The organism is Phytopseudomonas argentinensis, assembly GCF_900113905.1.
GTDB lineage: Bacteria > Pseudomonadota > Gammaproteobacteria > Pseudomonadales > Pseudomonadaceae > Aquipseudomonas > Aquipseudomonas argentinensis.
In genome coordinates, this window is the sequence record NZ_FORC01000002.1 from 1 (window position 1) to 227,083 (window position 227,083).

Annotated in this window: 211 protein-coding genes, 3 tRNA genes and 1 rRNA gene; 104 read left to right on the forward strand and 111 right to left on the reverse strand. The window is 64.1% G+C overall.

The features are described 5' to 3' along the window. Window positions 1–184 precede the first annotated feature (184 nt). The 4 genes from rrf to BM154_RS08530 all read left to right on the forward strand — a co-directional run bounded on the left by rrf (window position 185) and on the right by BM154_RS08530 (window position 4,122). Window positions 185–300 (forward strand): 5S ribosomal RNA (gene rrf / locus BM154_RS08515). A 262-nt stretch (window positions 301–562) separates the two neighbouring features. Continuing rightward, window positions 563–1,222, forward strand: coding sequence for a paraquat-inducible protein A (locus tag BM154_RS08520; RefSeq protein WP_074882449.1), 660 nt, complete (start codon window positions 563–565; stop codon window positions 1,220–1,222). Next, window positions 1,209–1,832: a paraquat-inducible protein A gene (locus BM154_RS08525; RefSeq protein ID WP_074885191.1), complete on the forward strand. Its 624-nt coding sequence runs from the start codon at window positions 1,209–1,211 to the stop codon at window positions 1,830–1,832. Before BM154_RS08520 ends, BM154_RS08525 begins: the two co-directional genes overlap by 14 nt. Next, window positions 1,825–4,122 carry a PqiB family protein gene (locus BM154_RS08530; protein WP_074882450.1) on the forward strand — a complete coding sequence of 766 codons (2,298 nt, stop codon included), beginning with the start codon at window positions 1,825–1,827 and terminating at the stop codon, window positions 4,120–4,122. Before BM154_RS08525 ends, BM154_RS08530 begins: the two co-directional genes overlap by 8 nt. Before the next feature lie 267 nt (window positions 4,123–4,389). Here BM154_RS08530 and mksF read toward each other — a convergent pair whose 3' ends face one another. The 3 genes from mksF to mksB all read right to left on the reverse strand — a co-directional run bounded on the left by mksF (window position 4,390) and on the right by mksB (window position 9,277). Beyond that, complete coding sequence (gene mksF / locus BM154_RS08535) at window positions 4,390–7,224, reverse strand: Mks condensin complex protein MksF (RefSeq protein ID WP_074882451.1); 2,835 nt, start codon at window positions 7,222–7,224, stop codon at window positions 4,390–4,392. Beyond that, complete coding sequence (gene mksE, locus BM154_RS08540) at window positions 7,221–7,913, reverse strand: Mks condensin complex protein MksE (RefSeq protein WP_074882452.1); 693 nt, start codon at window positions 7,911–7,913, stop codon at window positions 7,221–7,223. The genes mksF and mksE overlap by 4 nt, the downstream gene beginning before the upstream one ends. Window positions 7,914–8,032: 119 nt before the next feature. Continuing rightward, the gene (gene mksB, locus BM154_RS08545) at window positions 8,033–9,277 is read right to left on the reverse strand and encodes an Mks condensin complex protein MksB (RefSeq protein WP_074882453.1); all 1,245 of its coding nucleotides are present in this window, start codon (window positions 9,275–9,277) and stop codon (window positions 8,033–8,035) included. 267 nt (window positions 9,278–9,544) lie between these two features. Here mksB and BM154_RS08550 point away from each other — a divergent pair, with 267 nt between their 5' ends. Beyond that, window positions 9,545–10,642 carry a carboxynorspermidine decarboxylase gene (locus tag BM154_RS08550; protein WP_074882454.1) on the forward strand — a complete coding sequence of 366 codons (1,098 nt, stop codon included), beginning with the start codon at window positions 9,545–9,547 and terminating at the stop codon, window positions 10,640–10,642. A 48-nt stretch (window positions 10,643–10,690) separates the two neighbouring features. Further along, window positions 10,691–11,935, forward strand: a complete 1,245-nt coding sequence (locus BM154_RS08555) for a saccharopine dehydrogenase family protein (protein WP_074882455.1) — start codon at window positions 10,691–10,693, stop codon at window positions 11,933–11,935. Between the two features lie 72 nt (window positions 11,936–12,007). Here the strand turns inward: BM154_RS08555 and BM154_RS08560 are convergent, their stop codons facing one another. Further along, window positions 12,008–13,633 (reverse strand): methyl-accepting chemotaxis protein, encoded by a 1,626-nt coding sequence (locus BM154_RS08560; protein WP_074882456.1) that lies wholly within the window; start codon window positions 13,631–13,633, stop codon window positions 12,008–12,010. Between the two features lie 160 nt (window positions 13,634–13,793). Between BM154_RS08560 and BM154_RS08565 the strand changes: the two genes are divergently transcribed. Beyond that, window positions 13,794–14,924 (forward strand): lactonase family protein, encoded by a 1,131-nt coding sequence (locus BM154_RS08565; RefSeq protein WP_074882457.1) that lies wholly within the window; start codon window positions 13,794–13,796, stop codon window positions 14,922–14,924. Window positions 14,925–14,994: 70 nt separating this feature from the next. Here the strand turns inward: BM154_RS08565 and BM154_RS08570 are convergent, their stop codons facing one another. From BM154_RS08570 to BM154_RS08580, 3 genes are read right to left on the reverse strand one after another with little or no spacing between them, the layout of a single operon-like run. Beyond that, entirely contained in the window at window positions 14,995–16,302 is a 1,308-nt protein-coding gene (locus tag BM154_RS08570) for a CitMHS family transporter (RefSeq protein WP_074882458.1), read from the reverse strand. A gap of 54 nt (window positions 16,303–16,356) precedes the next feature. Beyond that, entirely contained in the window at window positions 16,357–16,677 is a 321-nt protein-coding gene (locus BM154_RS08575) for an AtuA-related protein (RefSeq protein ID WP_074882459.1), read from the reverse strand. After that, entirely contained in the window at window positions 16,677–18,023 is a 1,347-nt protein-coding gene (locus tag BM154_RS08580; RefSeq protein WP_074882460.1) for an acyclic terpene utilization AtuA family protein, read from the reverse strand. Before BM154_RS08580 ends, BM154_RS08575 begins: the two co-directional genes overlap by 1 nt. A gap of 107 nt (window positions 18,024–18,130) precedes the next feature. Between BM154_RS08580 and BM154_RS08585 the strand changes: the two genes are divergently transcribed. The 3 genes from BM154_RS08585 (at window position 18,131) to rimI (ending at window position 20,370) form a co-directional block, all read left to right on the forward strand. Next, window positions 18,131–19,024, forward strand: a complete 894-nt coding sequence (locus BM154_RS08585; RefSeq protein WP_074882461.1) for a LysR family transcriptional regulator — start codon at window positions 18,131–18,133, stop codon at window positions 19,022–19,024. An 87-nt stretch (window positions 19,025–19,111) separates the two neighbouring features. After that, entirely contained in the window at window positions 19,112–19,921 is an 810-nt protein-coding gene (locus BM154_RS08590) for an energy transducer TonB (protein ID WP_139225419.1), read from the forward strand. After that, window positions 19,918–20,370 (forward strand): ribosomal protein S18-alanine N-acetyltransferase, encoded by a 453-nt coding sequence (gene rimI, locus BM154_RS08595; RefSeq protein WP_074882462.1) that lies wholly within the window; start codon window positions 19,918–19,920, stop codon window positions 20,368–20,370. Before BM154_RS08590 ends, rimI begins: the two co-directional genes overlap by 4 nt. A 1-nt stretch (window position 20,371) precedes the next feature. Here rimI and BM154_RS08600 read toward each other — a convergent pair whose 3' ends face one another. Next, window positions 20,372–20,635, reverse strand: a complete 264-nt coding sequence (locus BM154_RS08600; protein WP_074882463.1) for a hypothetical protein — start codon at window positions 20,633–20,635, stop codon at window positions 20,372–20,374. 175 nt (window positions 20,636–20,810) lie between these two features. Here BM154_RS08600 and can point away from each other — a divergent pair, with 175 nt between their 5' ends. Further along, entirely contained in the window at window positions 20,811–21,452 is a 642-nt protein-coding gene (can, locus tag BM154_RS08605) for a carbonate dehydratase (protein WP_074882464.1), read from the forward strand. A 2-nt stretch (window positions 21,453–21,454) separates the two neighbouring features. Beyond that, entirely contained in the window at window positions 21,455–22,375 is a 921-nt protein-coding gene (locus tag BM154_RS08610; protein ID WP_074882465.1) for a DMT family transporter, read from the forward strand. A 57-nt stretch (window positions 22,376–22,432) separates the two neighbouring features. On the opposite strand, the gene BM154_RS08615 is transcribed toward BM154_RS08610, so the two are convergent. Then, window positions 22,433–23,341: an ABC transporter substrate-binding protein gene (locus BM154_RS08615; RefSeq protein ID WP_167364672.1), complete on the reverse strand. Its 909-nt coding sequence runs from the start codon at window positions 23,339–23,341 to the stop codon at window positions 22,433–22,435. A gap of 365 nt (window positions 23,342–23,706) precedes the next feature. Between BM154_RS08615 and BM154_RS08620 the strand changes: the two genes are divergently transcribed. After that, window positions 23,707–24,453, forward strand: coding sequence for a hypothetical protein (locus BM154_RS08620; RefSeq protein ID WP_425272835.1), 747 nt, complete (start codon window positions 23,707–23,709; stop codon window positions 24,451–24,453). A 25-nt stretch (window positions 24,454–24,478) separates the two neighbouring features. Here the strand turns inward: BM154_RS08620 and BM154_RS08625 are convergent, their stop codons facing one another. Together BM154_RS08625 and BM154_RS08630 are read right to left on the reverse strand one after the other, a co-directional pair. Next, the gene (locus BM154_RS08625) at window positions 24,479–24,820 is read right to left on the reverse strand and encodes a zinc ribbon domain-containing protein YjdM (protein WP_074882467.1); all 342 of its coding nucleotides are present in this window, start codon (window positions 24,818–24,820) and stop codon (window positions 24,479–24,481) included. Between the two features lie 73 nt (window positions 24,821–24,893). Further along, window positions 24,894–25,298, reverse strand: a complete 405-nt coding sequence (locus BM154_RS08630) for a RidA family protein (protein WP_074882468.1) — start codon at window positions 25,296–25,298, stop codon at window positions 24,894–24,896. A gap of 223 nt (window positions 25,299–25,521) precedes the next feature. Here BM154_RS08630 and BM154_RS08635 point away from each other — a divergent pair, with 223 nt between their 5' ends. Then, window positions 25,522–26,412: a YihY/virulence factor BrkB family protein gene (locus BM154_RS08635; RefSeq protein WP_074882469.1), complete on the forward strand. Its 891-nt coding sequence runs from the start codon at window positions 25,522–25,524 to the stop codon at window positions 26,410–26,412. On the opposite strand, the gene BM154_RS08640 is transcribed toward BM154_RS08635, so the two are convergent. From BM154_RS08640 to BM154_RS08650, 3 genes are all read right to left on the reverse strand, one after another. Further along, entirely contained in the window at window positions 26,405–26,887 is a 483-nt protein-coding gene (locus tag BM154_RS08640; protein ID WP_074882470.1) for an LEA/WHy family protein, read from the reverse strand. The genes BM154_RS08635 and BM154_RS08640 overlap by 8 nt on opposite strands. A 57-nt stretch (window positions 26,888–26,944) precedes the next feature. Further along, on the reverse strand, window positions 26,945–27,790 hold the full coding sequence (locus tag BM154_RS08645) for a DMT family transporter (RefSeq protein ID WP_074882471.1): 846 nt from the start codon (window positions 27,788–27,790) through the stop codon (window positions 26,945–26,947). A gap of 143 nt (window positions 27,791–27,933) precedes the next feature. Further along, window positions 27,934–28,569, reverse strand: a complete 636-nt coding sequence (locus BM154_RS08650; RefSeq protein ID WP_074882472.1) for a TetR family transcriptional regulator — start codon at window positions 28,567–28,569, stop codon at window positions 27,934–27,936. Between the two features lie 202 nt (window positions 28,570–28,771). Here BM154_RS08650 and BM154_RS08655 point away from each other — a divergent pair, with 202 nt between their 5' ends. From BM154_RS08655 to BM154_RS08665, 3 genes are read left to right on the forward strand one after another with little or no spacing between them, the layout of a single operon-like run. Further along, on the forward strand, window positions 28,772–29,914 hold the full coding sequence (locus tag BM154_RS08655) for an efflux RND transporter periplasmic adaptor subunit (RefSeq protein ID WP_074882473.1): 1,143 nt from the start codon (window positions 28,772–28,774) through the stop codon (window positions 29,912–29,914). Between the two features lie 14 nt (window positions 29,915–29,928). After that, a complete protein-coding gene (locus BM154_RS08660) occupies window positions 29,929–33,072 on the forward strand; it encodes an efflux RND transporter permease subunit (protein ID WP_074882474.1) in 3,144 nt (1,047 codons plus the stop codon). Further along, window positions 33,069–34,520, forward strand: a complete 1,452-nt coding sequence (locus BM154_RS08665; protein WP_074882475.1) for an AdeC/AdeK/OprM family multidrug efflux complex outer membrane factor — start codon at window positions 33,069–33,071, stop codon at window positions 34,518–34,520. The genes BM154_RS08660 and BM154_RS08665 overlap by 4 nt, the downstream gene beginning before the upstream one ends. 63 nt (window positions 34,521–34,583) lie before the next feature. Here the strand turns inward: BM154_RS08665 and BM154_RS08670 are convergent, their stop codons facing one another. From BM154_RS08670 to BM154_RS08680, 3 genes are all read right to left on the reverse strand, one after another. Then, the gene (locus BM154_RS08670; RefSeq protein ID WP_074882476.1) at window positions 34,584–35,246 is read right to left on the reverse strand and encodes a DedA family protein; all 663 of its coding nucleotides are present in this window, start codon (window positions 35,244–35,246) and stop codon (window positions 34,584–34,586) included. Window positions 35,247–35,432: 186 nt separating this feature from the next. Further along, on the reverse strand, window positions 35,433–35,873 hold the full coding sequence (locus BM154_RS08675) for a hypothetical protein (RefSeq protein ID WP_074882477.1): 441 nt from the start codon (window positions 35,871–35,873) through the stop codon (window positions 35,433–35,435). A gap of 118 nt (window positions 35,874–35,991) precedes the next feature. Beyond that, complete coding sequence (locus BM154_RS08680; protein WP_074882478.1) at window positions 35,992–36,354, reverse strand: RcnB family protein; 363 nt, start codon at window positions 36,352–36,354, stop codon at window positions 35,992–35,994. A gap of 256 nt (window positions 36,355–36,610) precedes the next feature. On the opposite strand from BM154_RS08680, the gene BM154_RS08685 reads away from it, so the two are divergent. The 9 genes from BM154_RS08685 (at window position 36,611) to BM154_RS08725 (ending at window position 46,826) form a co-directional block, all read left to right on the forward strand. Then, entirely contained in the window at window positions 36,611–37,000 is a 390-nt protein-coding gene (locus BM154_RS08685) for a DUF3592 domain-containing protein (protein WP_074882479.1), read from the forward strand. Window positions 37,001–37,182: 182 nt separating this feature from the next. After that, the gene (locus tag BM154_RS08690) at window positions 37,183–37,746 is read left to right on the forward strand and encodes a putative antibiotic biosynthesis monooxygenase (RefSeq protein WP_074882480.1); all 564 of its coding nucleotides are present in this window, start codon (window positions 37,183–37,185) and stop codon (window positions 37,744–37,746) included. Between the two features lie 37 nt (window positions 37,747–37,783). Then, the gene (locus BM154_RS08695) at window positions 37,784–38,602 is read left to right on the forward strand and encodes an alpha/beta fold hydrolase (protein WP_074882481.1); all 819 of its coding nucleotides are present in this window, start codon (window positions 37,784–37,786) and stop codon (window positions 38,600–38,602) included. Window positions 38,603–38,620: 18 nt separating this feature from the next. After that, the gene (locus BM154_RS08700; RefSeq protein WP_074882482.1) at window positions 38,621–40,591 is read left to right on the forward strand and encodes an amidohydrolase; all 1,971 of its coding nucleotides are present in this window, start codon (window positions 38,621–38,623) and stop codon (window positions 40,589–40,591) included. Between the two features lie 174 nt (window positions 40,592–40,765). Then, the gene (locus tag BM154_RS08705) at window positions 40,766–42,418 is read left to right on the forward strand and encodes an MFS transporter (RefSeq protein WP_074882483.1); all 1,653 of its coding nucleotides are present in this window, start codon (window positions 40,766–40,768) and stop codon (window positions 42,416–42,418) included. Continuing rightward, the gene (gene ycaC / locus BM154_RS08710) at window positions 42,415–43,041 is read left to right on the forward strand and encodes an isochorismate family cysteine hydrolase YcaC (RefSeq protein WP_074882484.1); all 627 of its coding nucleotides are present in this window, start codon (window positions 42,415–42,417) and stop codon (window positions 43,039–43,041) included. Before BM154_RS08705 ends, ycaC begins: the two co-directional genes overlap by 4 nt. Before the next feature lie 83 nt (window positions 43,042–43,124). After that, window positions 43,125–44,027, forward strand: a complete 903-nt coding sequence (locus BM154_RS08715; RefSeq protein ID WP_074882485.1) for a LysR family transcriptional regulator — start codon at window positions 43,125–43,127, stop codon at window positions 44,025–44,027. A 180-nt stretch (window positions 44,028–44,207) separates the two neighbouring features. Next, window positions 44,208–45,164, forward strand: a complete 957-nt coding sequence (locus BM154_RS08720) for a GlxA family transcriptional regulator (protein ID WP_074882486.1) — start codon at window positions 44,208–44,210, stop codon at window positions 45,162–45,164. A 216-nt stretch (window positions 45,165–45,380) separates the two neighbouring features. Continuing rightward, the gene (locus BM154_RS08725) at window positions 45,381–46,826 is read left to right on the forward strand and encodes an ATP-binding protein (protein ID WP_074882487.1); all 1,446 of its coding nucleotides are present in this window, start codon (window positions 45,381–45,383) and stop codon (window positions 46,824–46,826) included. Between the two features lie 10 nt (window positions 46,827–46,836). On the opposite strand, the gene BM154_RS08730 is transcribed toward BM154_RS08725, so the two are convergent. From BM154_RS08730 to BM154_RS08740, 3 genes are all read right to left on the reverse strand, one after another. Next, complete coding sequence (locus BM154_RS08730) at window positions 46,837–47,241, reverse strand: helix-turn-helix domain-containing protein (protein WP_074882488.1); 405 nt, start codon at window positions 47,239–47,241, stop codon at window positions 46,837–46,839. A 163-nt stretch (window positions 47,242–47,404) separates the two neighbouring features. Next, window positions 47,405–48,037, reverse strand: coding sequence for a response regulator (locus BM154_RS08735; protein WP_074882489.1), 633 nt, complete (start codon window positions 48,035–48,037; stop codon window positions 47,405–47,407). Then, on the reverse strand, window positions 48,034–51,078 hold the full coding sequence (locus BM154_RS08740) for a sensor histidine kinase (protein WP_139225421.1): 3,045 nt from the start codon (window positions 51,076–51,078) through the stop codon (window positions 48,034–48,036). Before BM154_RS08740 ends, BM154_RS08735 begins: the two co-directional genes overlap by 4 nt. Before the next feature lie 201 nt (window positions 51,079–51,279). Here BM154_RS08740 and BM154_RS08745 point away from each other — a divergent pair, with 201 nt between their 5' ends. The 3 genes from BM154_RS08745 (at window position 51,280) to BM154_RS08760 (ending at window position 52,908) form a co-directional block, all read left to right on the forward strand. Next, a complete protein-coding gene (locus tag BM154_RS08745; RefSeq protein ID WP_074882491.1) occupies window positions 51,280–51,555 on the forward strand; it encodes a hypothetical protein in 276 nt (91 codons plus the stop codon). An 800-nt stretch (window positions 51,556–52,355) separates the two neighbouring features. Continuing rightward, window positions 52,356–52,628, forward strand: coding sequence for a type II toxin-antitoxin system Phd/YefM family antitoxin (locus BM154_RS08755; RefSeq protein ID WP_208609429.1), 273 nt, complete (start codon window positions 52,356–52,358; stop codon window positions 52,626–52,628). Continuing rightward, window positions 52,594–52,908, forward strand: coding sequence for a type II toxin-antitoxin system RelE family toxin (locus BM154_RS08760; protein WP_074882493.1), 315 nt, complete (start codon window positions 52,594–52,596; stop codon window positions 52,906–52,908). The genes BM154_RS08755 and BM154_RS08760 overlap by 35 nt, the downstream gene beginning before the upstream one ends. A 137-nt stretch (window positions 52,909–53,045) precedes the next feature. On the opposite strand, the gene BM154_RS08765 is transcribed toward BM154_RS08760, so the two are convergent. From BM154_RS08765 to BM154_RS08815, 11 genes are all read right to left on the reverse strand, one after another. Continuing rightward, window positions 53,046–53,122 (reverse strand) — tRNA-Met (locus BM154_RS08765). 127 nt (window positions 53,123–53,249) lie between these two features. Beyond that, window positions 53,250–53,816, reverse strand: coding sequence for a cupin domain-containing protein (locus BM154_RS08770; RefSeq protein WP_244157123.1), 567 nt, complete (start codon window positions 53,814–53,816; stop codon window positions 53,250–53,252). Window positions 53,817–53,958: 142 nt separating this feature from the next. Next, on the reverse strand, window positions 53,959–55,059 hold the full coding sequence (gene ychF / locus BM154_RS08775) for a redox-regulated ATPase YchF (RefSeq protein WP_074882494.1): 1,101 nt from the start codon (window positions 55,057–55,059) through the stop codon (window positions 53,959–53,961). Between the two features lie 34 nt (window positions 55,060–55,093). Further along, window positions 55,094–55,684 (reverse strand): aminoacyl-tRNA hydrolase, encoded by a 591-nt coding sequence (pth, locus tag BM154_RS08780; protein ID WP_074882495.1) that lies wholly within the window; start codon window positions 55,682–55,684, stop codon window positions 55,094–55,096. 39 nt (window positions 55,685–55,723) lie between these two features. Beyond that, window positions 55,724–56,350, reverse strand: a complete 627-nt coding sequence (locus tag BM154_RS08785; RefSeq protein ID WP_074882496.1) for a 50S ribosomal protein L25/general stress protein Ctc — start codon at window positions 56,348–56,350, stop codon at window positions 55,724–55,726. Between the two features lie 112 nt (window positions 56,351–56,462). Further along, entirely contained in the window at window positions 56,463–57,404 is a 942-nt protein-coding gene (locus BM154_RS08790; protein WP_027906044.1) for a ribose-phosphate pyrophosphokinase, read from the reverse strand. A 44-nt stretch (window positions 57,405–57,448) separates the two neighbouring features. Further along, window positions 57,449–57,523 (reverse strand) — tRNA-Gln (locus BM154_RS08795). Between the two features lie 59 nt (window positions 57,524–57,582). Then, a tRNA-Gln gene (locus BM154_RS08800) sits at window positions 57,583–57,657 on the reverse strand. Window positions 57,658–57,682: 25 nt separating this feature from the next. Next, complete coding sequence (gene ispE, locus BM154_RS08805; RefSeq protein WP_074882497.1) at window positions 57,683–58,558, reverse strand: 4-(cytidine 5'-diphospho)-2-C-methyl-D-erythritol kinase; 876 nt, start codon at window positions 58,556–58,558, stop codon at window positions 57,683–57,685. Between the two features lie 190 nt (window positions 58,559–58,748). Then, window positions 58,749–59,369, reverse strand: coding sequence for a lipoprotein insertase outer membrane protein LolB (lolB, locus tag BM154_RS08810; RefSeq protein ID WP_074882498.1), 621 nt, complete (start codon window positions 59,367–59,369; stop codon window positions 58,749–58,751). Beyond that, a complete protein-coding gene (locus tag BM154_RS08815; protein WP_074882499.1) occupies window positions 59,369–61,099 on the reverse strand; it encodes a tetratricopeptide repeat protein in 1,731 nt (576 codons plus the stop codon). Before BM154_RS08815 ends, lolB begins: the two co-directional genes overlap by 1 nt. 275 nt (window positions 61,100–61,374) lie before the next feature. Here BM154_RS08815 and hemA point away from each other — a divergent pair, with 275 nt between their 5' ends. The 6 genes from hemA to BM154_RS08845 all read left to right on the forward strand — a co-directional run bounded on the left by hemA (window position 61,375) and on the right by BM154_RS08845 (window position 66,846). Beyond that, window positions 61,375–62,655, forward strand: coding sequence for a glutamyl-tRNA reductase (gene hemA, locus BM154_RS08820; RefSeq protein WP_074882500.1), 1,281 nt, complete (start codon window positions 61,375–61,377; stop codon window positions 62,653–62,655). Then, on the forward strand, window positions 62,652–63,734 hold the full coding sequence (gene prfA, locus BM154_RS08825) for a peptide chain release factor 1 (RefSeq protein WP_074882501.1): 1,083 nt from the start codon (window positions 62,652–62,654) through the stop codon (window positions 63,732–63,734). Before hemA ends, prfA begins: the two co-directional genes overlap by 4 nt. Window positions 63,735–63,835: 101 nt before the next feature. Further along, window positions 63,836–64,669, forward strand: coding sequence for a peptide chain release factor N(5)-glutamine methyltransferase (prmC, locus tag BM154_RS08830; protein WP_074882502.1), 834 nt, complete (start codon window positions 63,836–63,838; stop codon window positions 64,667–64,669). Beyond that, window positions 64,662–65,429: a molybdopterin-synthase adenylyltransferase MoeB gene (locus tag BM154_RS08835; protein WP_074882503.1), complete on the forward strand. Its 768-nt coding sequence runs from the start codon at window positions 64,662–64,664 to the stop codon at window positions 65,427–65,429. Before prmC ends, BM154_RS08835 begins: the two co-directional genes overlap by 8 nt. Further along, on the forward strand, window positions 65,422–66,219 hold the full coding sequence (gene murI / locus BM154_RS08840) for a glutamate racemase (protein WP_074882504.1): 798 nt from the start codon (window positions 65,422–65,424) through the stop codon (window positions 66,217–66,219). Before BM154_RS08835 ends, murI begins: the two co-directional genes overlap by 8 nt. A gap of 108 nt (window positions 66,220–66,327) precedes the next feature. After that, window positions 66,328–66,846, forward strand: coding sequence for an acyloxyacyl hydrolase (locus BM154_RS08845; protein WP_074882505.1), 519 nt, complete (start codon window positions 66,328–66,330; stop codon window positions 66,844–66,846). Window positions 66,847–66,931: 85 nt separating this feature from the next. Here the strand turns inward: BM154_RS08845 and BM154_RS08850 are convergent, their stop codons facing one another. The 7 genes from BM154_RS08850 to BM154_RS08880 all read right to left on the reverse strand — a co-directional run bounded on the left by BM154_RS08850 (window position 66,932) and on the right by BM154_RS08880 (window position 72,665). Continuing rightward, a complete protein-coding gene (locus BM154_RS08850) occupies window positions 66,932–67,243 on the reverse strand; it encodes a YkgJ family cysteine cluster protein (protein ID WP_074882506.1) in 312 nt (103 codons plus the stop codon). Window positions 67,244–67,283: 40 nt separating this feature from the next. Further along, complete coding sequence (locus BM154_RS08855; RefSeq protein ID WP_074882507.1) at window positions 67,284–67,781, reverse strand: DUF2878 domain-containing protein; 498 nt, start codon at window positions 67,779–67,781, stop codon at window positions 67,284–67,286. 167 nt (window positions 67,782–67,948) lie between these two features. Beyond that, a complete protein-coding gene (gene phrB / locus BM154_RS08860; RefSeq protein WP_074885210.1) occupies window positions 67,949–69,397 on the reverse strand; it encodes a deoxyribodipyrimidine photo-lyase in 1,449 nt (482 codons plus the stop codon). 11 nt (window positions 69,398–69,408) lie between these two features. Next, the gene (locus BM154_RS08865; protein WP_074882508.1) at window positions 69,409–70,353 is read right to left on the reverse strand and encodes a MerR family transcriptional regulator; all 945 of its coding nucleotides are present in this window, start codon (window positions 70,351–70,353) and stop codon (window positions 69,409–69,411) included. Then, a complete protein-coding gene (locus BM154_RS08870; RefSeq protein ID WP_074882509.1) occupies window positions 70,350–71,315 on the reverse strand; it encodes a YbgA family protein in 966 nt (321 codons plus the stop codon). Before BM154_RS08870 ends, BM154_RS08865 begins: the two co-directional genes overlap by 4 nt. A gap of 133 nt (window positions 71,316–71,448) precedes the next feature. After that, window positions 71,449–71,676, reverse strand: coding sequence for a TIGR02450 family Trp-rich protein (locus BM154_RS08875; protein ID WP_074882510.1), 228 nt, complete (start codon window positions 71,674–71,676; stop codon window positions 71,449–71,451). Then, window positions 71,673–72,665 carry an NAD(P)/FAD-dependent oxidoreductase gene (locus tag BM154_RS08880; RefSeq protein ID WP_074882511.1) on the reverse strand — a complete coding sequence of 331 codons (993 nt, stop codon included), beginning with the start codon at window positions 72,663–72,665 and terminating at the stop codon, window positions 71,673–71,675. The genes BM154_RS08875 and BM154_RS08880 overlap by 4 nt, the downstream gene beginning before the upstream one ends. A 280-nt stretch (window positions 72,666–72,945) precedes the next feature. On the opposite strand from BM154_RS08880, the gene BM154_RS08885 reads away from it, so the two are divergent. Next, window positions 72,946–73,845, forward strand: a complete 900-nt coding sequence (locus BM154_RS08885; RefSeq protein ID WP_074882512.1) for a TIGR01777 family oxidoreductase — start codon at window positions 72,946–72,948, stop codon at window positions 73,843–73,845. Window positions 73,846–73,898: 53 nt separating this feature from the next. Further along, window positions 73,899–74,921: a ferrochelatase gene (gene hemH / locus BM154_RS08890; RefSeq protein WP_074882513.1), complete on the forward strand. Its 1,023-nt coding sequence runs from the start codon at window positions 73,899–73,901 to the stop codon at window positions 74,919–74,921. A gap of 39 nt (window positions 74,922–74,960) precedes the next feature. Here hemH and BM154_RS08895 read toward each other — a convergent pair whose 3' ends face one another. Both BM154_RS08895 and upp read right to left on the reverse strand, forming a co-directional pair. Further along, entirely contained in the window at window positions 74,961–76,238 is a 1,278-nt protein-coding gene (locus BM154_RS08895) for a uracil-xanthine permease family protein (protein ID WP_074882514.1), read from the reverse strand. Window positions 76,239–76,241: 3 nt separating this feature from the next. After that, complete coding sequence (upp, locus tag BM154_RS08900; RefSeq protein WP_074882515.1) at window positions 76,242–76,880, reverse strand: uracil phosphoribosyltransferase; 639 nt, start codon at window positions 76,878–76,880, stop codon at window positions 76,242–76,244. Window positions 76,881–77,131: 251 nt separating this feature from the next. Here upp and BM154_RS08905 point away from each other — a divergent pair, with 251 nt between their 5' ends. Then, the gene (locus BM154_RS08905) at window positions 77,132–77,689 is read left to right on the forward strand and encodes a hypoxanthine-guanine phosphoribosyltransferase (RefSeq protein WP_074882516.1); all 558 of its coding nucleotides are present in this window, start codon (window positions 77,132–77,134) and stop codon (window positions 77,687–77,689) included. A gap of 590 nt (window positions 77,690–78,279) precedes the next feature. Here BM154_RS08905 and dauA read toward each other — a convergent pair. Continuing rightward, a complete protein-coding gene (dauA, locus tag BM154_RS08910) occupies window positions 78,280–79,986 on the reverse strand; it encodes a C4-dicarboxylic acid transporter DauA (RefSeq protein ID WP_074882517.1) in 1,707 nt (568 codons plus the stop codon). A gap of 196 nt (window positions 79,987–80,182) precedes the next feature. On the opposite strand from dauA, the gene BM154_RS08915 reads away from it, so the two are divergent. Beyond that, window positions 80,183–80,470 (forward strand): PA4642 family protein, encoded by a 288-nt coding sequence (locus tag BM154_RS08915; RefSeq protein WP_074882518.1) that lies wholly within the window; start codon window positions 80,183–80,185, stop codon window positions 80,468–80,470. Between the two features lie 163 nt (window positions 80,471–80,633). On the opposite strand, the gene BM154_RS08920 is transcribed toward BM154_RS08915, so the two are convergent. From BM154_RS08920 to BM154_RS23795, 14 genes are all read right to left on the reverse strand, one after another. Further along, complete coding sequence (locus BM154_RS08920; RefSeq protein ID WP_083414523.1) at window positions 80,634–80,942, reverse strand: DUF2845 domain-containing protein; 309 nt, start codon at window positions 80,940–80,942, stop codon at window positions 80,634–80,636. Continuing rightward, window positions 80,939–81,235, reverse strand: coding sequence for a DUF2845 domain-containing protein (locus BM154_RS08925; protein WP_074882519.1), 297 nt, complete (start codon window positions 81,233–81,235; stop codon window positions 80,939–80,941). The genes BM154_RS08920 and BM154_RS08925 overlap by 4 nt, the downstream gene beginning before the upstream one ends. Beyond that, a complete protein-coding gene (locus BM154_RS08930) occupies window positions 81,235–84,174 on the reverse strand; it encodes a DUF748 domain-containing protein (protein ID WP_074882520.1) in 2,940 nt (979 codons plus the stop codon). Before BM154_RS08930 ends, BM154_RS08925 begins: the two co-directional genes overlap by 1 nt. Window positions 84,175–84,251: 77 nt before the next feature. Then, window positions 84,252–85,268, reverse strand: a complete 1,017-nt coding sequence (locus BM154_RS08935; protein ID WP_074882521.1) for a class I SAM-dependent rRNA methyltransferase — start codon at window positions 85,266–85,268, stop codon at window positions 84,252–84,254. A gap of 77 nt (window positions 85,269–85,345) precedes the next feature. Continuing rightward, entirely contained in the window at window positions 85,346–86,212 is an 867-nt protein-coding gene (locus tag BM154_RS08940) for an oxygenase MpaB family protein (RefSeq protein WP_074885216.1), read from the reverse strand. A 77-nt stretch (window positions 86,213–86,289) separates the two neighbouring features. Beyond that, entirely contained in the window at window positions 86,290–88,227 is a 1,938-nt protein-coding gene (acs, locus tag BM154_RS08945; RefSeq protein WP_074882522.1) for an acetate--CoA ligase, read from the reverse strand. Between the two features lie 125 nt (window positions 88,228–88,352). Continuing rightward, entirely contained in the window at window positions 88,353–90,017 is a 1,665-nt protein-coding gene (pgi, locus tag BM154_RS08950; RefSeq protein WP_074882523.1) for a glucose-6-phosphate isomerase, read from the reverse strand. Between the two features lie 105 nt (window positions 90,018–90,122). Continuing rightward, window positions 90,123–90,983 carry a pantoate--beta-alanine ligase gene (gene panC, locus BM154_RS08955; protein ID WP_074882524.1) on the reverse strand — a complete coding sequence of 287 codons (861 nt, stop codon included), beginning with the start codon at window positions 90,981–90,983 and terminating at the stop codon, window positions 90,123–90,125. Beyond that, on the reverse strand, window positions 90,980–91,780 hold the full coding sequence (gene panB, locus BM154_RS08960; protein ID WP_074882525.1) for a 3-methyl-2-oxobutanoate hydroxymethyltransferase: 801 nt from the start codon (window positions 91,778–91,780) through the stop codon (window positions 90,980–90,982). The genes panC and panB overlap by 4 nt, the downstream gene beginning before the upstream one ends. A gap of 209 nt (window positions 91,781–91,989) precedes the next feature. Continuing rightward, entirely contained in the window at window positions 91,990–92,469 is a 480-nt protein-coding gene (gene folK, locus BM154_RS24150) for a 2-amino-4-hydroxy-6-hydroxymethyldihydropteridine diphosphokinase (RefSeq protein ID WP_074882526.1), read from the reverse strand. A 3-nt stretch (window positions 92,470–92,472) separates the two neighbouring features. After that, complete coding sequence (locus tag BM154_RS08970; RefSeq protein ID WP_074882527.1) at window positions 92,473–93,870, reverse strand: polynucleotide adenylyltransferase PcnB; 1,398 nt, start codon at window positions 93,868–93,870, stop codon at window positions 92,473–92,475. A gap of 642 nt (window positions 93,871–94,512) precedes the next feature. Continuing rightward, on the reverse strand, window positions 94,513–95,934 hold the full coding sequence (locus tag BM154_RS08975) for a sigma-54-dependent transcriptional regulator (RefSeq protein WP_074882528.1): 1,422 nt from the start codon (window positions 95,932–95,934) through the stop codon (window positions 94,513–94,515). Window positions 95,935–96,028: 94 nt separating this feature from the next. After that, on the reverse strand, window positions 96,029–98,983 hold the full coding sequence (locus BM154_RS08980; protein WP_167364673.1) for a sensor histidine kinase: 2,955 nt from the start codon (window positions 98,981–98,983) through the stop codon (window positions 96,029–96,031). A gap of 57 nt (window positions 98,984–99,040) precedes the next feature. Beyond that, window positions 99,041–99,217, reverse strand: a complete 177-nt coding sequence (locus BM154_RS23795) for a hypothetical protein (protein ID WP_042556252.1) — start codon at window positions 99,215–99,217, stop codon at window positions 99,041–99,043. A gap of 270 nt (window positions 99,218–99,487) precedes the next feature. On the opposite strand from BM154_RS23795, the gene BM154_RS08985 reads away from it, so the two are divergent. Both BM154_RS08985 and BM154_RS08990 read left to right on the forward strand, forming a co-directional pair. Continuing rightward, entirely contained in the window at window positions 99,488–101,977 is a 2,490-nt protein-coding gene (locus tag BM154_RS08985) for a circularly permuted type 2 ATP-grasp protein (protein ID WP_074882529.1), read from the forward strand. Beyond that, window positions 101,974–102,861, forward strand: coding sequence for a transglutaminase family protein (locus tag BM154_RS08990; protein ID WP_074882530.1), 888 nt, complete (start codon window positions 101,974–101,976; stop codon window positions 102,859–102,861). The genes BM154_RS08985 and BM154_RS08990 overlap by 4 nt, the downstream gene beginning before the upstream one ends. Before the next feature lie 6 nt (window positions 102,862–102,867). Here the strand turns inward: BM154_RS08990 and BM154_RS08995 are convergent, their stop codons facing one another. The 8 genes from BM154_RS08995 to BM154_RS09030 all read right to left on the reverse strand — a co-directional run bounded on the left by BM154_RS08995 (window position 102,868) and on the right by BM154_RS09030 (window position 111,478). Beyond that, on the reverse strand, window positions 102,868–103,161 hold the full coding sequence (locus tag BM154_RS08995) for a hypothetical protein (protein ID WP_074882531.1): 294 nt from the start codon (window positions 103,159–103,161) through the stop codon (window positions 102,868–102,870). A gap of 572 nt (window positions 103,162–103,733) precedes the next feature. Further along, on the reverse strand, window positions 103,734–105,065 hold the full coding sequence (locus tag BM154_RS09000; RefSeq protein WP_074882532.1) for a DUF58 domain-containing protein: 1,332 nt from the start codon (window positions 105,063–105,065) through the stop codon (window positions 103,734–103,736). Window positions 105,066–105,090: 25 nt separating this feature from the next. Next, a complete protein-coding gene (locus BM154_RS09005; RefSeq protein ID WP_074882533.1) occupies window positions 105,091–106,140 on the reverse strand; it encodes an AAA family ATPase in 1,050 nt (349 codons plus the stop codon). Then, window positions 106,137–107,375, reverse strand: coding sequence for a DUF4350 domain-containing protein (locus tag BM154_RS09010; RefSeq protein WP_074882534.1), 1,239 nt, complete (start codon window positions 107,373–107,375; stop codon window positions 106,137–106,139). Before BM154_RS09010 ends, BM154_RS09005 begins: the two co-directional genes overlap by 4 nt. Beyond that, window positions 107,372–108,943 carry a DUF4129 domain-containing protein gene (locus BM154_RS09015; RefSeq protein WP_074882535.1) on the reverse strand — a complete coding sequence of 524 codons (1,572 nt, stop codon included), beginning with the start codon at window positions 108,941–108,943 and terminating at the stop codon, window positions 107,372–107,374. The genes BM154_RS09010 and BM154_RS09015 overlap by 4 nt, the downstream gene beginning before the upstream one ends. Next, window positions 108,930–109,910, reverse strand: coding sequence for a stage II sporulation protein M (locus BM154_RS09020; RefSeq protein ID WP_074882536.1), 981 nt, complete (start codon window positions 109,908–109,910; stop codon window positions 108,930–108,932). Before BM154_RS09020 ends, BM154_RS09015 begins: the two co-directional genes overlap by 14 nt. Next, complete coding sequence (locus tag BM154_RS09025; RefSeq protein ID WP_074882537.1) at window positions 109,907–110,632, reverse strand: RDD family protein; 726 nt, start codon at window positions 110,630–110,632, stop codon at window positions 109,907–109,909. The genes BM154_RS09020 and BM154_RS09025 overlap by 4 nt, the downstream gene beginning before the upstream one ends. A 90-nt stretch (window positions 110,633–110,722) precedes the next feature. Continuing rightward, window positions 110,723–111,478 (reverse strand): DUF975 family protein, encoded by a 756-nt coding sequence (locus BM154_RS09030; protein WP_074882538.1) that lies wholly within the window; start codon window positions 111,476–111,478, stop codon window positions 110,723–110,725. A 188-nt stretch (window positions 111,479–111,666) separates the two neighbouring features. Here BM154_RS09030 and sbcB point away from each other — a divergent pair, with 188 nt between their 5' ends. Then, window positions 111,667–113,130: an exodeoxyribonuclease I gene (gene sbcB, locus BM154_RS09035; RefSeq protein WP_074882539.1), complete on the forward strand. Its 1,464-nt coding sequence runs from the start codon at window positions 111,667–111,669 to the stop codon at window positions 113,128–113,130. Window positions 113,131–113,238: 108 nt separating this feature from the next. On the opposite strand, the gene mvaT is transcribed toward sbcB, so the two are convergent. After that, a complete protein-coding gene (gene mvaT / locus BM154_RS09040) occupies window positions 113,239–113,622 on the reverse strand; it encodes a histone-like nucleoid-structuring protein MvaT (RefSeq protein WP_074882540.1) in 384 nt (127 codons plus the stop codon). A gap of 337 nt (window positions 113,623–113,959) precedes the next feature. On the opposite strand from mvaT, the gene purU reads away from it, so the two are divergent. Genes purU through BM154_RS24155 form a run of 3 tightly spaced genes read left to right on the forward strand, consistent with a single transcriptional unit; the run spans window position 113,960 to window position 115,455 of the window. Beyond that, complete coding sequence (gene purU, locus BM154_RS09045; protein WP_074882541.1) at window positions 113,960–114,811, forward strand: formyltetrahydrofolate deformylase; 852 nt, start codon at window positions 113,960–113,962, stop codon at window positions 114,809–114,811. Between the two features lie 38 nt (window positions 114,812–114,849). Further along, a complete protein-coding gene (locus tag BM154_RS09050) occupies window positions 114,850–115,272 on the forward strand; it encodes a CBS domain-containing protein (RefSeq protein ID WP_074882542.1) in 423 nt (140 codons plus the stop codon). 6 nt (window positions 115,273–115,278) lie between these two features. Then, window positions 115,279–115,455 carry a hypothetical protein gene (locus BM154_RS24155; RefSeq protein ID WP_167364674.1) on the forward strand — a complete coding sequence of 59 codons (177 nt, stop codon included), beginning with the start codon at window positions 115,279–115,281 and terminating at the stop codon, window positions 115,453–115,455. Window positions 115,456–115,495: 40 nt separating this feature from the next. Here the strand turns inward: BM154_RS24155 and BM154_RS09060 are convergent, their stop codons facing one another. Then, a complete protein-coding gene (locus BM154_RS09060; protein WP_074882544.1) occupies window positions 115,496–117,391 on the reverse strand; it encodes a methyl-accepting chemotaxis protein in 1,896 nt (631 codons plus the stop codon). A gap of 158 nt (window positions 117,392–117,549) precedes the next feature. Between BM154_RS09060 and BM154_RS09065 the strand changes: the two genes are divergently transcribed. Beyond that, on the forward strand, window positions 117,550–119,034 hold the full coding sequence (locus BM154_RS09065; RefSeq protein ID WP_074882545.1) for a helicase HerA-like domain-containing protein: 1,485 nt from the start codon (window positions 117,550–117,552) through the stop codon (window positions 119,032–119,034). 54 nt (window positions 119,035–119,088) lie between these two features. Here BM154_RS09065 and BM154_RS09070 read toward each other — a convergent pair whose 3' ends face one another. Next, the gene (locus BM154_RS09070; protein WP_074882546.1) at window positions 119,089–119,307 is read right to left on the reverse strand and encodes a hypothetical protein; all 219 of its coding nucleotides are present in this window, start codon (window positions 119,305–119,307) and stop codon (window positions 119,089–119,091) included. A gap of 208 nt (window positions 119,308–119,515) precedes the next feature. Continuing rightward, window positions 119,516–120,385, reverse strand: a complete 870-nt coding sequence (locus BM154_RS09075) for an aldose 1-epimerase (RefSeq protein ID WP_074882547.1) — start codon at window positions 120,383–120,385, stop codon at window positions 119,516–119,518. 113 nt (window positions 120,386–120,498) lie between these two features. Between BM154_RS09075 and BM154_RS09080 the strand changes: the two genes are divergently transcribed. Next, window positions 120,499–121,254: a FadR/GntR family transcriptional regulator gene (locus tag BM154_RS09080; protein ID WP_070887592.1), complete on the forward strand. Its 756-nt coding sequence runs from the start codon at window positions 120,499–120,501 to the stop codon at window positions 121,252–121,254. Between the two features lie 109 nt (window positions 121,255–121,363). Here BM154_RS09080 and BM154_RS09085 read toward each other — a convergent pair whose 3' ends face one another. The 6 genes from BM154_RS09085 to BM154_RS09110 all read right to left on the reverse strand — a co-directional run bounded on the left by BM154_RS09085 (window position 121,364) and on the right by BM154_RS09110 (window position 127,081). Further along, window positions 121,364–122,275 carry an EamA family transporter gene (locus tag BM154_RS09085; protein ID WP_074882548.1) on the reverse strand — a complete coding sequence of 304 codons (912 nt, stop codon included), beginning with the start codon at window positions 122,273–122,275 and terminating at the stop codon, window positions 121,364–121,366. A 119-nt stretch (window positions 122,276–122,394) separates the two neighbouring features. After that, window positions 122,395–123,675: a TRAP transporter large permease gene (locus BM154_RS09090; protein ID WP_074882549.1), complete on the reverse strand. Its 1,281-nt coding sequence runs from the start codon at window positions 123,673–123,675 to the stop codon at window positions 122,395–122,397. Continuing rightward, the gene (locus BM154_RS09095; protein WP_074882550.1) at window positions 123,675–124,202 is read right to left on the reverse strand and encodes a TRAP transporter small permease; all 528 of its coding nucleotides are present in this window, start codon (window positions 124,200–124,202) and stop codon (window positions 123,675–123,677) included. Before BM154_RS09095 ends, BM154_RS09090 begins: the two co-directional genes overlap by 1 nt. Before the next feature lie 61 nt (window positions 124,203–124,263). Further along, complete coding sequence (locus BM154_RS09100; protein WP_074885222.1) at window positions 124,264–125,238, reverse strand: TRAP transporter substrate-binding protein; 975 nt, start codon at window positions 125,236–125,238, stop codon at window positions 124,264–124,266. Window positions 125,239–125,320: 82 nt separating this feature from the next. Then, the gene (locus tag BM154_RS09105) at window positions 125,321–126,214 is read right to left on the reverse strand and encodes an SMP-30/gluconolactonase/LRE family protein (RefSeq protein ID WP_074882551.1); all 894 of its coding nucleotides are present in this window, start codon (window positions 126,212–126,214) and stop codon (window positions 125,321–125,323) included. 39 nt (window positions 126,215–126,253) lie between these two features. Next, window positions 126,254–127,081, reverse strand: a complete 828-nt coding sequence (locus tag BM154_RS09110; protein WP_074882552.1) for an NAD-dependent epimerase/dehydratase family protein — start codon at window positions 127,079–127,081, stop codon at window positions 126,254–126,256. Between the two features lie 370 nt (window positions 127,082–127,451). On the opposite strand from BM154_RS09110, the gene kdgD (BM154_RS09115) reads away from it, so the two are divergent. The 3 genes from kdgD (BM154_RS09115) to BM154_RS09125 all read left to right on the forward strand — a co-directional run bounded on the left by kdgD (BM154_RS09115) (window position 127,452) and on the right by BM154_RS09125 (window position 130,828). Further along, a complete protein-coding gene (gene kdgD / locus BM154_RS09115) occupies window positions 127,452–128,363 on the forward strand; it encodes a 5-dehydro-4-deoxyglucarate dehydratase (RefSeq protein WP_074882553.1) in 912 nt (303 codons plus the stop codon). Between the two features lie 361 nt (window positions 128,364–128,724). Then, window positions 128,725–129,636: a 5-dehydro-4-deoxyglucarate dehydratase gene (gene kdgD / locus BM154_RS09120; RefSeq protein ID WP_074882554.1), complete on the forward strand. Its 912-nt coding sequence runs from the start codon at window positions 128,725–128,727 to the stop codon at window positions 129,634–129,636. 148 nt (window positions 129,637–129,784) lie between these two features. Next, the gene (locus BM154_RS09125) at window positions 129,785–130,828 is read left to right on the forward strand and encodes a LacI family DNA-binding transcriptional regulator (RefSeq protein WP_074882555.1); all 1,044 of its coding nucleotides are present in this window, start codon (window positions 129,785–129,787) and stop codon (window positions 130,826–130,828) included. A gap of 16 nt (window positions 130,829–130,844) precedes the next feature. On the opposite strand, the gene BM154_RS23800 is transcribed toward BM154_RS09125, so the two are convergent. Beyond that, complete coding sequence (locus tag BM154_RS23800; protein WP_139225423.1) at window positions 130,845–131,069, reverse strand: hypothetical protein; 225 nt, start codon at window positions 131,067–131,069, stop codon at window positions 130,845–130,847. Window positions 131,070–131,242: 173 nt separating this feature from the next. On the opposite strand from BM154_RS23800, the gene BM154_RS09130 reads away from it, so the two are divergent. From BM154_RS09130 to BM154_RS09140, 3 genes are all read left to right on the forward strand, one after another. Beyond that, a complete protein-coding gene (locus BM154_RS09130; protein WP_074882556.1) occupies window positions 131,243–132,598 on the forward strand; it encodes an MFS transporter in 1,356 nt (451 codons plus the stop codon). A 70-nt stretch (window positions 132,599–132,668) separates the two neighbouring features. Further along, window positions 132,669–134,225, forward strand: coding sequence for a galactarate dehydratase (gene garD, locus BM154_RS09135; protein ID WP_074882557.1), 1,557 nt, complete (start codon window positions 132,669–132,671; stop codon window positions 134,223–134,225). Window positions 134,226–134,521: 296 nt separating this feature from the next. After that, window positions 134,522–135,451, forward strand: a complete 930-nt coding sequence (locus BM154_RS09140; RefSeq protein ID WP_074882558.1) for a 2-hydroxyacid dehydrogenase — start codon at window positions 134,522–134,524, stop codon at window positions 135,449–135,451. 324 nt (window positions 135,452–135,775) lie between these two features. Here BM154_RS09140 and BM154_RS09145 read toward each other — a convergent pair whose 3' ends face one another. Then, entirely contained in the window at window positions 135,776–136,453 is a 678-nt protein-coding gene (locus BM154_RS09145) for a GntR family transcriptional regulator (protein WP_074882559.1), read from the reverse strand. 46 nt (window positions 136,454–136,499) lie between these two features. Then, window positions 136,500–137,234: an SDR family NAD(P)-dependent oxidoreductase gene (locus BM154_RS09150; protein ID WP_074882560.1), complete on the reverse strand. Its 735-nt coding sequence runs from the start codon at window positions 137,232–137,234 to the stop codon at window positions 136,500–136,502. Between the two features lie 269 nt (window positions 137,235–137,503). On the opposite strand from BM154_RS09150, the gene BM154_RS09155 reads away from it, so the two are divergent. The 3 genes from BM154_RS09155 (at window position 137,504) to BM154_RS09165 (ending at window position 141,056) form a co-directional block, all read left to right on the forward strand. Beyond that, window positions 137,504–138,535 carry an ABC transporter substrate-binding protein gene (locus tag BM154_RS09155; protein WP_074882561.1) on the forward strand — a complete coding sequence of 344 codons (1,032 nt, stop codon included), beginning with the start codon at window positions 137,504–137,506 and terminating at the stop codon, window positions 138,533–138,535. 140 nt (window positions 138,536–138,675) lie between these two features. Continuing rightward, window positions 138,676–139,743, forward strand: coding sequence for a phosphotransferase (locus BM154_RS09160; RefSeq protein ID WP_074885224.1), 1,068 nt, complete (start codon window positions 138,676–138,678; stop codon window positions 139,741–139,743). Further along, window positions 139,740–141,056, forward strand: a complete 1,317-nt coding sequence (locus tag BM154_RS09165) for an aspartate aminotransferase family protein (RefSeq protein ID WP_074882562.1) — start codon at window positions 139,740–139,742, stop codon at window positions 141,054–141,056. The genes BM154_RS09160 and BM154_RS09165 overlap by 4 nt, the downstream gene beginning before the upstream one ends. A gap of 5 nt (window positions 141,057–141,061) precedes the next feature. Here BM154_RS09165 and BM154_RS09170 read toward each other — a convergent pair whose 3' ends face one another. Together BM154_RS09170 and BM154_RS09175 are read right to left on the reverse strand one after the other, a co-directional pair. After that, a complete protein-coding gene (locus BM154_RS09170; RefSeq protein ID WP_074885227.1) occupies window positions 141,062–141,610 on the reverse strand; it encodes an RNA 2'-phosphotransferase in 549 nt (182 codons plus the stop codon). Between the two features lie 34 nt (window positions 141,611–141,644). After that, complete coding sequence (locus BM154_RS09175; protein ID WP_074882563.1) at window positions 141,645–142,202, reverse strand: tetratricopeptide repeat protein; 558 nt, start codon at window positions 142,200–142,202, stop codon at window positions 141,645–141,647. On the opposite strand from BM154_RS09175, the gene BM154_RS24280 reads away from it, so the two are divergent. The 4 genes from BM154_RS24280 to BM154_RS09190 are packed head-to-tail and all read left to right on the forward strand — an operon-like array spanning window position 142,201 to window position 145,614. Then, window positions 142,201–142,371 (forward strand): hypothetical protein, encoded by a 171-nt coding sequence (locus tag BM154_RS24280; RefSeq protein ID WP_170286253.1) that lies wholly within the window; start codon window positions 142,201–142,203, stop codon window positions 142,369–142,371. The two genes, BM154_RS09175 and BM154_RS24280, sit on opposite strands and share 2 nt — an antisense overlap. A 20-nt stretch (window positions 142,372–142,391) precedes the next feature. Then, window positions 142,392–143,681 (forward strand): NAD(P)/FAD-dependent oxidoreductase, encoded by a 1,290-nt coding sequence (locus BM154_RS09180; RefSeq protein WP_074882564.1) that lies wholly within the window; start codon window positions 142,392–142,394, stop codon window positions 143,679–143,681. Window positions 143,682–143,695: 14 nt separating this feature from the next. Continuing rightward, window positions 143,696–144,253, forward strand: a complete 558-nt coding sequence (locus BM154_RS09185) for a helix-turn-helix domain-containing protein (protein ID WP_074882565.1) — start codon at window positions 143,696–143,698, stop codon at window positions 144,251–144,253. A 20-nt stretch (window positions 144,254–144,273) separates the two neighbouring features. Further along, window positions 144,274–145,614 (forward strand): glutamine synthetase family protein, encoded by a 1,341-nt coding sequence (locus BM154_RS09190; RefSeq protein WP_074882566.1) that lies wholly within the window; start codon window positions 144,274–144,276, stop codon window positions 145,612–145,614. Between the two features lie 59 nt (window positions 145,615–145,673). Here the strand turns inward: BM154_RS09190 and BM154_RS09195 are convergent, their stop codons facing one another. Next, the gene (locus BM154_RS09195; RefSeq protein ID WP_074882567.1) at window positions 145,674–146,285 is read right to left on the reverse strand and encodes a Yip1 family protein; all 612 of its coding nucleotides are present in this window, start codon (window positions 146,283–146,285) and stop codon (window positions 145,674–145,676) included. A gap of 431 nt (window positions 146,286–146,716) precedes the next feature. On the opposite strand from BM154_RS09195, the gene BM154_RS09200 reads away from it, so the two are divergent. The 8 genes from BM154_RS09200 (at window position 146,717) to BM154_RS09235 (ending at window position 153,356) form a co-directional block, all read left to right on the forward strand. After that, the gene (locus tag BM154_RS09200) at window positions 146,717–147,022 is read left to right on the forward strand and encodes a hypothetical protein (RefSeq protein WP_083414525.1); all 306 of its coding nucleotides are present in this window, start codon (window positions 146,717–146,719) and stop codon (window positions 147,020–147,022) included. Beyond that, the gene (locus tag BM154_RS09205) at window positions 147,019–147,630 is read left to right on the forward strand and encodes a DUF6436 domain-containing protein (RefSeq protein ID WP_074882568.1); all 612 of its coding nucleotides are present in this window, start codon (window positions 147,019–147,021) and stop codon (window positions 147,628–147,630) included. The genes BM154_RS09200 and BM154_RS09205 overlap by 4 nt, the downstream gene beginning before the upstream one ends. A 451-nt stretch (window positions 147,631–148,081) precedes the next feature. Then, window positions 148,082–148,978 (forward strand): ubiquinol oxidase subunit II, encoded by an 897-nt coding sequence (gene cyoA, locus BM154_RS09210; protein ID WP_074882569.1) that lies wholly within the window; start codon window positions 148,082–148,084, stop codon window positions 148,976–148,978. A 3-nt stretch (window positions 148,979–148,981) separates the two neighbouring features. Further along, a complete protein-coding gene (gene cyoB / locus BM154_RS09215) occupies window positions 148,982–150,955 on the forward strand; it encodes a cytochrome o ubiquinol oxidase subunit I (RefSeq protein ID WP_074882570.1) in 1,974 nt (657 codons plus the stop codon). Between the two features lie 3 nt (window positions 150,956–150,958). Continuing rightward, a complete protein-coding gene (cyoC, locus tag BM154_RS09220; RefSeq protein WP_074882571.1) occupies window positions 150,959–151,582 on the forward strand; it encodes a cytochrome o ubiquinol oxidase subunit III in 624 nt (207 codons plus the stop codon). Continuing rightward, window positions 151,582–151,914, forward strand: a complete 333-nt coding sequence (locus BM154_RS09225; RefSeq protein ID WP_013790124.1) for a cytochrome o ubiquinol oxidase subunit IV — start codon at window positions 151,582–151,584, stop codon at window positions 151,912–151,914. The genes cyoC and BM154_RS09225 overlap by 1 nt, the downstream gene beginning before the upstream one ends. Before the next feature lie 11 nt (window positions 151,915–151,925). Beyond that, the gene (gene cyoE / locus BM154_RS09230; RefSeq protein ID WP_208609440.1) at window positions 151,926–152,870 is read left to right on the forward strand and encodes a heme o synthase; all 945 of its coding nucleotides are present in this window, start codon (window positions 151,926–151,928) and stop codon (window positions 152,868–152,870) included. Window positions 152,871–152,969: 99 nt separating this feature from the next. Further along, on the forward strand, window positions 152,970–153,356 hold the full coding sequence (locus tag BM154_RS09235) for a 3-phosphoshikimate 1-carboxyvinyltransferase (protein WP_074882573.1): 387 nt from the start codon (window positions 152,970–152,972) through the stop codon (window positions 153,354–153,356). On the opposite strand, the gene BM154_RS09240 is transcribed toward BM154_RS09235, so the two are convergent. Then, the gene (locus tag BM154_RS09240) at window positions 153,343–154,281 is read right to left on the reverse strand and encodes a class I SAM-dependent methyltransferase (protein ID WP_074882574.1); all 939 of its coding nucleotides are present in this window, start codon (window positions 154,279–154,281) and stop codon (window positions 153,343–153,345) included. The genes BM154_RS09235 and BM154_RS09240 overlap by 14 nt on opposite strands. A gap of 148 nt (window positions 154,282–154,429) precedes the next feature. Then, complete coding sequence (locus BM154_RS09245) at window positions 154,430–155,698, reverse strand: OprD family porin (protein WP_074882575.1); 1,269 nt, start codon at window positions 155,696–155,698, stop codon at window positions 154,430–154,432. A gap of 533 nt (window positions 155,699–156,231) precedes the next feature. Here BM154_RS09245 and BM154_RS09250 point away from each other — a divergent pair. Then, a complete protein-coding gene (locus BM154_RS09250; protein ID WP_074882576.1) occupies window positions 156,232–156,588 on the forward strand; it encodes a 5-carboxymethyl-2-hydroxymuconate Delta-isomerase in 357 nt (118 codons plus the stop codon). A gap of 38 nt (window positions 156,589–156,626) precedes the next feature. Here the strand turns inward: BM154_RS09250 and gcvT are convergent, their stop codons facing one another. From gcvT to BM154_RS09275, 5 genes are all read right to left on the reverse strand, one after another. Continuing rightward, a complete protein-coding gene (gene gcvT / locus BM154_RS09255; RefSeq protein WP_074882577.1) occupies window positions 156,627–157,748 on the reverse strand; it encodes a glycine cleavage system aminomethyltransferase GcvT in 1,122 nt (373 codons plus the stop codon). Window positions 157,749–157,841: 93 nt separating this feature from the next. Continuing rightward, the gene (gcvP, locus tag BM154_RS09260; RefSeq protein WP_074882578.1) at window positions 157,842–160,694 is read right to left on the reverse strand and encodes an aminomethyl-transferring glycine dehydrogenase; all 2,853 of its coding nucleotides are present in this window, start codon (window positions 160,692–160,694) and stop codon (window positions 157,842–157,844) included. A 9-nt stretch (window positions 160,695–160,703) separates the two neighbouring features. Continuing rightward, window positions 160,704–161,087 (reverse strand): glycine cleavage system protein GcvH, encoded by a 384-nt coding sequence (gene gcvH, locus BM154_RS09265; RefSeq protein ID WP_074882579.1) that lies wholly within the window; start codon window positions 161,085–161,087, stop codon window positions 160,704–160,706. A gap of 285 nt (window positions 161,088–161,372) precedes the next feature. Continuing rightward, on the reverse strand, window positions 161,373–162,176 hold the full coding sequence (locus BM154_RS09270) for a SirB1 family protein (protein WP_074882580.1): 804 nt from the start codon (window positions 162,174–162,176) through the stop codon (window positions 161,373–161,375). A gap of 94 nt (window positions 162,177–162,270) precedes the next feature. Then, a complete protein-coding gene (locus tag BM154_RS09275) occupies window positions 162,271–162,534 on the reverse strand; it encodes a YebG family protein (protein WP_074882581.1) in 264 nt (87 codons plus the stop codon). 281 nt (window positions 162,535–162,815) lie between these two features. Here BM154_RS09275 and BM154_RS09280 point away from each other — a divergent pair, with 281 nt between their 5' ends. Further along, window positions 162,816–163,289, forward strand: a complete 474-nt coding sequence (locus BM154_RS09280) for a phosphate-starvation-inducible protein PsiE (protein WP_074882582.1) — start codon at window positions 162,816–162,818, stop codon at window positions 163,287–163,289. Window positions 163,290–163,298: 9 nt separating this feature from the next. On the opposite strand, the gene BM154_RS09285 is transcribed toward BM154_RS09280, so the two are convergent. From BM154_RS09285 to yaaA, 7 genes are all read right to left on the reverse strand, one after another. Then, the gene (locus BM154_RS09285) at window positions 163,299–165,932 is read right to left on the reverse strand and encodes a DEAD/DEAH box helicase (protein WP_074882583.1); all 2,634 of its coding nucleotides are present in this window, start codon (window positions 165,930–165,932) and stop codon (window positions 163,299–163,301) included. A gap of 107 nt (window positions 165,933–166,039) precedes the next feature. Beyond that, a complete protein-coding gene (locus BM154_RS09290; protein ID WP_074882584.1) occupies window positions 166,040–166,285 on the reverse strand; it encodes a hypothetical protein in 246 nt (81 codons plus the stop codon). A gap of 65 nt (window positions 166,286–166,350) precedes the next feature. Further along, window positions 166,351–167,763, reverse strand: coding sequence for a GGDEF domain-containing protein (locus BM154_RS09295; RefSeq protein WP_074882585.1), 1,413 nt, complete (start codon window positions 167,761–167,763; stop codon window positions 166,351–166,353). Window positions 167,764–167,829: 66 nt separating this feature from the next. Then, a complete protein-coding gene (locus tag BM154_RS09300) occupies window positions 167,830–168,216 on the reverse strand; it encodes an ABZJ_00895 family protein (protein ID WP_074882586.1) in 387 nt (128 codons plus the stop codon). Window positions 168,217–168,272: 56 nt separating this feature from the next. Then, window positions 168,273–169,103 (reverse strand): SDR family oxidoreductase, encoded by an 831-nt coding sequence (locus BM154_RS09305; RefSeq protein WP_074882587.1) that lies wholly within the window; start codon window positions 169,101–169,103, stop codon window positions 168,273–168,275. A 44-nt stretch (window positions 169,104–169,147) separates the two neighbouring features. Then, complete coding sequence (locus BM154_RS09310; RefSeq protein ID WP_074882588.1) at window positions 169,148–169,612, reverse strand: multidrug transporter; 465 nt, start codon at window positions 169,610–169,612, stop codon at window positions 169,148–169,150. Window positions 169,613–169,742: 130 nt separating this feature from the next. Then, complete coding sequence (yaaA, locus tag BM154_RS09315) at window positions 169,743–170,522, reverse strand: peroxide stress protein YaaA (protein WP_074882589.1); 780 nt, start codon at window positions 170,520–170,522, stop codon at window positions 169,743–169,745. Window positions 170,523–170,906: 384 nt separating this feature from the next. Between yaaA and BM154_RS09320 the strand changes: the two genes are divergently transcribed. The 4 genes from BM154_RS09320 to moaE all read left to right on the forward strand — a co-directional run bounded on the left by BM154_RS09320 (window position 170,907) and on the right by moaE (window position 173,588). Beyond that, window positions 170,907–172,298, forward strand: coding sequence for a PhoH family protein (locus BM154_RS09320; protein WP_074882590.1), 1,392 nt, complete (start codon window positions 170,907–170,909; stop codon window positions 172,296–172,298). Window positions 172,299–172,409: 111 nt separating this feature from the next. Continuing rightward, a complete protein-coding gene (moaC, locus tag BM154_RS09325) occupies window positions 172,410–172,889 on the forward strand; it encodes a cyclic pyranopterin monophosphate synthase MoaC (RefSeq protein ID WP_074882591.1) in 480 nt (159 codons plus the stop codon). Next, on the forward strand, window positions 172,886–173,128 hold the full coding sequence (locus tag BM154_RS09330; RefSeq protein ID WP_074882592.1) for a MoaD/ThiS family protein: 243 nt from the start codon (window positions 172,886–172,888) through the stop codon (window positions 173,126–173,128). The genes moaC and BM154_RS09330 overlap by 4 nt, the downstream gene beginning before the upstream one ends. 1 nt (window position 173,129) lies before the next feature. Beyond that, the gene (moaE, locus tag BM154_RS09335; protein ID WP_074882593.1) at window positions 173,130–173,588 is read left to right on the forward strand and encodes a molybdopterin synthase catalytic subunit MoaE; all 459 of its coding nucleotides are present in this window, start codon (window positions 173,130–173,132) and stop codon (window positions 173,586–173,588) included. Window positions 173,589–173,594: 6 nt separating this feature from the next. On the opposite strand, the gene BM154_RS24160 is transcribed toward moaE, so the two are convergent. After that, complete coding sequence (locus BM154_RS24160; RefSeq protein ID WP_167364675.1) at window positions 173,595–173,759, reverse strand: hypothetical protein; 165 nt, start codon at window positions 173,757–173,759, stop codon at window positions 173,595–173,597. A gap of 274 nt (window positions 173,760–174,033) precedes the next feature. On the opposite strand from BM154_RS24160, the gene purT reads away from it, so the two are divergent. Beyond that, a complete protein-coding gene (gene purT, locus BM154_RS09340; RefSeq protein ID WP_074882594.1) occupies window positions 174,034–175,215 on the forward strand; it encodes a formate-dependent phosphoribosylglycinamide formyltransferase in 1,182 nt (393 codons plus the stop codon). Between the two features lie 600 nt (window positions 175,216–175,815). Here the strand turns inward: purT and BM154_RS09345 are convergent. Both BM154_RS09345 and BM154_RS09350 read right to left on the reverse strand, forming a co-directional pair. Further along, a complete protein-coding gene (locus BM154_RS09345; protein ID WP_074882595.1) occupies window positions 175,816–177,069 on the reverse strand; it encodes an HlyC/CorC family transporter in 1,254 nt (417 codons plus the stop codon). A gap of 3 nt (window positions 177,070–177,072) precedes the next feature. Next, window positions 177,073–177,873, reverse strand: coding sequence for a cytochrome C assembly family protein (locus BM154_RS09350; protein ID WP_074882596.1), 801 nt, complete (start codon window positions 177,871–177,873; stop codon window positions 177,073–177,075). Between the two features lie 476 nt (window positions 177,874–178,349). On the opposite strand from BM154_RS09350, the gene ffh reads away from it, so the two are divergent. From ffh to thrC, 10 genes are all read left to right on the forward strand, one after another. Continuing rightward, complete coding sequence (ffh, locus tag BM154_RS09355) at window positions 178,350–179,723, forward strand: signal recognition particle protein (RefSeq protein WP_074882597.1); 1,374 nt, start codon at window positions 178,350–178,352, stop codon at window positions 179,721–179,723. Between the two features lie 143 nt (window positions 179,724–179,866). Beyond that, window positions 179,867–180,118 carry a 30S ribosomal protein S16 gene (gene rpsP, locus BM154_RS09360; RefSeq protein WP_009403592.1) on the forward strand — a complete coding sequence of 84 codons (252 nt, stop codon included), beginning with the start codon at window positions 179,867–179,869 and terminating at the stop codon, window positions 180,116–180,118. 7 nt (window positions 180,119–180,125) lie between these two features. Next, window positions 180,126–180,662 (forward strand): ribosome maturation factor RimM, encoded by a 537-nt coding sequence (gene rimM / locus BM154_RS09365; protein WP_074882598.1) that lies wholly within the window; start codon window positions 180,126–180,128, stop codon window positions 180,660–180,662. A 5-nt stretch (window positions 180,663–180,667) separates the two neighbouring features. Further along, on the forward strand, window positions 180,668–181,420 hold the full coding sequence (gene trmD, locus BM154_RS09370; RefSeq protein WP_074882599.1) for a tRNA (guanosine(37)-N1)-methyltransferase TrmD: 753 nt from the start codon (window positions 180,668–180,670) through the stop codon (window positions 181,418–181,420). A 41-nt stretch (window positions 181,421–181,461) separates the two neighbouring features. After that, window positions 181,462–181,812, forward strand: coding sequence for a 50S ribosomal protein L19 (rplS, locus tag BM154_RS09375; protein ID WP_074882600.1), 351 nt, complete (start codon window positions 181,462–181,464; stop codon window positions 181,810–181,812). Between the two features lie 234 nt (window positions 181,813–182,046). Beyond that, on the forward strand, window positions 182,047–182,454 hold the full coding sequence (locus tag BM154_RS09380; protein WP_074882601.1) for an acyl-CoA thioesterase: 408 nt from the start codon (window positions 182,047–182,049) through the stop codon (window positions 182,452–182,454). Between the two features lie 51 nt (window positions 182,455–182,505). Continuing rightward, on the forward strand, window positions 182,506–183,402 hold the full coding sequence (gene xerD, locus BM154_RS09385; RefSeq protein ID WP_074882602.1) for a site-specific tyrosine recombinase XerD: 897 nt from the start codon (window positions 182,506–182,508) through the stop codon (window positions 183,400–183,402). 108 nt (window positions 183,403–183,510) lie between these two features. Further along, entirely contained in the window at window positions 183,511–184,236 is a 726-nt protein-coding gene (locus tag BM154_RS09390; protein WP_074882603.1) for a thioredoxin fold domain-containing protein, read from the forward strand. A gap of 103 nt (window positions 184,237–184,339) precedes the next feature. Continuing rightward, window positions 184,340–185,644, forward strand: a complete 1,305-nt coding sequence (locus tag BM154_RS09395) for a homoserine dehydrogenase (RefSeq protein WP_074882604.1) — start codon at window positions 184,340–184,342, stop codon at window positions 185,642–185,644. A gap of 60 nt (window positions 185,645–185,704) precedes the next feature. Then, the gene (gene thrC / locus BM154_RS09400; RefSeq protein WP_074882605.1) at window positions 185,705–187,114 is read left to right on the forward strand and encodes a threonine synthase; all 1,410 of its coding nucleotides are present in this window, start codon (window positions 185,705–185,707) and stop codon (window positions 187,112–187,114) included. A 182-nt stretch (window positions 187,115–187,296) separates the two neighbouring features. On the opposite strand, the gene BM154_RS09405 is transcribed toward thrC, so the two are convergent. Next, the gene (locus BM154_RS09405) at window positions 187,297–188,019 is read right to left on the reverse strand and encodes an endonuclease (protein WP_074882606.1); all 723 of its coding nucleotides are present in this window, start codon (window positions 188,017–188,019) and stop codon (window positions 187,297–187,299) included. A 264-nt stretch (window positions 188,020–188,283) separates the two neighbouring features. Between BM154_RS09405 and bacA the strand changes: the two genes are divergently transcribed. The 8 genes from bacA (at window position 188,284) to BM154_RS09445 (ending at window position 199,308) form a co-directional block, all read left to right on the forward strand. Beyond that, window positions 188,284–188,898, forward strand: a complete 615-nt coding sequence (gene bacA, locus BM154_RS09410; protein WP_013790160.1) for a biofilm formation regulator BacA — start codon at window positions 188,284–188,286, stop codon at window positions 188,896–188,898. Window positions 188,899–188,910: 12 nt separating this feature from the next. Next, window positions 188,911–189,606, forward strand: a complete 696-nt coding sequence (locus BM154_RS09415) for a PspA/IM30 family protein (protein WP_074882607.1) — start codon at window positions 188,911–188,913, stop codon at window positions 189,604–189,606. Between the two features lie 72 nt (window positions 189,607–189,678). Continuing rightward, complete coding sequence (locus BM154_RS09420; RefSeq protein ID WP_074882608.1) at window positions 189,679–190,305, forward strand: OB-fold-containig protein; 627 nt, start codon at window positions 189,679–189,681, stop codon at window positions 190,303–190,305. A 38-nt stretch (window positions 190,306–190,343) separates the two neighbouring features. After that, window positions 190,344–192,395 (forward strand): flotillin family protein, encoded by a 2,052-nt coding sequence (locus tag BM154_RS09425; protein ID WP_074882609.1) that lies wholly within the window; start codon window positions 190,344–190,346, stop codon window positions 192,393–192,395. A gap of 111 nt (window positions 192,396–192,506) precedes the next feature. Continuing rightward, window positions 192,507–192,734, forward strand: a complete 228-nt coding sequence (locus BM154_RS09430) for a hypothetical protein (RefSeq protein WP_074882610.1) — start codon at window positions 192,507–192,509, stop codon at window positions 192,732–192,734. 75 nt (window positions 192,735–192,809) lie between these two features. Continuing rightward, a complete protein-coding gene (locus tag BM154_RS09435; protein ID WP_074882611.1) occupies window positions 192,810–198,044 on the forward strand; it encodes a DNA repair ATPase in 5,235 nt (1,744 codons plus the stop codon). Next, window positions 198,041–198,619, forward strand: coding sequence for a rhomboid family intramembrane serine protease (locus tag BM154_RS09440; protein ID WP_139225425.1), 579 nt, complete (start codon window positions 198,041–198,043; stop codon window positions 198,617–198,619). Before BM154_RS09435 ends, BM154_RS09440 begins: the two co-directional genes overlap by 4 nt. 2 nt (window positions 198,620–198,621) lie before the next feature. Beyond that, window positions 198,622–199,308, forward strand: a complete 687-nt coding sequence (locus BM154_RS09445; RefSeq protein ID WP_074882612.1) for a phospholipase D-like domain-containing protein — start codon at window positions 198,622–198,624, stop codon at window positions 199,306–199,308. A 4-nt stretch (window positions 199,309–199,312) separates the two neighbouring features. On the opposite strand, the gene BM154_RS09450 is transcribed toward BM154_RS09445, so the two are convergent. The 5 genes from BM154_RS09450 to BM154_RS09470 form a co-directional block, all read right to left on the reverse strand. Further along, window positions 199,313–200,353 carry a DUF2157 domain-containing protein gene (locus BM154_RS09450; RefSeq protein ID WP_074882613.1) on the reverse strand — a complete coding sequence of 347 codons (1,041 nt, stop codon included), beginning with the start codon at window positions 200,351–200,353 and terminating at the stop codon, window positions 199,313–199,315. Between the two features lie 119 nt (window positions 200,354–200,472). Continuing rightward, the gene (gene rhlB, locus BM154_RS09455; RefSeq protein ID WP_074885237.1) at window positions 200,473–201,897 is read right to left on the reverse strand and encodes an ATP-dependent RNA helicase RhlB; all 1,425 of its coding nucleotides are present in this window, start codon (window positions 201,895–201,897) and stop codon (window positions 200,473–200,475) included. 101 nt (window positions 201,898–201,998) lie between these two features. Continuing rightward, the gene (locus BM154_RS09460; protein WP_074882614.1) at window positions 201,999–203,162 is read right to left on the reverse strand and encodes a dipeptidase; all 1,164 of its coding nucleotides are present in this window, start codon (window positions 203,160–203,162) and stop codon (window positions 201,999–202,001) included. A 98-nt stretch (window positions 203,163–203,260) separates the two neighbouring features. Next, window positions 203,261–204,199, reverse strand: coding sequence for a GGDEF domain-containing protein (locus BM154_RS09465; protein ID WP_074882615.1), 939 nt, complete (start codon window positions 204,197–204,199; stop codon window positions 203,261–203,263). Window positions 204,200–204,405: 206 nt separating this feature from the next. Then, entirely contained in the window at window positions 204,406–205,059 is a 654-nt protein-coding gene (locus BM154_RS09470; RefSeq protein WP_074882616.1) for an alpha/beta hydrolase, read from the reverse strand. A 480-nt stretch (window positions 205,060–205,539) separates the two neighbouring features. Between BM154_RS09470 and BM154_RS09475 the strand changes: the two genes are divergently transcribed. From BM154_RS09475 to BM154_RS09490, 4 genes are all read left to right on the forward strand, one after another. Further along, complete coding sequence (locus tag BM154_RS09475) at window positions 205,540–206,568, forward strand: amino acid ABC transporter substrate-binding protein (RefSeq protein ID WP_074882617.1); 1,029 nt, start codon at window positions 205,540–205,542, stop codon at window positions 206,566–206,568. A gap of 64 nt (window positions 206,569–206,632) precedes the next feature. Beyond that, window positions 206,633–207,811, forward strand: a complete 1,179-nt coding sequence (locus tag BM154_RS09480) for an amino acid ABC transporter permease (RefSeq protein WP_074882618.1) — start codon at window positions 206,633–206,635, stop codon at window positions 207,809–207,811. A 12-nt stretch (window positions 207,812–207,823) separates the two neighbouring features. After that, window positions 207,824–208,921, forward strand: coding sequence for an amino acid ABC transporter permease (locus tag BM154_RS09485; protein WP_074882619.1), 1,098 nt, complete (start codon window positions 207,824–207,826; stop codon window positions 208,919–208,921). 11 nt (window positions 208,922–208,932) lie between these two features. Continuing rightward, on the forward strand, window positions 208,933–209,694 hold the full coding sequence (locus BM154_RS09490) for an amino acid ABC transporter ATP-binding protein (protein ID WP_074882620.1): 762 nt from the start codon (window positions 208,933–208,935) through the stop codon (window positions 209,692–209,694). 677 nt (window positions 209,695–210,371) lie between these two features. Here the strand turns inward: BM154_RS09490 and mmsB are convergent. Genes mmsB through BM154_RS09505 form a run of 3 tightly spaced genes read right to left on the reverse strand, consistent with a single transcriptional unit; the run spans window position 210,372 to window position 214,147 of the window. Beyond that, window positions 210,372–211,268, reverse strand: coding sequence for a 3-hydroxyisobutyrate dehydrogenase (gene mmsB / locus BM154_RS09495; protein ID WP_074882621.1), 897 nt, complete (start codon window positions 211,266–211,268; stop codon window positions 210,372–210,374). A 10-nt stretch (window positions 211,269–211,278) separates the two neighbouring features. Then, entirely contained in the window at window positions 211,279–212,775 is a 1,497-nt protein-coding gene (locus BM154_RS09500; protein ID WP_074882622.1) for a CoA-acylating methylmalonate-semialdehyde dehydrogenase, read from the reverse strand. Window positions 212,776–212,794: 19 nt separating this feature from the next. Continuing rightward, window positions 212,795–214,147: an MFS transporter gene (locus BM154_RS09505; RefSeq protein WP_074882623.1), complete on the reverse strand. Its 1,353-nt coding sequence runs from the start codon at window positions 214,145–214,147 to the stop codon at window positions 212,795–212,797. A gap of 121 nt (window positions 214,148–214,268) precedes the next feature. On the opposite strand from BM154_RS09505, the gene BM154_RS09510 reads away from it, so the two are divergent. The 5 genes from BM154_RS09510 to BM154_RS09530 all read left to right on the forward strand — a co-directional run bounded on the left by BM154_RS09510 (window position 214,269) and on the right by BM154_RS09530 (window position 217,914). Further along, the gene (locus tag BM154_RS09510; protein ID WP_074882624.1) at window positions 214,269–215,213 is read left to right on the forward strand and encodes a LysR family transcriptional regulator; all 945 of its coding nucleotides are present in this window, start codon (window positions 214,269–214,271) and stop codon (window positions 215,211–215,213) included. 67 nt (window positions 215,214–215,280) lie between these two features. Further along, window positions 215,281–215,787 (forward strand): nuclear transport factor 2 family protein, encoded by a 507-nt coding sequence (locus BM154_RS09515; RefSeq protein WP_074882625.1) that lies wholly within the window; start codon window positions 215,281–215,283, stop codon window positions 215,785–215,787. 104 nt (window positions 215,788–215,891) lie between these two features. Then, on the forward strand, window positions 215,892–216,602 hold the full coding sequence (pcsA, locus tag BM154_RS09520) for a phosphatidylcholine synthase (RefSeq protein WP_074882626.1): 711 nt from the start codon (window positions 215,892–215,894) through the stop codon (window positions 216,600–216,602). 7 nt (window positions 216,603–216,609) lie between these two features. Further along, window positions 216,610–216,924: a GIY-YIG nuclease family protein gene (locus tag BM154_RS09525; RefSeq protein WP_074882627.1), complete on the forward strand. Its 315-nt coding sequence runs from the start codon at window positions 216,610–216,612 to the stop codon at window positions 216,922–216,924. A gap of 54 nt (window positions 216,925–216,978) precedes the next feature. Beyond that, window positions 216,979–217,914: a glutathione S-transferase family protein gene (locus BM154_RS09530; RefSeq protein WP_074882628.1), complete on the forward strand. Its 936-nt coding sequence runs from the start codon at window positions 216,979–216,981 to the stop codon at window positions 217,912–217,914. 138 nt (window positions 217,915–218,052) lie between these two features. Here the strand turns inward: BM154_RS09530 and eutC are convergent, their stop codons facing one another. The 4 genes from eutC to BM154_RS09550 form a co-directional block, all read right to left on the reverse strand. Beyond that, window positions 218,053–218,862: an ethanolamine ammonia-lyase subunit EutC gene (eutC, locus tag BM154_RS09535; RefSeq protein WP_074882629.1), complete on the reverse strand. Its 810-nt coding sequence runs from the start codon at window positions 218,860–218,862 to the stop codon at window positions 218,053–218,055. Window positions 218,863–218,871: 9 nt separating this feature from the next. Next, window positions 218,872–220,266: an ethanolamine ammonia-lyase subunit EutB gene (locus BM154_RS09540; RefSeq protein WP_074882630.1), complete on the reverse strand. Its 1,395-nt coding sequence runs from the start codon at window positions 220,264–220,266 to the stop codon at window positions 218,872–218,874. A gap of 48 nt (window positions 220,267–220,314) precedes the next feature. Beyond that, entirely contained in the window at window positions 220,315–221,760 is a 1,446-nt protein-coding gene (gene eat / locus BM154_RS09545) for an ethanolamine permease (RefSeq protein WP_074882631.1), read from the reverse strand. Between the two features lie 78 nt (window positions 221,761–221,838). Next, complete coding sequence (locus BM154_RS09550) at window positions 221,839–223,275, reverse strand: aldehyde dehydrogenase family protein (protein WP_074882632.1); 1,437 nt, start codon at window positions 223,273–223,275, stop codon at window positions 221,839–221,841. Window positions 223,276–223,625: 350 nt separating this feature from the next. On the opposite strand from BM154_RS09550, the gene qhpR reads away from it, so the two are divergent. Further along, window positions 223,626–224,717, forward strand: a complete 1,092-nt coding sequence (gene qhpR / locus BM154_RS09555) for an AraC-like transcriptional regulator QhpR (protein ID WP_074882633.1) — start codon at window positions 223,626–223,628, stop codon at window positions 224,715–224,717. Window positions 224,718–224,813: 96 nt separating this feature from the next. On the opposite strand, the gene BM154_RS09560 is transcribed toward qhpR, so the two are convergent. Further along, on the reverse strand, window positions 224,814–225,203 hold the full coding sequence (locus BM154_RS09560; protein ID WP_074882634.1) for a helix-turn-helix domain-containing protein: 390 nt from the start codon (window positions 225,201–225,203) through the stop codon (window positions 224,814–224,816). A 331-nt stretch (window positions 225,204–225,534) separates the two neighbouring features. Between BM154_RS09560 and BM154_RS09565 the strand changes: the two genes are divergently transcribed. Then, entirely contained in the window at window positions 225,535–225,996 is a 462-nt protein-coding gene (locus tag BM154_RS09565; protein WP_074882635.1) for a Rid family hydrolase, read from the forward strand. Here the strand turns inward: BM154_RS09565 and BM154_RS09570 are convergent. Then, window positions 225,993–226,994, reverse strand: a complete 1,002-nt coding sequence (locus BM154_RS09570) for a LysR family transcriptional regulator (RefSeq protein ID WP_074882636.1) — start codon at window positions 226,992–226,994, stop codon at window positions 225,993–225,995. The genes BM154_RS09565 and BM154_RS09570 overlap by 4 nt on opposite strands. Between the last annotated feature and the right edge of the window lie 89 nt (window positions 226,995–227,083).

Genomic DNA, 227,083 nt, shown 5'->3' on the forward strand with positions numbered 1-227,083 from the left:
TGAGGCGTTGAGCTAACCAGTACTAATTGCCCGTGAGGCTTGACCATATAACACCCAAACAATTTGGCTGTTAGACGGTTGAAGTCGACAGTAATGCCGAAAATTTGCGAGAACACGTAATACCAACTGACATCACATACCCAATTCGCTGCAGCGGCTAAACCCCGAAGCAGCAACCAGTTTGCTTGACGACCATAGAGCGTTGGAACCACCTGATCCCATCCCGAACTCAGTAGTGAAACGATGCATCGCCGATGGTAGTGTGGAGTTTCTCCATGTGAGAGTAGGTCATCGTCAAGCTTCTACTAGAAACCCCAGATCTCGACAGAGGTCTGGGGTTTCGTCTTTATGGGCCGGGAAAAAGAACGGAGCCGAGAGCGATCAGGCTATCGCTTGTTCAACCTTGATGCTCAAAGTAAGCCGCAATTACCTAAGCCGCCGCACAACCCCGTTGGGGCCGACGTAACGCTGGGGTAATGTTTGTCGCGCAGATAATCGGTATAACGGTGCGTTGCTTGCAGGGTCTCATTTAGAATGGTCGATATTTTCGAGAACTCCATCCATGCCCGAGTCGGCCGCTCAACAGTCGTTAGCTGATGTTCCTCTGACGGAGCTGGTCGCCTGCCATGAGTGCGATCTGCTGATGCGCCGGCCGGTGATTGCCGATGGTGAGCGCGTCGAGTGCCCCCGCTGTGGCTATGAGCTGTATAACCACCGCCCCCAGGTGATACGCCGCAGCCTTGCACTGGTGCTGGCTGCGCTGTTTCTCTATATCCCCGCAAACTTCCAGCCGATCATGCAGATGACCATGCTTGGGCAGACGTCCCATGACACGGTATGGAGCGGGGTTCTGGGGCTGTACGACAGCGGCATGCAGAGCATTGCCGTGGTGGTGTTCCTGTGCAGCATGGCGGTTCCGCTGCTCAAGCTGCTCTGCCAGCTATTGGTGCTGTTGAGCATCTGTCTCAAGGTAGGGCGCGGCTATGGGCTGCTGCTGTACCGCATTTATCACCATATGCGCGAATGGGGCATGCTCGAGGTCTACCTGATCGGCATTCTGGTCTCCATCGTCAAGCTGGCGGATATTGCCGAGCTGTCCATCGGCTTTGGGCTGTTCTGCTTTATTGCGCTATTGCTGGTACAGGTCTGGCTGGAGGTGACCATGTCGCCTCACCAGATCTGGGAAGCGCTGGCTGGGGAGGATGTCCGTGCGCGCCATTGATGCCGGGCTGATCATCTGCCATGAATGTCACCAGCTCAACCGCCACCAGCCCGAGTTGAAACGACAGTTCTGTACGCGTTGTGGTGGGCGCATCCATGAGCGCCGACCCAACAGCCTGGTGCGCACCTGGGCCCTGCTGATCACCGCGGCGATCCTCTATATCCCCGCGAACGTGCTGCCGATAATGACGGTCAACTCCTTCGGCAAGGGGGCGCCGGACACCATCATGTCCGGCGTCATCACCCTGGTCGAAAACGGCATGGCGCCGATCGCCATCGTGGTGTTCGTGGCCAGCATCCTGGTGCCGACCTTCAAGCTGGTCGGCATTGGTCTGTTGCTGTACTCGGTACAGCGACACCAGCCGATGTCGGCCCGGCAACGCATCTTGATGTATCGCTTCATCGAATGGATAGGACGCTGGTCCATGCTGGATATCTTCGTCATCGCCATTCTCGTGGCGGTGGTGCGGTTCGGCAGCCTGGCCAGCGTCGAACCGGGTGTGGGAGCGGTGGCATTCGCCAGCGTGGTGATCCTGACCATGCTGGCAGCACTGACCTTCGACCCACGGTTGATTTGGGATAACACGGAATCGGATGACGACCATGAATGATCTGCCCACCGCCAGGACGCGTCCGGCTTCCAACTGGTCTGCCATCTGGGTATTGCCGCTGATCGCACTGCTGATCGGCGGCTGGCTCGCCTGGCGTGCCTACAGCGAAGCCGGTATCGAGATCCAGGTGGTGTTTGCCAGCGGCGAAGGTATCGAGGCCGGCAAGACCGAAGTGGTCTACAAGGGCATGTCGATCGGCAAAGTGAGCAGCCTGACCCTGGACAAGAGCGACAAGCAGCGTGGGGTCATCGCCACGCTGGAGATGAACAAGGATATCGAGCCGCAGCTGCGTACCGGCACCCGCTTCTGGCTGGTAAAACCGAGCGTCAGCCTGGCCGGTATCACCGGGCTGGAGACGCTGGTATCGGGTAACTATATCGCCTTCAGCCCGGGCACCGGTGAGCCGGCCTATGACTTCCAGGCCCTGGCTCAGGCGCCGCCGCTGTCCGATGAGCAGCCGGGATTGCACCTGACCCTGAAGGCCGAGCGACTGGGGTCGCTGAATCGCGACAGCCCGGTGTTCTTCAAGCAGATCCAGGTTGGCCGGGTGAAGGACTACGAACTCGCTGCGGATCAGGCGTCGGTGGAAGTGAAGGTGTTCATCGAGCCTGCCTATGCCCATCTGGTGCGCAAGCACACGCGATTCTGGAACGCCAGTGGGATCAGCGTCGACGCCAACTTCTCGGGGGTCAAGTTCCGTAGCGAGTCGCTGGCCAGCATCGTGGCCGGCGGTATCGCCTTTGCCACACCGGAGCATCGCAAGGACAGCCCGCCTACCGACCCCAGCAAACCCTTCCGCCTCTACGAGGACTTCGATGCTGCCCAGGCCGGTATCAAGGCGGTGGTCAAGCTGACAGATTTCGAAGGGCTGCAGGCTGGCCGTACGCCGGTCATGTACAAGGGTATTCAGGCCGGTTTGCTGAAGACCCTCAAGGTCGACCCGGATCTGAAAAGCGCCACCGCCGAACTGGCCATGGACCCGCTGGCCGAGGACTACCTGGTCGAGGGCAGCCAGTTCTGGGTGGTCAAGCCGTCGATCTCCCTGGCCGGCATCACCGGGCTGGAGGCGTTGGTCAAGGGTAACTACATCGCCATTCGCCCGGGCGAGCTGGGCGGGCCACCACGCCGTGATTTCGTCGCCCGCACCAAGGCGCCACCGCTGGATCTCGGCGCCGAGGGCCTGCACCTGGTGCTGTTCAGCGACACCCTCGGCTCGGTGGACGTTGGCAGCCCGATTCTCTACCGGCAGATGAAGGTCGGTTCGGTACAGAGCTTCCAGCTCGCGCGCGACAACAAGCAGGTGGTGCTCGGCGTGCACATCGAGCCCGAGTACGCCACTCTGGTGAACCGCACCACGCGCTTCTGGAATGTCAGCGGCATCACCCTCAAGGGCGGCCTGTCCGGCATCGAGGTCAAGAGCGAGTCGCTGCAGACCCTGATGTCGGGCGGCATCGCCTTCGAGACCGATGACCTCAAGGCGCCTGCCGAGGCAAAGCGCGTGCAACGCTTCAACCTCTACGCCGATCGTGAGGCATCGTTGCAGCGCGGCGACACCTTGAGTATCCGGGTCGAGCGCGGCGATGGTCTCTCGCCAGGTACCGAGATTCGCTACAAGGGGCTGCAGGTCGGCAAGATCGAGCGTGTCGAGCTGACCGGTGACCTGCAGGCGGTGATGCTGCATGGGCGCATCACCACCGCGGCGCAACAGGTGCTGCGCCCCGGTTCGCGCTTCTGGGTGGTCAAGCCCGAGATCAGCCTGGCCGGCGCTGCCAACCTGGATACCCTGATTGGCGGGCAGTACATCGAAGTGCAGCCGTCCAGTCAGGGCAGCGGTCGACAGACCGATTTCGTGGCGCTCAAGCAGGCGCCCGAGCAGGTGGTCGAAGAGCCAGGCTTGCGCCTGGTGCTCAGTGCTCCGCGTCGCGGCTCGTTGAAGGCTGGTTCACCCGTGACCTATCGAGAAGTGCAGGTCGGCAAGGTCACTCAGTATGAGCTGGGCGCCACGGCTGACCGGGTGCTGATCCATATCCTTATCGAGCCGCGCTATTCCAGCCTGGTGCATACCGGTAGCCGCTTCTGGAGCAGCTCCGGGTTCGGCGTCGACTTCGGCTTGTTCAAAGGCCTTCAGGTGCGTACCGAGTCGGTGGAGACACTGGTCGCCGGTGGCGTGGCCTTCGCGACACCAGAGCCGACCGGCAATGCAGCGGTCCCGGGGCAGACCTTTGCGCTGTTCGACGAGGCGCAGCCGGAGTGGTTGCAGTGGGCGCCGAAAATCAACTTACCCAAGTGAGTGAAGGCAGCTGCGCGTCGGCCCTGCGGCATTAAAAACAGGTTCGGGCAGCCGCTTGCGGCTAACGCGCTTTAGCGCGGCCCGAAGGGTGAGCGAAGCGAGTCATGCTCATGTACAAAAGTACAGACGCCCGCGACCCCGGCCGCTTCCTCGCCTGTTTTTGTGGGGCCGCCTGGGCCTTGCAGGACTCTAGCTCGCGAGCCTTCAATTAGTGTGAGAAGAAAAGGCCCGCGTATTCCGCGGGCCTTTTGCGTTACAGGGCGAGGATTACGCCAGTTCGGCCGCATCCTGTTCACTGCTGGCAGCTGTTGCAGCCTGCTCGCGGCGTTTGATGTACTTCCAGTCCGCTTCGTCGATGTAGATGCCGTTCGGGCCGCTGCCACCTTCCAGGTCGATGGCCACGGTGGCCGACACCTGGGGTTTTACCGAGGCCAGAATCGGCACGAAGCCGAGCTGCAGGCTGGTTTCGATCAGCGCCTGCTGGTTGCGCTCGTCGATGTCCGCTGCCTCGTCGAGGTAGTAGGGCAGACGCACCCGGCCGGCCTGGTCGCGATCCATCAGATGCAACAGCAGGTACATATTGGTCAGTGCCTTGATGGTCATGGTGGTGCCGTTGGAGGCTGCGCCATCGATGTCGGTGTGGATCACCGGCTGGCCATGCACCTTGGTGATCTCGAAGGCCAGTTCGAACAGGTCCTTGAGACCGAGCTGGTTGCCGTTGGCGGCGACGAGGCGTGCCAGGTACTCCTTGGCCTCCTCGTTCTTGACGTCCTGCTCGCTGCTCTGCTGCAGGTCGAACACCGACAGGGTTTCGCCTTCTTCGTACTGGCCGGCGCTGTGGATGATCTGGTCGATATGGCGCAGGGCATCCTTGTTCGGTGCCAGCACGATGCGGAAGCTTTGCAGGTTGGAGACCTGACGCTTGTTGATCTCGCGGTTGAACAGCGCCAGCTGGTGCTCGAGGTTGTCGTAGTCGCTGCGGATATTGCGCAGGGTACGGGCAATGTCGGTCACTGCCGCACGTCTGGCCTTCGCTAGCGTGAGGGCTTCGTCCTGGCGGTGAGCATAGGCGTTGACCAGCAGTTGCAGGCGGCGCTCCATGTCGTCTTCGCTGTCGAACTTGGCGACACCCTTGAGCCGCACCTGGGCGTACAGCGCCTCGATCTGCCCGTCGATGCGCTGCAGCGCCTGCCAGGTGTCCTGGTAGTCGTTGAGCAGCGGCAGCAGGTTGTCCAGGGAGTCGTCCACCGGCTCCATGTACGGCGTGCCGAACGGCAGGTCGGCGGGCAGCAGTTGGCGACGACGCAGGGCGTCTTCCAGGGTGCGCTCCTTGGATTCCAGGTCACCGATCTGCCGGCTGATCAGCTGCAGCTTGGCGGAGATCTGCTGCACGCGCTCGGTGAACGCATCGCTGGCGCGCTTGAGTTCGTCCTGAGCGGCTTCCAGCTGGGCGAGTTTCTCCAGCTTTTGCGGCTCCTCGGCGGCCAGGGTCTGGCTCTTGCGGAAGTCTTCCAGGGCCTTCTGGGCATCCAGTACCGCCTGATAAAGCTGCTCGGCCTGGGCCTTGCTGGCGGCGCGGTCGGCGGCGACCGATTGCTGGGTCTTGAGCTGCTTGAGCTCGCGGTCGAGACGATCCTTCTGGTCGCGCAGGGCGGCGCGGTCGGCCAGGGCTTGCAGGGCCGGCGGCTCGATGTGGGACAGGTCGATGTCCAGGCCGGGCACCTGGAAGCGCTCGCCCTTGAAGCCGTCGAGTATGGCTTCCAGGGATTTCACCCACAGGTCGCCCTCGTCGAGCTGGATGCCTTTCTCACCTAGCGGCAGGCTGAACAGCTGGCCGTTGAACAGTCGCATCAGGCGATCGACGTCGGCCTGGGAGAACTCTTCGCGCAGGCGCGAGTAGCTGTTGTTGTCGGCGTGGTCGAGCTGCTGCTTGACCGACTTGAGGCGTTTTTCCAGGTCGCGCAGGCGTTCGTCCAGGTCTTCGCTGGAGAACTGACGGGACTGCGCCAGGGCGCCGGCCAGTTCGTCGTGGGCATCCTTGGCAGCCAGCAGCTGGGCTTCCAGAACCTTGACGTCATCGATCAGGGCAAAGCGGTTCTTCAGTACCGCCAGCTCGCCGAGCCAGCGCTGGATCTCGCTGATCTCGCGCTCCATGCGCATCAGTTCCTGGGTGCCGCCGCGCTGATCGTTCTGCAGGCTGTCCTGCTCGCCGCGGTAGTGTTCGGCCTGGATCACCAGTTCTTCCTTGCGGGCATCGGCGTAGTCGTGCCAGGTGCCCAGCAGGTTGTCGAGCAGTGGCGACAGGCGATGCAGCTTGCCGCGCAGCTGTTCGCGCTGGGTGACGCCGGATGCCAGGGCTTCGATCAAGGGGCCGGCAGTGACCAGCGCCTGGTAGTCCTGCTCCATGCGGCGCACGTCGCGGAAGGCTTCCTCGGTGGCGGCGATGTAATCGACGCTGCCCGAGCGCAGGCTGTGCTCGAAGGCATCGAGGAACAACTGCTTGAGCTTCGCCGCGGTGATCTCGCGCATGTGCAGGAGGTTGATGAACAGGGCGCGGAAGGTCTTCAGGCTCTGTTCGCTGGTCGAGCGCAGCGGTATCAGGGTCAGGTCCAGCGGGATGCTGGTGTGGCCGCCGACCAGCAGGCGACGCAGTTCGTCAGGCTTGAGCTCGTAGGCAGTGATGCCGGCCTGGCCGAGGTTCTTGAACAGTTCGCGCTGACGCAGGCAGGTACCGTTTTGCTGGTAGTGGTCCAGGTCCAGCTCGCCTTGGTAGGCGAAGAACTGGTGACCGAAGCCACCGCCCGGGCCACGACCGGCCACGCCGATCACGTGGGGGCCGTGGGGCAGGGCGACTTCGACGAGGATGTAGCTGGTGTCGGTGGCGAAGTAGAACTTGCGCGACTGCTCCAGGCTGTACTTGCCGAAGCTCATGTCCGACATGCGTGCCAGGATCGGGAACTGCAGGGCGTTAATCGACGCCGATTTGCCGAGGTTGTTGGCGCCATACACCGACAGCGGGTTTTCCAGGGGGAACAGGCCGAGGCTGTAGCCGGCGGTATTGAGCAGGGCGAAGCGGCGGATGCCGTAGCGTTCCTGGGTCATGCGTCTTGCTCCTGTGCGGCGCGCTCTTCGGCCATGGCGCGGGCCATGGCCTCTTCTTCGGATTCTTCGGCGTCATCGAGGCTGATGATCGGGTCGCCACTGTCGTCGTCGATCAGCACCGGGGCCGGCAGCGGCAGGTCGGTGCTGTGCAGGCTGGCGGCCAGGTCGCGGTCGTGCTGCACCGACAGGCAGACGTCGAGGAAGCGGTGCATAGGCGGCAGGAAGCGGTACACGCCGTTGCTGTCCTCGGCGAAACCAAGCTGCGTGAGGCGGCGGATGACCTTGTCTTCGAGTTCTTCGTGGGTGGTGACTTCGGCCTGGAGGAACAGGTCGCGGTATTTCTCCAGCAGCGCTGGCAGCTCGTCGCGGCCGATGGTGCCGCCATCGAGTACGGAGAGCGGGTCACGGCCCTGGTCGGCCAGGTGCTCGACCAGAATGAAGGTGAACAGCGCCAGGCGCTGGGCGGTCTTGTTGACCTGGGGCGCGGCCTGCTCCGGCACGAAATAGTAGAAGCCGCGCGGATCGCAGACCAGCTCGAAGCCCAGGGCGCGGAACAGGGCGCGATACTGATCCTGCATGCTGGACAGCTGGGCGTAGCACTCCGGCTCGCTGCGCGAGATGTGGTAGCCCTTGAACAGGTCGCGGAACGCGGCCGCTAGCTGGGTCATTTCTTTCAAATCAATGTTCATGCGTCATGCTCACGGGCAGTCGTAGGGTGGACGACGCTTTATCCGTCCACCGCATGGCAATCAATAAGTTGGACAAAAGACGGCGTTGGCTGCGCGCCCCGGTCCACCCTACGTAAAAATCAGACACTGGGACGGCCCACCAGGGCATAGGAGCTGATGCTGATCTCATGCTCACGGGTCAGGTAGGTCTGGCGTTCCAGGCGGTCACGCTGGAAGCGCCCTTCGCGCGACAGGCGCGAGAACCAGTAGAGCAACTCGTCGGTGGCCCCCTCGGGTTCCTGCTCCAGCAACCAGGTCATCAGGTCCGGCAACGGCAGCGACTGCTCGCAACGGTCGATCATTTCCCGGGCGGTTTTCGGCGCCCTCGGGTTGTCGCCCTTGCGCTTGCCGGTGGCTTTCGGGAAGTGGTTGGGCTTGGCTTCGAAGCGCGCCAGGGCATAAACGTAGGCTTCGACCTGGGAGGCGCTGCCGAGGAAGTTGCTCTGCGGTCGGGTGAACAGCGGCATGGCGGCCTGCGGCACGGCGTCGATGCCTTTCTTGCGGATCACCGACAGGGCCAGCGCCGCACCACGGGTCACGGCGTTGTGGCGGCGGGCTTCCTCGCGCAGCGGCAGCAGCAGTTCGCGGGCCTTGCGCAGGGTCAGCTGGGCGCTGGTCTGCATTTCCAGGATGCGAGCGTGGGTGCGCAGCAGCAGGTCGTCGTCGACCAATTGGCCAAGGCGCTGCTGCTCACCGAGCAGCTTGAGCAGCACCTGCTCGACGCGGCGCACGCCTTGCTCGAAGGCGCCATCGGCGGCGACCAGCTGGATCATCGGCTCGACGTACTCGTCCCAGGTGGCGAGCACTTCGGCGTAACGCTGGCGCAGGGGAATCTGCCGGTCGCTGGTCTTGGCCCGCTCGGCCACGCCGATCAGCGCCTGCTCGTCGTTATTGAGCTTTTTCAACACATCGCGCACGCGCATGTCGAGCAGGCGCAGCTGGCGGGCCAGGTCGTTGCCGTCGCGGATCTCGAAGGCGTCCTGGATATAGCCGGCCAGGCGCTCGAGGTGGCGCAGGTAGGCTTCGATCTCCAGGCACAGGCCGAGGCGGTGTTCGCGGCGCAGGTAGGACAGGAAGTCGTGGATCTGCGCGTTGAGCTCGAAGCGGTTGGGGCTCTTGGCCACCGGCACCAGGATGTCCAGGCGGATCCACTGGTCGAGCAGGGCGGTGACATCCACCGCCGTGCTTTGCGGCGGCAATTGGGCGGTCAGCTGGTTGCGCAGCTCCACCAGACTCAGGGTGCCGGCGTCGAAGCGTTCACCGAGCGGTTCGAGCAGGGCCCAGTGCTCGGCGAGGGCGCGCAATACGCGTTTGGGGTCGATCATCGCGGGACGGTCGCTCGCTTGCGAAAAAACGCCGATTGTACGGGAAACCGACCCGCCCCTGCATTGTCACGCAGGCGTCATCCGCGCGCGGCATGCTCGGCGGCGAATCACCGGCTCATGGTGGGCAATACGCCATGAAATATCCGTAAATGGACAAAATATGCTCAACGGCCTTTCGATCTGTGGCCGTTGTCGGCACAATTCGCGTCCGCTTTTTTCAGGAGGCTGGCGGGCTCCTGTTGGCCGACCTTTATTACGGACTGCGCAATGATCAAAACGCCGTACTACCTCATCGACAAACAGAAGCTGCTGGGCAACATGGAGAAGATCGCCTATGTGCGCGAACACTCCGGTGCCAAGGCGCTGCTGGCCCTCAAGTGCTTCGCCACCTGGTCGGTCTTCGACCTGATGCAGCAGTACATGGACGGCACCACCTCCAGCTCGCTGTACGAGCTCAAGCTCGGCCGCCAGAAGTTCGCCGGCGAAACCCATGCCTACAGCGTGGCCTGGGCCGACGACGAGATCGAGGAGATGCTCGCCAACTGCGACAAGATCATCTTCAACTCCATCGGCCAGCTCGAGCGCTTCGCCGAACAGTCGGCGGGCAAGGTGCGCGGCTTGCGCGTCAACCCGCAGGTCAGCAGCTCCGATTACCTGCTGGCCGACCCGGCGCGCCCGTTCAGCCGCCTCGGTGAGTGGGACCCGGCCAAGATCGAAGCGGTGATCGAGCAGATCTCCGGCTTCATGTTCCACAACAACTGCGAGAATGGCGACTTCGGCCTGTTCGACAAGATGCTCACCCACATCGAGGAGCGCTTCGGCCACCTGCTGCACAAGGTCGAGTGGGTCAGCCTCGGTGGCGGCATCCATTTCACCGGCGAAGGCTATGCGCTGGACGCCTTCTGCGCGCGCCTGAAGAACTTCTCCGAAAAGTACGGCGTGCAGGTCTACCTGGAGCCGGGCGAAGCGGCCATCACCGGCAGCGCCTCGCTGGAGGTCACCGTGCTCGACACCCTCTACAACGGCAAGCACCTGGCGGTGGTCGACAGCTCCATCGAAGCGCACATGCTCGACCTGCTGATCTACCGCCTCAACGCCAAGCTGGCGCCCAGCGAGGGTGAGCACACCTACATGGTGTGCGGCAAATCCTGCCTGGCCGGGGATATCTTCGGCGAGTACCGGTTCGAGAAACCGCTGCAGATCGGCGACCGCCTGTCGTTCGTCGACGCGGCCGGTTACACCATGGTCAAGAAGAACTGGTTCAACGGCCTGAAGATGCCCGCCATCGTGGTCAAGCAGCTCGACGGCAGCGTCGAGGTGGTTCGTGAATTCGGTTTCGACGATTACCTGTCGAGCCTGTCGTAATACCGCAGCACCTTTCTCAACGAGCGCAGTACCCTGGAGGTGAAACAATTGAAGAAGAACGTCCTTATCATTGGTGCAGGAGGTGTCGCCAAGGTGGTGGCCCACAAGTGCGCGCAGCACAACGACGAACTCGGTCGTATTGCCATCGCGTCACGGAACATCTCCAAATGCCAGGCCATCATCGACAGCGTCAAGGCCAAGGGTAGCCTCAAGGTACCCGCCGACATCCAGGCCTTCTCGCTCAATGCACTGGATATCGAGGCGACCAAGGCGCTGATCCGCGAGACCGAATCGCAGATCGTCATCAACGTCGGTTCCGCCTTCCTCAACATGTCGGTGCTGCGTGCCTGCATCGATACCGGCGTGGCCTACCTGGACACCGCCATTCACGAAGAACCGGGCAAGATCTGCGAAACCCCGCCCTGGTATGGCAACTACGAGTGGAAACACCTCGAGGAATGCCAGCAGAAGAACATCACGGCCATTCTCGGCGTCGGTTTCGACCCGGGTGTGGTCAACGCCTATGCGGCCCTGGCCCAGCAACAGCATTTCGACAAGATCGAGTCGATCGATATCCTCGACGTCAATGCCGGCAGCCATGGCAAGTATTTCGCGACCAATTTCGATCCGGAAATCAATTTCCGCGAGTTCACCGGCACCGTCTACAGCTGGCAGAACGCCCAGTGGACCAGCAACCGCATGTTCGAGGTCAAGCGCACCGACGACTTGCCGGTTGTAGGTTCCCAGAACCTGTACCTGACCGGCCACGATGAAGTGCATTCGATCTCCAAGAACCTGGACGTGCCCAACGTGCGCTTCTGGATGAGCTTCGGCGAGCACTACATCAACGTCTTCACCGTGCTGAACAACCTCGGCCTGCTCTCCGAGCAACCGGTGAAAACCGCTGAAGGGCTCGAAGTGGTGCCGCTGAAGGTGGTCAAGGCCGTGCTGCCGGATCCGGCTTCCCTGGCGCCGGGCTATACCGGCAAGACCTGCATCGGTGACCTGGTCAAGGGCACCAAGGACGGCAAGGCCCGCGAGGTGTTTATCTACAACGTGGCCGATCACGAAGAAGCCTTCGCCGAGACCGACAGCCAGGGCATCTCCTACACCGCCGGCGTACCGCCGGTAGCCGCTGCACTGCTGGTGGCCCGTGGCGAGTGGGATGCAGCACGTATGGTCAACGTCGAAGAACTGCCGGCCGAGCCGTTCCTCAAGCTCCTCGACGTGATGGGCCTGCCCACGCGTATCAAGGATGAGCATGGTGATCGTCCCTGGGATCAGTCGCTGTAAGACTGGCCTACGCAGTCGCTGCATGAAAAAAGGATCGCCTCGGCGATCCTTTTTCGTTTCCAGATGCTGCGCTCAGACGTTGAAGCGGCCGACCAGGCGGTTGAGGTCGGCGGCCAGGCGCGACAGCTCATGGCTGGAGGCGCTGGTCTGGTGGGCACCGGTGGCGGACTGTACCGATAGATCGCGAATGTTCACCAGGTTGCGGTCCACCTCGCGGGCCACCTGGGCCTGCTCTTCCGCGGCACTGGCGATCACCAGATTGCGCTCGTACATCTCGCCGATTCCGTTGGTGATCTCGTTCAAGGCGTCGCCCGCGCTCTGGGCCAGCTCGCGGGTATCGCGCGCCTGACGGGTGCTGGCTTGCATGGAGGTCAGGGCCTGGCTGGCGCCGGTGCGCATGCTGGAGACCATCTGCTCGATTTCCTGGGTCGAGTTCTGGGTGCGGTGGGCCAGGGCCCGTACCTCATCTGCCACCACCGCGAAGCCGCGGCCGGACTCGCCGGCTCGCGCCGCCTCGATGGCCGCGTTGAGGGCCAGCAGATTGGTCTGCTCGGCAATCGCGCGAATCACGTCCAGCACCTTGCCGATTTCCTGGGATTGTTCGGCCACCCGTTGTACCAGGCTGGAGGTGCCTTCCACTTCGCCGGACAGGTCACTGATCGCAGCGATGGTCTCCGAAACCCGGGCCTGACCCTGCTGGGCGGCGTGATTGGCCGACTTGGAGGCCTCGGAGGTGGACACCGCATTGCGGGCCACTTCATCCACCGCGGCGCTCATCTCGTTGACGGCGGTAGCGGCCTGCTCGATCTCGTCATTCTGCTGCTGCAGCCCACGGCCGGCTTCGTCGGTCACCGCGTTGAGTTCTTCGGCGGCGGCAGCGAGCTGGGTGGACGAGCCGGAAATTGCCGCCAGGGTTTCGCGCAGGCGCTGCTGCATCTGCGCCAGGGAGACCTGCAACTGGCTGACCTCGTCGCGGCCCTCGACCTGGATACCCTGAGTCAGGTCGCCATCGGCCACATGGCGCGCGGCCTGCACCGCCTGCTTCAGCGGCCCGACGATACTGCGGGTGAGCAGCCAGGCCAGCGCCACGGTGATCAGCGCTGCCAGCAGGATCACCCCGACTACCACCCGCTGCGAGTGGGCATAAGCCTGCGCCGATACCGTACCTTCCTGGGCGATGCCCTTGCTGTAGATGTCGCCCAACTCGGCCAGCTGCGCGCCGGTACCGTCGACCACCGGCTTCATGTCGACCAGCAGCAGTTTGTTCAGCGCATCGCGCTTGCCCTGGCGCGCCAACACGAAGGAGTCGGCCATGCCGCGCTGGTAGGCGGCGAAATCCTTGCGAAACTGGTCGTAGATACGCTGCTCGTCCGGCGTATCGATAAAGGGTTCGAAGTCACGGATGTTCTGTTCCAGCACCTTATTGCGCGCGTCGTACTGGCCCACGTAGGTATCGACGTTGGCCGGATCGGGATCCAGCGCCACGCGCAGGGAAATGGTGCGAATGCGCAGCATGTTCTCGCGGATGGAAGCGACCGCCTGGATGCTCGGCACCCAGTCGGTTTCGATGTTGCTGGCGCGTTCGCGGATGCTCGACATGGTGCTCAGCGAAAAGATGCCCAGAAAGGCCACCATAAGGGCAATCAGGCCGAAGCCGAAGGCAGCGCGGGGTGCGATGTTCCAATTGCGTAGCAGCATAGGGACCTCTTGGGTCTGGCAGTATTGTTGTTGTCCACCGGGCTATCGGCTGCCGGGGAGGGCGCTTGAACGCCGATGTGACGCTTTCGGTGATCTTGCAAAAAATAGTTACACAGTCATAGGATGTCTGACCACAATAATCACAACAAGCAGGCTTCCCATGCTCAAACCGCTCGCTGTCGCTGCACTGGCGTCCTGCCTGGCCACTACCGCCCAGGCTGCCGTTTCCTTCGCCTATATCTCCAGCCCGAACGATGGCCTGATTTCCCAGTACCGCCTGGATGACGGCACGGGAGCCATTACCCTGGTGGAGCAGACCCAGGCCGGTGACAAGGTCAACCCGATGGCGCTCTCGCCCGACGGCACGCTGCTCTTCGCGGCCCAGAGGGTCGCGCCATTCAAGGTGATCAGCTACCGGGTCGATGCTGGCACCGGGCATCTCGAGCGCCTTGGCCAGGCACCACTGGCCGACAGCATGGCCTACCTGTCCACCGACCGCAGCGGACGCTTCCTGCTGGCCGCTTCCTATGGCGGTGCGCTGCTCAGCGTGCAGGCTATCGACAAGGACGGCCAGGTCGCCGACCAGCCCCAGGTCTACAAGACCGGCCCGTTCGCCCATTCGATTCGCACCGACCCGAGCGACCGCTTCGTGTATGCCGGTAATCTCGGTGCCGACAAGGTGCTGCAGTTCAGCCAGGACAAGCAGAGCGGCGCGCTGACGCGCATCGGTGACGGCTTCGCCACCACGGCAGCCAAGACCGGCCCGCGGCATATCGCGTTTTCACCCAATGGCAAGTTCCTCTACGTGGTAGGCGAACTGAGCGGCACGGTCACCGGTTATGCCATCGATGGGCAGACCGGTGCCCTCAAGCAGGTGAGCGCGGCCAATGGCATTCCCGCATCACTCGGGCTGGCCCATGGTGAGGCGCGCAGCGCCGCCAACAATGACTTGAAGGACGACCCGACGCCGCGCATCTGGGCCGCCGATATTCGCCTGTCGCCTGATGGTTCGCTGCTGTACATCACCGAGCGCACCACCAGTTCGGTGTCGGCCTTCACGGTCGACGCGAATGACGGCAGCCTGAAATTTCTCGGTAATTATCCGGTGCAGGAAAAGCAGCCGCGCAATATCGCCTTCTTCCCCAACGGCAAATGGCTGCTGGTCACCGGCGAGAAAAGCCAGACCATCGGCAGCTACCGGATTGGTGACAAGGGCAGCCTCGACCGGGTGAGCGAGGCGAAGTCCGGCGATGGCGCACTGTGGATCGAGATCCTTCCGGTCAAACCCTGATCGCGGCAGCTGGCGTACATGAAAAAAGGATCGCCTCGGCGATCCTTTTTCGTTTCAGCCATGTGTGCGGTCAGACCGTCACCACGCCCAGCAGCACCGCCGAGGCCAGCATGATCAGGCTGATGCCCCAGGCCCACAGCACGGTGTAGCGGATGTGCTTGTACAGCTCGACGCCCGCCAGGCCGATGGCCAGGTACACGCTGGGCACTACCGGGCTGACGCCGAAGCCGGTGTTCTCGCCAATCAGCATGGCGTTGGCCACCGATGCCGGGTCGACGCCGGCCGCCACGGCCACGTCGCGGATCACCGGCAGCAGGGCGAAGTAGTAAGCGTCCGGTGAAAACAGCATACCCAGCGGCACGCCGAAGGCACCGATGATCACGTGAATCCAGTTGGCCGAGCCCTCGGGCAGAATGTTGATCATCCAGTGCGCCATGCCGTCGGACATGCCGGCGCCGGCCAGCACGCCGAGCAGGATGCCGGCCGCAAGCATCACCAGGGCCATTTGCATGGCGTCCGTGGCGTGGGCGCGCAGCGCCTGGTTCTGGTCATCCAGGCTCGGGTAGTTGAGCAGTAGGGCGATGCCCAGGCCGACCATGAAACAGGCGAACAGCGGAAAGGCGCCGGTGAACAGGCAAACCAGAATGCCGGCGGTCAGCGCCAGGTTGGCCCAGTAGCGCCAGTTGCTGGTCGGCAGCATCTGCGAGGTGTCGACCTGTGGTGCGTCAGCCGGTGCGCTGTCGATCACCGCACCGCCATTGGCCGCGAAGCTGCGTTGCGCGCGCAGGCCGAGAAACACCGCCAGGCTCATGACCAGCACCAGCCCGACAGCCTGGATGGGAATCAGCGAGATCCACAGCTGCGAGGCGTCGATGCCGGTCACCGCCGAAGCGCGTGCGGTAGTACCGCCCCAGGGCACCATGTTCATCACCCCGGCGCTGAGCACCACCAGGCACAGCAGCATCTGCCGGCTCATGCCCAGGCGCAGGTACAGCGGCAGCAGGGCGGGAATCACCAGCAGGAAGGTGGCGGCGCCGATGCCGTCGAGATGGGTGACCGAGGTCACTGCCACTGTGACGATGGCCACGGAAAGCGGGCGGCCCTTGGTGCTTTTCAACAGAAAGCGCACCAGCGGGTCGAACAGCCCGCGGTCACGCATGATGCCGAAATACAAGATGGCGAAGATGAACAGGGTGGCGGTCGGTGCCACGGTCTTCAGGCCTTCGGTGATGAACTTGCCGATTTCGCCAAGGCCGAAGCCGGCCATCACGCAGGCGATCACCGGCAGGGTGACGAAGGCGACCAGCGGGGTGATACGGCGCATCAGGATCAGGATGACGATGCTGAACATCAGGGTGAAGCCGAGGGCGGTGATCATGACGATCTCTCCGGTTTTATTATTGTTGGAGTCGCAGGGCTGGCGGCGCTGGTGCTATGGGGGTGGTGGCAGCCTCAGGTCGAGCAGGGCATAACTCAGGCTCTTGCCATGGCGGTCGATGGCGGGGCTGGCATTCACGCCGCCTTCCAGGGCGTTTTCCACCACGAAGTTGAGGCCGCCCAGGTTCGGCAGCTCGAAGCGGCGCACCGTGCCGATGCGGCGGTGGGCCAGGCAGCCCGCCACCCGCTCGACGGTCAGCTCGCGGGCCAGCCAGGCATAGTGCGCGGCGTCATAGGCGAACACCGCCACGCTGAGAATGTTGCCCTTGTCGCCGGCACGGGCGTGGGCGTAGTCGCACAACAGAACGTCGCTCATCAGAACCACTCCACCTGTTGCTGCACCGCGGTGCGGGGAATGAAGAAACTCGCCGTGCCGATGGATTCGGTGAGGTGCCGACGCACGCCGCCGCCGCCCGCCGGGCCGTTGGTGTAGAGCGATTCGGCGTCGAGCAGCAGGTTTTCCAGCAGCGCCTTGTCACGGTCGACGAAACTGATGCGCAGGCGCACGTCCTGCGGGTCCTGTGCGCTGGCCAGGCGCTGCTGCAGCCAGTCGCCGCGGGCGTCGTTGAACAGGCTGGCGACGCCGATCAGGTCGAACCAGGGCGTCAGGTGCGGTGCCAGGCGGGCGTAGCGTTGCTGCAGAATGTCCCGGGCCAGGGCGGCGCGGGGCAGGGCACCGGGCCCTGCGTAGGAGATTTCCGCTTCGCCGAACCAGTTGCCGCGCAGGCCGACCAAGACCTTGAGTTCGGCCGGCCGCGGATGGCCGCGTACACCCTCGACTGCCACCCGGTCAGGGCCGACCTGGCGCACCCGCACCTGGGTCAAGTCCAGGGTCACGTCCGGGGTCAGGTAGGCGGCCGGGTCATGCACCTCGTAAAGCAGTTGCTCCTTGACCGTGCGCTCGGTGACGCAGCCGCCGGTGCCGGCGGCCTTGCCGATGATCAGACGCCCATCGGCCTCGATGCTGGCGATCGGGCAGCCGACATTGGCCAGATCCGGCACGTCCTTGAGGCCCGGGTGGGCGAAATAGCCGCCGCTGACCTGGGTACAGCATTCGAGCAGGTGGCCCACGGTGGTGGCCAGGGCGATGTGATCCCAGTCGTCGGCTTGCCAGCCAAAGGCGTGACGCAGCGGGCCGACCGCCAGGCTGGGGTCGGCGACGCGGCCGCAGAGCACGATATCGGCGCCTTCATCCAGCGCCCGTACGATGCCATCGGCGCCGGTGTAGACGTTTACCGACACCACCTCGCCATCGAGCTGGGCGGGCAGCCAGTGCTGCAGCGCCTGGGATGACTCGAGCAGGTCGTCACCCAGTACGCAGGCGATGCGCGCCGCGGCGAAGCGCCCGCCCTGCAGTTGCTGGCGCAGGCGTCGGGCGGCCGCGCCGGGATTGGCCGCGCCGCCGTTGGTGATGATCGGGATGCCGGCGGCCAGGCAGGTTTCCAGCACCGGTTCGAAGAAGTCGAACAGCCGGGTCGCATAGCCGCTATCGGCATCTGCCAGACGGCGCAGCTGCGCTTCGGCCAGGGTGCGCTCGGCGAGCAGTTCGAAGAACAGAAAGCGCCGGCCGTCGCGTGCCGCCAGGTCGCTGGCCAGTGCCAGGGCAGCATCGGGGCGATCATTGGCGAAGCCTGCCCCGCAACCGATATGGACTGTTGTCATCGTTAGGATCCAGGTCGAGGTCTGCTGCGAGCGTGCCGTGTCTGGATTTAGTTGTGAATTCGAAATGTGATATCAATTGATAAATTAATTTTATAAAACCACTCATCATGGATATCAGCTTTCGCCAGCTTCAGGCGTTCGTGCTCATCGCCGAGCAGCGCAGCTTCAGCCGCGCCGCCGAGCAGATTCACCTCTCGCAACCGGCACTCAGTTACAGCCTGCGCAAGCTCGAAGAAGCCCTGGGGTTGGCACTGTTCGCACGCAACACCCGCAGCGTCGAGCTGACCGAGGCCGGGGTGCGCTTTCTCGAGCAGGCTCGGCGCCTGCTGCGCGACATGCATAACGCGGTGCACGACGCCCACGAGCAGTTGCATCTGCAGAGTGGCTCGCTGCGCATCGGCGTGTTGCCGTCGGTGGCCATCGAGCCGTTGCCGCGGGTACTGGTCGATTATCGGCAACGCTACCCGGGTATCGAGATCAGCCTGCGTGACGGCCGCGCCGGGGAGATCCGCCAGTGGGTCGGCAACGCCGAAGTGGACTTCGCCATCACCTCGGCGGCCGATGAGCCCGGCGTGCTGGATTTCCAGCCCCTCTACGATGACAGCCTGGTATTGCTGGTGCGCGGCCTGGGCGGGTTGCGTGGCAAGAAGCTGCTCACTGCACTGCAGAACCTCGATTACGTGGCCACCACCCGTGACACCAGCCTGCGCACCATGGCCGACCAGACCCTGCAGTGCATGGGGTTGCTGCGCGAGCCGGCATTCGAGGTGGCCTATATGAGCAGTGCCGCCGCGCTGGCGCGGGCGGGGCTGGGCTATGCGCTGCTGCCGGCGAGCGTGGCGGACACCTTCAACGGCGATGGCAGCCTGTCCGTGCACCCGCTGCCAATGGCCCCGGCCCGCGGCATTGGCGTGCTGCAGCGCAAACCCTGTTACCTGAGCCCGCCGGCCCAGGCGTTCGTCAGCCTGCTCGAGCAGCACGCTCGTGCCATTGGCCGCTAGCCACGACTGACGTTTGGGGCTACCCGTGGCAGGCGATTCACGCGACAATCAGCGCCCTCGAAAATCGATGTGCCGGGTACCTGACGTTTGAACACCGAGCTGCGCCGCCGCGCCTACCTGGATGCCATGCAAGTGGCCAGCTGGCTGCCGCGCGTCGAACTGCCTTTCGCGGCGCCGTCGCGGCCCGAGTTGCTGGCTGCCTTCGAACCAGAGCCGGAGCCTGCTGTTGCCGTGGCGCCCCTGGTGCAGGAGCGGGCGCCGGCAGCCGTGCCTGCGGCCCCGCCAGCGAGCAGCGAGGCGGTTCGGGAGCGGCCACGCATCGAAGTGCCCAAACCCGGCACCACCGCCAAGGCCAACGAGCCTGCCGCAGCGGCTGAAGTCAGTACGCCGACGCCCCGTGAGCGCCCCGTGCCACCACCGCGTTTTGCCCTGCAGCTACTGCGCGCCGGCAACTGCGCGCTGCTGGTCGAGTTGCCCACCGGCGAGCCGTTCCAGAGTCGCGACCCGGCCTACCTGTTGCTCAAGGATCTACTGCGCGCCGCCGGCCTGCCCGATGCCCCGCAGATCATCGGCGAACCGGTACGCTGGCCACTGCTGGTGCGCGGCAACATGGACCAGGGCCCACAGGCAGCCCTGGATTTCGTACAGAGCTTTATCGGTGCCCGGCTGGAAGAGCAGCAGCCCTGCGCCTGCCTGTGGCTGATCGGCCTGCCGGCGATTCGTTTCGCCGGCGCGGCCGATGCCGAGGCCTACAACCGCGAGTTGCAGGTCGAGGAACTGGGCGCCGCCTGGGCGCTGCCTGGGCTTGAGCTATTGATGGACGAACCGGAGCGCAAACGGGCGCTGTGGCAGGCCATGCAACGGGTGCGGCGGCGCTGGCTGGAGGCCTCGGCATGAGCGATGCGGTCACCTTCCGCCGGGCCACCGAGGCGGATATCGATGCGGTGTTGAAGATCGAATACGCAGCGTTCAGCCATCCCTGGACGCGCGGCATCTTTCTCGACAGCCTGAAGTCCTACGAAGTCTGGCTGATGTTCGAAGGCAGCCAGCAGGTCGGCCATGGGGTGATCAACGTGATCATCGACGAGGCGCACCTGCTCAACATCACCGTCAAGCCGGAGAGCCAGGGCCGCGGCCTGGGCCTGCGCCTGCTCGAGCATCTGATGGCCCGCGCTGCGCAGCTCAAGGCCGGTGAGTGTTTTCTGGAGGTGCGCTCCAGCAACCAGGCTGCCTACCGCCTGTACGAGCGATATGGCTTCAACGAGATTGGCCGGCGGCGCGATTACTATCCGGCGCCAGGCGGCCGTGAAGACGCCCTGGTGATGGCCTGCACCCTGGTCGAGTGAGTTACCGGCGCAGCGCCCAGCGCCGCTCGCGGCGTTCTTCCTCGACCTGGCTCAGGTCGTACTTGTCGAGAAACTCCCGGGTCTGCTCATCACGCTGGGGCTGATCCGCCTGTTTCGATTCACCGGGCGCCTGGGCGGTTCTTTGTGCTGCGTCCTTGGCCGATTGGCGCGGCGCCAACGGCTCCACCACGTCGCGCAGAATCGGCGGCTCGGCCGATCTTGCAGTGGCCGGCTGGCTGTCGGCGCGTGCGTTACTGTCAGTCATGACGAACTCCCATCTGTCATTGCTTCTGCCCAATGGACGGCTGCAAGTGCCGAAAGATTCAGCGTTTCGGCCGCTGCCAGACAAAAGCGCAGCGTCGTGCGGCGTGGAAATCGCCTTGTCAAAAAGGCCGGTGCATCCGTATGGTGCGCATCGACCTTTCCCGGGAGCCGCCGCCATGAGCGATCTCAAGCACCTGTTCGACAACAATCAACGCTGGGCCGAAGACATCACCCACAACGACCCGGACTTCTTTCCACGCCTGGCTCGCCAGCAGACGCCCGAGTACCTGTGGATCGGCTGCTCGGATGCCCGCGTGCCGGCCAACGACATCGTCGGCCTGTTGCCTGGCGAGCTGTTCGTGCACCGCAATGTGGCCAACGTGGTGCTGCACACCGACCTCAACTGCCTGTCGGTGATCCAGTACGCGGTCGACGTGCTCAAGGTCAAACATATCCTGGTCACCGGCCATTACGGCTGCGGTGGCGTGCGCGCGGCCATGCACGACGCGCAGTTCGGCCTGATCGATGGCTGGCTGCGCAACATCCGTGATCTGTATTACGAGCAGCATGCGCAACTGGCGGCACTGGCCGACGAGGAGGCGCGGGTCGATCGTCTCTGCGAACTGAACGTGATGAAGCAGGTGGGCAACGTCAGCCGTACCAGCATCGTCCAGAACGCCTGGCACCGCGGCCAGCCACTGGCGGTGCACGGCTGCATCTACGGCCTCAAGGATGGTCGCTGGAAAGACCTCGACGTCACCGTCAGCGGCGCCGAGCAATTGCCCGAGCAGTACCGTCTGCGCCCACCACAGGCATGAGCATGAACAAACCCTCGCGTCAGCTGGCGATTGCCGGTGTGCTGATGGCGGTGCTGTGCTGGGCGGGCAATGCCCTGGTGGCCCGTGCCTTCGCCGGTGAAATTCCACCCTTCGCCCTGGCCTTCTGGCGCTGGAGCCTGGCGCTGATCCTGATACTGCCATTCGTGGCCCTGCCGCTGTGGCGCCATCGGGCAGCGCTGCGGCATGCCGGCTGGCGCCTGGTGGTGATCGCCGCATTCGGCATCGCCGGCTACAACACCTTTCTGTACAGCGCGGCGCAAACCACGGCAGCAATCAACATCACCCTGGTCAACACCTGCATCCCGTTGATGACCTTTATCTTCGCCGGGCTGCTGCTCGGGGCCTGGCCCGCACGGCGCGCCTGGTGGGGCATGGCATTGGCGGTAGTCGGCTTGCTGGTGCTGATCTGCCGCGGTGATTGGCAGACCCTGGCGGGCATGGCGTTCAATCGGGGTGACCTGATCATGCTGCTGGCGGTGCTCGACTGGGCGCTCTACACCGTGCTGCTCCGGCGTTGGTCGGCTTACCTGGCGCCGATTCCGCCACTGGCGTTGTTGGGCATGTTCATGCTGCTGGGCGTGCCGATGATCCTGCCGCTGTATCTCTATGAACTCTCCACTGGCGCGCAGCTGCTAGCCAGTCCGGCCAACCTGGCGGCCATCGCCTACACCGCGGTGTTCGCCTCGCTGGTCGCCTACCTGGGCTGGAACAACGGCGTGAAGGTGCTCGGCGCCTCGACCGCGGCGATGGGCAACTACCTGATGCCGGTGTTCACCGCGATCCTGGGCTGGGTCCTGCTCGGCGAGGCGCTGCAGCTGTTTCACTGGTTCGGCGGGGCGATGATCTTCGCCGGGCTGCTGCTGGCCACCCTGCCGAGGCGCTCGCAGCGGGCGACGGCCTGAACGAATCGGGCCGTCTGCCTGGCATCGCCTGACAGGCGCCCTCGAAGGAGGGCGTTTTCATAGGCGATAGGCCGCCAGCACCTGATCGATCTGCAGGTCCACACTTTGCAGGCCGCCGCCGGACAGATACCACAGCGCTGGATCCAGATACACGATCCGCTTGGCCTGGGCAGCCGGCGTGCGCGCCAGTGGCGAGTCGGCCAGGGTGGCCACATCCAGTGGTGTGGCGCCGATGGCGGCGCTGCGGTCGATGATGAAGATCACCTCGGGCTCGGCCGCCGCGATGGCACCAGCGTCCAGCGGCTGCGGGCGCTGGCGAGGTGCGCCCAGAGGCTGGGGCGTTGGCGCGGGCAGAGCGCGCGGCGCCTGCAGCAGTGAGTAGATCAGCGCATTCTCGGTCGGCGCAAAGCGCCCAGCGTTATGGGTCAGCACCAGGGTGCGTTGGCCTGACGCCGCGATCTGCTGACGGGCCCGTTCGGCCTTGTCCTGCAGAGCGCTCAGCGCCTGCTGCGCTTCGGCGGCCTTGCCGACCAGACGGCCGAGCAGCCTGGTGTTGTCGGCCAGGCCAGTAAAGTAGTCATCACCGCTAATGCCCATGTCCAGTATCGGAGCCAGCGCTTGGAGGGCCTGGCGGCTTTCGCCCTGGCGCCCGGTGATCAGGATCAGGTCCGGCTTCAGCGCCGCGATGGCGTCGATGTCCGGGGTCTTCATGTTGCCGGCATTCTGGGTTTGGCCGGCCTTGTCGGCCAGATAGGGCGGTAGGCTGCCGGGCACGGCCAGCACGCGCTCGCCGGCACCGAGAGCGATCAGGCTGTCGTAGCTGCCGTAGTCGAAGGTGACGATGCGCCGGGGATCGCGAACGACCTCGAGTTGCTGGCCGGCCTGGGTAGCGGGGCGTTGCTGGACGTCGTGGCTGCAGCCAGCCAATGCTGTTACCAGCAGGGTAAACAGAGCGGCCTTCTTCACCTGATCGAACTCCTTGAGGGACGTGGCGTGCAGCCGAGGTGGCGCAATCCTGATGGCCAGGGAACATAGCATCCATAGCTTATCGAGAAGATTTCTCAACGAGTAAAGTTTGCAAACCTTGAGTCGACGGGCCGTTTTCGCAGCCATTGCCGCGACTGATACAGGGCTAATTTGCCCCTGGCGAAAACTTTACGGCATGCACGGGGGTCTATCCCGTTGGCTGGCGTTGGCGACTTGTACTGACGCCGTAACGGGCACGAAGGCGATTCAGTTGCTAGTGTTATGCCATCTGCGGAAGGAAGGGCCGTGAGTTAATGGATTGCTCGCACGTCTCTCTCACTCGAAAAACTGCCACCGTGCACAGGCTGACGGCCATCTATCCGTCGCTTCGTGGTGCCTGCTGGCGAATCATGCTGATGGTGGCGTTGGTAACCAGCCTGAGCGGCTGCATACACAATCAGGCCAATGGTGCCTTTACCAGCAACAGCACCCCGGCCAGCCCCAGCGAACTGTTCCAGACCCACTCCGACCGCCTGGCCACCATCGGCATGCACAACAACCTCAACAGCCTGTATCGCCTGATGGACAAGCTCTACCAGCGTAATCCACGGGAATGGCGCAAGACCGGCCTGGCCAGCCGCGAGGTGGCGCAGCAGGCGGTACAGCAGGCAATCGAGCAGGGCCGGCCACCGCCGGCGTTGGCCGGCCGGCAGGACATCGTGGCCCTCAGTTATGCGCTGAGCCCTGAGTTTCAGGGCGATCGGGTCGGTGCCTTCATCTACGCCATCGGCAGCATGCTGGTCACCGCCCATGGCGGGCGCACCCAGTTCTACCTGACGGACTCCATCGACGCGCAGTTCGTGCACAACGCGGCGCGCAATATCGAGAAGGCCACCTGGCTGCTGGCCACGCGGCGCGATGCCCAGGGCAACCCGCTGCTGTTGTCCAACGAGCTGTCCGAGAACGGCCGCAACCTGAGCTTCGCCGTGGAGTTCGGCAAGATCGTCGCGCGCCTGGATTACCTCAGTGACGTGCTCGACGAGCGTTACCGGCGCATCGGCGTCAACTATGCGCACAGCCTGCTGTTTCTGAACTTCCTGCCGGTGCAGTAGGCGCCCACTGGCGAGCGCCTTTGGCTCAGACCTTTCTGACGAACTCGGACTTGAGCTTCATCGCACCAATGCCGTCGATCTTGCAATCGATGTCGTGGTCGCCGTCGACCAGGCGGATGCCCTTGACCTTGGTGCCGACCTTGACCACCAGCGAGGAGCCCTTGACCTTGAGGTCCTTGATCACGGTGATGGTGTCGCCGTCCTGCAGCACGTTGCCGACCGAATCCTTGATCACCTTGGCGTCGTCGCCGGGGGCCTCGCTGGCGGTGGCCGACCATTCATGGGCGCATTCCGGGCACACCAGTTGAGTGCCGTCTTCGTAGGTGTATTCGGAGTTGCAGGCGGGGCAGGGTGGCAGCGTGCTCACGGGGTATCCTTCTGAGGCCGTGGATAAAAGGCCGCAGATTATATAGGGTTTTACACACCGCCGGGGATCGGCGTTAGGCGTCCGGCAGCAACGCCTCGGCCTCGATCTCGATCAGCCACTGCGGCTCGGACAAGCCGGTGACCACCACCCAGGAGGTGGCCGGCGGCCGTTCGGGAAAGAAGCTGCGCAGGGCATCGACGATATGCGCCTGCTCGTCACGCGCCTGGGCCGCAATGTAGATGCGCAGCATCAGCACGTGCTGCAGGGTGCCACCCGCTGCCTCGAGGATGCGCCGCACGTTGTGCAGCGCTGCGTGGGTCTGGCTGGCCAGGTCATCGCCGACCAGCCGCTCGTGCTCGTCCACGCCGACTTGCCCGGACAGGTGGATACGGCGTCCTCCCTGGCTGACCACGGCCTGGCTGAAACCGTATTGCAGGGTGTCGAATACCGAGTCGGGGTTGAGTGTGTGCCTGTGCATCGATGCCTCCTCCATCAGAAACGGCCCGCCAGTCTAGCGTCGCCTCCGAGGCCAGGCGGGCCGGGAGTATTGCCGTTTGTGCGGGGCGAGTGCTGATAACCCGAACTCATGGCGGCTTCGCTGCCTCCAAACGAAAGCAGTGGTTCGGTTCAGGCCGGGTGCTGCATTTGCCAATGAGTTGCGGCCCACCAGCAGGTGGCCTGTCATAGCCAGTGGAGGCGCTATGTTTTTTCCCCAGTTGCCGGGTGTCAGCCTGTTCCAGGTGATGAAGAAAACGGTTACCGACTTCATCGAGGACGAGCTGCCCACCTATTCCGCGGCCCTGGCATTCCAGATGTTCTTCTCGCTGTTCCCCTTTCTGCTGTTTCTGGTGGCGGTGATCAGCCTGCTGGACATGCAGCCGTTCTTCGACTGGTTGCGCCAGCAGGCCGAGCTGCTGTTGCCCCGGTCCACCGTGGAACTGGTCAACCCGGTGATCGATCAGTTGCAGACGCAAAAGGCCGGGCTGTTCTCGATCGGTATCGTGGTGGCATTGTGGACGGCCTCGTCGGCCGTGCGTTCGACCATGGACGCGATGAACAAGGCCTACGGCGTGAAGGAGGGGCGCAAACCCTGGAAGCGCATTCCGCTGTCGTTGCTCTATACCATCGGCATCGCCGCAGCCCTGCTCACCGCTGCCGCCCTGATGGTGCTCGGCCCGCAGGTGATGAACTGGCTGGCCCACCAGATCGGCATCGAGCAGGTGGTGGTCACCCTATGGACCTGGCTGCGCCTGCCGGTAGCAGTGTTTCTGCTGATGATCGTGGTGGCAGTGGTCTACTACGTGGCGCCGGATGTCGAGCAGCGCTTTCGCTTCATTACCCCGGGCTCCGTGCTGGCCGTGGTGGTGTGGATCGCCGCGTCTGTGGGTTTCGCCTACTACGCGCAGAACTTCGCCAACTACAACGCCACCTACGGCAGCATCGGTGCCATCATCATCTTTCTGCTGTACCTGTACATTTCCTGCGCGGTGCTGCTATTTGGCGCAGAGCTGAATGCAGTGATCGAGCACTTCGCCAGTGAAGGCAAGGATCCAGGCGACAAGCAGATACTCCCGGAAAACGAACCTACCTGACGGTAGCCGGCTGCTGCTGTGCAGGCCAGGTCAGCTGCCCGCTGTCGCTGAAGCGGCGGGTGCCGAACAGGCCATCGGCGAGTTTGCCGCGCAACTGATAGGGCAGGCTCTGGCCCGGCTGCTGGTTGCTGGCGCCCCAGGCCTGGCGCAGTACCGAGTAGGCGGAGATGGTCACCGGCACGCTGATCACCGTCTCGCCAAAGCGCGGCACCTGGCCGCGCTGGTCACTCACACCCCGTGCCAGCGGTTGGCCATTGATATCCAGTGCCAGCGACAGGCCGTTGAAGTCGATGGCGCTTTCATTGGGGTTCTGTACCCGTAGCTTCACCGCGAAGCGCATCTCCAGCCCTTGCGATGGCAGCGGCTCGAGGCCGACCAGATCGATATGCAGCGGGTCGCGCGGCGCCCACGAGGCGCAGCCGGCCAGCGCGGTGATCAGCAGCAGGGCACACAGGTGGTGCAGTGTCGGGCGCATGGCAGTTCTCCGGCGTCGTTCATCGTGCAGTTGTGACCGCGGGTGAGGGGGATCGGCTCAAGCCGTCGCGCGCTGCCTGGCGGTCAGTACCAGGGCGATGCCCCCCAGCACCGCCAGCGAACTCAGGGTCAGGCGCAGGCTCAGCGCCTCGTCCAGAAGCAGCCCACCGGCCAGCGCGGTGATGATCGGCACGCTCAGCTGCACGGTGGCAGCCTGGATGGCTTTCAGGTCGACGATGGCCATGTACCAGATGGCGTAGCCGAGCCCGGAGGCCAAGGCGCCGGATGCCAGCGCGTAGAACACGCCGTTCATGTCCCAGCTGGCGGTCTGCACCAGCACCAGGCTGAGCAGTGCGGCCATGGGAAGGCTGCGCATGAAGTTGCCGGTAGTCGCCGCCAATGCATCGCTGCTGGTACGGCCCAGTAACGAGGAGGCACCCCAGGCCACGCCGGCTAGCAGCATCAGCAGCGAGCCGCCCAGGGCGGGCGCGCTGGCGCCGGGGAGCAACAACATCAGCAGGCCGGCGAAGGCCAGCAGCAGTCCGGCCAGGCTCATCGGCCCCGGCCACTCGCCCTGGCGCCAGCCCCAGAGCAGCATGCTGATCTGCACCGCGCCGAACAGCAGCAAGGCGCCAACCCCTGCAGCAAGGCTCCCGTAGGCGAAGGAAAACGCCGCGGCATAGATGAACAACGCCGTCGCACCACGCCAGCTCCCTGCCATCGCGGCCCGGCCATGGCGCAGGTGCAGCAGCAGGGTCAGCATCAAGGCGCCACTGAGCAGCCGCAGGCTGGTGAAGGTGGCAGGGTCGATCTCGGTAGTTTTCAGGGCCATGCGGCAGAGCAGCGAGTTGCCGGCGAACGCCAGCATGGCGACGGCGGTGAGCAGCAGGGTACGTGCGGGCATGGCCATCCTCTAGCGCAGGTCTGGCGGCGATGGGTTCGATTTGCAGCGGCTGCCATCGAGTCGCCCTGTAAGGCGTGCTGCGGATCTAAGCATGGCGCTGGCCAGCGAGCCATAGGCGCAAGGTCTTACTCGCCGGTGTGCACTCAGGCGGTGCGCAAGGCCTTGCTGTGCACCAGCATGTCGAGCAGCGCATCGACCATGGCATGGGCGTGGGCAGCGAGGTCGTAGGCATCGGTGTTGAGCAGCCAGTGCGCCTGCAGGCCATCCATATAGGCATGCAGGCAGATGGCGGCGCGCTGGCAGTCTAGGTCGGCGGGCAATTGCCCACGGTTGACGGCATTACGTAATGTTCTGGCAATGCGCTGGTCGCATTCTTGCTGGAACACCTGCATCTGCTGGCGCAGGTCACCGAGTTCGGCGTTGTACTCGCATTTGTACTGCAGGATTTCTCCGACACGCCGGCATTCGCTGTCGGCGTGCATGCGCAGCAGCAGCTGCACCAGCAGTTGACGCATGTTGCCCAGCGGGTCAGGTTCGTCCTCGCTTTCACAGGCGCGGGCCAGCTCTTCCTGGGGCAGCAGGCGCCGGTCGAGCATGGCCTGGAACACGTCGACCTTGTTCTGGAAGTGCCAGTAGATGGCGCCGCGAGTGACGCCGGCAGCGGCCGCGATATCGGCCAGCGAGGTGCCGGATACGCCCTTGGCATAGAACACCCGTTCGGCAGCATCGAGGATCTGCACACGGGTTCCTTCGGCTTCCTCTTTGGTGCGTCTTGCCATCGGCAGCGATTCCGCAACGTAAAAATGGATGAAAACCCCGGCATGGGGTCACACACAGGCTCGCAGTGTCACACAAAAAGATGCGTTTACAAACATTCTCGGATGTAAGTATATTTGCGCTCTATTTCCCACTATCCACCTCGGCTATCTGCCAGGTATCGCCCCCTGCGGTCCGAATTACTTAGACATGAGGTCCTATCAGATGCAGAAGAAGCCAGCCTTCGCCGCTATGGTTTCCGCTATCGCTCTGGCTACGCTGACGCTCGCCGGTTGCCGCGACGAGGCTGCTCCGCCACCGCGTCAGGCGCCGACTGTCGGCATCGTCACGCTGCAGGCAGAGCCGTACACGCTGACCACCGAGCTGCCGGGCAGAACTGCCGCCTACCGCATTGCCGAAGTGCGCCCGCAGGTCGACGGCATCATCCAGAAGCGCCTGTTCAAGGAAGGCTCCGAGGTGAAGGTCGGCCAGCAGCTGTATCAGATCGACGCATCCGTCTATGAGGCTGCAGCCAAGAGCGCCCAGGCCACGTTGGCGTCGGCCAAGTCCCTGGCCGAGCGCTACAAGGATCTGGTCGCCGATCAGGCGGTAAGCCGCCAGGCGTACGACGAAGCCCTGGCCGCTCGCCTGCAGGCCGAAGCCGCGCTGGAGCAGGCGCGCATCAATGTGCGTTACACCAAGGTGCTGGCGCCCATCGCCGGTCGTGTCGGCCGTTCGGCGGTCACCGAGGGGGCGCTGGTCAGCAACGGCCAGACCAACGCCATGGCGACCATCCAGCAGCTCGACCCGATCTATGTCGACGTCACCCAGCCGACCAAGGACCTGTTGCGCCTGCGCCGCGAACTGGACAGCGGCCAGTTGCAGAAGGTTGGCGACACCGCCGCCAAGGTGCAGCTGCGCCTGGAAGATGGCAGCACCTACCAGCACGAAGGCACCCTGGAGTTCTCGGAAGTGTCGGTCGACGAGGGCACCGGTTCGGTGACCTTGCGCGCCGTGTTCCCCAACCCGGATCACACCCTGCTGCCCGGCATGTTCGTACATGCCCGCCTGCCCGCCGGTGTGAACAAGGAAGCGATTCTCGCGCCGCAGCAAGGCGTGACGCGCAACGCCAAGGGTGACCCGACCGCGCTGGTGGTCAATGGCGAGAACAAGGTCGAGCTGCGTCAGCTCAAGGCCGAGCGTACCGCCGGCAACCGCTGGCTGGTGCTCGATGGCTTGAAGCCCGGCGACAAGCTGATCACCGAGGGCCTGCAGTTCGTGCAGCCAGGTGCCGAGGTGAAAACCACCGAAGCGAAGAACGTGGCCGAGCCGAAGCAGGCTTCGACCGACCAGGCTGAAAGCCGCTAAGGAGCGATTACACGATGTCGAATTTCTTCATCGACAGGCCGATTTTCGCCTGGGTGATCGCCTTGGTGATCATGCTGGCCGGTGGCCTGTCCATCCTCAAGCTGCCGGTCAACCAGTACCCGAGCATCGCCGCGCCCGCGGTGAGCATCCAGGTCAATTACCCGGGTGCCTCCGCACAGACCGTGCAGGACACCGTGGTGCAGGTGATCGAGCAGCAGATGAATGGTATCGACGGGCTGCGCTACATCAGCTCGGCGAGCAACTCCGACGGCAGCATGGAAATCACCGTCACCTTCAACCAGGGCACCAATCCGGACATCGCCCAGGTGCAGGTGCAGAACAAACTGCAGCTGGCCACCCCACTGCTACCTCAGGAAGTGCAGCAGCAGGGCCTGCGCGTCACCAAGGCGGTGAAGAACTTCCTCCTGGTGATCGGCGTGGTGTCCACCGACGGCAGCATGACCAACCAGGATCTGTCCAACTACATCGTCGCCAACATGCAGGACCCGATTTCCCGGACCCCGGGCGTCGGTGACTTCCAGGTGTTCGGTGCCCAGTACGCCATGCGTATCTGGCTCGACCCGGCCAAGCTCAACAACTTCCAGCTGACGCCGGTGGATGTGCGCAGCGCCGTGCAGGCGCAGAACGTGCAGATTTCCTCCGGTCAGTTCGGCGGCCTGCCTGCCGGCCCCGGCCAGCAGCTCAACGCCACCATCATCGGCAAGACCCGCCTGCAGACCCCCGAGCAGTTCCGCAACATCCTGCTAAAGGTCAATCGTGACGGTTCCCAGGTACGCCTCGGTGATGTCGCCAAGGTCGAGCTGGGCGGCGAGAACTACAACATCCGCGCGCAGTTCAACGGCAACCCGGCATCCGGCCTGGCGATCAAGTTGGCCACCGGTGCCAATGCGCTGGATACCGCCAAGGCGATCCGCGCCACCATCGATGAACTCAAGCCGTTCTTCCCGGCGGGCATGGAAGTGGTCATGCCTTACGACTCCACGCCCGTGGTGCAGGAGTCGATTCACGGTGTGGTCATGACCCTCGTCGAAGCCTTCGTGCTGGTCTTCCTGGTCATGTACCTGTTCCTGCAGAACTTCCGCGCCACGCTGATCCCCACCCTGGCCGTGCCGGTGGTACTGCTCGGCACCTTCGGGGTGCTGGCGGTGTTCGGCTACAGCATCAACACCCTGACCATGTTCGCCATGATCCTGGCCATCGGCCTGCTGGTGGACGACGCCATCGTGGTGGTGGAAAACGTCGAGCGGGTGATGCGCGAGGAGGGGCTTTCGCCCCTCGAGGCCACACGCAAATCCATGGGGCAGATCCAGGGCGCACTGGTCGGTATCGGCGTGGTGCTGTCGGCGGTACTCTTGCCGATGGCCTTCTTCGGCGGCTCGGTGGGGGTGATCTACCGGCAATTCTCGATCACCATCGTCTCGGCCATGGTGCTCTCGGTGATCCTCGCGCTGATCTTCACCCCGGCCTTGTGCGCCACCCTGCTCAAGCCCATCGCCAAGGGCGATCACCACGAGAAGGGCGGCTTCTTCGGCTGGTTCAACCGCACCTTCGAACGCAGCGTGAATAGCTACGAGCGCGGCGTGCGTGGGGTGGTCAAGCGCAAGGCGCCGTTCCTGATCCTGTATGCGGTCATCGTCGCCGTCGCTGGCTGGCTGTTTACCCTGATTCCATCGGCGTTCTTGCCCGAGGAAGACCAGGGCGTCCTGTTCGCCCAGGTGCAGACGCCGTCCGGCTCCAGCGCCGAGCGTACCCAGGCGGTCGTCGACGACATGCGCAAGTACCTGCTCGAAGACGAGAAGGACGTGGTCAACTCGGTGTTCACCGTGACCGGCTTCAACTTCGCCGGCCGTGGCCAGAGCTCGGGCATGGCGTTCATCATGCTCAAACCGTGGTCCGAGCGTACCGCTGCCGGCACCAGCGTGGCCGAACTGGCGCAACGCGCCCAGGGCCGTTTCTTCGGCGGCGAGTTCCGCGATGCCATGGTGTTCGCTTTCGCCCCGCCGGCAGTCATGGAGCTGGGTAACGCCACCGGCTTCAACCTGTTCCTGCAGGACCGTGCCGGCGTCGGCCAGGCCACCCTGAACGAAGCCCGTGACAAGTTCCTCAAACTGGCCAACCAGAGCCCGGTGCTCAGCAGCGTGCGGGCCAACGGCCTGCTCGACGAGCCGCAGTACAAGCTGCTGATCGACGACGAGAAGGTGCGCACCCTGGGTGTGTCGCTGGCGGACGTCAACAGCACGCTGCAGATCGGTTGGGGGGGGAGCTACGTCAACGACTTCATCGACCGCGGTCGGGTCAAGAAGGTGTACCTGCAGGGGCAGAGCGACGCGCGCATGAACCCCGAAGACCTGAGCAAGTGGCACGTGCGCAACGACCAGGGGCAAATGGTCCCGTTCAGCGCCTTCGCCACCGGCGAGTGGACCTATGGTTCGCCCAAGCTGTCGCGCTATAACGGCGTGAGCGCCATCGAGATTCTCGGTGCGCCGGCGCCCGGGCACAGTTCGGGTGAGGCCATGGCCGAGGTCGAGCGCATCGCTGCCGAGTTGCCCCAGGGCGTCGGCTTCGACTGGACCGGCCAGTCCTATGAAGAACGCCTGGCGGGCTCGCAGACCCTGGCCCTCTATGCCCTGTCGCTGCTGGTGGTGTTCCTCTGTCTGGCGGCCCTGTACGAGAGCTGGTCGATTCCGTTCTCGGTGATTTTGGTGGTGCCGCTGGGTATTCTCGGCGCACTGCTATTCACCCTGGGCCGCGGGTTGTCCAACGACGTGTTCTTCCAGGTGGGCCTGATCACCACCATCGGCTTGTCGGCGCGTAACGCGATCCTTATCGTCGAGTTCGCCAAGTCGCTGCACGAGCAGGGCATGAGCCATCTCGAGGCGGCGGTCGAAGCGTGCCGCATGCGGCTGCGGCCGATCATCATGACCTCCCTGGCGTTCATCCTCGGCGTGGTTCCGCTGGCCATTTCCAGCGGCGCGGGCGCCGGCAGCAAACATGCCATCGGTACCGGCGTGATCGGCGGTATGCTTACCGCGGCGGTGCTGGCGATCTTCTGGATTCCGCTGTTCTACGTGGTGGTCAGCTCGATGTTCAAGGACAAGAGCGCCAAACAACTCAACGATGAGGAGGCCGTCCAGTGAGGCAGTCCCTGTTGTCTCTAGCCGTGGCGAGCATCGTGCTCGGCGGCTGCACCATGATCCCCGACTACCAGCGCCCCAACGCGCCCGTCGACACTGCCTGGCCCCAGGGCCAGGCCTACCAGGGCAGCGCCGTGCAGGGCTCGGTCGCCGCGGCCGACCTCGGCTGGCGCGAGTTCCTGCGTGACCCGGCGCTGCAGCGCCTGGTGGAAACCGCGCTGAACAACAACCGCGACCTGCGCGTGGCGGCGTTGAACGTCGAGGCCTACCAGGCCCAGTACCGCATCCAGCGCTCCGAGCTGTTCCCCAACGTCTCGGCCGATGGCAGCGGTACCCGCCAGCGCACGCCTGCCGACCTGTCGCAGACCGGGCGTTCCACGGTCGGTGGCCAGTACAGCGCCACGGTTGGTGTGAATGCCTGGGAAGTGGACTTCTTCGGGCGTCTGCGCAGCCTCAACGAGCAGACCCTGCAGCAGTACTTCGCCACCGAAGAGGCGCAGCGCAGCACGCAGATCAGCCTGATCGCCAGCGTGGCCAATGCCTACCTGACGCTGCAGGCCGACGAAGCCTTGCTGAAATTGACCCGCGAGACCCTGGGTACCTTCCAGCGCAGCCTGGAACTGACCCAGCGCAGCTTCGACGTCGGCGTGACCGATGCCCTGTCCCTGAGCCAGGCGCGTACCTCGGTGCAGACCGCCCAGGCCAACCTGGCGCAGTACACCCGCCAGGTCGCCCAGGATCGCAACGCCCTGGGCGTGCTGCTCGGCGGCCCGGTGCCGGCCGACCTGCCCCAGGGCGAAGGGCTGGACAAGCAATTGCTGGCCGAGGTGCCGGCGGGCCTGCCGTCCGACCTGCTGCAACGCCGCCCCGACGTGCTGCAGGCCGAGCGTGAACTGCTCGCCGCCAACGCCAGCATCGGCGCAGCACGTGCGGCGTTCTTCCCGAGCATCAGCCTGACCGCCAATGCCGGCACTGCCAGCCGTCAGCTGTCGGGCCTGTTCGACGGTGGCTCGGGTACCTGGCTGTTCCAGCCGCAGATCAACCTGCCGATCTTCACGGCCGGGCGCCTGCGCGCCAACCTCGACTATGCCGAGATCCAGAAGAACATCCAGGTGGCGAACTACGAGAAAGCGGTGCAGACCGCCTTCCAGGAAGTCTCCGATGGCCTGGCGGCTCGCGGTACTTTCGAGGAGCAACTGCAGGCCCAGCGCAGCCTGGTGGAAACCTCCGAGAACTACTACGACCTGGCCGACCGCCGTTTCCGCACCGGGGTGGACAGCTACCTGACCCTGCTCGATGCCCAGCGCCAGCTGTTCAGCGCCGAGCAACAGCTGATCGGCGTACGCCTGTCGCAGCTCACCAGCGAGATCAACCTGTACAAGGCGCTCGGTGGTGGTTGGAACGAGCGCACTCGCACCGCACCGGCCAGCGCGACCGCGCCGCAGTCCTGAGCGGCTGCCAGCGCCCATGAAAAAGCCCCGCAATCGCGGGGCTTTTTCGTTTCTGGCAACGGCTTACTGCGGCGTCTGCACGCGCACCGAGCGGTTCATCCTGTGACGAATCAGCTGGATCAGGCCGGGCAGGATCGACACCACGATGATGCCGACGATCAGGTAGTGCAGGTTGCTCTGCACCGCCGGCAGGTTGCCGAAGAAGTAACCCCCGTAGGTGAACAGGGTGACCCAGAGAATCGCACCGACCACGTTGTAGGCGGCGAAGTGCGCGTAGTTCATGTGGCCCATGCCGGCGACGAAGGGCGCGAAGGTGCGCACGATCGGTACGAAACGGGCGAGGATGATGGTCTTGCCGCCGTGGCGGGCATAGAACTGCTGGGTAATCTCCAGGTGGCTGCGGCGAAAGATCTTCGAGTCCGGGTTGCGGAACAGCCGCTGGCCCATGAAACGGCCGATGGTGTAGTTCAGGGCGTCGCCCAGTATCGCCGCGCTGATCAGCAGCAACACCAGCAGATGCACGTTCATGGTGCCATGCACGGCAATGGCGCCAGCCACGAACAGCAAGGAGTCGCCCGGCAGGAACGGGGTGACCACCAGGCCGGTTTCGCAGAATACGATCAGGAACAGGATCGCGTAGATCCAGGTGCCGTATTGGGCGGTCAGGGCCGCCAGGTGCTGGTCGATATGCAGAATGAAATCGATAACCAGGTGAATGAATTCCATCAGGGGCTCCAACGATAGGGCAGCCCGGTAACTATCGGGGCGGGCTGCTTGGGGGCGGCATTATGCTCGCATCGGCGTGCAAAGGCGCGAGGCTGAGGCAGGGTTTTGAGCCTGTGGCATGGCAAGCGTTCCCTGCAACTGGCACGGTGGCGATGAACGTAGGCGGGCGCGGCCCGGCAGCCGAGGCTATGGCTTGGTACGTGGCTGGATATGCAGTTCGGTGGTTTGTGCGTCCTTGGCCTGCAGGGTGGCCGGGTCGCGCTTGCTGCCATCCTGCTGGGCGCGCTGTTTGGCGAGTGCCGCCATGCGCTCGGACCAGGCGAACTGCAGCTCACGGTATTGGGGCGCCACCGCGGCGCTGTTCAGCCGAGCCTGTTCCTGCCAGAACTCGGCGTCACCGCGCCACCAAGGGTCTTCGCCCGGCGCCACAGGCTCGACGGGCGTGACCTTGGGCAACGTGGCCGGCTCGATCTTGATGGTGGTCGGTGCTGCTTGTGGCTGCAGCGGATTCAGCCGGGCAAACAGCTGGGCACCCCCATAAGCCAGTGCGGCACCTACGGCGACGGCAACGGCGCTGCGCGCGAACTCGCTTCGCGGGCTTTTGGGTTTGCTGACTGAAGCCTTCATCATCCATCCCTAGAAGAAAGAGAAACCGACACGAAGCATGGCGGAACCTGGGTGAATGATAGCCACTTGCGCGGCCCCGTTGAGCTTTATTTACGTGTCGGTCAGCGTGCCAGAGCGATTACTTGCCCTTGATGATGCGTTGAATGGTGCCGGTGTTATTGTTGAGCAACACATAGTCGGTACCGATCTTCACCCAATGCTCGTGCTCCTTGTCTTCGGGCTCCGGCAGGTTGTGCTTTTTCAGGTCCTTGATCGCGTAATCGTCACGCCAGTATTTGTGCGGCGCAGGCGTGCCTTCCTTGAGGTGGCCGATGTGCATCGGATCCTTGGCTTCCGGGTCTTCCTGATCGGGCTGCTGCTTGAGCACCTGATCCTGATAGACCTCACGGGCGGGTTCCTGCTGTGCCGGGTCGGCGGCGTGGGCCAGGCCGCTGGCCAGCAGGGCGCCAAACAAGATGCTGAGGGTGGGCGTGGTTTTCATGTGACTCTCCTTGATCCGTGTCCCTATATGGACAGAGACAGGTTGCGGAACACTCAACCTAAATTTTCACCAGCCAACCGGCCTGGCGTCTTCTTATACCCCGTTGCCAACGGCCTTTGCGGGCACGCCGCTGCGCATGCCGCTGCACACGCCGTTGCACATGCCGTTGCACACGCCGCCGAACGGCAGGTTTTTTCCATGAACCTTCGGGCGGCGGGGCGCCACTATCTATTCAAGTACCCGATTAGAGTGAGTCATGCCTGTTCCCGTTTTTCTTGCCCTGGCGTTCGGCTGTGTTGGCGCCGTACTCATGGGCATCGGCCTTTCCCGGCGTCGCGTCAGCCGCAACTGGCTGTGCGCGCAAGGGCGCATCATCGCAAGTGAGTGGGGGCTGAGCACGCCGAGCCGCTACCCGCGCTTCGAATGGCGCGACGCAGAAGGCAACCTGCACATGCACGAAAGCAGCATGAGCAGCTGGCGCCATTACCGCAAAGGGGATGCGGTGCCGGTGCGCTACGACCCGGCGTTCCCCAAGCGCGCGGTGATCGACACGCCAGTGCAACGCGGCGCCTCGTTCTTCTGGCTGGGCGTGCTGCTGTGCGGCATCGCCGGCTTGTTCCTGCTGGTCGAGCTGCTGCTCAACTGAGCCGACCGTCTTGCAGCCGCCGCGCAGGGCGGCTGCGACCATTGAGCACATACGTCCAATAAAGCTGCCTGACGCAGCGGCATAGTGGCTGCACGGTCGGGTACAGCCAAAGGCTTGCCGATCGTCACGCCGCAGGCCATGGACTTGCGGGTCGATTTCGCCGCCAGGGACGTCCCTTCGATATGCCAACCATTGAGCCGAGCAACGTGGTGACCCTGGTCATCCAGCACAAGGTGCGCCCCGGCTACCTGCCCGCCTACCAGGCCTGGCTCAAGCGCGCCCTGGCCGCCGCTGAACAGCAGAGTGGCCACCTGGGCGTCAATGTGATCCGCGCGGACGGGCAGGGCGATGCCTTCACCACGGTGCTGCGGTTTGCCGAAGGCTGGCAGCTCGACGAGTGGATCGCCTCGGATCGCCGGCGCCTGCTGATCGACGAGGTGCTGCCGCTGCTCGAAGGCGGCGACCAGATCCAGGTCAGCCGCGATCACGAATTCTGGTTCACCCCCGAACATGCCCAGGCGCCACAACCGCCGAAGTGGAAGCAGGCGGTGCTCACCTACCTAGTCATCTGCCCGCTGACCATGCTCATCCCGCTGTTGTGGCAACCGCTGTTCCAGCAGTACCCGGCGCTTGCCGGCGTGGTGCCGAGCAACCTGCTGATCACCCTGTGCATCGTCGTGCCGGTGGTGTTCTGGATCATGCCGGTGGTCACCCGTTGCTGTGCAGGCTGGCTGAGCGCCCGCTGATTTTTTCTTCGACTCCATAACCCGAGAGGACGCGTCCATGAGCACTTTCACCAGCCGCGACGGCACCGAGATCTATTTCAAGGACTGGGGCAGCGGCAAGCCCGTGCTGTTCAGCCATGGCTGGCCGCTGGACGCCGACATGTGGGAATACCAGATGCAGTACCTGAGCAGCCGCGGCTATCGCACCATCGCCTTCGACCGCCGTGGCTTCGGGCGCTCCAGCCAGCCGTGGACGGGCTATGACTACGACACCTTCGCCGACGACATCGCCGACCTGATCGAGCACCTCGACCTGCACGAGGTAACCCTGGTGGGCTTCTCCATGGGCGGCGGCGACGTCAGCCGCTACATCGGTCGCCACGGCACCGCGCGGGTCGCCAAGCTGGCGCTGCTTGGGGCGGTCACGCCGATCTTCGGCAAGGCAGCGGACTTCCCCGAGGGCGTCGACGCCTCGGTATTCGCCGGCATCAAGGACGGCCTGCTCAAGGACCGTGCGCAGTTCATCAGTGATTTCGCAGCACCGTTCTATGGCATCGACAAGGGCCACAAGATCTCCGACGGCGTGCTCACCCAGACCCTCAACATCGCCTTGCTGGCTTCGCTCAAGGGCACGGTCGACTGCGTGACCGCGTTCTCGGAAACCGATTTCCGCGCCGACATGGCCAAGGTCGACGTGCCGACCCTGGTGATCCACGGCGATGCCGACGCCATCGTGCCGTTCGAAACCACCGGCAAGCTGGCCGCGCAGATGATCAAGGGTGCCGAGCTGAAGGTTTACGAAGGCGCGCCCCATGGCTTCGCCGTGACCCATCAGCAGCGTCTGAACGAAGACCTGCTGGCCTTCGTGTCCCGCTGATTACCGGAGCGCCCAGCCATGAGCAATGATCCCCAAGACCCTAAACGCCGCCAGGTCGTTGCCGCCGGTGGCCTGCTTGGCGCGGCTGGCGCGCTGTGGTCTGCCTTACCTTTCGCCGGCGGTGCCGGCTATGCATTCGGAGCCAACATGAACGACGCCGACCTGATCCTGCTCAACGGCAAATTCCACACCGTCGACCCCGAGCGGCCCCAGGCCACTGCCGTGGCGATCAAGGACGGCCGCTTCATCGCCGTCGGCAGTGACGCCGAAGCCATGGCCACCAAGGGCGCGGCCACAAAGGTCATCGACCTCAACAAGCGTACCGCCATCCCCGGCCTCAACGACTCCCACCTGCACCTGATTCGTGGCGGCCTGAACTACAACCTCGAACTGCGCTGGGAAGGCGTGCCGTCGCTGGCCGATGCCCTGCGCATGCTCAAGGACCAGGCCGACCGTACGCCGACGCCGCAGTGGGTACGGGTGGTCGGCGGCTGGAACGAATTCCAGTTCGCCGAAAAGCGTATGCCGACCCTGGCCGAGATCAACCAGGCGGCGCCAGACACCCCGGTGTTCCTGCTGCACCTGTACGACCGCGCCTTGCTCAACCGTGCTGCGCTGCGCGTGGTTGGCTATGACAAGAACACACCGAACCCGCCCGGCGGCGAGATCCAGCGTGACAGCAACGGCGAACCCACCGGCATGCTGATCGCTCGTCCCAACGCGATGATCCTCTACTCGACCCTTTCCAAAGGGCCGAAGCTGCCGCTCGACTACCAGGTCAATTCGACCCGCCAGTTCATGCGCGAGCTCAATCGTCTGGGCCTGACCAGCGCCATCGATGCTGGCGGCGGTTACCAGAACTACCCGGATGACTACCAGGTGATCCAGCAACTGGCCGACAACGACCAGCTCACCGTGCGCATCGCCTACAACCTGTTCACCCAGAAACCCCAGGAAGAGCTGGCCGACTTCCAGCAGTGGACCAAGACCGTCACCTACGGCCAGGGCACCGACTACCTGCGCCACAACGGCGCCGGCGAGATGTTGGCGTTCTCCGCCGCCGACTTCGAGGACTTCCTCGAGCCGCGCCCGGACCTGCCGCCGAACATGGAGGCCGACCTCGAGCCGGTAGTGCGCCATCTGGTCGAGCACCGCTGGCCGTTCCGCCTGCACGCCACCTACGACGAATCCATCTCGCGCATGCTCGACGTGTTCGAGAAGGTCAACCGCGATATCCCGTTCAACGGCCTGCCGTGGTTCTTCGACCACGCCGAAACCATCACCCCGAAGAACATCGAGCGGGTCAGGGCGCTGGGCGGTGGTATCGCCATCCAGCACCGCATGGCGTTCCAGGGTGAATACTTCGTCGACCGCTACGGCAAGCAGGCGGCGGAAAGTACCCCGCCGATCAAACGCATGCTCGCCGAAGGGGTGCCGGTCGGCGCCGGCACCGACGCCACCCGGGTGGCCAGCTACAACCCCTGGACCTCGCTGTACTGGCTGGTCAGCGGCAAGACCGTGGGCGGTACCGCGCTGTATCCCGAAGGCCTGTCCCGCGCGGTCGCGCTGCAGCTGTTCACCCAGGGCAGTGCCTGGTTCTCCAACGAGCAGGGCAAGAAGGGCCAGATCAAGGTCGGGCAACTGGCCGACGTGGCAGTGCTTTCCCAGGATTACTTCAGCGTGTCCGAGGAAGCCATCAAGTACCTCGAGTCGGTGCTCACCGTGGTCGGCGGCAAGGTGGTCTACGGCGCCGAGGAGTTCGACAAGCACGGCAACCCGCCGCTGCCGGTACTGCCGGACTGGTCACCGGTGGCCAAGGTGCCGGGCCACTGGAAGCCCGCTGCGCCACTGCAGGCCGCCGTGCACCAGTGCATAGGCGCCTGCTCGGTACACGCCCACAGCCATGAGCGGGCGCGGCAGAGCAAGGTGCCGGTCAGCGACTACGCCGGCTTCTGGGGCGCCTTCGGGTGTTCGTGCTTTGCGTTCTAGCGCTGCCTAGCTCCTTGTGGGAGCGGGCCATGCCCGCGATTCGCGCGCATGGTCTAGGCGTCCCGGCACGCTCCCACAGATAACACACACATTTTTAACTCGGCGTCTCTCCGCCGCCTCGGGCACGGCCGTGCCCATTTTTTATCGACATCGACCTTTTTTATGAGATTGCCCATGACCAGCGTCACTCAACAAACCACCGCCGGCCCCTGGAGCCCGCTGCGCACCTCGGTGTTCCGCTGGCTATGGCTGGCCAGCATCGCCTCGAACATCGGCACCTGGATGCACGAGGTCGGCGCCGGCTGGTTGATGACCTCGCTGTCGGCCAGCCCGCTCGCCGTGGCCATGGTGCAGGTGGCCGCGGCATTGCCGATGTTCTTTCTGGCGCTGCCCGCTGGCGCCCTGGCCGATATCGTCGACAAACGCCGCTACCTGCTTACCGTGCAACTGTGGATGGCTACCGTGGCGGTGCTGCTTGCCGGCCTGACCCTGCTCGGTTTGATGAACGTGCCGCTGTTGCTGCTGTTGACCCTGGCCATGGGCATCGGTACCGCCTTGATGATGCCGGCCTGGTCGGCGCTGACCCCTGAGCTGGTCGGCAAGGCCGAATTGCCCGCCGCCGTGGCACTGTCCAGCCTGGGCATGAACGTGGCACGTGCCATCGGCCCGGCCATCGCCGGCGTGCTGGTCAGCCTCAGCGGCCCCTGGCTGACCTTCGCCCTCAATGCCGTGTCGTTCTTCGCGGTGATCGCCGCGCTGTATGCCTGGAAGCGCACGCCCACGGTAAGCATCCTGCCGGCCGAGCGGCTGTTCGGCGCGGTGCGCCTTGGCGTGCGTTATGCGCGCAGTGCCAAACCGCTGCAGGCGGTGCTGGCGCGCACCTTCGCATTCTTCGTCGGCGCCAGTGCCGGTATGTCGCTGCTGCCGCTGTTGGTGCGCCGCGAACTGAACGGCACGGCGGCGGACTTCGGCATCCTGCTCGGCTGCGTGGGCGCCGGTGCCATCGCCGGGGCGATGTTCCTGCCCAAGCTGCGCGAGCGCCTGCGCAGCGACCTGATCGTCGCCGGCGCCAGCGTCGCCTATGCCGCGGTGCTGTTCGGCCTGGCCTTTATCCGTGACTTCACCCTGCTGATTCCGGTGATGCTGGTCAGCGGCGCCGCCTGGATCGCCGTACTGTCGAGCCTGCAGGTCGCCGCGCAAACCTCGGTGCCGAGCTGGGTGCGCGCCCGCGCCCTGGCGGTGTACATCCTGGTGTTCTTCGGTTGCAGCGCCATGGGCGGCATCGTCTGGGGTTCGCTGGCCAGTGCGTACTCGCTGAGCGTGGCGCTGGCCGGTGGCGGGGCGTTGCTGCTGCTCGGCGTGCTGCTGTCCTGGCGCTTCCGTTTACCGGTCACCGATGCCGAAGACCTGGCGCCTTCCGTGCACTGGCCGGCGCCGGTGCTCGATGCCGACCTGGACCGCGAGCGCGGCCCGGTGATGGTCACCCTCGAATACGACATCCCCCGGGAACACGCCGAGGCGTTCAGCCACGCCATGCTTGCCGTACGGGCCATGCGCCGGCGCAACGGTGCGCTGTCCTGGGGCCTGCTGCAGGACAGCGAGAACCCCAACCTGTGGCAGGAATTCTTCTTCGACGCCTCCTGGCTCGAACACCTGCGCCACCACGGCCGCGTCACCGTGGCCGAGCAACGCATCGAAGCCAACGCCCGGCAATACCAGCGCGACGGCGTGGCCGTACGCATCCGCCACCTGCTCGGCGTGCCGGCACCGCGTGGCCCACTACCCCCTTCAAACACCCCTCATGCAACCACAGGAGTTACACCATGACCATTGCCTACAACTGCCTGGACAAAGACAATGCCGCCGTTCTGCTGGTCGACCACCAGGCCGGCCTGCTGTCGCTGGTACGTGACATCGACCCGGACAAGTTCAAGAACAACGTGCTGGCCCTGGCCGACATCGCCAAGTTCTTCAACCTGCCGACCATCCTCACCACCAGCTTCGAAACCGGCCCCAACGGCCCGCTGGTCCCCGAGCTGAAGGAGATGTTCCCGGACGCGCCGTACATCGCCCGCCCAGGCCAGATCAACGCCTGGGACAACGAAGACTTCGTCAAGGCGATCAAGGCCACCGGCAAGAAGCAGCTGATCATCGCCGGCGTGGTGACCGAAGTCTGCGTGGCGTTCCCGGCCCTGGCGGCCATCGAAGAAGGCTTCGATGTGTTCGTGGTCACCGACGCTTCCGGCACCTTCAACCAGATCAGCCGTGATTCGGCCTGGCAGCGCATGACCGCCGCCGGCGCGCAGCTGATGAACTGGTTCGCCGTGGCCTGTGAGCTGCACCGCGACTGGCGCAACGACGTGGAAGGCCTGGCGAAGATCTGCTCGGATCACATCCCGGACTACCGCAACCTGATGACCAGCTATGCGGCGCTGACTTCCGGCAAGTAAGCGGCACGCTTCGAGCCCCGTGCGGGCGGCGCGTGCGCCGCCCGCACGGGGCTCGGCTGCGGCCATTTTTTCGGAGCCTCCTGGTGAACCGTACCGATCTTCGTAAAGTCGACCTGCACCTGCTGGTCGTGTTCGAAAGCCTGATGCATGAGCGCAACCTCACGCGCACGGCGGAAAAGCTCTATCTCGGCCAGCCGGCGATCAGCGCCTCGCTGACCCGCTTGCGCGACTACTTCCACGACCCCCTGCTGGTACGCAATGGCCGCGAGATGGAGCCCACGCCCCGCGCGCTGGAAATCTTCCGCCGCCTGCCTGCCGCCCTGGACGGCATCTCCCAGGCGATCAGCGAAGTGCGCGATTTCGACCCGAGCAGCAGCACCTCGGTGTTTCGCATCGGCATGTCCGACGATGTCGAGTGCGGCCTGCTGCCCCAGTTGCTCGCCCACCTGCGCCAACAGGCGCCCGAATGCGTGCTGGTGGTGCGCAACGCCAATTTCCTGCTGCTGCCCGGCCTGCTCGCCACTGGCGAGGTGTCCATCGGCATCAGCTACACCACCCAGCTGCCGGCCAACGCCAAGTGCCGCAGCCTGCGCGATATCCGCGCCATGGTGATCCGCGCCGCCGACGGCACGCCGCCATTGACCCTGGACGATTACTGCACGCGACCCCACGCGCTGGTGTCGATGTCCGGCGACCTGTGCGGCAACATCGACCAGGACCTGGCGCGCCTGGAGCGCAGCCGCAAGATCGCCCTCGCGGTGCCGCACTTCAACGGGCTTGGCGCGTTGCTGCGCAACTCCGACATGATCGCCACCATTCCCGACTACGCCGCCGAGGCGTTGGTACAGGGCGGCGGCCTTGTGATGGAAGCGCCGCCCTTCGAGATCGTGCCGGCGCAGCTGACCATGGTCTGGCGCGCTGCCCAGGATCAGGACCCGGCCGAGCGCTGGCTGCGCGAGCAGATATTGAAGTTCATGGCCGCGTGAGCCTGCGCTATGCTTGCAACCCAGCTGCCGGCAACACTTTCGTGTTGCTGACACCTACTCCTTGTGGGGCTGTCCTGCCCGCTGTCATGCCGAGATAATCGACGCTACGGTCTATGAAACTGACAGCTGCCCGGCGTGCCAGGGCGGCGGCTTCTGTACTAGCGTGCTTCGAGATTCTGCATGACGACGAAAACCGTCGCGATCCTGTTGTTCCCCGACGTCCTGATGCTCGACGTGGCCGGCCCCATCGAAGTGTTTTCGGTCGCCAACCGTTACCTGCCCGAGAGCGATCACTACCACATCGTCACCCTGGGCGCCGACTCGCTCGGCGTGCGTGCCTCCAACGGCATCGTCATGCAGGCGGACCAACTGGCCATCGACGCGCCGGTGGCCTACGACACCCTGCTGGTGCCCGGTGGCCCTGGCGCCTACAACGACCGCCATCCCCAGCTGCACGACTGGCTGCGCGACGCGGCGCAGGCCTCGCGCCGCTATGGCGCGGTGTGTACCGGCGCCTTCATCCTCGGCGAAGCGGGGCTGCTCGACGGCCACCGGGTGACCACCCACTGGCATTACCTGGACCGCCTGGCCAAGCGTTTTCCCAAGGCCCGGCTGGAAACCGACCAGCTGTTCACCAAGGATGGCAAGCTGCTCAGCTCCGGCGGGGTGACGGCGGGCATCGATCTGGCGCTGTCGATCCTCGCCGACGACCACGGCAAGAAGCTCGCCCTGGATGTCGCCAAGGTGCTGCTGGTGGTGATCAAGCGCCAGGGTGGCCAGGCCCAGTTCAGCCCCTTGCTGCCGCCGACCGGGCAGGGCGCCACGCCGCTGGAGCGGGTGCAGCAGCACGTGCTGGAAAACATCCAGGAGCCGTTCACGGTGGAGCAACTGGCCGAGCTGGCGGCGATGAGCGTGCGCAACTTCGCCCGCGTGTTCACCCGCGAGCTGCAGATGACGCCCATGGAGTTCGTACTCGCCGCTCGGGTCGATCATGCCCGCTCACTGCTGGAAAGCACCGACCTGCCGCTCAAGACCGTGGCCTTTCGCAGCGGCTTCGGCAGCACCCGACATATGCGGCAGATGTTCGACAAGCGCCTGGGGCTGACGCCGGCACAGTACCGGCACCAGTTCGGCTGATTGCCTGGCAGATGGCCATGATGCCCGGGCTAGAGCGGCTTGTCGGCTGTCCGTGTTGCGCACCGCTATGGCCGGATTGCTACCCCCGTGGCGATGTCGCGGGGCAGACGAACGGTAGAGAATGATTCTCTTATCAGAACAAGGAGAGCGGCAGAGCGCCGAGCAGCCGAGACCCATTGGGGTGTAAGTCCGGCATGGCGGGATGCTGAACAGACCATGCGCGATCTCGAGCCCACTGCTGGTGATACCGTCCTGCGTTTCGGCCGCTTCGAACTGCATCCGCAGCGCCGTCTGCTCCTCGATGGCGGTCGGCCGCTGACCATCGGTGCCCGGGCCCTGGACATCCTGCTGGTACTGGTGGAAAGCGCCGGCAAGATCGTCAGCAAGGAGGCGATCATCTCCCGGGTGTGGCCGAAGACCTTCGTCGAAGAGATCAACCTGCGCGTGCATATTTCGGCGCTGCGCCGGGTGCTGGGCGTGTGCCCACAGTCGCGGGATTACATCACCAACGTGCGCCAGCGCGGCTACAGTTTCGTCGCCCATGTCGAGCTGGTCCGCCGGGCCGACGAGCAGGGCACGACGCCGTCCGGAGCGTTGCCGACGTTGCCCGGCCGGTCGGTGCGCATCGAGGGCCGTGACCGGCTGATCGAAGACCTCACGCGGCGTTTGCAGACGCGCCGACACATCACCCTGGTCGGTCCCGGTGGGGTGGGCAAGACCACCGTGGCGCTACGTGTCGCCCAGCAGCAGTTGGGGCATTTCGCCGATGGCGTGCGCTTCGCCGACCTGGCAGCGCTCAGCGAGCCGGCAGAGCTGGCCACCACCCTGGCCTCGGAGATGGGCATCGCGGTGCCCGCAGGCGTCGACGCCCAGGCCCATCTGCTGGAGGCCATGGCCAACCGCCGCATGCTGGTGCTGATGGACAACTGCGAGCACCTGATCGATGCCTGCGCCGCGCTCAGCGAAGCCTTGCTGCAGGCCGCGCCCGGTTTGCACATCCTGGCCACCAGCCGCGAGGCGCTGCGCACCGCCGAGGAGTACGTACAGCCGCTGGCCCCGCTGGAATCCCCACCGCTGGGTAGCCATTTGCGCCTCGCCGCGGCCCTGCGCTATCCCGCGGTAAAACTGTTCGTGCGCCGGGCGCGGGCACGCCAGTCGGATTTCCGCCTGCTAGAAAGCGACGTGTCGCGGTTGGTCGAGCTGTGCCGGCGGCTGGACGGCCTGCCCCTGGCCATCGAGCTGGCGGCTGCGCAACTCGACGCCCAGAGTCTGGAGGGCATCCTCGCCCAGCTGGACAACCACAGCTACCTGAGCCTGCTCGGGCGACGCAGCACACTGGCGCGGCATGCCAGCCTGCTGGCGTCACTGCAGTGGAGTTACGACCTGCTCAACGAACAGGAGCGCCGCTGCCTGCAGGGCCTGGCCCATTGCGACGCGTATTTCACGGTGGCAGACGTGAGGCAGGCGCTGGCCGGCTTGCCGATCACCGACAGCGCCCGTTGTGGCTCGATGACCCGGTTGGTTTCGCTGTCGCTGATCGGCCTGCGCCGCGATGCGGGCGTGGTCTATTACCACATGCTCGAATGCACCCGCGCCTTCGCCCGGGAGAAGGCCCGCGAAGCCACGCGCACCGGTGAGTGGCATATCCCGGCGCTGGGCTAGCGCGACGGCCTTAGCACGCCAGCCGCTGCAGCTCTGGCGCCTGATCGGCCTGCTGGCGCTTCCAGGCCAGCGGGCTCATGCCCTGGCTTCTGGCGAACACCCGGCAGAAGTGCGCCTGGTCGAAGAAACCGCACTCCATGGCGATCTGCGTCAGGGACAGCGGCGAATGGCGCAGCAGCGCCATGGCCTTATCGACCCGTTGCTGGCGCAGCCACACGTGAGGTGTCAGGCAGGTGCTTTCCTTGAATTTGCGGGTGAAGTGGCTGCGTGACAGGGCACAGGCCTCGGCCACTTCGGCCACCGAGATGCCGGCATCCAGGTTGGCCAGCATCAGTTGCTTGGCGATCGCCTCCTGCCAGGCGGCGAGCTTGCCCGCCGAGTACGACGACTGATCGGAATCCTGTGCTGCCTTCATGCTGATTTCCCAACTGGCGCCTGGCAGCGCGGCAGACTTGCGGCGCTGTGCGACGTCGTGTCGCGGGGCAGGAGCAATTGTTGGAGAGCAGGGGGCGGCGGGCGAGTTGCGTAATGTTAATTAAGGTTAAGTGCCGGTTTAACCTTGGTTGGCAGGCAGGCCGTCATGACCAGCCGTCGATGATGCCGCGCTGCAGGGCGATGCTCACCGCATGAGTACGGTTGCGCGCCTTGAGCTTGGTCATGATGCTGCGCATATGGCCCTTGACCGTGTCTTCGCGAATCGCCAACCGGGCGGCGATGTCGGCGTTGCCCAGCCCCTGGGCCGCGTGCTCGATGATCTGCACTTCGCGCGGCGAGAGGCTGTCCTCGGCAATGGCATTGCACAGCTCGCTGGCAATCGGCTCCGGAAAATAGCGCTTGCCGGCTGCTAGGCTCTGGATGGCGGTCACCAGTTCCTTGCGCAGCATGCTCTTGAGCAGGTAGCCACGGGCGCCGGCCTGCACCGCCTGCAAGGCGCGGGCATCGCCACTGTAGGTGGTGAGCACGGCGATGCAGGCATCGGCGAAGCGGGCACGAATCGCGCGGATCGCCTCGGTGCCGTTGAGCCCGGGCATCTGCAGATCCATCAGCGTCACGTCCGGGCGCAGCTCGGCGAAACGTTGCACGGCCTGTTCGCCATCGGCTGCCTCACCGACCAGCAGGATGTCAGGGTGGGCGTCGAGGACCGCGGCGATTCCTTCGCGCAACAGGGGATGGTCGTCGACCACCAGCAGGCGGATGGGCATAGCGCTCATGCATCGTCTCTCGCTCGGCGGCGCGCGAACCAGCGGCGCCATGGTTGTCGGGTAGGGCGGGTATAGGACAGCGCCGCGGCGAGTTGCAGTTCCACGCGAGTGCCACCGTCTGTCAGCGGTTGCACTTCGAGGCTGGCGCCGATCTGCGCGGCGCGCTCGTGCATGCCGCGAATGCCCCAGCGCTGCGGCCGGCCCGCGGCGCTGGCGTAGGGCAGGGCAATGCCCTGGCCGTCGTCCTCGATGCGTAAGCGCAAACGCCGCGCACCATAGCTCAGGGTCACGGTGATCCGCTGCGCAGCGCCATGGCGCATGGCATTGCCGACGGCTTCGACGGCGATGCGGTAGGCCGCGTCCTGCACGGGGGCCTGCAGGCTGCGCTCATCGCCGCTGACCTGCACGGCAAGGTCGAGCCCGGGTTCATCCAGGCCCTGCACGAACTGGCTCAGTTCGGCCGCGAGCCCCAGGCCGCTGGCAGCTGGCTGGCGCAGCTGCTGCACCCGCTCGCGGCCTTCATGCATGACCTCGTCGGCGCGATCCAGGGCACGCTCCAGGCGCGTGCGCGCGGGGTGGTCGGCTGCCAGGGTGTCGGCGGCCGCCTGGAAACGCAGCATCAGCCCCTGCAGGCTTTGCAGCAGGGTGTCGTGCAGCTCGCGGGCAATCCGTTCGCGTTCGCCCTGCTGGGCTTGTAGCTGCAGCTGCAGGCGCTGGCGGTCGCGACGCACCACGCGGCGATGCAGCCAGCCTAGGCCGAGCAGCAGGGCGGCGGCCAGCGGCAGGTAGAACAGCGGGCGAAGGTAGAACGCCGGCGCCACGCTGAACGCCAGCATTGTCGGGGCGGCCGGCTGGCCACCTCCCTGGTCGAACACCTGCACCTCAAAGCGGTAATCGCCAGCCGGCAAGCCGGTGTAGGTGGCCCGCCGCTGGCGCCCGGCTTCGTTCCAGTCGCGGTCGTAGCCCTGCAAGCGATAACGGAACGACAGGCTTTGCGGGGCATGCAGGTGCAACGCCGTGTAGTCGATGACGATGCGCCGGCTGTCCGCTGGCAACTGCAGCGCGGCGGATAGCGGCTCGCTAGCGCCATCGACCAGGACCTTGTCGATGACCACTGCCGGCAACGGCGTGGCTGCAGGCTGGCGAGCGGGGTCGAGCAGGCTGACGCCGGCACTGGTGGAAAACCACAGCCGGCCATCGGCACCGACCACGCCGGTGGGCAGCGGCAGCACGCGATAGGGGTCATTGGCCAGGCTGCCGTCCAGGCTCACCGAACGATAGCGCAGGCGGTAACCCGGCTCGGCCAGGGCCCGGGCCACCTCTGCGGCCGGCAACTGCAAGATGCCGCCCTTGCCATGCGCCCACAGGTCGCCATCATGGCCGGGCAGCAGCGCATAGATGTTGTCGAACTGGCCGTTGGCCGGCAGCGCCAGCGTCTGGAAACGTTCGCCATCGAAACGCGCCAGGCCGTGCTGGCCGCCGAACCAGGACTCCCCCTGTCGATGGAGCTGCGCGGTGACATGGCCGATGCGCAGCCCATCGGCCGCGCCCCACCGGCGCAGCGCATCGCCCTGGCGGCTGACCAGCAGGTTGTCGCGGTAGCCGAACCACAGGCGACCTTGCCCGTCGCTGCTGGCACTGACCGGCATCACCTGGCTGTGCAACTCGCTGACGCCCGCTAGCGCTTGCCAGCGATGTTCGCGCAACACGAACAGCCCGAGGCCGTTAAGCGACACCCACAGGCTGCCGTCGGCGGCCAGCGCCATGGCCCGCACCGAGGTATCGGGCCCGGCCTGCTCGGGCAGCCTGGCCTGCAGCTCGACGCCCGCAGGCGTAGCGTGCCAGATGCCGTGGAGCCCGCCGACCCAGACGCCCGCGGCACGGTCCGCGAGCAGGGCGGTTACCGGTTCGGCGATCGGCCAGCGCTGCAGCTCGCCGTCATCCAGGCGCATCAACCCGCGGTTGTTGCTGGCTGCCCAGAGTGCGCCGTCGGTGGCCACGGCCAGTGCCGCATTCAGCGTGCCGGCCGGCAGTGGCGCCGGGCTCAGCTCGCGCAGCCGAAAGCGGTCGAGGCCGGCATTGCTGCCGGCCCACAGGCTGCCATCGCGATCCTCCAGCAGCGGCCACAGGTAGTCGGCGCTCAGCCCCTCGCGGCGGGTCACCCGCTCGGCGCTGGCCAGGTCCAGTGGCATCTGCGCATGGCGGTAACGGCGTAGCCCGTTGCCTGGCGTGCTGGTCCACAGCCCACCCGCATGGTCGAACAGCAGGCCGTTGATCGGGGCATCCATCGTCTGGGTCTGCAGGCGCGGCAGGGGGCCGGGCACCACGCGGTGCAGGCGATTGACGTAGCGTTCGGCGATCCAGATCGAGCCGTCGGCGGCCTGGGCGATCTGGCTGGCCCAGTCGATCGCGCCGTCGACCTCGGTAAAACGCTGGGCGCCGGCAGCGCGCTGGTACAGGCGATGGCTGCCGGCGGCCCAGACAGTCCCGTCGCGGTCGACGAATACCGCCCGCGCGCTGCTGGAGTCGAAGCCCTCGGCGGCGCCAATGGCCGTCCAGCGCTGGCCGTCGAAGCGCGCCAGCCCCTCATGGGCGGCTGCCCAGATGGCGCCGTCGCGGTCGCGTGCCAGCCCGTAAAGCGCGCCGCCTGGCAACCCCTGACCTGCGGGGAAACTGCGCGCTGTCTGCCCCTGAATCAGCCGTGCGCCCCCCGCACGCAGACCGACCCACAGGCCATCGCCCACCGCCAGCAGGCTGGCCACCGTGCCCAACGGTTGGCCGTCGGCCGTCTGGTAAACCGTGAAGTTGAAACCATCGAAGCGCAGCAGGCCGCTGTCGCTGCCCAGCCACAGATAGCCGTCGCCAGTCTGCGCCAGTGCGCCGACCTGGTTGGGGCCGTCATCATCTGCCATGGTCCACCGGTGATGCTCGCGCAGCGCCAGCGGTTCTGCCTGCGTGGGCAGGCTCAGCAAACCCGCCAGCAGCCAGGCGCAGAAGCCCCATGCGCAAAGGCGCCGATAACCGGCTGGCAGAAAGGAGAGGGCATTCACGCTGATGTTCGTACGCAGGGAAAAGCCGATTGTGCCGCCGAGCCTCAAGGGGCGCCAGGGCTGCCGGTGATCCGATGGGGTGCACAAAAGCGGCACCTCGGGCTACACGAAAGGGGTTACGGCTGTACACTGAACTTGCAGCTGCCAAAACAGCTCTGATTGATCAAGTGGACAGATCAACACCCGCCAGGAGGGCGCAACATGGGACCGGAAGACCGAGAGTGGTGGCGCGAAGGCCGCCGACAGCAGGGGCACAACGCCTCATGGGACAACTTCAGAGCCAAGCCTGGCCCCAAGGCTGGCAACGTCCTGCGAATACAGCGCCCACTCAAGTTGAGCAGCACGGCGCCCTACCTGCAGCTGCAAGCCCAGCAACTGATCGAAAACCGTGAAACCCCCAGCACCAGCCGGATACTGCTTATCCTCGGCGTGGTGGCCGTTGCAGGGTTGATCGTGGCGGGGTTTCTGGTGATCTAGTTCCAAGGCATTTACGACGAAAGGCTTATCAGGTGATAAGCCTTTTTCGTTTATGTGGCTGGCCGTTGGTGCATTCGGGAGCCGGACAGCAAGGGTATGCTGCACCCACCAGGCGACGACCGCCGCTCGCAATGAAGTGCAGCGATGAGAAACTGATCGTGATAGCGGCCCTGGGCTTTGCCTTCTGGCACTTCTACCTCAAGCCATCCGCCAGCCGCTGATCACCAATATCGGCTCCGATGGAGCAGTTTTCAGCAATCCCATCTCCGAACAACCCGCGCCGGCCTTCTCCCTCGAGCGCTTTATCCCAACGTTCGCCGCCAACGGCACGACGAGATTATCTGGCACCGCTGCCCAGCCAGCTGCGACTTACCGCTGCGATGGCCGCACCCATTGCTCGCAAATACGCTCCTGCGAAGAGGCGACCTTCTTCCTGCATAACTGCCCAGGGACGAAGATGGATGGCAGTGCCGTGTGAAACGCAGTGGTGCCGCTAGTTTTCCCGCTAAATGTCCGCACGAAGTGGTGAGGCGAAGCCAAACCATTACACCCTTTCAACCTAAGCGTTTGAGTTGAAAGCGCTTTTATATGCACCTTGCATGGTGCTTCTAAAGGTGCTTTTAAGCGTGTTATCGTGGAGGTGCTTACCCCGTGTTCGCGCACCCATATGAAGACAAGTCCTGCATAGATAGCTCGGCCCATAGAGACGAAAGCCCAGATAGGCCTAACTAGGCCCGGTGGCTGGCCAGTACAGAGAGCTCAGGCGCATTTAGAGATAGAGAGAACAGGTGGCTATGGCAATGACATACGCGGTGCTGGCTGATGTTGCGGCGTCGGTGACAGACCTTAAAAAAGACCCAATGGGCACCATCCGCGAAGGTAACGGTGAAACGGTCGTGATCCTCAATCGGAATGAACCAGCGTTCTATGCCGTGCCCCCTGCACGCTACCAAGCCATGCTGGAGCTGATCGATGATCTGCGTCTGGCTGAAGTCGTGCGTGAGCGGCGTGGTGAATCCACCGTGCGAGTAGATATCGATGACCTCATCGCGCAAGCCAGCGGAGCCGACTAAGTACGCTCTGGAGTTCAACGCTCAGGCACTCAGGGAGTGGGGCAAGCTTGGCAATACAATCCAGTTGCAGTTCGCCAAGAAACTCAAGGAGCGCCTCGATAATCCCAGGGTCGAGGCCGACAAGCTTCGGGATATGCCCAACTGCTACAAGATCAAGCTTCGCACCGTTGGTTACCGCCTGGTTTATGAGGTGATCGACAACCGTCTGGTTGTCACTGTGATCGCTGTAGGTAAGCGAGAGCTAAACAAAGTCTATGGCAAGGCCACCAAGCGTTTGTAAGTCGCTTCGCGCCATGCGCCGCCCGCTGCACCCGGACAGAACAGTTCTGATTTCGTGACGAGCATATGGTAGTCGCTGTGCTTTAAAACCAATGCGCACAAAAAAGGGCTTACCTTTCGGTAAACCCTTGTTTTGTTTGGTGGCTACGCAGGGACTTGAACCCCGGACCCCAGCATTATGAATGCTATGCTCTAACCAGCTGAGCTACGTAGCCGAGTGGCGCGCATTTTCCGTATCTACCGGTAGCGTGTCAAGCCCTGATGCAGAATAAATTTACGGACTTTCAACCGCTTAGCTATTTTTCTAGGCAAGCCTCCCTGGGCCAGGGCGAAATTGGCTGGTTAACCGAGAACGGGATCGAACGAAGGGTAGGGCGTCTGCTCGATGGCGCGCCGTTGGTCGTCGGTTGGTGCAGTGCGGCACAGATCCGGTTCCTGGCCGTGCGGATAGCCGCCTACCACCAGAAAGTCATCGCTGCTGCCAAGGTTGCAGTGCCCGGTGCCGGCCGGTAGTACCAGCACGTCTCCCGCCTGCACGTCCAGCTCCTGGCCGTTAGGCCCGCCCAGCATCACCCGCGCGTGCCCCTGGATGACGCCCAGCACCTCGTGGGCGTTGCTGTGGTAGTGGTGGTAGTCGTAGATGCCGTCTACCCACTGCGCCGGCCAGCCATGGGCCTTGAACAGCTGCTGCGTGCCGCCCGGGTCAGGCAGGCCTTTGCCCTTGAGCGCCTGACGGTAGAGCAGGACGGGGTGGTTGCTGTTGTTCGGCATCCAGTCGTTGCGTGTCAGGAGCAGCCGTTCGACCTGTACGGCGGGGTACTCGCGTTGGGACGGCGTGCCAAAGTCGCCAGAGGCTTCGCCCAGGTTGGCGAGGTAGTGCAACATCAAGCGGTGGGAAAACATATCCATGGCAGGCGCCCTCTCGAGGGGGTTGGCTTCACCTTGAATTAGAGGGGGCTCGTGCGCAGAGGTTTGGATTATCGCTGGCCCAAAAAAGGCAAAGCCCCTCGAGAGCATGCTCTGGAGGGGCCTGGTGCCGCGCAGGGTGGGCTTAGACGTTGAAGCGGAAGTGCATCACGTCGCCATCCTTGACGATGTATTCCTTGCCTTCCAGGCGCCATTTGCCGGCTTCCTTGGCACCGGCTTCGCCCTTGTACTGGATGAAGTCGTCATAGGCGATGACTTCGGCGCGGATGAAGCCCTTCTCGAAGTCGGTGTGGATCGCGGCCGCGGATTGCGGGGCGGTGGCGCCGACCTTGACGGTCCAGGCGCGCACTTCCTTCACGCCGGCGGTGAAGTAGGTCTGCAGGTTGAGCAGCGAGTAACCGGCGCGGATCACGCGGTTCAGGCCCGGCTCGGTCATGCCCATGGTTTCCAGGAACATCTGCATCTCTTCCAGATCGTCCAGTTCGGCGATCTCGGCTTCGATCTTGTTGCACACCGGCACCACGATGGCGCCTTCTTCGTCGGCGATGGCTTGCACCACGTCGAGCAGCGGGTTGTTCTCGAAGCCCTCTTCGGCCACGTTGGCGATGTACATCACCGGCTTGGTGGTCAGCAGGTGGAAGGTCTTGGCCAGGCGCTTCTCGTCGTCACCCAGGTTCTTGAGCAGGCTGCGCGCCGGCTTGCCTTCGGTGAAGTGCGGGATGAGCTTTTCCAGCAGCGCCTTCTGCGCCACGGCTTCCTTGTCGCCACCCTTGGCGGTACGGGCGACGCGCTGCAGCTGCTTCTCGCAGCTGTCGAGGTCGGCCATGATCAGTTCGAGGTCGATGATCTCGATGTCGCGCTTGGGGTCGACGCTGTTGGCGACGTGAATGACGTTCTCGTCTTCGAAGCAGCGCACCACGTGGGCGATGGCGTCGGTCTCGCGAATGTTGGCGAGGAACTTGTTGCCCAGGCCTTCGCCTTTCGAGGCGCCGGCGACGAGGCCGGCGATATCGACGAATTCCATGGTGGTGGGAATCACCCGCTCGGGTTTGACGATTTCTGCCAGAGCGTCGAGGCGCGGGTCGGGCATGGGCACGATGCCGCTGTTCGGCTCGATGGTGCAGAACGGGAAGTTCTCAGCAGCGATGCCGGACTTGGTGAGGGCATTGAACAGGGTGGACTTGCCGACGTTGGGCAGGCCGACGATGCCGCAATTGAATCCCATGGTGTATCCCTCGCGCCAAAGGCGGTAGATGTAATTAGAGAGTGGCTTTCTGGCTGTGCAGCTTGCGCATCGCTACCGTCCAGTCACCGGCGAGTATCTCCGGGAGGACGTCGAGGGCGAAGCCGATGCTGGTGTCCAGCAGTTCCTGTTCACCACGCGGTGCGCGGCCGAGCACGAAGTTGGAGACCAGGCTGGCGTGCCCGGGGTGGCCGATGCCAAGCCGCAGGCGATGGAAATTGTTCTGGTTGCCGAGCTGGGCAATGATGTCGCGCAGCCCGTTATGCCCGCCGTGCCCGCCACCCTGTTTGAGTTTGGCGACGCCGGGAGGCATGTCGAGTTCGTCGTGGGCCACCAGGATCTCTTCGGGTTTGAGCTTGAAGAAATTCGCCAACGCCGCCACGGACTGGCCGCTGCGGTTCATGAAGGTGGTGGGAATGAGCAGACGCACTTCGCGGCCTTGGTGATTGAACTTGCCCACCAGGCCAAAATACTTGCGATCAACGCTGAGGTTGGCGCGCTGGCTGTCCGCCAGGCGCTCAACGAAAAGGGCCCCTGCATTGTGCCGGGTCTGGTCGTATTCGGGGCCCGGGTTACCCAGGCCAACGATCAGTTGTACGGCAGTCATACAGGAGCCCTTTCTTGAAGCAGGCGTCGCGAGCCGGAATTACTCGGCGGTGCTTTCGCCTTCGCCTTCAGCTGCGTCTTCTACACGAACGCGCGGCAGGTGGACGCTGGCAACCGGCAGATCGCTACCGTGGGCCAGGGCAACCAGCTCAACGCCTTTCGGCAGTTTGATGTCGGACAGGTGAACGGTCTGGTCCAGGTCGATGTTGGCGAAGTCAACTTCGATGAACTCCGGCAGGTCTTTCGGCAGGCAGGAGACTTCAACTTCGTTCAGCGAGTGCAGAACTTCACCGCCTTTCTGCTTGACGCCAACGGAGGTAGCTTCGTTGATGAAGTGCAGCGGAACGTGTGCGGTCAGTTTCTGGCCGGCAACCACGCGGATGAAGTCAGCGTGCAGAACGTAGCCTTTTGCCGGATGGCGCTGCAGGGCCTTGATCAGCACGTTTTCTTTCTTGCCGTCGACGGTCAGGTTCAGCACGTGGCTGAACGCGGCTTCGTTTTCCAGCAGCTTGGCCAGATCTTTGGCAACCAGGCTGATGGACAGGGGAGCCTTCTCGCCACCGTAGATAACGGCAGGAACTTGGCTGGCGTTACGACGCAGGCGGCGGCTCGCACCTTTCCCCAGGTCGGAACGCGCTTCGGCATTCAGGGTAAATTCAGCAGTCATTTCACTTCTCCAGAATAACCAAACCGCCCGTTACGCTTGCGACCAGCGGCGGGGCGGTTCGGTGAAAGGCCTGGCCAGGTGGCCAGGCATGTTTCGTCAGGGGCGTTCCGGGTTAGCGGAACATCGCACTGATCGATTCTTCATTGCTGATGCGGCGTACCGCTTCAGCGACAACCGGCGCGATGTCCAGTTGGCGAATACGTGAACAGGATTGCGCGGCGGCGGACAGCGGGATGGTGTTGGTCACCACCAGTTCGTCCAGTACCGAGTTCTCGATGTTCTCGATGGCACGACCCGACAGTACCGGGTGCGTGGCATAGGCATATACCTTGGCAGCGCCGTGTTCCTTCAGAGCCTTGGCCGCGTGGCACAGGGTGCCGGCGGTGTCGACCATGTCGTCGACCAGGATGCAGGTGCGGCCTTCCACGTCACCGATGATGTGCATCACTTCGGAGTGGTTGGCTTTTTCACGGCGCTTGTCGATGATCGCCAGATCGACGCCCAGGCTCTTGGCAACGGCGCGCGCACGCACCACGCCGCCGATGTCCGGGGAGACGATCATCAGATTGTCGAAACGCTGATCTTCGATGTCATCGACCAGTACGGGCGAGCCGTAGATGTTGTCGACCGGGATATCGAAGAAGCCTTGAATCTGATCCGCGTGCAGGTCGACGGTGAGAACCCGGTCGATACCTACCACGGTGAGCATGTCGGCCACTACTTTGGCGCTGATTGCCACGCGGGCGGAACGCGGACGGCGATCCTGGCGGGCATAGCCGAAGTAGGGGATGACTGCAGTGATTCGAGTCGCTGAGGAACGGCGGAAGGCGTCGGCCATCACCACCAGTTCCATCAGGTTGTCATTGGTTGGCGCGCACGTCGGCTGAATCAGGAAAACGTCTTTACCGCGGACGTTCTCGTTGATTTCGATCATGATTTCGCCGTCGGAGAATTTTCCGACCGAGGCATCACCGAGGGGAATGTGCAGCTGACGAACGATACGTCGCGCCAGATCGGGGTTAGCGTTCCCCGTAAAGACCATCATCTTGGACACGCGCAGTACCTGCCGGCTGAGGGTAACCTGGATGAGTATAAAAATGGCAGGGGCGGCTGGATTCGAACCAACGCATGCCAGGATCAAAACCTGGTGCCTTACCGCTTGGCGACGCCCCTGTAACGTGTGTGACGCAATACTGCTCAATTCGGTAGTACGAGCCACCCTTGGGTGGTTATGGCAGGGGCGGCTGGATTCGAACCAACGCATGCCAGGATCAAAACCTGGTGCCTTACCGCTTGGCGACGCCCCTGTAACGTATAACCGATGCTACGCATTCACTTCCTGGCCAGTTCTTGCAGCTTGCGGTGCAACATCGAAACGTTGGCACCCTGCGCAACAAAACTTGGCAGTGTGGCTGGAAGTTGGCGGGCGACTTTATCAGCATCGTCCCGGTTTGGGAAGCTCCCAAACACACAAGCTCCAGTGCCGGTCAATCTTGTCGGAACAAATTTGTTCAGCAAGATCAGCGCGTTACGAACAGCAGAGTAACGCTTCTCGACGACCGGCTGGCAGTCGTTACGACCACCCCCCTCAAGAAGGCTGCGAACTTTAATGGGCGGCGTATCGCGTGTCAACTCAGGGTCGGAGAAAACTTCTGCTGTACTGACAAGCACTTGCGGCACGGCGACGAGAAACCAGGGCTCCGGCAGCTCGACCGGGGTGAGTTTCTCACCGACACCTTCGGCGAATGCCGCGCGGCCGCGCACGAATACCGGCACGTCGGCGCCCAGGCTCAGGCCCAGAGCGGCCAGGCGGTCTTCGCTGCAGCCCAGCCCCCAGAGGTGATCGAGGCCGAGCAGGGTGGTCGCGGCATCGGAACTGCCGCCACCGATGCCGCCGCCCATGGGCAGGCGCTTGCGCAGCCAGATATCCGCTCCCAGCCCGGTGCCGCTCTGCTGCTGCAATTGCTTCGCTGCGCGCACGATCAGGTTGCTGTCGTGGGGCACGCCGTCGATTTCGCTGTGCAGGCGGATCACGCCGTCCTCACGGCGCCTGAAGCCCAGCTCGTCGCCATGATCGAGAAACTGGAACAGGGTCTGCAGCTCGTGATAACCGTCGTCGCGGCGGCCGAGGATATGCAGCATCAGGTTGAGCTTGGCCGGCGCCGGCAGGATCAGCTCGGCTTCGGCGGGGATGGCGTCTGGGGTCATGGCGGCAATGGTATGCAAGAGGGGATAAGAGAGTCGCGCAGGCTAGCGCAGCCCGTAGCCCGGGTCGAGGGCGGCGGCGCCCGGGATGATGCTCCTGGGTGTCGCTGCGCTCAACCGCAGGCTAGGGCGAACGGAGTGCATGAAAGTCGCGCGATGCGGGAAGGCATCGCGCTTGGCGGTCTGGAAGGGATTACTGGCCGAGGTGGCGCGGCTGCCAGTCCTTGATCACCAGGGTCACCTGGATATCGTGGCCTTCCAGGCGCAGGCGCTCGGGCAGCCAGTAGCCATCCTGCTCGGCGTAGCGGGTGTAGCTGACTTCCCAGCCATCCTGGCTCAGCTGCGCCAGACGGCTGTCGGCGTCCAGGGTGATGCGGCTCCTGCTGTCCGGCGCTGGCAGGCCGCGGATCCACCACAGCAGGTGGGAGACCGGCAGGTTGAGGCCCAGTTGCTGCTGCAGCAGCTCCTCCGGGGACTCGGCCTGATAGCGACCCTGGTTGGCCACTTCCAGCTCGACCTTGCCGGGGCGGCCGGTCAGCCGCGCGGCGCCGCGGCCCAGGGGGCCGGACAGGCGGATATCGGCGTAATCCTGGCGTTGCAGCCAGAACAGTGTGCCGCTGCCCGAATCACGCGGCGCGCGGATGCCGACCTTGCCGTTGATCTGCCAGCCATCGAGGGTGCTGATCTGCTGTTTGTGCGCCTGCCAGCGAGCCGGGTCACCGAGGCCCTGTTCCACCGCCTCGCGGGTGGACAGGCCGGAACAACCGGCCAACAGGGTGACCAGGGCGAGTACGAGAAGGGGGCGCAGCGACATCAGGGTTTCTCCGATCCGGTCAGGCGCAGCACGGTGCTGCGCAGAATTTCACTCTCGGGCTGTTCTTTCAGGGCGTCGCGCCAGATCTTCCGGGCTTCGCGCTGCTTGCCTTGGGCCCACAGCGCTTCGCCCAGGTGGGCGGCAACCTCGTGGTCCGGGAAGCGTTCGAACGCCTGGCGCAGCCACTTCTCCGCATCCGCCAGGTTGCCGAGGCGGTAGTTGGCCCAGCCGAGACTGTCGAGAATGGCCGGGTCTTCCGGGTTGAGGTCGTGGGCCTGCTGGATCAGTTCGAGGCCTTCCTTGTGCCGGTCGGTGCGGTCGACCAGGGTGTAGCCCAGGGCGTTGAGGGCCATGGCGTTGTCCGGCTCGCGCTCGAGGATCAGGCGCAGGTCGCGCTCCAGCTGCTTGAGGTCGCCGCGCGGCTCGGCCAGCATGGCGCGGGTATAGAGCAGGTTGATATCGCCCGGGTACTGCTTGAGGGCCTGCTGGATGAGGTCCCAGGCCCGGTCGGGCTTGTTCTGCTTGGACAGCGACTCGGCTTCGATCAGGTACAGCTGCAGGGCATATTCCGGTTCGCTGTCGCGGGCTTCGGCCAGGTGCCGGGAGGCTTCGGCGCCACGGCCATTGGCGACCAGCAGGTCGGTCATGCGCGCCTGGGCGGGCAGGTAGTCGCTGCCGCCGCCGACCAGCGAGTAGGCCAGCAGCGCGTCGTCCACTTCGCCGAGTGCCTCATGGGCACGGCCGAGGTTGTACTGCGCCGGGTCGACGTGGGCGTCGCGCTGGATCAGTTCTTCCAGGTAGACGATCGCTTCGCGCCAGGCCTCGGCTTCCAGGCATACCAGGGCCAGGGAGAAACGCAGGTCATCGTCTTCGGGGAATTGCTGCAGCAGCGAGGAGAATTCGCCCCGGGCTTCATCCATGCGGCCCAGCTCGACCAGTTGACGGGCATAGGTCAGGCGCAGGCGTTTGTCGCCGGGGTTGCGTTCCATGCCCTTCTTGAGCAGTGGCAGCGCTTCCTCGCCGCGGCCCAGGCTCTGCAGCAGGCGTGCGCGCAGCAGCAGCGGGGCGGATTGGTCCTGTTTGGCTTCGCTGGTTTCGAGCAGCTCCAAGGCTTCCTCGGCGCGGCCATCCTGCTGCAGCAGCAGCGCCTTGCCGAACAGCAGCTGACCGTCGTTCGGGTACTTGCCGAGCAGGCGGTCGAAGCTCTGCAACAGGCCGGCACGGGTGTCCGGGTCGGTTTCCGCGGCGGATAGCGCGAGGAAGTCGAAATGGGTGTTGCCCTGGCGCTGGCGCACACGCTCCATGTAGCTCATGGCTTCGTCGTAGCGCCCGGCACGGGCCAGCTGCACGGCGGCGGCGCGCTGCGCGTCGACGTCATCGGGGGCGTTCTTGGCCCACACCAGGGCGGTGTCCAGGGCTTCCTGTTCGGCGCCCAGGTACTCGGCGATGCGGAAGCCGCGCTCGGCGACGCCGGCATCCTGGGTTGCATTGGCCTGTTGCACGTAGTTGCTCAGGGCAATGTCGAAGCGGTTGCGCTGCCCGGCCAGTTCGGCGGTCAGCAGCGCCAGCAGGGTTTCCTGGCTGAACGAGCCGTAGTTTTCCGGTGCCTTGGCAGTCGCCTCGGTACCCGGTTCCTCCACGGGAACGTTGCCATCCGGTGCGGACGGCGCAAAAGTCTGACAACCACCCAGCAAGGCCAGGGCGGTGAGCAACGCGATGGGTCTATTCATAAGAGGAAATGCGACTAACCTGCGGTTTTGGCCATCATGACACAAGCCGTTGGGCAAGCCCATGGGGCAGCCCCTGTGTCCTGGCGATGTGGGGTTGGACTGCCGAAGCCCGAGCGGGTTGCATCCAATCCAGGCGCACCCTTGTGGTGCCGGTAAAGCGCTTCCCATTGCCGCTCATCGGCCATGGCTATCGACGCCATGCATGGTGCAATGGTTGTCCTGCACGGGCCGACGTAGGACAATTGCCGGCTTCCAACCCCCTGTCAGCGACGTGCATGGCCTTTATCGCCCTCGGTATCAACCACAAGACCGCTTCGGTGGATGTTCGCGAGCGCGTGGCTTTTACTCCCGAGCAGCTCGTGGAGGCGTTGCAGCTGCTCTGCCGCGATACGCCGAGCCGCGAAGCGGCGATCCTGTCGACCTGCAACCGCAGCGAACTGTACCTCGAACAGGACGGCCCGGGCGTCGAAGCGGTGCTCGGCTGGCTGGCCGATTACCACCATGTAAGCGTCGAAGAGCTGCGCGCCTGCGCTTATATACATGAAGACGATGCGGCCGTTCGTCACATGATGCGGGTGGCCTCCGGGCTGGATTCCATGGTGCTCGGCGAGCCGCAGATTCTCGGCCAGATGAAGTCCGCCTTTGCCGTGGCCCGTGAGGCCGGCACCCTCGGTCCGCTGCTCGGGCGTCTGTTCCAGGCCACCTTCAGCACCGCCAAGACCGTGCGTACCGATACCGCCATCGGCGAGAACCCGGTGTCGGTGGCCTTTGCCGCGGTCAGCCTGGCCAAGCAGATCTTCGCCGACCTGCACCGCAGCCAGGCGCTGCTGATCGGCGCCGGCGAGACCATCAGCCTGGTGGCCCGTCACCTGCATGACCAGGGCATCAAGCGCATCGTGGTCGCCAACCGCACCCTGGAGCGCGCCAGCAGCCTGGCCGAGCAGTTCGGCGCCCACGCCGTGCTGCTCTCCGACATTCCCCAGGAGCTGGTGCACAGCGATATCGTCATCAGCTCCACCGCCAGCCAGCTGCCGATCCTCGGTAAGGGCGCCGTGGAAAGCGCCCTCAAGCAGCGCAAGCACAAGCCGATCTTCATGGTCGACATCGCCGTGCCGCGGGACATCGAGCCCCAGGTCGGCGAGCTGGATGACGTCTACCTGTATACCGTCGACGATCTGCATGAAGTCATCGCCGAGAACCTCAAGAGCCGCCAGGGCGCGGCCCAGGCCGCCGAGGAACTGGTGGCCGCCGGCACCGAGGACTTCATGGCGCGTCTGCGTGAGCTGGCCGCGGTGGACGTGCTCAGGGCCTACCGCCAGCAGGCCGAACGGCTGCGCGACGATGAGCTGGCCCGCGCCCAGCGCATGCTCGCCAATGGCGCTGCCGCCGAAGAGGTGCTGGCCCAGCTGGCCCGTGGCCTGACCAACAAGCTGCTGCATGCGCCCAGCGTGCAGCTGAAGAAATTTTCCGCCACCGGGCGCGTCGATGCGCTGGGCGTGGCCCAGGAACTGTTCGCCCTCGACGAAGGCGCGTCGTCCACTAAAGGCATGCAATGAAAGCTTCGCTGATCAACAAACTCGATGTGCTGCACGACCGCTTCGAAGAGGTCACGGCGTTGCTTGGCGATGCCGAGGTGATCTCCAACCAGACCCAGTTCCGTGCCTATTCCAAGGAATACGCCGAGATCGAGCCGGTGATCATGGCGTTTCGCGAATTCCGCAAGGTGCAGGCCGACCTCGACGGCGCCCTGGCGCTGCTCAAGGACAGCGACCCGGACCTGCGCGAAATGGCCGAGGAAGAAGTCGCTACGGCGCGCGCCCGCCTGCTCGAGCTGGAAGACAGCCTGCAGCGCATGCTGCTGCCCAAGGACCCCAACGACGGCCGTAACGTGTTCCTCGAAGTGCGCGCCGGTACCGGCGGAGACGAGGCGGCGATCTTCGCCGGCGACCTGTTTCGCATGTACTCGCGCTATGCCGAGCGGCAGGGTTGGCGCGTCGAGGTGCTGTCGGCCAACGAAGGCGAGCATGGCGGTTTCAAGGAAGTGATTGCCCGGGTCGAGGGCGACAACGTATTCGGCAAGCTCAAGTTCGAGTCCGGTGCGCACCGCGTGCAGCGCGTGCCGGAAACCGAGTCCCAGGGGCGCATCCATACTTCCGCTTGTACCGTTGCCGTGCTGGCCGAGCCCGACGAGCAAATGGCCATCGAGATCAACCCGGCGGACCTGCGTGTCGATACCTACCGCTCCTCGGGGGCTGGTGGTCAGCACGTCAACACTACCGACTCGGCGATCCGTATCACCCATATCCCCACCGGCACCGTGGTCGAGTGCCAGGAAGAGCGCTCCCAGCACAAGAACCGCGCCAAGGCCATGGCCTGGCTGGCAGCCAAGCTCAAGGACCAGCAGGATGCGGCGGCCCACAAGGAAATTTCCGATACCCGCAAGCTGCTGGTCGGCTCCGGTGATCGCTCCGAGCGCATCCGCACCTACAACTTCCCGCAAGGGCGGGTGACCGACCACCGCATCAACCTGACCCTGTATTCCCTGGGCGAGGTGATCGCCGGTGGCGTCGATGCGGTGATCGAACCGCTGCTCGCCGAATACCAGGCCGATCAGCTGGCGGCACTGGGCGATTAAACAGCATTGCGGACGGATGACGCCTCGTGCATCCGTCCCCAGCGCGCACGGTGGATCGACAAGGCGCCGGCTACGTGCCCGACCCACCTGAGAAGATCAATATGGCCACCATCGAATTTCTGCTCGCCACCGCCCAGTTGCCCGACTCGCCGAGCCCTCGTGTCGACGTCGAGCTGTTGCTGGCCGCTGCCCTGGGCAAGCCGCGCAGCTACCTGCGTACCTGGGCAGACCGCGAAGTCGAAGCCGAGGCAGTCGCGCGTTTCGAAGCGGCACTGGCGCGCCGCCGCGAAGGCGAACCGGTGGCCTACATTCTCGGTCGTCAGGGCTTCTGGAGCCTGGACCTGGACGTCGCGCCCCATACCCTGATCCCCCGCCCGGATACCGAGCTGCTGGTGGAAACCTCGCTGGCGCTGCTGCCCGGTGGCCCGGCCAGGGTGCTGGATCTAGGTACCGGAACGGGCGCCATTGCGCTGGCGCTGGCCAGCGAACGGCCGGCCTGGCAGGTCACCGGTGTCGACCGGGTCGATGAAGCCGTGGCGCTGGCCGAGGGCAACCGTGCGCGACTGAGCCTGGCCAATGCCGCGTTCCGCTCGAGCCACTGGTTCGCGGCCCTGGGTGGCGAGCGCTATGGGCTGATCGTCAGCAATCCGCCCTATATCGCCAGTGACGACCATCACCTGGGCGAGGGCGATGTACGTTTCGAACCGAGCAGCGCCCTGGTATCAGGGGTCGATGGGCTCGACGATATCCGCCTGATCATCGACCAGGCGCCGGCGTATCTGGCGGCCCCTGGCTGGTTGCTGCTCGAACATGGTTTCGATCAGGCCCAAGCGGTGCGTGACTTGTTGAGCCAGCGCGGCTTCGTCGAGGTTCACAGCCGCCGTGATCTCGCCGATCATGAGCGCATCAGCCTGGGGCGATGGCCACATGAATGAACACTTGAGTGATGAGGAACTGCTGCGCTACAGCCGGCAGATTCTGCTTTCGCAGATCGATATACAAGGGCAGCTGCGCCTCAAGGGCAGCCGCGTGCTGATCGTCGGCCTCGGCGGCCTCGGTTCGCCGGCGGCCCTGTACCTGGGGGCGGCCGGCGTGGGTGAACTGCACCTGGCGGATTTCGATAGCGTCGATCTCAGCAACCTGCAACGGCAGATCGCCCACGACAGCGCGAGCATCGGCCAGAGCAAGGTCGACTCGGCGCTGGCGCGACTGGCCGCGCTCAACCCGGAGATCGTCCTGCGCGCCCATCGTCAGACGCTGGATGCCGACTCCCTGGCAGCGGCCGTGGCGGCGGTCGATCTGGTGCTCGACTGCTCCGACAACTTCTCCACCCGCGAAGCCGTCAATGCCGCCTGCGTTGCCGCGCGGCGGCCGCTGGTCAGTGGTGCGGCGATCCGCCTGGAAGGGCAGCTGTCGGTGTTCGACCCGCGCCGCGCGGACAGCCCCTGTTACCACTGCCTGTACGGCCATGGCAGTGAAGCCGAGCTGACCTGCAGCGAAGCCGGTGTGGCCGGGCCGCTGGTCGGCCTGGTCGGCAGCCTGCAGGCGCTGGAGGCATTGAAGCTGCTGGCCGGCTTTGGTGAGCCGCTGGTGGGGCGGTTGCTGCTCATCGATGCCTTCGGTTCGCGCTTCCGCGAGCTGCGGGTCAAGCGCGATCCCGGCTGCACCGTGTGCGGAAACCCTGTCCATGGCTGACGCGCCGATCGGAGTGTTCGATTCCGGCGTCGGCGGCCTTACGGTCTTGCGCGAGATCCGCGCGCTGCTGCCCGATGAAACGCTGCTGTATGTGGCTGACAGCGGCCATGTGCCCTACGGCGAAAAGAGCCCCGAATACATCCGTGAGCGCTGTCGGCTGATCGCCGCCTTTCTCCTGGCTCAAGGCGCCAAGGCGCTGGTGCTGGCGTGCAACACGGCTACGGTCGCCGGGGTGGGCGAATTGCGCACGCTCTACCCGCAGTTGCCCATTGTCGCCATGGAGCCAGCGGTAAAGCCGGCGGCAGCAGCGACCCGCTCCGGCGTGGTCGGCGTGCTGGCCACCACCGGCACCCTGAAAAGCGCGCGCTTCGCCGCGCTGCTCGACCAGTTCGCCAGCGATGTGCGGGTGGTTACCCAACCCTGTCCTGGGCTGGTCGAGTTGATCGAAGCAGGGGACCTGCACGACCCGGCGCTGCACGCGCTGTTGCGCGGTTATGTCGAGCCATTGCTGGCCGAAGGCTGCGACACGCTGATTCTCGGCTGCACCCACTATCCCTTTCTGAGGCCTCTGCTCGAACGGTGGCTGGATCCGTCGATCAGCCTGATCGACACCGGCGCGGCGGTCGCCCGGCAACTGCAGCGGTTGCTGGCCAGCCGCGAACTGCTGTCAGCCGGGCCGCGCGGCGCCGATCGCTTCTGGTGCAGCGGCGAGCCGCTGGCCATGCAGCGGGTGCTGCCGAACCTGTGGGGCAGTGCCGCGCCAGTAGAGCCGTTGGTGCCTGGGCAATGAGCCATTAAATATTTTTAGAACCAACGGAACTTGGCTAAAGTCTGTAACTGTAGTTTTCACCGCGCCGCACTTAAAAACTAAAAAGTCCCTATATACAAGGATGCTCCAATGAAGAAGCTGGTTGGCTTGGCCGCTGCAGTTGCGTTGTCTCTTGGATCGGTTACAGCCGCTCAGGCAACGGGTTTGACCTTTTCCGTGGGTCAGTCTGGCGACTCCACCATGGTTTATCGACTGGGTGCCCAGTTCGATTTCAACAGCCGTTGGTTCGAAAGCAGTGTCGGCCATCTGGGCGGTTACTGGGATGCCGGTTACACCTATTGGCAGGGTGATGACACCTCGACCAATCACAGTGTTTCCTTCGCCCCGGTATTCGTTTACGAGTTCGCCGGGCAAAACGTCAAACCCTACCTGGAAGCAGGTATCGGGGTGGCGGCATTTTCCAACACCAAGTTGGAATCCAATGACCTGGGTTCGTCGTTCCAGTTCGAAGACCGCATCGGTGCCGGCCTGCGTTTCGCCGGTGGCCATGAAGTGGGTATTCGCGCGATCCATTACTCCAACGCCGGCATCAAGAGCCCCAACGATGGCGTCGAGGCGTATTCGCTGCACTATCGCCTGAACTTCTAAGTTCGCGGCGGCAACAAAAAACCGGACTTCTGTCCGGTTTTTTTATGCATATTTTTCTGCATGTTCTTGCGTATGTATAACGCCTTCAGCGATAGATAGTGTTGATACCGCGGCGCTCTTCCAGACATTCCGGCGCGCCCATTTCGAACTCGCGGCAGATCAATGGGCGTACTTCATAGATGGTGCAGCGCATGCTGTCGCGATCCAGCGCGGCGCACCAGCCGTCGTCGAGGCGGCGCATCACTTCGCCGCCCCATTCGTCATTGTCGATGAAGCGCTCGGGCACGCCGGTATCGGTGATCAGCATGACTTCCAGCTGGCAGCAACAAGCCGCGCAGGTGCTGCAACTGACCTGTTCGTGGATCTGGGTGTGGGGAATTCGTTGGGTATCGCTCATTGGCCTAGTCTACGCCAGGCTCGGCGGCGCCAAGCAAACCTTACATCGGGCGGGCGGCGTAGAGCCGGGCGAAGCCGTGCAGCAGCGGCAGCACGCTGGCCCAGATCAGCGCCACCAGCGCCAGTGTGGCAGCCTCGCCATGGGGCAGGCGCACCAGGCCGAGCCAGGTGCTGGCGCCGTAGGAGAGCAGGGCGAAGCAGGCGCCGACAAGGCTGGCGCGCCACCAGGGTTTGGCCGTCCAGGCCAGGCAGTGGTAGAGGGTGGTGCCCACCAGCAGCCAGACAAGCGCCTGCCACAGTGGAATCAGCTGACGCGCTTCACCGAAGTCGAAGAAACCCAACTGCAGCAGAAAGCTGTCCACGGCACAGCCGAACAGGAATGCGCTCACCAGCAGCTTGCCCTCGCGCTGCCAGCTGCCGATGCGCATCAGGTGCACCAGCAGCACCAGGGCGACCGTCCACAGCCATTGGCCACCGCCGAGCAGGCATGCGAGCCAGCCGAGGAAAAACAGCAGAGCATTGAGCGAATGTCTGGGCATCAAGAGGATCCGGTCAGGTGCCTGGCTGCGAAAAGCCGCCGATGTTGCCTGGGTCATGCAGGCGCATGCAAGCCAGCGGCGTGTCAGCAGATGTCCCGCCCGGCCCGGACTCGGCCAGGCCGTGGCCGACGCCGCTGCTGGCGCCGGTCAGTAACCGCCGAGCGTGCTCATGCCGGTTGGCTGGCCGACGGCAGATTCTTGAACGCCTCCAGCGCCCGCTGGCGGCTGGCCCGCAGGTCGACGATCGGCGCCGGGTAGTTCACGCCAGCGCCGAACAGACTCCCTTGCCCCTTGCTGCCGGCATGGGGGTCGTGGATCGCCTTATCGCCGAGCGCGGCCAGCTCGGGCAGCCATTGGCGAATGAAGCGGCCCTGCGGATCGAAGCGCTGCGACTGGCTGATCGGGTTGAAGATACGGAAGTAGGGTACCGAGTCGGTGCCGGTCGAAGCGCTCCACTGCCAGCCGCCGTTGTTGGCCGCCAGGTCGCCGTCGATCAGGTGGCGCATGAAGAAGCGCTCGCCCTCGCGCCAGTCGATCAACAGATTCTTGGTCAGGTACATGGCCACCACCATGCGCAGGCGGTTGTGCATCCAGCCGGTGGCCAGCATCTGGCGCATGGCCGCGTCGATGATCGGAATGCCGGTGCGGCCTTCCTGCCAGGCTTGAAGATCCTTGCCGGCATTGCGCCAGGGCAGCGCTTCGGTTTCCGGGCGGAAGGCACGGCCCATGGAAACGCGCGGGTAGCCGACCAGAATATGGCTGTAGAACTCACGCCAGATCAGCTCGTTGATCCAGGTGACCGCGCCCTGGCTGCCGCTTTCGAATTCGCCAGCGTTGGCGTTCAGCGCCGCATGCAGGCACTGGCGCGGCGACAGCACGCCAGCGGCCAGGTAGGCCGAGAGCTGGCTGGTACCGGGGCGAATGGGGAAGTCGCGGTTATCGTGATAATCCTCGATCCACTCATCGGCAAAGCGCTGCAGGCGCTCCCTGGCGGCCTGCTCGCCAGCAGGCCAGGCGTCGCGCAGCGCCTGGCCTGGGCTGTCGAAGCCGGGCACCTGTTGCGGAACCGGGTCGGCGGCAATCTGCAGCGCGCTCTGCGCGCCGGGTAACGCCTGCAGGGCGGGTAGCGCCGTGTGCAGGCGCTGATAGCAGACGCCACGGAACTGGCTGTAGACCTTGAAGTAGGTGCCGGTGCGGGTCAGCACGCTGCCCGGCTTGAACAGCAGGCGGTCGAAATGGCCATGGAAGCCAGTGTCGAGAGCCTCCAGCGCGGCGGCCACGGCCTGGTCGCGGCGGCTTTCGTTGACCCCATACTCGTCATTTACATGCACGGCTGAGGCACCCAGTTCCTGGGCCAGATTGCCGATTACCTGTGGTGCGGCATTCCAGTCATCGGCCTCACGCACCAGCAGCGGTACGTTGAGGCGCTGCAGCTCGCGGCTCAGCTCGGCCAGGTTGCGCAGCCAGAAGTCCACCTTGCACGGGGCGTCGTCGTGCAGCTGCCACTGGCGCGGGCTGAGCAGGAATACAGCGGCCGTGGGACCGGCCTGCATGGCGGCGGCGAGCGCGCTGTTATCGGTAATTCGCAGGTCGGTGCGAAACCACATCAGTTGCAGCATGAGAGGTCCTATTCGAGCAGATGGCGATCTGCGAGGGTTTGCAGCGCGGCCAGCGGGTCGGCGACCACGCTGACGTCGGCTCCGGCGGGAGCATGGGCGATGAGTTGCTCGGCCTCGTGCTGATCCTCGATACCGATCAGCAGACACGGCACGCCATGGTCGCGGAGCCAGTGCTGCAGCGAAGACTGCGCACTGGTGTTGGAGTCCGACTCGCAGAACAGCAGCAGGGCGCGCGGCTTGCGACGCCTGATGGCCAGGGGCAGTTCGCTGATCGGGATGGGCCCGTCGAAGGCATCCACCGGGCAGCCCGCGGTGCCGATCAGCCAGGCACACAACCACAACTGCGGCGACATCGGTGCCTGGCACAGGTTGATGAGCATCAACGGCTGGCCGTGGTGCTGGCGATTGTCGTGATAGACCCGCGCACCGAGCTTGCTGCGCAGCCAGCTGTGCAGAAACAGCCGTTCGGTGGTGGCGCCGGCTTGTTGTGGCCAGCGCGCCTCGAGCGTCACCAGCACGGGCAGCAGCAGATATTGGCAGAGGATCTGCACCGGGTAGAGCGCCAGCTCCGCGTTGAAGCGCTCGTCCAGCTGGCGCTCGTCCAGCGCATGGATGGCCTCGCACAGGCGGTCGCGTTTCTCCTGCCATTGCGATGCCTGGTCGGCAGGCAGCGGCTGGTCGGCGCGCAGCAGGCTCTTTACCTGGCCAACCGAGACGCCGCGATTGAGCCAGCCGAGCACCGTCTTGATGGTCTGCACCTGTTCGGGGGAATAAAGCCGGTGGCCCTTGGCGGTGCGGTGCGGCACGATCAGGCCGTAGCGGCGCTCCCAGGCGCGCAGCGTGACCGGGTTGACCCCGGTGATGCTGGCCACGTCGCGAATCGGCAGGTAGCCGGCGGCAACCAGTTGCTGGGTGGTGCCGGTCCCCGGCTCAGGAGAGGTCGGCCCGCTCATAGTGCGTTTCGCAGGCTGAGGTTCTCCGGGTGCGGCTGCAGGTAGACCTGCTGGGCGACATAGCGATCCGGGTGTTGCCGGAAGTGGTGCTTGAGCAGGGTGAGGGGCACCACCAGCGGGACGATGCCCTTGCGATACTGGCTGATCAGCTGCTGCATTTCCTGCTTCTCTTCACGGCTCAGGGCCCCCTTGAGGTAGCCGCTCAGGTGCTGCAGCACGTTGCTGTGGGTGCCGCGGGTGGCACAGCGCTTGAGCGCGATCATCAGCTCGGCGATGTACTGCGTGGCCAGGGCCGCAAGATCCCCGGACAGGTCACCCAGCAGCCGCCCCAGGCGCTTGTAGCGCAGCGGGTCGGTGGCCATCAGCAGGTACTTGTGGCGGGCATGGAATTCGATCAGCTTGCCGCGGGTCAGGCCGGATTCGCACAGCGCCTGCCACTGGGCATAGGTGAATACACGGGTCAGGAAGTTTTCGCGCAGCACCGGGTCGTTGAGCCGGCCTTCCTCTTCGATGGGCAGGTTCGGGTGACGCTGGGTCAGCACGCGGGTGAAGATGCCGCGGCCCTTCGGCTCGCTCGGATGGCCGTTGTCCTGGTAGACCTTGACGCGCTCCAGGCCGCAGGACGGCGATTGCTGCATGACGATATAACCGCTGATCGCTGGCAGCTCGGCCGCTACCTGTTCACCGTAGGCCGCCAGTGCAGCGGTGTGATCCTGATCGGGGTGCACGGTGCCGATGGCGCGCGGTGCGCCGGGGTCGCCAACCAGGCGGATGGGCTCGCGGGGCGTACCCAGGCCGATGGCGACTTCGGGGCAGTAGGGGACGAACTCGAAGTACTGGCTCAATTGATCCAGGCACAGCCTCGAAGCCTTGTGCCCGCCGTTGTAGCGAACTTCGGCACCCAGCAGGCAAGCGCTGACGCCGAGCATGGGTTTCACAGGGTGGAACTGGCTGACGGGCATGGCACACCTTCGAAAATGACCTTGTACAAGGATTTATTTCTGTACAGGGTTATTTCATCTTAAGCCTCATCTTGTACAAGTCAAATTTCGTGTACAGGATTTCCTTCATGGTGCCGCGCCAGGCGCGGCCGGTTCAACGCCAACCCATGTGCCACTGCTCGGCATCCTGCAGAACCCGCCAGTCCAGGCGCTGACAGCGCTTGCTGAGCACCGCCTGCAATTCGATCTGCAGCACCGTACCGTCCTCGTCGCAGAACAGTTCGGTGACCAGAAAGTGCTTCTCGCGGTTCTGCGGCCGGGCTGCCGTCCATTTCGACAGCAGTAGCTTGCGCGGGGTCAGGCGATGCTTGGCGCCGTTCATTGGTTATGGGCGATCAATTTGCGGGCCGCCTCCTGGCCGCTCAGCCAGGCACCTTCCACACGGCCGGACAGGCACCAGTCACCGCACACGTAGAGGCCCAGGTCGGCGTCTGCCAGCGCGCCCAGCTGATGGGCGGCAGATGGCCGCGCATACAGCCAGCGATGAGCGAGACTGAACACCGGCGCCGGTACCGCGCAGCCGATCATCTCGGCGAACGCGCCATGCAGGTGTTCGATTACCTGCTCCTTGCTCAGATCCAGATGCTGGCGGCTCCAGCTGCTGCTGGCGTGCAGCACCCAGGTGTCGGGTGTTGCATCGCGGCCTGGCTTGCTGCGGTTGCGCGCAGTCCAGTCGAGCACCTCGTCCTGCACGAAGCAGCCCTCTACCGGCGTTTGCAACGGCTCTGCAAAGGCCAATGCCACTGCCCAGGTCGGCTCCATGCTGACGCCTGCCACGGTGCCGGCCAGTTTCGGCGCAGTGGCCAGCAGGGCGCTGGCCTGGGGGGCGGGTGTGGCGATGATCACCTGGGCAAACGGGCCATGACTTTCGCCGTCGGCATCGAGCAGGTGCCAGTGCCGTTCACCGCGGAACACCTCGGTGATGCGGCAGGAGAACTTCACCGGCAGGGCACCAAGCATGGCCCGGGTGATGGCGCTCATGCGTGGCGTGCCGACCCAGCGCACCTGCTCGTCGGCCGACGGGCTGAGCACGCCATTGGCGAATTGATAGAGGCTCGGCGTCCATTGCTCGACCCAGCCACGGGCTTGCCACTGGGCGACGGCCGCGGCGAAACGGCGGTCGCGGGCGGTGAAATACTGGGCGCCGAGATCCAGAGCGCCAGCGTCGCTGCGCTTGCTGGCCATGCGGCCGCCGCTGCCGCGGCTCTTGTCGAACAATTGCACCGGGTAGCCGGCGGCGTGTAGCGCCTCGGCGGCGGACAGGCCGGCGATACCGGTGCCGATGATGGCGATGGGGGTTGTACTGGTCATGGTTACCTCACCTGCTGTCGAGTCGCCGTGACTGCCTGTCGTCGACTCGCTGGGCCCCAGGCTACGCCTCGAGTATCGCTCATACAACGTACAGACCATGTATAAGCTTATGTCCGTGTTCGGCAGTATCTGCAGCCAGGGCATCTACTCTTCAGAATAGGTGCGCTCGGCAATAGTTTCCCGCGTTTCCGTCGGCTGACGGTACGCGGGCGGATTGTCCTTGAGCAAGGTTGCGCAAGGCGTGTCGAACCCGGAGATACAGCATAACGAGGAGTCTGCCATGCATATCCTGATTACTGGCGGTACCGGCCTGATTGGTCGGGCGCTCTGTCACCAGTGGGCCGAACAGGGCCATCAACTGACCGTGTGGAGCCGGCGCCCCGAACAGGTGCCGGTGCTTTGCGGAACCCGGGTGCGTGGCGTCTCCCGCCTCGAAGAGGTTGGCGACGAGCCGCTCGACGCAGTGGTCAATCTGGCTGGTGCGCCTATCGCGGATCGCCCATGGAGCAAGGCGCGCAAGCAACTGCTGTGGGAGAGCCGCATCGGCCTGACCGAGCGCTTGCTGGCCTGGCTGCAGACTCGCGAGCATAAACCGGCGGTGCTGCTATCCGGTTCGGCAGTGGGCTGGTACGGCGACAGTGGCGAGCATATCGTCGATGAGCAGGCTGCCCCAGGCGTCGATTTCGCCGCGCAGCTGTGCATCGCGTGGGAAGAAACCGCTCTGCAGGCCGAGGCCTTGGGCATACGCGTGGTACTGCTCCGCACCGGCCTGGTACTGGCCAAGGACGGCGGTCTGCTCAAACGCATGGCCACGCCATTTCGCTTCGGCCTGGGCGGGCGTATCGGCAGTGGACGCCAGTGGATGCCGTGGATTCATATCGCCGACCAAATCGCCCTGATTGATTTTCTGTTACAGCACGAGCAGGCGCGCGGTCCTTATAATGCCTGCGCGCCGCACCCGGTGCGCAACGCCGAGTTCGCCAGCGAGCTTGGCCATGCCGTGCACCGGCCGGCCATCGTGCCCTTGCCGGGCTTCGCCTTGCGCGCCGGCCTGGGCGAGATGTCGCTGCTGCTGCTGGGCGGCCAGCATGCGTTGCCGGTCAGGGCGCAGCAAGCGGGTTTCGAATTTCGCTTCACCCACCTGGACGTGGCGCTGGTCGACCTGCTGAGCCTCCACTAACACTTGCGCGCGGTCCGGGTGGATCGGACCGCGACACCTTCAAGGGATATTGCATGACCGATCACGCCTTACTGCTGGTCAACCTCGGCTCGCCGGCGTCCACCGAGGTCGCCGATGTGCGCAGTTATCTCAACCAGTTCTTGATGGATCCCTATGTGGTTGACCTGCCCTGGCCATTGCGCCGGCTGCTGGTGGCGCTGATTCTGGTCCGTCGCCCGGCACAATCGGCGCATGCCTACGCGTCCATCTGGTGGCCGGACGGCTCGCCGCTGATCGTGCTCGGCAAGCGCCTGCAGGCGGCGATGAAAAGCCAGTGGACCCAGGGGCCGGTGGAGTTGGCCATGCGCTACGGCGAGCCGTCGCTGGATACCGTGCTCACGCGCCTGGCAGGGCAGGGCATCACCCAGGTGACCCTGGCGCCGCTGTACCCGCAGTTCGCCGACAGCACCACCACCACGGTGATCGAGGAAGCCAAGCGCGTGGTGCGCGAGCGCAAGCTGCCGATCCGCTTCGCCATCCTGCCGCCGTTCTTCCAGGACCCCGACTATATCGAAGCCCTGGCCGACAGCGCGCGGCCGTACCTGGAAAAGGATTTCGACCACCTGCTGCTGAGCTTCCACGGCTTGCCCGAGCGGCACCTGCGCAAGCTCGACCCGAGCAATCATTGCCTGCGTGGGCCGGACTGCTGCCGCACGGCGTCGCCACAGGTGCTCGCCACCTGCTACCGCGCCCAGTGCATGCGCAGCGCGGAAGCCTTCGCCACGCGCATGGGCCTGCGGCCGGAGCAATGGTCGGTGTCCTTCCAGTCGCGCCTGGGCAGGGACAAGTGGATCGAGCCCTACACCGAGATGCGCCTCGACGAGCTGGCTGCCCAGGGCGTGAAAAAGCTGCTGGTGATGTGCCCGGCGTTCGTGGCCGATTGCATCGAGACGCTCGAGGAGATCGGTGATCGCGGCCGTGAGCAGTTCATCGAGGCGGGTGGCGAAAGCCTGGAGCTGGTGCCCTGCCTGAACGACCATCCGAGCTGGGTGGCAGCGCTCAAGCGGCTTTGCGAGCGAGCCCCACAGAGCGTGTAAAAAAATGCCCGGTCAGAACCGGGCATTTTTCTTTCTCTCTCAGATGTCGGGCGCTTCGTCGGCGCTTTTCTTCTTCCAGCCGTCATTACCGGGCAGGATCAGGTTCAGGGCAATGGCGACGATGGCGCACAGGGCGATGCCCTTGAGGCCGAAGTCATCGGGGCCGTCGCCGGTGCCGATCAGCACGCCACCGATACCGAACACCAGGGTCACCGAGACGATCACCAGGTTGCGCGCTTCGCTGAGGTCGACGCTGTGGCGGATCAGGGTGTTCATGCCCACCGCGGCGATGGAGCCGAACAGCAGGCAGAGGATGCCGCCCATGACCGGCACCGGAATGCTCTGCAGGATGGCGCCGAACTTGCCGATGAAGGCCAGGGTGATGGCGAAGATCGCCGCCCAGGTCATGATCTTCGGGTTGTAGGCCTTGGTCAGCATCACCGCGCCGGTAACTTCTGCGTAGGTGGTGTTGGGCGGGCCGCCGAACAGCCCGGCTGCCGAGGTGGCCAGGCCGTCGCCGAGCAGGGTGCGGTGCAGGCCGGGCGTCTTCAGGTAGTTCTTGCCGGTCACGCTGCCCACGGCGATCACCCCGCCGATGTGCTCGATGGCTGGCGCAAGGGCCACCGGCACGATGAACAGGATCGCCTGCCAGTTGAACGCCGGTGCGGTGAACGCCGGCACGGCCAGCCAGGGCGCGGTGGCCACGTGGCCGAGATCCAGCGCCCCAAAGTAGATCGACAGGACGAAGCCCACCAGGATGCCGGAGATGATCGGCACCAGGCGGAAGATGCCGCGGCCGAACACGGCGACGATCAGGGTGGTCAGCAGGGTCGGCATGGAAATCCACATCGCCGTGCTGTAGGGCAGCAGCACGCTGCCGTCACCGGCCTTGCCCATCGCCATGTTGGCGGCGATCGGTGCCATGGCCAGGCCGATGGAGATGATCACCGGGCCGATCACCACCGGCGGTAGCAGGCGGTCGATGAAGCCGGTGCCCTTGATCTTCACGGCGAGGCCGAGAAAGGTGTAGACGAAGCCGGCCGCGACCACGCCGCCCATGGTCTCCGCCAGGCCGAACTGGCCCTTGGCGAGAATGATCGGGGTGATGAACGCGAAGCTCGAGGCCAGGAACACCGGCACCTGGCGGCCGGTAACGATCTGGAACAGCAGGGTGCCAAGGCCCGCGGTGAACAGCGCCACGTTGGGATCCAGGCCGGTGATCAACGGCATCAGCACCAGCGCGCCAAAGGCCACGAAGAGCATCTGCGCGCCGGACAGCACCTGCCGCCACAACGGATCGTTGAATTCGTCGTGCATCGATCAGGCGTCCTTCTGCTTGGTGCCGAAGATCTTGTCGCCGGCGTCACCGAGGCCCGGGATGATGTAGCCGTGTTCGTTGAGGCGCTGGTCGATGGACGCGGTGTAGATCTGCACATCGGGGTGCGCTTCGTTCACCGCCTTGATGCCCTCCGGTGCGGCAACCAGCACCATGGCGCGGATTTCCTTGCAGCCGGCCTTCTTCAGCAGGTCGATAGTGGCGACCATGGAGCTGCCGGTGGCGAGCATCGGGTCGATGATCATCGCCAGGCGCTCGTTGATTTCCGGCACCAGTTTTTCCAGGTAGGTATGCGCCTGCAGGGTTTCCTCGTTGCGGGCCACGCCAACGGCACTGACCTTGGCGCCCGGGATCAGGCTGAGCACGCCGTCGAGCATGCCGATGCCGGCACGCAGGATAGGCACCACGGTGATCTTCTTGCCGGAGATCTTCTCGACCTGCACGGGGCCGGCCCAGCCAGCGATCTCGTAGGTTTCCAGGCGCAGATCCTTGGTCGCCTCGTAAGTGAGCAGGGCGCCCACTTCCTGGGCCAGTTCGCGGAAGTTCTTGGTACTGATATCCGCGCGGCGCATGAGGCCGATCTTGTGGCGAATCAGCGGATGGCGGATCTCGAGGACGGGCATTGCGGGGTCTCCGGCAAAAATGGGCAAAAAACACGCTAGATTAAAGCATTGCGTTGCAAGATGGGGGCTGCGCCGGGGGAACTTTTTACTTTTGCCGAGCAACGGCTGTGCCACCGGTCGAGTGCCAGCACCGGCGCTTGCACCGCGCCGGGCGGATGCGTAACGTTGCCGCCTTTTTCTTACCCGGTGATCAGCGCCTGCACCGGGGCCATCCATGCAGCGGGTCGTGCACCCGCCAATGAGGACACGATATGCCTGCCGATCTCGCCCACATCCGCCAGGTGATGGCCGAAGCCGACTGCCTGTACAGCGAAGCCGACGTGGAAGCCGCCATCACCCGCGTCGCCGCGGCCATCAACGCCGACCTGGCCGAGCGCAATCCGGTGGTGTTCTGCGTAATGAACGGCGGCCTGATCTTCTCCGGCAAGCTGCTGACCCAGCTCGATTTCCCACTGGAAGCCAGCTACCTGCACGCCAGCCGCTACCGCAACCAGACCAGCGGCGGTGAGCTGTTCTGGAAGGCCAAGCCGGAAGTGTCGTTCATCGACCGCGACGTGCTGATCATCGATGACATCCTCGATGAGGGACACACCCTGGGCGCGATCATCGATTTCTGCCACCACGCCGGTGCCAGCAACGTGCATACCGCGGTGCTGATCGACAAGGATCACGACCGCAAGGCGCGGCCGGACCTGAAGGCCGACTATGTGGGTCTGCCGTGCATCGACCGCTACATATTCGGCTACGGCATGGACTACAAGGGTTACTGGCGCAACGCGCCGGGCATCTACGCGGTCAAGGGGCTCTGAGAATCTGTTCACTGTCTTTATAGGCGACATGAGAGAGACCGCTACAAGGCAAAAACAGACATCCAGCGAACTCGTGGGAGCGGCTTTAGCCGCGAGGTTTCTAGGGCTGCTCGCTCCACACGCTTTGCGTATGAATGCCTTTTTGGAAACGCTGCGTGCGCTGTGGTTTGCCGGAGTTACCGCGTTGCCCTTACGTTCGGTTCCGCTCTGTCGAGCGGGTTTCTTTTGGCATCGCCCGGATGGCCGGCCCAGCCAAAAGAAACCAAAAGGTCTAGCCCCGGCATCCGGCCCCAGCTTCGCTGGGGTTCCCGCGCTCCATCATTGTTCCGGGGGGCCGACCTAGGCGGCCCCCCGCGAAGGGCCGTCCCTGGCCCATCGCGGCTCTCGCGACATCCATGTCGCTCAAGGCTGCCCGCCCGGCCCTCTCCACAACGATTCCGCTCGGCCTCCTGAAGGGGCGATTGATGTCGCCTGTTAATTTTGTGGCATGAGGAGCACCAAAAAGGCAAAGCGACTGACCGCTTGCGCCACTTTTTGCAGGCGAAATGTCGTGAACAGGTTCCAAGCCCTTCGGCTGGCCGGCGCGCGGCTCAGGCGTCGCCTGGCCAGCCTTCACAGATCGCCCTTGCCTGGGCTAGATCACGGGCGTAACTGAGGCGCCCGTGGGAGCGTTGCAGGTCTGCGCGGCGCAGCTTCAGGCGCAATGACGGTGAGGCGCCGCTGACGATCAGCGCGATGCCGTGGCGGCGATACTCCAGCACGATGCCTTGCAGGGCCGCCAGCGCGGTCATGTCGAGCATCGGCACCGCACTGACATCCAGAATCACCACGCGGATATGCGGGTCGAGCCGGCGCAGGGTTTCCAGCGTGCGCTGCGCCGCCCCAAAGAACAGTGGTCCACGGATGGCCAGCGCCAGCACGTGCTCGGGCAGGTCGTTGAGCGCCTGATGGCTGTGCCGGGGCAGGCGCCGGGTATCGGTCAGCTCGCTCATGCGCTTGATGAACAGCCCGGCCGCCAGCAACAGGCCGACACCCACCGCCAGCACCATGTCGAACAGCACCGTCAGCGAGAGGCAGGTCAGCAGCACCAGCACGTCGCTGCGCGGCGCGATGCGCAGGGTGTGGGCCACGTGGTGGGCTTCGCTCATGTTCCAGGCCACCATCAGCAGCAGGGCGGCCAGCGCCGCCATCGGCAGGTAGCTGAACAGCGGCGCGAGAAACACGATGGCCACCAGCACCACGCCGGCATGGATGATCGCCGCCAGCGGTGAGCAGGCTCCGGCCCGTACATTGGTGGCGCTGCGCGCGATAGCGGCGGTGGCGGTGATGCCGCCGAACAGGGGCGCGACCAGGTTGCCGATGCCCTGGCCGAGCAATTCCGCGTTGGGATCGTGCTTGCTGCCGGTCATGCCGTCGGCCACCACCGCGCAGAGCAGCGACTCGATGGCGCCGAGCATGGCAATGGCGAAGGCGGGCGCCAGCAGTTGGCGGATCAGCTCGAACGACAGCACCAGTGGCTGGCCATCGGCGCCCGGCAGTTGCCAGGGCCAGGCGAAGGTCGGCAGAAAGGGCGGAATGCCCGGGTAGCTGATGCCGTCGACACTGTAGCTAAAGCGCTCACCCAGGGTCGCCACCGGCAAACCACCCCGTTCCAGCGCCAACCCCAGCAGCGCCCCGACCGTCAGCGCCACCAGATGCCCGGGAACCCGCGGCACCAGCCGCGGCCACAACAGCAGCACGCCAAGGCAGGCCAGGGCCACCAGGCTGTCGCCGGGCTGGATGCCGGGTAAAGCCTGCCAGAGCATCTGCACCTGCTGCACGTAGTGGCTCGGCTGCCCGGCCAGCTGCAGGCCAAGCAGATCCTTGAGTTGCAGGGTGGCGATGACGATACCGATGCCGGCGGTGAAGCCAAGGGTGACCGGGTAGGGCACGAATTCGATCAGCCGCCCTGCCTTGAGCAGCCCCAGGGCGATCAGGATCAGCCCGGCCATCAGCGTGCACAGCAGCAGGCCGCCGATGCCGAACTGCCCGGTGATCGGCAGCAGGATCACCACGAAGGCGGCGGTAGGGCCGGAAATATTGAAGCGCGAGCCACCGCACAGGGCGATCAGCGGGGCGGCGACCAGCACCGTGTAGAGACCGTGTTGCGGCGCCACGCCGACGGCGATCGCCAGGGCCATGGCCAGGGGAATGGCGATGATGCCCACCGTGAGTCCGGCGGCCAGGTCGCCGCGCAGGCTGGCCCAGGAGTAGCCACTACGCAGGCTCTGGCGGCAAGCGGCGAACAGGGTAGGCATGGTGGCGCTTCCTGGAGGAGTGCCGCCAGTATAGAGCGGCGCCAGGCGCTTGGGTGTTGACCTATGTCGGCTGGTGACGGAGGCGCGGCGGTGTTACAAAGACCGGCTGCAGTCGCTAATCGCGTGGTGCGTTGAGCGGCTGCAGCGCCGGCGTTACACTGCCGGCCCCGTGTATTCTGGTTGGCTGGAGCGAGCGATGCGTAAAGACAAGAAGCAGGTGATTGGCGACGACATCAGTGATGAGCAGATCAAGCTGTTTCTCGCCGTGGAACCGGCCGATGCCACACCGCCGTCGCTGCACAAACTGGTGAAAGCCTACCGCGGCCTGCGCGACCACGACTTCGAGCGTTTCGTGGGGTTCTTCGTCGAGGCCGGTTACGACCTGGATGCCAAGGACGCCGACGGCAATGACTTTATCGCCCTGATCCAGGATCAGCGCAATGCCGAGGCCTATATCCAGGCGGTCAAAGCCGCCCGCGGCTGAGGCTGGGCACAACAAAAACTACCTGCGTTGCCATCGCAGCGTTGAAAGCAGGCTCGAAATGCTCATTTACAGCTCGTAAACTCCGCTTTCTCGCCTGCTTTCGCCTTGCGCTGCCTGCCTCGGCAACGTTTTTGAAGGTGCCCCCCATATCGGCGGCTAGCGGTTAGTCGCCGCGCTTGCTGTCGATCCGCTCCAGGCGATTGCCCTCGAAACGCAGGAAGTAGTTCATGCCGTTGCGCGGGCCGTAGTTCCATTCCTCGACCTGCACCTCGTGGGTGAAGCCATAGCGGTCGGTCTGATCCTTGTAACCAATGAAGGCGCGGTTGTTAGGCTCGCCGCATTTGGCCTGTACTTCGGCCGTGGTGTCACCGGTGCTGGCGATTGCTCTGTCGCAGCGCCAGGTCGAGGCATTGGCGGTACCGGCCAGCAGTACCAGCAGGGCGCAGGGGATAAGTGTCTTGATCATGGTCATTGCCGGCGTTTGCGCTCGATGCGCGTCAGCCGATTGCCCTCGAAGGTCAGGATGGTGAACATGCCGTTGCTGGGCTCGTAGGCCCATTCCTCGATATTGGTTTCGCGCCGGTTGTACGGGCCGACCGTGTAGCCGACCGGATCGCGGAATGCCGGCTCGCCGCATTTCTGCATCACCTCGAAGGTGCGATCGCCCAGGTTCACAAGCTTGCTGCCGCAGCGCAGCGTGTCGGCGTGGCTCAGCAGCGGGCTGGCGCACAGCGCCAGTAGCAGACTCAGTCGTTTCATGCGCATCACTCGCTGCCCAGATGAAGGGGGGTGGCCACGCGGCCATCGGGTTCGGCCTGGCCCAGGTTGACGTCGAGCAGGTAGATGCGCTCGTCCGCCAGTTTGTCACGGTCTACCAGGTAATCCTTGATCGCCGCCGCGCGCTGCTGGGCGATCTGGCGCTGCAGGCCGCGACTGTCACTCCAGGATGCCAGAACCGCGGCGTGCAGCTTGGCAGTGCGTTCGTCATCGCTCAGTTTGGCCCAATCGGCCGGTGGCTGCTGCTTGAGGCGTGCGCGGTAGATACCTTCGAGTAAGGGGGCTTTCTCGTCCTCGGGCACCACCAGCTCCTCGGCGCTGCCCGGTACCTGATCGCCACGGCGCTGCATGATGCGGTACAGGTAATCCTGATACTCGCGCTGCAGACGCCGTTCGGCCAGCAGCGGGCCGTCGGCGCTCTGGGCGGCAGCCCCTTCGATTTCCAGGCGCAGGGCCGGGCGTTCCTGCAGGGCCTCAGCCAGGGTGTCCAGCGTCTTTTGCGCCTGCTCGTCGAGCTCGGCGCTGCCCGGGGCGAAGGCCACGGTGCTCAGGTCCATATCGCTGCCGCCCCTGACCAGCCCGCCGATGAACTTGAACGGCGCCTGGGCGGTGCGCAGCACCAGATTGCGCAGGGTCTGCCAGACGATCGGCATGACGCTGAACTGCGGGTCGTTGAGGTTGCCCTGCACCGGCAGCTCCAGGGAGATGCGGCCCTGGGTGTCCTTGAGCAGGGCCACCGCCAGGCGGATCGGCAGGTCGACGGCGTCCGGGCTGTCGACCTTCTCGCCAAGCTGCAGCTGCTCGACCAGCACCTTGTTCTCGGCATTTAGCTTGCCGTCGTTGATGCGGTAGTGCAGGTCCAGGTTCAGGCGGCCCTTGCGGATCCGATAGCCGGCGAACTTGCCGGAGTAGGGCGTCAGGGTGGTCAGCTCGACCTGGCGGAACTGGGTGGCGATATCCAGGCTCTGCAGCGGGTCGAAGGGCGTCAGGCTGCCCTTGATGCTGACTGGCGCATAGCGATCCACCTTGCCGGTGATGTTTACCGGCGCGGCCTTGTTGCCGGTGCTGTCCAGGGTGCCGATGCGGCCATTGAGCTGCTGCACGGCGGTGGCGAAGTTGGGCCGCAAGCTGAAGTCGGCGAAGTTGGCCGAGCCGTCCTTGAGGTTGATCTCGCCGATGCGGATCGCCAGCGGTTTGCTCTCGGATGCCGCAGCGGACGACTTCGCCTGCGAGGCATCGCCGGCCGGCTGCTTGATGATCAGCTCGTTGACGTTGGTGGTCAGGTCTTCGTTGATGATGAAGCGCGCATAAGGCTGCTGCAGGTCGACCCGTTCGATGTCCAGGCGCTCGCCGTGGCGGTAATCGATGCCGCCCAGGTCGAGCTGTTTCCAGCGCAGCAGGTCGCGGTCCTTGATGGTGTCGAGGGTATGCAGCTGGGTCACCTGCGCCTTGCCCTGTACGCGCAGCGCCAGCGGTTCGGTACCGGTGAGGGCGACGTCGAGGTCGCTGCTCAGCAGGCCGCTGCGCAGCTCCAGGTGCACGAAGGGGCTGAGGTAGGCCTGGGCCACGCGCATATCGAGGTTGCGGGTGGCGACCTGCAAAGTCGCGGTAGTCGGGCTGAGCTGTACCTGGCCTTGTGCCTCGAGTTTGCCCTGCTTGCCGACACCGGTATCCACCTTGAGGGTGAAGGGTGAGGTGCCCAGGCTGTCGAAATGCTGCATGTCCAGGTTGAGCGGGCCGAGTTCGACGGCGACTTCCTGATCGGGTACGCGATCCACCAGGTGGGCGTGGTAATCGCGCAGTTGTGCATCCTTGACCTGCACCTGCCAGGGCTTGGCCGGCTGCTTCGCCGGCGCGTCGCTCGCTGCTTTGCCAGGCTTTGCTTGATCGGTGTCGGCCGCCGGCGCCTGCTTAGCGCTCTGGCCGCTGTTGCCGGCAAACAGTTTCTGCCAGTCCAGCTCGCCATCTTTTTCGCGCGTTGCCCAGGCTTCCAGTTTCTGCCCGCGCAGCTTGCCGATCACTACCTGCTGCTTGGCCAGGTCCAGCGCGGCTTCGCTGACTTCCAGGGATTGCAGCTTGATCAGCGGTTTGCCGTCCGGGGTCTCTATGGCGAACGGCGCGGCCTTGATGTGGGTGTTGCTGAGGGTCAGCTCGGTGCCCTTGCTCAGGTCCAGGCGGTAGTCGGTGGCGAGGTTCACCACGCCCTGGTCGAGTACCAGCGGCACGGCGTCACGCACGTAGGGCCAGAACGCCTGCATGGGCTCGTCGGTGATCTTCAGGGTACCGCTGGAGCTGAACGGGCTGAGGCTCAGCTCGCCGCGCCAGTCGATACGCCCGCCCGCCGGGCCGGTGGCCACCAGGGTCATGTCGGCGTTGTCGTCGGGCAGGGTGCTGAGGTTGTGCAGCTCGAGGTTCAGATCGTCGTAATGGATGTCAATCGGCTCCTGCGGGCGCAGGTCCTGAAAGCGCAGATTGCCACCCGCGAGCTCGATACGCTCGATGCGCAGGGGAAATGGCTCGCTTGGCTCGTCGGGCTTGGGCTCGCTGGGCGGCAGCTTGAACAGTTGCGCCAGATTCAGGCGGCCGTCCTTGGCGAAGCGCAGCTCGGTATGCGGCTTGACCAGGGTCACGTCGGCCAGATGCAGGGCGCCGCTCCACAGGCTGTCCAGCTCCAGGTTGACCGCCAGATGTTCGAACGCCACCTGCTCCTTGCCGGGCTCACCCAGGTGCAGGCCCCACAGCTTCAGCTCCAGGGTAAAGGGGTTGAGCTGCAGACGATCCAGCCGCGCCGGCTGGGTGGCGTAATTCGCCAACTGCTGATTGGCGATGCGCAGGGCGACGCCTGGCAGGATCAGGAAGCCGATCAGGCTGTACAGCCCCAGGACAATCAACAGGGCGGTGGCGGCGCGGCGCAATCCTTTGGGCATGGTTTCGCTTCATCTTCCTGGCGGGAGTGCCTTGGATTATGGCATGGGGCCTTGGTTCCGCGGGAGGCGGCTGCCTGTCAGAAATGCAGAACCAGGGTTTTCAGCGGCGGGTTGCCATCCTGCGAGGGGAAGTCCTGCGCCGGCTGCAACTGCTCGTACTCGCGTACCGGGCGACCGAGCTTGGCGGCACAACGCAGCACTTGCTCGCGCCACTCGTCCATGGCGATTTTCGCCAGGTTGTTGCAGCACACCAGGGTGCCGTCTTCGGCGGTGGCGAGAATCGCCGGCTTGAGCAGGCTCTGGTAATCGCGCAGCAGGTCGACGGTGCCAAAGGCGCTTTTGGCCCAGGCCGGCGGGTCGAGAAACACCAGGTCGAACTGGCGCTGATCCAGGCGCGGGTAGCTCGGCAATTTCTGGCCGCGGCGCGCGGCGATGGGTAGGCCGGCCCACTGGCGGATCGCCGGGAAGTAGTCAGACTGCACGAACTGCATGGCCGGCAGATCCGGGTTGAGGGCGCCATTCTCGCGGCCGACCGCCAGGTTGCCTTCGGCGAAGTCGAGGTTCACCACTTCGCTGGCACCGCCTGCGGCGGCATTCAGGCCCACGCCGCAGGTGTAGGCGAACAGATTGAGCACGCTTTTCCCGGCGGCATGGCGCTGCACCCAGCCGCGGGCGTTGCGCAGGTCGAGAAACAGCAGCGGATCCTGTCCGGCATGACGGCCGCGCACCCGGTAGTTCAGGCCCCATTCCCGGCCTACCAAGTCGACCAGGGCATTGTCGTTGGCGCTGTACACCGCATCGCTGCGATCGACGCGCGAGTTGCCCTTGGAGCGGTCGTTGTATACCAGCAACGTCGCGAAACCGAGGGTTTCGTTGACTTGCTCGTGCAGGGCCAGCAGCTCGTCGCGGCTCAGCGTCTGGTGAAAACTCTGCACCATCAGCTGCGGGCCGTAGCGATCGATGGTCAGGCCGCCGGCGCCTTCCTGGCTGCCGTGGAACAGTCGATAGCAATCGGTGCCCTGGGTGTGCAGGTCGGGGAGCAGGTTTTCGCGGGCAGCGAGGGCGGCGGGCAGCGCCTGGTCAAGAGAAGGCACGCGCGGCGTCTCGGAAAAGGGAGGGCCGGCAGTTTAGCAAAAAGCGCCGGCTGCCGGATCACGGCCGATGCCTCAGGTCAGGGTGCCACGCGCCGGGCGGCCCGTTGCGCCGCGCTGTTGACCACCGCCCAGCGCAGCAGCTTGGCGGTGCGTCTGACGCTGGCGCGGATCACCGGGCGGCGCCAGGCGGCCTGGTGTTCGCCGAGCAGCTCGCTGGCCCAGTCCGGCAGCAGGTCGACGCCGGCCTGCATCATCAGGCTGCCAAAGGGTTTGGCCAGAATGTTGGGCACCGGCGCGGCATACAGTAGCCGGACCACTTCGCGGGTGCGCTCATCGCACAGCAGCTGCGGGCGCATGCGCTGCAGATAATCGTCGATGGCCTGGCTGGACTTGGGTACGTTCTGCGCGCCCAGCCGTTCGGCGATCAGCGCCACCTCGCGGTAATAGCGATCCTGCTCGGCGACCGGCAGCTGCGGATCCACATAGCGCAGGTAGCCGGCCAGAAACTGGCTGACTTCGGAAACGTGCACCCAGGTCAGCAGATCGGGGTCGGAGGCGGCATAGGGCCGCCCATCCGGCGCCTGGCCAACCACCTGCAGGTGGATGCGCCGCACCTTGTCGATCAGTTGCTCGGCGTCGTGCCGGCCGCCGTAGGTAGTGCCGGCGACGAACAGGCTGGTGCGGCGCAGCCGACCGATCATGTCCTGGCGGAAGGTGGAGTGGTCCCACACACCGGCCAGGGCCAGCGGGTGGAGCATCTGCAGGAGCAGGGCGGAGATGCCGCCGACCATCATCGAGGTGAAGTCGGCGTGAACCTTCCAGACCATCGATTCGGGGCCGAACAGGCCGGCATCGAAGCGCGGCTGATCGAGGTCGAGCACGCCCAAGGACGCGCCGGTAAGGCTGTGCACCTGTTTTTCGATCTGACGACGTAGGCTTTCCATGCCGCGCAGTTTCAGCGCTTGCCCGGCCCAAGGCAAGAGACCCATGGCCCCTCCGGTGCGGGGCCATGGGTCAGGCGTCAGCTGTTGAGGCGCTGCTCGATCAGGCTGTCGACCACGCTCGGGTCGGCCAGGGTCGAGGTATCACCCAGGCTGTCCAGCTCGTTGCAGGCGATCTTGCGCAGGATGCGGCGCATGATCTTGCCCGAGCGGGTCTTCGGCAGGCCCGGCGCCCACTGGATCAGCTCCGGTTTGGCGAAGCTGCCGATCTCCTTGCCGACCAGGCTTAGCAACTCCTTCTTCAGCTCGTCGCTGGGCTCCACGCCGTTCATGGTGGTGACGAAGGCATAGATGCCCTGGCCCTTGACGTCATGGGGGTAGCCGACGACGGCGGCCTCGGCCACGGCGTCGTGCAGCACCAGGGCGCTTTCCACCTCGGCGGTGCCGATGCGGTGGCCGGAGACGTTGATCACGTCATCGATGCGCCCGGTGATCCACCAGTAGCCATCCTCGTCGCGGCGCGCGCCGTCACCGCTGAAGTAGTAGCCGGGGTAGGCGGTGAAGTAGGTTTCCAGCATGCGCTTATGGTCGCCGTACACGCTGCGGATCTGACTCGGCCAACTGGCCTTGATCGCCAGCACGCCGGCGCCGGGGCCGTCGATTTCCTTGCCCTGCTCATCGAGCAGCACCGGCTGCACGCCAAAGAACGGCCGCGTCGCCGAGCCGGGTTTGAGGTCGGTGGCGCCGGGCAGTGGGGTGATCATGATGGCGCCGGTTTCGGTCTGCCACCAGGTGTCGACGATGGGGCAGCGCTGCTCGCCGACCACCTTGAAGTACCACTCCCAGGCCTCCGGGTTGATCGGCTCGCCGACGCTGCCAAGCAGGCGCAGGCTGCTGCGCGAGGTTTTCTTCACCGGCGCTTCGCCTTCACGCATCAGTGCGCGCAGGGCGGTCGGCGCGGTGTAGAAGATGTTCACCTGGTGCTTGTCGATCACCTGCCAGAAGCGCGAGGTATCCGGGTAGTTGGGCACACCCTCGAAAATCAGGCTGGTAGCGCCGTTGGCCAGCGGGCCGTAGACGATGTAGCTGTGCCCGGTGACCCAGCCGACATCGGCGGTGCACCAGTAGATGTCGCCGTCGTGGTAGTCGAACACGTACTTGTGGGTCATCGCCGCCTGCAGCAGGTAGCCGGCGGTGCTGTGCAGCACGCCCTTGGGTTTGCCGGTCGAGCCCGAGGTGTAGAGGATAAACAGCGGGTCTTCGGCGTCCATCGGCTCGGCAGGGCAGTCGGCGGCCACCTGCTGGATTGCCTCGTGGTACCAGAGGTCGCGCTTCTCGTCCCTGTCCACCGGATTGCCGGTGCGCTTGACCACCAGTACGGTGGAGACCTTGGGGCAGCTTGCCAGGGCCTTGTCGACGTTGCTCTTGAGCGGGACCAGCTTGCCGCCGCGCACCGCTTCATCGGCGGTGATCACCGTGCGGCAGTCGGCATCGAGAATACGGTCGCGCAGGGCATCCGGTGAGAAGCCGCCGAATACCACCGAATGTACGGCGCCGATACGCGTGCAGGCGAGCATGGCGTAGGCGGCCTCGGGAATCATCGGCATGTAGATGCACACCCGGTCGCCTTTCTTCACGCCGCGCGTCTTGAGTACGTTGGCCAGCCGGCAGACCTGCTCGTGCAGCTGCTTGTAGGTGATGCGGGCCGAATCCTTGGGGTCGTCGCCTTCCCAGATCAGCGCGACCTGGTCGCCACGTTTGGCCAGGTGGCGGTCGATGCAGTTATGGCTGATGTTCAACTGGCCGCCGGCGAACCAGCGAATGTCACCCTTGCTCAGGCTGCCGCTCGAGACTTCGTCCCAGGCTTTGAACCAGTCGAGAAAGGCCTTGGCCTGCTCGCCCCAGAAGGTCTGTGGGTCATCGACGGATTGACGGTAGAGACGCTGGTAAGCGGCATCGTCGAGGTGGGCACGCTGGCGTGTTTCGTCGCTGACGGGATGGCGATGGGGTAGAGACATGGCGGGTCACCCTTGTTGTTATATGTCCGCAATAGACATCAAGGTTAGCAGCCAAGTTTTAAAGGGTAGCCAGGGAGTGGTGCAACGTATTGCAGGCGCCCATTGCTGGGCACCCGCAATTAGGATCAACCGCGATGGCGGCCGCGGAAGTAGTTGATCAGCCCCTGGGTGGAGCCGTCTTCGGCAGCGCTCTGCTCGCTGCCGACCATGCGTGAGTAGACGCCCTTGCCCAGTTCCTTGCCGAGCTCCACGCCCCACTGGTCGAAGGCATTGATGCCCCAGATGGCGCTTTGGGCGAACACCTTGTGCTCGTACAGCGCTACCAGGGCGCCCAGGCGGCGCGGGCTGATGCGTTCGAGTACCAGGGTATTGCTCGGCCGGTTGCCGGGGATCACCTTGTGCGGCGCCAGGCGCTGCACGTCGTCCTCGCCCATGCCCTTGGCGCGCAGTTCGGCCTCGGCTTCCTCGCGGGACTTGCCGAGCATCAGTGCCTGGCTCTGTGACAGGCAGTTGGCGTACAGCCACTGATGGTGGTCGGCGACCGGGTTGAAGCTGACCACCGGGACGATGAAGTCGGCCGGGATCAGTCCGGTGCCCTGGTGCAGCAACTGGTGATAGGCGTGCTGGCCGTTGCAGCCCACGCCGCCCCAGATCACCGGGCCGGTGGCGCCGGCCACCGGGCTGCCGTCCTGGCGCACACTCTTGCCGTTGGACTCCATGTCCAGCTGCTGAAGGTGCTTGGTGATGTTGCGCAGGTAGTGGTCGTACGGCAGGATCGCCTGGCTCTGGGCGTCCCAGAAATTGCCGTACCAGATGCCCAGCAGGGCCAGCAGCACCGGCATGTTCTGCTCGAACGGCGCGGTCTTGAAGTGCATGTCCATGCTGTAGGCGCCGGCCAGCAGCTCCTTGAAGTTGGACATGCCGATGGACAGGGCGATCGGCAGGCCGATGGCCGACCACAGCGAATAACGCCCGCCGACCCAGTCCCACATCGGGAAGATGTTTTCCTCGCGGATGCCGAAGCTCACCGCCGCTTCGCGGTTGCTCGACACGGCGATGAAGTGCCGGTACAGCTCGGCTTCCGAACCGCCCTGGGCCAGATACCAGCCACGTGCTGCCTGGGCGTTCTTCAGCGTCTCCAGGGTGCCGAAGGACTTCGACGAGACGATGAACAGGGTGGTTTCCGCCTGCAGTTTGGCCGCCAGTTCGTGGAACTCGCTGCCGTCGATATTGGCCAGGTAGTGGCAGCGCACGCCGCGCTGGGCGAAGGGCAGCAATGCCTCGGAAACCAACTGCGGGCCAAGGAAGGAGCCGCCGATACCGATGTTCACCACATCGGTGATCGGCTTTTCGCTGAAGCCGCGCCACAGGCCGCTGTGGATGCGCCCGACCAGCTCGGTCATCTGCTGCAGCACGCGTTGCACCTGGGGCATCACGTCGACGCCGTCGACCAGTACCTTGTCGCCCAGCGGGCGGCGCAGGGCGGTGTGCAAGGCCGGGCGGCCCTCCGAGGCGTTGAGCTTCTCACCGTCGAACATGGCGCGGATCGATTGTTCCAGGCCGACTTCCCGGGCCAGGGCCATCAGCAGGGAGATGGTCTGGTCACTGGCGAGGTTTTTCGAATAGTCGAGAAACAGCCCGCAACTGCTCAGGGAAAACTGCTCGAAACGCCGTGGGTTGGCGGCGAAGGCATCGCGCATGCTGAAGTGCTGCATGGCCTGGCGGTGCTGTTGCAGCGCCTGCCAGGTGGGGAGGGCGAGAACATCGAGCGGCTGACGGTGATACGCCATGGGGCTTCCTTGTAGGGGCTTCGGGTGGCGGACTGGATAAAGGGTTCGCAGACTAAAAAGCCCGGCTGATCGTCCGGGCTTTTAGTGTACTCGCGGCGCGCGGTTTCAGTACCCCTGATCCAGGGTGAAACTCAGGTTGTCGATCAGCCGGGTGTTCTCCAGATAGGCCGCCACCAGTACCACCAGCTCGCGGTCACCCGTGCCTACCGCGCGCAGGCTCTGCGCTTCCCGCACTTCCAGGTAGTCGGCGCGCAGACCGGCATCGGCGTGCTGGCGCTGCGCCGTTGCGAGCAACTTGGGCAGGTCGCGTTCGCCAGCCTGGATGGCCTGGGCAATCTGCTGCAGCGAGCGGTAGAGCACGCTGGCGGTCTGGCGCTGCGCATCGCTGAGGTAACCGTTGCGCGAGGACAGCGCCAGGCCGCTCTCGGCGCGTACCGTGGGTTCGCCGATGATCTGGATCGGCAGGTTCAGGTCGCGCACCAGGGTGCGAATCACCGCCAGTTGCTGGAAGTCCTTCTGGCCGAACACTGCCAGGTCGGGCTGCACCATGTTGAACAGCTTGGTGACCACGGTGGCCACACCTTCGAAATGCCCTGGGCGGCTGGCCCCGCACAGGCCTTCGGAAACGCCGGGCACGCTGACCCGTGTCTGCTCGCCCATGCCGCCCGGGTACATCTCCTCTACGTCCGGGTGGAACAGCAGATGGCAACCTGCCGCTTCCAGGCGTTGCTGGTCGGCCTGCAGGGTGCGCGGGTACTTGTCGAGATCCTCGGCGGGGCCGAATTGCATGGGGTTGACGAAAATGCTGGCGACCACGAAGTCGGCACATTGCGCAGCCTTTTCCACCAGGGCGGCATGGCCGGCGTGCAGGTTGCCCATGGTCGGCACCAGGCCGATCTGCTTGCCTTCCTTGCGGGCCTGGGCGACGGCGGCGCGCAACTCGCGCACGGTGTTGACGGTGTTCATGCGGAGAATCCGTGCTCGGCGGCGGGGAAGCTGACTGCTTTTACTTCTTTAACATAGGCGGCGAGTGCATCCTGGATGCTCGGCTGACCGCTCATGAAGTTCTTCACGAACTTGGGCACCCGGCCGCTCAGAGACAGGCCGAGCATGTCGTGCAGCACCAGCACCTGGCCGTCTGTCTGCGGGCCGGCGCCGATGCCGATTACCGGCACCTTCACCGTGCGGCTGATTTCCCCAGCCAGGTCGCTGGGCACGCATTCGAGCAGTAGCATGGCGGCGCCGGCCTGCTCCAGGGCGATGGCATCGGCGACCATCTGGCGCGCCTGGTTGTGTTCACGGCCCTGCACCTTGTAACCACCGAGGATATTCACCGCCTGGGGCGTCAGGCCCATGTGCGCGCACACCGGCACGCCGCGTTCGGCCAGCTTGGTGATCGACTCGGCCAGCCAGGCAGCCCCCTCGACCTTGACCATGTGCGCGCCGGCCTGCATCAGCAGGCCGGAATTGTGCAGGGTCTGTTCGAGGGTGGCGTTGGCCATGAACGGCAGGTCGGCGATGATCAGCGCGCCGGCATTGCCGCGCTTGACGCTGGCGGTGTGGTAGAGGGTATCGGCCATGCTCACCGGCAGGGTGCTGTCATGCCCTTGCAGCACCATGCCCAGCGAGTCGCCGATCAGCAGCACTTCGACTCCGGCCTTGCTGCAGGCGTCGGCGAAGGTGGCGTCGTAACAGGTCAGCATGGTGATTTTCTCACCCTTCTGCTTGAGCGCGCGCAGGGTGGTCAGGGTTACATCAGGCATGAAGATATCCTCACTCGGAACCTGTGCGGGCCTGTTGGTGCAGGCTCTCGTAGACCAGGTTCACGTTGGCATCGAAGGGGCAGCAGGGCTGCTTCAATGTGGCCCCGGCAGGGGCAATGGGTGGCTATAGTCCCGATGGCAAGGTCGCAAGTCAATCGAATGTGTTACCGCGCTGTTACGTCGTTACCGCAGGCAGTGTGCCCAGCGTATCAGGGCTGCAGACGCTCCAGGCCGTCGAACGGGCAGGTCGCCAGCAGCTCGCTTAGGTGGCACCCATCGGGCAGTTGCAGGTCGGCGGCAATCTCCGCCAGAGGGTAGAGCACGAAGGCGCGCAGATGCATCTGGTAATGGGGCACGCGCAGGCGCGGTTCATCGATCGGTCGGTCGCCGAACAGCAGGATGTCTAGATCCAGGGTGCGTGGCCCCCAGCGCTCATGGCGTTCACGGCCCTGATCCAGCTCGATGGCTTGCAGCGCATCGAGCAGCTGCAGGGGTTGCAGATCGGTGTCGAGCGCCGCGACGGCGTTGGTGTAACGGGGCTGGCCGGGCAGCAGCGAGTCGCTGGCATAGAAGGAGGACACCGCCGCCAGGCGGCTGCGCGGCAGTTGCTGCAGCGCCGCCAGGGCCTGGCGCAACTGCTCGGCGGGTTCGGCCAGGTTGCTGCCCAGGCCGATATAGGCGCGTTCCATCAGCTATTCGCCGGCGCCGCCGCCCTGGGGCGCGCGCTTGCGCTTGGCACCACCGCTGCGGCGGCGTTTGCGTGGCGCGCTACCGGCCTCGTCCTTGCCGGACAGGTTGCGGATCATCACCCGGCGATCGCTGTCGCTGGCGTCCTGATAGTCGGTCCACCACTCACCCAGGCCGCCGGTTTCCTCACCGGCGCTTTCGCGTAGCAAGAGGAAGTCGTAGCCGGCGCGGAAGCGCGGGTTTTCCAGCAACAGGTCGGCGCGCTTGCCGCTGCGCCGTGGCAGGCGCTCCTGCATGTCCCAGATCTCGCGGATCGGCATGGTGAAACGCTTTGGCACGGCGATGCGCTGGCACTGCTCGGCGATCAGCTCGTGGGCGGCTTCCTGCATGGCTGGAATGGCCGGCATGCCACGCTCCTGCAGACGGATCACCCGCGCCGGCAAGGCCGGCCAGAGCAACGCGGCGAACAGGAAGGCCGGGGTGACCGGCTTGCCCTGATGGATGCGCAGGTCGGTGTTGTCCAGGGCATTGCGGATCAGCGTGTCGGTGTATTCCGGGTTCTGGCGCAGCGCCGCGGCGCTGGCCGGGAACAGCTGGCCGAACAGGCCGTAGTCGACCAGCAGGTCGTAGGTATAGATGGCGTAGCCGCTGAGAAACAGCTTGAGCACTTCATCGAACAGGCGCGCGGCCGGAATACCGCCCAGCAGGTGGGCCAGGTCATGGATGGGGTCGGCGCTGTGCTTCTCGATGTCGAAGTCCAGCTTGGCGGCGAAACGCACGGCGCGCAGCATGCGCACCGGGTCTTCCTGGTAACGCTGGGTCGGGTTGCCGATCAACCGCACCAGGTTGTTGCGGATGTCGTGCATGCCATTGGCATAGTCGAGAATCCGTTCGGAAACCGGATCGTAGTACAGGGCGTTGATGGTGAAGTCGCGGCGCTGGGCGTCGTCTTCCAGGGTGCCGTACACGTTGTCGCGCAGAATGCGCCCGCTTTCGTTGCGCGAGGACTGGTTGCTGTTTTCCTCCTCGTCGCCTTCCGGGTGATTGGCGCGGAAGGTGGCGGTTTCGATGATCTCGCGGCCAAAGTGCACATGCACCAGCTTGAAACGGCGGCCGATCACCCGGGCGTTACGAAACTCGCCCCTGACCTGTTCCGGCGTGGCGCTGGTGGCGACGTCGAAGTCCTTGGGCTCGATACCCAGCAGCAGGTCACGCACGCAGCCGCCAACCAGATAGGCCTCGTAGCCGGCATTTTGCAGACGCTCGACCACGCTGATGGCGTAGCGGCTGATCTGCCCGCGCTGGATCGGGTGCTGGTTGTTGTTCAGCACGTGCGGCGTGCTGTGGGGCTGGTGCGCACGGCGCAGCGGCGAGCGGAAGGAGTTGAACAGCTTTTTCAGCATGGAGGGCACTGTATGACGAATTGAGCGGCCAGAATAATGTAAAGGCGCAGAAATAGCGCGGATTCTAGCATTAGGTGGCTGAGGGCGTAAGCAGGGTGGCGGGGCAGGCCGGGGCGGGAAACGACAAGGGGAGCCGAAGCTCCCCCTAAGTAGTGCGATACGTCGTTCTTGTTATGCAGGCTGTTGTTCTTGTTGGATGCCTGTACCGGATCGGGTCCGGCGTACCTCCCGAGTGGGAGCAAGAGCGAACGGATTATTTTGGATGCTGACGCTACCTCAGGCCCTGGATATCACCCGTTCAGGCGCTGTCCGTCGACATTTATTGTTGTTGTCTGCCTGTGAGCCGAGAGGCGATCCTCTCCAAAATAATCAGTTAGCTGCGTCTTCCGCGATCTTGTTCTTATTGTGCTGAAGCCGTTACGTCTTATTTTTATTATCGTGGGTCATGCTTGTTATTGTTGTTGTGCCAGACATAGAGCACATGCCGTGCCAATTTTTGTTTTTCCTTTAAAAACAGGCGGTTACGGTTTTCGATATTTTTGCGAGCAAAAAAAAGCCGGGATTCCGTTACCGATAACCCCGGCTTTGTTACGTGCTGTCATGATCGGCGGTAACACCCGCCCTAGAGCGCTGCGCGACGTGTCACTCGCTGGCAGCGCTCGACTTGCGACGCGGGATGCCCAGGCGCTGACGGCGCTCCCACAGGCACTTGCGGCTGATGCCCAGCTTGCGGGCCAGTTCGGTCTCGGTCATGTGGTCCTGGTGCTCGAGCACGAAGTGCTGGAAGTAGTCCTCCAGAGACAGGTCCTCGCTGGGGTCCTGGCTGGTCGCATTGACCGCCGCGCTCTGCGTCGCCATGCCCATGAACACGTCTTCGTCGAGATCTTCCAGCTCGATGTCGATGCCCAGCAATTCGGCATTGATGGTGCTGCCATCGCAGAGGATCACCGAGCGCTCGATGGCGTTCTCCAGCTCACGTACGTTGCCCGGCCAGCTGTAGTGGTGGATGGCCTGCTCGGCGTCCGGCCCGAAGTGCAGGTCGTTGCGGCCCATGCGGGCTGACTGCCGAGCCAGGAAGGCGCGGGCGATTTCCAGCACGTCGGCACCGCGCTCGCGTAGCGGTGGCAGCTTCAGGGCGATGACGTGCAGGCGGTAATAAAGGTCTTCACGGAACTGGCCGGTTTTCGACAGGGTTTTCAGGTCGCGGTGGGTCGCCGCGATCAGCCGTACATCGACCTTCTGCGACTGCACCGAGCCGACCCGGCGAATTTCGCCTTCCTGCAGCACGCGCAACAGGCGCGCCTGGGCTTCGAGCGGCAATTCGCCGATCTCGTCAAGAAACAGGGTGCCGCCGTCGGCCGCTTCCACCAGCCCGGCGCGGCTGGCGCTTGCCCCGGTGAAGGCGCCTTTCTCGTGGCCGAACAGCTCGGACTCGATCAGGGTCTCCGGGATCGCTGCGCAGTTCACCGAGATCAGCGGCGCCTTGGCACGCTTGGACAGGTTGTGCAGGGCGCGGGCGACCAGCTCCTTGCCGGTACCGGACTCACCCTGCACCAGCACATTGGAGTCGGTGGGGGCGACTTTGCGGATCTTGCTGTACAGCTCCAGCATGGCCGGGCTGGAGCCGATGATGCCGATCTCGCCACTGGCCGCCTTGTCGCCTTTCTCGGCCGCGCGGGCGGCAGCAGGGGCGCCACCGGCCTGGTTGCGGGCCTCGCGATCACGCAGGATGCGCGCCACGGCCTGCAACATCTCGTCATGGTCGAAGGGTTTGGCGATGTAGTCGACAGCGCCCATCTTCATCGAGTCGACCGCCGAGCGCAGGCTCGCGTAACTGGTCATGATCAGCACCGGGGCGCCCTGGGCCAGCTTGATCAGCTCGGTGCCCGGTGCGCCTGGCAGGCGCAGGTCACTGACCACCAGATCGAAGCCGGGAATGTCGAAGCGCTCCTGGGCTTCCTGTACCGAACCGGCTTCGCTGACCTGGTACTGGTTGCGTTCGAGCAGGCGACGCAAGGCGGAGCGGATGATGGTTTCGTCTTCGACGATCAGGATATGAGGCATTTAAACGAATTCTCTCGACGGTCTCGGAACCTGCTTCCTGGTGCAGCGGCCAAGCTGGGCCGCGCGCATTCCCGGGAATGCGGTTCTTCGGAATTTAGTTCGCCAGTGGCATTGCCTCGATGTGCCGCGGCAGCGTCACCCGGATACGGGTGCCACGTTGCTGCTCGGGATCGATCGGGCTGTCGATTGTTATCTGGCCATAATGCTCTTCCACGATGGAATAGACCAGCGCGAGGCCGAGTCCGGTTCCTTTGCCGGGATCCTTGGTGGTGAAGAACGGCTCGAACAACCGGTCTATCACGCCCTTGGGAATGCCGCTGCCTTCGTCCTCGACGATCAGGTCGACGGTGTGCTCCGAGGCTTCGCTGCGCACGCGGATGGCTCCGCCTTCCGGCGAGGCATCGCGGGCGTTGCTGAGCAGGTTGATCAGCACCTGGGCCAGGCGCTGCGGGTCGCCTTCGGCGCGGTGCGCCGGGTCACAGAGGTTGAAGAACTGCACGTCGACGCTGCGCCGGTTGAGGGCCAGCAGGCCAATGGCTTCCTGGGCAATTTCCGCCAGGTACACCGGTTCGTCGGCGTGCTGGTGGTTGCCGGAATGGGCGAAGTTCATCAGCGAGTGGACGATACGCGTGACCCGCTTGGTCTGTTCGAGGATCTGTCCGCTGATTTCGGTCAGTTCGGGGTCGCCCTCGCGTTCCTCGCGCAGGTTTTGCGCCAGGCAGGCAATGCCGGTTATCGGATTGCCGATCTCGTGGGCCACTCCGGCGGCCAGACGGCCGATGCTGGCCAGGCGTTCGGAGTGCACCAGCTTGTCTTCGAGCATCTGCGTCTCGGTAAGGTCCTCGACCAGCAGCACCAGGCCGCTGTTGCCGGGGGCCAGGGGCTCGTCGATGGCTGCCTTGTGCAGGTTCAGCCAGCGGATCTGGCCATCGAGGGCCAGGCGCTGTTTGTGCAGGTGCTCGTCGGGATTCTCGATAAAGCTTTGCAGCAGCTCGCGCCACGGCTCGCCGAGGGTCGACAGGCGCGAGCCGACGATGCGCAGGGCGGGAATTTCGGTAAGTTCTTCCATGGCCTTGTTCCACATCAGGATCTCGTGATCCTTGGCCAGCGAGCAGACGCCCATGGGCAGTTCCTGCAGGGTCTGGCGATGGTAGCGGCGCAGGGCATCGAGCTCGGCGGCGAGGCCCGTGAGGCGCGAGTGGTAGTCCTCCAGGCGGCTTTCGATAAAGTGGATGTCCTCGGTGACGTAGCCTTCGCTGCCGGACTTGTAGGGCAGGAAGGATTCGATGATGTCCTGGGCGACGCTGGGGCCCATCAGACCGGACAGGTTCGCCTCCAGACGGTCGCGCAGGCGACGCAGGGCATAGGGGCGGCTTTCGTCGAACGGCAGGTGCAGGTCGCGCAGGGCCTGCTCGACCTCGCGCTGGGCGGTCTTGGCGCCGAGCGGCTTGGCCAGCTGGGCAGCGAATTCCTGGGGCGACAGGGCCAGCAGCTCGCGGCGCTGCGGGCGGCGCACGTTGTCCACTGCACAGGCTTCGGCGGCGCTGTCTTCCTCGGGGCTGGAGTCGGTGAACACCGAGACCAGGGTGAACACCAGCACGTTGATGGCCAGCGAGGCGATGGCCGCCAGGTGCCAGCTGCTGTCATCGAGCACGTAGACCAGGTCGAGCACAGGCACGTACAGGCCCGGCAGCGTGCCGAGCAGCGGCAGCAGCATGCTCACCGCCCAGACCGCGATCCCGGCCAGCAGGCCGCCGATGAAACCGCGCCGGTTGGCGGTCGGCCAGTACAGCACCGAGAGCACGCCAGGCAGGAATTGCAGGGTGGCGACGAAGGAGACGATGCCCAGGTTGGCCAGGTCCTGCTCGGCGTCGAGCAGGTTGTAGAAGGCGTAGCTGGCCAGAATGATGGCGACGATCAGCGCGCGGCGCGTCCACTTCAGCCAGCGATAGATATTGCCTTCGGCCGGCGGCTGGTAGAGCGGCAGCACCACGTGGTTGAGCAGCATGCCGGACAGCGCCAGGGTGGTGACGATGATCAGCCCGCTGGAGGCCGACAGGCCGCCAATGTAAGCGATTAGCACCAGCGTCGGGCTGTCCACGGCAATGCCCAGGCCGAGGGTGAAGTACTCCGGGCTGGTGGTCGAGCCCAGGCGCAGGCCGGCCCACAGTACCAGCGGCACGGCCAGGCTCATCAGCAACAGGAACAGCGGCAGCCCCCAGCTGGCGCTGACCAGCGAACGGGGGTTGAGGTTCTCGGTAAAGGTCATGTGATACATGTGCGGCATGACGATCGCCGAGGCGAAGAACACCAGCAGCAGGGTGCGCCACGGGCCTTCCTGGAGGGGCGTATGCAGGCTGGCCAGGGCCGCCTGGTTGAGTACCAGCCACTGTTCCAGCTCGCGCGGCCCGTCGAATACCGCGTACAGCGCGTAGAGGCCGATGGCACCCATGGCCAGCAGCTTGACCACCGACTCGAAGGCGATGGCGAATATCAGGCCTTCGTGCTTTTCCCGGGTAGCCAGGTGGCGAGCACCGAACAGGATGGTGACCAGGATGAACAGCCCACAGAACGCCAGGGCGATCTGTGGCTGCACCGGCTCGAGGGTAAGAATGCTGATGGCATCGGTGACGGCCTGGATCTGCAGGGCCAGCAGCGGTAACACGGCGATCAGCATGCACAGGGTGCTCAGGGCGCCGGCCCAGGTGCTGCGAAAGCGGAAGGCGAACAGGTCGGCCAGCGACGACAGCTGGTAGGTGCGGGTGATGCGCAGGATCGGATAGAGCAGTACCGGGGCAAGCAGAAAGGCGCCGGTTACCCCTAGGTAACTGGCCAGAAAGCCATAGCCGTATTGATAGGCCAGGCCGACGCTGCCGTAGAAGGCCCAGGCGCTGGCGTATACGCCCAGCGACAGGGTGTAGGTCAGGGGATGGCGGATAAGGCGGCGGGGGATCAGCCCGCGGTCGGCGCACCAGGCGACGGCGAACAACACCAGCAGGTAGGCGGCGCTGATCAGCATCAGCCCGCTGAGGCTAAAGCTCATCGGCATTTACGGCAGCTCTGCGAGTCAGGGGAGGCGGCGGGGGCCGGGTGGTTGCGCACGCGGTTAGAGCTCATCGGCATCGCGCTGGCTCTGCAGGATGAAGGTCACCACGATAAGGATCAGCCACAGCATGTACGGGCGGTACCAGGCACCGTTGGGATCGATCCACCAGTCCATGATGGCAGGCGAGAACAGGTAGATACCGACTACCAGAATCAGAACCAATCGATAGATATACATGCCGCGTCTCGCTACTGAGTGTGCCGATGGTAACGGAAGCGCGCTGCGCTGGCTAAGGTGGGTTGCTCGCGGTGTGGCGAGCACCCTGCCGGCTGCCCTTTGCGGCGTACGCCTGGCGCACATTTTGCTCGCCAATCCGGGCTGCCGGCTGGGCAGCGCACGGCCCGAGGTGGCAAGCTTCAGGCTGATTGCCTGCAGGTCGGGCACAGCAGCTACGCTTTCACGACGCATGCCCTCGCCGTGCCATCCATGAATACCATTGGGAAGCCCATGCCTGATTTGCTCACCGGTTACGCGCCTGCCGAGGCGGCCTATGACGAATTGCTCGACAGCCGCGGGCAGGTACGGGCGCATTGGCGGGCGCTGCTCGATCAGTTGCAACGCAGCCAGCCGGCTCAGTTGCAGCAGCGTCAGGCCATGGTCACTCGGCAGATCCAGGCCAATGGCGTCACCTATAACGTCTACGCCGACCCGGAAGGCACCGATCGTCCCTGGGAGCTGGACCTGCTGCCCAGCCTGATACCGGCGGCCGAATGGCAGGCGATCACCGCCGGCGTCGCGCAACGCGCCGCATTGCTCGACCGGGTTCTGGCCGACCTCTACGGCCCCCAGCAACTGCTGGCCGACGGCCTGCTGCCGCCGGAACTGGTGTTCGGTCACGACAGCTTCCTGTGGCCATGCCAGGGCGTACAACCAGCGGGCAGCACCTATCTGCACCTGTATGCAGTGGACCTGGCGCGTTCGGCGGACGGCCAGTGGCAGGTCGCCGCCGACCGTACCCAGGCGCCGGCCGGCGCGGGCTTTGCGCTGGAGAATCGGCAGATCATTTCGCGCGCCTTTCCCGAGTTGTACCGTGACCTTGGCGTGCAGCACCTGGCCGGCTTCTTTCGCACCCTGCAGGACACCCTGGCCAGTCAGGCGCCGGCCGCCGGGGAAACGCCGCTGGTGGTGGTGCTGACCGCCGGGCGCTTCAACGAGAGTTACTTCGAGCACCTGTATCTGGCCCGCCAGCTGGGTTACCCGCTGGTGGAGGGCAGCGATCTGACCGTGCGCGACGCCACGCTATATCTCAAGACGCTCGCTGGACTGCAGCGGGTGCATGCAGTGCTGCGGCGGTTGGATGACGACTTCTGTGACCCCCTGGAGCTGCGCCCCGATTCGGCGCTGGGCGTGCCGGGCCTGCTCGAAGTGGTCCGCCAGCGCCGCGTGCTGGTGGCCAACGCCCTGGGCTGCGGCCTGCTCGAGGCGCCGGGGTTTGCGGCGTTTCTGCCGGCGATCAGCGAAAAGCTGCTTGGCGAGCCGCTGCTGCTGCCGGGGGTCGCCAGTGCCTGGTGCGCAGAGCCACAGGCGCTTGCGGATGTGCTGGAAAGGTTGCCGCACTGGCTGATCCGCCCCTGCTCCCCAGCGCAGGCCTGCACCGCGACCGCGGGCGGCAGCCTGGACGCCGCGCAGCGTGCCGACCTGGCCAGTCACCTGGGTCAGCAGCCCGGGGCCTATGTGGCCCAGGCGCCCGTGCAGTTGTCCCAGGCGCCGGTCTGGTCGGGCGACGAGGGCGTGCAGCCGCGCGCCATTGGCATGCGCGTGTTCGCCGTGGCCAGCGCCGACGGCTACCGGGTCATGCCCGGCGGCCTGACCCGTGTGGCCACGCCGGCGGATACCGAGGTGGTGTCCATGCAGCACGGCGGGGTCAGCAAGGACACCTGGGTGCTCGGCGAGCGCCAGGCGCCCGGTGAGCAATGGCAGGGCACGCGCGCCCTGGGCGCTGCCGATCTGGTGCGCAGCGATCCTTACCTGCCATCGCGGGTGGTGGAAAACCTGTTCTGGTTCGGGCGTTACAGCGAACGCTGCGAAGATCATGCACGGTTGCTGCGCATCATGCTGGCCCGCTATGTCGACGACGATGACGATCCCCAGGCGCTGGCAGCCGTTCTTCAGCTTGCGCAACACCTGGGCACGCTGCCCAATGATCAGCACGGCACATTGGAAACGCGTTTGCGCGAGACGCTGCTCGGGGCCGAGTGGCCAGCCAGCCTACGCGTCAATCTGCAGCGCCTGCAGTGGACCGCCGGCAGCGTGCGCGGCAAGCTCTCCCAGGCCAACTGGCAGGCACTGGTGGAGCTGCAGCGTGACATGCAGCGCCTCGAAGGTCGTGAGGGCGACCTCGGGCAACTGCTCGATGGGCTCAACCGGCTGATGATCTCGCTGGTCGCGCTGTCCGGCTTCGCCCTCGACGACATGACCCGTGACGACGGCTGGCGCTTTCTGCTGATCGGCCGCTGCATCGAGCGCCTGCAGTTTCTCTGCGACAGTATCGGTGGCTTTCTGCGCATCGGCGCCAGCGACGACCCCTCGGCGCTGGACTGGCTGCTCGAGCTGGGTAACAGTTCGATCACCTACCGCACCCGTTACATGGCCTCGGCGCAGCTGATTCCGGTGCTCGATCTGCTGCTGCTCGATGAGCGCAACCCGCATGCCGTGCTTTACCAGCTGCGACTGCTGCTGCGCGCCCTGAAACGCCTGGCTGAGCGCTTCGACATGCCCGGCAGCGCTGATCTGGCGCAGCTCGAACGACGGATGAGCGCCTTCGATCTGCACAGCCTGGAAAACCCGTTGTTCGGCGACGGCGGCACTCGCGCCGTGCTCGATGGCCTGGCCGGCTTGCTTGACGCCATCGGCCTGGCCGCCGGCTCGGTGTCCGAGCAACTGAGCCTGCGTTTCTTCGCCCATGTTGGCGCGAGTCAGGGAACCCAGTCGTCATGAGCAGGCGTTACCAGGTGCTGCACGATACCCGCTACCGCTATGCCACGCCGGTTTCCCTGGCCCAGCAGCTGGCCCATCTGTGGCCGCGCGATTGCGCCTGGCAGCGCTGCCTGACACAGGATCTGCAGGTCAGCCCGCCGCCCTGCCGGCGGGTGGACAGCCTCGATGTGTTCGGCAATCCCTTGACCCGCCTGGCTTTCGAGCGCCCCCATGCCGCCCTGCACGTGCGTGCGCAGCTGCTGGTCGAGGTGTTGCCGCGCCGCGCCATCGAGTTGCAGACATCGCCGCCCTGGCCGATGGTGCGTCAGGCCCTGAGCTATCGGTGGCAGGCCTGGCAGGCCGATGCCCTTGATGCCACGCGCTACCGATTCCCGTCGCCCTATGTTGGCCTGGGGCCGGCCTTCGAGCATTTCGCCGATGCGTGTTTCCCGCCGCAGCGGCCATTGCTGGAAGCGGTGGCAGCGCTGATGCACAAGATTCACGCCGAGTTCGCTTTCGATGCCAGCGCCACACAGGTGGCCACGCCGCTGCTCACCGTGCTCGAACGGCGCCGCGGCGTGTGCCAGGATTTCGCCCACCTGATGCTCGCCTGCCTGCGTTCACGAGGGCTGGCGGCGCGTTATGTGAGTGGCTATCTGCTGACCCAGCCGCCGCCGGGGCAGGCGCGGCTGGTGGGCGCTGATGCGTCCCACGCCTGGGTGTCGGTGTATTGCCCGAGCAATGGCTGGGTGGATTTCGACCCCACCAACAACCTGCTGCCGGCCCTGGAGCACATCACCCTGGCCTGGGGGCGTGATTTCGGTGACGTCTCGCCACTGCGCGGGGTGATTCTCGGCGGCGGCCACCATGACCCCGAGGTGCAGGTGACGGTCACCCCGCTGTAGCTTCGCTCAGCCGGTGAGCACGCGGATCACCGCGATCAGCTGGAAGGCGCAGAAGAAACCCAGTGCCACGCGCAGCGGCTTCGACAGGTTGGCGCCAAGGCTCTCGCGCAGTGGTTGCAGCATGAACTGCGGGGTAAGGGCCAGGCCGATCACCAGCGATACCACCGCGAACATCGAAAAGAACTCGCTGCTCATCGGCGGCACGCCGGAGCCGAAACCGTACAGCAGACAACCGATGGCCACGGCGAAGAACGCCCCGGAAATCAGGCGCTCCTTGGGTGTCCAGGACGAAAAGTTCACGGGCGTAGGCTCCACAGGTATAAACGATGGAGCGCAGTATAAGGAATGGCGTGCGTGTGGGCAGCCGCCGGTAACAAAGTAACGGCAGCCGGGCGAACGACGCGCTCGGCTCAAGAGCCTGTTCACGATCTATCGTCCCCACTTCAGCGTTTTGACTGCAGTGTGGCGAAAGCGGCCGTTCGGGCGCTTTCGCTTTTGATGTTCCTCACGCTACAAAATTAGCAGGCGACACCAATTCGCCCCTTCGTGGGGGGGCCGCCTAGGTCGGGCCCTCGGAGCAACGATGTAGCGAGGGAATCCCGGCGAAGCCGGGGCCGTATGCCGGGGCTAGACCTTTTGGTTTCTTTTGGCGGGGCCGGCCATCCGGGCGATGCCAAAGGAAACCCGCTCGACAGAGCGGAACCGAACTTAAGAACAATGCGATAACTCTGGCAAACCACAGCTCACGCACAATGTGTGGAACGATCAGTTGTAGAAACTCGGGGCTAAAGCCCCTCCCACAAGTTACGCGAATGTCCGCTTTTACCTTGTTGCAGCCGCTTCATGTCGCTCAAAAAGACCATGAGCAGGTTCTAGAGAACGCCGGCTTTCTTCCAGGCCAGGTAGCGGTTGACCAACTCCGGGCCCAGCTCGCCGGGGCGGGCGTCGAGCACTGGCACGTTATGGGCGGCCAGGCGCTCGTGCAGGGTATTGCGCGCGTTCAGGTAGTCCACCGCACCGCAGTAGTTGAGGGCTGACTCGTAGTCCTGCACTTCGGTGTGCCGCAAGTTATCGAGCACATCTTCACGCAGGCTGGCGATCAGCACGCGGTGACGGCGCTCAAGGCGCTTGACGGCGCCCAGCAGGTCCTCGTCATCCTCGTCGCGCAGGTTGCTGATCAACACCACCAGGGCACGGCGGCTCTGGCGCTTGAGCAGGGCGTCCACCGCATCGCTGTAGTCGGCCGGGCGCTGCGTGCTCTGCAGGTCATACACGGCGTTGAGCAGCACGTTGACCTGGGCCTGGCCCTTGACCGGCGGCAGGTAGCGACGTTGCTCGCTGGCGAAGGTCATCAACCCCACCGCATCGCCCTGGCGCAGGGCCACGTAACCCAGCAGCAGGCTGGCATTGAGGGCGTGATCGAAGTGCGACAGCTCACCATCCTGGCTGCGCATACGGCGGCCGCAGTCGAGCAGGAAGAGGATCTGCTGGTCGCGCTCGTCCTGGTACTCGCGGGCGATTGGCGTGCGCTTGCGGGCGGTGGCCTTCCAGTCGATCTGGCGTAGCGTGTCGCCATCGCGGAACTCGCGCAACTGATGAAACTCCTGGCCCAGGCCGCGGCGCTGACGCTGGCGCACGCCCAGCTGGCTGACCCAGTCGTCCATGGCCATCAGCTGGGCGCCGTACAGGCGGGCGAAATCCGGGTAGACCCGGGTTTCATCGCGGATCTCCAGGTAGCGGCGCGATTGCCACAGGCGCAGCGGGCTCGGCAGGCTGACCTCGCAGCGCGGGAACACGAAGTGGCCGCGCACCAGCGGGCGCACCCGGTAGCTGAAGGTGGTGTGCTCGCCAGGGCGTAGCTCGACCTGCTGCGGCATGTGCTCGACGGCCATGTCCTGGGGCGCGTGGTCGAATACCTCGATGTGCAGGCCGCGGTTATAGGCATGCTCGGCGTTCAGGCGCACCTCGCTCCAGCGGCCCAACGGCAGGTTGCCCGGCAGCTGCCGTTGCAGGCGCGGCGAGGGCAGGCGGCGCAGGCGCAGTGCGTCGGTCAGGGCTGCCAACGTGAGCAGCAGCAAAGCCCCCCACCACAGGGTGATGAGGCGCTCGGGCACGGCCACCGACAGCGCATCCAGCGCGCCAAGCACGATGGCCACCAGCAGCAGTCCGGCCAGCAGGCGCAGCAGGGTAGAGGAGGGCTTCATGCCGCGTTATCCCGGTTCGAGTCGGTCATAGACGGGGTGCAGGCACCTGGTCGAGCAGCTGCAGCAGAACCTGATCGACCGAAAGCCCTTCGATATCCAGCTCCGGCGACAGACGCACACGGTGACGCAGCACGGCCAGGGCGCAGCCCTTGATGTCATCGGGCAGCACGAAATCGCCGCCTCGCACCAGGGCGCGGGCACGGGCGCCGCGCACCAGGGCGATGGACGCACGGGGGCCGGCACCGATGGCCAGGCCTGGCCAGCTGCGGGTGGCGCGGGCCAGGCGCACGGCGTAGTCGAGCACCTGGTCGTCAAGCGGCAGGTCGCTGGCGATCTTCTGCATGATCAGCACATCCTTGGCCTGCAGCAGGGTACGCAGCGGGGTGACCTCGAGCATGTCGGCCTTGGGCGAGCGGGTGACCTGGCGCACCATGTCCAGCTCTTCGTGCTGCTCGGGGTAGTCCATGTGCAGCTTGAGCATGAAGCGGTCGAGCTCGGCTTCCGGCAGCGGGTAGGTGCCTTCCTGCTCGATGGGGTTCTGGGTGGCCAGCACCATGAACGGCAGTGGCACCGCCAGCGGGCGGCCTTCCAGGGTCACCTGGCGCTCCTGCATGACTTCCAGCAGGGCGGCCTGGGTCTTGGCCGGCGCGCGGTTGATCTCGTCAGCGAGCAGCAGGTTGGTGAAGATCGGCCCCTTGCGCAGCTTGAACTGCTCGCTCTGCAAGTCGTACACGGCGTGGCCGGTAATGTCGCTGGGCATCAGGTCAGGGGTGAACTGGATACGCGCGAACTCGCCGCCGAAGCAGCGCGCCAGGGCACGCACCAGCAGGGTCTTGCCGAGGCCGGGCACGCCTTCGAGCAGCACGTGGCCGCCGGCAATCAGCGCGGTCAGGACGTCGTCGATCACTGCGGTCTGGCCGATCACTGCCTTCTGCAGTTCCTGGCGCAGGCCCTGGGCCAACTGGCTGGCACGTTGGCGCTGCTGGGCGATGTTGCTGGCCGCCGGGGCGGCTGCCGGCGCAGTGGGCTCTTCGCTGATCGGACTGCTCGGCTGGTCGGGGGTATGTTCGCTCATAACGCGTTCCTGAGTGTTTGCAGGTGGGCGACCTGGCGGGTGAAGTCGGAGGCAGACAGGCGTTTCTGGCCCAGGGGGCGCATGGCCTGGCTGATGACTGTTGAAGGCTGACGGCTGAGGCGGCCGAGGATCTGCCACTGATCGGCCACGGCCAGGCGTTCGAAACCGGGGTGGCGACGGCGGGCGCGGCGCAGGATGTCCTGCTGCAGGTTGCTCAGCAGGGGCTGCTGGCCGCCATGGCGCAGCAGGAAGTCGGCGGCGGCGCGCAGGTGTTCCTGCAACTGCCGGCGGCTGGCTGGTTGTGGTTGCAGCAGCGGTCCGCGGCGCTGGCCCACGTGCCACAGCGCCAGCACCAGGAGCAGACCCAAGGCCAGCAGGGCAGGGGCGAAGTGGCGCTGCAAGAGGGTCAGCAGGCCATCGCGATCAGCGTTGTAGACCAGGGTCACGGCGCTGTCCTGGCTGAGGTACCAGAGCAGCCAGGCGTTGTCGTAACTGCCCAGGTTGACGTTCTGCCAGATCCAGGCGTCGCTGACGATGCTGATCAGCCCGTCGCCATGGTAGATCTGCAGCAGGTGGGTGGCTTCGCCGCTATTGGCCCAGACATGGGCCAGGTTGTTGGCATCGTAGAGGTGGAAGTCGGGATCGAAACCGATATAGGCCGGTGCCTGCTCGTTTTCCAGGTACAGCTTGGTCAGCTCCGGGTAGGCATCGGCGGTCTCTTCTGCGCTGTCTTCGCCTGCCGGCTCCGCTGTCTGCTCGTCGGCAGTGCTGTCGCTTGGCTCCTCGGCTTCGTCCTCGCCTTGGTCCTCGTCGAGTTGCTCGACCGGGTACTGCTGCACGTTCAGTGTGTCGAGCAGCCCGTCACCGCTCTTGCCTTTTTCTTCATCCCACATGCGCTCGGCGATGAACAGCAGGTGGCCGCCACGGGCCGTCCATTCCAGTAGGCGTTCGTTCTGCCGGGGTGTCAGGTTGCTGCGGTTGGCGAGCAGCAGCAAGGTGTGGCCGCGGCTTGGCAGGGTGTCGAGGCCGCTGAGGTTGTCGGCGCGGGTCACCTCCAGGCCCTGCTTGCGCAGGAACGTTTCGGCCGCCAGATAGGGATTGGCGCGCGCTTCCGGCGACGGCCCGTGGGTGACCACCTCTTCATAGGATTCGGCGCGTTGCAGCAGGTAGCTGCCGAGCAGGCCGAGGGCCAGCACCAGCAAGGCGCCAAGGCCGAAGCGCAAGGTGCGGCTCATCGGCGGCCCCCTTGTTCGACCAGGCGTCGCCAGTCATTGCACAGTAGCGGGCACAGCTCGGCCGGTGGCAGACGATGGCCGTAGGCGAGGTTCTGCCAGTGACGGGTCAGGGTCTGGCTGAAATTGCTCAGTTCCGGATCGTCGAGACCATCGACCAGCGGCAGCACTTCGGCCTCGGTGTGGGAATTCTTGAGGGGCAGCTTGTGGTCGTGGATCAGGCGGCTGAGCAGGGCACGGTAGAGCAGGCCCAGGGCGGCACGGGGATCTTCGGACCAGAGCCGTTCGGCGCTACCGGCCACGTCGTCCGGCAGGCTTTGCGGCACCACGTCGAGGCCAAACAGCTGACCCGGTGATTCGCTCCTGTGCGGCCGCTTGACCCGGGTGCGGCCGACGAAGGTGCCGAGCCATTCGCGATAGCGCCACAGCACCAGGGCGATGATGCCGATCACCAGCGCCCACAGCGCGGCCTCGAAAAACAGCGCCAGGTTTTTCAGAGCGCTCCAACTTTCAAGCATCTCGAAGAACTTCTGCAGTGACTCGGAGGGCTGTTTCTCGGCGTCCTGGTTTTTCTCGGTCTCATCACCGAAGCGCCAGCGGGTCACCGTTTCGCGATTCTCGAAGGGTGACGCGTCGAGAATTTCCAGCGCTGCCTGCCGGGAGTCCTGGCTGGTCAGCGGCTGGGCGAGCAGGCGCGCCGCCTCCGGGCCATTTGGGTCTTCGCTGGGCAGGGGGCAGCTGGCAGGCGTGTCGGCAAAGGCGGGCGTCGGTGTTTGCACCAATAGAACACCGAACCCGAGCAGCAGTGCATAGGCGACGCCGGTCAGGCGCTGGCGCAGGCGGCGGAAGGTCAGTTCGATATCCCAGCCTTCCAGGGCGGTGCGGCGGTTGAGGTAAAGGCTGAAGCCGCAGGCAACGTAGATCGGCCCCCAGAGGATCAGCAGCAGCGCGTAGCCGAGGTTGGACAGGTGCTCCAGCCACAGCCAGTCGCTGGTGTCGCCATTGATCAGGCTTTGCCAGTCCCACTCGGTGGAAACCTGGGTCGGGATAAGCAGATAGACCAGGCTGCCGAGGCCAATCCACAGGGCGGTTTCCAGGTGCATGCCGACCACGGTCAGCCAGGTGGCCGCGCCGGCGTCACGTTGGCCGAGTACGTTGAGGCGCTGCGTGCGCGCCTTGCCCTTGAGGCCTTCGAGCTGCAGCACCGGCAGGTCGAAGCTGCGCGTCGGACTCAGCCGGCGCCAGGTCAGGCTGGCCAGCAATTGTGGCTTGAGCAGGCTGGGAAAGGCCTTCAGCGCTTGCTTGAGTGTCGGCGTATCGCCGAACAGCGCGCGCGACAGGATATACAGCGGCAGCCGCTCGTAAGCCGGTTTCAGCCACCAGAACACCAGCATCACCCAGGACGGGTATTGCCATAGCAATGCGCAGAGCACCGTGAAGAGCGGCAGGGTAACCGCAGCCCAACTGGCCATCAGCAGGCGGCGGTGTTGCCGGGCCATCAGCACGCCGAGGTCGATGGCTTCCCAGGAGGTGCGCGGGCGGATCGCCACGCTGGCGTCAGTCAGGCGCATGCTGCCTCCGCCCGGCCAGGCCCAGGTAGGCCAGTACCAAGGTCCACAGCCCAGCGCCTACCCAGTATTTGACCGTGGGCGTCGAGAAGGTCATGGACGACCAGTAAGCCTCGATAAAGGCCGCGATCAGCAGAAACAGCGCAGCGCCGCCGAGCAGCCGCACGGCGCGAATCGCAGCCAGACGCAGCGCCTCGCCACGCGGCAGACGTCCCGGCGCCAGCAGCGCCCAGCCGAGTTTGAGGCCCGCGGCGCCCGCCAGGGCGATGGCGGTCAGCTCGAAGGCACCATGGCCGATCACGAACGACCAGAAGGTTTCGCTGTAGCCCAGCTGCGTCAGGTAGCCGGCCACTGCGCCGATCATCAGCCCATTGAACAGCAGGAAGAACAGGCTGCCGACGCCGAACAGCAGGCCGCTGGCGAAGGTCTGAAAGGCGATGCCTATATTGTTCATGATGTAGAAGCCGAACATCATCCAGTCATCGCCCGAATCGCGCTCGCCAAAGCGGCCCAGGCGCGTGGTGTCGGGGTCGTACATGCTCTCCATCTCGCTGACGCGGCTGGGATCCATGACGCTGTAGACCAGGTCGGGAAACAGGTAGACCAGGGTGCCCATCACCGCCAGGCTGCCAAAGAACAGCAGGCTGGCGAGGCTCACCAGGCGCCATTCTTCGCGAACCAGGCGCGGGAAACCGGCCAGCACGAAGCCGATCAGCTGCGGGCCGATGGCGCTGCGATGGCGATAGAACTGCTGGTGGCCACGCAGTGCCAGGTGCTGCAGTTCTTCGATCAGGTGGTTGCTGTAGCCACGTGCCCTGGCCAAGGCCAGGTGCTGACACAGCCGGCGGTACTCGGCCGCGAAGGTGCGGCTGTTTTCCGCGTCACGGCCGCCGGTCTCGAGACGCTTGAGCTGCTCGGCGAAGGCCTGCCACTGGGGCTGGTGACGGTTCTCGAAAACGCTCTGTTTCATATCGGACCCAACAAGCCACGGGCGATACCGTTGATGCGGCCTTCGGCCTGGCTGGCCTCGACCTGCAGCGGCTCGGCGAGAATGCCCGCCAGTTCAGTACGGCGCGCGCTCGACAACCCTTCGCCGCGCTCGGCGAACGCCAGCACGGCGCGTTGCTCGGCGAAGTCCAGTGGGAAGGGCGCCGGCAGCGCCTCGGTTTGCGGCAGGTTGGGCCGTTCGAGGGGCTGCTCGCGATAGACCACCAGGGTGCCGGCGGCGATGTCGCCGAGGCGCTTGAAGGCGCGGTTGCTCAGGCAACTGATGATGCCCAGGGTATAGGCGAAGGGCAGCAGATCGACGAACCGCAGCAGGTTGCGGGTAATGGACGCCGCCCAGCCGATCGGCGTGCCGTCGTCATGCACCACGCGCAGGCCGAGCAGCTGCTTGCCCGGTGAGCGGCCCTGGTTGAAGACCTCGAACAACACCATGTACCACCAGGTCACCAGAAACAGCGCGATGGTCGCCAGGCCCATGCCCAACTGGCCGAACAGCCCCAGGGCGAGGTAGACGACGGCCAGGATGGCACCGCGGATCAGCAGGTCGATGGTGAAGGCCAGCGCTCGTGGCACCAGGCCCGCGGGACGCAGTGCGAGGTCGATACCTTCCGGCGTTTCCACCTGATAGCGCGTGTCCAGCACCGTCTGCTGAGATCGAGGATAAGGGGAGGCAGGGGAAGGTGGCATCGTCACATCGTAGGGAGCAAAGCCCGATGCTAGCCAGCAGCGGGGCAGGAAGCAACCAGGCCGCGTCAACGCGGCCTGTGCTGCACATGCTTAGCGTGCGACGGGCAGGACGCCGAAGATGGTGCGATACAGCACGCCCATGACCATCACGAACAGCGGGATGGTCCAGATCAGGCCGATGCCCAGCGGGATGGCGCTGAGGCCGACGATCAGGCCGAGCAGCAGGAACAGGCCGAAGACCTTGAACCAGTGCTGGGTGATGGCCTTGCGCGACGCTTCCATGGCCTGCCACGGCGACAGGCCACGCTCGACGATCAGCGGGATCGCCAGCATGTAGGCCACTGCCAGGTAGATGCCCGGGATCAGCAGCAGGATCATGCCGAGGTAGACCAGCACCATCATCAGCACCGCGGCGATCAGCAGCGGCACGATGCTGCCGAAGTGGCTGAAGATCTCGTTGAAGCTGAACGGCTGACCAGCCGCGCGACGAATGCCGATCATGTTCAGGCCGGCGAAGAACGGGTAGCTGACGGCCGAGGCGATGATGGTGGTCAGCAGCTGGCCGATGATGATCAGCACCAGGCTGTCGCTGAACAGGCTGAAGATGCCGAGCACGGCGCCGACCACGAACGAGGCAACCAGAATCGCCACGTAGAAGATCAGGAAGCCACCGATGATGGTGCCTTTGGTGCCCTTGGTCAGTTGCCAGGCTTCGCTGAGCAGGCCGCCGATGGTGAAGTCGTAGCCCCGGCTCAGGGCCTGTTCGACGCTCAGTGCCTGAGCGCTGGAAGGCGCATCCTGCAACTGGCTGTTGGGAACGGCATAGGGATTGGTAGCGTCACTCATGATTCATCCTTGGCGAGCGGAATAAGATTGTTTCCTGATATTAATGGTGTAGCAAATAGTGAACAAGGGGTGGCTCACCGACTTTGTCTGCAGCCGTGATCGCCATCAAGTTTTTCCCTACCCTGGTGGTTTGTGGTCAGGTGGCAAGGAACCTAGACTGCGACGCTCATTCGCTACAGGAGTCTGCCGTGCCTTCCAGTCTGTTCTGGTACGACTATGAAACCACCGGCATCGATCCGCGCCGGGACCGGCCGCTACAGGTCGCCGGTATCCGCACCGATGAGCAGCTCAACGAGATCGAAGCGCCGATCAACCTGTACTGTCAGCCCAGCGACGATATCCTGCCGCACCCCGCTGCCTGCATGATCACCGGTATCGACCCCCAGCGCCTGGCGCGCGAGGGGCTTGGCGAGGCCGAGTTCATGACCCGCGTACATGCCGAGCTCGCCCGCCCGGGCACCTGTGGTGTCGGCTACAACAGCCTGCGTTTCGATGACGAGGTGACGCGCTACAGCCTGTACCGCAACTTCTTCGATCCGTACGCCCGTGAGTGGCAGGGCGGCAACAGCCGCTGGGACCTCATCGATATGGTGCGCACCGCCTATGCACTGCGGCCCGAAGGCATCGAATGGCCGCAGGACGAGCGCGGCGTCAGTCTCAAGCTCGAGCGGCTCACCGCGGCCAACGGCATCGAGCATGGCCAGGCGCACGATGCGCTTTCCGACGTGCGCGCCACCATCGCCCTGGCGCGGCTGATTCGCGAGCGCCAGCCCAAGCTCTACGACTACCTGTACGGGCTGCGCAGCAAACAGCAGGTGCTCGACCAGATCCGCTTACTGCAACCCCTGGTGCATGTGTCCGGGCGTTTTTCCGGTGCGCGTCAGTATCTGTCGATTGTGTTACCGCTGGCCTGGCACCCGCGCAATCGCAACGCCCTGATCGTTTGCGACCTGCACCTCGACGCCGCGCCGTTGCTGAACGAGGATGCCGAGACCTTGCGCCGTCGCCTGTACACGCGGCGCGACGAGTTGGCCGAGGGGGAACAACCGGTGCCACTCAAGCTCATCCATATCAATCGCTGTCCGGTGGTAGCGCCGCTCGGTGTATTGCGTGCGCAAGATTGCCAGCGGCTGCAACTGGACAAGGCCGATTACCTGGCGCGGGCGCAGCGCCTGGCCGACAGCCAGTCGGTATGGCGAGACAAATTGCCGCAGGTGTATGCCGAAGAAAGTTTCACGGCAGTGATGGATCCCGAACAGCAATTATATGACGGCTTTATTGGCGACAGGGATCGACGTCTGTGTGAACAGGTACGCAATAGCGAGCCCGCTCAGTTGGTCGCGCAGTCCTGGCCGTTCGATGATCCGCGATTGCCGGAATTGTTGTTTCGTTACCGCGCGCGCAACTTCCCCGGGACCTTGAATGGCGACGAGCAACAGCGCTGGCATGCCTTCTGCCAGCAGCGTCTTAATCTGCACGAATATGGCGCGCCCAATACGCTGGCGAGTTTCGAAACGGACATGGCGCTTTATCTGACCAAGGCGACAGATAGTCAGCGTCTGACGTTGCACGCTTGGCTGGCTCATGCGCAACAGTTGCGGCAACGCTATGGACTTCACAATGAAGGCGTGTCAGCAGGCGCTACCCATTAATCGCGGGTGCGTGCCATAGAATCTTTGTATCCCGGCGATTAAATCGACGCCCATAAAAAACGCCAGCAATGCTGGCGTTGTTCATGGACTCACCGCCCCGGTCTGCTATCAGCCCAGCAGGGTAGCCCAGCCTTCAACGACGTCAGCGCCCCACTTGGCTTTCCACTCTTTCAGAGTCTTGTGGTTGCCGCCTTTGGTTTCGATGACTTCACCGGTATTGGGGTTCTTGTACTGTTTAACTTTGCGCGCGCGCTTGCTACCAGTGGCTGCTGCTTTACCAGCGGTGCGCGGTGCCTTGCCAACTTTGGCATCCGGATCGAGCAGAGCGATAATGTCGCGCAGCGACTTTTGATATTCACCCATCAAGGTGCGCAGCTTGCCTTCGAACTCCAGTTCCTTTTTCAGCTTGTCATCTTGCGACAGGCTTTTCAGGCGCTCTTGCAGTTCTTTGATGTTTTCTTCGAGGCTGCGGTATTCGGTGATCAGAGACATGTGTGTACCTTTAATGCAAGGGAGGGTGACCAAGTGTTGCTTATAGTAGACAGCGGCCGGTTTTAAGTAAACCGCTTTGTAGTAAACAGACGTGTTTAAACAATCGAAGTTGCAGGCAGCCGCAACAAGTGCGCGCATTTAATTACCACTTAAAATTCCAGGTTTTTTAACCGAGGGGGGCGCTTATCGGCGACGCTTATTAAGCCAGCTGTCGCTGGCCCGTTCCGCGGCCCTCGGCACCGGCCATGGCCGCGGTGGTGATGGCTGCCACGAGGTACTGCAGTTTTTCGTTAGTCTGGCTAAAATGCGCGCCTTCGCTAATTCTCTGGAGTTGTTCATGCGCACTTTTCGGCTGGTAATCGCCTGCCCTGATCGTACCGGCATCGTCGCCAAGGTCAGTAACTTCCTGGCGACCTACAACGGCTGGATCACCGAAGCGAGCCACCATTCGGACACGCAGAGCGGCTGGTTCTTCATGCGCCATGAAATTCGTGCCGATTCGTTGCCTTTTGATCTGGACGGTTTCAACCAGGCGTTTTCGCCGATCGCCCGGGAATTCTCCATGGAGTGGCGCATCACCGATTCGGCCCAGAAGAAACGCGTGGTACTCATGGCCAGCCGCGAATCCCACTGCCTGGCCGACCTGTTGCATCGCTGGCACAGCAACGAGCTCGACTGCGACATCCCTTGCGTGATCTCCAACCACGACGATCTGCGCAGCATGGTCGAGTGGCACGGTATTCCATTCGTCCATGTGCCGGTGGATGCACAGAACAAGCAACCGGCTTTCGATGAGGTCGCACGCCTGGTCGAAGAGCACCGTGCCGACGTCATCGTCCTGGCGCGCTACATGCAGATCCTGCCGCCCAAATTGTGTCAGGACTATGCGCAGCGGGTGATCAATATTCACCACAGCTTCCTGCCCTCGTTCGTCGGCGCCAAGCCTTACCACCAGGCTTCGCTGCGCGGCGTCAAGCTGATCGGCGCGACTTCTCACTACGTGACCGAAGAGCTGGATGCCGGTCCGATCATCGAGCAGGACGTGGTGCGCGTCAGCCATCGCGAGTCCATCGAAGAGATGGTGCGCCTGGGCAAGGACGTGGAAAAGATGGTGCTTTCCCGTGGTCTGCGCTATCACTTGGAAGACCGAGTGCTGGTGCACAACAACAAGACGGTGGTATTCGACTGAGCCGTCTGGCCCGGCGCTCGAACAAGGAGTTCGCGTTCATGCTCAAGTCCGTCAAAGTGCGTGATTACATGACACGTCACCTGGTGACCTTTCATGCCGATACCGATCTGTTCACCGCAATCAACCGATTGCTCGAGCACCGCATTTCCGGGGCGCCGGTGGTCGACGGCCAGGGGCGCCTGGTCGGCCTGCTGTCGGAAGGCGATTGCCTGCGCGGCATCCTGCAGGGCGCCTACTACGAGGCCACGGGCGGCACCATCGCCTCGTACATGACCACCGCCGTGGAGACCACTTCTCCGGAAGCGGACATCATCGAGGTGGCGGAGCGTTTTCTCAAAGGTCGCCGTCGGCGTTTTCCGGTGGTCGAGGGCGGCAAGCTGGTCGGCCAGATCAGCCGCCACGACGTATTGCTGGCGGTGAAGGAGTTCGCACAGCATGAAGAAGGCCATCGGCGCGGCTGAATGATGATGAGCGACGACAAGCCTCCACAGCCCGGCACGGCCACCGCGCCGCCGATTGTCGGGCAGGGCTGTGTGCAGCGTTTCGACCCCGAGGCGTTGAGCGACGAGGACGGCACCGCGTTCGAAGGCGCCGAGGCCTTGTGGCAACGCACGCAGGCTGAGAAGCAGCAGTCGGATAAATGAAGAAAGGGCGCCAATGGCGCCCTTTTTCCTGGTGGTGGTTTCAGATCCGGAAGCTGTCGACCAGATGCTTGAGGCGCGCGGCCTGCTGCTCCAGATCCGCGCAGGCGCGCAGGGTGGCCTGGAGGTTTTCCACGCCTTCCTGGTTGAGGGTGTTGATCTCGGTGATGTCCATGTTCAGCGCCTCGATCACCGAGGTCTGCTCTTCGGTGGCGGTGGCCACCGACTGGTTCATGCCGTCGATCTCGCCGATGCGCAGGGTCACGCTGCCCAGGCGCTCGCCGGCCTGGTTGGCGACCTCTACGCTCTGTTCGCTGTAGTGCTGGCTTTCGGTCATGGTGGCGACCGACTCGCTGGAGCCGACCTGCAGCTCCTCGATCATCTTCTCGATCTCCTGGGCCGACTCCTGGGTGCGATGGGCCAGGTTGCGCACTTCATCGGCCACCACCGCGAAACCACGCCCGGCTTCACCGGCACGGGCGGCCTCGATGGCCGCGTTGAGTGCCAGCAGGTTGGTCTGCTGGGAAATGCTCTTGATCACCTCGAGAATCTGCCCGATATCGGCGGTCTTGCCGGCGAGCATTTCGATCTTGCCGCGGGCATCGACGACCTTGGCCGACAGGTCGGTCATGGCGTTGATCGCCTGCTGCACCACCTTGCCGCCATCTTCGGCCTGGTGACGGGCGTCGGATGCCTGGCTGGAGGCGTCCGCGGCGTTGCGGGCGATTTCCTGAGCAGCTGCGCCGAGCTCGTTGATCGCCGCGGCCACGCTGTTGGTGCGGCTGGCCTGCTCATCGGAATTGACGATCGAAGAGTTGGAGGCGTTGACCACCAGCTTGGCGACCTCGTTGACCTGGGCGGTGGCCGAGGACACTTCGCGTATCGAGGCGTGGATACGCTCGACGAAACGGTTGAACGAGCTGGCCAGGGCGCCGAATTCGTCTTGGGACTGGATGGCCAGGCGTTTGGTCAGGTCGCCTTCACCACGGGCGATGTCTTCCATGGCCTTGCCCATGGTAGTCAGCGGCTGCATCAGCACGCGGATCAGCACGCCGAGCAGGGCGATGATCAGCGCCACGGCAATCAGCGTGGCGATGGCGGCCGACAGGCGGAATTCATCCAGCGCAGCGTAGGCCAGGTCCTTGTCGATCGACAGGCCCACGTACCACTGCACATCGGGCAGGCCCTTGACCGGGGCGAAGGTCAGCAGGCGATCCTGACCGTCGTGGATCACCTCGGTGAGCTTGCTGTCCATGCCGATAGGGGTATCCGGATAAAGGTCGCGCAGGTTCTTCATCACCAGATCGGCCTGGGGATGGACCAGTATGGTGCCGTCCTTGCTGACCAGAAATGCATAGCCCAAGTCGCCCAGTTCGATGGCGTTGATGATCTTCACCAAGGTATCCAGGCTGACGTCGCCGCCGGTCACGCCGAACGGCTTGCCGTCCGGGCCGCGCACCGGGGCGATCGGCGAGATCACCAGCGAGTTGGTGATCTGGTCGACGTAGGGCGCAGTAAGAATGGTGCGGTTGGCCTGGGCGGCGTCCTTGTACCAGGGGCGGGTGCGCGGATCGTAGCCGGCTGCCATCTGGGTCGGCGGGCTGGACAGGAAGCTTCCGTCGCTCTGCACGCCGATATAAGTGGAAAGAAAGGCGCCCTTGTAGACCGGCCGGGAAATGACCTCCTGCAGATTGCCGGCGGCGATGGCCAGCTCCAGGTTTTGGGCCAGGCTTTCGACCAGCAGAATACGCCCGGACAACCAGCTTTCGATGTTGCCGGCGGCCGCGCTGCTGGCCTCGCCGAGGTTGTGCTGGAGCGAAGCCTGGATGCTGCTACGCTGGTGGCTGTCGTTGTAGAGGCTGAACAATGCAAAGGCGACTGTGACCACCAGGGTGGCGGCCAGCAGGATCTTGTGGCTGAACTGCAGGTTTCTCGTCATGGCATCTTGCGTCCGGTAATCACTGGAACCAGTCTTGTAGGGCGTCGCCAGGTGGCGAGTGGGGCGGGGCAGGCGATCTCGCCGAGGCTTAATCGGCGGCAGCCTGGCGCTTATGTCGGCAGTGGCACCCTAAAGCTTTAATCCGGAAGGGCGGTGGTATGGGGTTGAATCAGCAATTCGTTCTGGGCGCTGGCAGTGACGGCGACGCGGTCAGCCAGCCATTGCGTCTGGCCAACCGCCACGGCCTGATCGCCGGGGCGACGGGCACCGGCAAGACCGTCACCCTGCAGCGCCTGATCGAGAATTTCAGTGACGCTGGTGTGGCGGTATTCGCAGCAGACGTGAAGGGCGATTTGTGCGGCCTGGGTGCCGCCGGTGCACCCCAGGGCAAGGTGGCCGAGCGTATCGCCAGCATGACCTGGCTGGCGCACAGCCCGACGGCCTATCCCGTCAGCCTGTGGGACGTGCACGGGCAGAGCGGCCATCCGCTGCGCACCACGTTGAGCGAAATGGGGCCGCTGCTGCTCGGCGCCCTGCTGGAACTCACCGACAGCCAGCAGGCGGCGCTCTATGCGGCGTTCAAGGTGGCCGATCGTGAAGGCCTGCTGCTGCTTGACCTGAAGGATCTGAAAGCACTCCTGAATCACCTGAAGGAACAACCCGAGGTGTTGGGCGCCGATAGCGCGTTGTTCACCAGTACCTCGGCCCAGGCGCTACTGAGGCGCCTGGCCGGCCTGGAGCAGCAGGGCGGCGAGGCCCTGTTCGGTGAGCCGGCGTTGCAGCTCGAAGACATCCTGCAGCCGGATCGCGATGGCCGTGGGCGCATTCACCTGCTCGATGCCAGCCGCCTGGTGCATGAAGCGCCCAAGGTCTACGCCACCTTCCTGCTCTGGCTGCTGGCCGAGTTGTTCGAGCAACTGCCCGAGCGCGGCGATGCCGACAAGCCGGTGCTGGCACTGTTCTTCGAAGAGGCCCACCTGTTGTTCGCCGACACGCCGAAGGCTCTACAGGCGCGCCTGGAACAGGTGGTGCGGTTGATTCGTTCCAAGGGCGTGGGAGTGTATTTCGTCACCCAGTCGCCGGGCGATCTACCCGATGATGTGCTGGCGCAACTCGGCTTGCGCATCCAGCACGGCCTGCGCGCGTTCACCACCCGGGAACAGAAGGCGCTGCGCGCTGTGGCCGATGGTTTTCGGGCCAACCCGGCGTTCGATTGCCTGGCGGTGCTCAGCGAACTGGGGATCGGCGAGGCGTTGGTGGGTACGCTGGAAGAAAAGGGTACGCCGGCGATGGTGCAGCGGGTCGCCATCGCCCCGCCACAGTCGCGTATCGGACCGCTGTCCGAGGCGGCGCGTGCCGCGTTGATCCGTCAATCGCCCCTGGCGGGGCAATACGACAAACCCTACGATCGCGAATCGGCCTACGAGATTCTCACCGCCCGCGCCACCCAGGCGAGCGAACAGGTTCAGGCGGGCAAGGCGGCACCGTCCACGCTCAGCGTGGCGGGCGAGTTTCTTGGCGGGCTGGCTGGTCAGGCAATGAAGAGCGCCATGCGTCAGGTGGCCAACCAACTTGGCCGGCAACTGGTTCGCGGTGTGCTGGGGTCCTTGCTGGGCGGCAAGTCCACGTCGAAACGACGCTGAGCCATGCATCGCCGGCAGCGTGCTCGGACACGCCAGCCGGCCGCAGTCTGCCGATCAGGCGCTTTCTGCTCTGGCTTCCTGCTTGCTGGACAGGTCTTTCTCGATCTTCTCGATTTCTTTATCGAATGCCTGATCGAGCAGGCTGGCTTTCTTGCGCCACGGCTTGCGTTCCGGATCCGGTTGGGCGGCGTAGGTGATCACTTCACCGCCGTATACATCCGTGTAACGCTGCGCCTGGCGCTCGAGTTCGGCGCGCAGTTCGTCTTTCGTCACGATAGTTCCCATGGTGTCTGATAGAGAGCGGGCAACAACGCAAGACCGGGCGGTCTCACTGGTACGGTCGCCACATCTTTTTGAAGCCGATGCCCCTAGTAAAGTTCCGGTTATGCGCATGCAATACTGAATGCGGGGCAGGCCGGTGATTATCATCAAGCCAGGCGCAAAGTCCAGCATGACGGCCGGCAAGCGTGAACTGCTCACCTCAGTTCAGGGGGCGATATTGCAGGCTTAGCCTCAGTCGGTGGGTTTGCTTGGTGTGCAGCAGCACCAGGCCGGGTTTGCCGGGCAGGTGGTGGGCATTGACCGGATGGCTCACCGGTTCGAAACAGAAGAACGGTTTGCCTTCAGGGCAGAACAGCAGGTAGATGTCCTGGTCGCTGTCGATCTCCAGGCTATAGCCAGCGTCCGGCTCGACGATCCGCGCCTGGCCGTCCCACCCCATGAAAGCGTTGTCGGTATGCACCGATGGCAGCTCCCGTTGATGGTTGAAGTCCCAGCGTTCGGGCAGCGAGTCCAACCGGGTGGGCAGGCTGTTGGCATCGCAGTGCCAGACCTGAGTCGCGCGGGCCTGCAGGCGTGTATGGGGCGTGCGGGGGAAGTAGGGGTGCAGGCCCAGGCCATGCCATATCGGTGCTTGCGCGCGGTGAGTGACCTGCAGGTCGATCGTCAGGCGGCCTTGGTGCAGCTCGAAGCGTTGCTCGACGCTGTAGGCGAATGGAATCTGGCTGTCGAGGCGCAGCAGTGCCGAGCGCTCGCCGTGCTCGATTACCTGCCAGGCCTGTTGCCAGGCGCTGCCGTGAATCGGCAATGGCGAGTTCTCGGCGTTGGCAGCCAGGGCCAACCAACCCTCGGGGTTGTCGAAACCCCCTTCGCTGATGCGATTGGACCAGGGCGCCAGCGGGTAGCAGCCGAGCTGGCGCGGGGTGCCGGCCTGCAGCGCCTGCTGGTCGGCATGCCGGAGCAGGGCCTGGCCACTCGCGGTGACCGACCAGTTGGCAATCGCGCCGCCAGTGCGCGGTGCCAGGGTAAGCTGGGTGATACCGTCGTGCAGGTGTAAAGTGTCGAGTGGCATGGGCAGTACCTGAGCAGTTAACCCGCCATCAGGCGGCGATAAACGAAGAACGTGTCATCATACAACTCCCTGATATATGATGCGCTTTGGCCATCCAGACGATAGCGATCTCTATGGAAACTCAAAACACGCAGCCACGTGCGCGGCGCAAGCATCGCAGCCTGGCCCAGGAACTGGTCGCGGAGTTGTCCCAGCGCATCCGCGACGGGGTGATCAAGCGTGGTGACAAGTTGCCGACCGAGTCGGCGATCATGGAAGAGCAGGGCGTTAGCCGTACCGTGGTGCGCGAAGCGCTGTCGCGGCTGCAGGCGTCCGGTCTGGTGGAAACCCGCCACGGTATCGGCACCTTCGTGCTGGATACGCCGAACCCCGGAGGTTTCCGCATCGACCCGGCGACCATCGTCACCCTGCGCGAAGTGCTGGCGGTGCTCGAGCTGCGCATCAGCCTGGAAGTCGAATCCGCGGGCCTGGCTGCCCAACGGCGCACGCCCGAGCAACTGGCCTCCATGCGCCAGGCGCTGGATGCGCTGAACGAGGGCGCCGCCCATGAAAGCGATGCGGTGTCGTCGGATTTCCAGTTTCACCTGCAGATCGCCCATGCCACGGGCAACCGTTATTTCACCGATATCATGAGCCACCTGGGCACCAGCATCATTCCACGCACCCGGCTCAATTCGGCGCGTATCGCCCATGACGACCATGCCCACTACATGGCACGCCTGGAGCGTGAGCACGAGCAGATCTTCGAGGCCATCGCCCGCCAGGATTCCGATGCGGCGCGCGCGGCCATGCGCCTGCACCTGACCAATAGCCGCGAACGGCTGCGTCAGGCTCACGAGTCGGCCGAAGTGGCTGCCAAGCAGGCCTGATACCCGCAAGACCTCGAGGGGCCTGGGTGCTGAATCTGCGTTCGTGGATGAGCACCCAGGCCCTTTTTGTTTAGCGCAGGGCCGAGCGCAGCTGATCCTAAATAGATGCTCAGGCGTCCTTGCGATAGGTCAGCAACACGATTCCTGTCAGCACGATCGCGCCGCCGATCATCTGCATGCCGCTGAGTACCTGATCGAGCAGCAGCCAGCCGAACAGCAGGGTGGCGATGGGCTCCATGTTCATCACCGGGGCATTCCTGGCCATGTTCAGGCGCGGCACGGTGACGAACAGCATGCAGAAGGCAATGCCGTAGAGCAGCACCAGGGCGCCCAGGGCGGTCCAGCCGGTGGCATTGGCCGGCAGGTTCATGCCGCCGGGAATCAGGTCGGCGCTGCCGGCCAGGACCATGCTGCTGAACACGATCATCAGGGTCAGCATGCTGCGCACCGAGCCGCGCAGGCTCGACAGCTTGTGATCGGTGATCCACAGCGCGCAGGCAAACACGCAGGCGGCCAGGAAGGAAGCACTCACGCCGACGATCCATTCAGGGCCGGCCTCTTCGCTGGCACCCAGGCGTGCCGGCAGATCCAGGGCGAACACCAGGCCGAGCAGGATCAACCCCATCAGCATCACCGTACGCCGCGTCGGTGCCGAGCCGCCCAACGCCCAGGTGAGCAGGGCGAGGAGGATCGGGAAGGTGTTGCCAATCAGCAGGGCCAGGGCCACCGGGATACGCGCCACAGCTGAATACAGGCAGATGCTCTGGGTGGCGATCAGCAGGCCCAGCAGCAGCTGCCAGCGCCAGGCACCGGGCGGCATCTGCAGGGCCTGGCGCTGCCACAGCACGATGCCGAGCAGCACCAGCATGGTCACGCCGGAACGGCAGAGAATCGCCAGCAGCAGGCCGGTCTCGTTATCGAAGGCGATGCGCGCGGCAATGTGGTTGCCGGCGAAAGAGCAGGCCAGCAATGCCAGGATCAGTACGGCGATATGGCGGGGAAACAGGGCAGGGGATGTCATAAGGCAATTTCCGTATCGTGTTGAACCTTAAGCGCCTGACGGTTCGATCACCGTTCTCGCTGCGCTAAAAAAAACGGCGGATCGCGTTATGCACGCGACCCGCCGCGGGTGGGGCGGTATCAGAGTACGACGCTAGGCAGCCACAGTGAGATTGCCGGGATGTAGGTCACGGCCATCAGCACCATGAACAGGGCTGCGTAGAATGGCAGCAACGCCTTCACGGTGTTCTCGATGGTCACCTTGCCGATGGCGGCGCCGACGAACAGCACGGCGCCAACCGGCGGGGTGATCAGGCCGATACCCAGGTTGACCAGCATGATCATGCCGAAATGCACCGGGTCGACACCGAAGGAGGTCACCACCGGCAGCAGGATCGGCGTGAGGATCAGGATCAGCGGCGCCATGTCCATCAGGGTGCCCAGCGCCAGCAGCATGATGTTGACGCACATCAGGATCACGTAGCGGTTGTCCGACAGGGTCAGGAATGCCGTGGTGATCTTGGTCGGGATCTGCATCAGGGTCATGATGTAGCCGAACGCGGCGGCAAAGGAGATGAGGATCATCACGATCGACAGCGTGCGTACGGTGCGGTGCAGCATCTTCGGCAGTTCACGCCACTTGTAGTCGCGGTAGATGAACATGGTCACGAAGAACGCCCAGATCACCGCCACGGCCGCCGACTCGGTGGCGGTGAACACGCCGGAGAGTATGCCGCCGAGGATGATGAACATGGTCATCATGCCCCACAGGGCTTCGACGCAGATCTTGATCGCCTGGCGCAGCGGGATCACTTCGCCTTTCGGGTAGTTACGCTTCTTGGCGAACCACAGGCACAGGGCGGCCATGGTTGCGCTCATCAGCAAGCCTGGGCCGATACCGGCCATGAACAGCGCGGCGATGGACACCGTGCCGCCAGCGGCCAGGGAGTAAATCACCGAGTTGTGGCTGGGCGGGGTAAGCAGCGCCTGCACCGAACCGGAAACGGTTACGGCCGTGGCGAATTCACGCGGGTAGCCCTTCTTTTCCATTTCCGGGATCAGCACCGAACCCACCGAGGCGGTGTCGGCCAGGGAGGAGCCGGAGATCGCGCCGAAGAAGGTCGAGGCGGTGATGTTGACCAGCGACAGGCCGCCGCGCACGAAGCCGACCAGTACGCCAGCGAAGGCCACCAGGCGACGTGCCATGCCGCCCTCGGCCATGATCGCACCGGCCAGCACGAAGAACGGAATGGCCAGCAGGGAGAACTTGTTCACCCCACCGGCGATCTGGATCATGATCGCCTGCAGCGGGATGTCGATGTACCAGGCGCCGATCAGAGCGGACATGCCGAGTGCATAGGCGACCGGCACGCGCAGAAGGATCAGGGCAAGGAAACTGCCTACGAGAATGGCGGCGTCCATTACACGGCCTCCTTGGCTTCTTCAGCGGCTTCGAAGTTGACGACGCGGCGTTTGTGCTGGTCGCCGTAGAGCAGTTGCTCGATCACGAACAGCAGGGTGATGAAACCGCCTACGGGAATCGGCATGTAGCTGATACCGACGCGCACCGAAGGCAGGGTGCTGAGGAACTGGTTCCAGGTCGCTACGCACAGCTTGTAGCCCCAGATCAGCATGAACAGTGCGATGGCCCCCATGGCCAGGCGCACGAAAAGAGTGATCAGCGGCTGCGCGGAGTGCGGCAGGCGATCGGTCAGTGAGGTCACGGCCATGTGAGCCCCGGCGCGGTAGCTGGCAGCAGCGCCGATAAAGGTGAACACCACCATCAGCATGACGGAGATGGGCTCGGGCCAGCCCAATCCTTGCCCCAGCACATAACGGCTGAAGACGCCCCAGGGGATGATCGTGGCCATGATCACGATCGCCAGGCTGGTGACGATGATGCAGGCACGATAAATGGCGTCATTGACGCCCAGAACCAGATTTTTCATGTGACTTCACCGGAAGGTGTGGAGCCGGCAGGACGCCGGCTCCGTACGCTTGCGCGAGGGATTACTTGACGGCTTCGATGCGCTTGATCAGGTCGGCGTACTGCGCGCCGTACTTCTCACGCACCGGAGCGGTGGCGTCGTAGAAAGGCTTGGTGTCGATTTCGATGAACTCGACGCCTTCGGCCTTGAGCTTCTCGTTGGACGCGTTTTCCTTGGCGACCCACAGATCACGCTCTTCCAGCTGCGCTTCCTTGGCCAGTTTCTTGACCAGGGTCTGCTGCTCCGGAGTCAGCTTCTCCCAGGCGGTCTTGGACATCAGCAGCGGCTCGGGCAGGATCAGGTGGTGCGTCTGGGTGTAGTACTTGGCCACGCGGAAGTGGTTGTGCTCGAGCAGGGTCGGCGAGTTGTTCTCGGCGCCGTCGATCACACCGCTCTGCAGGGCGCTGAAGATTTCACCGGTGTCCATGGCGATGCCGTTGCCGCCCATGGCGTTGAGGGTGTCGATGAACAGCGGGTTGCCGATCACGCGGATCTTCATGCCCTTGAGGTCTTCGATCTTGCGCACCGGCTTCTTGGTGTAGAGGCTGCGGCTGCCGGCTTCCATCCACGCCAGGCCGACCATGTTGAAGTCGGAGTTGGTGATGGAATCGAGGATTTCCTGGCCGATTTCACCGTCCACCACCTTGCGCATGTGGTCGATGTCGCGGAACACGAACGGCATGTTGAAGACGTTGGTGGCCGGCACCACCGAGCCGACCGAACCGAGGCTGACGCGGGTCAGCTGTACGGCCCCGATCTGGGTCTGTTCGATCACTTCCTTCTCGGAGCCCAGTACGCCGCCAGCGAACATGCGCGATTTGATCTCGCCATTGGTGGCGGTATCGAGTTTCTTGCCGAGGTTTTCCATGGCCACCACGGTCGGGTAACCGGCAGGGTGGATTTCAGCGATCTTCAGGGTGATGTCGGCCTGGGCCAGGCTGGACAAGCCGAGTGCCAGCGGGAGTGCGGCGATGAGCAACTTGCGCTTGAAGTTCATGTGAAGCTCCGTTTTGTTGTTGTTGGTGTGCAGCATTGTGTAGCGTCTGGCGCCTCTCGAGTCGCTGGGGACCGGATGGGTGTCAGTGTCCGAACGGGGTTTCTGCAAGGCCACTGACGCCGGGTTGCAGAGCGAAAACGCCGCCGGCCAGTGGTTGATCGTCCAGGTTGCCGCCCGGGCGAATCGAGGTGACGAACAGGGTGTCCAGATTGGTGCCACCAAAGGCGCACATGGTCGGCTTCTTCACCGGCACTTCCAGCGAGCGATCGAGACGCCCGGCCGGGGTGAAGCGGTGAATCAGGCCGGCATCGTTGCCACAGATCCAGTAGCAGCCATCGGCGTCCACCGCGGCGCCATCCGGGCGGCCGGGGTAGTCGTTCATGTCGACGAACAGGCGGCGGTTGTGCGGTGTGCCGCTGTCGATGTCGTAATCGAAGGCCCAGATTGCCTGCACCGAAGGATGCGAGTCAGACAGGTACATGATGCGCCCGTCCGGGCTGAAGCCCAGGCCGTTGGGCACGATCAGCTCGTCGAGCAGCACCGGCAGGGTGGCCTGGCCGGCGCCGTCATAGCGATACAGCGCGCCGACACTGGCGCCGGCGGCCATGTCCATCAGCATGCTGCCGGCCCAGAAGCGCCCCTGGCGGTCGCAGCGACCATCGTTGAAGCGCATCTGCTCGCGAGCATGGCTGACCTCGACCAGGCGTTCGCCGCTCAGGCGGCCGTCTTGGCCGGCGGTCAGTTGGAAGATGCCGCTCTGCATGCCGGCGACCCAGCTGCCATCGGCGCGCTGGGCGATACAGGCGAGCATTTCGTCGGCTTCCCAGCTTTGCGTGCTGGCGTCCGCCAGGCTCCAGCGATACAGGCGCTTGTTGGGAATGTCGGCCCAGTACAGGGCCTGATCCCACGGGCTCCATACCGGGCTTTCGCCTACGGCATTGCGGGCGTCGAGAATAAGTTCGGCTTGCTTGGGCATATCCGACCTCTTGTTATTGTTATCGAGGGAGGCGCGGGATCAGTCGTCGCCGAACGGGCCGGCTGCCGTGAAGGCGCCACCGTGATAAAGGGCGTTGGGATCGTCTGCCGGCACTGGAGGCTGGGCCTCGACCTTGTCGCGGAAGACTTCCGAGGTGTCCTTGGGTTCGAAGCCCAAGTGGGCGGCCTTACTGTTGTCCCACCAGACGGTCTTGTTGGCCGAGGCGCCGTAAACCACGGTGTGGCCGACGTCTGGTGTGGTGAGGCCGCGTTCGATCAGTTGCACCAGGTCGTCGTAGCTGAGCCAGGTGCTCATCATGCGGCGGTTGAGCGGCTCGGTGAACGAGGAGCCGATGCGGATGCTGACCGTCTCGATGCCGTAGCGATCGAAGTAGAAGCTGGCCATGTCCTCGCCGTAGGACTTCGACAGGCCGTAGTAGCCATCCGGGCGCCGCGGGGCGTTGGCGTCGATGGTGTCGGTCTGTTTGTGGAAGCCGATGACATGGTTGGAGCTGGCGAAGATCACGCGTTTGACGCCATGGCGACGCGCCGCTTCATAGATATGGAATACGCCACTGATGTTCGGGCCGAGGATTTCCTCGAACGGTCGCTCCACCGAAACCCCACCAAAGTGCAGGATGGCGTCGACACCTTCGACCAGCTGATGAACGGCCTGCTTGTCGGCCAGATCGCAGATCTGCACTTCGATGTGCGGGCCTTCGGCCGGCGCCATTTCGGCGATGTCGGAAAGGCGCAGAATTTCGGTCAGTGGCTGCAGGCGCTCGCGCAGCACTTTGCCCAATCCGCCTGCCGCGCCAGTGAGCAGCAGGCGATGGAAGGGCGGTTGCGCATTGGAAGTGGTAGTCATGGCGTAAGCGGTCTCTGGTTTGTTTTTATGGAGAGCTTGTTATCGGTTGTCGTATGACGTGAGAGGATTATCAACAGCCTCCGATTGCGCTGTCAACGCGATGCCAAAAAAAACCTCTGCACTTCAGGTCAATCCCCAAGAGGCTGTCAGCCGCGCGTCGAGGCTGCATTTGTCGGGCTTTTCAAGGTGCGTAAAATGACCGTCCGGTCACCGCCGTTTGCGAGACAATCAAGACGCTATTGCCTTTAATGACCGTTGCAGAAGCAGTAAAAGGTTGAATGGGGTATGGTTTTACTGATTGTCGTACGATAACGTATCTCTACCAGCCAGCGGCTGCTTCTTTTCCACACGTGCTACAGGTATTCGAAGAATGACCCCACAAGAATTAAAAACCGTCCTCTCCTCCGGTCTGCTGTCCTTCCCGCTGACCGATTTCGATGCCCAAGGCGAATTCAATCCTGCAGGCTACGTGCGCCGCCTCGAGTGGCTGGCCCCTTATGGTGCGACCGCGCTGTTCGCCGCCGGCGGTACCGGTGAATTCTTCTCCCTGGCGGCCGACGAGTATTCGTCGGTGATCAAGACCGCCGTCGATACCTGCGCCGGCAGCGTGCCGATTCTGGCTGGCGTCGGTGGCTCGACTCGCCAGGCCATCCAGTACGCCCAGGAAGCCGAGCGCCTGGGCGCCAAGGGCCTGCTGTTGCTGCCGCACTACCTGACCGAAGCCTCCCAGGAGGGCGTTGCCGCCCACGTCGAGCAGGTCTGCAAATCGGTGAAGATCGGCGTGGTGGTCTACAACCGCAACGTCTGCCGCCTGACCGCGCCGCTGCTCGAGCAACTGGCCGAGCGTTGCCCGAACCTGATCGGCTACAAGGACGGCCTGGGCGACATCGAGCTGATGGTATCGATCCGCCGTCGCCTGGGCGATCGCTTCAGCTACCTTGGCGGCCTGCCGACCGCGGAAGTCTACGCCGCGGCCTACAAGGCCCTGGGCGTGCCGGTCTATTCCTCGGCGGTGTTCAACTTCATACCGAAAACCGCGATGGACTTCTACCACGCCATCGCCAAGGACGATCACGCCACCGTCGGCAAGATCATCGACGACTTCTTCCTGCCGTACCTGGACATCCGTAACCGCAAGGCCGGTTACGCGGTAAGCATCGTCAAGGCGGGCGCGAAGATCTCCGGCTACGATGCCGGCCCGGTTCGTGCCCCACTGACCGACTTGCTGCCGGACGAGTACGAGAAGCTGGCCGCACTGATCAAGGCGCAAGGCGCGCAATAAGCACCTGCACCGTCTCTCGAAAGGGCCGCTGTTTACAGCGGCCTTTTTGCATCCCAAGGCTTCTAGCCATCCAGAGTAGTTGGAGCCTGTGGGAGCGGGCCATGCCCGCGATGCGATTTGATGGACAGCTACCTGGCCGGGTAAGGCCTGTGCTAACGGAGGCGACAGCAGTGCTTGGGTTTGTCGCGATCACTCAGGCTTCTACGATCTGCCGGCATTTCTGCAGAACACCCGGATAAATCCCTGCAGCGACCGGAAAACGATTCTGGAAGGCTTGGCTTTTTTACAGTTGTACGATAACGTATGACTTCATCTGGTCGGCAACGACCCCCTAACGTTTTCCTCCATGGGTGTAAGAAGAATGACTCCACAAGAACTAAAAACCGTCCTTTCCTCCGGCCTGCTGTCCTTCCCGCTGACCGACTTCGACGCCGCGGGTGAATTCAACCCGGCCGGCTATGTTCGTCGTCTGGAGTGGCTGGCTCCTTACGGCGCCACCGCGCTGTTCGCCGCTGGCGGTACCGGTGAATTCTTCTCCCTGGCTGCCGACGAGTATTCGTCGGTGATCAAGACCGCCGTCGATACCTGCGCCGGCAGCGTGCCGATTCTGGCTGGCGTCGGTGGCTCGACTCGCCAGGCCATCCAGTACGCCCAGGAAGCCGAGCGCCTGGGCGCCAAGGGCCTGCTGTTGCTGCCGCACTACCTGACCGAAGCCTCCCAGGAGGGCGTTGCCGCCCACGTCGAGCAGGTCTGCAAATCGGTGAATATCGGCGTGGTGGTCTACAACCGCAACGTCTGCCGCCTGACCGCGCCGCTGCTCGAACAATTGGCTGAGCGTTGCCCGAACCTGATCGGCTACAAGGACGGCCTGGGCGATATCGAACTGATGGTGTCGATCCGTCGTCGCCTGGGCGAGCGCCTGACCTACCTGGGCGGCCTGCCGACCGCGGAAGTCTACGCCGCGGCCTACAAGGCCCTGGGCGTGCCGGTCTACTCCTCGGCGGTGTTCAATTTCATCCCGAAAACCGCGATGGACTTCTACCGGGCGATCGCCAAGGAAGATCATGCCACCGTGGCCAAGATCATCGATGACTTCTTCTTGCCCTACCTGGATATCCGTAACCTGAAATCCGGCTATGCGGTGAGTATCGTCAAGGCGGGCGCGAAGATCGCCGGTTACGATGCCGGCCCGGTTCGTGCGCCGCTCACCGACCTGCTGCCGGCCGAGTACGAAAAACTGGCAGCATTGATCGACGCCCAGGGCGCGCAATAAGCGTCCCGCCGTTGGTGGCATAACGAAGCCCGGGCCTTTGCCCGGGCTTTTGCGTTTATCGGCCAGCAGCCGTTTGCGGCCCAATCTCTAGTTACTGCCGGGTGTGCTGGTTAAGATGCGGCTTCTCTCGCACAACCCGCGGCCCGTCATGGCAAAGAAATCTTCTCGCGTTTCATCTTCCGGCACGCCATCGAGCAAGGGCGCGAGCGTGACGCTGATCGATGTGGCCAAGGTCGCCGGTGTTTCGCCGATCACCGTGTCGCGTGCGTTGCACCGGCCCGAAGTGGTCAGCGAGGACGCTCGCAAGAAGGTGCTCGAGGCGGTGCGGGTGACTGGTTATGTGCCAAACATGTTGGCCGGCGGCCTGGCCTCGAACAAGAGCCGGCTGGTCGCCATCTTCGTGCCGACCATCGCGCACTCGATCTTTGCCGAAACCGTGCAGTCGCTGATGGATCACCTGACCGCAGCGGGCTATCAGACCATGATCGGTCTGACCGGCTATAGCGCAGAGCAGGAAGAGCACCTGCTCGGCGCGGTGCTGGGCCGGCGCCCGGATGGAATCGTACTCACCGGCACTCTGCATACCGAGCAGAGCCGGCTGCGCCTGCAGGCAGCGGGCATTCCGGTGGTCGAGGCCTGGGATCTCAGCGCGTCGCCCATCGACATGCAGGTGGGCTTTTCCCACGAGAAGGTTGGCCAGGCGATTGCCAATCACCTGCACGGCAAGGGCTATCGCCGTTTCGCCATCGTTTCGGTCGACGATTCCCGAGCGCTCAAGCGCGGCAGCAGCGTGATCGATCAGCTCAGAACACTGGGCATTGATGAGGTGCCCATGGCAGTGCTCGCCGCGCCGGCCACCCTGCAAAGCGGAAGGGAAGGGCTGCGCCAGCTGCTCGCCGACGGCCATGCACCGCAGGTGATCGTGTGCAGTTCCGACACCGTGGCCCAAGGCATCCTGGCGGAGGCGGCGAGCAGGGGCATCGCCGTGCCTGGCCAGCTGGCCGTGATGGGCTTTGGTGACTTGTCCAGCGCTGCCCACCTTCACCCGGCGCTTTCCACTGTGAACGTCGATGGTCGGCGCATGGGCAAGCAAGTTGCCAGCGCGTTGCTGCAGCGTTTTCGCGAGGGCAACGAACAGCAACCGGTACGGCTGGACAGCGGTTTCACGCTGATTGACCGGGAAACCACCTGAGCGAATTCGCACCTCGTCAGACAACTGACAACAAACTAATATTTTGCTTGAATGATTGCGCAATCATAGTAAAGTCAGTCTTGTAGCGAACTGCATGACGGCTTGTTTCCTGGTGGATTGATTGCGCAATCATGGATTGCTGATCAGCGCAGGAGACGCTGTCAGCCAATAAGGATAATAAAGCCGTGAAAAACAGTATCCGCACACCCGTCCCATGCCCCCATACGGGCAGCTTGCGCATGTCCCTGTCTGCGACCAACGCCTCGAGACCCTATCCGGGTGTCGCGACGGCTGCTGCCACGAGCTAGCCGGCCAGACCCAACCCTGTTTCAGACTTCATGACCCCGCCCTTGGGCGGCTGGCGCGTCCGCACGCGCCTGTCAGTAATAAAAATAACATTGAGGTGAGATCTCCATGGGAGACGCAAAGAAAACCCACGTCCGGTACCTGATACTGCTGATGCTGTTTCTGGTCACCACCATCAACTACGCCGACCGCGCCACCATTTCCATCGCTGGCTCCAGCATGCAGAAGGATCTGGGCATCGACGCGGTAACCCTCGGCTATATCTTTTCCGCTTTCGGCTGGGCCTATGTGATCGGGCAGATCCCGGGTGGCTGGCTGCTCGACCGTTTCGGTTCCAAGCGCGTGTATGCCGCGGGCATCTTCATCTGGTCGCTGTTCACCCTGCTGCAGGGCTTCGTCGGCATGATGCCGGTGGCCTGGGCGGTGGTGACCCTGTTCGTGCTGCGCTTCATGGTCGGCTTCGCCGAGGCACCGTCGTTCCCGGGTAACGCGCGTATCGTCGCGGCCTGGTTCCCGACGGCAGAGCGGGGCACCGCGTCGGCAATCTTCAACTCGGCGCAGTATTTCGCTACCGCACTGTTCGCGCCGTTGATGGGCTGGATCGTCTATTCGTTCGGTTGGGAACATGTGTTCGTGGTCATGGGCGTGCTGGGTATCGTCTTCGCCGGCATCTGGATGAAGACCATCTACAACCCCAAGGAACACCCCCGTGTCAGCGCCGCCGAAATCGAGCATATCGCCAATAACGGTGGTCTGGTCGACATGGATCAGGCCAACAAGGGCAAGGGCGGGCCGAAGTGGAATTACATCGCTCAGCTGCTGACCAATCGCATGATGGTCGGCGTATACCTGGGCCAGTACTGCATCAACGCCATCACCTACTTCTTCCTCACCTGGTTCCCGGTCTACCTGGTGCAGGAGCGCGGCATGACCATTCTCAAGGCCGGCTTCATCGCCTCCCTGCCGGCGATCATGGGTTTTGTCGGTGGCGTGCTCGGCGGGGTGATCTCCGATTGGCTGCTGCGTCGCGGTCACAGCCTGACCCTGGCGCGCAAGCTGCCGATCGTCTGCGGGCTGATGCTGTCGACCAGCATGGTGCTGTGCAACTACGTGTCGGCCGAGTGGATGGTGGTCGGTTTCATGACCCTGGCGTTCTTCGGCAAGGGCCTCGGCGCCCTCGGCTGGGCCGTGGTGTCGGACACCTCGCCCAAGCAGATCGCCGGCCTGTCCGGCGGCCTGTTCAACACCTTCGGCAATATCGCCTCGATCACCACACCAATCGTCATCGGCTACATCATCAGCGCCACCGGCTCGTTCAAGTGGGCACTGGTGTACGTGGGCGCCAACGCCCTGGTCGCGGTGTTCAGCTACCTGTTCATCGTCGGTCGCATTCAGCGTGTGGTGCTCAAGGATGAGCATGGACAGGCGATCAACGATCAGGCTTCGCCTGCCTCGGCAAGCTGAACCCGCTCACGGCTTCGCCTGGCAGGCGAAGCCGTGAAGCCGTTTCTACAACAAGAAAAGGATTAGCCCCATGGATCTCATTCAACATCAGGACTCGCCGCGATACATCCGCCTGCACGCCGACGACAATGTCGGCGTGGTGGTCAACGAGCAGGGAGTGGCAGCCGGTGGCCGTTTCGCCGATGGCCTGGAGGCGCTTGAGGGAATTCCGCAGAGCCACAAGGTATCGCTGGTGGCGATCCCCGAAGGCGGCAACGTGGTGCGCTACGGCGAAGTGATCGGCTATGCCCTGAATCCCATTGCTGCGGGCACCTGGGTAACCGAGGCGCTGCTGCGCATGCCCGAGCCGCCAGTGCTGGACAACCTGCCCAAGGCGACCATCAAGACCCCGGCGCCCGAGCCGCTGGAGGGCTACACCTTCGAAGGTTTCCGCAACCCCGACGGCAGCGTCGGCACGCGCAACATCCTCGGCGTGACCACCACGGTGCAGTGCGTGGTGGGCGTGCTCGACCATTGTGTCGACCGGGTGCGCAAGGAAATCCTGCCCAAGTACCCGAACGTCGACGACGTGGTGCCGCTGTCGCACAGCTATGGTTGCGGCGTGGCGATCAACGCGCCGGACGCCGTGGTGCCGATCCGCACCCTCTACAACATCAGCCGCAACCCCAACCTGGGCGGCCAGGCCCTGGTGATCAGCCTGGGCTGCGAAAAGCTGCAGGCCAACCAGCTGATGGATGGCGACCCGCTCACCAACGGCATGGACGAGGAGGAATGGTTGTTCCGCCTGCAGGACTCCAGCACCGGCTTCACCGGCATGGTCGAAGAGATCATGGCGATGATCGAGACGCGCCTGAAGGTGCTCGACCAGCGTCGCCGCGAAACCTGTCCGGCCAGCGAGCTGGTGGTGGGCATGCAGTGCGGTGGCAGTGACGCCTTTTCCGGCATCACCGCCAACCCGGCGCTGGGTGTGGCGGCCGACCTGCTGGTGCGGGCCGGCGCCACGGTGATGTTCTCGGAAAACACCGAAGTGCGCGACGGTATTCATCTGCTCACGCCACGTGCGGCCAGCGTGGAGGTCGCCGATGCACTGATCCGCGAGATGGATTGGTACGACCGCTACCTGGAACGCGGCATGGCCGACCGCAGTGCCAACACCACCCCCGGCAACAAGAAGGGTGGCCTGAACAACATCGTCGAGAAGGCCATGGGCTCCATTGCCAAGTCCGGCAACAGCCCGATTGCCGGGGTGGTCGCGCCAGGCGAGCGGATCCGCGGCAAGGGCCTGTGGTTCTGCGCCACGCCGGCCAGCGACTTCATTTGCGGCACCCTGCAACTGGCCGCCGGCATGAACCTGCACATCTTCACCACCGGCCGCGGTACGCCTTACGGGCTGTCCATGGTGCCGGTGATCAAGGTGGCCACGCGTACCCAGCTGGCTGAGCGCTGGCCGGACCTGATCGACGTGGATGCCGGGCAGATCACTTCCGGGCGCATGACGCTCGATGAAATGGGCTGGCACATCTTCCAGCTCTATCTGGATGTCGCCAGTGGCAAGAAGCAGACCTGGGCAGAGAAGCATCGTCTGCACAATGACCTGGTGCTGTTCAATCCCGCTCCGGTGACCTGAGAGCCCGCTCCAAGTCAGCTGCGCGTCGGCCCTGCGGCGTTAAAAACAGGCTCGGAAGCCGCTTGCGGCTAACGTGCTTTAGCGCGGCTCTGAAGGAGCGAGCGGAGCGAGAGTACAGTCGGCCGCGGCCCCTGCCGCTTCCCCGCCTGTTTTTGCGGGGCCGCCTAGGCCTAGTAGGGCTCTAGCTCGCAAGACTTGAAGGGGGTTCTTTTCCGAGGAGATGCCGAGCCGCGTTGCGTTCGCCCGTGCCACGGCAGGTATCATCCGCACTTCGTTATCCACGACAGGAGAGCTGCATGAGTCGCCCCACCGTGCTTCAGGTCGGTCGTTTTCCGCCGCGTTTCAACGAGCGCCTACAGCGTGACTATCAACTGATCCGCCTGTGGGAGCAGCAGGATATGCTCGCCGAGCGCGGCGCCGAGATCGATATTGTCGTCACCTCGGCGCGCTATGGCTGCTCGGCCGAGCAGCTTGCGCAGATGCCCAACCTCAAGGCCATTTGCAGCTTTGGCGTCGGTTACGATTCGATTGCCGTCGCGGAGGCCAAGGCCCGCGGCATCCCGATCAGCACCACGCCGGAGGTGCTCAACGCTTGCGTGGCCGATACGGCCATGGGCCTGCTGATCGACACTGCCCGGCAATTCGCCGCAGCCGATCAACACGTGCGCCAGGGCAAGTGGCTCAAGGGCCAGTACCCGCTGACCCGCAAGGTCAGCGGCAAGAAGCTGGGTATCGTTGGCTTCGGGCGGATCGGCAAGGAGATCGCCAAGCGCGCTGCGGGTTTCGATCTGCAGATCCGCTATCACAACCGTCGCCCTGACCCTAGCACCGATTACGGCTATGAGGCCGATCTCAAGGCGCTGGCAAGCTGGGCCGACTTCCTGGTACTGGCCTGCCCGGGTGGTGCGTCCACCCATCATCTGATCGATGCCGATGTACTCGCGGCCCTGGGCGCCGAGGGCATTCTGGTGAACATCTCTCGCGGCAGCGTGGTGGACGAGCAGGCCCTGGTTGCCGCGCTACAAGCCGGCACGCTCGGCGGGGCGGGGCTGGATGTGTTCGAGGACGAGCCAAGGGTGCCCGAGGCGCTGTTCGGCATGCCCAATGTGGTGCTGTTGCCCCACGTCGGCAGCGCCACCGAGGAAACCCGGCTGGCCATGGAGAACCTGGTGTTCGATAATCTCGATACCTTTATCGAGCGTGGTGAGCTGATCACCCCGCTCTGAGAACATGCTCACTATCTGCTGCGCGTCGGCCCTGCGGCGTTAAAAACAGGCTCGGAAGCCGCTTGCGGCTAACGCGCTTTAGCGCGGCTCTGAAGGAGCGAGCGGAGCGAGTCATGCTCATGTACACCCGTACAGTCGGCCGCGCCCCCTGCCGCTTCCTCGCCTGTTTCTGCCTGGCAGGGCTCTAGCTCGCTAGATCGTGAACAAGTTCTGACCGAATAGGTGAGCCGTGCAAGCGGCTTCGCTTATACGCGCCGGGCCACAAGCCCGACCGCGGTTTCTACCCTTGAGCGTCACCCGGTGCGCCACAAGCGCACCGGTTCTCTAGGCCACCGTGGCCTCACGCCTTGCAATGAACGCCATCATCACCTGATTGCCATCGAGAATGTCGGTGCAGATCGCCTGACGTGCCGCCGCGCCATCGCCTTTTTCCAGCGCACGCAACACTTCCCAATGGTGCTCGATGGCCATGCGTTCGTTGAAGTCGCCGTAGGCCCGGGCAATCAGCGGGCCGGTGCGCATCCACAGACTGTCGAGCACATCGCGCAGCAGCGGCATGCCGGCGATATCGGCCAGGGCGAAGTGGAAGGCCTGGTTGAGCTTCAGTGCCGCGATCAGGTCGCCACTGTGCACGGCCTCCAGGTTGTCGCGAATGGTGCGCTCGAGCATCTGCAACTGTTCGGCAGTCACCTTGGCGGCCGCCGTTTCCGCCGCCAGGCCCTCGAGTGCCAGGCGAATGCTGCGGATTTCCGCGTACTGCTCCTGGGTCAGAACCGGCACACGGATGTCGCGCGGGGTCTTGAGGATCAGCGCCTTTTCCTTCGCCAGCTGCAGGATGGCGTCGCGTACCGGCGTGACGCTGGTGCCCAACTGTTCGGCCAGGTCGCGGATGCGCAGGCGATCGTCCGGCTGGAAGCGGCCAGTGATCAGCGCCTCGCGCAGCAGGGCGTAAACGCCGCTGCCCAGATAGCTGTGGCTGAGACCGTCGATGGGGTATTTCATGCTGGTGACTTCCGAGGCGCGGGCCGCGCGATTCTACCCCGGCGGCTCACACGTGCTGGCCGCCATTGACGTGGATTTCCGCGCCATTGACGTAAGTGGCTCCGGAGGTGCAGAGAAAGTACACCAGCGAGGCCACTTCCTCGGGCTTGCCGAGGCGGTGCATGGGAATGTCGCGCTCGACGATCTGTTCGGTGCCCGACGAGAGGATCGAGGTGTCGATCTCACCCGGCGCGATGGCGTTGACGCGCACCCCATGACAGCCGAATTCATGGGCCATCTCGCGGGTCAGCGCCGCCAGCCCGGCCTTGGAGGCGGCATAGGCGGAGCCGGCGAAAGGGTGCACCCGTGAGCCGGCGATGGAGGTGACGTTGATGATGCTGCCCTGGGCCGCCTTCAATTCGTCGAACAGACCTCGGGCGAGCAGGGCCGTGGAGAACAGGTTGACGTTGAACACCTTGGTCCAGGTCGCGTAGTCGCTGCCCAGCACGCCGAGGCGCTGGCCATCCTCGCCCTTGGGCGACACACCGGCGTTGTTGACCAGCGCATCCAGCCGCCCGCCGAGCTTCTCGCGGATCAGCGGCAGGCTCTCCTGCAGGTGTTCGATGTCCTCGAGATCGAGATGTATATGGTTGAGCTTGCCTTCGGCCCACGGGCACTCGGCCACCCAGTCATGGCGCGAGGCGGTGAAGATACGCCAGCCCGCGGCATTGAAGTGCTTGACCGTGGCATGGCCGATGCCGCGGCTGGCGCCGGTCAGCAGCAGGGTTTTCTGATCGCTCATGGCATATCTCCGGATTCGAGGGCTCGCGCAAGCACTGTAGTTGCTCTGATCATCCCTGAATAAAAAATATGATGCATCATAAATTTTGGAGTGCTTTAATCCATTTGCCGTGCACGCCAATAACAACAAGTAGATGGCCTGATGGACATGCTTGGCTCCTCAGCGCCGGGTTCAGCAACCCAATGGTTCTTGTCGGTAAAGCATCGGTGTTTCTGCCTTGAAGCTGCCCTTACCCACCAGAGCCTCGGCTCTGCCAGGAGCATCCCTCAATGTTCAAGAAAACCGCACTACTGATCGCTATCACCTGCAGCGCAACTGCCGTGCACGCCGCTGAAAAACTCACCGTGGTTTCCTTTGGCGGTGACAACAAGGTGGTTCAGGAAACAGCCTTCTACAAACCCTTCGAGGCACGCGAAAAGGTGCAGATCGAAGCCTCCGCGTACAACGGCGAGATGGCCAAGATCAAGGTCATGGCCGATACCGGGCAGGTTTCCTGGGACGTCGTTGAAGTGGAGACCCCGGAACTGATCCGGGGTTGCAGTGAAGGGCTGTTCGAACCGCTGGACTGGGCGAAGATCGGCAAGCGTGAGGATTTCATTCCCGAGGCGGTGAGTGATTGCGGTGCCGGGATTTTCATCTGGTCGACGGTGCTTACCTACGACAGCAGCAAGCTGCAGGGCGCTCCTGCGGGCTGGGCGGATTTCTGGGATGTGCAGAAATTCCCCGGCAAGCGTGGCCTGCGTCGCGGTGCGAAATTCACCCTGGAGTTCGCCCTGCTCGCCGACGGCGTGGCACCGGCCGATTTGTACCAGGTGCTGGGCACCGAGGCGGGCGTCGAGCGGGCATTCCGCAAGCTCGACCAGCTCAAGCCCAGCATCCAGTGGTGGGAAGCCGGGGCGCAGCCGCTGCAATGGCTGGCCGCCGGTGACGTGGTCATGACCTCGGCCTACAACGGTCGCGTGACCACGGCGCAGAATGAAGGCCGCGACTTCGTCATGCAATGGAACGGCAGCCTTTACGACCTCGACCACTGGGCCATCGTCAAGGGCAGCAAGAACAAGCAACTGGCCGAGAAGTTCATTGCCATGGCCAGCACGCCGCCGCTGCAGAAGGTCTATGCCGAGGGCATTCCCTACGGTCCGACCAACACCCACACCATGGCACTGATCGACCCGGCGATACGGGGCAGCCTGCCGACCGCGCCGCAGAACCTGAAGAACGCCCGCGCCATGGATATCGAGTTCTGGATCGACCACGGCGAGGATCTGGAGCAGCGCTTCAACGCCTGGGCCAGCAAGTAAGCGACGAAGCAGACTTCAGCAGTGGGAGCGGGCCATGCCCGCGAAATTTTCGGGCATCGCTCGCTTGCACTGGCTGAGTTGCGGCAATAGGCAGTAACGCGAATTGAACGATAAGCAAAATCTTGGCGGAGTATGTGGATGTGTCGCTGAATACCCAGCTTGTGCATGACCCCCTCTTGCAGGCGCAGCCGGCGCAGGTCAGCGCCGTGCGTGCCAGCATCATCGCCAGCGAGCGCTTTGCCGTGCTGGGTAGCGTTCGCCCCCTGGCCGGCGAGCGCGATCTGAATTTCCAGCTCACCTGTGCTGATGGTAGTTCCTACCTGCTGAAGATTTCCCACCCGCTGGAGAGCCCCCAGGTGGTGGATTTCCAGAACCAGGCGCTGCTGCAGATCCAGCGCGCCGATCCCGAGCTGCCGGTGCAGCGCGTGCACGCCGCGCGTGACGGCCGCTACCAGGCCTTGGTCGATATCGACGGCCAGAGCATGCTGGTGCGCCTGCTGTCGTTCGTCGAGGGGCTGGCGCTGCATCAGGTCAGGGCGCGCAGCGCCACCTTGCGGCATAACCTGGGCGACGCCATGGCGCGGCTCGACCGGGCGCTGGCCGACGTTCGGCATCCGGCATCTGGGCACGAGCTGCTCTGGGACATGCAGCAGGCCGCTCGGTTGCGGCCGCTGCTGGCGCATATCGGTGACACGCCGTTGAGAGCGCTGGTGAGCGAGGCGCTGGATGCCTTCGAGGCACGGGCGTTGCCGCGTTACCCGGCGCTGCGTCGGCAGGTGATCCACAACGACCTCAATCCGCACAACGTCATCATCGATCCCCGGCAGCCTGAGCGCCTGCTGAACATCATCGACTTCGGCGACATGGTCGAGGCGCCGCTGATCAATGAGGTCGGCGTGGCGGCGGCCTACCAGCTGGGTCATGAGGGTGACGTGCTGGCGCCGGCGCTGGATTTCGTGGCCGCCTATCACCGCCGCAACCCGCTGCAGGAAGAGGAACTGGATATCCTTGGCGAGCTGATCGCCACGCGGCTGGTGATGACCATCGGCATCACCGCCTGGCGCGCCAGCCTGCACCCGGAAAATCGCGACTACATCCTGCGCAACGTGCCTCAGGCCAGTGCCAGCCTGCGCGGCCTGGCAGCCATCGAGCCTGGGCGGGTGCGCCAACGTATCCATCAGGCCTGTCGGGGAGTCTCGCAGCCATGAGCATGATCAACGGATTCAGTGCGGCGGATGCCGAACGACTGAATGAGAGGGAACGCCGCCTCATCGAGCGCCGCGAGCGGCTGCTCGGCCCGGCCTATCGGCTGTTCTACGAGCGCCCGCTGCACACAGTGCGGGGTGAGGGGGTGTGGCTGTACGATGCCGCGGGGCGGCGCTACCTGGACGCCTATAACAACGTGGCATCCATCGGCCACTGTCACCCGCGGGTGGTGCAGGCGATTGCCGAGCAGGCAGCGCTGCTCAATACCCATACCCGCTACCTGCAGGAAGGCATTCTCGATTACGCCGAGCAGCTGCTAGCGACTTTTCCGGCCGGGCTCGAGCAGGTGATGTTCACCTGCACCGGCAGCGAGGCCAACGACCTGGCGCTGCGCATCGCCCGTCACTACACCGGTGGCAGCGGAGTGATCGTCACCAATTTCGCCTACCACGGGGTGACCGGCGATATTTCCGCGCTGTCGCCGTCCCTTGGTGCGAGCATCCAGCTTCCTGCCCATGCCCGTAGCGTGCGGGCTCCCGATGTCTATCGCCTCGGGCCGCAGGCGGGCAGGCTGTTCGCCGACGACGTGCGCGCCGCTATCGCCGATCTGCGCGCCCACGGCATCAAGCCGGCGGCGCTTTTGATCGACGGCATCTTCGCCAGCGATGGCATCTTCGCAGGGCCCGAAGGCTGTATCGCCGAAGCGGTCGCGGTCGCCCAGGCCGGAGGGCTGCTGTATATCGCCGATGAAGTGCAGTGCGGCTTCGCTCGCACCGGTTCGCACATGTGGGGTTTCCAGCGCCATGGCGTGAGGCCTGATCTGGTCAGCCTCGGCAAGCCCATGGGCAACGGCCAGCCGATCGCCGGTGTGGTGGTGCGCCCCGAGGTGCTCGAACCCTTCGGCCGCAGCATGCGCTACTTCAATACCTTTGGCGGCAATCCGGTGTCCTGCGCGGCCGCGCAGGCGGTGCTGGAGGTGATCCGTGATGAGGCCCTGCAGCAGCGCGCGGCGCAGATCGGCAGCTATCTGCTGGCCGGCATACACCAGCTGGCGCAGCGCCACGAACTGATCGGCGATGTGCGCGCAGCAGGGATGTTCATCGGTGTCGAACTGGTGAGCGACCGTACCAGCAAGGCGCCGGCGGCCGAGCAGGCCAAGCGCGTGGTCAACGGCATGCGCGAGCGCGGCGTGCTGATCAGCGCAGCCGGGCCGCTGGAGAACATCCTCAAGATCCGGCCGTTGCTGGTATTCGAGCAGGCCCACGCCGATCTGTTGATCGCGGCGCTGGACGAGGCGCTGCAGGCGCTGGCTTGAGCCACTCAGGCTCGGCGCAGGAACTCGCCGGGCACCGCTCGCGTCAGCCAAACGCCGTTGTCGGCCTGGAAGAACTCGCAACCCTGCTCATGCATGCGTAACGCGTCGACTTCGAGGATCACCGGGCTGCCGTAGCGCTGCCCGACCTGCCGGGCAGTCTCCACATCCTGGGACAGGTGCACATGATGGCGCGCCCCGGCGACCAGACCCTGACTTTCAATGGATTGCAGAAAGCGGCTGGCCGTGCCGTGATAGAGGCGCTCGGGTGGCTGCTTCTGCACGTGCTGGAGCTGCACCTGGGTGGTCGAGTGGCCCTGGGCGGCGCGGATCCTGCGGCCATCGGCCGACAGGCTGAAGCGCTGCTTGTCGTTGTCGGCCACCACCGCCTGCAGGGGCTCGATGTCGAGCTGGCGGCCGCTGCGGGCCGCGCCTTCGAGCAGCGCGTCGATTTCGGCCCAGCCCTCGCTGTCCAGCTGCAGGCCGATGGTCTGCGGTTCGTGGCGCAGCACATAGCTGAGGAACTTGCTGACTGCAGTGTGTGAGTCGCGGCTCATGGTATTCATAAACGTCCTTGTAAACAGCCGAGTCTCAGGCGCCGGGTGCGCTGTCCAGGGCCTTGCAACTGGCCGCGAAATTCTGCCGGCAGGCGCTCTGGAACAGGCGGCGGGCCTGGTTGGGGTCGCGCGCGACGCCATCGATGCCGCGCAGGTAGAGGTTGCCGAGAATATGCTGGGCCATGGGATTGCCGCTACTGGCGGACTGGTTCAGGTACTTGAGCATGGCTGGCGGGTTGCGAAATTCCGGGTTGTCACGGCCGGTGTAGAGGTAGGCGAGGCTGACCGCCGCTTCGGCATGGCCGCGATCGGCCGCCTGCTTCCACCAGTACTCGGCCTGCTTGAGGTTCTTCTGGGGCTTGCCAACGAAGTAGAAGCTGCCGAGCTTGAACTGGCTGTCCAGATCGCCGCGCTGTGCCAGCTCGGTCAGGCGCTGGAAGTCGCCGTCCGCGGTCTGCTGCTCCGATGAGGCTGCACCGGCCGGGCCCTGGGTCGTGGCGGGCGGGGTTTGCTCTTGATTGGCGCAGCCGGCCAGCAGGGCTAGGAAGCTGGCCAGCAGCAGCGGCGTGGTGAGGGCGAACGGTCGGATCATGCTTGAGCTCCATGGAGACGGCCTGAACTTCGTGGTCTTGAATAGCCAGGGAGCCGTCGGTGCTGTGATTGTTGTCGGGGTTCGACCCGCCTGCGCGCAAACGGTTCGCCCGCTGCTGAACGATGCGCTTGGTTGCGTGAAATTATTGGTGTATTTTTTCATGAAATAACCATTTGATAATTTCATCCCATGTTCAGGCAGTCCGCCCAGCACCCCGCCACCTACTATGCAGGCAGCTACCCCGGCGCGATCCCCGAGCGGGCGCGTCTCGAGACCAGCGTGGACTGCGACGTGGTGATCGTCGGAGCGGGCTTCAGCGGCCTGCACTGCGGCCTGCGCCTGGCCAAGGCCGGCAAGCGTGTGGTGCTGCTGGAAGCCAGCCGGGTGGCCTGGGCCGCCTCGGGGCGCAATGGCGGGCAGGCGCTGCTGGGCTGGTCGTGCGATATGCCGCCGCTGGAAAAAGCCCTCGGCCTGCATGGCGCCCGCCAGCTGTGGGACAGCATGTGCTGGGCCGCCGACGAGCTGCGCGAGTTGCCGGCGCGCCATGGCTTCGAGGTCGACTACCGCGTCGGCAGCTTGTGGACCGCAGTGCTGCCGCGTCGCGTCGGCCTGTTGCGCGACGCGCAGCACGAGGCCGTGCACAAGTGGGGCTACCGCGACCTGCGCCTGATCGAGGGCGCGGAGCTGCGCGAGTGGCTCGACAGCCCGCGCTACGTGGCGGCGCTGCACGACGCCAGGGGCGCCCATCTCAATCCGCTCAAGCTGGCCCAGGGGCTGGCCACGGCCATCGAGAAGGCCGGCGGGCGGATCTTCGAGCAGACCCGCGCCCTGGCCTACGAAACCTTGCCGGAAGGTTATCGGCTGCGCACCCAGCATGGCGAAGTGCGCGCCGACGTCCTGGTGCTGGCCTGCAATGCCTACCTCGATGATCTGGACCGGTCGCTGTCGCAACGGGTTCTGCCGGTGGGCTCCTATCAGGTGGCAACCGCGGTGCTCGACCCGCAACTGGCGCGCTCGCTGCTGCCCCATGACAGTTGCGTGATCGACAACCAGTTCGTGCCCGACTATTTTCGCCTGACCCCGGATAACCGCCTGCTGTTCGGCGGTGGCTGCACCTACCTGGGCGGCTTGCCAAGTGACGTGCCGGCGGCGACACGGCCCTATCTGGAGCGGGTGTTTCCCCAGCTCAAAGGCGTCGCCATCGACTATGGCTGGGGCGGGCATATCGACGTCACCATGAAGCGCACCCCGGATGTCGGCTGTCAGGGGCAGCGCTACTGGTTGCAGGGCTTTTCGGGGCACGGCGTACTGCCGACCCTGGCCGCGGCGCGGGCGGTGACCGACGCGATCCTCGGCGAGCAACAGCTGCTGGCCCTGTATCAGCGCATCGGCAATCCGCGCTTTCCGGGCGGCGCCTGGCTGGCAGGGCCGCTGGAGGCGGCGGGCAAGGCCTGGTATCGGCTGCGTGACTATCTATGAAGGACTGCACCGGCATGGACATGCAGGAAGAAATCGAAGGCCTGGCGATCCTCATTCGTGATCTGCGCAAGCACAAGAACCTGACCCTTGGCGAGCTGGCCGCGCGCATCGGCCGTTCGGTGGGCTTCCTGTCCCAGGTCGAGCGTGGCCTGTCAAAACCGACCGTGGCGGATCTGACCGCCATCAGCGAAACCCTGGGCGTGTCGACCACCTATTTCTACAGCCTGGAAAAACCGCGGGCACTGCCCTGGGTCACCCGCCCTGGCGAGCGGCGCACCCTGTATTACGCCGGAGGCATTACCGATGTGCTGGCTTCGCCAAGCATGTCGGCCGGCTTCTCCATGCTGGAAAGCCACCTGGCCCCCGGCGCGACCAGTGGCGAGGGGCACCTGAACGACAGCTCCGAGCAGGGCGGCTTCGTGCTCGAGGGCCAGTTGAGCATCTGGCTGGACGATCAGCCCGAGCCCGTCACCCTGGGGCCCAATGACAGTTTCCAGTTGCCGCCGCACAGCCAGTTTCGCTACGCCAACCTTACCGATCAGCCCGCACGGGTACTCTGGGTGTTCCGCTAGGCGGGCACAGGAAATCGCATATGACCTTCACAAGCCTGTCCGACGAAGTCAGCGCCTTTCGCGCCGCTCACCCCGACGTGCGTTACGTCGACCTGATCTGCCTGGACATTCCCGGGCACTTCTATGGCAAGCGCTACCCCATCGACATGCTCGCGAAGGTCGCCGCCGGCAGTCTGCTCAAGCTACCGCAGAACTGCGTGCTGCTCGGCGCCCAGGGTGGCCTGCACGAAATCGGCGACTACTGCTTCCATGATGGCGACCCGGATGCCACGCGGCGTCTGATCCCGGGCACGCTGAAACCGGTGCGTTGGGAGCAGCAACCGTTGGGGCAGATGCTGATCAGTTCCGACGGTACCGAGTCGCCCATCGAGTTCGAACCTCGGGAAGTGCTGGCCCGGGTGCTGGCGCGCCTGGCGGCCAAGGGCATGCGCCCGGTGGTGGCCTTCGAGCTGGAGTTCTATCTGTTCGACCGGGCGCTGAAGGACGGTTTGCCGCAATTCCCCCGCGATCCGTTGTGCGGCGACGAGGACGACCAGCCCAACCTGCATATCGAGCGTCTGTCGCGCTTCTCCCCGGTGCTGCACGAGATCGTCGAGGTGGCCAATGAGCAGGGCATCGACGCCAACGTGATCACCGCAGAAATCGGCCCCGGGCAGTTCGAGATCAATTTCGGCCACTGTGACGACGGTCTGCAGGCCGCCGACTGGGCCGCACTGTTCACCCGGCTGACCCGTGGCGTGGCACTCAAGCATGGTCATCGCGCCAGCTTCATGAGCAAACCGTACCTGGATGCGCCGGGCAGCGGCATGCACGTGCACGTCAGCCTTTACGACGAGCAGGGCAACAACCTACTGGCGCCTGACGACGGCCGGCCGCTGCGCCACGCCGTAGCCGGTTGCCTGGACTGGTTGCCGCACTGCATGCCGATCTTCGCGCCGCACCACAACGCCTACCGCCGTTATGGCTCGCGGGTGAATGCCGCCAGCCGGGCCAGCTGGGGTTACGAGGATCGCGATGCCTGCGTGAGGATTCCCGACTCCGATGCGCGCAACCTGCGTATCGAGCATCGCCTGGCCGGTGCCGATGCCAACCCGTATCTGGTGCTGGCAGCGATTCTGGGTGCTATGGAGCATGGCCTTGAACAACGTGTCGAGCCTATCGCACCGCTGAATGAGAACCGTCAGAGCGGCATCGACTTTCCCATGGACATGCTCGCGGCGGTGGCGCAGATGCGCCATCATCCGGCCGTCAATGCCGGGCTGGGTGAGGAGTTCGTGATGGTGTATTGCGAGAATAAACGGCAGGATCACCTGGCGTTCATGGAGCATATCAATGCTCGGGAGTACCGCTGGTTTCTCTGAGCTCATCGCGGCATAAATGAAAAAACCCGCCAATGGCGGGCTTTTCTATGGGGCAGCGGTTAGCGGAACAGCGACCAGCTCACCGCGTAGTCATTGAACCCCAGGCCCCACAGGGCCACGGTCAGGGCCAGCAGCAGCTCCAGCACCAGCACGCCGATGGCCAGGGTACCGCCGGAGATGGTCAGGCCCTCGTTGACCGGAATGCGCAGGAACGCCGGCATGCCCACGTAGAGCAGGCGCGCGCTGTAGGCCAGCGCAACGATGCCGACCATCAGCAGCAACCAGGCTTTCGGGTACAGCAGGGCGATACCAGCGATGAACAGCGGCGTGGCCACGTAGCCTGCGAAGATGATGCAGCGGCGACGGGTCGGGCGGCTGGCGAAGGAGTCGGACATCCAGTGGATGACGTTACCCATGATCGCCACGCCGATCAGCATCAGGATGTAGAACACCACCCCCAGCGCTGCGGCAGTCGGCACCGCCACCTTGTAGGCTTCGCCGCCCAGATGCCAGCCGATCTGGGTGGTACCGATAAAAGCGCTGACGACAGGAATGAGTGCCATCAGCAGAACGTGACGGGCGTAAAGGTTGGTGATGCTTTCCTTTTCCCGGTCGATGTTGCGCCACTCGCGGCCCGGATTGGCCAGCAGCCCCCAAATGTGATTGATCATGACTCTTCTCCTCTGGCTCCAGCATCGTGCCGGCATGAGATACCCGAGAGCTGATCAGTCTGGATTGTGCGGCATGTGCCATTCAATTCAGCCCTCACAGGTATGAGTGAAGTTCACCGCAATAGGTTTGACCAGAAATTCACCACCAAGGCGCACGGCTCTCTCGGTGCCTCGCCCGGTCGGCGGCAAATGCCACGGCTGGCGGGCCGCCCCGGCGTTTCGCAAAGTGCCACCGGTGGTCGTTACCAGGTATGTCGAGGCGCCCGGGCACGAGCCGTAGCGCCGCGCTGGCGAACCCAGCAACGCTGCACTCTGGCGGGCGGCAGGGGAGGGCAGGGGGCATATCCCTAGATTTTATATGTGCTCTTTGGCCCCTGCCTCGGGCGGGGCAAAAGTGCTATGTTGCGCACCCTCTCAGGCAGGGCCATGACATGAGCGACGACAAGGCACGTAATCGATCCACCGAGCAGTCGGACGACGGCAAGCGCGGTGGTTGTCTGTGGCTGACCCTGCTGGGGCTCGGCTTCATCGTGTTGGTATTCGGCATCATCATCTATGCCATTACCCGTGAGCAGACTGCTGACGTGCAGGCCAACGAGCTGGGCGCCATCCAGGCCTGCTGGGGCAAGGCCAACGACCCGTCGGCCACGCCCACCTCGCGTGCCTTCGCCACCGACAGCTGCAAGGAAATGGAGAAACAGTTCCGCATCAAGTACGGTCGAGAGCCCGAGCAATGAGCCAGGAACAGGCCGCACCGTCCAAGCGCTTCCTGCTGATCCTGTGCCTGCTGGCGCTGGTCATCGTCGTCGCCATGGCCGCCTGGGCGTGGAGCCGCTTCGGGGTATCGTACCTGCGCCCCTTCGGTGACCAGGAGCAGCAGGCGGTGTTCTTCCAGGGTGGTGGCCTCAAGCTTCCCGCCGAACTGGCCGGCCCCGGCAAGATTCGTGTGGTGCATTTCTGGGATCCACAGTGCCCTTGTCACAAGGAAACCGACGCCCACCTCAATTACCTGATCGGCCTGTATCGGTTTTCCGGCGTCGAGTTCTATAGCGTGCAGAAGCCGGGCAGCACCGGTGAGATGCTGCCATTCTTGCGCGGTAAGCTGACGCCCCTGGAATCACTCGAAGGCATGGAGTCGATTCCGGCCAGTCCGGCCATCGCCATCTGGGATCAGAAGGGTAACCTGGCCTATGCCGGACCCTACAGCGAGGGATTGGTGTGCAATTCCTCGAACAGTTTCGTCGAGCCGATTCTCGACGCCTTGTCGGCCAACCGTAGCGTCTCTGCGGCCAATACCATGGCGGTGGGCTGTTACTGCGACTGGCAGGCAAAAGAAGGTTCTTGATTCATCGCAGTAATCCACAGGTTTTATGGGGTTACCGCTGTGCGACATATTGCCGCGCAACTGCGCAGGTACGAGGCACTATTATGAGTCGCAACTCACCCGAAGATTCGCGCCAGGCCCGCGAGCGGTAATTCGCTCTCGCGCTACAGGTGCGATCATGTGGGGCTTTGCGAGCTGAGCGAGGCGTTGGCAACTGCTCGATGGCAGTTGGTGCAGCTGGGTCGGGGCAGGCCGGGGGGTGACATACTCCCCGACTATTTGTAGGCCCATCGTCGTTATGCGGTTGGTTTTTTCGGCTGCGTAACCGAAAATGTCGCCCCCTCCGTTTAGTAGTTTCGATGCTGAAACGATTTCGGTGCCTGAGCGCATCGTTTTCCTGGCATGCCCGGTGGCATTGGGTGTCAGGCTGAACAGAACGCTATGTGGGATATCACTTGCTGAAGGTCGTGAAATGAGAGAAGAGAAGTACCACCGCTTGTTCCGCACGCTTCTGACGATTGTCGTGGCCGTCTCCCTGAGTGGCTGCGACTGGGTTCTTTTCGATTCGAAAGGCCAAATCGGCATCGAGCAGCGCAACCTGATCATTACCGCCACTCTGCTGATGCTGATCGTGGTGGTACCCGTCATTTTCATGACCATTCTGTTCGCCTGGCGCTATCGCTCCTCGAACAAGGACGCGACCTACGCGCCCGAGTGGGCTCACTCGCACAAGATCGAGGCCATCGTCTGGGGCGTCCCTTGCGTGATCATCATCGTGCTGGCGGTGATCACCTGGAAGACCACCCACTCGCTCGACCCCTACAAGGCCATCGAGCACGAGAACAAGCCGCTGACCGTCGAAGTGGTCTCGCTGGACTGGAAATGGCTGTTCATCTATCCGGAGCAGGGCATTGCCACCGTCAATGAGCTGTACATCCCGGACAACACGCCGATCAGCTTCCAGATCACCTCGCAGAGCGTGATGAACACCTTCTTCATCCCTCAACTGGGCGGCATGGTCTACGCCATGGGCGGCATGCGCACCCAGCTGCACCTGATTGCCAATGAGCCGGGCGAGTTCTTCGGCCTGTCGGGCAACTACAGCGGTCATGGTTTCACCGGCATGAAATTCGCCGTGCATGCCACCAGCAATGAAGAGTTCGAGCAGTGGGTGGCCAAGGCCAAGCAGTCGCCGAACACGCTGGACTTCAATGGCAGCTACCAGATGCTGGCCAAGGCGAGTGAAAACAACCCAGTCGAGTACTTCAATGCTCAGCCAGGCCTGTTCCGGCAGATCCTCGGCCAGTACATCGATTACAAGAGCAACCCTGTGAGCGAAGCCGCGCACGCTTCAGGTGCGGAGGAATAAACGATGTTCGGAAAGCTGACACTAGACGCAATACCCCTGCACGAGCCCATCCTTGTAGTCACCATGATCGCGGTGGTACTGGGTGGTCTCGGTGTGGTCGCTGCACTGACCTATTTCAAGAAATGGGGCTACCTGTGGACCGAATGGCTGACCTCGGTCGACCACAAGAAAATCGGCGTGATGTACATTCTCGTCGCCCTGGTCATGCTACTGCGTGGCTTCGCTGACGCGATCATGATGCGTACCCAGCAGGCGCTCGCCCACGGCGGTGCCGAGGGTTACCTGCCGCCGCACCACTACGATCAGATCTTCACCGCTCACGGTACGATCATGATCTTCTTCGTGGCCATGCCACTGGTGGTCGGTCTGATGAACATCGTCACGCCGCTGCAGATCGGTGCGCGCGACGTTGCCTTCCCGTTCCTCAACTCGCTGAGCTTCTGGCTGTTCGTGGTCGGCGTGCTGCTGACCAACGTGTCACTGTTCGTCGGTGAGTTCGCCATGACCGGCTGGGTCGCGTATCCGCCATTGTCGGGTATCGAGTACAGTCCGGGGGTCGGGGTCGACTACTACATATGGGCGCTGCAGATATCCGGTATCGGTACGCTGCTCACCGGTGTCAACTTCTTCGTGACCATCATCAAGATGCGTGCCCCGGGCATGACCCTGATGAAAATGCCGATCTTCACCTGGACCATCCTGTGCACCAGCGTGATCATCTGCGGCGCGTTCCCGATCCTGACTGCCGTACTCGGCATGCTGACCCTGGACCGCTACCTGGATTTCCACTTCTTCACCAACGAAGCCGGTGGCAACCCGATGATGTACGTCAACCTCCTGTGGGCCTGGGGCCACCCTGAGGTGTACATCCTGATCCTGCCAGCCTTCGGTGTGTTCTCCGAAGTGACTGCAGTGTTCGCCCGCAAGCGTCTGTTCGGCTACGCCTCGATGGTCTGGGCCACCGTGGCGATCACCGTGCTGTCGTTCGTGGTCTGGCTGCACCACTTCTTCACCATGGGCTCTGGCGCCAGCGTCAACGCCTTCTTCGGTATCGCGACGATGATCATCGCCATCCCGACCGGTGTGAAGATCTTCACCTGGCTGTTCACCATGTACCGCGGTCGTCTGGAGTTCACTTCGCCGATCCTGTGGACCCTGGGTTTCATCATCACCTTCTCCATCGGTGGTATGACCGGCGTACTGCTGGCCGTTCCGGGTGCTGACTTCCTGCTGCACAACAGCCTGTTCCTGATCGCCCACTTCCACAACGTGATCATCGGCGGTGCGGTATTCGGCTACATGGCCGGTATCACCTTCTGGTTCCCGAAAGCCTTCGGCTTCCGTCTGCACGAAGGTTGGGGCAAGGCGTCCTTCTGGTTCTGGATCAGCGGTTTCTACCTGGCGTTCATGCCGTTGTACATCCTCGGCTTCATGGGCATGACCCGTCGTCTGAACCGTGTCACCAACCCGGAGTGGGTACCCCTGACCTACGTGGCCGTCTGCGGTGCGTTCCTGATCGGTCTGGGCATCCTCTGCACCCTGATCCAGTTCGCGGTATCGATCATCAAGCGCAAGGAACTGGCCGACGTGACCGGCGACCCATGGGACGCGCGTACCCTGGAATGGTCGACCTCGTCGCCGCCACCGTTCTACAACTTCGCCGTCACCCCGCGTGGTGATCGCATCGACGAGTTCCACGAGCAGAAGCGTGACGGCCTCAAGCCGGCGCCGAGCAAGTACTCGCCGATCCACATGCCGAAGAACACCGGCGTTGGCCTGATCATGTCCGTTGGCGCTCTGGCCTTCGGTTTCGCCCTGGTCTGGCACATCTGGTGGCTGGCAGCGGTGAGCTTCGTCGGTACGTTCGTGGTTCTGATCCGTAACAGTTACAACACGGATGTCGACTACTACGTGCAGCCCGACGAGATCGAGCGCATCGAAAAGGCACACATTCAAGCAAAAGCTAATCAGGCGTAAACCATGTCCAGTGAAGTTTTGAGCAACCACGCCGCTCATGACGATGATCATGAGCACGAGCATCACCACGACGCGGGTGAAATGAAGGTCTTCGGGTTCTGGATTTACCTGATGACCGACTGCATCCTGTTCGCGAGTATCTTTGCAGGCTTCGCGGTGCTCAGCACCGCGTACGCCGGCGGGCCTACTCCGAAGGATCTGATCGACCTGAAACTGGTTCTGGTCGAAACCTTCGCCCTGCTGTTCTCCAGTATCACCTACGGCATGGCCATGCTGGCCATGTACCGTGGCGACAAAGGCAAAGTGCTGTCCTGGCTTGCCGCCACCTTCCTGTTTGGTCTGGTGTTCATCTCGATCGAGCTGTACGAGTTCCACCACCTGATCCATGAAGGTGCCGCGCCGCAGGTCAGCGCTTACTGGTCGGCGTTCTTCACCCTGGTCGGCACCCACGGTCTGCACGTCAGTGCCGGCCTGATCTGGATGGCCGTGATGATGCACCAGGTCGCCAGCCGTGGCCTGACCCCGGTCACCCAGACCCGCCTGAGCTGCCTGAGCCTGTTCTGGCACTTCCTCGACGTGGTCTGGATCTGCGTGTTTACCGTTGTTTACCTGATGGGGGCTCTGTAATGGCTCATGATCACCACTCTGCCGCTGGCGCGAGCCACGGCAGCACCAAGGATTACGTCGTCGGCTTCGTGCTGTCGGTAATCCTCACCGTGATCCCGTTCGCGATCGTGATGAACCCCGTCATGTCGAAAGCGGCCACGTTGTTCACCATCGTCGCCTTCGCGGTCGTGCAGATCTACGTACACCTGGTGTACTTCCTGCACATGAACACTTCGTCCGCTCAGCGTTGGAACACGGTTGCCTTCGTGTTCACCATCCTGATCACCATCATCGTCGTAGCGCTCTCTATCTGGATCATCTGGAGCATGCACTACTACATGATGGCCAACTAAAAGAGAGCAGCCTGATGTTCAAGCAATACCTGCTCCTGACCAAGCCGGGCATCGTCTTCGGGAACATGATTTCCGTGGCCGGTGGCTTCTTCCTGGCTTCGAAGGGGGATATCGACCTGATGCTGTTCCTGGCAACAGCACTCGGCGTCGCTCTGGTGATTGCTTCCGGTTGCGTGTTCAACAACTACATCGATATGGACATCGATGAAAAGATGGAGCGGACCAAGAACAGGGTGCTGGTAAAAGGCCTGGTTCCGCCGACTCATGCCATCGTTTACGCCTGCATCCTCGGGATTGCAGGCGTTGCCTTGCTCTATAAAGCCACGAATCTGCTTGCAGTCGCCTTGGTCCTGATGGGCTTCGTCGTCTACGTCGGGCTGTACAGCCTGTACCTCAAGCGTAATTCGGTTTATGGAACCCTGGTTGGCAGTTTGTCGGGCGCCGCTCCGCCTGTTGTGGGCTATTGCGCTGTAAGCAACGAGTTCGACATGGGGGCAGCGATTCTGCTGCTGATCTTCAGCCTCTGGCAGATGCCCCACTCGTACGCTATCGCCATCTTTCGTTTCAATGACTACCAGGCCGCCAACATTCCGGTGTTGCCGGTGATCAAGGGCGTTCCCGCTGCCAAACGCAGCATCGTCCTGTACATCGCCGCGTTCCTGGTCGCCACCCTGATGCTGACCATCAGCGGTTACGCGGGCTACAGCTACTTCGTGGTAGCGGCAGTCAGCGGCGCCTACTGGTTGTGGATGGGGGTGTCGGGTTACAAGGCCGTCGATGACAAGGTCTGGGCACGCAAGCTGTTCGTGTTCTCCATCGTCACCATCACCGCGCTGAGCGTGATGATGTCGGTGGACTTCCAGGCCACGCCGAGCCAGATGCTGATGACCTCGGTCAATCACATCTGTGGCGTCGACAGTGTCAGTGGTTTCTGTGCGGCATTTGCCTCGCGCTGAGCCTTGACGAGCGAATCGAGCGGGCCCCGTCATCACCGATGACGGGGCCCGTTTTCGTTGTGGGGGCTATCAGGCTTCTAGCGATTTTGGAGATATGACGTGAACGAGCAAGACGCCTTCATCACCGGCCTCAAGGATCGCCTGCCCGAGGATCTCAGGGATTCCTTCAGCGCCGAGCAGCTCGCCGCGCTCAAGGTGGCCTTCGGCGCGCGGCAGTGGGGCCACCACCCCGTAGATCTGCGCGGCACCCTCAAACTGTGGCGCTGGCGTTACTATTTCGTGTTCCTGGCGGGGCGCAACAAGCGTGACCTCAGCCGCGCCCAGCAGGAGCTGTCGCTGACCGCCAAGGCACTGGGCGTCAGCCTGTTCCTGATGGTTTCCCTGGCGCTTGGCCTGCTGTTCCTGTACCTAGTCAAGTCGGCGCTGGGCATCAACCTGTTCTCCGGTTTCTCCCTGGGCTTGTGGGACTGGTTCAACCGCGTTTGAACAGCAGAACCTTGAGCCCGCCCTCGGGGCTCACGTCGGGAAATTCCGGCGGGTTGGCCAGGCGCCGCTCGAAGCGCAGCTCGGGGGCCTCGCTGACCATGCCGGCGATCAGGAAGTCGCTGCCGATATCGGGGTCGTTGACGCAGGCCAGCACGCGGCCCTCGGCGCTGAGCAGGTCGGGAAGCCGGCGCAGGATCTTGCCGTAGTCGCGGCTGAGGGCGAAGCTGCCCTTCTGGAACGACGGCGGGTCGATGATGATCAGGTCGTACGGCCCGTGGCGCTTGACCTTGCCCCATGACTTGAACAGCTCGTGGCCGAGGAAACTGACCCGGGTGAGGTCATGGTCATTGAGCCGGTGATTGTCACGGCCGCGGCTCAGGGCGGCCTTGGCCATGTCCAGGTTGACCACCTGCGCGGCGCCGCCGGCAAGTGCAGCCACCGAGAAGCCGCAGGTATAGGCGAACAGGTTGAGCACCCGCTGGCCCCCGGCATGCTCGCGCACCCAGCGCCGCCCCAGGCGCATGTCGAGAAACAGACCGGTGTTCTGCTTGCGGCCCAGGTCGAGCAGAAAGCGCAGGCCGTCTTCCTCGATGACCCATTCTTCGGGCAGCTCACCCACTAGGCAATGCATCGGGCTGTCGGGCAGGTAGCGCTGTTGCAGCAGCAGGCTGTGGGCGCCGCTGCGTTGCCATTCATCCGAGGTACCCAGTTGCTGCAACATTGTCTGCAGGGCCGCGAATTCATCGGCAGCCGGCTCGCGGAACAAGCACACCAGGACGATGCCCTGCAGCCAGTCGACCGTGATGTGTTCGAGCCCTTCCCAGCACCGGCCACGGCCGTGGAACAGGCGCCGGGTTTCGCCGGGCAGGGCGCGCAGCGAGTCGCTCAGGTGGTGGTGAAGCAGGGCGAGATGGGTGGCGTTCATCGTGGCGGCGCTGTAGGTCGACAGGGCGCGGCAGTGTAAACCAAGCAGCCGATTGGCTCACGGCCGAGGGCGATCGTCTGCTGCATAAAAAAGGCCCGTCCTGGGGACGGGCCAACATGCCACTGGAGTCAGCGTTACGACGCGTGTGTTACAGGATCGACAACGGATAGTTGAAGATCAGGCGGTTTTCACTGGCGTCCTGGCCGACGTCGCGGCGGACGCTGGAGTTGCGCCAGCGGATGCTCAGGTTCTTGAAGGTGCCATCCTGCACGGTGTAGGCCAGCTCGGATTCGCGTGCCCATTCTTCGGCTTCGCCGCCACCGGCCACACGGATATTCGAGCCGCTCATGTAGCGGTTCATCAACACCAGGCCGGGGACGCCCAGGCCTGCGAAGTTGTAGTCGTGACGAACCTGCCAGGAGCGCTCTTCAGGGCTGTCGAAGCTGGTGGTGAAACCGTCGTTGACCAGGGTGCCGCCGCTGGCGCCGTCGACGCGCATGAACTTGGTGTCACCACCCATGCGCTGGTAGCCCACGAGGAAGGTGTTGTTGCCGCGCTTGGCGGACAGGGCGGCCTGATACACCTTGTTGTCCAGATCACCGGCCTTGGCCGAGCCTTCGTCCTTGCCGGTGACGTAGCCGAGGTTGGCGCCCAGCACCCAGTCGCCGACCGGCTGGCTGTGGGTCAGTTGCAGGTAGCTCTGCTGGTAGATATCTTCCAGGCGGGCGTGCCACAGGCCGACCAGGGTGTTGTTGCCGTTGAACTTGAACTCGCCACCGCCGAAGTTGAAATCGCCGCCGGAAATGCCGCTGTAGGACATGTCTTCACGGCTGGCGTCGTTGCGCTGGCTGTTCTTCCAGAACTGGCCGCCGAACAGGGTCAGGCCGTCGATTTCAGCGGAAGTGATCTGCGCACCCTGGAAAGTCTGGGGCAGCGAACGGCCGTCGTCGGCACGCAGAATCGGCAGCACGGCGAACCACTCGCCAACCTTCAGTTCGGTCTTCGAGATCTTGGCCTTGGCGGCCACGGCGGTACGCCCGAAGTCGTCAGGAACGTTGCGATTGCCAGCGGGGCCGTGCTCTGGCAGCAGGCCGCTGTTGCTGGTGTTGGCATTGCCGTCCAGCTTGACCGAGTACAGGCCCAGCACGTCGATGCCGAAGCCTACGGTGCCAGCGGTGTAACCGGAGCGAGCATCGAGAATGAAGCTCTGCGTCCAGCCCTCTGCCTGGCCCTGGCGCTCGCCGTTGATGACCGGGTCGGTGCCGTTGAGGTAGTTACGGTTGAAGTAGTAGTTGCGCAGGTTCAGCGACACCTTGGCATCGTCTACGAAGCCTTCGGCATGGGCGGCGAACGGCACGGCCAGGGCCATGGTTCCGGCGCCGATCAGGCCCAGCGAGATGATTTTGCGTGCGGTCATTGTTGTTGTGCTCCCGATTTTTGAACAGCCCGTCCTCTGCCAATCGCTGATCGACATGCCGTGAGGTCGGTGTGGAATGCCCCTTACAGGGCGCAGACCTGCGCCATGGCGCAGGACTCTGCCTCAGGCCCTAGCCATCGGCGAATAGGTGGCGCGAAGGTATCGAGATGAATGCGACGGATCGGGCGCGGATGCCCGGAAGACGGTATGCAGGTGACGTGAAGGCTGGCTTCATGATGCGACCTTTTTTGTTTTTATAAGGCGTTGTTGTCATACAACATTGGCGGCGATTATCGACAGCTCCCAATCGGCTTGTCAACGCAAGCCGATGAAAAGATCACCTGATGGTTCCACTTGAACTTGGTCGGTACTCGCTGCCTATACCTAGAGCCCTGTAGATAGTGGCTTTCAGGTTATAGCGAGGCGTTTCTGAAGGTTTGCCCGCGTAGCCGTGTGCATGACCTGCAGGCGGCCTCGCCAGTGGGCTAATGTTGTGCGATAACGGATGACGACATCAAGACAAGAGAAGCGATATGCCACATTGCCTGATCGAAGGTTCCCGCTCGCTGCTGCAAAGCGTGGGGGGTAGCGAATTGGTAACGACGGTTCACGCGGCCGCCATGGGCAGCGGATTGTTCAAGGAGGGCGAGGTGAAGGTGCGACTCAGCCTTTACGACCACTTCACGATCGGCGGCAGCGAGGAGGATTTCGTGCACGTGATCTTCTATCTGCTGGCCGGTCGTACCGACGAGCAGAAGAAGACGCTGTCCATGGCTATCGTGCGCGCGCTGCTGGAGCGCCTGCCGGCGGTTCAAAGCCTGTCGGTAGATGTGCGCGACATACGCCGCGAAGCGTTCAGCAACCGACGCAGCTGCCTGGACGCCGGCTGAGCGCGAAGGGGCGGCAGAGATCCCCGCCCCCGCATGGCTTAGCCGCGGTAGTAGCGCTGGGCCACGAACGGCGTCTTGGCGACCTTCATGGCAACGCGCTTGCCGCGCACCAGCGCCCAGACCTCGCTGTCCACGGCGACATGGCTGCTCTGCAGGTAACCCATGGCCAGCGGAGCGCCCAGGCTGGGGCCGAAGCCGCCACTGCATACCTGACCGATGACTTCGCCCTCGGCGTTCACCAGCTCGGCACCTTCGCGTACCGGCGTACGCTCCTGGGGCAGCAGACCGACGCGCTTGCGAGCGACGCCATCGCGCTGCTGGGCGAAGATCCGCTCGGCGCCCGGAAAGCCGCCTGGCCGCGCGCCGTCGGCCCGTCGCGCCTTGGAGATCGCCCACAGCAGGCTGGCTTCGACCGGCGTGGTGTCGGCGTTCATATCGTGGCCATACAGGCACAGGCCGGCTTCCAGGCGCAGCGAGTCGCGGGCACCCAGGCCGATGGGTTGTACTTCCGGCTCGGCCAGCAGGCTGCGCGCCAGCGCTTCGGCGTGGGCGGCGGGGACGGAAATCTCAAAGCCATCCTCGCCGGTATAGCCGGAGCGGCTGACGTAGCAGTCCACGCCGAGCAAGCGCACGGCCTGGAACTGCATGAAGGTCATCTTCGCCACCTCCGGTGCCAGGCGAGTCAGCACCTCGACCGCCCTGGGACCCTGCAGGGCGAGCAGAGCACGCTCGAAGCGCGATTCGACCTGGCACTGGTTGGCGATGCGCTGCTGCAGGTGCATCAGGTCCTGGTGCTTGCAGGCGGCGTTGACCACCAGAAACAGCGTGTCATCGCCCAGGTTGGCAACCATCAGGTCGTCGAGAATGCCGCCGTTTTCATCGGTGAACATGGCATAGCGTTGCATGGCCACCGGCAGATCGACGATATCCACCGGCACCAGGCTTTCCAGCGCCTTGGCCGCGCCGGCGCCGCGCAGGACGATCTGGCCCATATGCGAGACATCGAACAGGCCGGCGGCTTCGCGGGTGTGCAGGTGTTCCTTCATCACGCCGAGTGGGTACTGCACCGGCATCTCATAGCCGGCGAACGGCACCATGCGCGCACCGAGTTCCAAGTGCAGGGCATGAAGGGGAGTTTTCGCCAGTATTTCAGAGCTCATTGCGCTCTCCTGTATAGGTCGTGAGCGGCCCGCAGCAGCGTGCGGGCTAATAGAGGGAGGGGGCTGCCGACGCGTTCGGCAGCCCAGGCGCGATCAGGCGTCCTGATAGGCCTCGATGGGCGGGCAGGCGCAAACCAGGTTGCGGTCGCCGAACACGTTGTCGACGCGGCCCACGGGCGGCCAGTACTTGCCGTCGATCAGGCTACGGGTCGGGTAGACCGCCTGTTCGCGGCTGTACGGGTGCGTCCATTCGCCGACCAGTTCGGCGGCAGTGTGCGGGGCGTTCTTCAGCGGGTTGTCGTCGGCGTGCAGCTGGCCGCGCTCGACCGCGCGGATTTCCTCGCGGATGGCGATCATGGCGTCGCAGAAACGATCGAGTTCCTGCTTGGACTCGCTTTCGGTCGGCTCGATCATCAAGGTGCCGGCCACCGGGAAGGACATGGTCGGGGCGTGGAAGCCGAAGTCGATCAGGCGCTTGGCCACGTCGTCGACGCTGATGCCGCTGCTGTCCTTGAGTGGGCGCAGGTCGAGGATGCACTCGTGGGCCACCAGGCCGCCTTCACCGCTGTACAGCACCGGGTAGTGCTCTTCCAGGCGCCGGGCGATGTAGTTGGCGTTGAGGATCGCCATCTGCGAGGCCAGGCGCAGGCCGGTGCCGCCCATCATGCGGATGTACATCCAGGTGATCGGCAGGATGCTGGCGCTGCCGAACGGTGCGGCGCTGACCGCACCCTCCTTGCGCGCCATGTGCCCGTGGCCGGGCAGGAACGGCGCCAGGTGGGCCTTCACGCCGATCGGGCCGACACCCGGGCCGCCACCGCCGTGGGGGATGCAGAAGGTCTTGTGCAGGTTCAGGTGGGAGACGTCGCCGCCGAACTTGCCGGGGGCGCAGAGGCCGACCATGGCGTTCATGTTGGCGCCGTCGATGTACACCTGGCCGCCGTTGTCGTGAACGATGGCGCAGATCTCGCGGATGCCTTCCTCGAACACCCCGTGGGTGGAGGGGTAGGTGATCATGATCGCCGCCAGCTGGTCGCGGTGCTGCTCGGCCTTGGCGCGCAGGTCCTCGATGTCGACGTTGCCGCGGGCGTCGCAGGCGGTCACCACCACGCGCATGCCGGCCATATGGGCGGTGGCCGGGTTGGTGCCGTGGGCCGACTGCGGGATCAGGCAGATGTCGCGCTTATCGTCGCCGCGGCTGTGGTGGTAGGCGCGGATCGCCAGCAGGCCGGCGTATTCACCCTGGGAGCCGGCGTTGGGCTGCAGCGACACGGCGTCGTAGCCGGTAGCGGCACAGAGCATGGCTTCCAGCTCGTCGGTCAACTGCTGGTAGCCGGCGCTCTGCTCGGCCGGGGCAAAGGGGTGCAGGTTGCCGAACTCGGCCCAGGTGACCGGGATCATTTCGCTGGCGGCATTCAGTTTCATGGTGCAGGAGCCCAGGGGGATCATGCTGCGATCCAGGGCCAGGTCCTTGTCGGCGAGCTTGCGCAGGTAGCGCATCAGCTCGGTTTCCGAGTGGTAGCGGTTGAATACCGGGTGCTCGAGGATTGCCGACTGGCGCAGTTGTGCAGCCGGCAGGCTGCTGTCGGCCCCGGCGGCCAGTGCGGTGAAGTCCGGCGCAGGCTTGCCATTAGCGAACAGCGCCCAGAGCTGTTCGATATCCGCCTGGGTGGTGGTTTCGTCGAACGAAAGACCGAGGCGCTCGGCATCCACTTCACGCAGGTTGATGCCGGTTGCGCGGGCTTTCTCGTGCAAGGCGGCGGTCTGCGCACCGGTGCGCAGAGTAACGGTGTCGAAGAACGCCTGCTGTTCGACCGCCAGGCCGAGGCCTTGCACGCCACGGGCGAAGATCAGGGTGAGCTGGTGAACGCGTTTGGCGATCCGGGTGAGCCCCTGGGGGCCGTGGTAGACGGCGTACATGGCGGCGATGTTGGCCAGCAGCACCTGGGCGGTGCAGATGTTGCTGGTGGCCTTCTCGCGGCGGATGTGCTGTTCACGGGTCTGCATGGCCAGGCGCAGGGCCGGGTTGCCGAAGCGGTCCACCGACAGGCCGACCAGGCGGCCCGGCATGTCGCGTTTGAAGGCGTCGCGGGTGGCGAAGTAGGCTGCATGCGGGCCACCGAAGCCCAGCGGTACGCCAAAGCGCTGGGCACTGCCCAGGGCCACATCGGCACCGAACTCACCCGGCGCCTGCAGCAGCGTCAGGGCCAGCAGGTCGGCAGCGACCGCGACCAGGGCGTTGGCCGCATGGAAGCGCTCGACCACGTCGCGGTAGTCGAAGACGTCGCCATTGCTGGCCGGGTACTGCAGCAGCGCGCCGAAGAAGGCGCTGGCGTCATCGATGGCGGCTTCGTCACCGACCACCACCTCGATGCCCAGAGGCTCGGCCCGGGTGCGCAGTACGTCGAGGGTCTGCGGGTGGCAGTGCTGGGAGGCGAAGAAGGCATTGGCGGCCTTGTTCTTCGACAGGCGCTTGCAGAAGGTCATGGCTTCGGCGGCAGCGGTGCCTTCATCAAGCAGCGAGGCATTGGCGATCGGCAGGCCGGTGAGGTCGCTGATCAGGGTCTGGAAGTTGAGCAGCGACTCCAGGCGGCCCTGGGAGATTTCCGGCTGGTAGGGCGTGTAGGCGGTGTACCAGGCCGGGTTTTCCAGCAGGTTGCGCAGGATCGGCGCCGGGGTGTGGGTGCCGTAGTAACCCTGGCCGATGTAATTGCGATACAGCTTGTTCTTCGCGGCGATGGCCTTGATCGCGGCCAGGGCCTCGGCTTCGCTCTGGCCGTCGCCGGCCGGCAACACGCTGGTGCCCTTGATACTGCCGGGAATCACGCTGGCGGTCAGCGCGTCGAGGTCACTGAAGCCCAGGGTTTCCAGCATGCCAGCGGTGTCTTGCTCGCGCGGGCCGATATGGCGGGTGATGAATTCGTTGCGGGTGGTCAGATCGGTCATGGTCTTCTCTCAAGCGTCGGCTTTGGCGTTGAGCAGGCGCTCGTAGGCGTCCTGATCGAGCAGGCCGGCCAGGGCGCTGGCATCGGCTGGGCGGAAGCGAAAGAACCAGCCCTGGCCCAAGGGCTCGGCATTGACCAGCTCCGGGCTGGCTTCGAGGTCAGGATTGACCTCGACCACTTCGCCGTCGAGCGGCATGCCGATATTGCTGGCGGCTTTCACCGACTCCAGTACGGCCACTTCGTCGCCAGCGGCATAGGCCTGCAGCTCGGGCAACTGAACGAACACCACATCACCCAGCGCGTCTTGAGCGTAGGCGGTGATGCCTACGGTGACCAGGCCGTTGGCCTCCTGGCGCAGCCATTCGTGCTCGACGGTAAAACGCAATTCGCTCATGGGGGTTCCCTTGTTGGTCTGTGCGCCTCTGGGTTGGGCGCGATTATCCAGATATCGCATAGCAAACTCGGTGCCACTTAATATTTTGCTTATCAATCAATTGGTTATGAATTTCTCTGGTTAGCCGTAAAGCTATATGTATTGATTTCAATACATATAGGGCGGACATTCGCCGGGAACATCCATGGAGCCCTGACATGTCGTCAGCGGAGATGTCTGTGTCGTAATGGATACGCTGTATCTAAATCGATACGGCTCGCTGAGGGAGGCGCCGTACCGGCTGCCTCAATGCAGGGCGGGGTGCGCACTTGATCGGCGCAGGCGTTCGCCAAGTTTCAGGCGCAGGCCTGCGTCGTCACACAGCAACAGCGCGCGCTGCACATCGAAGCGCTCCGCATGGGCGCAGTCCAGGTTCTTGTAGAGGTCGGCCCTGGCCAGATGATCGTTGACATTGGGCGGTGCCAGAAGCAGCACGCGCTCGGCATCCTTCAGCGCGCTCAGATAGTCTTCGGCCTGGCTGTGCAGGTGACGCAGGTTGCGTGACAGGCGCACGATCATGCTGCGTGCGTCACACCCGAGCATATGTTCGGCGCTCAACTGGGCGTGGGGGCCGAGATAGCGCAGCAGCAGTTCACGGCAGTCGCGGGTATAGAGTCGCCGCCCCCCGCAGGGGTCGAGCAGATGGTCGGCGCCGGGTACCCGCAGCAGGAAATAGCCGGGAAAGCTGACGCCCTGCAGGGGGATCTGCAGCCGACGCGCCAGCTCCAGGGCAATCAGCGCAATGCTCAGGGGCTGACCGCGCCGCCGCTGCAGTACCTTGTGCAGCAGCGCGGCCTGGGGCCGCACCGGGCTGTCGTCATCTTCGTAAAAATGCAGATCGCTGAGGCGTCGCAACAGGGGTTGCGCCAACTCCTGGGGCGGGAAGCTGGGCAGGCCGGCATCGACCTGGTGCTTGAGGCCCTCGAATTCGCCCATGAGCTGCCGGGGCTGCACCGCTGGATCGTGTTCGGCTGCGACCCACAGCGCGGCTTCGAAAAGCGCCGGCGGATCGGCGTTCAGACAGGCAATGCAATGATCGCGCGCGCTCATGGTCACCTCCCGGGGGATGAGCCTGTTTTAGCTGCGCACGCGTCGGCCGTCCAGTACAGAAACGCCAAGAGATGTTAAAGGCCGCGCCGGACGGTCATTCGGCTGCTGGCTGGCTGCCCAGTTCGCCGAGGGCGTCGGGCTGGTTCTTGAAGGCCTTGGCGAACACCTCACGATTCCTGGCCATGTAGATACCCAGTTCTTCACCCTGATCGTCACTGAGCGACGGCACCGCTTTCTGCAATACCTCGCTGAGCAGCTCGGCCAGTTCCAGCATCTTGTCGTGACGATCTGCTTCGGCCTTATCCATAAACAAACGCTCCGGGTCGCGACTGCTGCGGTACACCACTTCGACGGCCATTCATCACCTCTACGCCTTCACGCTGATATTAAGAATACTGTTCATGCATACAGTTGTGGCAAGCATAATGAACTGCGCTGCGTTTGAACAGGGTAAACCTGAGCTGGCGTATCTGCGCGGCACCATCGCTGTATTCGGCATTTGCATGTGCCTTTCCCGAGCCGGTGCGCTTCTGTGTGCCAGCGCAGTCGGTTCGCTGGTCTTGTTCCTGCATGGAATGTCATGGGGGCGCGTCATGATCACGGCAGCCGGGCTGCATCAATCGTAAAAGGGGAAATGCCATGAAGTGGATAGACGACAGCCGCAAGCGCATGCACAAGGGCGCCAATTCGATCGGCAACCTGTTCGTCGAAGGCTTTCATTACCTGGGCCTGTTCGCTATCGGTGCGGCGACCGCCTGGGCCTCGGTGGCTGCCTTTCTGAGCATGGTGGAAAAGGGCAGTGCCAGCGTGGATGACATCCTGTTGCTGTTCATCTACCTGGAGCTGGGGGCGATGGTCGGCATCTATTTCAAGACCAACCATTTGCCGATCCGCTTTCTGCTGTACATCGCCATCACCGCGCTGACCCGCTACCTGATCGGCGACGTGTCCCATCACAAGGCACCGGACATCGGCCTGCTGTACCTGTGTGGCGGCATCTTCTTCCTGGCGCTGTCGGTGTTGGCGGTGCGTTTCGCCTCGTACCGGTTCCCGTCCAGCAAGGTGATCGATTCGACGGGCGAAGTGGTTGGCGACAGCTACACGGAGAAGTGAGCGGGTGGTTCAGTCACTCAGCGGGGCGAACAGCGCCTGCAGGTCGTCTTCGCTGAGCTGCCAGTTGCTCTGGCTGCCGCCCTCTTCGAGCAGGCCGTGGGCCAGGCTGGCCTTGGCCTGCTGCAACTGCTGGATCTTCTCTTCCACGCTGCCGCGGGCGATCAGCTTGTAGACGAACACCGGCTTGTCCTGGCCGATCCGGTAGGCACGGTCGCTGGCCTGCGCCTCGGCGGCCGGGTTCCACCAGGGGTCGAAGTGGATCACCGTGTCGGCTGCGGTCAGGTTGAGGCCCGAGCCGCCTGCCTTGAGGCTGATCAGAAACACCGGAAACTGCCCGGCCTGGAATTGCTCCACGGGCGTGCGCCGGTCGCGGGTGTTGCCGGTGAGCTTGGCGTAGGCAATGCCGCGGGCCTGCAATTCACTTTCTATCAGCGCCAGCATCGAGGTGAACTGCGAGAACAGCAGCACCCGGCGGCCTTCGCCGATCAGCGCTTCGAGCATGTCGAGCAGGCTGCTCAGCTTGCCGGAGTCGCTGCTGGTGAGTGCGGCCGCTGCCTCATCGAGCAGGCGCAGGTCGCAGCACACCTGGCGCAGGCGCAGCAGGGCCTCGAGAATCACGATCTGGCTGCGCGCCAGGCCCTGGCGGGTGATTTCCTCGCGCACCTTGCGGTCCATGGCCAGGCGCAGGATCTCGTAACGATCGCGCTGCGCCGGGGTCAGCTCCACCCACTGGGTGATTTCCGTCTTGGGCGGCAGCTCACGCGCCACCTGTTCCTTCTTGCGGCGCAGCACGAAGGGTTTGATACGCCCACGCAGGTGCGCCAGGCGTTGCTCGCTGCCGTGCTTCTCGATGGGCGTGCGGTAGTCGCGGGTAAAGCGCTTGGCGTCGCCGAGCCAGCCCGGCATCAGGAAGTTGAACAGCGACCACAGCTCGCCCAGGTTGTTTTCCAGCGGTGTACCGCTCAGGCACAGGCGCTGGCGAGCGTTGATCTGGGCGGCAGCGAGGGCGGCCTTGCTGCGTGGATTCTTGATGCTCTGCGCCTCGTCGAGGATCAGCAGGTGGAAGCGCTGGGCGGTCAGCGCCTTGAGGTCGCGCGGCAGCAGGGCATAGGTGGTGAGCACGATATCGTGCTCGGCGATCAGCTTGAACCCGCTGCGCCGCTTGCTGCCATGCAGGGCCAGCACCTTGAGGGTCGGCGCGAAGCGCGCCGCCTCGTCCTGCCAGTTGGGAATCAGGCTGGTGGGCATGACGATCAGGGCCGGCTGCTGCAGGCGACCGTGCTGCTTCTCCAGCAGGATATGCGCCAGGGTCTGCAGGGTTTTGCCCAGGCCCATGTCGTCGGCCAGTACGCCGCCGACTTCCAGCTCGCCGAGCGCCTGCATCCAGCCCAGGCCCTGCAACTGGTAGGGGCGCAGCTGCGCGGCCAGGTCGTCGGGGGCGCTCACCTCTTGTTGCGTGGTGTGTTGCAGGCGCCGGGCGAACTCGCGCAGTTCGATCCCGCCTTGCCAGTTCAGGGCCGGGCCTTGTTGCAGGGTATTCAGGCGCGCGGCATCAGCGCGCGCCAGGCGTACCCGGGTGCCGATTTCCTCGGCCTCACCGATAAACAATTCGCCCAATGCCGCCAGCAGTGGCTTGAGCCGCGCATAGGGCAGGGCCACGCGACGCTGGCTGTGTGGCAGCGTGACCAGCAACAGCTCCTCGTCCTGGCGTTGGGCCAGGGCATCGCCGGAGAGCAGCCAGGGCGAGCGGCGGATGGCTTGCAGCAATATGGGCAGCAGGCTGATGCGCTGGCCTTCCACCTCGATGCCCAGTTCCAGGTCGAACCAGCCCTGTTCGGGCACCTCGTCGACATCGGCGTACCAGTCGTCGATCTCGGCCAGGTTGTATTGGAAGTCGGGCTGGATCTCGACGCGCCAGCCTTCCTCGCGCAGGGCCGGTACCTGCTGCTGCATGAAGCTCAGCCAGGCGGCATCGCCCTGCAGTTCGAAATGCTCGCCCGGATGTTGGGCCAGGGCTTCGCTCTGCCGCAGGGCGATGCGCAGGCCAGCTTCTTCCAGGCGACGGCGCAGCTCGGCTTCGCGCGCGGCGTCGCGGATGATGCGCAACTGGCGGTTCGCGCCGAGGCGAATCAGCAGGTCCTTGGCCGCCTTGCCGACTGCGCTGTGACCCCGGTAATCGAACGCCAGGGCCGCGCGGTGCTGGGTCTGTTCCAGCATGCGCCCCTTGCGCGCATCGAAGTGCACGCGCACGTGGCTGCCCAGGGTGAGGACCGGTTGTGGGCGCAGGTCGTCCAGCAGGGTTTCGTCCACCGGCTTTTCGGTGACGATCAAGGTGCCGAGGTCATCACCGGCACGCTGTCGTGCTTCCAGGGTGAGCAGGGCGGCTGCCACGTGCTTGCAGTTGAAGCCCACCGGGCAACTGCAATGGCCGGTCACCCCCCAGCCTTTGCCGTAGGCATGCAGGGTGATGCGCTGCTGATAGGGGCGCTCGCCGCTGCCCAGGCAACTGGCGAGCAGGCTGTGATCCTTGAGGCTGAGCAGGCGGCTGAGGCCACGGGTGGCGTAGTCCTGGCCACGACGCAGTGCGCCTTCGTCGAAATCGCCGCGCCAGTCGGCCTGCTGCAGGTGCAGGATGTCGGGCATCAGGCGGTTACTCTCGGGGCGGGTACGAGGTTTGGCATGGCAGACGAAAACGATGGCAAGCCGCCGATGGTCTCACAGCTCGGCTGCGAATGGCAGCACCGGGGCCGCTAGGCGCGTTCGGTTTCTGGCTCGGTCTTGATGGCGCCGCGAATGTTCATCGCGCCCAGACAGAGTTGCAGCACGATCAGCGCGTAGGCCTGGCTGTATAGCCCCCAGGCGATCCACAGCAGGTTGCTGGCCATGAATACCCAGAAGCCCAGATTGCGGCGTCGGCGCTGCTTGGAAGCAACCAGCCAGGCGGCGATGACGGTGATCAGCATGGCTGGCCATTGCAGCCAGTCGAGGTACTCCATAAGGCATCCATAAACTAGAGGTGACCTGACTAGCGACCGACCGGACGGCGCGATCGTTCGACCTTTCAGACCGGATTGCTCTCACGCTGCGCCTTGTCCGCGTACATCTCGACATCGGCCATGCGCAACAGCTCGCTGGCGCTGGTGCCGTCCTCCGGGGCGATGGCGATGCCGATGCTGATACCGACCTGCAAGGCTTGCCCGTTGAACAGGATGGGTTCGCTTAGCTCCTCCTCCATGCGCTGCCCCAGGCGAATGGCCGCGGCCCTGTCCAGGCCCGGCAACAGGGCGGCGAACTCGTCGCCCCCCAGGCGCGCCGGGATGTCGATGCTGCGCAGCAGGGCGCGCAGCCGCTGGGCACTGACCCTTAGCACTTCGTCGCCGGCGGCGTGGCCATGGCGATCGTTGATCTGCTTGAAGTGATCGAGGTCGATCATCATCAGCGCGAAGGACGCCGAACGTCTCTTGGTCAGTGCGCTGGCAACGCTGTCATCGAACACCCGGCGGTTCGGCAGCTCGGTCAGCGGATCCTGAAGGGCCAGGGTGTTCAGTGGCCGCAGCAGGTGGCGGCCGAGCAGTACCAGCACCAGTGCCGACAGGCCCAGGCTGGCCAGTAGCAGGTAACGCTGAAAGCCCTCGATACGCTCGTAAGCTGCCATGTTGTGGCTCAGCGACTTGCCGGTGATCAGCTGCACCGCGCTGGCGTCCTGGGAATTGAGGTTGTCCAACGCCACCGAGCGCATCAGGTATTCGTCGTGCTCGTCCTGCAAGGTCCAGAGCGTACCGTCGACCAGCGCCGCCGGGTTGGCCAGCAAGCGCTCGAAGCTGCTGTTCAGGGTATTGCCATGCAACTGCCAGGCGCCTTTCTGCCCCCGGGACAGGAACACGAACTCGGTATCGGTGACCTGCTTGAGGGCTTCTGCCAGTTCGTCGTTTATGGCGAAGCCCAGGGTCAGCTCGGCCTGGGGCGTGGGCATGCTCACCACGCTGTGGATGAGTTGGTAGAGCACCCCGCTCTGGCTGCGTAGCAGGCTGACCGACTGAGCTCCTGGGCTGGCCGCTCGCGCGGCTGCCTTGAGCAGGGGGGCGAGGTCGGCCTGGGGCAGCTCCCTGGGCACGCTGGCGATCAACTGCCGGTCCAGGGTGTTGAGCAGGGCGATGTCGGCCTTCAGGCGCTTGCCGTGGTTGGCGAGCATGGACTCGATGGTGGAGCGCTCGCCCGTGGCGATGGCTTCCTTGAGACCGTAGTCGGCGGCCAGTACCGCGGCGCCCTGGATCAGCTGGCTCTGGCGCAGTTCGAGGAGCTCATCTACCACCTGGCTGGTGGTCTGCAGGCTGTTGCTGATGGCTTCTTCGGCGATGCTGCGGTTGGTGTGGGTGCTGACCAGGTAGATGACCAGCTGCACTGTCAGCAACGCCACGAGCAGCATCAGGATGATGCGTCGCTCCTGGGTCTTGATATGCCGGCTGCTTCTCATCGATTGTCCAGTCAGGGTTGTTGGTATCGAGTGTAGAGCAACGATTGGCCGGCAAGTGCCGATCGATCAGGGGCTGCGCTTGAAGATCCGCTCGGAGAACAGCAACTGGGCCAGCAGCGGATAGGCCAGGTAATGGAAGATGAAGATCAGCACGCCCATCGGGCTGGGTTCGTCCTGCAGGGTCATCAGGGTCAGCAGCCCTGCGTATAGCAGCGCGAGCATGCCGCCATACAGCCACACCAGGCGGCGACGTTCGCCACGCGTCGGCGGGCGGCGCTGCTGCCAGGCGAACAGGAGCGCCATAAGCGCCGCGATGCTGGCGGCGATCACCAGGGTCGCGAGCACGCCGCCGAGTTTGACGAAGCTGCGCAGCAGCAGGTTGAGCACCACGGCTGCCACCACCCCGACAAGGGCGTAGCGCAGCATGGCGACGGGCTGGTGGGCGGGTGGCATGGCGACGGGCTCGACAGTAGCGTTGAAGCTTGGAGTCTCGCCCGTGCCGCCCGGTTCTACAAGTTGCGATCCAGACCGAAGCGGCGCCTCAGCACCCGGTCGAGCAGGGCGCCGGGCAGCAGCGCGGAGAGCAGCGGAAGGGCGCGGCTGCCGTTGCCCAGGCGCAGCACCCGCGGGCGCTTGGCGCTGGCCACGGCAGCGAAGACGTTGCGCGCGACGTGGCTGGCCGGCGTCGGGTTGTCCTGGGAGGCGATGGCGCGGGCGCGGATGCCGTCACGCATCGGCCACCATGGTGAATGTTCACTGATCAATTGCTCGGCCTGGCGGCTGGCGTGGGTGCCGAAGCTGGATTCGATGGCGCCCGGCTGCACTTCCATCACGCCGACGCCGAAGGGGGCGAGTTCCAGCCGCAAGGCGTCGCTCAGGGCGTGCACCGCGGCCTTGGAGGCGCAGTAGGCACCTGCGAACGGGGTCACCAGCACCGCGGACACGCTGCCGATATTGATCACCAGCCCTCTGCTCTGGCGCAGCAGCGGGAACAGCGCGCGGGTCACGTTGACCAGGGCGAACACGTTGGTCTCGAATTGCTGGCGCATCGTCGTGGCGCCGCCATCGAGCAGCGGGCCCATGGCCCCGTAGCCGGCATTGTTGATCAGCACGTCGAGCCCGCCGATGCGTGTCTTGAGGGTGGCGGCCAGCTGTTCGACCGCCGCGGCGTCGTTGACATCCAGTTGCACGGCATTGAAGCCGGCTTCGCTCAGGCGCGCCACGTCTTCGCTCCTGCGCGCGCTCGCCCACACCTGGTAACCCTGCTGGGCGAAGGTATCGGCCAGTGCCCGGCCAATGCCGCTGGAGCAGCCGGTGATCAGAACCGTCGGTTGGCTCATGGGGAATCCTTGTGATTGTTGTTGTGAGGATTTCGTGGTTGTACCTAGCGACTGAAGCTGCCCTGCAAGTGCTCGGCGCGGAATTCCAGGGTGCTGGCGCGATAGCCGCTACGCAGGGTAGGCAGCGGCAGGCAGGTTTGCCAGTCGGCGCCGGGCAGCAACTCGCCGGGGCCACTGTAGCGCGGCGTTTCGTAAAGGCGCTGGGCCAGGTTGACGCTGTCGCCTGGGCGGTAGGCGGTGACCTGCCAGCGCAGCTCCTGCAGCGCGGCGTCACTGCCGTTATGCAGGTGCAGGCTCAGCGGGCGGTCGGCCGGGCAGCTTTGTGGGGCGTAGCTCAGGCGCAGTTCCAAATGGGCCAGGTTGCGGTTCTCACGGCTTTCCTGCCACAGCACCCAGCTCGCGACCAGGCCCAGCCCGGCCACGGCGGCCAGGGAGATGGGCAGGGCCTTGGCCGGGTAGCGGATCAGCAGGATGAACCAGCTGAGAACCAGAATCGCGCCGAAAATCATCGTTGGACCTTGAACGTCGAGTGTCCGCCAATCCTACACAAGGCCGATGGGCTCGGCACGCGCCCAGGGGTTGGCGGATGTTTCCACCAGAGGCTGTTCCCCTTTCAGCAAAGCTAACGGCCCCGGGCCGTCAGTCCGGCGCGTGGTCGCGCAGAAATACCAGCTTGTCGGCAGTCGAGTCCTTGGCCGAGAAGCGATAACCCTGATCGTCGAAATCCTTGAGGTGCTTGGGATCCGTCACGCGTTCCCTGATCACATGGCGGGCCATCAGGCCGCGGGCCTTCTTGGCGTAGAAGCTGATGATCTTGTACTGGCCGTTCTTCAGGTCCTTGAACTCGGTGTCGATGATCCGCGCCTTGAGCACCTTGCGCTTGACCGCGCCGAAGTACTCGTTGGAGGCCAGGTTGAGCAGCACCTCGTCGCCCTGGGCCGCCAGGGCCTGGTTCAGCCACTCGCTGATGTGTTCGCCCCAGAAGGCGTAAAGGTCCTTGCCGCGGGCATTGGCGAGCTTGGTGCCCATCTCCAGACGGTAGGGCATCATCAGGTCCAGCGGGCGCAGCAGGCCATACAGGCCGGAGAGCATGCGCAGGTGCTGCTGGGCGAAATCGAAGTCGGCCTCGCTGAAGCTTTCCGCGTCCAGGCCGGTGTACACGTCGCCCTTGAAGGCAAGCAACGCCTGCTTGGCGTTCTTTGTCGTGAAGTCGGGTGTCCAGCTGCCGAAGCGCGCGGCGTTGAGACCGGCCAGCTTGTCGGACAGGTGCATCAGCTCGGCGATTTGCGCGGGCGAGAAGTCGCGCAACTGGGCGATCAGTTCCTGGGAATGGTCGAGAAATTCGGGCTGGGTGAAGCGCGAGGTCACCGGCGCGCTGTCGTAGTCCAGGGTCTTGGCAGGTGAAATCACCATCAGCATGAGTCGTCTCCTTCGGCGGAGCGGCGATTCTAGCCGATTCGGCAACCCCCGCGTGTCACCGGGCAGGGGCCTGACTCATGACTCTAGTGCGCGGCGGGCGCGACTGCCAGGGGCATTCGTTCAACCGACAAATAAAAATAAAAAAACTGAAAAGATCATTTGCCTGTCACATTTTTTGGAGTATCAACGAACTGTGGTCAGTAGCGAACCGGGCATGAAGAACGGGTCGCGCGGGCCACGCTTTGAAAGACCGCCGAACCCTGCAGACAGGTGGCGGCCCTCGGCCCTCATCCGTTTGCGGCGCTCCTGATCGGAGTCGGTGGTCCTGTGTGGCGGAGCGCCGTCCTGGCATTCCGTCGCTGGATCCGACAAGAGGTGACGAGTATGGATGACCACGGACGCATCAAGCCCACCGCCCCAACCTTGTATGCCCTCGACACCAATGTCCTGATTCACGATCCCAACGCGTTGCTCAATTTCCAGGAACACCACGTCGCCATCCCGATGACGGTGCTGGAGGAACTCGACAAGCTGAAAACCGGCAAGCAGGGTGTCGCCGCCGAATGTCGGCAGGCCATCCGCCTTATCGACAAGATTCTCGACGGCGCCACCCCCGAGGATGTCGAGCATGGCGTGCCGATCCAGCGGGAAAAGAGCGGCCCCTGCGGCTTCCTGTCGATTCTCATGAGCAAGAGCGCGGCGCCGGTGACCTGGCTGCCGGAAGACCTCAACGACAACAAGATCATCAACCAGCTGGTGGAGCTCAAGGCGCGCCGCCCGGGAATGTCCGTGGTGCTGGTGACCAAGGACATCAACATGCGCCTCAAGGCGCGTGGCTGTGGGCTGGATTCCGAGGATTACCACACCGATCAGTTGGTCGACGACGTCTCGTTGCTGTCCAGGGGTTACCACAACGTCGAGGGTGCCTTCTGGGATCGCGTCGCCAAGGTCGACACCCGCCAGGGCCATGGGCGCACCTGGCATCGCGTGCAGCTCAGCGAAGAGCTGCCGGCGGTCAACGTCAACGAATTCATCATCGACGAGCAGGGTTTCGTCGGCTGGGTCAAGGAGGTGGAGGGCAACGAGCTGCTGATTCTCGACCTGCACCAGGAGCCGTTGCTGCACCAGGAAGCCTGGGGGCTCAAGCCGCGCGACATCTACCAGGCGCTGGCGCTCTATGCGCTGCTCGACCCGGACATCCATCTGGTCAACCTGACCGGTGCCGCCGGTTCGGGCAAGACCATCCTGGCACTGGCCGCGGCCATCGAGCAGACCATGGTCAGCAAGCGCTACCGGCGCATCATCGCCACCCGTAGCGTGCAGGGCCTGGACCAGGAAATCGGCTTTCTGCCCGGCACCGAGGCCGAGAAGATGGAGCCCTGGCTGGGCGCCATCACCGACAACCTCGAAGCCCTGCACATGGACGACGAGAACACCCACGGCAGCGTCGACTACATCCTGCAAAAGGTGCCCTTGCAGTTCAAGTCGCTGAACTACATCCGCGGGCGCAGCTTTCAGCAGAGCCTGATCCTCATCGACGAATGCCAGAACCTCACCCCGCATCAGATGAAGACCATCATCACCCGTGCCGGCGCCGGCTCCAAGGTGATCTGCCTGGGCAACCTGGCGCAGATCGACACCCCTTACCTGTCTGCCCCCAGCTCCGGCCTGACCTACCTCACCGAGCGCTTCAAGGGTTTCGAGCACGGCGTGCACATCACCCTGCAGGGCGTGCCACGTTCGATTCTTGCCGAGTACGCGGAAAGCCACATGTAACCCCACGCCCCGGAGCCGCCTGGCGGCTCCGGGGCCCCATTGCGGCGTCCGTGGTTTGCAGGGGGCGGTGCGCGGCCTACAATCGCCAGGTTTTCTACTTGGAGATTGCCCGTGCTGACCCATCTCGACTCCCAGGGGCGCGCCAATATGGTCGACGTCAGCGACAAGGCGCAGACCGTGCGTGAAGCCGCGGCCGAGGCCCGGGTGCGTATGCTGCCCACCACCTTGCAGATGATCGTCGACGGCGAGCACCCCAAGGGCGATGTCTTCGCCGTGGCGCGAATCGCCGGCATCCAGGCCGCGAAAAAGACTTCCGATCTGATTCCGTTGTGTCATCCGCTGCTGCTCACCAGCGTCAAGGTCGAGCTGCAGGCCGATGGCGACGACGCGGTGCTGATTCGCGCGCGCTGCAAACTCACCGGCCAGACCGGCGTGGAAATGGAAGCGCTGACTGCCGCCAGCGTGGCAGCGCTGACTATCTACGACATGTGCAAGGCGGTGGATCGCGGCATGGTCATCGAGCAGGTGCGCCTGCTGGAAAAACTCGGTGGCAAGAGTGGTCACTTCCTGGCGGGCGAGGGCGAGCGATGATCCGCGTGCAGTACTTCGCCCGTTACCGGGAAGCCCTGGGCCTGGATAGCGAGGAGTTGTCAGGCAGTTTCGCCAGCCTCGACGAGCTGCGCCTGCATCTGCTGGCCCGCGGCGGCGCCTGGGAGGTGCTCGCCGAGCGTGGGCTGATGTGCGCTCGCAACGAGGAACTCTGTGCATTGAGCGAGCCGCTGGTCGATGGCGACTCGGTGGCCTTCTTTCCCACGGTTACCGGAGGCTGAGATGGGCATTCGCGTCCAGCAGGGCGTCTTCGATCCGGGGCAGGAGACCAACGCCGTGCATGCCGCCAACACCGGCGTCGGCGCAGTGGCATGCTTCGTCGGCTATGTGCGCGACTTCAATGACGGCCAGGACGTGGCAGGCATGTTTCTCGAGCATTTCCCGGGCATGACCGAAAAGGCCCTGGCCGGCATCGAGGCCCAGGCCCGCGAGCGCTGGCCGTTGCTTGGCGTCGAGGTGGTTCACCGGGTCGGGCGGCTGGAGCCGGGCGAGCCAATCGTTTTCGTCGGCGTGGCCAGCGCCCACCGCCAGGCGGCCTTTCAGGCCTGCGAGTTCATCATGGACTACCTGAAAACCCGCGCGCCGTTCTGGAAAAAGGAAGACACCCCCAGCGGCCCGCGTTGGGTCGAGGGCCGTGAAAGCGATCAGGCGTCCGCCAGGCGTTGGCAGGCCGATAGCTGAAAGGCGTCAGCCGAACTCGATAAACACCTTGAAGAACAGCGGGGCGAACATCGACAGGCCGCCAAGCCCCGTCAGCCAGATGCCCCATTCCTGTTCGCGGTTGTTGAAGCCGATGCCCAGCAGCAGAAAGCCGCTGATCAGCAGCACGATCATGATGTGGAAAGCGTCCATGGCGAAGCCTCCTCGGAAGTGTCGCGTGCCAGGAGCTGCGCCGCTGTCTTGGCATGCCAAGACAGCGGCGGCCTACACCTTGAGCATAGTCGAGGGGGCGGGTGATGGCGCTGATCCAGAGCAATTCGCGGGATCGATAATGGGCGGCTTTAGCCGTCCGCCTGGTCGCGGTGAAGGCATGGTGGGTCGGCCGGTTCACCGATTTAATTCGCGGTTGCGGCCGGGCGCGATTAAAATCGCCGCCTGAATTCTCCTGCTACCCAAGGATCCTGTTATGCCCCGTATCGGAACCCCCCTGTCGCCCAGCGCGACCCGTGTGTTGCTGTGTGGCTCGGGCGAGCTCGGCAAGGAAGTGGTCATCGAACTGCAGCGCCTCGGTGTGGAAGTGATCGCCGTCGATCGCTACGCCAACGCACCGGCCATGCAGGTGGCGCATCGCAGCCACGTGATCAACATGCTCGACGGCGCGGCGCTGCGTGCGGTGATCGAGCAGGAGAAGCCGCACTACATCGTGCCGGAGATCGAGGCGATCGCCACCGCCACCCTGGTCGAGCTGGAAAACGAAGGCTATACCGTGATCCCCAGCGCCCGCGCCGCGCAGCTGACCATGAACCGTGAAGGCATCCGCCGCCTGGCTGCCGAGGAGCTCGGTCTGCCGACTTCGCCCTACAAGTTCGCCGATTCCTTCGAGGAGTTCCAGGCGGCAGTAAGTGCCATCGGTTTCCCGTGCGTGGTCAAGCCGATCATGAGCTCGTCTGGCAAGGGCCAGTCGGTGCTCAAGGGCGCCGACGACGTGCAGAAAGCCTGGGATTACGCCCAGGCCGGCGGCCGTGCCGGCAAGGGCCGGGTGATCGTCGAGGGCTTTATCGACTTCGATTACGAAATCACCCTGCTGACCGTGCGCCACGTCGGTGGCACCACCTTCTGCGCGCCGGTTGGCCATCGCCAGGAAAAGGGCGACTACCAGGAATCCTGGCAGCCCCAGGCGATGAGCGCGGCCGCCCGCGCCGAGGCCGAGCGTATCGCCCTGGCCGTTACCGGCTCGCTGGGTGGCCGCGGCCTGTTCGGCGTCGAGCTGTTCGTCAAGGGCGATCAGGTGTGGTTCTGCGAAATCTCGCCGCGCCCGCACGATACCGGCCTGGTGACCCTGATCTCCCAGGATCTGTCGGAATTCGCCCTGCATGCTCGCGCCATTCTCGGCCTGCCGATCCCGGCGATCCGCCAGTTCGGGCCCTCCGCCTCGGCGGTGATTCTGGTCGAAGGTGAATCCACCCAAGTCAGCTTTGGCAGCCTGGGTGCTGCACTCACCGAGGCGGATACCGCGCTGCGTCTGTTCGGCAAGCCGGAAGTCAGCGGTCAGCGGCGCATGGGCGTGGCCCTGGCCCGCGACGAGTCGCTGGAAGCAGCGCGCGCCAAGGCGCTGCGGTCGGCACAGGCGGTCAAGGTCGAGCTGTAACGCTCGAACCTTTTTCCGCTAGCGCAACGGCCGCAAAGTGGCGAAAGCGGCCGGTCGCCCCCGTTAGGGTGGCTGGTAATTATCTGTGGGAGCGGGCCATGCCCGCGAAAAATCACGAGCATGGACTAGGCGTCCCCGCCCGTACCGACATGAGTCCGCCAGCATTACCGAGTCGTTTATGTGCTCGGTTCCGCTCTGACGAGCGGGTTTCTTTTGGCATTGCCCGGATGGCCGGCCCCGCCAAAAGAAACCAAAAGGTCTAGCCCCGCCATCCGGCCCCGGCTTCGCCGGGGTTCCCTCGCTTCATCATTGTTCCGAGGGCCCGACCTAGGCGGCCCCCCACGAAGGGCCATCCTTGGCCCATCGCGGCTCTCGCGACATCCATGTCGCTCAACCCTCTCCACAACGATTCCACTCGGCCTCCTGAAGGGGCGATTGGCGTCGTCAGTTACTTTTGCACGAGAGAAACATAAAGAAGCCAAAGCGCTGGATGTCCGCTTTTGCCTTCTTCCCGTCGACCCGTAAGGAATGCGAACTCTCGATTACGGGCGCCCGTTAACAGCTTCTCGGCACCAGCGGCGTCGTGCTGCTGGTCGTGCTTCAGTGCTGCTGGGCCTCCCAGGCCCGCACTTCCAGCACTCGGCTGCCGCTGGCCTGGACGATCTCCAGCCGATAGCGGCCAACCTGCAGGCACACCGCGCAGTCGGGGATGTTCTCGAGCAGTTCGGTGACCAGGCCATTGACCGTCTTTGGCCCATCCACCGGTAGCTGCCAGCCCAGGGCCCTGTTCACTTCACGCAGGTAGGCGCTGCCCTGGATCGACCAGGTGCCATCACCCAGCGGGTGAAATTCGCGGGGGTGGGCGGTTTCCACCGAACTCAGGTCGCCAACGATCTCTTCGAGGATGTCTTCCAGGGTGACGATGCCCATGGCTTCGCCGTACTCGTCGACCACCACGGCGGTGCGGTACTTGTGCTGCTGGAAGCTCACCAGCTGGTTGGACAGCGTGGTGCCTTCCGGCACGAAGTAAGCGGCATCACAGGCCTGCAGTACGGCCGCTTCATCCAGCTCATTGCGCCCGGCCAGGCGGCGCATGTGCAGGATGCCTTCGGTCTGGTTGAGGCTGTTGCGGTACACCGGCAGGCGGGTGTGCGAAGCCCCGCGGACCTGGTCGAGCAGCGCAGTGCTGCCCAGCAGGTCGATGCCGTTGATCTCGTGGCGCGGGATCATCACGTCCTCGACACTGACCTTGTCCAACTCCAGCACGCCGAGCAGCATGGCGCGCCGCTCGGCAGGCAGCGGCAGGTCATCGGCCTGCAGGGCCGCACGCAACTCGGTGAGGCTGGGCGCATCGTCGGGCTCGCAGTCCTGGTCGGTCTTGCCGATACGGCGGCGCAGCCCCTGGCCGACCGTCGTCAGCAGGTGGGTCAGCGGCGACAAGGCCAGGCTGACCAGGGTCAGCGGGGCGCTGGCCGGGTAGGCGAACAGCGGCGGTGGCAGGATGGCGAGCAGGCGCCCGACGGGATGGGCCAGCATCAGCACGGCCAGGGTCAGGATGAAGGGTGACGGCGCCAGGGTGCCGGGAGCGCCGTGGCGCAAGGCTAGCAGGGTGGCGGCCACCGAGGCAGCCATGGTGCTGCAGATGGTGCCGATACGCAGGGTGGCCGACAGCCGTTGTGGCTGGTCGAGCAGAGCGATCAGCCGGGCGGCCGCGCGATGGCCCTGGCGCGCCCGGTAGCGCAGCCGATAGCGGTTGAGGCCGAACAGCACGGTGCGCGCGCAGATGAAAAAGCTCGCACAGCCCAGCAGGGTCAGCAACAGGGCCAGCTGGAAAAGCGGGGAGGGCGTGTTCACGGCTCAGATATGGAGGATGAATTCACGTACCAGCTTGCTGCCGAAGAACGCCAGCATCAGCAGGCAGAACCCCGCCAGCGTCCAGCGAATCGCCTTGTGCCCGCGCCAGCCCAGCTGATGGCGGCCCCACAGCAATACGGCGAACACTACCCAGGCGAAGCACGACAGGATGGTCTTGTGCACCAGGTGCTGGGTGAACAGGTTGTCGATGAACAGTGCACCGGACAGCAGCGACAGCGACAGCAGCGCCCAGCCGCTCCACAGAAATCCGAACAGCAGGCTCTCCATTGTCTGCAGCGGCGGGAAATTGCGAATCAGCCCGGATGGATGCTTGTGCTTGAGCTGGTGATCCTGCACCAGCAAGAGCAGCGACTGGAACATGGCGATGGTCAGCATGCCGTAGGCGACGATCGACAGCAGGATATGGGCAAGGATGCCTGGGCCTTCTTCTATCGGCTGGCTGGTGCCGCTGGGCATGAATTGCGCGCACAGCACGGTCAGCCCGCCGAGCGGAAACAGAAACAGCAGCAGGTTGTGCACGGGCATGCGCTGGCAGGCCAGCAGGATAAGGGCGATCACCGTGAAGGCGATCAGGCTCGAGGTGTTGAAGAAGTCCAGGTTCAACCCGGCGGTGTAGTGCATCTGCATGAACAGGCTGCCACCGTGGAACAGCAGGGCAACCACGCCCACCAGCAGCAAAACGGCGTTGCTGGGCTGGCTGCGGCGGGCCAAATGCAGGCCTTGGTAACCGGCGGCGCCAAAATAAAGGACGGCTGCGGCGAGACTGGGCAACAGAGGGTGCATAGATCCTGGATGACGAGAGCCTGAAAGGCGCCGAGTGTGGCACACAACGGGGGACGCAAAAAGACTGCAAGTGGTATCAGGTCTCACTAGGGTCTGTTGAGGCTTCGCGCACGGCCGCGCCGGCGCCCGTTTTTTCGCGAGGCAAGGCACGAGCCGCGAAGTTTAGCTGGCTAAATGAGCCGGCGAGAAACGCCGCATCGCGACAAAACGGGCCCGACCCTGCGGGTTGCGCGAGAAATCTCGCCATGCGTTGTTGGAGGACTTGAAAAGGGAACGCCATTCCCTGCGTCCTCCGCCTAGCGGATCGCCGCCCGGCCTGGCGAGATTTCTCGCGGCAACGCGGCTCGCGCTGAAGCCTCAACAGACCCTGGGTCGCAGGCGCACCGACAAACAAGCCTCGAAAGCCGGCCAGTCTTCGTTATAATCCGCCGTTTGCTGCCAGCCCATCCCGGCCCGACGGCCCGAAAGGAACGCGCATGTTCGAAAATTTAACCGATCGCCTCTCGCAGACCCTGCGCAGCGTCACTGGCAAGGCCAAGCTGACCGAGGACAATATCAAGGACACCCTGCGCGAAGTGCGCATGGCGTTGCTCGAGGCCGACGTGGCGTTGCCCGTGGTCAAGGATTTCGTCGCCCGCGTCAAGGATCGTGCGGTCGGTACCGAGGTATCCAAGAGCCTGACCCCGGGCCAGGCATTCGTGAAGATCGTGCGCCTGGAGCTGGAAAGCCTCATGGGTGCGGCCAACGAAGACCTCGACCTGAGCACCACGCCGCCGGCAGTGGTGTTGATGGCCGGTCTGCAGGGCGCGGGCAAGACCACCACCGTCGGCAAGCTGGCGCGCCTGCTCAAGGAGCGCAAGAAGAACGTGATGGTGGTGTCCGCGGACGTCTACCGTCCGGCGGCGATCAAGCAGCTGGAAACCCTGGCGAGTGACATCGGCGTAACCTTCTTCCCGTCCGATATTACCCAGAAGCCGGTGGCCATCGCCGAAGCGGCGATTCGCGAAGCCAAGCTCAAGTACATCGACGTGGTGCTGGTGGATACCGCCGGCCGTCTGGCCATCGATGCCGAGATGATGGCCGAGATCCAGGCGCTGCACGCCGCGATCAAACCGGTGGAAACCCTGTTCGTGGTCGATGCCATGACCGGTCAGGACGCCGCCAATACCGCCAAGGCCTTCAACGATGCACTGCCGCTTACCGGCGTGGTGCTCACCAAGGTCGATGGCGATGCCCGTGGCGGTGCGGCGCTGTCGGTGCGCGCCATCACCGGCAAACCGATCAAGTTCATCGGTATGGGCGAGAAGAGCGAAGCCCTCGAGCCCTTCCACCCCGAGCGGATCGCTTCGCGCATCCTCGGCATGGGCGACGTGCTCAGCCTGATCGAGCAGGCCGAGCAGACCCTCGATCGCGACAAGGCCGAGAAGCTCACCAAGAAGCTCAAGAAGGGCAAGGGTTTCGATCTCGAAGACTTCCGCGACCAGCTCGTGCAGATGAAGAGCATGGGTGGCCTCGGCGGTCTGATGGACAAGCTGCCGCAGATGGGGGGCGTCAACCTGTCGCAAATGGGCGGCGCCCAGGGCGCGGCCGAGAAGCAGTTCAAGCAGATGGAAGCGATCATCAATTCGATGACCCCGGCCGAGCGCCGCGATCCCGATATCATCAGCGGCTCGCGCAAGCGCCGTATCGCCATGGGCTCCGGCACCCAGGTGCAGGACATCGGCCGGCTGATCAAGCAGCACAAACAGATGCAGAAAATGATGAAGAAATTCAGCGCCAAGGGCGGCATGGCCAAGATGATGCGCGGCATGGGCAGCATGATGCCCGGCGGCGGCATGCCGAAGTTCTGATGGCTCTGGCCGGCCGCTCGACGGCCGGCGGAAAAAGAGATTTGCAAACAGCCGCATAATCCTTAGAATATGCGGCCTTTCGGGCCTAGGCCCATTTTTGATGTGTGCCTCAAGTTAGCACCGACTACAGGAACGATGTTCACATGGTAACTATTCGTCTCGCTCGTGGCGGCTCCAAAAAGCGCCCCTTCTACCACCTCACCGTGACCAACAGCCGCAATGCGCGCGACGGTCGCTTCGTTGAGCGTATCGGTTTCTTCAACCCGATCGCCTCGGGTGCTGAAGTAAAGCTGTCCGTGAATCAAGAGCGCGCCACCTACTGGCTGAGCCAGGGTGCCCAGCCGTCTGAGCGCGTTGCTCAGCTGCTCAAAGAAGCTGCCAAGGCTGCCGCCTAAGCACTTTATGAGCACGACGCCAGCTCCCGCCGAGGACTTGATGGTTCTTGGCAAGATTGTCTCGGTGCATGGCGTCAAGGGTGAGGTGAAGGTGTTTTCCTTTACCGACCCTGTGGATAACGTGCTCGATTACCCTCGCTGGACGCTGCGGCGCGATGGCGAGGTGAAACAGGTTGAACTGGCTGGTGGACGCTTGCAGGGCAAGGTTCTGGTCGCCAGGCTGAAGGGGCTCGATGATCGTGAAGTGGCGCGTACCTACGCGGGCTTCGAGATCTGCGTTCCCCGCAGCCAGCTGCCGGAGCTCGATGACGGCGAGTTCTACTGGTACCAGCTGGAGGGTCTCAAGGTCGTTGATCAGGCAGGGCAATTGCTCGGCAAGGTCGATCATCTGTTCGAGACCGGTGCCAACGATGTGATGGTGGTCAAGCCTTGCGCTGACAGCCTCGATGACCGAGAGCGCCTGCTGCCGTATACGCAGCATTGCGTGCTGTCGATCAATCTCGAAGCTGGCGAGATGCAGGTCGACTGGGATGCGGACTTCTAAACGCCATGCCGAGCTTGCGCGTCGATGTCATTACGCTGTTCCCGGAAATGTTCGCCGCCATCGGCGATTACGGCATTACCAGCCGTGCGGTGAGGCAGGAGCTGTTGCAGCTGACCTGCTGGAACCCACGCAGTTACACCACGGATCGTCATCACACGGTTGACGACCGCCCCTTCGGTGGCGGTCCTGGCATGGTGATGAAGATCAAGCCGCTTGAGAATGCCCTGGCCGATGCCAGGCAGGCCAGCGGCGGCCAGGCGAAGGTGATCTACCTCTCGCCACAGGGTCGCCCGCTGACCCAGGCGGCGGTACGCGAGCTGGCGAAGGAGGAGCGTTTGATCCTTATCGCCGGCCGCTACGAAGGCGTCGACGAGCGTTTCATCGAAACCCACGTCGACGAGGAATGGTCGATCGGCGACTACGTCCTGTCCGGCGGTGAGCTGCCGGCCATGGTGCTGATCGATGCGGTAACGCGCCTTTTGCCTGGTGCATTGGGTCATGCAGATTCGGCCGAGGAAGACTCCTTCACGGATGGCTTGCTCGACTGCCCGCACTACACCCGTCCGGAGGTGTATGCGGATAAACGTGTTCCTGAGGTGCTGCTTGGCGGCAACCATGAACACATCCGGCGCTGGCGTTTGCAGCAGTCCCTGGGACGCACCTGGGAACGCCGTGTCGATCTTCTGGATAGCCGCTCGCTTTCTGGAGAAGAGAAAAAGCTGCTGGAGGAATACATCCGCCAGCGGGACGATAACTAAATATCGATGGCCGGCCTGACGGCCCGTCTTAGGAGCGCAGCATGACCAACAAAATCATTCAGCAGATCGAAGCTGAGCAGATGAGCAAAGAGATCCCGACCTTTGCCCCGGGCGACACCGTAATCGTCCAGGTAAAAGTAAAGGAAGGTGACCGTCAGCGTCTGCAGGCGTTCGAAGGTGTAGTAATCGCCAAGCGTAACCGTGGTCTGAACAGCGCCTTCACCGTGCGCAAGATCTCCAGCGGCGTTGGCGTTGAGCGTACTTTCCAGACCTACAGCCCGCTGGTTGACAGCCTGGCAGTCAAGCGTCGTGGTGACGTTCGCAAGGCCAAGCTGTACTACCTCCGCGACCTGTCCGGCAAGGCAGCACGCATCAAGGAAAAACTGGTTTAATCCAGCTTTCCCCACGAAAAAAGCAGCCTCGGCTGCTTTTTTCGTTTCTGGCGTTTGGCGAGGCGGCGGGCAGTGGTATTGCTTTTGCCAGTGAGCGCCATGGGCGCGACATTACGGGCCTGCGCAGCGCCTGCCAGCCGGGTGCCGATGACGGCTTGTGCCTTGTCGAGGCTATCCCCATGAGCGCGGTTTCGTATCCCCTGAGGCCGCCAAGATCGTGAGCAGGTGCTAGTGATGACAACCCGAGAGCAGGAAATCCAGCGGCGTATCGAGCTATCCGAAACCCGCGTGGCCAAGGCGGTCTTCCCACCGACCACCAATCATCACAACACGCTGTTCGGCGGTACAGCCATGGCCTGGATGGACGAGGTGTCGTTCATCGCCGCCACGCGTTTCTGTCGGTTGCCGTTGGTGACCGTGTCATCGGATCGTATCGACTTCAATCATCCGATTCCGGCTGGCACCATCGTCGAATTGGTCGGCCGGGTGAGTACGGTTGGCAATACCAGCATGAAGGTGCAGGTCGATGTCTTCGTCGAAGACATGTACGGCGCAGGCCGTGAGCTGGCCATCCAGGGCGCGTTCAGCTTCGTCGCCATGGGCGAGGACGGCAAGCCGGTGGCGGTGTTGCCTGGCTATTGAGCATCCCCCTGAGTAGCCTCGTGAACATATTGGCAGAGCAGAACTGAACCTATGTCCGCTGTCGACCATCCGCTGATCGAGCGTTTCATCGAGGCCCTGTGGCTTGAGAAGGGGCTTTCCACCCATACCCAGTCGGCCTATCGCAGTGACCTGGCGTTGCTCAATGGCTGGCTGCAGGCCCGTGGCGTCGAGTTGCAATCGGTCGGCCGCGAAGTGCTGCTCGATCACCTGGCCTGGCGCATGAACGAAGGTTACAAGGCGCGCTCCACGGCGCGGCTGATTTCCGGGATGCGCGGTTTCTACCGCTTTCTGCTGCGCGAGGGGGTGATCGATACCGACCCCACGCTGCAGGTCGACATGCCGCAACTTGGCCGGCCGCTGCCCAAGTCGCTGTCCGAGGCCGATGTCGAGGCGCTGTTGGCGGCGCCGGATCTGGATGACCCCATCGGTCTGCGTGATCGCGCCATGCTCGAGGTGCTGTACGCCTGTGGGCTGCGGGTCAGTGAGCTGATCGGCCTGACCCTCGAACAGGTCAACCTGCGTCAGGGCGTGCTGCGGGTATTCGGCAAGGGCAGCAAGGAGCGCCTGGTGCCGATGGGCGAGGAGGCCATCGGCTGGGTCGAGCGCTATTGCCGCGAGGCGCGGCCGGCGCTGCTGGCGGGGCGGCCTGCGGACGTGCTGTTTCCCAGCCTGCGCGGCGAGCAGATGACCCGGCAGACCTTCTGGCATCGCATCAAGCACCAGGCCAGGGTAGCGGGCATCGCCAAGTCGCTGTCGCCACACACCCTGCGCCATGCCTTCGCCACCCATCTGCTCAACCATGGTGCGGATTTGCGCGTGGTGCAGATGCTGCTCGGCCACAGCGACCTGTCCACCACGCAGATCTACACCCATGTCGCGCGCGCTCGCTTGCAGGCGCTGCATGCCCAGCACCATCCGCGTGGCTGAATTGGCCGGCGCCGGTTCACGCTTTGCGTCTGCCGCCCGCAGTCAGGTGCCCTGGTTATGTTAGTCTCTGTGCTTCCCTCGTCACCCCGTCGCTCGATAGGAGTATCCATGCGTGTGACCCGCATTTTCGCGGCCATGGCCCTTGGTCTGGTCAGTACTCTCGGCCATGCTGCCGACCCGGATCAGGCGATCCGCAAGAACCTGCTGTCGATCCAGCCCGATCTGCCGATCGAGGCTATCGCTGAAAGCCCGATGCCCGGCGTCTACCAGGTGCAGCTCAAGGGTGGGCGTCAGTTGTATGCCAGTGCCGATGGCCAATTCGTGATGCAGGGCTACCTGTTCCAGTTCAAGGACGGCCAGGCCATCAACCTGACCGAGGCTGAAGAAGGCAAAGCCATTGCCAAGCAGATCAACGCCATTCCTGCCAAGGACATGGTGGTGTTCGCGCCCAAGGAGCCCAAGACCCACATCACGGTGTTCACCGATACCGACTGCGCTTACTGCCAGAAACTGCACAGCGAAGTGGGCGAGCTGAACAAGCTCGGCGTCGAGGTGCGTTACCTGGCCTTCCCGCGCCAGGGCATGGGCAGCAAGGGCGCCAAGGACCTGGCCAGCGTGTGGTGCTCGAAGGACCGCCAGGCGGCGATGAACAAGGCCAAGGCCCGCGAATCGATTGCTCAGGCTTCCTGCGACAATCCGGTTGCCCAGCAATATCAGCTTGGGCAGATGATCGGCGTCAATGGCACGCCGGCGATCATTCTGGAAAACGGCAAGATGATCCCTGGCTATCAGCCGGCGGCGCAGCTGGCGAAACTGGCCCTGGAGGCCAAGTGATCCGGCTTGATTGACTATCAGGCAGCCGCTTCGTAATGTGCGGCTCTTTTCCACGGCCGGCGCCCGCGTCGGCCGTTTTACGCAGTGCAGTTGGGAGTCTAGTGTGAATCCGGTCAAAGTAGGCATCTGTGGGCTGGGTACCGTCGGTGGCGGTACCGTGAATGTGCTCAAGCGCAACGCCGAGGAAATCGCGCGTCGTGCCGGGCGTGGCATCGAGGTGGCGCAGATTGCCACCCGTACCCCAAAGCCCCAGTACCAGTCGACCGGCATTACCATGACCGACGATGTCTTCGCGGTAGCCAGCAACCCCGAGATCGATATCGTCGTGGAGCTCATCGGCGGCTACAGCGTCGCCCGTGAGCTGGTGCTCAAGGCCATCGACAACGGCAAGCACGTGGTCACCGCCAACAAGGCGCTGATCGCCGTGCACGGCAACGAGATCTTTGCCCGCGCCCGCGAGAAGGGCGTGATCGTCGCGTTCGAGGCGGCGGTGGCTGGTGGAATTCCAGTGATCAAGGCGATCCGTGAAGGCCTGTCGGCCAACCGTATCAACTGGCTGGCGGGCATCATCAACGGCACCGGCAACTTCATCCTCAGCGAGATGCGCGAGAAGGGTCGCACCTTCGAAGACGTGCTGGCCGAAGCCCAGGCGCTGGGTTACGCCGAAGCCGACCCTACCTTCGACGTAGAAGGTATCGATGCCGCCCACAAGCTGACCATCCTGGCTTCCATCGCCTTTGGCATTCCGCTGCAGTTCGACAAGGCCTACACCGAAGGCATCACCAAGCTGACTACCGCCGACGTCAACTACGCCGAGGCGCTGGGCTACCGCATCAAGCATCTGGGTGTGGCGCGGCGTACCGACGCCGGCATCGAGCTGCGCGTGCACCCGACGCTGATCCCGGCCGATCGCCTGATCGCCAACGTCAACGGCGTGATGAACGCGGTGATGGTCAATGGCGATGCCGCTGGCAGCACGCTGTTCTACGGCGCCGGTGCCGGCATGGAAGCCACCGCCTCGGCGGTGGTGGCCGACCTGGTCGACGTGGTGCGCGCACTGACCACTGACCCGACCAACCGCGTACCGCACCTGGCGTTCCAGCCCGATTCGCTGTCCGATCACCCGATCCTGCCGATCACCGATTGCGAAAGCGCCTACTACCTGCGCATCCATGCCAAGGATCGCCCTGGTGTGCTGGCCCAGGTGGCGAGCATTCTCTCGGAGCGCGGCATCAACATCGAATCGATCATGCAGAAGGAAGTCGAGGAGCAGGACGGCTTGGTGCCGATGATCCTGGTCACCCATCGCGTTGCCGAGCAGCGCATGAACGACGCCATCTCTGCCCTGGAAGCGCTGGCCGACGTCGTCGGCAATGTGGTGCGCATCCGCGTCGAACAACTCAGCTAATTCAGTCGCGCGCCGCGACCCGTTCGCGGCGTGGCGCCCCAAACCGAAGGTTTGCAGACCATGCGCTATATCAGCACCCGCGGCCAGGCACCGGCCCTCAATTTCGAAGACGTCCTGCTGGCTGGCCTGGCCACGGATGGCGGCCTGTACGTGCCAGAAAACCTGCCGCGCTTCACCCAGGAAGAAATCGCCTCCTGGTCCGGCCTGCCGTACCACGAACTGGCCTTCCGGGTGATGCGCCCGTTCGTCACTGGCAGCATCCCGGATGCCGACTTCAAGCAGATCCTCGAAGACACCTATGGCGTGTTCGAGCACTCGGCCGTGGCGCCACTGCGTCAGCTGAACGGCAATGAGTGGGTGCTCGAGCTGTTCCATGGCCCGACCCTGGCGTTCAAGGATTTCGCCCTGCAGCTGCTCGGCCGCCTGCTCGATTACGTGCTGGCCAAGCGCAACGAGCGCGTGGTGATCATGGGCGCCACCAGTGGTGATACCGGCTCGGCGGCCATCGAAGGCTGCAAGGCCTGCGACAACGTCGACATCTTCATCATGCATCCGCACAACCGGGTGTCCGAGGTGCAGCGCCGGCAGATGACCACCATCCTCGGCGACAACATCCATAACATCGCCATCGAGGGCAACTTCGACGACTGCCAGGAGATGGTCAAGGCCAGCTTCGCCGATCAGGGCTTCCTCAAGGGCACGCGCCTGGTGGCGGTCAACTCGATCAACTGGGCGCGGATCATGGCTCAGATCGTCTACTACTTCCATGCTGCCCTGCAGCTGGGCGGGCCGGCGCGTTCGGTGGCCTTCTCGGTGCCGACCGGCAACTTCGGCGACATCTTCGCCGGGTACCTGGCGCGCAACATGGGCCTGCCGGTCAGCCAGCTGATCGTCGCTACCAACCGCAACGACATCCTGCACCGCTTCATGAGCGGCAATCAGTACGCCAAGGGCGACCTGTACCCGACCCTGTCGCCGTCCATGGACATCATGGTGTCGTCGAACTTCGAGCGCCTGCTGTTCGACCTGCACGGTCGCAACGGCCCGTCGATCGCCGCGCTGATGACCGAGTTCCGCCAGACCGGCGGCTTCACCGTCGAAGACGACCGCTGGACCGAGGCACGCAAGTTGTTCGACTCGCTCGCCGTGAGCGATGAGCAGACCTGCCAGACCATCGCCGAGGTGTATGCGGCTACCGGCGAGCTGCTCGACCCGCACACTGCCATCGGTGTACGGGCCGCGCGCGAGTGCCGGCGCAGCCTGGCTGTACCGATGGTGGTGCTGGGCACCGCCCACCCGGTCAAGTTCCCGGAGGCCATCGAGAAGTCCGCCGTGAACCTGTCGCCAGCCCTGCCGGCGCACCTGGCCGATCTGTTCGAGCGTGACGAGCGCTGCACCGTGCTGGCCAATGACCTGGCCACCGTGCAGCAATTCGTTGCCGCGCACGGTAATCGCGGCAAGCCGCTGTAAACGACAGGCTGCAACTTGAAAGGCCGGTCACCGAGAGGTGCCGGCCTTTTGTTTTTAAGGGGCGTCGTGGGCTGGTGCCGAGTCACTTGTGGGAGCGGGCAGGGACGCCCGGTCCATGCCCGCGATTTCGCGCGCATGGCGCTCCGACAAATAGCCGCTCTAATTTGTGGCCTTGTCGGGCTTTACCGCGTATTGATCGCCGCCACCGGCGCCTGCCGGCAAAGCCGCTTGTCGAGCTGGCCGACGTAGGGGTTGCCCCAGCCCATAACGCAGCCGACCAGCTGGTTGCGCTGGCGCTCCCAGTGTTCGGCGGGGTAGGTCTTGTTCCAGGCATTGAACAGTTGGCGGTTCTGTTTCGACAGGCGCAGCTGGTAGCGATCGCTCATGTACAGGTAGGTGCGGGCGATCATGCCGCGCACTTCCTTGCGCGGCATCACCTTGCGCGCCTTGAAGTCCACCACCGTGGGGCAGGCGCCATACTGACTGGGCTTTTGCGGCAGCCAGCCGAAGTCGTAGTTGCTGCGGTCGCCATTGACCTCGCCAATCGCCGGCACCAGGTTGTGCAGATCGGCTTCGGCGCGGCGGTAGACACTGTCGTTCTTGCTGCAGTTCTTGCGCCCGCCGTGCTGCCAGCATTGGCGTTGATGGCCGATCTGCCAGGCCGGGACGATATGCTCCCATTCGATACGCGCGGCGCGGTTGGCGTTCTTGCGTGGCGTGTAGCCGCAGCTTTTCAGGTCGACGCGGTTACCCTTGAAGCTGCAGCCGCAGTAGAACTCCACCGACTGGCGCTCGTAGAGTGTCCAGCCGATCTTCTTGGCCTGGCTGAAACTTTGCGGTGGGGCGGCGAACAGCGACGAGCAGAGGGAGAGGCACAGCAGTGCGAGAAGGCTGCGAAGCGGCATGCGGCTTTCCTAAAAAGTGCCGCATCATACCGGCTCGCCGCGGTTTGCCAAGGCTGGCCCATTGATGGCGTCTATCTACGGGGCGAGCTGTCGCCACTGCGATGCAGTTGGCGGACAACTCTGCCGCTTCTCGTTAGAGTTCATGGGCTGGCCTCTGTCGTCAGCCCCTTCTGCGGTTCTGCAAAAAAGCGCTCAAACGATGTCTTTCATAAAATTACATGTGATGTATTGAGTTATCACATGTGATGATCTAGTCTGAGTTTCATGGAAAACAAATCATCTGCGCACTACCAGCGTCTTTTCCGTCAGCGCCTGCGTGAGCAAGGGCTGGTGAAGAAGGAGGTGTGGATTCTGCCCGAGCATGCCCAGCGGCTCTCGGCGGTCGAAAGGAAACTGCGCCAGCCCCAGCCGGAGCTGGCTTCAATGGAGGAGGGGGTGAGCATGCCTCAGGTTTGGACTGCACAAACGTTGTTCGATGCGCTGTCGGCGACAGAGCCGTTTGCCGATGGCCGCGCGGCCGTCGAGCTGATCCAGGGTGCCGACGCCAGTCTGCACGTGACCATGAAGGAATACGGCGATCTGCCACTGTTCATCGCCGTGTTCGGCGACCAGATCGTGGTCGAGGCGTTGCTCTGGCCGGCCAGCGACGTGCGCGATACCGCCGCCTTCAACGAGGAAGTGCTGCGCAGCCACAAGCTGTTCCCACTGTCCTGCGTGGGGCTCGAAACCCTGCCTGACGGTCAGGCCTGTTACACCATGTTCGGTGCGCTCAGCGCCTCGTCGATCCTGCCTAATGTGGTGTTGGAGATCGAAACGCTGGCGGACAACGTCATCAAGGCCACCGAAGCCTACGAAGACTTTCTCAAGGCCAGTGCATAAGGAGACATGCCCATGAACGTGTGGAGCAAATTGCTGACGGCGCTGCGCGGCGGTGCCAATGAAATGGGTGAGGTGCTGGTCGATGGCCAGGCCCTGCGTATCCTCGATCAGGAAATCCGCGACGCCGATGCCGAGCTGCGCAAATCCAAGGAGGCACTGGCCGAGATCATGGCCAAGCAGAAACTGGCCGCCGAGCGCGCCAGCAAGTCTGCCGCCAAGATTGCCGAGTATGAGCAGTACGCGGTCAAGGCGCTGGAGACCGGCAAGGACGACCTGGCCGCCGAAGTGGCCGGCAAGATCGCCAACCTGGAGGTCGAGCTGGGCAGCGAGCGTGAGCAGGCCGACGCCTATGCGGCCAGCGTGGCCCAGCTGCGCGCGGCGGTCAGCCAGGCGGAAGCCAATATCAAGCGCCTGAAGCAGCAGGTCGATACCGTCAAGGCCACTGAAAGCGTGCAGAAGGCGCAGATGGCCGTGGCCCAGCGTTATGGCGGCTCCCAGGCCAAGCTGCACACCGCGGTCGAGTCGCTGGAGCGCATCAAGCAGCAGCAGGCCGAACGGGCGGCGAAGATGGAAGCGGCGGCCGAGCTGGCCGAGGCGTCCAACCTCGAAGAATCGCTGGATGCCAAGCTGCGCGCTGCCGGTATCGTCGCCGACAAGAGCAGTGCCGACAGCGTGCTGGCGCGCCTCAAGGACAAGGCCAAGCCCTGACAGGGGCTGGCTACGATGCGTCATGAATGGCGGAGCCAGCAGGCTCCGCCAGGTTTTCAGGGATAGGAAATCATGGAAATCTTCCTGCAGGTCTCGCTGGCTTTTCCCACGGTCATCTTCAGCTTCCTGCTGTGCCTGGCGGTGGTGTACTGGGTCATCGTCGCGTTTGGCCTGATCGAGATCGATGTGCTCGACGTCGAAGCCGATTCCGCACTGGAAGGCCCGGCGGCAGCGCTCCTGTCCAAACTCAAGCTGCGTGACATCCCGCTGACCCTGGTGCTGACGCTGCTGTCTTTCTTCGCCTGGTTCATCAGCTACTTCATCGACCTCTGGCTGCTCAGCCTGTTGCCGCTGGACTGGCTGCGTTATCCGCTGGGCGTGGTAATTGCCGTGCTGGCGTTGATGCTCGCCGTAGCGCCCACCCGCCTGCTGTGTGCGCCGCTGCGCCCGCTGTTTCTCAAGCTGGAAGTGACCAGCAGCAAGAGCGTACTCGGCCAGACCGCGGTGGTACGCAGCGGCCGGGTGACCGCCAGCCATGGCGAGGCCGTACTGGAAGACGGCGGTGCCGGGCTGATCCTGCGCGTGCGCGCCGACGAGCAGCTGGGTTTCAAGCGCGGTGACCGTGTCGTTTTACTGGAATACCTGGAGGCGCAGCATGCCTACCGGGTGATAACCGAGGATGAGTTCCGCGGCATCTGAGCCAGCGGTTCCGTTTGTCTCAAAGGAGATTGAGTGCAATGTACAACCTTCCCCCGTCGCTGATCCCCGTGCTGGTCGGGGTCGGCCTGGTCGTCCTGCTGATCGTCGGCCTGCTGGCGCTGTTCAAGGCCTTCTACATCAAGGTTCCCCAGGGCACCGCGCTGATCGTCAACGACATGTCGTCCACGCCCAAGGTGCATTTCACCGGTGCGCTGGTCTACCCGGTCATCCACCTCAAGGAGTTCATGAAGATCTCCCTGATCACCCTGGAGGTCGACCGCCGGGCCAAGGACGGGCTGATCTGCCGCGACAACATGCGCGCCGACATCACCGTGGCCTTCTACCTGCGCGTCAACGAGACCCAGGAAGACGTGCTCAAGGTGGCCAAGGCCATCGGCGTGGAGCGCGCTTCCGACCGTGCGGCGGTCAACGAACTGTTCAACGCCAAATTCTCCGAAGCCCTGAAGACCGTCGGCAAGCAGTTCGATTTCGTCCAGCTGTTCGAGAACCGCCAGGAGTTTCGCGACCGCATCGTCGAGGTGATCGGCAACGACCTCAATGGTTACGTGCTCGAAGACGTGGCCATCGACTACCTGGAGCAGACCTCCAAGGCTTCCCTGGATCCGAGCAACATCCTCGATGCCGAGGGTATCCGCAAGATCACCGAGCTGACCGCGGCGCAGAACGTCATCACCAATGACCTGGAGCGCAACGAGGAGCTGGCGATCAAGAAGAAGAACGTCGAAACCCGCGAGGCGACCCTGGCCCTCGAGCGCCAGCAGGCCGATGCCGAAGCTCGCCAGAAGCGTGAAGTGGAAACCATTCGCGCCCGCGAGGAAGCGGAAACCCTCAAGGTGCGCGAAGAGGAACGCCTCAAGGCCGAACAGGCGCGTATCCAGACCCAGCAGGAGCTGGACATCCGCGCCGAGAATCACCAGCGCGAAGTGGAAGTGGCCCAGCAGAACCGCCAGCGCGCCGTGGTCATCGAAGTGGAGAAGGTCACCCGCGCCAAGGACCTAGAAGTGGTGGCTCGCGAGCGTGAAGTCGAGCTGCAGCGCATCGAGAAGGAAAAGGCGCTGGAAGAAGAGCGCAAGAACATCGCCAGCGTGGTGCGCGAGCGCGTCGCGGTGGAGAAGACCGTGGCCCAGGAAGAAGAACGCATCAAGGAAGTGCGCGAAGTCTCCGAAGCCGAGCGCCTCAAGCAGGTCACCGTGCTCAATGCCCAGGCCGAAGCCGAGCAGGAGCTGGTGCGCCAGGTCAAGCAGGCCGAAGCCGACGAAACCCGTTCCAAGCACAAGGCGGTGGAAATCAACAACCTCGCCCAGGCCGAACTGGAAGCCGCAGCCAAGAGCGCCGAGGCCAAGAAGAAGCTGGCCGAAGGTATCGAAGCCGAGCGCGCCGCGCCTGGCCTGGCCGATGCGCGGGTGCGTGAAGTCACCGCCGCGGCCAAGGAGAAGGAAGGTCTCGCCGAGGCCCGCGTGCAGGCTGAGCGCCTGATCGCCGAAGCCAAGGGCGAGCAGGAGAAGGGCCTGGCCCAGGCACGCGTGACCGAAGCGCAGGCCGCCGCCAAGGAAAAGGATGGCCTGGCCGATGCCAAGGTGCTGGAGGAAAAGCTCGGCGCCCAGGCGCGCGGCGAAGAGCAGCTTGGTGTGGCCAAGGCCAAGGCGACCCAGGATCTGGGTATGGCCGAGGCGCAGGTGCTGCTGGAGCGTCTGAACGCCGAGGCCGAAGGCCTGGGCAAGAAGTTCGGTGCCCTGGATGCGCTCAGCGACAACGCGCGCCAGCACGAAGAGTTCCGCATGCAGCTGGAGAAGAGCTTCGAGGAGGCCATGGCCGCCATCGCCGCCAACAAGGAAATCGCCAAGGATCAGGCCGAGGTGCTGGCCACCGCGCTGGCCAAGGCGAAGATCGAGATCGTCGGTGGCGAAGGCGACTTCTTCAACTCGTTCGCCAAGTCCCTGTCGGTGGGCAAGGCCATCGAAGGCGTGGTCGGCAAGAGCCCGGTGGTGCAGGACGTGCTCGCGCGTCTGCTGCAGGGCCGCGCCGCCGAGGCCAAGCCGGCTGCGGTGAGCGACAGCGACGCGGTGTAAGCGACGGTGCCAGGTGCCAGCCACGTCGGCTGGCGCCTGTAATGCGATTCGGTGCGGGCCGCGCCCGCGCTTTCAGGCCATCAGGCCTGCCCCAACTACAAGGAAAGTGGCATGTCGCAATCTAGAGATCACCTGGAAATGACCTTTCGCAGCATCCAGTGCTTTGCCGATGACGGCCGCCTGGACGCCGCCGAGCTGGGCTCGCTGCTGGATATCGCCGAGCGCGATGGCGTGATCGATGACGACGAGATCCGCGTGCTGACGCGCATCAAACCCGATGAGCTCGACCCCGCGATGCGCGAGAAACTCGCCGAGATCGCCCGCAAGATCGGTGCCTGAGCACCGCCTCATTCGTGTCGGCCCCGTGCATGACGGGGCCTTGCTTGCAGACCGCGCAGATTCAGGAAGACCATGATGTCGGACGCCCAGGCCGAAAACACCCAGCAGGACATTCTCGACAAGGCCGTAGCCGAAGGCGGCGCCTATGAGGTGCTGCACAAGCGCCTGCAGGAGCAGGGATTGCGCCTGCGACAGGGCACCGAAGCGCTCAACGAGCAGCGCTTGCAGGAGTTCGGCAGCAGCCAGATGGAAGTCATTGGCCGGGTGCGCATCCGTACCGAGAACAACTGCATCGCCCGCGACATCGTGCAGGTCGGCGACTGGCTGCTGTTCGGCTACAACGTGTTCATGGGCCTGAAGAAGGAAACCGCGGTTGCCGATGTATTCTCCCTCTATCGCCTGGTCGAGGGCAGCGAGGGCTTTGAAGCCGAAGCGGTCGCCCTGGACGGCACCTTTCTGAGCCAGAGCGGCTTCGTCAACGACTTCAACGAGCTCTACACCTACTACAAGAACACCCGCCTGCTGCAGCTGGCGATCCGCGACGGCAAGCTGCTGGCCAGCTTCCAGATCGGCGAGCGGATCACCGACATCCGCGTGTTCCGCTGGTCGCTGTCGCTCGACGGCAAGGACGTGCGTTACATCGACAACCGTGGCGAGCGCGATATCGCGCTGCCGGCGCCCTTCGATTTCGAGTGGCAGAAAACCACCCGCGAGATGACGGTCAACGGCCGCCATCCGCACCTGAACATCCTCGACACGGTGTTCGTCGAGACGGTCGGCGGCGACCTGACCATCAAGGTCGAGAACAACACCGAGAGCGGCCAGGGCATCTACCGCGAAGAGGTGATGGACAAGACCCAGTCGCTGGACGATGCGCAGATCGAATACGCCGCCTTGGGCAGCCTGATCCTGCTCAAGGTGCTGCCGTACCGAGAGGAGCAGTGGCGCTACCTGGTGTTCAACCGCCTGACCCGCAAGGTCGAGCGCATCGATGCCATCGGTTTGGCCTGCGTACAGTTGCCCGAAGACCACGGCATCATCTTTCCCGGCGGTTACTACCTGCAGAACGGCGAGCACAAGACCTTCGAGCAGTCGATGGCCGGCATGCGCTTCAAGCGCTCGGTGCGTTCGCCCAACGGCGAGGACGTGCAGTACATCTTCTACCACCCGGGCGAAGGCCGGGCGGTGCTGCTGACCTACAACATGGTCACCCGCCAGTTGCAGAACCCGATCTTCGGCCACGGCTATGCGCGCCTGGAAGACGGGCGCATGGTGATCTTCTCCGCCGAGGGCGACGAGCCGACGCGCATCCATCCCATGCAGGTCTGGCAGACACCGTTCGAGAGCGAGGAATACGCCGCCCGCCAACCGGCGCGTAGCGGCTTCTTCGGGCGCATCGGCAATGCCGAGCTGGTGCGCGGGGTGTCCGACCTGTTCAACCTCAGCCGCGAGATCGACAGCCGTGAAGTGTCGGTGGCGCGCTACAGCCTGCTGTGCCAGAACACCCGCCGGCTGTTCGACATCTACCACTGGCTGAGCGACCCGCAATGCGCCGAGCTGGCGCCGCTGCTGCGCGAAATCGCTGCCACCGGCGAGCTGGTGCTCGACGAGTTCGAGAAGGTCGAGAGCATTCGCCAGCAGTCCGCCGCGGCCATGGCCGAGGCCGAAAGCCGGCAGAAGGCGCTGCTCGAAAGCGTGCGCTCGGACACCTGGGACAAGGTCGAGCAATACGTCGACGCGCTCAATGCGATCACCGCCCAGCGTGGCCAGTTGCTGACCATCCGCGACTACCGCTACATCGACGTGGCGCGCATCGATGCCATGGAAACCGCGCTGCTCGAGGCTCGCGAGCAGACTGCCGCAGCCACCTCGCGCTTTCTCGCCGGCGATGCCGCGCTGCAGCCCTATCACCACGATCTGCAGGTCTTCGACGAGCAGGCGCAGAAGGCCGAGAGCGTCGCCCAGCTGGCCGAGCCGCTGGCTGGCCTCAACGAGATGGCCGGCAACCTGGACATGCTCTCCGGGTTGATGGCCTCGTTGCAGATCGACGACGCCACCGAACGCACCCGTATCGTCGATGCCATTTCCGAGGTGTACGCCAAGCTCAACCAGGCCAAGGCCCGCGCCGAGCAGCGCCGCAAGGGCCTGGGATCGGCGGAAACCGTTGCGCAGTTCGGTGCCCAGTTCAAGCTGTTCAGCCAGAGCATCACCAACGCCCTGGCGCTGGCCCAGGATCCCGAGCGCTGCGACGAGCAGCTGTCGCGCCTGCTGGTGCAGCTCGAGGAGCTGGAGAGCCAGTTCGGCGATCACGAGCAGTTTCTCGGTGACATCCTGGCCAAGCGCGAGGAGTTGCTGGAAACCTTCGAGGCGCACAAGCAGAGCCTGCTCGACGAACGCCAGCGCAAGGCCCAGGGCCTGCTCGACGCCGCGCGGCGGATTCTCGACAGCCTCGGCCGGCGTACCGCCAAGTTTACCGAGGCCCAGGAACTCAACGCCTTTTTCGCCGCCGACCCGCTGATTCTCAAGCTGCGTGAGCTGGCCGAGCGCCTGCGCGAGCTCAAGGACAGCGTCAAGGCCGATGACGTCGAAGCGCGCCTCAAGGCCGCCCGTGATCAGGCGGTGCGTGCGCTGCGCGACAAGAGCGAACTGTTCGAGGCCGGTGGCGACGTCATCAAGCTGGGGCCGCGCCACCGTTTTGCGGTCAACACCCAGGAACTCGACCTGACCCTGTTGCCGCGTGGCGACGGCTTGTTCCTGCACCTGACCGGCACCGACTTCCTCGAGCCACTGCACGATGCCCAGCTCGAGGGCCTGCGCGATTACTGGCAGGTGAGCCTGGAGTCCGAATCGGCCGCGCTGTATCGCGGCGAATACCTGGCGGGGCTGGTGCTCGACGCCGCGGTACGCACTACCGATGGCCTGAGCCTGGATCAGCTCAAAGCGCACATGAGCCAGCCGGATGAGCTGCTCAAGCGTATTCGCGAGTTCGCCGCGCCGCGTTACAAGGAGGGTTACCAGAAAGGCATCCACGACCAGGACGCCATGGCCATCCTGCTGCGCTTGCTGGCGCTGCGCGAGGCGGCCGGCCTGCTCACCTATTCACCACGAGCGCGTGGCCTGGCGCTGTTCTTCTGGAGCCGCTGGCGCGAAGACATGGACGCCGCCCACTGGCCGGAGCGGGCGCGCACCTGTGCCAACATCCGCCAACTGTTCGGTCGCGACGATGGCATCCGCCAGTTGCAGGGCGAAGTGCTCAAGGCGCTGCAGAGCTTTCTGGCCCGCCACCCTATGCCCTTCGAGCCGGCCCTGCAGCGTGAGGCCGCCGAATACCTGGTCGAGGAGCTGGCCGCGCCGCGCATCGAGTTCGTGGTCAGCAAGTACGCCCGCGACCTGTTCGATGGCCTGCGTCAGCATCTGGAAGCCGCCCATATGTGGGAGGGCTACCTGCAGGCACAGGAACGTCTGCGCGGCCGCCCGGAGCAGCGCTGGGCGCTGGCCGAGAACTGGCTGCAGGCCTATTGTGCGCAGCAGGGCCAGGAGCACCTCGACGCCTATGTGCCGGAGGCCGTGGCCCTTGGGCTGATCGACAGCGACCTGTCGCTGCGGGTCACCGAGGCGGACCTGCAGGTGCGCGTCGAGGGGCTGCTCGGTGATCACCCGCGCATTCAGGACGGCACCCTGAATTTTGCCCTGCACGATTTCTTCCAGCGTCTGCGCCACCACCGCGAGACCTTCCTGCCCGAGCTGCAGCGTTACCAGAGCCTGCGCCAGGAGGTGGTCAACCGCGAGCGCACGGCGCTGCGCCTGAGCGAGTTCAAGCCGCGGCCGCTGTCGTCGTTCGTGCGCAACAAGCTGATCAACGACGTGTACCTGGGCTTTATCGGCGACAACCTGGCCAAGCAGATGGGCACCGCCGGCGAGAACAAGCGCACCGACCTGATGGGCCTGTTGATGCTGATCTCGCCGCCCGGCTACGGCAAGACCACGCTGATGGAGTACGTGGCCCATCGCCTGGGCCTGATCTTCATGAAGATCAACGGCCCGGCCCTCGGCCACGAGGTGCGCTCCATCGACCCGGCCCAGGCGCCGGATGCCACCTCGCGCCAGGAGCTGGAAAAGCTCAATCTGGCGCTGGAAATGGGCAACAACGTGATGCTCTATGTCGATGACATCCAGCACACCCACCCGGAATTCCTGCAGAAATTCATCTCCCTGTGCGACGGTACGCGGCGCATCGAGGGCGTGTGGAAGGGCAAGACCAAGACCTACGACATGCGCGGCAAGAAGTTCTGCGTGGTGATGAGCGGCAACCCGTACACCGAGTCAGGTGATGTGTTCAAGATCCCCGACATGCTCGCCAACCGTGCCGACATCTACAACCTGGGCGACACCCTGGGCGGCATGCAGGAAGCCTTCGCGCTGTCCTACATCGAGAACAGCCTGACTTCCAGCCCGGTGCTGACGCCGCTGGCTACCCGCGACATGGCCGACGTCTACCGCTTCGTCGCCAAGGCCGAAGGCAAGCCATTCTCCGCCAACGAGCTGTCGCACAGCTACAGCGGCGCCGAGATCAACGAAATCGTCGCCACTCTGCAGCGCCTGATGCAGGTGCGCGACGTGGTCGGCCGGGTCAACCAGCAATACATCGTCAGTGCCGCCCAGGCCGACAGCTACCGCACCGAGCCACCGTTCAAGTTGCAGGGCAGCTACCGCAACATGAACAAGATGGCCGAGAAGATCAGCTCGGTAATGAATGACGCCGAGCTGCTGCAACTGATCGCCGACCACTACCAGGGCGAGTCGCAGCTACTTACCACCGGCGCCGAGGAAAACCTGCTCAAGCTCGCCGAACTGCGTGGCAACCAGACGCCCGAGCAACTGGAGCGCTGGACGCAGATCAAGCGCGACTTCATGCGCAACAAGGCCATGGGCGGCAGCGACTCGGACGTCGGCGCCCGTGTGGTGGCGCAGCTCAATGACCTGGTCGAGGGCGTGCGCGGCCTGGCTCGCAGCGAGCCGGCTGCACCAGCGCCTGCCGCCGTGCCCTGGCAGGAGCTGCTGGCTGGCCTCGAGCGTCTGCGCGAAGTGCAGCCGAAGGTGGAGGTGGCCGTGCAGGCGCAACCGCAGCCTGGCGTGCAGGCGCTGCTCGAACGGCTCGCTGATGGCCTGCAGGATGGCGTGGTGCCGCTGATCAATGCCATGGACAAGAAGATCGACATCGACCTGGGCACCCACAAGCGCATGGGCGACATGGCCCAACAGCTGCGGGAGATCGCCCGAATGATGGGGCAGGGTGGCGAGACGCCGTGACGCTCTGGCTGTTACCACGCCTGAAGCTGCTGTTCGGCATCGCCGCGCTGATGGTCGTGCTGCAGCTGATCAACAGCCTGGATGGTTACAGCCTCAATCGCTTCGGGCTGATCCCGCGCGAGGTGCAGGCGTTGCCGGGCATCGCCCTGGCGCCCTGGTTGCACGGCAGCTGGCTGCACCTGTTCGGCAACCTCAGCGGCTTCATGGTGCTGGGCGCCCTGGCGCTGCTGGAGTCGCGGGGCGAATTCATCCGCGCCAGCCTGTTCATCATCGTCGTCAGTGGCGTGCTGGTCTGGCTGTTCGGGCGCACCGGCATCCATGTCGGCTCCAGCGGCTGGCTGTTCGGTTTGTGGGGGCTGTTGCTGGGCCGCGCCTGGTTTCGCCGCAGCCTTGCCGACCTGCTGTTGGCGGCCCTGGCTCTGGTGCTGTACGGCGGTTTTTTCTACGGCCTGCTGCCCCAGCAGGGCGTTTCGTTCGAATACCACCTGGCCGGCGCACTGTGCGGCGGCCTGTACGCCTCATGGCAACGCGGCGGCCAGAAACGTCGCACTCGAAAACGGACTCGACAGGGTTAAAAATGGACTTCAATCGCCTCGATCAACACCTGCGTGACAGCCTAGCCGACCTCAGGCTCAGCAACGAGGAGCGCGACGAGCTGCGCGAACTGGGCAACGACCTGACGCCCGACCAGGTGCGCTACATGCGCAACCGCGCCTTCGATCTGGTGCGCGAACTGATCACCGACCCGGACAACGCCGTGTCGGCCCTGAAATGGCTGGAGCAGGTGATCAAGACGTTGGAGGTGCGCTGCTCACCGATACGTGGCCAGAGCAGTGCGCATTTCAGCCCTGGCGAAAGCTGCCGCCAGCGCATCCGCGATCTGTGCCGCCAGGCCAAAGAGTCGGTGGATGTGTGCGTGTTCGCCATCTCCGACGACCAGCTCAGCGACGAGCTGATCGCGGTGCACCGCCGCGGCCTTGCCGTGCGCATCATCAGCGACAGCGAAAAGCGCTTCGACGTCGGTAGCGACATCCAGCAACTGATCGATGCCGGCGTGCCGCTGCGCATCGACAACAGCCCGTTTCACATGCACCACAAGTTCGCGCTGTTCGATGGCCGCCTGCTGCTCAACGGCAGCTTCAACTGGACGCGCAGCGCCAGCACCAGCAACGAGGAGAACCTGCTGGTGACCGACGATCCCCACCTGGTCGCCGAATACCGCCGCGAGTTCGAGATGCTTTGGGCGCGCTACCGCCCCAGTTGATCGCTCAACGGCGCAGCGCTGGTAGAAACGCCAGCAGGCCGGCGGGTAGCTGACGACGCAGGGCGTTGCTCATGGCCTCCCGGCGCTTCTGGTAGAGCAGGCCAAGGCCCATCACGCCGAGGCCGATCAGGCTGACCACCACCGGGAACAGCAGCGAATCCTCGAACACGTCGTGGGCCAGGTAGCCGAGATAGCCGGCTACGCCCAGGGCGCCGAAGACCATGAACAGCGGGCGGCGCAGCAGCACCGCAAGGCCGATCAGGCCCAGGTTGATCAGGCAGTACAGCAGCTTGCCAAACTCGCTGCCGCTGTCCATCAGGCTCAGGCCGCCCCAGAAGGCGGTCAGCCCGGCCAGATAACCCCAGAAGGCGAAATCCTGTTTGCTGCGCCCGTCCACCAGCAGGCTGGCGAGCAGGATCAGCAGGCCGAACCACAGCGACACCTCGCGGCGCTGCTCCCAGCTGAAATATTCACCATGCAGCAGTTCGCTCAGATCCATCGACATGAACCACAACGCCACGGCGATCGGCATGACGATGAACGGGAAGGGCAGCAGGCGCAGTACCAGCAGGCCGACCAGCACGGTCGCCACTTCCATCACCAGCCAGCCACCCTGGACGTAGCGGTAGTAGTCGACGTAGTCCGACTGGGCGTCGTCCATGGGCCAGATGCCGAACAGCCGTTGCCCGGCGAACACCACCAGCGGTGTGAGGCTCACTGCCACCGCGCCCAGCAGGCCGCCGGGAATCGCCTGGCCACGCTGCCACAGGCTGCGCCCGCCGAGCAGGAACAGCAGCAGGTAGGCCGAACTGATCACCAGCAGCGCCGCGTCGCCGATGCTCATCCAGGCTTCGGTCATCAGCCAGCCCATGGCGCCCATGATCAGCAGCGCGCCAAAGTAATAGGCGATGTGCGAGAGCTGGAAGCTGGGGCGTTCGCTAGGCGCCTGGCGCAGAAAATCCAGCAGCGCCTGATCCTGGCCCGGCTGCAGAACGCCGGCCTGTACGGCACGCTGCAGGTCGCTGCTGTCGATCTTGAGTGTCATGAACGAATCCCTGTTATGGCAACGCCCTGTCGGGCGTTGCCATAACAGGGCGCTGGATGATCAAGCGGGGCGGTTGGCCAGGCGCTGCGCCTGGCGTTGTCGAGCAGCAGCGGTGGCTCTCAGGGTTTGCGCGGCACCGGCTTGAGCAGTTCGTCCGGGGGCATCTCGCACTGGATCTTGCGGCCGATCAGTTCTTCGATCGGCGGCAGGGCGAAGGCATCGTCCTCGCCGGCAAAGCTGATCGAGGTGCCGCTGCTGCCGGCGCGGCCGGTACGACCGATGCGGTGCACGTAGTCGTCCGGATCTTCCGGCAGGGTGAAATTGATCACGTGGCTGATGCCGTCGACGTGGATGCCGCGGCCGGCCACGTCGGTGGCGACCATGACGCGGATCTTGCCCTCGCGAAACCCTTCCAGGGCACGGATGCGCTTGTGCTGGGGAATGTCGCCGGACATCTGCACCGCGCTGATGCCGTCACGGGTCAGGCGCTCTTCGATGCGCCGCACCTCGTCCTTGCGGTTGGCGAAGACCATCACCCGAGTCCAGTCGTTCTGGGTGATCAGGTTGTAGAGCAGCTTGTACTTGTCCGCCGAGGCGACGGCGTAGACGTGCTGTTCCACCGTGTCGCTGGCGACGTTTTCCGGCTCGATCTCGACGATGGCCGGATTGGTGGTCCACTGCTTGGCCAGGTTCATCACATCTTCGGTGAAGGTGGCCGAGAACAACAGGGTCTGGCGCTCGCCCTTCATCGGCGTCTGGCGGATGATCTGCCGCACCTGGGGAATGAAGCCCATGTCGAGCATGCGGTCGGCTTCGTCGAGCACCATCACCTCGACCATGTCCAGATGCACTTCACCACGCTGGTTGAAGTCCAGCAGGCGACCCGGGGTGGCCACCAGGATGTCGCAGAAGCGCGACTCGAGCTGCTTAAGCTGCTTGTCGAAGTCCATGCCGCCAACGAAGCTCATCACGTTCAGGTCGCAGTACTTGGTCAGCTCCTGCGCGTCCTTGGCGATCTGCACCACCAGCTCGCGGGTCGGCGCGATGATCAGCGCGCGCGGCTCGCCCATGTAGCGATCCTTGGGCGGCGGCGTCTGCTGTAGCTGGGTGATGATCGAGATCAGGAACGCCGCGGTCTTGCCGGTACCGGTCTGGGCGCGGCCGATGGCGTCCTGGCCCTTGAGGGTGTAGCCCAGTACGCCGGCCTGGATCGGCGTGCAGTACGGGAAGCCCAGGTCGTGGATGGCATGCATCAGCTGCGGCGACAGCTTGAAGTCGTGGAAGCGGGTCTTGCCGGGGGCTGGTTCGACCTTGAAGTCCTCGAGCGTCCAGGTGTCGACCGGCTTGGGCGCGCGTTCGCGGCGGGGCCTGGCGGCTTTGCTCGGCGGCTTCTGCTCGCGGCTGGCAGGCTCTTTCGGCGGGCGCGGCTGGCGCTCCTCACGAGGCGCGGCGGCAGGGGGCGATGCGGCTTCGAAGGTCGGGGAGACTGAGCTGTGTGGCTCATTTTCGGCTTTGCCGAATATTTTTTTGAGTGCTTTGAGCACGGTCATCTCGTCGATTGATTAAGGAATGAACGCCAGCCAGTGTAAAGCAAGACGCAGCGGGCAGGGAGTACCCTGCCGCCGCCGTCTTGGATGGCCGTCGATCAGTTCGCGGGCAGGCTGGCGAGCAGCAGGCGCTGGACGTTGCCGCCCATGATCGCGGTGATGTCATTGCGGTTGAAGCCGGCGCCGAGCAGGCCTTCGGTCAGTTGCGCCAGGCCGGTGACGTCGAACGGCGCATGAATGGTGCCATTGAAGTCCGAGCCCAGGGCCACGTGCTCGACGCCCACCAGGTCCGCGGTGTAGCGAATCGCCTTGACGATGGCGGCTACCGAGGTGGCGCACACGGCGGTGTCCCAGTAACCGATGCCGATCACCCCGCCACTCGCGGCAATGGCGCGGATATGCCGGTCGCTGAGGTTGCGGGTGCCCGGGCAGGTGCCTTCGACGCCGCCGTGGGAAACCAGCACTGGGCGCGTGGCCATGGCCAGCACGTCGTCCATCAGCGGGCGCGAGGCGTGGGCCAGGTCGATCAGCATGGACTTTTCCTCGAGTCGCGCGACGACCTGGCGGCCCAATGGCGTCAGCCCACCCTTGTTCAGACCATGGGCCGAGCCGCCGACCTCGTTGTCAAAGAAGTGGGTCAGCCCAGCCATGCGAAAGCCGGCATCGTAGAGCCGGTCGAGGTTTTCCAGCCTGCCCTCCAGAGGGTGCAGGCCCTCGGTGGCGAGCAGGGTGGCAAGGCGGCGCGGATCCTGACTCCAGGCCTGCAGAAAATCGACCAGATCCCTGCGCGTCCTGATCTGGATCAGCCGGCCTTCGCTGCCGGCAGCCGCTTCACGCAGTTTCTCGGCCTGGTACAGGGCGCGCTGCAGCAGGCTGTTCCAGGTCGCCCGCGGCCAGCGCTGGGCCATGGCGAGCAGGGTGATGGTGTCGCTGTCGGCGCCGTTGCTTTCATAGTTGAGGCCGCGCGGCGATTGGGTGACCGTGGAGAACACCTGCAGGCCCACGCGTCCGTCGAGCAGGCGCGGCAGGTCCGAATGCCCATAGCTGTATCGCTTGAGCAGGTCACGTTCCCAGAGCAGGGCGTCATCGTGCAGGTCGGCGATGAACAAGGTGTCGTGCAGGCGCGTGGCGGCCTGGCCGGCCGGGTAGGGGGCCGGCGATTCGACGCTGTTCATGCGTCGGTCGAGCACGCTGGGCAGGGTGAAGAACACGGCGGCAGCCAGGCACAGGACGATTGGAATGGCGAGCAGGCGTTTGCGCATGGCAGGTGTTCCAGAGGGGCGGGCCGTCAGGTTGCGTAGGAACGCGCCCAGGCTTGGCAGGGGCGCAGGTAACCAGGGTCACACAGACTCACGGCAATCTAATGACAGAGCCGGTTGCGGCCGCCGTTCTTGGCCCGATAGAGCGCCTGGTCGGCCCGCGCGATGAGGCTGGCCAGACTGTCTCGGACCGTCATCTGGGTCAGGCCCAGGGAAATGGTCACCCCTGGCTGGGCGCCAAGCGGTGAATAGAAGGAGTCGACCTGCTCCAGGCTTTCGCGCAGGCGTTCGGCCATGTCGGCGGCCTGCTGCAGCTGCAATTCGGGCAGCAATACCACGAACTCCTCACCGCCGAAACGCACCAGGCTGTCGCGCGCCCGCATCTGCCGGCGCAGCGTGTGGGCGACCAGACACAGCGCATAGTCGCCAGCCAGGTGGCCGTGCTGGTCGTTGTAATCCTTGAAGTGGTCGACATCGAGCATCAACAGGCACAGGGGTTGTTCATCGATCAGGCAGCGCGCGCGTTCGCGTTCGAACATGTGTTCCAGCCAGCGACGGTTGAAGGCGCCGGTGAGCTTGTCGACATTGGCATTCTGTTCACTGTTGATCAGCTGCCGGTTGCCCTGACGCACGCGGCCACAGAGCACCTTAAGCAGGTTGTGCATCATTTGCGGCGATTGCTGGAACAGCGAGCCGAGGGCATCGCGGTGCAGGCGCAGCACGCTGCTGGGCTCGGTGGCCACCACGTAGGCGCTGGGGTGTTCGTTGTCGATGAAGCTGATCTCGCCCGCGCAGTCGCCCGGGCCCAGGGTGGTGACCGGTTGGTTGTCCAGGGAGCCCAGGTACACCTTGAGGCTGCCGGTGACCACTATATAAAGGTACTGGTTGCGGTCGAACGGCGACAACAGCACTTCGGCCGCCTCCAGTTCACAGGGGCGAAAGGCGTCGAGCAATCGGTTAAGGCTACCGAGCGCGACATTGTCGAACAGGCGCAGCTGGCGAATCTGCTGCAGGTCGGTTTGCCATTGGGCCGCCTTCATGGCATCAGCATCCTTGCTCGAAACGCTTAACGATGGGCATCGCTAACGCTCCCATGGGTCGATGACGGCGCTCGTGATCGACGAGCGGGTCTCAGTGCCCTGACAGTATCGTTCGCCACTCGGGCTGACAATCGTCTTGCACACTGCGTACGACCGGCGGCGCGGGGACTGTGAAGACGGTCACAGCCATGCCGGCGAAGCTCCCGTTACAGACGGGCTGCGAGCCAGTCAGCGACATCGTGGATCTGCGCAGGCAGCACTTCGTGAGCCATTGGGTAGTCCTGCCAGGTCACGCTGACCCCGCGGCTCTGCAGCCAGTCGTGAGCGCTGCGGCCCATGCTCGGCAGGACCACGCCATCCTGGTTGCCGTGCAGGCAGTAGACCGGTACCGCACGCTGCGCATCGCTGAGCTGAACCTCGTCGGCGAAGCTCGGCGCGTAAGTGGACAACGCCAGTACCCCGCCGAGTGGGCCCTGCCAGCGGAGGAAGGCGGTGTGCAGCACCACCGCGCCGCCCTGGGAGAACCCGGCCAGGAAAATACGCGAAGGGTCGATGCCTTCGCGGCGTTGCGCTTCGATCAGGTCGATGACCTGGTCGGCGGACTGTTCCAGCTGCTCGCGATCGATCGCCCGGGCCGGGCTCATGGCCAGGATGTCGTACCAACTGGGCATCTGGTAGCCGCCATTGATGGTCACCGGGCGAGTGGGCGCCTGGGGCAGCATGAAGCGTGTGCTGCGCAGCGATTGCTGTAACGCCTGGGCGACCGGATGGAAATCGAAGCGGTCTGCACCCAGACCGTGCAGCCAGATGACACAGGAGTCGGCGCTAAGTGGGGGCTGCAGTATCAATGTGGTATCCATGTGTTGCTCCAATGTGGGGCCTGTGCGTCGTTTTGGTGCGTGACTGTTTTCCGTCACTGTACTGATCCATGAAGTAGATGTCGCAAGATTACAACTTTGCCCCCTTGACCCGCCTATCTCGCGGGTAAAAACGTGGTGTGGTATGGCCTTTGCTAAGGAGCATGGGACTGATGTCGTCGGCCTGGTGTGGTAACACCGCTTCAGGCCGCGGAGCAGACGGGAAAGCCGATTTGATGGGGTTTCCAAAAGGTTCGCCGGGCGCTGCATGCCCGACGAGAGGCAAATTCGCGATCCGTCTCGGGCCTGCTCACCAGCGGGCTGGTGCAAAGGTCGATGACCCGCTTTCGAACAGGTCACGCCAGCGTACCGAGGTCTGGTCACCGGTCTACACTGTTGCTGCCTACAGTGACGACATGCCCCAAAAGGGTACGGCGATCGGGCTGAGACTCCAACACAACAAAAGCAACCGGAGAATGTTCAATGAAGATGGTTAAAACCACCCTGGCGATGTTGACCGCCGCCGCCGTTCTCGGCGCTGCAGGCATGGCTCACGCCGGTGCGACCCTGGACGCCGTAAAGAAGAAGGGCTTTGTACAGTGTGGCGTCAGTGACGGCTTGCCGGGTTTCTCGGTGCCGGATGCGAAGGGCAACTACCAGGGCATCGACGTCGATATCTGCCGCGGTGTGGCCGCTGCAGTGCTGGGCGACGCGAGCAAGGTCAAGTACAGCCCGCTGACCGCCAAGGAGCGTTTCACCGCCATTCAGTCCGGTGAAGTCGACGTACTGTCGCGCAACACCACCTGGACCAGCTCCCGCGACGGTGGCATGGGCCTGGTGTTCACCGGCGTGACCTACTACGACGGCATCGGCTTTCTGGTCAACAAGAAGCTGGGCGTTGCCAGCGCCAAGGAACTCGATGGCGCGACCATCTGTATCCAGGCAGGCACCACCACCGAGCTGAACGTCTCCGACTACTTCCGTTCCAACGGCCTCAAGTACACCCCGATCACCTTCGACACCTCCGACGAAAGCGCCAAATCGCTGGAAGCCGGCCGTTGCGACGTGCTGACCTCCGACCAGTCGCAGCTTTACGCACAGCGCATCAAGCTGGGCGCACCGGATGACTGGGTAGTACTGCCGGAAGTGATCTCCAAGGAGCCGCTGGGCCCATTGGTTCGTCGTGGCGACGAAGACTGGATGGCTATCGTCAAGTGGACCCTGTTCGCCATGCTCAACGCCGAAGAGCTGGGTGTCGACTCCAAGAACGTCGAAGCCCTGGCCAAGGAAACCAAGAACCCTGACGTCGCCCGTATGCTGGGTGCCGACGGTGAGTACGGTAAGGACCTGAAACTGCCGAAAGACTGGGTCGTCCAGATCGTCAAGCAGGTCGGTAACTACGGCGAAGTGTTCGAGCGCAACATCGGCAAAGGCAGCGAGCTGAAAATCGAGCGTGGCCTCAACGCTCTGTGGAACAAAGGCGGTCTGCACTACGCACCTCCAGTGCGTTGATTGACCTGTCGCCCGGCAGTGCACTGCCGGGCGATTTTCGTTCCGTTATACCTGGGGCATTCCCATGCAGAAAAACATCGGCGCACCGCAGGGGTTCTCCCTTAGCGATCCACGTGTGCGCGCCTGGCTATTCCAGATCATTACCGTTGTGGCCGTGGTCGCAATGGGCTGGTTCCTGTTCAGCAATACGCAGACCAACCTGCAACACCGGGGCATCACCTCGGGCTTCGACTTCCTCGAGCGCAGTGCCGGCTTCGGCATCGCCCAGCACCTGATCAGCTACACCGAAGCGGACAGCTATGCCCGCGTCTTCGTGATCGGCCTGCTCAATACCCTGCTGGTGTCGTTCATCGGCATCGTGCTGGCTACCTTCCTCGGCTTCATCATCGGTGTCGCGCGCCTGTCGCCGAACTGGATGATCAGCAAGCTGGCCACCGTGTACATCGAGATCTTCCGCAACATCCCGCCGTTGCTGCAGATTCTCTTCTGGTACTTCGCCGTGTTGCTGCCGCTGCCTGGGCCGCGTGCCAGCATCAGCGTCGGCGACAGCTTCTTTCTCAGCAACCGTGGCCTGAACATGCCGGCTGCCGAGGCGACCAGTGCGTTCTGGCCGTTCGTGGTCGGCCTGGTCATTACCCTGGTGGCCATCGTGATGATGACGCGCTGGGCCAACAAGCGCTTCGAGGCCACCGGGCAGCCGTTCCACAAGTTCTGGGTAGGCCTGGGGCTGGCGATTGTCATCCCGACCTTGTTCGCCCTGGTCTTCGGTAGCCCGTTGCACTGGTCGGTACCCGAGCTCAAGGGCTTCAACTTCGTGGGCGGCTGGGTAATGATTCCCGAGTTGCTGGCGCTGACCATCGCGCTGACCGTCTACACCGCGGCGTTCATCGCCGAGAACGTGCGTTCCGGGATCAACTCGGTCAGCCACGGCCAGACCGAAGCTGCCCGCTCCCTGGGCCTGCGCCCCGGCCCGACGCTGCGCAAGGTGATCATCCCGCAAGCCATGCGCGTGATCATTCCGCCGCTGACCAGCCAATACCTGAACCTGGCGAAGAACTCGTCCCTGGCTGCCGGTATCGGTTACCCGGACATGGTGTCGCTGTTCGCCGGTACCGTACTCAACCAGACCGGTCAGGCCATCGAGGTGATCGCCATCACCATGAGTGTCTACCTGGCGATCAGTATCAGCATTTCCCTGCTGATGAACTGGTACAACAAGCGCATCGCGCTGATCGAGCGGTGAGGACCTAGCGCAATGAGCACTCATACTTTCAAACCGGATTTGCCGCCACCCAGCTCCAGCGTTGGCGCGCTTGCCTGGATGCGCAGCAATCTGTTCTCCAGCTGGCTCAATACGCTGCTGACCCTGTTCGCCATCTACCTCATCTGGCTGATGGTGCCACCGCTGCTCAAGTGGGCGTTCATCGACGCCAACTGGGTGGGCAGCACCCGCGCCGATTGCACCAAGGAGGGCGCCTGCTGGGTGTTCATCCAGTCGCGCTTCAGCCAGTTCATGTACGGCTTCTACCCCAGCGAACTGCGCTGGCGCGTGGACCTGACCGCCGTGCTGGCCATCGTCGGTGCAGCGCCGCTGTTCATCTCCAGGTTCCCGCGCAAGGCCATCTACGGCATCGGTTTTCTGGTGATCTACCCGATCGTCGCCTGGTGCCTGCTGCACGGTGGTGTGTTCGGTCTGGACACCGTGCCGACCAGCCGTTGGGGCGGCCTGATGCTGACCCTGGTGATCGCCGCCGTCGGTATCGCCGGTGCGTTGCCGCTGGGCATTCTGCTGGCATTGGGGCGCCGTTCCAATATGCCGGCGGTGAAGGTGGTCTGCGTGACCTTCATCGAGTTCTGGCGTGGTGTGCCGCTGATCACCGTGCTGTTCATGTCCTCGGTGATGCTGCCGCTGTTCCTGCCCGAGGGCATGAGCTTCGACAAGCTGATGCGCGCACTGATCGGCGTGATCCTGTTCCAGTCGGCCTACATCGCCGAAGTGGTGCGTGGTGGGCTGCAGGCGATTCCCAAGGGGCAATACGAAGCGGCCGGTGCCATGGGCCTGGGCTACTGGCGGATGATGGGTCTGGTGATCCTGCCGCAAGCGCTCAAGCTGGTGATCCCGGGCATCGTCAACACCTTCATCGCCCTGTTCAAGGACACCAGTCTGGTGATCATCATCGGCTTGTTCGACCTGCTCAACAGCGTCAAGCAGGCGGCTGCCGACCCGGCGTGGCTGGGCATGGCGACCGAGGGCTACGTGTTCGCCGCCCTGATTTTCTGGATTTTCTGTTTTGGTATGTCGCGCTATTCCCTCCATCTGGAGCGCAAGCTCGACACTGGCCACAAGCGTTAGGAGTCAATTAGATGAGCGAAGCAAACAAGCAACCCAGCGCCGAGCCGATCATTCAACTGCAGGGCGTGAACAAGTGGTACGGCCAGTTCCACGTACTCAAGGACATCAACCTGGACGTGCGCCAGGGCGAACGTATCGTGCTGTGTGGCCCGTCGGGCTCGGGCAAGTCGACCACCATCCGCTGCATCAACCGCCTGGAGGAACACCAGGCCGGGCGCATCGTGGTCGATGGCACCGAACTGACCCGTGACCTCAAGGACATCGAAACCGTGCGCCGCGAAGTGGGCATGGTGTTCCAGCACTTCAACCTGTTCCCGCACCTGACCGTGCTGCAGAACTGCATCCTGGCACCGATGTGGGTACGCAAGATGCCCAAGCGTAAGGCCGAGGAAATCGCCATGCATTACCTGGAGCGCGTACGCATTCCGGAGCAGGCGCACAAGTTCCCGGGGCAACTGTCCGGCGGTCAGCAGCAACGTGTGGCGATTGCCCGCGCGCTGTGCATGAAGCCCAAAATCATGCTGTTCGATGAGCCGACCTCGGCACTCGACCCGGAAATGGTCAAGGAAGTACTCGACACCATGATCGGCCTGGCCCAGGACGGCATGACCATGCTCTGCGTGACCCACGAGATGGGCTTCGCCCGTACCGTGGCCGACCGCGTGATCTTCATGGACAAGGGCGAGATCGTCGAACAGGCCGAGCCGAATGCCTTCTTCGACAACCCGCAGAACGAGCGTACCAAGCTGTTCCTGGGGCAGATCCTGCACTGAGTATGGTCGGGTAAAGCGCAGACATTGGTCTGCGCTTTGCCGGAACGCCTATAAAAAACGCCGGGGCTCATGCCCCGGCGTTTTTTTGTTCTTCTTTTGGTGAGCGGGCGGGTTAACGCCAGACGGGCAAAATTGTTCGCTGTCGATGACCTGGCACTCTCCATTAACACATCGCCTTGCCTGATGGGTTTCGCCCCTTACGGGCGAGTCACTTTCTCTTGCTTGCCCAAGAGAAAGTAACCAAAGAGAAGGGCACCCCATCATTCGGCCCCGGCTGCGCCGGGGTTCCCTCGCTCCATCACTGTTTCAGGGACACGCTGCGAAGGGCCATCCCTGGCCCATCGCAGCTCTCGCGGCATCCATGCCGCTCAACCCCTTACACAGCGATTACACTCGGCCTCCTGAAGGGGACTTGGTCGTCGCCTGTGCGATCGCAGCCCAAGAGCAAACGCAGGCGTTTTCGAGCTGAGCTTTTGGAAATCGTGCAAGCTCGCGCCTTGTTCCCATCAGAAGTGTTGCGCCCGTAAGGAGCGCGACACAAAGCTGCAGGAGGCGCAATATTGGATAGTCCTAAGCCAATGCACCATACCCACCTCGGTGCCGAGCGCATTCTCCTCGCGAAAATTCGAAGAACCTTTTCGGGTGAGAAGCAGATTCGGCCTATTGGCCCCTGAGCCTTACGACTTGTCCTGCGGCCCCAGATAGGCGTTGATGATCGCCGAGAAATCCAGCCCACCGTGCCCGTCGCAGCTGAAGCGCTGGTAGAGCTGCTGGGCGAGGGCGCCGAGTATCACCGGTTGCCTGATCTGCCGCGCCGCGTCGGTGGCCAGGCCCAGGTCCTTGAGCATCAGGTCGGTGCCGAAGCCGCCGCTGTAACCGCGCGAGGCCGGCGCGTTGTCGAGCACGCCGGGGTAGGGGTTGTTGGTATCCGAGCTCCAGCAGCGCCCGCTGGAGGTGTTGATGATATTCGCCAGTACCTTGGCGTCGATGCCCAGCGACACCCCCAGCGCCATGGCCTCGGCAACGCCGATCATGGAGATGCCCAGCAGCATGTTGTTGGCCACCTTCGCCACCTGGCCGTTACCGCTGCCGCCGCAGTGCACGATGTTGCGGCCCATGGCCGCGAGAACCGGCTGCGCCTTGGCAAAGTCCGCCTCGGCGCCGCCGACCATAAAGGTCAGGGTACCCGCCGCCGCACCGCCGGTGCCGCCGGACACCGGTGCATCGAGCATCGGGTTGCCGTGGGCGGCCGCCGACTTGGCGACTTCCCGGGCGGCCAGCGGGTCGATGGTCGAGGAGTCGATCAGCAGCACCCCGGGCTTCACTTTGGCCAGCAGGCCGTCATCGCCGAGGTAGACCGCTTTCACATGGGCCGAGGCCGGCAGCATGGTGATGACGATCTCGGCATCCTGCAGCACGCCGCAGGCGCTGTCGGCACCCTTGGCACCTGCGTCCACCAGGGCGGCGACGGCGCCGGTAGACAGGTCGAAGACGCGCAACGCGTGGCCTGCCTTGAGCAGGTTGTGGGCCATGGGCGCGCCCATGTTGCCCAGGCCGATGAATCCGATATTCATGGTCGTCGCCTCATTTCAGGGTGATGGTGGTGTTCACCGCGCTGCCGACGTCACTCTCGTCGAACCAGCGTTGGGTCACGGTCTTGGTCTGGGTGTAGAACTGCACCACCTGCTTGCCGTACGGGCCCAGGTCGCCGAGTTTCGAAGCCCGCGAGCCGGTGAACGAGAACATCGGCACCGGCACCGGAATCGGCACGTTGATGCCCACCTGGCCAACGTCGATCTCCTCCTGGAAATGCCGGGCCGCGGCGCCGGAGCGGGTGAAGATCGCCGTGCCGTTGCCATTGGGGTTGGCGTTGATCAGCGCGATGGCCTCGTCCAGGGTAGCGGCGTGCACCACGCACAGCACCGGGCCGAAGATCTCCTCACGGTAGATGCTCATCTGCGGGGTCACCGCGTCGAAGATGGTCGGGCCGACGAAGTTGCCGCGCTCGAAGCCGGCCACCGCCGGGTTGCGGCCATCGAGCACCAGGCGTGCGCCTTCACTGGCGCCGCGCTCGATCAGGCTGCTGACCCGATCCAGTGCCGTGCAGGAGATCAGCGGGCCGACGTCGGTGCCGCTCTCCATACCGCCGCCCACCTTGAGGGTCTTGGCCTTGGCTACCAGGTCCGCCAGCCAGCCCTGGGCCTCACCGACCAGGATCACCACCGACAGGGCCATGCAGCGTTGCCCGGCGGCGCCGAATGCGGCGCCGGCCAGGTTGTTGAGGGTCTGTTCCTTGTGCGCATCGGGCAGCACGATGGCGTGGTTCTTCGCGCCCATCATGCACTGCACGCGCTTGCCGGCCTGGCTGGCGCGGTTGTAGACGTGGGTGCCGACGCGGGTCGAGCCGACGAAGGACACCGCCTTGATGTCCGGGTGATCGCAGATCGCGTTCACCGCGTCCTCGGCGCCGTGCACCACGTTGAGTACGCCCGGCGGTACGCCGGCTTCCAGGGCCAGTTCGCACAGGCGCATGGTCACCATCGGGTCCTGCTCGGAAGGCTTGAGCACGAAGGTATTACCAGTGGCGATGGCCATCGGGAACATCCACAGCGGGATCATCGCTGGGAAGTTGAAGGGGGTGATACCGGCGCATACGCCCAACGGCTGCAGCAGGGTGTAGGTGTCGACGCCGCCGGCCACGTTGTTGGCCAGCTCGCCGAGTTGCAGGTTGCCGATGCCAGCGGCGTGTTCGACCACTTCCAGGCCGCGGAACACATCGCCCTCGGCGTCGGCCAAGGTCTTGCCCTGTTCGGCGGTGAGAATGGCCGCCAGCTCTTTCATGTTTTCGCGGATCAGTTGCTGGTACTTGAGGAAGATCCGCGCGCGGGTGCCGATGGGCGTCTTGCGCCAGGTCTTGAAGGCCTGGCTGGCGCTGGCCACGGCGGCGTCGATTTCCTCGGCGGTGGCCAGGGGTACGCGGGCGAGCACTTCCTGGGTGGCCGGGTTGACGACGTCGCGCCACTGCTGGGTGCGTGACTCGACGAATTCGCCGTTGATGAGCAGTTTGACGGTAGCGGTCATGGTTCGATCCTTTCTTCAATCAACGGGCGCGCAGGGGCGCGGCGCGTGCGGTATCCAGCGCGGGGCTGGCGATTGGCTGGCGGGGTGGGTCGCTGCGCATCAGGGCAGTACAGCCGAGCGCCACCAAGCCCATGCCGATCAGGTAGGCGATCACGTAGCGCGGGCTGCCGTCGGCGGCAGCCAGCAGGCTGGTGGCGATCATCGGCGCGAAGCCTCCACCCAGCACGCCGGCCAATTGCACCGACAGCGAGATGCCGCTGTAGCGGATTTCCGCTGGGAACTGGCGGGCGAACAGCAAAGATTCCGGCGCATAGAGGATCGGGAACACCACGCCTACCGCCAGCACCATCGCCCACCACACCAGCACGGGCTCACGGGTGCCGAGCATGGCGAAGAACGGGTAGACGAAAGCGCAGAGCAACAGCAGCCCGGTGAAGTACAGGCGCTTCTGGCCGACGCGATCGGACAGCCAGCCGCAGAACGGCATGGTCGCCAGCGACAGCGCAGCACCGGCGGTGATGGCGTGCAGCACGTCGGCCCGGGGAATCTGCAACTGGTTGGCGGCGTAGGCGAGGGCGAAGGTGACCGCCATGTAGAACCAGGCGTTCTCGGCGGTGCGCGCGCCGATGATGGTCAGGGTGGCGCGCGGGTGTTTACGCACCACTTCCATCAGCGGCAGGTTGACGCGCCGGTTCTGCTGCTTGAGTTTCTCGAAATCCGGCGACTCGGCGACCTTGACGCGGATCAGCCAGCCCACCGCCAGCAGCACCACGCTGGCCAGGAACGGCAGGCGCCAGCCCCAGCTGAGCATCTGCTCCTCGGGCAACGTGGCGACCGCGCCCATGGCCAGAGTAGAGAGCACCAGGCCCGCGCCAACGCCGGTCTGCGGCAGGCTGCCATAGAAGCCCTTCTTGCCTTCGGGGGCGTGTTCCACGGCCATCAATACCGCGCCGCCCCATTCACCACCCACGGCCATGCCCTGCAGAAAACGCATGACCACCAGCAGCGCTGCGGCCCAGTAGCCGACCTGCTCGTAGGTTGGCAGCAGGCCGATGGCGATGGTCGGGATGCCCATCATCAGCAAGGTGAGCATCAGCATCGACTTGCGGCCGATGCGGTCACCGAAGTGGCCAAAGACGATGCCGCCCAGGGGCCGACCAATGAAACCGACGGCATAGGTGGCAAAGGCCGCCAGTACGCCGGTGATCGGGTCGAGGGTGGGGAAAAACAACTTGTTGAAGACCAGCGCGGCGGCGGTGCCGTAGAGAAAGAAGTCGTACCATTCGATGGTGGTACCCGCCATGCTGGCCAGGCCAGCGATACGGTAGTGCTTGCGGCCGGCAGCCGGCCCTTGAGCGTGTGAGTCGTTCATGAGTTGCCTGCTTTTGTTTTTGTCGTAGGAACTTGGAACTGTGGGCAGCTGGTAGGCGCCGCGTGTCTGGAGTATAGGTATGCAAACTTTCTGTTCCAGCACCTAAAAAGACAGGTTCGTTATGCAAAAAAGCATGATGTCGGCCGGCCAGATGAACTGGGACGACCTTAAGTTCTTTCTCGAAGTCGCCCGTACCCGAACCGCCAGCAGCGCCGCACGGCGCCTGGGTGTGGACTACAGCACGGTGTCGCGGCGTATCAGCGCGTTGGAGAAGGCGCTGGGTACCTTGTTGTTCGAGCGCTCGCGGGCCAGCGGCTTCGTGCTGACGGCGGAGGGGCAGCACCTGCTGGGCTACGCCGAGTCGCTGGAAAGCACCCTGCAAACGGCTTGCGAACAGGTGTCGGGCGCCAGCCTGGCGCTTTCGGGCCACGTGCGCATCGGCTCGACCGAAGGCTTTGGCAGCTACTTTGTGGCGCCGCAGCTGGGCGGCTTTCAGGATATCTACCCGAATATCGCCATCGACCTGTTGCCGGTGCCGCACTTCATCAGCCTGTCGCGGCGCGAGGCGGACATCGCCATCACCCTGGAACGCCCGGAGCGCGGGCCTTATGTCTGTTCAAGACTGTGCGACTACGCCCTGAAGCTTTATGCGACGCCCGAGTACCTGCAGAGGCACCCGTCGATCCACGGCGTGGACGACCTGAGCCGGCACTCGTTCATCACTTACGTCGATGATCTGGCATTCAGCCCGGAGCTCCTCTATCTGGAAAGCATCGTGCCCAATGCCAGCAGCGCGCTGCGCAGCACCAGCGTGGTGGCCCAGTATCTGGCGACCTTGCAGGGTAGGGCGCTGGCGATCCTGCCATGCTTTCTGGCCGGCCCGGATGCCCGGCTGGTCGAGGTGCTGGCGGATGAGGTAAAGGTCACCCGGCAGTTCTGGCTCTACTACCGCGAGGATCTGCGCAAGCTCAAACGCATCACCCTGGTGGCCGATTACCTGCGTGCCTGCGCCGAACGCAATCGTGGATTTCTGCTTGGTGATACCGTCGAGATGGTGATTGTGTGACTCATTTGCCCATGGCGGTCACGCGCGGCGCGGGCGATACTGCGGCCCAATGCCAGGAGGCCATGCCATGCCCACAGAAAATGCCCAATTGATCACCCGTTTCTACGAGGCATTCCAGCGCCTCGACGCCGAGGAGATGGCGCGCTGCTACGCGCCGGACGTGCGTTTCAGCGACCCGGCCTTCGGCGAGCTAAATGGCGATGATGCTCGCGACATGTGGCGCATGCTCACCTCCCGCGCCAAGAAGTTCTCCCTGACCTTCAGCGATGTGCAGGCCGATGCCAGCGGCGGTAGCGCCAACTGGGTGGCCACCTACCTGTTCCCGCAGACCGGGCGTACCGTGGTCAACCGCATCCACGCCTCGTTCGTGATTCGTGACGGGCTGATCGTCGAGCACCGTGACCACTTCGACATGTGGCGTTGGGCCGCTCAGGCACTGGGCTTTCAGGGCATGCTGATCGGCTGGACGCCGCTGCTCAAGAACACCGTGCGCAAGCAGGCGCGCGGCGGTTTGCGGCAGTTCCAGGCCGCCCGTGCGTCAGACGGGCAACACGGCGGAGAAGCGCGCGGCTGAACGGAGTGGTACGCTCTCCGGTCAGAAGTTCATCGATGAATGGCCGAGTGCATGTAAAGCCTTCGTTCATCGACTGAAAGCCCGTCCGCCAGAGTATTTCGATCATGAGTGTTATGTCCCTATCCCCCCGTAAAGCCAAGGCCTGGAGCGTGCACGCGGTAACCGCGAGCGGAGTCATCCTTGGCATGTTGGCATTGCTTGCACTGATCGAGGGGCGGGCGGAAAGCTGCCTGATGTGGCTGGGCCTGGCTTTGCTGGTCGATGGCCTGGACGGTACCCTGGCGCGCAAATACGACGTGAAAGTGGTGCTGCCGCATTTCGACGGCTCCACCCTCGACCTGGTGATCGATTACCTCACCTACGTGTTCATCCCGGCGATCTTCGTCTATCGCTTCATTCCGCTGCCTGAGTACACCCTGCTGCTGTCGGTGGGCATCATCCTGCTGTCGTCGCTGTTCTGCTTCTGCAACGTCAACATGAAGAGCAAGGACAACTACTTCGTCGGCTTCCCGGCGGCGTGGAACGTGGTGGTGGTGTACCTCTACCTGCTGGACTTCGAGCCCTGGGTTACCTTCGTGGTGATCATGGTGCTGGCCGGCCTGACCCTGACCCGCATGAAGTTCCTGCACCCGTTCCGGGTCAAGCAGTTCATGCCGCTGAACATCGCCGTGACCATGGTGTGGATGTTCGCCTGCGCGGGGCTGATCCTGCAGTTCCCGGCGCAGCCGGTGTGGCTGCTGGTGCTCTGGGGGCTGTCCTCGGCGTACTTCGTGGGCATGTGCGTGTGGCGTTCGGCCCGCGAGTGGTTCGCCTAAGCGTGCGATGAGCGTTAGTGTCGACAAACCCTGGTTCGTCTATCTGGTGCGCGCCGCCAATGGCGCGCTTTATTGCGGCATCAGCGACGATCCGCAGCGGCGCTTCGCCCAGCATCAGAGCGGCAAGGGTGCCCGGTTCTTCTTCTCCAGCCCGGCGGTGGCCCTGGTCTACAGCGAAAGCTGCGTGGGCAAGGGCGACGCCTTGCGCCGCGAACGGGCGATCAAACGCCTTGGCAAGGGTGCCAAGGAGGCCCTGGTGGCCACTGGCAGCCTGATGCATAGCCTTGATGAGCGACCATCAGCGCCACTGGATTGTGCCTAGCCTCAGTAGCCAGCTGAGTTAAGCTGCAAGCCTCATCCGTTCCCGGAGGCTTCCATGTCTGAGCTGATCCTGCACCATTACCCCACCTCACCCTTTGCCGAAAAGGCCCGTCTGTTGCTGGGCTTCAAGAACCTGGCCTGGCGTTCGGTGCAGATCCCGCCGGTGATGCCCAAGCCGGATCTGACTGCCCTGACCGGCGGCTACCGCAAGACGCCGGTGTTACAGATCGGTGCCGATATCTACTGCGATACCGCCCTGATTGCCCGTCGCCTGGAGGCCCATCAGCCGCAGCCGGCGCTGTTGCCCGGCAACCAGGCGTTCGCCATTGCCACCTTCGCCCAGTGGGCTGATTCGGTGGTGTTCCAGCACGCGGTAAGCCTGGTATTCCAGCCGGAGTCCATCGCCGTACGGTTCGCCAAGGCGCCGCCGGAGTTCTTGCAGACCTTTATCGCCGACCGCAGCAAGCTGTTCTCGGGCGGCCAGGCCACCCGGATGCCAGCCGAGCAGGCCAAACACCAGTGGCCGGTGTTCATGGCGCGGCTGCAGGCGCAGCTGGAGGCCGGCGGTGGCCAGTTTCTGTTCGGTGAGCCAAGCCTGGCCGATATCGCCATGGCGCATCCACTGTGGTTCCTGCGCGCAACGCCGGTGACCTCGCCGCTGGTCGATGGCTACCCGGCGGTGGTCGCCTGGCTGGATCGCGTGCTGGCGTTCGGGCACGGAAAAGCCGAGGAACTGAGCAGCGAGGCGGCCGTGGAGATCGCGCGCGCCGCTACCCCAGCGCCGCTGCCGGACGAGGCGTTCACGGATCCCAATGGGTTTGCCAGCGGGCAGTCCGTGGCGATTTCGGCAATCGATTACGGTGTGGAGGCAGTGGAGGGGGAGCTGGTGTTCGCCGGCGTGGAAGAGCTGATCCTGCGCCGTGAAGATGACCGCGCCGGTATCGTACATGTGCATTTCCCGCGGCTTGGGTTTCGTATCGAGGCGCGTTGAGCACGATAAAGATCACGGCTAAAGCCGCTCCCACAAAGGCACCACCCGTGGTAGCGGCTTCAGAGGTAGGCCGTAGGATGGGTGGAACCCATCAATGGCCGATGGGTTTCACCCATCCTACGGCCTGCGCGATTATCTCTATCGCTGATCCGGCAACAAGAAATTCCCCGGCCCTGCATCTTCCAGGGTCGGCACTTCGGCTTCGTCCTTCAGGTCGACGCCCGAGAGCTGGCGGCGGCAGGCTTCGCGCATCAGGTACAGCAATCGGAAGGTCGCCATGCCGTAGCTCAGGCCTTCCAGCCGCACGTTGGAGATGCAGTTGCGGTAGGCGTCGTTGAGGCCGACCCGCGGCGCGTAGGTGAAGTACAGGCCCAGGCTGTCCGGCGAGCTGAGGCCTGGGCGTTCGCCGATCAGGATCACCGTCATCTTGGCGCCCAGGCGCTCGCCCACCTCGTCAGCGATGGCGACCCGGCCCTGCTGCACCAGGGTGACGGGTGCCAGTTTCCAGCCTTCCTCGCTCACCTGCTCCAGCAATTTCTCCAGAAACGGCAGGCTGTGGCGGCGCACGGCCAGGGACGACAAACCATCGGCAATCACGATGGCCAGGTCGTAGCCACAGCCTTTTTCCTTCGCGTAATCATCCAGCGCGCTGGCGGACTCTTCGTTCAGGCGCCGGCCCAGGTCCGGGCGCTGCAGGTAGGTATGCCGGTCGGCTGCGGCGCTGTGCAGCAGCAGGGTATCCAGGCCGCGGCCCTGCAGCTCTTCGCACAGGCCTTCATGGTCGAAGGGCAGGTGTACGGCATCGCGGGCCTGGGCGTGGGCGAACTGGAAATCCAGTTGCGCGGCAGTAGGCAGGCTGGTGCCGGCGCGGCCCAGGGCGATACGCGCCGGGGTCAGCTGGCGCAACTGCTGCCAGGGGTTCTCGGTGGCGGGGGACTTATCGGACATGGCGACCTCTCAAGCCAGTTGTGCCAGGGCCTGGCGAAACGCCGGCGGCAGCTCGTTGCCCATGCTCAGGCGGCCGCCCTGCTGCTGGAAGATGCCCATGCGTGCCAGCCAGGCTTCGAACTCCGGCGCCGCATGCAGGCCAAGCACCTTGCGGGCATACAGTGCATCGTGAAACGAGGTGGTCTGGTAGTTGAGCATCACGTCGTCGGAGCCGGGAATGCCCATGATGAAGTTGATGCCGGCGGTGCCGAGCAGGGTCAGCAGGGTGTCCATGTCGTCCTGGTCGGCCTCGGCGTGGTTGGTGTAGCAGATATCGCAGCCCATGGGCACGCCAAGCAGCTTGCCGCAGAAGTGATCCTCCAGGCCGGCGCGGATGATCTGCTTGCCGTTGTACAGGTACTCGGGGCCGATGAAACCGACCACGGTGTTGACCAGAAACGGGTTGAAGTGCCGGGCCACGGCGTAGGCGCGAGTTTCGCAGGTTTGCTGGTCGACGCCGTGGTTGGCGTTGGCCGACAGCGCGCTGCCCTGGCCGGTCTCGAAATACATCAGGTTGTTGCCCAGGGTGCCGCGCTTAAGGCTCAGGCCGGCTTCGTAGCCTTCCTGCAGCACCTTGAGGGTCACGCCGAAGCTGGCGTTGGCCGCCTCGGTGCCGGCGATCGACTGGAACACCAGGTCCAGCGGAGCACCGCGCTCGATGGCGGCGATGGAGCTGGTGACGTGGGTCAGCACACAGGATTGGGTGGGGATCTCGTAGCGCTGGATGATCGCATCGAGCATGTCCACCAGCGCGCGGATCGAACTGGCGCTGTCGGTGGCCGGGTTGATGCCGATCATCGCATCACCGTTGCCGTACAGCAGGCCGTCGAGAATGCTCGCGGCAATGCCCGCCGGGTCGTCGGTCGGGTGGTTGGGCTGCAGCCGCGTGGACATCCGCCCGCGCAGCCCCATGGTGTTGCGGAATTTGGTCACCACACGGGTCTTCTGGGCGACCAGCACCAGATCCTGCACGCGCATGATCTTCGATACCGCCGCGGCCATTTCCGGGGTCAGCCCCGGTGCCAGGGCGGTCAGGCTGGTTTCATCGGCGGCATCGCTGAGCAGCCAGTCGCGCAGCCCGCCCACCGTCAGGTGGCTGACCGGGGCGAAGGCGTCGGCATCATGGGTGTCGACGATCAGCCGGGTGACTTCGTCCTGTTCATAGGGAATCACCGCTTCCTGCAGGAAGTGCTTGAGCGGCACGTCGGCCAGGGCCATCTGCGCCGCGGCACGCTCGGCGTCGCTCTGCGCGGCGACCTCGGCCAGGTAATCACCGGAGCGGGCCGGGCTCGCCTTGGCCATCAACTCGCGCAGGCTGTCGAAGCGCCAGGTCATGTGGGCGATGGTGTGAGTGAATCCAGCCATGAATCATGTCTCCTGTCGCGGCCGCTTTTCAGCGGCCGCTGCAAGGGGTTAACGCAGTGACTGCTCGGCAGCCTGAATCGCCGCGAACTCTTCCTCCGGCGTACCGGACACCAGGTGGTGACGGCTGTACAGCGCGAAGTAGGCAATGAACAGAGCGTAGATGACTGCCGCGCCGATCACGACCCGCAGGTCGACCAGGAAGCAGGCCACCAGCGCTACCGCTGCCAGCACCAGAGCCACCGACGAGGTCAGTACGCCACCGGGGGTACGATAGGGGCGCGGCATGTCGGGACGACGGCTGCGCAGGGTGATGTGCGCCGCCATCATCAGTACGTAGGACAGCGTGGCGCCGAACACCGCGACCAGAATCAGCAGGTCGCCCTGGCCGGTCAGCGACAGGCCGAAGCCGATGATGCCCGGTACGATCAGCGCCATCACCGGCGCTTTGTTGCGGTTGGTCAGCGACAGGCTGCGTGGCAGGTAGCCGGCGCGCGACAGGGCGAAGATCTGCCGCGAATAGGCGTAGATGATCGAGAAGAAACTGGCGATCAGCCCGGCCAGGCCGACCAGGTTGACGAACTGGCTCATCCAGGTGGAGCCGCCATAGACCTTGACCAACGACTCCACCAGCGGGTTGCCCGAAGCCACCAGCGACTGGGCACCGGCGGCGCCTGGGCCGACCAGCAGAATCAGCCCGGCAAACACCAGCAGCACCAGCACCGCGCCGATCAGGCCGCGTGGCAGGTCGCGCTTGGGATCCTTGGTTTCCTCGGCAGCCAGCGGCACGCCTTCGACCGCCAGGAAGAACCAGATGCCGTAGGGAAGGGCGGCCCAGATGCCCAGGTAGCCGAACGGCAGGAAGCTGCTGGCACCATTGGCTTCGGTCGGCGGGATGTCGAACAGGTTGGCGACCTGGAAGTGCGGCGCCATGGCGACGATGTACACGCCCAGGGCGATGGCGGCGACGGCGGTGATGGCGAACATCAGCTTCAGCGCCTCGCCGGCACCGAGGATGTGGATGCCGATGAACACCACGTAGAACACCAGGTAGATGATCCAGCCCCCGACGCCGAACAGTGACTCGCAGTAAGCGCCGATAAAGCAGGCGATGGCAGCCGGCGCGATGGCGTACTCGATGAGGATTGCGGTGCCGGTCAGGAAGCCGCCCCAGGGGCCGAAGGCGGTGCGGGTGAAACCGTAGCCGCCGCCGGCGGTGGGGATCATCGATGACAGCTCGGCCAGCGAGAAACACATGCACAGGTACATGGTCGCCATCAGCAGGGTGGCGATGAACATGCCGCCCCAGCCGCCCTGGGCCAGGCCGAAGTTCCAGCCGGCGTAGTCGCCGGAAATCACGTAGGCCACACCGAGGCCGATCAACAGGATCCAGCCGGCGGCGCCTTGCTTCAATTGCCGGTTGGCAAAGTAGTCGGCGCTGACCGCTTCGGTTTCCACACCGCCTTGCGAGGGTGTGGCGATTGTCTCTTTGGACATGTTGGGACTCCTTCACGCCCCACCGCAGGCGGCGGGGCGTCGTTTTAGTTGGCTGCGTTCAATTGGCAAATTGGCAGTTCAGAAGAAGCCCAGCGGGTTGATGTCGTAGCTGATCAGCAGGTTCTTGGTCTGCTGGTAGTGGTCGAGCATCATCTTGTGGGTTTCGCGCCCGACCCCGGACTTCTTGTAGCCGCCAAAGGCAGCGTGCGCCGGGTACAGGTGGTAGCAGTTGGTCCATACGCGCCCGGCCTTGATGCCGCGGCCCATGCGGTAGGCGCGGTTGATGTCGCGCGTCCATACGCCGGCGCCCAGACCGAACTCGGTATCGTTGGCGATCGCCAGGGCTTCGGCTTCGTCCTTGAAGGTGGTCACGCCGACCACCGGGCCGAAGATTTCCTCCTGGAACACGCGCATCTTGTTGGTGCCCTTGAGCAGCGTTGGCTGGATGTAATAGCCGCCCGCCAGATCGCCGTCGAGTTTCTCGGTGGCGCCGCCGGCGAGCAGCTCGGCGCCCTCCTGCTGGGCGATCTCCAGATAGCCGAGGATCTTGTCGTACTGCTGCTGCGAGGCCTGGGCGCCGACCATGGTCTCGGTGTCCAGCGGGTTGCCGCGCTTGATGGCCTTGATCTTCTTCATCACCTCGTTCATGAACGGCTCGAAGATCGACTCCTGCACCAGCGCCCGCGACGGGCAGGTACACACCTCGCCCTGGTTGAAGAAGGCCAGCACCAAGCCTTCGGCCGCCTTCTCGATAAAGGCGGGCTCGGCCTGCATGATGTCTTCGAAGAACAGGTTCGGGCTCTTGCCGCCCAGTTCAACGGTGCTGGGAATGATGTTGGCGGCTGCGCATTTCATGATGTGCGAGCCGACCGGGGTGGAGCCGGTGAAGGCGATCTTGGCGATGCGCGTGCTGGTGGCCAGGGCTTCGCCGGCTTCACGGCCATAACCCAGAACGATATTCAGCACGCCCGGCGGCAGCAGATCGCCGATGATCTCGGCCAGCAGGGTGATCGACAGCGGCGTCTGCTCGGCGGGTTTCAACACCACGCAGTTGCCCGCCGCCAAGGCCGGGGCCAGCTTCCAGGCGGCCATCAGCAGCGGGAAGTTCCAGGGAATGATCTGCCCGACCACGCCCAGCGGCTCATGGAAGTGGTAGGAGGCGGTGTGTTCGTTGATCTCGGCGGCGCTGCCTTCCTGGGCGCGGATGCAGCCGGCGAAGTAACGAAAGTGGTCGGCAGCCAGGGGCACGTCGGCATTCAGGCAAAAAACCAGCGCGCGATCCTGTACCGAGGTTTTGCCCCAGGCATCGGCGGCGGCGTGGGCGGCGTCCAGGGCCTTGTCAATGTCCTTGGCGTCCGAGCGCGGGAATTCACCGATGGTCGAGGCATCCACCGGGCTGGTGTTGTTGAAGTACTGGCCACCCACCGGCGCGACGAACTCGCCGCCAATGTAGTTGCCGTAGCGTGGCTTGAGGGTGACGACGGCGCCTGCGGTACCGGGTTTGGCATAGATCATTGACGTTCTCCCATTGCGAGTTCTTGTAGTTTTCAGGGGCGGGTCGCGAGCACGACCGGGGCTCGCGTTGAACTATGAGACGAATTCATGTGGCCGACTTGACGCTAGGCGAGGCTGGCTGTTCTGCAAAGTCAACTTTTGGCAAGCAACCGGCATAGTGTCGAGCACTGTCATCGGTGTGCTCGATTGTGGTGCAGGTGTTTCCGAACGACTCGTTTTGAGGCCACTGTTCGGGAGAGCGTTTTCACCGTCAACGGCTGTCGTGCCCAGCCGGTGGGACGCGCAGCCACCACCAGGCTGGCGGCGTGCTTCTTGCTTTTCAGACATAAATTGTCACCAAGGAGGCGCCGATGAGCTCCGTACTCTCTCAGCCTGATCTTGCCACCGGCGTGTCGTTGCTCGCCGGCGGGCAAACCAATACCGGCGTCCTGGCGGCGGCGGCCAGCGGCCTGTGTGGCTTCATCGAGAAACATGGCGGTGATCCGGACCGCGTCCTCGGGGTGTCCGGCATCGATCCGGAATCCCTGCGCCACCCGACACTGAGCCTGGCCTTGCCCAATTACTGCCAGGTGCTGGAGGAGGCCTCACGCCAGTCCGGTTGCGACAACTTCGGGTTGTACTACGGCCAGCAGTTCAAACCCCAGGCGCTGGGGTTGCTCGGTTACATTGGGCTGTGCTCGGCGACCGTGGAGCAGGCGCTGATCAACTTCGCACGTGCCTTTCCGCTGCACCAGCGCAACAGCCTGATCCGCCTGGTGGACGAAGGCGAGTGCTACCGCTTCGACTACCAGGTACGCCATGGCGCCATCCTCTGCCGCCGCCAGGACGCCGAACTGACTCTGGGCATGGCCCTCAACCTGGTGCGCCATGTGCTGGGCAGCCAGTGGGCACCACGCGCCGTGCACTTCGAACACCCACGCCCCGAGCACTGGCAGGAACACTGCAAGCTCTTCGATGCCCCGGTGTACTTCGAGCAGCCATTCAATTCGCTGGTCATCCCCAAGCGCGGCCTGGATCGCGCCATGCCGCAGGGTGATCCGGTGCTGCTGCTGGTCATGCAGGACTCGCTCAGCCAGCTCAGCAACCTCAGCGGACGTGGCGTGCGTGACCTGGCCGATGACGTGCGCGAGCAGATTCGCCAGCAATTGCTGATGGGCGAGCCGGTGCTGGAGTTGGCTGCCGAACAGCTGGGCATGAGCAGTTGGTCGTTGCAGCGACGCCTGCGCGACCAGGGCCTGAGCTTCTCCGCGATGGTCGACAAACTGCGCTGCGAGCTCGCCACTCACTACCTGCGCCAGCACCAGCTGCCCATCTCCAACCTGGCTCCGCTGCTTGGCTACTCGGAAGTCAGCGCCTTTTCCCGCGCCTTTCGTCGCTGGTTCGGCGTCAGCCCGCGGCAGTGGCGCCATGCAAGCGATGGGGTCGACGGGCGCCGGCACTGAGCAGCTGGGTGTCTTGGGGCATCTGTCGGGCAAGGCGCAGCCAGTTGGACGTTCCAGGCGCGCTGGCCCGCGGCGGCGAGGTGGCAGGTATAGCGCTCAGGCCGCTGCCTGGAGCTGCTGTTGCCACGTCTGTGGCGTCATGCCTTCGGCCTTCATAAAGGTCCGACAGAAGTGCGATTGATCATAGAACCCGCATTCGGCGGCAATGTCCACGAGCGGCATGGTGGATGATGCCAGCAGTGCCTTGCTTCTTTGCACCCGCTGTTGGCGCAGCCACTGCTGAGGCGACACGCCGGTGCTTTCCTTGAACTTGCGGGTGAAGTGACTGCGCGACAGTGCGCAGGCCTCAGCGAGCGCGGTCACTGAAATACCCGTATCCAGATTATCCAGTATCAATTGCTTGGCGACTCGTTGCTGCCATGGCCTCAGTTGCCCGGCCGCTATACAGATCACATTGATCGGCGCGGCGCCTTTTTCATTCTGCATCGTCGTACCTTGTTTTTGTTGACCCGCAGGCGAGCGGGTTCTTTCCGAGCAAAGAACCGGCTGCCGGAGGGTGGGTGTTGAAGGGTGGAGTCTGATCATCCAGGGCGACGTCAGAGGTGGCATCGCTCTACCGGCCGTGGCGTTCTGCAACGCCGCCATGGCCTGGACTGGAAACAAAGTTAACGGAAATGCGGCGGGTTTGGTGGCGCATAAATGCGCTCATGGAAGCGCAAAAGTGCGCCTTATGGGCGTGTGTCCCGGTGCTAGCATTTGCCTCCCAACAACGGGATCGTCCTTATCCACGCGATCCGTTATCCATCAGGAGAATGCAATGGCAGCCGCACAACCGTTCAACGACATGACCGCCTACTGGGGTGTTTCATGGGAAGAAAGCTATGGCTATCCGCAGGCCCGGCGGGTGGGAAACGAAATCTATATTTCCGGCCAGTTCAATCATGATGAAGACGGCAATCTGGTAGCGCCCGCGCCGCTGGGCCGCGACGGCAAGCCCAGCGATTTCTCTTCGATGGGAGCACAGATGCGCGCCTCCTACGACAACATCTCGAAGTTGCTGGCGCTTTATGGCGCCACGATGGAGGACATTGTCGAGGAGACCCTGTACGTGCTGGACATGGACGCGGCCTTTGCCGTGGTTGGCCCCGTTCGCAAGGCCGCCTATGGCAGCGAGCGGCCCCAGTGCGCGAGTAACATCATTGGCGTGTCGCGGCTGGCGCAGCGTGCGCAACTGATCGAAATCGTCTGCAAGGCGGTAATCGGCGCGCGGATCGGCTAAGCCATGCCGGCGGCCGCGGGCGGCGTGGCCGTGCGTGCGCGCTGCCCTTCGATCAGCGCTTTCTGATCCGCGACCGCTGCTGCGCAAAAAGTCATGAATGCCTTCACCCGCCACGACTTGCGGATGTCCTGGTGGGTGAGCAGCCAGAGCTCGTCCTGCAGCTCGGGCACGACCGGGCCAACGCGCACCAGCCCGGGCGTGATGTCGCCCAGCATGCAGGGCAGAAACCCGAAACCGAGTCCCGCCGCGATGGCCGCGCTCGCCGCTGCGACCGAGTCGGTGCGGTACGCGATGCAGTGAGCATCCACCCTCTCATCCACGTAGCTCGCCGCTTTCAGGCCGCACAAGGCGCCCGAGTAGGACACCCACGCCTGGCCCTCGGCGAAGGGGGAGGAGGGGCAGGCATTCTCCACGCTGCCATAGGGGGCCCAGGCGATGGCTGCCAGCTTGCGGCCCACCAGGCTTTCCGAGGGTTTTTTGGTCGCCCTGACCGCGATGTCCGATTCATCTCTGGCCAGGCTCAGCGTCTGGTTGCCAACCAGTACCTCGATCGCGATGCCCTGGTTGAGTGCCCTGAAGTCGGCAATGATGGGGGTCAGAAAATACAGCAGCAACGAGTCGCTGGTGGTGATGCGCAGTTTCCCGAGTGGACCTTCGCCTGCACGCGATACGCGCCGCGCGACGCTGACGATGTCGAGTTCGACTCGTTCTGCCAGCGCCCGCAACTCCGCACCTTCGGCGGTCAGCATGTAGCCAGAACGGCGATGATCGAAAAGAGCGACACCAAGGGTTTTCTCAACCTGAGCCACTCGCCGCGATACCGTGGAAACGTTGACACCCAGTTTCTTGGCCGTGGCCGCACGATTGCCACATTCACTGAGCGACTTGATGATGCGCAGGTCGTCCCACGAAAGCTGGTTAACGGCAGCGCGCAAATCCCACTTGACGCCACCCTGGGCAGCCGGGGTCGATGAAGCACTGTTTGGTGACGATTTCACGCCTGGTATTCCAACTATCGTGTCGCTTCATCATACGAAAAGGCTCGGGCAGAACCAAGGCAAGCTCACCTGACTGCGCAGAAGCCGGG

Coding starts and splice junctions, on each gene's coding strand:
- BM154_RS08520 (WP_074882449.1), top strand. CDS start 563: ATGCCCGAGTCGGCCGCTCAACAGTCGTTAGCTGATGTTCCTCTGACG.
- BM154_RS08530 (WP_074882450.1), top strand. CDS start 1,825: ATGAATGATCTGCCCACCGCCAGGACGCGTCCGGCTTCCAACTGGTCT.
- mksF (WP_074882451.1), bottom strand. CDS start 7,224: ATGACCCAGGAACGCTACGGCATCCGCCGCTTCGCCCTGCTCAATACC.
- mksE (WP_074882452.1), bottom strand. CDS start 7,913: ATGAACATTGATTTGAAAGAAATGACCCAGCTAGCGGCCGCGTTCCGC.
- mksB (WP_074882453.1), bottom strand. CDS start 9,277: ATGATCGACCCCAAACGCGTATTGCGCGCCCTCGCCGAGCACTGGGCC.
- BM154_RS08550 (WP_074882454.1), top strand. CDS start 9,545: ATGATCAAAACGCCGTACTACCTCATCGACAAACAGAAGCTGCTGGGC.
- BM154_RS08560 (WP_074882456.1), bottom strand. CDS start 13,633: ATGCTGCTACGCAATTGGAACATCGCACCCCGCGCTGCCTTCGGCTTC.
- BM154_RS08565 (WP_074882457.1), top strand. CDS start 13,794: ATGCTCAAACCGCTCGCTGTCGCTGCACTGGCGTCCTGCCTGGCCACT.
- BM154_RS08570 (WP_074882458.1), bottom strand. CDS start 16,302: ATGATCACCGCCCTCGGCTTCACCCTGATGTTCAGCATCGTCATCCTG.
- BM154_RS08575 (WP_074882459.1), bottom strand. CDS start 16,677: ATGAGCGACGTTCTGTTGTGCGACTACGCCCACGCCCGTGCCGGCGAC.
- BM154_RS08580 (WP_074882460.1), bottom strand. CDS start 18,023: ATGACAACAGTCCATATCGGTTGCGGGGCAGGCTTCGCCAATGATCGC.
- BM154_RS08585 (WP_074882461.1), top strand. CDS start 18,131: ATGGATATCAGCTTTCGCCAGCTTCAGGCGTTCGTGCTCATCGCCGAG.
- rimI (WP_074882462.1), top strand. CDS start 19,918: ATGAGCGATGCGGTCACCTTCCGCCGGGCCACCGAGGCGGATATCGAT.
- BM154_RS08600 (WP_074882463.1), bottom strand. CDS start 20,635: ATGACTGACAGTAACGCACGCGCCGACAGCCAGCCGGCCACTGCAAGA.
- can (WP_074882464.1), top strand. CDS start 20,811: ATGAGCGATCTCAAGCACCTGTTCGACAACAATCAACGCTGGGCCGAA.
- BM154_RS08610 (WP_074882465.1), top strand. CDS start 21,455: ATGAACAAACCCTCGCGTCAGCTGGCGATTGCCGGTGTGCTGATGGCG.
- BM154_RS08630 (WP_074882468.1), bottom strand. CDS start 25,298: ATGCACAGGCACACACTCAACCCCGACTCGGTATTCGACACCCTGCAA.
- BM154_RS08635 (WP_074882469.1), top strand. CDS start 25,522: ATGTTTTTTCCCCAGTTGCCGGGTGTCAGCCTGTTCCAGGTGATGAAG.
- BM154_RS08640 (WP_074882470.1), bottom strand. CDS start 26,887: ATGCGCCCGACACTGCACCACCTGTGTGCCCTGCTGCTGATCACCGCG.
- BM154_RS08645 (WP_074882471.1), bottom strand. CDS start 27,790: ATGCCCGCACGTACCCTGCTGCTCACCGCCGTCGCCATGCTGGCGTTC.
- BM154_RS08650 (WP_074882472.1), bottom strand. CDS start 28,569: ATGGCAAGACGCACCAAAGAGGAAGCCGAAGGAACCCGTGTGCAGATC.
- BM154_RS08655 (WP_074882473.1), top strand. CDS start 28,772: ATGCAGAAGAAGCCAGCCTTCGCCGCTATGGTTTCCGCTATCGCTCTG.
- BM154_RS08660 (WP_074882474.1), top strand. CDS start 29,929: ATGTCGAATTTCTTCATCGACAGGCCGATTTTCGCCTGGGTGATCGCC.
- BM154_RS08670 (WP_074882476.1), bottom strand. CDS start 35,246: ATGGAATTCATTCACCTGGTTATCGATTTCATTCTGCATATCGACCAG.
- BM154_RS08675 (WP_074882477.1), bottom strand. CDS start 35,873: ATGAAGGCTTCAGTCAGCAAACCCAAAAGCCCGCGAAGCGAGTTCGCG.
- BM154_RS08680 (WP_074882478.1), bottom strand. CDS start 36,354: ATGAAAACCACGCCCACCCTCAGCATCTTGTTTGGCGCCCTGCTGGCC.
- BM154_RS08685 (WP_074882479.1), top strand. CDS start 36,611: ATGCCTGTTCCCGTTTTTCTTGCCCTGGCGTTCGGCTGTGTTGGCGCC.
- BM154_RS08690 (WP_074882480.1), top strand. CDS start 37,183: ATGCCAACCATTGAGCCGAGCAACGTGGTGACCCTGGTCATCCAGCAC.
- BM154_RS08695 (WP_074882481.1), top strand. CDS start 37,784: ATGAGCACTTTCACCAGCCGCGACGGCACCGAGATCTATTTCAAGGAC.
- BM154_RS08700 (WP_074882482.1), top strand. CDS start 38,621: ATGAGCAATGATCCCCAAGACCCTAAACGCCGCCAGGTCGTTGCCGCC.
- BM154_RS08705 (WP_074882483.1), top strand. CDS start 40,766: ATGACCAGCGTCACTCAACAAACCACCGCCGGCCCCTGGAGCCCGCTG.
- ycaC (WP_074882484.1), top strand. CDS start 42,415: ATGACCATTGCCTACAACTGCCTGGACAAAGACAATGCCGCCGTTCTG.
- BM154_RS08720 (WP_074882486.1), top strand. CDS start 44,208: ATGACGACGAAAACCGTCGCGATCCTGTTGTTCCCCGACGTCCTGATG.
- BM154_RS08725 (WP_074882487.1), top strand. CDS start 45,381: ATGCGCGATCTCGAGCCCACTGCTGGTGATACCGTCCTGCGTTTCGGC.
- BM154_RS08730 (WP_074882488.1), bottom strand. CDS start 47,241: ATGAAGGCAGCACAGGATTCCGATCAGTCGTCGTACTCGGCGGGCAAG.
- BM154_RS08735 (WP_074882489.1), bottom strand. CDS start 48,037: ATGAGCGCTATGCCCATCCGCCTGCTGGTGGTCGACGACCATCCCCTG.
- BM154_RS08745 (WP_074882491.1), top strand. CDS start 51,280: ATGGGACCGGAAGACCGAGAGTGGTGGCGCGAAGGCCGCCGACAGCAG.
- BM154_RS08755 (WP_208609429.1), top strand. CDS start 52,356: ATGACATACGCGGTGCTGGCTGATGTTGCGGCGTCGGTGACAGACCTT.
- BM154_RS08760 (WP_074882493.1), top strand. CDS start 52,594: ATGACCTCATCGCGCAAGCCAGCGGAGCCGACTAAGTACGCTCTGGAG.
- BM154_RS08770 (WP_244157123.1), bottom strand. CDS start 53,816: ATGGATATGTTTTCCCACCGCTTGATGTTGCACTACCTCGCCAACCTG.
- ychF (WP_074882494.1), bottom strand. CDS start 55,059: ATGGGATTCAATTGCGGCATCGTCGGCCTGCCCAACGTCGGCAAGTCC.
- pth (WP_074882495.1), bottom strand. CDS start 55,684: ATGACTGCCGTACAACTGATCGTTGGCCTGGGTAACCCGGGCCCCGAA.
- BM154_RS08785 (WP_074882496.1), bottom strand. CDS start 56,350: ATGACTGCTGAATTTACCCTGAATGCCGAAGCGCGTTCCGACCTGGGG.
- ispE (WP_074882497.1), bottom strand. CDS start 58,558: ATGACCCCAGACGCCATCCCCGCCGAAGCCGAGCTGATCCTGCCGGCG.
- lolB (WP_074882498.1), bottom strand. CDS start 59,369: ATGTCGCTGCGCCCCCTTCTCGTACTCGCCCTGGTCACCCTGTTGGCC.
- BM154_RS08815 (WP_074882499.1), bottom strand. CDS start 61,099: ATGAATAGACCCATCGCGTTGCTCACCGCCCTGGCCTTGCTGGGTGGT.
- hemA (WP_074882500.1), top strand. CDS start 61,375: ATGGCCTTTATCGCCCTCGGTATCAACCACAAGACCGCTTCGGTGGAT.
- prfA (WP_074882501.1), top strand. CDS start 62,652: ATGAAAGCTTCGCTGATCAACAAACTCGATGTGCTGCACGACCGCTTC.
- prmC (WP_074882502.1), top strand. CDS start 63,836: ATGGCCACCATCGAATTTCTGCTCGCCACCGCCCAGTTGCCCGACTCG.
- BM154_RS08835 (WP_074882503.1), top strand. CDS start 64,662: ATGAATGAACACTTGAGTGATGAGGAACTGCTGCGCTACAGCCGGCAG.
- murI (WP_074882504.1), top strand. CDS start 65,422: ATGGCTGACGCGCCGATCGGAGTGTTCGATTCCGGCGTCGGCGGCCTT.
- BM154_RS08845 (WP_074882505.1), top strand. CDS start 66,328: ATGAAGAAGCTGGTTGGCTTGGCCGCTGCAGTTGCGTTGTCTCTTGGA.
- BM154_RS08850 (WP_074882506.1), bottom strand. CDS start 67,243: ATGAGCGATACCCAACGAATTCCCCACACCCAGATCCACGAACAGGTC.
- BM154_RS08855 (WP_074882507.1), bottom strand. CDS start 67,781: ATGCCCAGACATTCGCTCAATGCTCTGCTGTTTTTCCTCGGCTGGCTC.
- BM154_RS08865 (WP_074882508.1), bottom strand. CDS start 70,353: ATGAGCGGGCCGACCTCTCCTGAGCCGGGGACCGGCACCACCCAGCAA.
- BM154_RS08870 (WP_074882509.1), bottom strand. CDS start 71,315: ATGCCCGTCAGCCAGTTCCACCCTGTGAAACCCATGCTCGGCGTCAGC.
- BM154_RS08875 (WP_074882510.1), bottom strand. CDS start 71,676: ATGAACGGCGCCAAGCATCGCCTGACCCCGCGCAAGCTACTGCTGTCG.
- BM154_RS08880 (WP_074882511.1), bottom strand. CDS start 72,665: ATGACCAGTACAACCCCCATCGCCATCATCGGCACCGGTATCGCCGGC.
- BM154_RS08885 (WP_074882512.1), top strand. CDS start 72,946: ATGCATATCCTGATTACTGGCGGTACCGGCCTGATTGGTCGGGCGCTC.
- hemH (WP_074882513.1), top strand. CDS start 73,899: ATGACCGATCACGCCTTACTGCTGGTCAACCTCGGCTCGCCGGCGTCC.
- BM154_RS08895 (WP_074882514.1), bottom strand. CDS start 76,238: ATGCACGACGAATTCAACGATCCGTTGTGGCGGCAGGTGCTGTCCGGC.
- upp (WP_074882515.1), bottom strand. CDS start 76,880: ATGCCCGTCCTCGAGATCCGCCATCCGCTGATTCGCCACAAGATCGGC.
- BM154_RS08905 (WP_074882516.1), top strand. CDS start 77,132: ATGCCTGCCGATCTCGCCCACATCCGCCAGGTGATGGCCGAAGCCGAC.
- dauA (WP_074882517.1), bottom strand. CDS start 79,986: ATGCCTACCCTGTTCGCCGCTTGCCGCCAGAGCCTGCGTAGTGGCTAC.
- BM154_RS08915 (WP_074882518.1), top strand. CDS start 80,183: ATGCGTAAAGACAAGAAGCAGGTGATTGGCGACGACATCAGTGATGAG.
- BM154_RS08920 (WP_083414523.1), bottom strand. CDS start 80,942: ATGACCATGATCAAGACACTTATCCCCTGCGCCCTGCTGGTACTGCTG.
- BM154_RS08925 (WP_074882519.1), bottom strand. CDS start 81,235: ATGCGCATGAAACGACTGAGTCTGCTACTGGCGCTGTGCGCCAGCCCG.
- BM154_RS08930 (WP_074882520.1), bottom strand. CDS start 84,174: ATGCCCAAAGGATTGCGCCGCGCCGCCACCGCCCTGTTGATTGTCCTG.
- BM154_RS08940 (WP_074885216.1), bottom strand. CDS start 86,212: ATGGAAAGCCTACGTCGTCAGATCGAAAAACAGGTGCACAGCCTTACC.
- acs (WP_074882522.1), bottom strand. CDS start 88,227: ATGTCTCTACCCCATCGCCATCCCGTCAGCGACGAAACACGCCAGCGT.
- pgi (WP_074882523.1), bottom strand. CDS start 90,017: ATGGCGTATCACCGTCAGCCGCTCGATGTTCTCGCCCTCCCCACCTGG.
- panC (WP_074882524.1), bottom strand. CDS start 90,983: ATGAACACCGTCAACACCGTGCGCGAGTTGCGCGCCGCCGTCGCCCAG.
- panB (WP_074882525.1), bottom strand. CDS start 91,780: ATGCCTGATGTAACCCTGACCACCCTGCGCGCGCTCAAGCAGAAGGGT.
- folK (WP_074882526.1), bottom strand. CDS start 92,469: ATGGAACGCGCCTATATCGGCCTGGGCAGCAACCTGGCCGAACCCGCC.
- BM154_RS08970 (WP_074882527.1), bottom strand. CDS start 93,870: ATGCTGAAAAAGCTGTTCAACTCCTTCCGCTCGCCGCTGCGCCGTGCG.
- BM154_RS08975 (WP_074882528.1), bottom strand. CDS start 95,934: ATGCCTCATATCCTGATCGTCGAAGACGAAACCATCATCCGCTCCGCC.
- BM154_RS08980 (WP_167364673.1), bottom strand. CDS start 98,983: ATGCCGATGAGCTTTAGCCTCAGCGGGCTGATGCTGATCAGCGCCGCC.
- BM154_RS23795 (WP_042556252.1), bottom strand. CDS start 99,217: ATGTATATCTATCGATTGGTTCTGATTCTGGTAGTCGGTATCTACCTG.
- BM154_RS08985 (WP_074882529.1), top strand. CDS start 99,488: ATGCCTGATTTGCTCACCGGTTACGCGCCTGCCGAGGCGGCCTATGAC.
- BM154_RS08990 (WP_074882530.1), top strand. CDS start 101,974: ATGAGCAGGCGTTACCAGGTGCTGCACGATACCCGCTACCGCTATGCC.
- BM154_RS09000 (WP_074882532.1), bottom strand. CDS start 105,065: ATGAAGCCCTCCTCTACCCTGCTGCGCCTGCTGGCCGGACTGCTGCTG.
- BM154_RS09005 (WP_074882533.1), bottom strand. CDS start 106,140: ATGAGCGAACATACCCCCGACCAGCCGAGCAGTCCGATCAGCGAAGAG.
- BM154_RS09010 (WP_074882534.1), bottom strand. CDS start 107,375: ATGAGCCGCACCTTGCGCTTCGGCCTTGGCGCCTTGCTGGTGCTGGCC.
- BM154_RS09015 (WP_074882535.1), bottom strand. CDS start 108,943: ATGCGCCTGACTGACGCCAGCGTGGCGATCCGCCCGCGCACCTCCTGG.
- BM154_RS09020 (WP_074882536.1), bottom strand. CDS start 109,910: ATGAAACAGAGCGTTTTCGAGAACCGTCACCAGCCCCAGTGGCAGGCC.
- BM154_RS09025 (WP_074882537.1), bottom strand. CDS start 110,632: ATGCCACCTTCCCCTGCCTCCCCTTATCCTCGATCTCAGCAGACGGTG.
- BM154_RS09030 (WP_074882538.1), bottom strand. CDS start 111,478: ATGAGTGACGCTACCAATCCCTATGCCGTTCCCAACAGCCAGTTGCAG.
- mvaT (WP_074882540.1), bottom strand. CDS start 113,622: ATGTCTCTGATCACCGAATACCGCAGCCTCGAAGAAAACATCAAAGAA.
- purU (WP_074882541.1), top strand. CDS start 113,960: ATGCGCACTTTTCGGCTGGTAATCGCCTGCCCTGATCGTACCGGCATC.
- BM154_RS09050 (WP_074882542.1), top strand. CDS start 114,850: ATGCTCAAGTCCGTCAAAGTGCGTGATTACATGACACGTCACCTGGTG.
- BM154_RS24155 (WP_167364674.1), top strand. CDS start 115,279: ATGAGCGACGACAAGCCTCCACAGCCCGGCACGGCCACCGCGCCGCCG.
- BM154_RS09060 (WP_074882544.1), bottom strand. CDS start 117,391: ATGACGAGAAACCTGCAGTTCAGCCACAAGATCCTGCTGGCCGCCACC.
- BM154_RS09065 (WP_074882545.1), top strand. CDS start 117,550: ATGGGGTTGAATCAGCAATTCGTTCTGGGCGCTGGCAGTGACGGCGAC.
- BM154_RS09075 (WP_074882547.1), bottom strand. CDS start 120,385: ATGCCACTCGACACTTTACACCTGCACGACGGTATCACCCAGCTTACC.
- BM154_RS09080 (WP_070887592.1), top strand. CDS start 120,499: ATGGAAACTCAAAACACGCAGCCACGTGCGCGGCGCAAGCATCGCAGC.
- BM154_RS09085 (WP_074882548.1), bottom strand. CDS start 122,275: ATGACATCCCCTGCCCTGTTTCCCCGCCATATCGCCGTACTGATCCTG.
- BM154_RS09090 (WP_074882549.1), bottom strand. CDS start 123,675: ATGGACGCCGCCATTCTCGTAGGCAGTTTCCTTGCCCTGATCCTTCTG.
- BM154_RS09095 (WP_074882550.1), bottom strand. CDS start 124,202: ATGAAAAATCTGGTTCTGGGCGTCAATGACGCCATTTATCGTGCCTGC.
- BM154_RS09100 (WP_074885222.1), bottom strand. CDS start 125,238: ATGAACTTCAAGCGCAAGTTGCTCATCGCCGCACTCCCGCTGGCACTC.
- BM154_RS09105 (WP_074882551.1), bottom strand. CDS start 126,214: ATGCCCAAGCAAGCCGAACTTATTCTCGACGCCCGCAATGCCGTAGGC.
- BM154_RS09110 (WP_074882552.1), bottom strand. CDS start 127,081: ATGACTACCACTTCCAATGCGCAACCGCCCTTCCATCGCCTGCTGCTC.
- kdgD (WP_074882553.1), top strand. CDS start 127,452: ATGACCCCACAAGAATTAAAAACCGTCCTCTCCTCCGGTCTGCTGTCC.
- kdgD (WP_074882554.1), top strand. CDS start 128,725: ATGACTCCACAAGAACTAAAAACCGTCCTTTCCTCCGGCCTGCTGTCC.
- BM154_RS09125 (WP_074882555.1), top strand. CDS start 129,785: ATGGCAAAGAAATCTTCTCGCGTTTCATCTTCCGGCACGCCATCGAGC.
- BM154_RS23800 (WP_139225423.1), bottom strand. CDS start 131,069: ATGCGCAAGCTGCCCGTATGGGGGCATGGGACGGGTGTGCGGATACTG.
- BM154_RS09130 (WP_074882556.1), top strand. CDS start 131,243: ATGGGAGACGCAAAGAAAACCCACGTCCGGTACCTGATACTGCTGATG.
- garD (WP_074882557.1), top strand. CDS start 132,669: ATGGATCTCATTCAACATCAGGACTCGCCGCGATACATCCGCCTGCAC.
- BM154_RS09140 (WP_074882558.1), top strand. CDS start 134,522: ATGAGTCGCCCCACCGTGCTTCAGGTCGGTCGTTTTCCGCCGCGTTTC.
- BM154_RS09145 (WP_074882559.1), bottom strand. CDS start 136,453: ATGAAATACCCCATCGACGGTCTCAGCCACAGCTATCTGGGCAGCGGC.
- BM154_RS09150 (WP_074882560.1), bottom strand. CDS start 137,234: ATGAGCGATCAGAAAACCCTGCTGCTGACCGGCGCCAGCCGCGGCATC.
- BM154_RS09155 (WP_074882561.1), top strand. CDS start 137,504: ATGTTCAAGAAAACCGCACTACTGATCGCTATCACCTGCAGCGCAACT.
- BM154_RS09165 (WP_074882562.1), top strand. CDS start 139,740: ATGAGCATGATCAACGGATTCAGTGCGGCGGATGCCGAACGACTGAAT.
- BM154_RS09170 (WP_074885227.1), bottom strand. CDS start 141,610: ATGAGCCGCGACTCACACACTGCAGTCAGCAAGTTCCTCAGCTATGTG.
- BM154_RS24280 (WP_170286253.1), top strand. CDS start 142,201: ATGCTTGAGCTCCATGGAGACGGCCTGAACTTCGTGGTCTTGAATAGC.
- BM154_RS09175 (WP_074882563.1), bottom strand. CDS start 142,202: ATGATCCGACCGTTCGCCCTCACCACGCCGCTGCTGCTGGCCAGCTTC.
- BM154_RS09180 (WP_074882564.1), top strand. CDS start 142,392: ATGTTCAGGCAGTCCGCCCAGCACCCCGCCACCTACTATGCAGGCAGC.
- BM154_RS09185 (WP_074882565.1), top strand. CDS start 143,696: ATGGACATGCAGGAAGAAATCGAAGGCCTGGCGATCCTCATTCGTGAT.
- BM154_RS09190 (WP_074882566.1), top strand. CDS start 144,274: ATGACCTTCACAAGCCTGTCCGACGAAGTCAGCGCCTTTCGCGCCGCT.
- BM154_RS09195 (WP_074882567.1), bottom strand. CDS start 146,285: ATGATCAATCACATTTGGGGGCTGCTGGCCAATCCGGGCCGCGAGTGG.
- BM154_RS09200 (WP_083414525.1), top strand. CDS start 146,717: ATGAGCGACGACAAGGCACGTAATCGATCCACCGAGCAGTCGGACGAC.
- BM154_RS09205 (WP_074882568.1), top strand. CDS start 147,019: ATGAGCCAGGAACAGGCCGCACCGTCCAAGCGCTTCCTGCTGATCCTG.
- cyoA (WP_074882569.1), top strand. CDS start 148,082: ATGAGAGAAGAGAAGTACCACCGCTTGTTCCGCACGCTTCTGACGATT.
- cyoB (WP_074882570.1), top strand. CDS start 148,982: ATGTTCGGAAAGCTGACACTAGACGCAATACCCCTGCACGAGCCCATC.
- cyoC (WP_074882571.1), top strand. CDS start 150,959: ATGTCCAGTGAAGTTTTGAGCAACCACGCCGCTCATGACGATGATCAT.
- BM154_RS09225 (WP_013790124.1), top strand. CDS start 151,582: ATGGCTCATGATCACCACTCTGCCGCTGGCGCGAGCCACGGCAGCACC.
- BM154_RS09240 (WP_074882574.1), bottom strand. CDS start 154,281: ATGAACGCCACCCATCTCGCCCTGCTTCACCACCACCTGAGCGACTCG.
- BM154_RS09245 (WP_074882575.1), bottom strand. CDS start 155,698: ATGACCGCACGCAAAATCATCTCGCTGGGCCTGATCGGCGCCGGAACC.
- BM154_RS09250 (WP_074882576.1), top strand. CDS start 156,232: ATGCCACATTGCCTGATCGAAGGTTCCCGCTCGCTGCTGCAAAGCGTG.
- gcvT (WP_074882577.1), bottom strand. CDS start 157,748: ATGAGCTCTGAAATACTGGCGAAAACTCCCCTTCATGCCCTGCACTTG.
- gcvP (WP_074882578.1), bottom strand. CDS start 160,694: ATGACCGATCTGACCACCCGCAACGAATTCATCACCCGCCATATCGGC.
- gcvH (WP_074882579.1), bottom strand. CDS start 161,087: ATGAGCGAATTGCGTTTTACCGTCGAGCACGAATGGCTGCGCCAGGAG.
- BM154_RS09270 (WP_074882580.1), bottom strand. CDS start 162,176: ATGAGCGCGCGCGATCATTGCATTGCCTGTCTGAACGCCGATCCGCCG.
- BM154_RS09275 (WP_074882581.1), bottom strand. CDS start 162,534: ATGGCCGTCGAAGTGGTGTACCGCAGCAGTCGCGACCCGGAGCGTTTG.
- BM154_RS09280 (WP_074882582.1), top strand. CDS start 162,816: ATGAAGTGGATAGACGACAGCCGCAAGCGCATGCACAAGGGCGCCAAT.
- BM154_RS09285 (WP_074882583.1), bottom strand. CDS start 165,932: ATGCCCGACATCCTGCACCTGCAGCAGGCCGACTGGCGCGGCGATTTC.
- BM154_RS09290 (WP_074882584.1), bottom strand. CDS start 166,285: ATGGAGTACCTCGACTGGCTGCAATGGCCAGCCATGCTGATCACCGTC.
- BM154_RS09295 (WP_074882585.1), bottom strand. CDS start 167,763: ATGAGAAGCAGCCGGCATATCAAGACCCAGGAGCGACGCATCATCCTG.
- BM154_RS09300 (WP_074882586.1), bottom strand. CDS start 168,216: ATGCCACCCGCCCACCAGCCCGTCGCCATGCTGCGCTACGCCCTTGTC.
- BM154_RS09305 (WP_074882587.1), bottom strand. CDS start 169,103: ATGAGCCAACCGACGGTTCTGATCACCGGCTGCTCCAGCGGCATTGGC.
- BM154_RS09310 (WP_074882588.1), bottom strand. CDS start 169,612: ATGATTTTCGGCGCGATTCTGGTTCTCAGCTGGTTCATCCTGCTGATC.
- yaaA (WP_074882589.1), bottom strand. CDS start 170,522: ATGCTGATGGTGATTTCACCTGCCAAGACCCTGGACTACGACAGCGCG.
- BM154_RS09320 (WP_074882590.1), top strand. CDS start 170,907: ATGGATGACCACGGACGCATCAAGCCCACCGCCCCAACCTTGTATGCC.
- BM154_RS09330 (WP_074882592.1), top strand. CDS start 172,886: ATGATCCGCGTGCAGTACTTCGCCCGTTACCGGGAAGCCCTGGGCCTG.
- moaE (WP_074882593.1), top strand. CDS start 173,130: ATGGGCATTCGCGTCCAGCAGGGCGTCTTCGATCCGGGGCAGGAGACC.
- BM154_RS24160 (WP_167364675.1), bottom strand. CDS start 173,759: ATGGACGCTTTCCACATCATGATCGTGCTGCTGATCAGCGGCTTTCTG.
- purT (WP_074882594.1), top strand. CDS start 174,034: ATGCCCCGTATCGGAACCCCCCTGTCGCCCAGCGCGACCCGTGTGTTG.
- BM154_RS09350 (WP_074882596.1), bottom strand. CDS start 177,873: ATGCACCCTCTGTTGCCCAGTCTCGCCGCAGCCGTCCTTTATTTTGGC.
- ffh (WP_074882597.1), top strand. CDS start 178,350: ATGTTCGAAAATTTAACCGATCGCCTCTCGCAGACCCTGCGCAGCGTC.
- rpsP (WP_009403592.1), top strand. CDS start 179,867: ATGGTAACTATTCGTCTCGCTCGTGGCGGCTCCAAAAAGCGCCCCTTC.
- rimM (WP_074882598.1), top strand. CDS start 180,126: ATGAGCACGACGCCAGCTCCCGCCGAGGACTTGATGGTTCTTGGCAAG.
- trmD (WP_074882599.1), top strand. CDS start 180,668: ATGCCGAGCTTGCGCGTCGATGTCATTACGCTGTTCCCGGAAATGTTC.
- rplS (WP_074882600.1), top strand. CDS start 181,462: ATGACCAACAAAATCATTCAGCAGATCGAAGCTGAGCAGATGAGCAAA.
- BM154_RS09380 (WP_074882601.1), top strand. CDS start 182,047: ATGACAACCCGAGAGCAGGAAATCCAGCGGCGTATCGAGCTATCCGAA.
- xerD (WP_074882602.1), top strand. CDS start 182,506: ATGTCCGCTGTCGACCATCCGCTGATCGAGCGTTTCATCGAGGCCCTG.
- BM154_RS09390 (WP_074882603.1), top strand. CDS start 183,511: ATGCGTGTGACCCGCATTTTCGCGGCCATGGCCCTTGGTCTGGTCAGT.
- thrC (WP_074882605.1), top strand. CDS start 185,705: ATGCGCTATATCAGCACCCGCGGCCAGGCACCGGCCCTCAATTTCGAA.
- BM154_RS09405 (WP_074882606.1), bottom strand. CDS start 188,019: ATGCCGCTTCGCAGCCTTCTCGCACTGCTGTGCCTCTCCCTCTGCTCG.
- bacA (WP_013790160.1), top strand. CDS start 188,284: ATGGAAAACAAATCATCTGCGCACTACCAGCGTCTTTTCCGTCAGCGC.
- BM154_RS09415 (WP_074882607.1), top strand. CDS start 188,911: ATGAACGTGTGGAGCAAATTGCTGACGGCGCTGCGCGGCGGTGCCAAT.
- BM154_RS09420 (WP_074882608.1), top strand. CDS start 189,679: ATGGAAATCTTCCTGCAGGTCTCGCTGGCTTTTCCCACGGTCATCTTC.
- BM154_RS09425 (WP_074882609.1), top strand. CDS start 190,344: ATGTACAACCTTCCCCCGTCGCTGATCCCCGTGCTGGTCGGGGTCGGC.
- BM154_RS09430 (WP_074882610.1), top strand. CDS start 192,507: ATGTCGCAATCTAGAGATCACCTGGAAATGACCTTTCGCAGCATCCAG.
- BM154_RS09435 (WP_074882611.1), top strand. CDS start 192,810: ATGTCGGACGCCCAGGCCGAAAACACCCAGCAGGACATTCTCGACAAG.
- BM154_RS09445 (WP_074882612.1), top strand. CDS start 198,622: ATGGACTTCAATCGCCTCGATCAACACCTGCGTGACAGCCTAGCCGAC.
- BM154_RS09450 (WP_074882613.1), bottom strand. CDS start 200,353: ATGACACTCAAGATCGACAGCAGCGACCTGCAGCGTGCCGTACAGGCC.
- BM154_RS09460 (WP_074882614.1), bottom strand. CDS start 203,162: ATGCGCAAACGCCTGCTCGCCATTCCAATCGTCCTGTGCCTGGCTGCC.
- BM154_RS09465 (WP_074882615.1), bottom strand. CDS start 204,199: ATGAAGGCGGCCCAATGGCAAACCGACCTGCAGCAGATTCGCCAGCTG.
- BM154_RS09470 (WP_074882616.1), bottom strand. CDS start 205,059: ATGGATACCACATTGATACTGCAGCCCCCACTTAGCGCCGACTCCTGT.
- BM154_RS09475 (WP_074882617.1), top strand. CDS start 205,540: ATGAAGATGGTTAAAACCACCCTGGCGATGTTGACCGCCGCCGCCGTT.
- BM154_RS09480 (WP_074882618.1), top strand. CDS start 206,633: ATGCAGAAAAACATCGGCGCACCGCAGGGGTTCTCCCTTAGCGATCCA.
- BM154_RS09485 (WP_074882619.1), top strand. CDS start 207,824: ATGAGCACTCATACTTTCAAACCGGATTTGCCGCCACCCAGCTCCAGC.
- BM154_RS09490 (WP_074882620.1), top strand. CDS start 208,933: ATGAGCGAAGCAAACAAGCAACCCAGCGCCGAGCCGATCATTCAACTG.
- mmsB (WP_074882621.1), bottom strand. CDS start 211,268: ATGAATATCGGATTCATCGGCCTGGGCAACATGGGCGCGCCCATGGCC.
- BM154_RS09500 (WP_074882622.1), bottom strand. CDS start 212,775: ATGACCGCTACCGTCAAACTGCTCATCAACGGCGAATTCGTCGAGTCA.
- BM154_RS09505 (WP_074882623.1), bottom strand. CDS start 214,147: ATGAACGACTCACACGCTCAAGGGCCGGCTGCCGGCCGCAAGCACTAC.
- BM154_RS09510 (WP_074882624.1), top strand. CDS start 214,269: ATGCAAAAAAGCATGATGTCGGCCGGCCAGATGAACTGGGACGACCTT.
- BM154_RS09515 (WP_074882625.1), top strand. CDS start 215,281: ATGCCCACAGAAAATGCCCAATTGATCACCCGTTTCTACGAGGCATTC.
- pcsA (WP_074882626.1), top strand. CDS start 215,892: ATGAGTGTTATGTCCCTATCCCCCCGTAAAGCCAAGGCCTGGAGCGTG.
- BM154_RS09525 (WP_074882627.1), top strand. CDS start 216,610: ATGAGCGTTAGTGTCGACAAACCCTGGTTCGTCTATCTGGTGCGCGCC.
- BM154_RS09530 (WP_074882628.1), top strand. CDS start 216,979: ATGTCTGAGCTGATCCTGCACCATTACCCCACCTCACCCTTTGCCGAA.
- eutC (WP_074882629.1), bottom strand. CDS start 218,862: ATGTCCGATAAGTCCCCCGCCACCGAGAACCCCTGGCAGCAGTTGCGC.
- BM154_RS09540 (WP_074882630.1), bottom strand. CDS start 220,266: ATGGCTGGATTCACTCACACCATCGCCCACATGACCTGGCGCTTCGAC.
- eat (WP_074882631.1), bottom strand. CDS start 221,760: ATGTCCAAAGAGACAATCGCCACACCCTCGCAAGGCGGTGTGGAAACC.
- BM154_RS09550 (WP_074882632.1), bottom strand. CDS start 223,275: ATGATCTATGCCAAACCCGGTACCGCAGGCGCCGTCGTCACCCTCAAG.
- qhpR (WP_074882633.1), top strand. CDS start 223,626: ATGAGCTCCGTACTCTCTCAGCCTGATCTTGCCACCGGCGTGTCGTTG.
- BM154_RS09560 (WP_074882634.1), bottom strand. CDS start 225,203: ATGCAGAATGAAAAAGGCGCCGCGCCGATCAATGTGATCTGTATAGCG.
- BM154_RS09565 (WP_074882635.1), top strand. CDS start 225,535: ATGGCAGCCGCACAACCGTTCAACGACATGACCGCCTACTGGGGTGTT.